Annotated in this window: 204 protein-coding genes and 2 tRNA genes (1 of these 206 cut by a window edge); 106 read left to right on the top strand and 100 right to left on the bottom strand. The window is 30.2% G+C overall.

All coding sequences use genetic code 11. The annotated features are described in order from the left end of the window. Positions 1-54, bottom strand: the start of a protein-coding gene (locus ACXLDF_RS08630; protein ID WP_457558107.1) for a cupin domain-containing protein. 720 nt of this gene lie to the left of the window's left edge; the window shows 54 of its 774 coding nt (coding positions 1-54); it begins with the start codon at positions 52-54; its stop codon lies off the left edge, out of view. Positions 55-228: 174 nt separating this feature from the next. On the opposite strand from ACXLDF_RS08630, the gene ACXLDF_RS08625 reads away from it, so the two are divergent. After that, positions 229-837, top strand: coding sequence for a hypothetical protein (locus tag ACXLDF_RS08625; RefSeq protein ID WP_457558106.1), 609 nt, complete (start codon positions 229-231; stop codon positions 835-837). Between the two features lie 154 nt (positions 838-991). Here ACXLDF_RS08625 and ACXLDF_RS08620 read toward each other — a convergent pair whose 3' ends face one another. Then, positions 992-1,405 carry a 30S ribosomal protein S19 gene (locus ACXLDF_RS08620; RefSeq protein ID WP_457558105.1) on the bottom strand — a complete coding sequence of 138 codons (414 nt, stop codon included), beginning with the start codon at positions 1,403-1,405 and terminating at the stop codon, positions 992-994. A 152-nt stretch (positions 1,406-1,557) separates the two neighbouring features. Continuing rightward, positions 1,558-2,187: a hypothetical protein gene (locus ACXLDF_RS08615; RefSeq protein ID WP_457558104.1), complete on the bottom strand. Its 630-nt coding sequence runs from the start codon at positions 2,185-2,187 to the stop codon at positions 1,558-1,560. Positions 2,188-2,457: 270 nt separating this feature from the next. Here ACXLDF_RS08615 and ACXLDF_RS08610 point away from each other — a divergent pair, with 270 nt between their 5' ends. Genes ACXLDF_RS08610 through ACXLDF_RS08520 form a run of 19 tightly spaced genes read left to right on the top strand, consistent with a single transcriptional unit; the run spans position 2,458 to position 11,624 of the window. After that, positions 2,458-2,628: a hypothetical protein gene (locus tag ACXLDF_RS08610; RefSeq protein ID WP_457558103.1), complete on the top strand. Its 171-nt coding sequence runs from the start codon at positions 2,458-2,460 to the stop codon at positions 2,626-2,628. Positions 2,629-2,658: 30 nt separating this feature from the next. Continuing rightward, positions 2,659-3,126, top strand: a complete 468-nt coding sequence (rplV, locus tag ACXLDF_RS08605) for a 50S ribosomal protein L22 (RefSeq protein WP_457558102.1) — start codon at positions 2,659-2,661, stop codon at positions 3,124-3,126. Between the two features lie 10 nt (positions 3,127-3,136). Then, positions 3,137-3,952: a 30S ribosomal protein S3 gene (locus tag ACXLDF_RS08600; protein ID WP_457558101.1), complete on the top strand. Its 816-nt coding sequence runs from the start codon at positions 3,137-3,139 to the stop codon at positions 3,950-3,952. An 18-nt stretch (positions 3,953-3,970) separates the two neighbouring features. After that, positions 3,971-4,171, top strand: a complete 201-nt coding sequence (gene rpmC / locus ACXLDF_RS08595) for a 50S ribosomal protein L29 (RefSeq protein ID WP_457558100.1) — start codon at positions 3,971-3,973, stop codon at positions 4,169-4,171. Continuing rightward, on the top strand, positions 4,161-4,475 hold the full coding sequence (locus ACXLDF_RS08590) for a ribonuclease P protein subunit (RefSeq protein WP_457558099.1): 315 nt from the start codon (positions 4,161-4,163) through the stop codon (positions 4,473-4,475). Before rpmC ends, ACXLDF_RS08590 begins: the two co-directional genes overlap by 11 nt. 19 nt (positions 4,476-4,494) lie before the next feature. Continuing rightward, positions 4,495-4,836: a 30S ribosomal protein S17 gene (locus tag ACXLDF_RS08585; protein ID WP_457558098.1), complete on the top strand. Its 342-nt coding sequence runs from the start codon at positions 4,495-4,497 to the stop codon at positions 4,834-4,836. Positions 4,837-4,839: 3 nt separating this feature from the next. After that, complete coding sequence (locus tag ACXLDF_RS08580; protein ID WP_457558097.1) at positions 4,840-5,268, top strand: 50S ribosomal protein L14; 429 nt, start codon at positions 4,840-4,842, stop codon at positions 5,266-5,268. A 16-nt stretch (positions 5,269-5,284) separates the two neighbouring features. Continuing rightward, positions 5,285-5,716, top strand: a complete 432-nt coding sequence (gene rplX, locus ACXLDF_RS08575; protein WP_457558096.1) for a 50S ribosomal protein L24 — start codon at positions 5,285-5,287, stop codon at positions 5,714-5,716. Positions 5,717-5,719: 3 nt separating this feature from the next. Continuing rightward, positions 5,720-6,481 carry a 30S ribosomal protein S4e gene (locus ACXLDF_RS08570; protein ID WP_457558095.1) on the top strand — a complete coding sequence of 254 codons (762 nt, stop codon included), beginning with the start codon at positions 5,720-5,722 and terminating at the stop codon, positions 6,479-6,481. Between the two features lie 7 nt (positions 6,482-6,488). Next, on the top strand, positions 6,489-7,058 hold the full coding sequence (locus ACXLDF_RS08565) for a 50S ribosomal protein L5 (RefSeq protein WP_457558094.1): 570 nt from the start codon (positions 6,489-6,491) through the stop codon (positions 7,056-7,058). Positions 7,059-7,074: 16 nt separating this feature from the next. After that, positions 7,075-7,239 carry a 30S ribosomal protein S14 gene (locus tag ACXLDF_RS08560; protein ID WP_457558093.1) on the top strand — a complete coding sequence of 55 codons (165 nt, stop codon included), beginning with the start codon at positions 7,075-7,077 and terminating at the stop codon, positions 7,237-7,239. Positions 7,240-7,261: 22 nt separating this feature from the next. After that, entirely contained in the window at positions 7,262-7,651 is a 390-nt protein-coding gene (locus ACXLDF_RS08555; RefSeq protein WP_457558092.1) for a 30S ribosomal protein S8, read from the top strand. Between the two features lie 21 nt (positions 7,652-7,672). Beyond that, the gene (locus ACXLDF_RS08550) at positions 7,673-8,248 is read left to right on the top strand and encodes a 50S ribosomal protein L6 (RefSeq protein WP_457558091.1); all 576 of its coding nucleotides are present in this window, start codon (positions 7,673-7,675) and stop codon (positions 8,246-8,248) included. Positions 8,249-8,262: 14 nt separating this feature from the next. Further along, positions 8,263-8,760: a 50S ribosomal protein L32e gene (locus ACXLDF_RS08545; RefSeq protein WP_457558090.1), complete on the top strand. Its 498-nt coding sequence runs from the start codon at positions 8,263-8,265 to the stop codon at positions 8,758-8,760. 17 nt (positions 8,761-8,777) lie between these two features. Continuing rightward, positions 8,778-9,227 carry a 50S ribosomal protein L19e gene (locus tag ACXLDF_RS08540; RefSeq protein ID WP_457558089.1) on the top strand — a complete coding sequence of 150 codons (450 nt, stop codon included), beginning with the start codon at positions 8,778-8,780 and terminating at the stop codon, positions 9,225-9,227. Positions 9,228-9,243: 16 nt separating this feature from the next. Continuing rightward, a complete protein-coding gene (locus ACXLDF_RS08535) occupies positions 9,244-9,834 on the top strand; it encodes a 50S ribosomal protein L18 (RefSeq protein ID WP_457558088.1) in 591 nt (196 codons plus the stop codon). A gap of 4 nt (positions 9,835-9,838) precedes the next feature. Then, the gene (locus tag ACXLDF_RS08530; RefSeq protein WP_457558087.1) at positions 9,839-10,537 is read left to right on the top strand and encodes a 30S ribosomal protein S5; all 699 of its coding nucleotides are present in this window, start codon (positions 9,839-9,841) and stop codon (positions 10,535-10,537) included. Between the two features lie 27 nt (positions 10,538-10,564). Continuing rightward, a complete protein-coding gene (locus tag ACXLDF_RS08525; protein ID WP_457558086.1) occupies positions 10,565-11,098 on the top strand; it encodes a 50S ribosomal protein L30 in 534 nt (177 codons plus the stop codon). A gap of 28 nt (positions 11,099-11,126) precedes the next feature. Beyond that, on the top strand, positions 11,127-11,624 hold the full coding sequence (locus ACXLDF_RS08520; RefSeq protein ID WP_457558085.1) for an uL15m family ribosomal protein: 498 nt from the start codon (positions 11,127-11,129) through the stop codon (positions 11,622-11,624). Positions 11,625-11,742: 118 nt separating this feature from the next. Here the strand turns inward: ACXLDF_RS08520 and ACXLDF_RS08515 are convergent, their stop codons facing one another. Then, on the bottom strand, positions 11,743-12,417 hold the full coding sequence (locus ACXLDF_RS08515; RefSeq protein ID WP_457558084.1) for a tetratricopeptide repeat protein: 675 nt from the start codon (positions 12,415-12,417) through the stop codon (positions 11,743-11,745). A gap of 300 nt (positions 12,418-12,717) precedes the next feature. Between ACXLDF_RS08515 and ACXLDF_RS08510 the strand changes: the two genes are divergently transcribed. From ACXLDF_RS08510 to ACXLDF_RS08500, 3 genes are all read left to right on the top strand, one after another. Continuing rightward, positions 12,718-13,269, top strand: coding sequence for a hypothetical protein (locus tag ACXLDF_RS08510; RefSeq protein ID WP_457558083.1), 552 nt, complete (start codon positions 12,718-12,720; stop codon positions 13,267-13,269). Beyond that, positions 13,256-14,092 (top strand): hypothetical protein, encoded by an 837-nt coding sequence (locus ACXLDF_RS08505; RefSeq protein WP_457558082.1) that lies wholly within the window; start codon positions 13,256-13,258, stop codon positions 14,090-14,092. Before ACXLDF_RS08510 ends, ACXLDF_RS08505 begins: the two co-directional genes overlap by 14 nt. Before the next feature lie 127 nt (positions 14,093-14,219). After that, entirely contained in the window at positions 14,220-15,140 is a 921-nt protein-coding gene (locus ACXLDF_RS08500; RefSeq protein ID WP_457558081.1) for a GNAT family N-acetyltransferase, read from the top strand. A 71-nt stretch (positions 15,141-15,211) separates the two neighbouring features. On the opposite strand, the gene ACXLDF_RS08495 is transcribed toward ACXLDF_RS08500, so the two are convergent. The 3 genes from ACXLDF_RS08495 to ACXLDF_RS08485 are packed head-to-tail and all read right to left on the bottom strand — an operon-like array spanning position 15,212 to position 18,048. Then, positions 15,212-16,252 (bottom strand): ketopantoate reductase family protein, encoded by a 1,041-nt coding sequence (locus ACXLDF_RS08495; protein ID WP_457558080.1) that lies wholly within the window; start codon positions 16,250-16,252, stop codon positions 15,212-15,214. 50 nt (positions 16,253-16,302) lie between these two features. Further along, complete coding sequence (locus ACXLDF_RS08490; protein WP_457558079.1) at positions 16,303-17,622, bottom strand: sugar-binding domain-containing protein; 1,320 nt, start codon at positions 17,620-17,622, stop codon at positions 16,303-16,305. Positions 17,623-17,634: 12 nt separating this feature from the next. Beyond that, complete coding sequence (locus ACXLDF_RS08485) at positions 17,635-18,048, bottom strand: AbrB/MazE/SpoVT family DNA-binding domain-containing protein (RefSeq protein ID WP_457558078.1); 414 nt, start codon at positions 18,046-18,048, stop codon at positions 17,635-17,637. A gap of 344 nt (positions 18,049-18,392) precedes the next feature. Between ACXLDF_RS08485 and ACXLDF_RS08480 the strand changes: the two genes are divergently transcribed. Further along, positions 18,393-19,010 carry a hypothetical protein gene (locus ACXLDF_RS08480; protein WP_457558077.1) on the top strand — a complete coding sequence of 206 codons (618 nt, stop codon included), beginning with the start codon at positions 18,393-18,395 and terminating at the stop codon, positions 19,008-19,010. Between the two features lie 42 nt (positions 19,011-19,052). Here ACXLDF_RS08480 and ACXLDF_RS08475 read toward each other — a convergent pair whose 3' ends face one another. After that, entirely contained in the window at positions 19,053-19,925 is an 873-nt protein-coding gene (locus tag ACXLDF_RS08475; RefSeq protein WP_457558076.1) for a shikimate dehydrogenase, read from the bottom strand. 216 nt (positions 19,926-20,141) lie between these two features. Between ACXLDF_RS08475 and ACXLDF_RS08470 the strand changes: the two genes are divergently transcribed. Next, positions 20,142-22,049 (top strand): beta-CASP ribonuclease aCPSF1, encoded by a 1,908-nt coding sequence (locus ACXLDF_RS08470; RefSeq protein WP_457558075.1) that lies wholly within the window; start codon positions 20,142-20,144, stop codon positions 22,047-22,049. A gap of 108 nt (positions 22,050-22,157) precedes the next feature. Further along, entirely contained in the window at positions 22,158-23,117 is a 960-nt protein-coding gene (locus ACXLDF_RS08465) for a 4Fe-4S binding protein (RefSeq protein WP_457558074.1), read from the top strand. A 170-nt stretch (positions 23,118-23,287) separates the two neighbouring features. Here ACXLDF_RS08465 and ACXLDF_RS08460 read toward each other — a convergent pair whose 3' ends face one another. Beyond that, positions 23,288-24,040 (bottom strand): hypothetical protein, encoded by a 753-nt coding sequence (locus ACXLDF_RS08460; protein ID WP_457558073.1) that lies wholly within the window; start codon positions 24,038-24,040, stop codon positions 23,288-23,290. A 124-nt stretch (positions 24,041-24,164) separates the two neighbouring features. On the opposite strand from ACXLDF_RS08460, the gene ACXLDF_RS08455 reads away from it, so the two are divergent. From ACXLDF_RS08455 to ACXLDF_RS08440, 4 genes are all read left to right on the top strand, one after another. Continuing rightward, positions 24,165-26,975: a family 20 glycosylhydrolase gene (locus ACXLDF_RS08455; RefSeq protein ID WP_457558072.1), complete on the top strand. Its 2,811-nt coding sequence runs from the start codon at positions 24,165-24,167 to the stop codon at positions 26,973-26,975. Between the two features lie 30 nt (positions 26,976-27,005). Beyond that, positions 27,006-28,484 (top strand): nickel pincer cofactor biosynthesis protein LarC, encoded by a 1,479-nt coding sequence (gene larC, locus ACXLDF_RS08450; RefSeq protein ID WP_457558071.1) that lies wholly within the window; start codon positions 27,006-27,008, stop codon positions 28,482-28,484. 185 nt (positions 28,485-28,669) lie between these two features. After that, positions 28,670-29,050 (top strand): hypothetical protein, encoded by a 381-nt coding sequence (locus ACXLDF_RS08445; RefSeq protein WP_457558070.1) that lies wholly within the window; start codon positions 28,670-28,672, stop codon positions 29,048-29,050. Between the two features lie 3 nt (positions 29,051-29,053). Then, positions 29,054-29,365 carry a MoaD-like domain-containing protein gene (locus tag ACXLDF_RS08440; RefSeq protein ID WP_457558069.1) on the top strand — a complete coding sequence of 104 codons (312 nt, stop codon included), beginning with the start codon at positions 29,054-29,056 and terminating at the stop codon, positions 29,363-29,365. Between the two features lie 60 nt (positions 29,366-29,425). On the opposite strand, the gene ACXLDF_RS08435 is transcribed toward ACXLDF_RS08440, so the two are convergent. Both ACXLDF_RS08435 and ACXLDF_RS08430 read right to left on the bottom strand, forming a co-directional pair. Beyond that, positions 29,426-30,400, bottom strand: a complete 975-nt coding sequence (locus ACXLDF_RS08435; RefSeq protein ID WP_457558068.1) for an RsmB/NOP family class I SAM-dependent RNA methyltransferase — start codon at positions 30,398-30,400, stop codon at positions 29,426-29,428. Between the two features lie 6 nt (positions 30,401-30,406). Then, positions 30,407-31,486: a hypothetical protein gene (locus ACXLDF_RS08430; protein ID WP_457558067.1), complete on the bottom strand. Its 1,080-nt coding sequence runs from the start codon at positions 31,484-31,486 to the stop codon at positions 30,407-30,409. 324 nt (positions 31,487-31,810) lie between these two features. Here ACXLDF_RS08430 and ACXLDF_RS08425 point away from each other — a divergent pair, with 324 nt between their 5' ends. Beyond that, the gene (locus ACXLDF_RS08425) at positions 31,811-32,416 is read left to right on the top strand and encodes a hypothetical protein (protein WP_457558066.1); all 606 of its coding nucleotides are present in this window, start codon (positions 31,811-31,813) and stop codon (positions 32,414-32,416) included. Between the two features lie 185 nt (positions 32,417-32,601). On the opposite strand, the gene ACXLDF_RS08420 is transcribed toward ACXLDF_RS08425, so the two are convergent. Further along, complete coding sequence (locus ACXLDF_RS08420) at positions 32,602-33,813, bottom strand: DUF1015 domain-containing protein (RefSeq protein ID WP_457558065.1); 1,212 nt, start codon at positions 33,811-33,813, stop codon at positions 32,602-32,604. Positions 33,814-33,934: 121 nt separating this feature from the next. After that, positions 33,935-34,007: transfer RNA gene (locus ACXLDF_RS08415), tRNA-Gln, on the bottom strand. A gap of 107 nt (positions 34,008-34,114) precedes the next feature. On the opposite strand from ACXLDF_RS08415, the gene cyaB reads away from it, so the two are divergent. Next, positions 34,115-34,759, top strand: coding sequence for a class IV adenylate cyclase (cyaB, locus tag ACXLDF_RS08410; RefSeq protein ID WP_457558064.1), 645 nt, complete (start codon positions 34,115-34,117; stop codon positions 34,757-34,759). A gap of 298 nt (positions 34,760-35,057) precedes the next feature. Then, positions 35,058-35,495: an NUDIX domain-containing protein gene (locus ACXLDF_RS08405; RefSeq protein WP_457558063.1), complete on the top strand. Its 438-nt coding sequence runs from the start codon at positions 35,058-35,060 to the stop codon at positions 35,493-35,495. A 4-nt stretch (positions 35,496-35,499) separates the two neighbouring features. Here ACXLDF_RS08405 and ACXLDF_RS08400 read toward each other — a convergent pair whose 3' ends face one another. After that, complete coding sequence (locus ACXLDF_RS08400; RefSeq protein ID WP_457558062.1) at positions 35,500-36,120, bottom strand: HD domain-containing protein; 621 nt, start codon at positions 36,118-36,120, stop codon at positions 35,500-35,502. A gap of 85 nt (positions 36,121-36,205) precedes the next feature. Here ACXLDF_RS08400 and ACXLDF_RS08395 point away from each other — a divergent pair, with 85 nt between their 5' ends. Together ACXLDF_RS08395 and ACXLDF_RS08390 are read left to right on the top strand one after the other, a co-directional pair. Then, complete coding sequence (locus ACXLDF_RS08395) at positions 36,206-36,907, top strand: hypothetical protein (protein ID WP_457558061.1); 702 nt, start codon at positions 36,206-36,208, stop codon at positions 36,905-36,907. Between the two features lie 13 nt (positions 36,908-36,920). Then, positions 36,921-37,931, top strand: coding sequence for an ROK family protein (locus ACXLDF_RS08390; RefSeq protein WP_457558060.1), 1,011 nt, complete (start codon positions 36,921-36,923; stop codon positions 37,929-37,931). An 11-nt stretch (positions 37,932-37,942) separates the two neighbouring features. Here the strand turns inward: ACXLDF_RS08390 and ACXLDF_RS08385 are convergent, their stop codons facing one another. From ACXLDF_RS08385 to ACXLDF_RS08375, 3 genes are all read right to left on the bottom strand, one after another. After that, positions 37,943-41,350, bottom strand: a complete 3,408-nt coding sequence (locus ACXLDF_RS08385) for a type ISP restriction/modification enzyme (protein ID WP_457558059.1) — start codon at positions 41,348-41,350, stop codon at positions 37,943-37,945. Positions 41,351-41,452: 102 nt separating this feature from the next. Further along, on the bottom strand, positions 41,453-42,163 hold the full coding sequence (locus tag ACXLDF_RS08380; protein WP_457558058.1) for an ArsR family transcriptional regulator: 711 nt from the start codon (positions 42,161-42,163) through the stop codon (positions 41,453-41,455). A gap of 121 nt (positions 42,164-42,284) precedes the next feature. Continuing rightward, on the bottom strand, positions 42,285-43,922 hold the full coding sequence (locus ACXLDF_RS08375; RefSeq protein ID WP_457558057.1) for a tryptophanase: 1,638 nt from the start codon (positions 43,920-43,922) through the stop codon (positions 42,285-42,287). 357 nt (positions 43,923-44,279) lie between these two features. Here ACXLDF_RS08375 and ACXLDF_RS08370 point away from each other — a divergent pair, with 357 nt between their 5' ends. Next, positions 44,280-44,663 carry a hypothetical protein gene (locus ACXLDF_RS08370; RefSeq protein ID WP_457558056.1) on the top strand — a complete coding sequence of 128 codons (384 nt, stop codon included), beginning with the start codon at positions 44,280-44,282 and terminating at the stop codon, positions 44,661-44,663. 14 nt (positions 44,664-44,677) lie between these two features. Here the strand turns inward: ACXLDF_RS08370 and ACXLDF_RS08365 are convergent, their stop codons facing one another. From ACXLDF_RS08365 to ACXLDF_RS08340, 6 genes are all read right to left on the bottom strand, one after another. Further along, on the bottom strand, positions 44,678-45,190 hold the full coding sequence (locus ACXLDF_RS08365; RefSeq protein ID WP_457558055.1) for a hypothetical protein: 513 nt from the start codon (positions 45,188-45,190) through the stop codon (positions 44,678-44,680). Between the two features lie 384 nt (positions 45,191-45,574). Further along, entirely contained in the window at positions 45,575-46,795 is a 1,221-nt protein-coding gene (locus ACXLDF_RS08360; protein ID WP_457558054.1) for a glycosyltransferase family 4 protein, read from the bottom strand. A gap of 449 nt (positions 46,796-47,244) precedes the next feature. Continuing rightward, complete coding sequence (locus ACXLDF_RS08355; RefSeq protein ID WP_457558053.1) at positions 47,245-47,517, bottom strand: response regulator; 273 nt, start codon at positions 47,515-47,517, stop codon at positions 47,245-47,247. A gap of 83 nt (positions 47,518-47,600) precedes the next feature. Beyond that, complete coding sequence (locus ACXLDF_RS08350) at positions 47,601-49,058, bottom strand: sensor histidine kinase (protein WP_457558052.1); 1,458 nt, start codon at positions 49,056-49,058, stop codon at positions 47,601-47,603. 384 nt (positions 49,059-49,442) lie between these two features. After that, complete coding sequence (locus ACXLDF_RS08345) at positions 49,443-49,715, bottom strand: MoaD/ThiS family protein (RefSeq protein WP_457558051.1); 273 nt, start codon at positions 49,713-49,715, stop codon at positions 49,443-49,445. Between the two features lie 105 nt (positions 49,716-49,820). Next, positions 49,821-51,833, bottom strand: coding sequence for an aldehyde ferredoxin oxidoreductase family protein (locus ACXLDF_RS08340; protein ID WP_457558050.1), 2,013 nt, complete (start codon positions 51,831-51,833; stop codon positions 49,821-49,823). 287 nt (positions 51,834-52,120) lie between these two features. Between ACXLDF_RS08340 and thsB the strand changes: the two genes are divergently transcribed. From thsB to purE, 3 genes are all read left to right on the top strand, one after another. Continuing rightward, positions 52,121-53,782 carry a thermosome subunit beta gene (gene thsB, locus ACXLDF_RS08335; protein WP_457558049.1) on the top strand — a complete coding sequence of 554 codons (1,662 nt, stop codon included), beginning with the start codon at positions 52,121-52,123 and terminating at the stop codon, positions 53,780-53,782. Positions 53,783-54,206: 424 nt separating this feature from the next. Further along, positions 54,207-55,004, top strand: a complete 798-nt coding sequence (locus ACXLDF_RS08330; RefSeq protein WP_457558048.1) for a TrmB family transcriptional regulator — start codon at positions 54,207-54,209, stop codon at positions 55,002-55,004. Positions 55,005-55,144: 140 nt separating this feature from the next. Continuing rightward, positions 55,145-55,531 (top strand): 5-(carboxyamino)imidazole ribonucleotide mutase, encoded by a 387-nt coding sequence (gene purE, locus ACXLDF_RS08325; RefSeq protein WP_457558047.1) that lies wholly within the window; start codon positions 55,145-55,147, stop codon positions 55,529-55,531. Positions 55,532-55,718: 187 nt separating this feature from the next. Here the strand turns inward: purE and ACXLDF_RS08320 are convergent, their stop codons facing one another. After that, positions 55,719-56,981, bottom strand: coding sequence for a hypothetical protein (locus tag ACXLDF_RS08320; RefSeq protein WP_457558046.1), 1,263 nt, complete (start codon positions 56,979-56,981; stop codon positions 55,719-55,721). 413 nt (positions 56,982-57,394) lie between these two features. Here ACXLDF_RS08320 and ACXLDF_RS08315 point away from each other — a divergent pair, with 413 nt between their 5' ends. The 4 genes from ACXLDF_RS08315 (at position 57,395) to ACXLDF_RS08300 (ending at position 62,404) form a co-directional block, all read left to right on the top strand. Then, positions 57,395-57,910, top strand: a complete 516-nt coding sequence (locus tag ACXLDF_RS08315) for a metallophosphoesterase family protein (protein WP_457558045.1) — start codon at positions 57,395-57,397, stop codon at positions 57,908-57,910. A 388-nt stretch (positions 57,911-58,298) separates the two neighbouring features. Next, positions 58,299-59,849 (top strand): proline--tRNA ligase, encoded by a 1,551-nt coding sequence (gene proS, locus ACXLDF_RS08310; protein ID WP_457558044.1) that lies wholly within the window; start codon positions 58,299-58,301, stop codon positions 59,847-59,849. Between the two features lie 124 nt (positions 59,850-59,973). Next, positions 59,974-61,188 carry an iron-containing alcohol dehydrogenase gene (locus tag ACXLDF_RS08305; RefSeq protein WP_457558043.1) on the top strand — a complete coding sequence of 405 codons (1,215 nt, stop codon included), beginning with the start codon at positions 59,974-59,976 and terminating at the stop codon, positions 61,186-61,188. A gap of 91 nt (positions 61,189-61,279) precedes the next feature. Then, positions 61,280-62,404, top strand: a complete 1,125-nt coding sequence (locus tag ACXLDF_RS08300) for an alpha/beta hydrolase-fold protein (RefSeq protein ID WP_457558042.1) — start codon at positions 61,280-61,282, stop codon at positions 62,402-62,404. On the opposite strand, the gene ACXLDF_RS08295 is transcribed toward ACXLDF_RS08300, so the two are convergent. Continuing rightward, complete coding sequence (locus ACXLDF_RS08295) at positions 62,398-63,450, bottom strand: DMT family transporter (RefSeq protein ID WP_457558041.1); 1,053 nt, start codon at positions 63,448-63,450, stop codon at positions 62,398-62,400. The genes ACXLDF_RS08300 and ACXLDF_RS08295 overlap by 7 nt on opposite strands. Positions 63,451-63,542: 92 nt before the next feature. On the opposite strand from ACXLDF_RS08295, the gene ACXLDF_RS08290 reads away from it, so the two are divergent. Beyond that, positions 63,543-64,388, top strand: a complete 846-nt coding sequence (locus ACXLDF_RS08290) for a CBS domain-containing protein (protein WP_457558040.1) — start codon at positions 63,543-63,545, stop codon at positions 64,386-64,388. A gap of 92 nt (positions 64,389-64,480) precedes the next feature. Here ACXLDF_RS08290 and rpiA read toward each other — a convergent pair whose 3' ends face one another. Then, positions 64,481-65,188 (bottom strand): ribose 5-phosphate isomerase A, encoded by a 708-nt coding sequence (rpiA, locus tag ACXLDF_RS08285; protein WP_457558039.1) that lies wholly within the window; start codon positions 65,186-65,188, stop codon positions 64,481-64,483. 114 nt (positions 65,189-65,302) lie between these two features. Here rpiA and argS point away from each other — a divergent pair, with 114 nt between their 5' ends. Next, positions 65,303-67,213 (top strand): arginine--tRNA ligase, encoded by a 1,911-nt coding sequence (gene argS, locus ACXLDF_RS08280; RefSeq protein WP_457558038.1) that lies wholly within the window; start codon positions 65,303-65,305, stop codon positions 67,211-67,213. 46 nt (positions 67,214-67,259) lie between these two features. Here argS and ACXLDF_RS08275 read toward each other — a convergent pair whose 3' ends face one another. After that, entirely contained in the window at positions 67,260-67,718 is a 459-nt protein-coding gene (locus tag ACXLDF_RS08275; protein WP_457558037.1) for a GNAT family N-acetyltransferase, read from the bottom strand. A gap of 82 nt (positions 67,719-67,800) precedes the next feature. Between ACXLDF_RS08275 and dut the strand changes: the two genes are divergently transcribed. The 3 genes from dut (at position 67,801) to ACXLDF_RS08260 (ending at position 75,763) form a co-directional block, all read left to right on the top strand. Beyond that, on the top strand, positions 67,801-68,283 hold the full coding sequence (dut, locus tag ACXLDF_RS08270; protein ID WP_457558036.1) for a dUTP diphosphatase: 483 nt from the start codon (positions 67,801-67,803) through the stop codon (positions 68,281-68,283). 17 nt (positions 68,284-68,300) lie between these two features. Then, on the top strand, positions 68,301-68,714 hold the full coding sequence (locus ACXLDF_RS08265; RefSeq protein WP_457558139.1) for a VOC family protein: 414 nt from the start codon (positions 68,301-68,303) through the stop codon (positions 68,712-68,714). Positions 68,715-68,935: 221 nt separating this feature from the next. Continuing rightward, the gene (locus ACXLDF_RS08260) at positions 68,936-75,763 is read left to right on the top strand and encodes a COG1361 family protein (protein WP_457558035.1); all 6,828 of its coding nucleotides are present in this window, start codon (positions 68,936-68,938) and stop codon (positions 75,761-75,763) included. Between the two features lie 5 nt (positions 75,764-75,768). Here ACXLDF_RS08260 and ACXLDF_RS08255 read toward each other — a convergent pair whose 3' ends face one another. The 5 genes from ACXLDF_RS08255 to ACXLDF_RS08235 are packed head-to-tail and all read right to left on the bottom strand — an operon-like array spanning position 75,769 to position 83,663. Continuing rightward, a complete protein-coding gene (locus ACXLDF_RS08255) occupies positions 75,769-78,147 on the bottom strand; it encodes a hypothetical protein (RefSeq protein ID WP_457558034.1) in 2,379 nt (792 codons plus the stop codon). Positions 78,148-78,187: 40 nt separating this feature from the next. Further along, positions 78,188-80,077, bottom strand: coding sequence for a hypothetical protein (locus ACXLDF_RS08250; protein ID WP_457558033.1), 1,890 nt, complete (start codon positions 80,075-80,077; stop codon positions 78,188-78,190). 27 nt (positions 80,078-80,104) lie between these two features. Next, positions 80,105-81,742 (bottom strand): NADH-quinone oxidoreductase subunit D-related protein, encoded by a 1,638-nt coding sequence (locus tag ACXLDF_RS08245; protein ID WP_457558032.1) that lies wholly within the window; start codon positions 81,740-81,742, stop codon positions 80,105-80,107. A 5-nt stretch (positions 81,743-81,747) separates the two neighbouring features. Next, positions 81,748-82,281, bottom strand: a complete 534-nt coding sequence (locus ACXLDF_RS08240; protein ID WP_457558031.1) for a metal-dependent hydrolase — start codon at positions 82,279-82,281, stop codon at positions 81,748-81,750. Between the two features lie 20 nt (positions 82,282-82,301). Continuing rightward, complete coding sequence (locus ACXLDF_RS08235) at positions 82,302-83,663, bottom strand: S8/S53 family peptidase (protein WP_457558030.1); 1,362 nt, start codon at positions 83,661-83,663, stop codon at positions 82,302-82,304. Between the two features lie 65 nt (positions 83,664-83,728). Here ACXLDF_RS08235 and nadB point away from each other — a divergent pair, with 65 nt between their 5' ends. After that, the gene (gene nadB / locus ACXLDF_RS08230) at positions 83,729-85,294 is read left to right on the top strand and encodes an L-aspartate oxidase (RefSeq protein ID WP_457558029.1); all 1,566 of its coding nucleotides are present in this window, start codon (positions 83,729-83,731) and stop codon (positions 85,292-85,294) included. Here nadB and ACXLDF_RS08225 read toward each other — a convergent pair. Beyond that, complete coding sequence (locus tag ACXLDF_RS08225) at positions 85,278-86,231, bottom strand: LysR substrate-binding domain-containing protein (RefSeq protein WP_457558028.1); 954 nt, start codon at positions 86,229-86,231, stop codon at positions 85,278-85,280. The two genes, nadB and ACXLDF_RS08225, sit on opposite strands and share 17 nt — an antisense overlap. A gap of 8 nt (positions 86,232-86,239) precedes the next feature. Here ACXLDF_RS08225 and ACXLDF_RS08220 point away from each other — a divergent pair, with 8 nt between their 5' ends. The 7 genes from ACXLDF_RS08220 to ACXLDF_RS08190 all read left to right on the top strand — a co-directional run bounded on the left by ACXLDF_RS08220 (position 86,240) and on the right by ACXLDF_RS08190 (position 90,232). Further along, complete coding sequence (locus ACXLDF_RS08220; RefSeq protein ID WP_457558027.1) at positions 86,240-86,917, top strand: YeeE/YedE thiosulfate transporter family protein; 678 nt, start codon at positions 86,240-86,242, stop codon at positions 86,915-86,917. Then, positions 86,917-87,423 (top strand): YeeE/YedE thiosulfate transporter family protein, encoded by a 507-nt coding sequence (locus ACXLDF_RS08215; protein ID WP_457558026.1) that lies wholly within the window; start codon positions 86,917-86,919, stop codon positions 87,421-87,423. Before ACXLDF_RS08220 ends, ACXLDF_RS08215 begins: the two co-directional genes overlap by 1 nt. Positions 87,424-87,482: 59 nt before the next feature. After that, positions 87,483-87,710, top strand: a complete 228-nt coding sequence (locus tag ACXLDF_RS08210; protein ID WP_457558025.1) for a sulfurtransferase TusA family protein — start codon at positions 87,483-87,485, stop codon at positions 87,708-87,710. A gap of 47 nt (positions 87,711-87,757) precedes the next feature. After that, complete coding sequence (locus ACXLDF_RS08205) at positions 87,758-89,023, top strand: DsrE family protein (RefSeq protein WP_457558024.1); 1,266 nt, start codon at positions 87,758-87,760, stop codon at positions 89,021-89,023. A gap of 49 nt (positions 89,024-89,072) precedes the next feature. After that, positions 89,073-89,300, top strand: a complete 228-nt coding sequence (locus tag ACXLDF_RS08200) for a hypothetical protein (protein WP_457558023.1) — start codon at positions 89,073-89,075, stop codon at positions 89,298-89,300. A 67-nt stretch (positions 89,301-89,367) separates the two neighbouring features. Continuing rightward, on the top strand, positions 89,368-89,751 hold the full coding sequence (locus ACXLDF_RS08195; RefSeq protein ID WP_457558022.1) for a hypothetical protein: 384 nt from the start codon (positions 89,368-89,370) through the stop codon (positions 89,749-89,751). A 103-nt stretch (positions 89,752-89,854) separates the two neighbouring features. After that, entirely contained in the window at positions 89,855-90,232 is a 378-nt protein-coding gene (locus ACXLDF_RS08190; RefSeq protein WP_457558021.1) for a carboxymuconolactone decarboxylase family protein, read from the top strand. A gap of 17 nt (positions 90,233-90,249) precedes the next feature. Here the strand turns inward: ACXLDF_RS08190 and ACXLDF_RS08185 are convergent, their stop codons facing one another. After that, positions 90,250-90,906, bottom strand: coding sequence for a uracil-DNA glycosylase (locus ACXLDF_RS08185; RefSeq protein WP_457558020.1), 657 nt, complete (start codon positions 90,904-90,906; stop codon positions 90,250-90,252). A gap of 44 nt (positions 90,907-90,950) precedes the next feature. Between ACXLDF_RS08185 and ACXLDF_RS08180 the strand changes: the two genes are divergently transcribed. Together ACXLDF_RS08180 and ACXLDF_RS08175 are read left to right on the top strand one after the other, a co-directional pair. Further along, positions 90,951-91,841, top strand: a complete 891-nt coding sequence (locus ACXLDF_RS08180; protein ID WP_457558019.1) for a class I SAM-dependent methyltransferase — start codon at positions 90,951-90,953, stop codon at positions 91,839-91,841. A gap of 65 nt (positions 91,842-91,906) precedes the next feature. Next, positions 91,907-93,403, top strand: coding sequence for a Gldg family protein (locus tag ACXLDF_RS08175; protein WP_457558018.1), 1,497 nt, complete (start codon positions 91,907-91,909; stop codon positions 93,401-93,403). On the opposite strand, the gene ACXLDF_RS08170 is transcribed toward ACXLDF_RS08175, so the two are convergent. Both ACXLDF_RS08170 and ACXLDF_RS08165 read right to left on the bottom strand, forming a co-directional pair. Beyond that, a complete protein-coding gene (locus ACXLDF_RS08170; protein WP_457558017.1) occupies positions 93,396-94,232 on the bottom strand; it encodes an HAD family hydrolase in 837 nt (278 codons plus the stop codon). The genes ACXLDF_RS08175 and ACXLDF_RS08170 overlap by 8 nt on opposite strands. Positions 94,233-94,316: 84 nt before the next feature. Beyond that, entirely contained in the window at positions 94,317-95,303 is a 987-nt protein-coding gene (locus ACXLDF_RS08165) for an MJ1477/TM1410 family putative glycoside hydrolase (protein WP_457558016.1), read from the bottom strand. 126 nt (positions 95,304-95,429) lie between these two features. Between ACXLDF_RS08165 and ACXLDF_RS08160 the strand changes: the two genes are divergently transcribed. Continuing rightward, positions 95,430-96,188, top strand: a complete 759-nt coding sequence (locus ACXLDF_RS08160; protein WP_457558015.1) for an endonuclease III domain-containing protein — start codon at positions 95,430-95,432, stop codon at positions 96,186-96,188. Positions 96,189-96,213: 25 nt separating this feature from the next. On the opposite strand, the gene ACXLDF_RS08155 is transcribed toward ACXLDF_RS08160, so the two are convergent. The 3 genes from ACXLDF_RS08155 to ACXLDF_RS08145 all read right to left on the bottom strand — a co-directional run bounded on the left by ACXLDF_RS08155 (position 96,214) and on the right by ACXLDF_RS08145 (position 100,931). Further along, positions 96,214-98,163 (bottom strand): hypothetical protein, encoded by a 1,950-nt coding sequence (locus ACXLDF_RS08155; RefSeq protein WP_457558014.1) that lies wholly within the window; start codon positions 98,161-98,163, stop codon positions 96,214-96,216. 125 nt (positions 98,164-98,288) lie between these two features. Continuing rightward, positions 98,289-98,960, bottom strand: coding sequence for a response regulator (locus tag ACXLDF_RS08150; protein WP_457558013.1), 672 nt, complete (start codon positions 98,958-98,960; stop codon positions 98,289-98,291). Between the two features lie 99 nt (positions 98,961-99,059). Next, entirely contained in the window at positions 99,060-100,931 is a 1,872-nt protein-coding gene (locus ACXLDF_RS08145) for an ATP-binding protein (protein ID WP_457558012.1), read from the bottom strand. Positions 100,932-101,069: 138 nt separating this feature from the next. Between ACXLDF_RS08145 and ACXLDF_RS08140 the strand changes: the two genes are divergently transcribed. The 6 genes from ACXLDF_RS08140 to ACXLDF_RS08115 all read left to right on the top strand — a co-directional run bounded on the left by ACXLDF_RS08140 (position 101,070) and on the right by ACXLDF_RS08115 (position 105,906). Continuing rightward, complete coding sequence (locus tag ACXLDF_RS08140) at positions 101,070-101,573, top strand: arsenate reductase/protein-tyrosine-phosphatase family protein (protein WP_457558011.1); 504 nt, start codon at positions 101,070-101,072, stop codon at positions 101,571-101,573. Positions 101,574-101,611: 38 nt separating this feature from the next. Continuing rightward, the gene (gene hisJ / locus ACXLDF_RS08135; protein ID WP_457558010.1) at positions 101,612-102,496 is read left to right on the top strand and encodes a histidinol-phosphatase HisJ; all 885 of its coding nucleotides are present in this window, start codon (positions 101,612-101,614) and stop codon (positions 102,494-102,496) included. A gap of 88 nt (positions 102,497-102,584) precedes the next feature. Next, positions 102,585-103,331 (top strand): MBL fold metallo-hydrolase, encoded by a 747-nt coding sequence (locus tag ACXLDF_RS08130; protein WP_457558009.1) that lies wholly within the window; start codon positions 102,585-102,587, stop codon positions 103,329-103,331. Between the two features lie 118 nt (positions 103,332-103,449). Further along, the gene (locus ACXLDF_RS08125; protein WP_457558008.1) at positions 103,450-103,935 is read left to right on the top strand and encodes a hypothetical protein; all 486 of its coding nucleotides are present in this window, start codon (positions 103,450-103,452) and stop codon (positions 103,933-103,935) included. Positions 103,936-103,958: 23 nt separating this feature from the next. Further along, the gene (locus ACXLDF_RS08120; protein ID WP_457558007.1) at positions 103,959-105,185 is read left to right on the top strand and encodes a TGS domain-containing protein; all 1,227 of its coding nucleotides are present in this window, start codon (positions 103,959-103,961) and stop codon (positions 105,183-105,185) included. Between the two features lie 124 nt (positions 105,186-105,309). Beyond that, on the top strand, positions 105,310-105,906 hold the full coding sequence (locus ACXLDF_RS08115) for a Rab family GTPase (RefSeq protein WP_457558006.1): 597 nt from the start codon (positions 105,310-105,312) through the stop codon (positions 105,904-105,906). Between the two features lie 32 nt (positions 105,907-105,938). Here the strand turns inward: ACXLDF_RS08115 and ACXLDF_RS08110 are convergent, their stop codons facing one another. From ACXLDF_RS08110 to ACXLDF_RS08095, 4 genes are all read right to left on the bottom strand, one after another. Continuing rightward, on the bottom strand, positions 105,939-106,820 hold the full coding sequence (locus tag ACXLDF_RS08110; protein WP_457558005.1) for a TrmB family transcriptional regulator: 882 nt from the start codon (positions 106,818-106,820) through the stop codon (positions 105,939-105,941). After that, on the bottom strand, positions 106,817-107,536 hold the full coding sequence (locus tag ACXLDF_RS08105; protein ID WP_457558004.1) for a hypothetical protein: 720 nt from the start codon (positions 107,534-107,536) through the stop codon (positions 106,817-106,819). Before ACXLDF_RS08105 ends, ACXLDF_RS08110 begins: the two co-directional genes overlap by 4 nt. A 171-nt stretch (positions 107,537-107,707) precedes the next feature. Beyond that, complete coding sequence (locus tag ACXLDF_RS08100; protein ID WP_457558003.1) at positions 107,708-108,832, bottom strand: polyprenyl synthetase family protein; 1,125 nt, start codon at positions 108,830-108,832, stop codon at positions 107,708-107,710. Between the two features lie 168 nt (positions 108,833-109,000). After that, positions 109,001-109,915 (bottom strand): B12-binding domain-containing radical SAM protein, encoded by a 915-nt coding sequence (locus tag ACXLDF_RS08095; protein WP_457558002.1) that lies wholly within the window; start codon positions 109,913-109,915, stop codon positions 109,001-109,003. Between the two features lie 310 nt (positions 109,916-110,225). Between ACXLDF_RS08095 and ACXLDF_RS08090 the strand changes: the two genes are divergently transcribed. Beyond that, positions 110,226-111,113, top strand: coding sequence for a hypothetical protein (locus ACXLDF_RS08090; protein WP_457558001.1), 888 nt, complete (start codon positions 110,226-110,228; stop codon positions 111,111-111,113). Positions 111,114-111,165: 52 nt separating this feature from the next. Here ACXLDF_RS08090 and ACXLDF_RS08085 read toward each other — a convergent pair whose 3' ends face one another. Then, positions 111,166-111,681, bottom strand: a complete 516-nt coding sequence (locus ACXLDF_RS08085) for a metallophosphoesterase (RefSeq protein WP_457558000.1) — start codon at positions 111,679-111,681, stop codon at positions 111,166-111,168. 173 nt (positions 111,682-111,854) lie between these two features. Between ACXLDF_RS08085 and rlmN the strand changes: the two genes are divergently transcribed. After that, positions 111,855-112,892 carry a dual-specificity RNA methyltransferase RlmN gene (rlmN, locus tag ACXLDF_RS08080; protein ID WP_457558138.1) on the top strand — a complete coding sequence of 346 codons (1,038 nt, stop codon included), beginning with the start codon at positions 111,855-111,857 and terminating at the stop codon, positions 112,890-112,892. A gap of 97 nt (positions 112,893-112,989) precedes the next feature. Further along, positions 112,990-113,442, top strand: coding sequence for a PAS domain-containing protein (locus ACXLDF_RS08075; RefSeq protein WP_457557999.1), 453 nt, complete (start codon positions 112,990-112,992; stop codon positions 113,440-113,442). Positions 113,443-113,649: 207 nt separating this feature from the next. On the opposite strand, the gene ACXLDF_RS08070 is transcribed toward ACXLDF_RS08075, so the two are convergent. Next, complete coding sequence (locus tag ACXLDF_RS08070; protein WP_457557998.1) at positions 113,650-114,822, bottom strand: 3-hydroxyacyl-CoA dehydrogenase family protein; 1,173 nt, start codon at positions 114,820-114,822, stop codon at positions 113,650-113,652. 269 nt (positions 114,823-115,091) lie between these two features. Between ACXLDF_RS08070 and ACXLDF_RS08065 the strand changes: the two genes are divergently transcribed. Beyond that, complete coding sequence (locus tag ACXLDF_RS08065) at positions 115,092-115,262, top strand: hypothetical protein (RefSeq protein ID WP_457557997.1); 171 nt, start codon at positions 115,092-115,094, stop codon at positions 115,260-115,262. A gap of 387 nt (positions 115,263-115,649) precedes the next feature. Here ACXLDF_RS08065 and ACXLDF_RS08060 read toward each other — a convergent pair whose 3' ends face one another. Continuing rightward, entirely contained in the window at positions 115,650-117,155 is a 1,506-nt protein-coding gene (locus tag ACXLDF_RS08060; protein ID WP_457557996.1) for a Gfo/Idh/MocA family protein, read from the bottom strand. Positions 117,156-117,323: 168 nt separating this feature from the next. Between ACXLDF_RS08060 and ACXLDF_RS08055 the strand changes: the two genes are divergently transcribed. Both ACXLDF_RS08055 and ACXLDF_RS08050 read left to right on the top strand, forming a co-directional pair. After that, the gene (locus tag ACXLDF_RS08055) at positions 117,324-118,502 is read left to right on the top strand and encodes a VOC family protein (RefSeq protein ID WP_457557995.1); all 1,179 of its coding nucleotides are present in this window, start codon (positions 117,324-117,326) and stop codon (positions 118,500-118,502) included. 25 nt (positions 118,503-118,527) lie between these two features. Then, positions 118,528-119,322, top strand: coding sequence for an SDR family NAD(P)-dependent oxidoreductase (locus tag ACXLDF_RS08050; protein ID WP_457557994.1), 795 nt, complete (start codon positions 118,528-118,530; stop codon positions 119,320-119,322). On the opposite strand, the gene ACXLDF_RS08045 is transcribed toward ACXLDF_RS08050, so the two are convergent. Beyond that, positions 119,323-120,150, bottom strand: coding sequence for an MBL fold metallo-hydrolase (locus ACXLDF_RS08045; RefSeq protein WP_457557993.1), 828 nt, complete (start codon positions 120,148-120,150; stop codon positions 119,323-119,325). A 59-nt stretch (positions 120,151-120,209) separates the two neighbouring features. Here ACXLDF_RS08045 and ACXLDF_RS08040 point away from each other — a divergent pair, with 59 nt between their 5' ends. After that, positions 120,210-120,962: a class I SAM-dependent methyltransferase gene (locus tag ACXLDF_RS08040; RefSeq protein WP_457557992.1), complete on the top strand. Its 753-nt coding sequence runs from the start codon at positions 120,210-120,212 to the stop codon at positions 120,960-120,962. A 17-nt stretch (positions 120,963-120,979) separates the two neighbouring features. Then, entirely contained in the window at positions 120,980-122,824 is a 1,845-nt protein-coding gene (locus ACXLDF_RS08035) for a glycoside hydrolase family 2 protein (protein ID WP_457557991.1), read from the top strand. 71 nt (positions 122,825-122,895) lie between these two features. On the opposite strand, the gene ACXLDF_RS08030 is transcribed toward ACXLDF_RS08035, so the two are convergent. The 4 genes from ACXLDF_RS08030 to ACXLDF_RS08015 form a co-directional block, all read right to left on the bottom strand. Next, positions 122,896-123,609: a VIT1/CCC1 transporter family protein gene (locus ACXLDF_RS08030; RefSeq protein WP_457557990.1), complete on the bottom strand. Its 714-nt coding sequence runs from the start codon at positions 123,607-123,609 to the stop codon at positions 122,896-122,898. A 70-nt stretch (positions 123,610-123,679) separates the two neighbouring features. Next, a complete protein-coding gene (locus ACXLDF_RS08025; RefSeq protein ID WP_457557989.1) occupies positions 123,680-124,294 on the bottom strand; it encodes a rubrerythrin family protein in 615 nt (204 codons plus the stop codon). A gap of 258 nt (positions 124,295-124,552) precedes the next feature. Further along, on the bottom strand, positions 124,553-125,476 hold the full coding sequence (locus tag ACXLDF_RS08020) for a nucleotidyl transferase AbiEii/AbiGii toxin family protein (protein ID WP_457557988.1): 924 nt from the start codon (positions 125,474-125,476) through the stop codon (positions 124,553-124,555). Between the two features lie 11 nt (positions 125,477-125,487). Then, the gene (locus tag ACXLDF_RS08015; protein WP_457557987.1) at positions 125,488-126,111 is read right to left on the bottom strand and encodes a type IV toxin-antitoxin system AbiEi family antitoxin domain-containing protein; all 624 of its coding nucleotides are present in this window, start codon (positions 126,109-126,111) and stop codon (positions 125,488-125,490) included. A gap of 367 nt (positions 126,112-126,478) precedes the next feature. On the opposite strand from ACXLDF_RS08015, the gene ACXLDF_RS08010 reads away from it, so the two are divergent. The 3 genes from ACXLDF_RS08010 (at position 126,479) to ACXLDF_RS08000 (ending at position 129,116) form a co-directional block, all read left to right on the top strand. Continuing rightward, positions 126,479-126,632: transfer RNA gene (locus ACXLDF_RS08010), tRNA-Asp, on the top strand. A gap of 96 nt (positions 126,633-126,728) precedes the next feature. Continuing rightward, entirely contained in the window at positions 126,729-127,043 is a 315-nt protein-coding gene (locus ACXLDF_RS08005; RefSeq protein ID WP_457557986.1) for a chorismate mutase, read from the top strand. Positions 127,044-127,136: 93 nt separating this feature from the next. Next, positions 127,137-129,116, top strand: a complete 1,980-nt coding sequence (locus ACXLDF_RS08000) for a chorismate synthase (protein ID WP_457557985.1) — start codon at positions 127,137-127,139, stop codon at positions 129,114-129,116. A 105-nt stretch (positions 129,117-129,221) separates the two neighbouring features. Here the strand turns inward: ACXLDF_RS08000 and ACXLDF_RS07995 are convergent, their stop codons facing one another. From ACXLDF_RS07995 to ACXLDF_RS07945, 11 genes are all read right to left on the bottom strand, one after another. Further along, entirely contained in the window at positions 129,222-130,073 is an 852-nt protein-coding gene (locus ACXLDF_RS07995; protein ID WP_457557984.1) for an ABC transporter ATP-binding protein, read from the bottom strand. Positions 130,074-130,299: 226 nt separating this feature from the next. After that, a complete protein-coding gene (locus ACXLDF_RS07990) occupies positions 130,300-133,287 on the bottom strand; it encodes an ABC transporter permease (protein WP_457557983.1) in 2,988 nt (995 codons plus the stop codon). A gap of 184 nt (positions 133,288-133,471) precedes the next feature. After that, entirely contained in the window at positions 133,472-135,772 is a 2,301-nt protein-coding gene (locus ACXLDF_RS07985) for a hybrid sensor histidine kinase/response regulator (RefSeq protein WP_457557982.1), read from the bottom strand. Between the two features lie 168 nt (positions 135,773-135,940). After that, positions 135,941-136,264 (bottom strand): manganese efflux pump MntP, encoded by a 324-nt coding sequence (locus ACXLDF_RS07980; RefSeq protein WP_457557981.1) that lies wholly within the window; start codon positions 136,262-136,264, stop codon positions 135,941-135,943. Between the two features lie 130 nt (positions 136,265-136,394). Next, a complete protein-coding gene (locus ACXLDF_RS07975; RefSeq protein ID WP_457557980.1) occupies positions 136,395-136,715 on the bottom strand; it encodes a DUF8156 family protein in 321 nt (106 codons plus the stop codon). Between the two features lie 170 nt (positions 136,716-136,885). Next, entirely contained in the window at positions 136,886-138,349 is a 1,464-nt protein-coding gene (locus tag ACXLDF_RS07970) for a DUF362 domain-containing protein (RefSeq protein ID WP_457557979.1), read from the bottom strand. Positions 138,350-138,370: 21 nt separating this feature from the next. Continuing rightward, complete coding sequence (locus ACXLDF_RS07965; protein ID WP_457557978.1) at positions 138,371-138,979, bottom strand: cysteine hydrolase family protein; 609 nt, start codon at positions 138,977-138,979, stop codon at positions 138,371-138,373. An 8-nt stretch (positions 138,980-138,987) separates the two neighbouring features. Beyond that, positions 138,988-139,821 (bottom strand): radical SAM protein, encoded by an 834-nt coding sequence (locus ACXLDF_RS07960; RefSeq protein ID WP_457557977.1) that lies wholly within the window; start codon positions 139,819-139,821, stop codon positions 138,988-138,990. A gap of 417 nt (positions 139,822-140,238) precedes the next feature. Next, positions 140,239-140,403, bottom strand: coding sequence for a hypothetical protein (locus tag ACXLDF_RS07955; RefSeq protein WP_457557976.1), 165 nt, complete (start codon positions 140,401-140,403; stop codon positions 140,239-140,241). Between the two features lie 291 nt (positions 140,404-140,694). Further along, positions 140,695-141,291 (bottom strand): hypothetical protein, encoded by a 597-nt coding sequence (locus tag ACXLDF_RS07950; RefSeq protein WP_457557975.1) that lies wholly within the window; start codon positions 141,289-141,291, stop codon positions 140,695-140,697. A gap of 185 nt (positions 141,292-141,476) precedes the next feature. Then, positions 141,477-142,625, bottom strand: coding sequence for a hypothetical protein (locus ACXLDF_RS07945; protein ID WP_457557974.1), 1,149 nt, complete (start codon positions 142,623-142,625; stop codon positions 141,477-141,479). Between the two features lie 568 nt (positions 142,626-143,193). Here ACXLDF_RS07945 and ACXLDF_RS07940 point away from each other — a divergent pair. Next, positions 143,194-144,855, top strand: coding sequence for an Ig-like domain-containing protein (locus ACXLDF_RS07940; protein ID WP_457557973.1), 1,662 nt, complete (start codon positions 143,194-143,196; stop codon positions 144,853-144,855). Between the two features lie 567 nt (positions 144,856-145,422). Beyond that, entirely contained in the window at positions 145,423-148,164 is a 2,742-nt protein-coding gene (locus tag ACXLDF_RS07935) for an ABC transporter substrate-binding protein (RefSeq protein ID WP_457557972.1), read from the top strand. Between the two features lie 553 nt (positions 148,165-148,717). Here the strand turns inward: ACXLDF_RS07935 and ACXLDF_RS07930 are convergent. Together ACXLDF_RS07930 and ACXLDF_RS07925 are read right to left on the bottom strand one after the other, a co-directional pair. Then, positions 148,718-148,885 carry a hypothetical protein gene (locus ACXLDF_RS07930; RefSeq protein WP_457557971.1) on the bottom strand — a complete coding sequence of 56 codons (168 nt, stop codon included), beginning with the start codon at positions 148,883-148,885 and terminating at the stop codon, positions 148,718-148,720. 1,092 nt (positions 148,886-149,977) lie between these two features. Then, entirely contained in the window at positions 149,978-150,322 is a 345-nt protein-coding gene (locus ACXLDF_RS07925; RefSeq protein WP_457557970.1) for a hypothetical protein, read from the bottom strand. A gap of 250 nt (positions 150,323-150,572) precedes the next feature. Between ACXLDF_RS07925 and ACXLDF_RS07920 the strand changes: the two genes are divergently transcribed. After that, positions 150,573-153,305 (top strand): ABC transporter substrate-binding protein, encoded by a 2,733-nt coding sequence (locus tag ACXLDF_RS07920; RefSeq protein ID WP_457557969.1) that lies wholly within the window; start codon positions 150,573-150,575, stop codon positions 153,303-153,305. A gap of 135 nt (positions 153,306-153,440) precedes the next feature. Here the strand turns inward: ACXLDF_RS07920 and ACXLDF_RS07915 are convergent, their stop codons facing one another. Together ACXLDF_RS07915 and ACXLDF_RS07910 are read right to left on the bottom strand one after the other, a co-directional pair. After that, entirely contained in the window at positions 153,441-155,186 is a 1,746-nt protein-coding gene (locus ACXLDF_RS07915; RefSeq protein ID WP_457557968.1) for a right-handed parallel beta-helix repeat-containing protein, read from the bottom strand. Positions 155,187-155,496: 310 nt separating this feature from the next. After that, positions 155,497-155,991: a hypothetical protein gene (locus tag ACXLDF_RS07910; RefSeq protein ID WP_457557967.1), complete on the bottom strand. Its 495-nt coding sequence runs from the start codon at positions 155,989-155,991 to the stop codon at positions 155,497-155,499. A 158-nt stretch (positions 155,992-156,149) separates the two neighbouring features. Here ACXLDF_RS07910 and ACXLDF_RS07905 point away from each other — a divergent pair, with 158 nt between their 5' ends. The 3 genes from ACXLDF_RS07905 to ACXLDF_RS07895 all read left to right on the top strand — a co-directional run bounded on the left by ACXLDF_RS07905 (position 156,150) and on the right by ACXLDF_RS07895 (position 159,598). After that, on the top strand, positions 156,150-157,910 hold the full coding sequence (locus tag ACXLDF_RS07905; RefSeq protein WP_457557966.1) for a DHH family phosphoesterase: 1,761 nt from the start codon (positions 156,150-156,152) through the stop codon (positions 157,908-157,910). A 207-nt stretch (positions 157,911-158,117) separates the two neighbouring features. Then, positions 158,118-158,837 (top strand): type IV toxin-antitoxin system AbiEi family antitoxin domain-containing protein, encoded by a 720-nt coding sequence (locus ACXLDF_RS07900; RefSeq protein WP_457557965.1) that lies wholly within the window; start codon positions 158,118-158,120, stop codon positions 158,835-158,837. Further along, complete coding sequence (locus tag ACXLDF_RS07895; RefSeq protein ID WP_457557964.1) at positions 158,834-159,598, top strand: nucleotidyl transferase AbiEii/AbiGii toxin family protein; 765 nt, start codon at positions 158,834-158,836, stop codon at positions 159,596-159,598. Before ACXLDF_RS07900 ends, ACXLDF_RS07895 begins: the two co-directional genes overlap by 4 nt. 53 nt (positions 159,599-159,651) lie before the next feature. On the opposite strand, the gene ACXLDF_RS07890 is transcribed toward ACXLDF_RS07895, so the two are convergent. From ACXLDF_RS07890 to ACXLDF_RS07875, 4 genes are all read right to left on the bottom strand, one after another. Continuing rightward, positions 159,652-161,022, bottom strand: coding sequence for an MFS transporter (locus tag ACXLDF_RS07890; RefSeq protein ID WP_457557963.1), 1,371 nt, complete (start codon positions 161,020-161,022; stop codon positions 159,652-159,654). Positions 161,023-161,294: 272 nt separating this feature from the next. Continuing rightward, entirely contained in the window at positions 161,295-161,810 is a 516-nt protein-coding gene (locus ACXLDF_RS07885; RefSeq protein WP_457557962.1) for a hypothetical protein, read from the bottom strand. 540 nt (positions 161,811-162,350) lie between these two features. Next, a complete protein-coding gene (locus tag ACXLDF_RS07880; RefSeq protein WP_457557961.1) occupies positions 162,351-164,699 on the bottom strand; it encodes an FtsX-like permease family protein in 2,349 nt (782 codons plus the stop codon). Beyond that, positions 164,699-165,439 (bottom strand): ABC transporter ATP-binding protein, encoded by a 741-nt coding sequence (locus tag ACXLDF_RS07875; RefSeq protein ID WP_457557960.1) that lies wholly within the window; start codon positions 165,437-165,439, stop codon positions 164,699-164,701. Before ACXLDF_RS07875 ends, ACXLDF_RS07880 begins: the two co-directional genes overlap by 1 nt. A gap of 198 nt (positions 165,440-165,637) precedes the next feature. Between ACXLDF_RS07875 and ACXLDF_RS07870 the strand changes: the two genes are divergently transcribed. Next, entirely contained in the window at positions 165,638-166,126 is a 489-nt protein-coding gene (locus ACXLDF_RS07870) for a MarR family winged helix-turn-helix transcriptional regulator (protein WP_457557959.1), read from the top strand. Between the two features lie 112 nt (positions 166,127-166,238). Next, complete coding sequence (locus tag ACXLDF_RS07865; protein ID WP_457557958.1) at positions 166,239-167,042, top strand: ribonuclease III family protein; 804 nt, start codon at positions 166,239-166,241, stop codon at positions 167,040-167,042. 502 nt (positions 167,043-167,544) lie between these two features. On the opposite strand, the gene ACXLDF_RS07860 is transcribed toward ACXLDF_RS07865, so the two are convergent. From ACXLDF_RS07860 to ACXLDF_RS07845, 4 genes are all read right to left on the bottom strand, one after another. Then, positions 167,545-168,588, bottom strand: a complete 1,044-nt coding sequence (locus ACXLDF_RS07860) for a class I SAM-dependent methyltransferase (protein ID WP_457557957.1) — start codon at positions 168,586-168,588, stop codon at positions 167,545-167,547. 2 nt (positions 168,589-168,590) lie between these two features. After that, positions 168,591-169,694: a prenyltransferase/squalene oxidase repeat-containing protein gene (locus tag ACXLDF_RS07855; protein WP_457557956.1), complete on the bottom strand. Its 1,104-nt coding sequence runs from the start codon at positions 169,692-169,694 to the stop codon at positions 168,591-168,593. Between the two features lie 297 nt (positions 169,695-169,991). Beyond that, entirely contained in the window at positions 169,992-170,726 is a 735-nt protein-coding gene (locus ACXLDF_RS07850; protein WP_457557955.1) for a flavodoxin family protein, read from the bottom strand. Further along, positions 170,723-171,334: a flavodoxin family protein gene (locus ACXLDF_RS07845; RefSeq protein ID WP_457557954.1), complete on the bottom strand. Its 612-nt coding sequence runs from the start codon at positions 171,332-171,334 to the stop codon at positions 170,723-170,725. The genes ACXLDF_RS07850 and ACXLDF_RS07845 overlap by 4 nt, the downstream gene beginning before the upstream one ends. A gap of 330 nt (positions 171,335-171,664) precedes the next feature. Here ACXLDF_RS07845 and ACXLDF_RS07840 point away from each other — a divergent pair, with 330 nt between their 5' ends. After that, a complete protein-coding gene (locus ACXLDF_RS07840) occupies positions 171,665-172,444 on the top strand; it encodes a coiled-coil domain-containing protein (protein WP_457557953.1) in 780 nt (259 codons plus the stop codon). Positions 172,445-172,513: 69 nt separating this feature from the next. Here the strand turns inward: ACXLDF_RS07840 and ACXLDF_RS07835 are convergent, their stop codons facing one another. Together ACXLDF_RS07835 and ACXLDF_RS07830 are read right to left on the bottom strand one after the other, a co-directional pair. Beyond that, positions 172,514-172,933 (bottom strand): type II toxin-antitoxin system VapC family toxin, encoded by a 420-nt coding sequence (locus ACXLDF_RS07835; RefSeq protein WP_457557952.1) that lies wholly within the window; start codon positions 172,931-172,933, stop codon positions 172,514-172,516. A gap of 9 nt (positions 172,934-172,942) precedes the next feature. Beyond that, positions 172,943-173,209: a hypothetical protein gene (locus ACXLDF_RS07830; RefSeq protein ID WP_457557951.1), complete on the bottom strand. Its 267-nt coding sequence runs from the start codon at positions 173,207-173,209 to the stop codon at positions 172,943-172,945. A 766-nt stretch (positions 173,210-173,975) separates the two neighbouring features. On the opposite strand from ACXLDF_RS07830, the gene ACXLDF_RS07825 reads away from it, so the two are divergent. The 5 genes from ACXLDF_RS07825 to ACXLDF_RS07805 all read left to right on the top strand — a co-directional run bounded on the left by ACXLDF_RS07825 (position 173,976) and on the right by ACXLDF_RS07805 (position 179,614). Then, positions 173,976-174,509 (top strand): hypothetical protein, encoded by a 534-nt coding sequence (locus ACXLDF_RS07825; protein ID WP_457557950.1) that lies wholly within the window; start codon positions 173,976-173,978, stop codon positions 174,507-174,509. Positions 174,510-174,615: 106 nt separating this feature from the next. Beyond that, positions 174,616-175,347, top strand: a complete 732-nt coding sequence (locus ACXLDF_RS07820; protein WP_457557949.1) for a hypothetical protein — start codon at positions 174,616-174,618, stop codon at positions 175,345-175,347. A 165-nt stretch (positions 175,348-175,512) separates the two neighbouring features. Next, complete coding sequence (locus ACXLDF_RS07815; RefSeq protein ID WP_457557948.1) at positions 175,513-178,086, top strand: hypothetical protein; 2,574 nt, start codon at positions 175,513-175,515, stop codon at positions 178,084-178,086. A 7-nt stretch (positions 178,087-178,093) separates the two neighbouring features. Next, on the top strand, positions 178,094-178,846 hold the full coding sequence (locus ACXLDF_RS07810) for an ATP-binding cassette domain-containing protein (RefSeq protein ID WP_457557947.1): 753 nt from the start codon (positions 178,094-178,096) through the stop codon (positions 178,844-178,846). Between the two features lie 45 nt (positions 178,847-178,891). Then, positions 178,892-179,614 carry an ATP-binding cassette domain-containing protein gene (locus ACXLDF_RS07805; RefSeq protein WP_457557946.1) on the top strand — a complete coding sequence of 241 codons (723 nt, stop codon included), beginning with the start codon at positions 178,892-178,894 and terminating at the stop codon, positions 179,612-179,614. A 330-nt stretch (positions 179,615-179,944) separates the two neighbouring features. On the opposite strand, the gene ACXLDF_RS07800 is transcribed toward ACXLDF_RS07805, so the two are convergent. The 6 genes from ACXLDF_RS07800 to ACXLDF_RS07775 all read right to left on the bottom strand — a co-directional run bounded on the left by ACXLDF_RS07800 (position 179,945) and on the right by ACXLDF_RS07775 (position 187,688). Further along, entirely contained in the window at positions 179,945-181,408 is a 1,464-nt protein-coding gene (locus ACXLDF_RS07800) for a tyrosine-protein phosphatase (protein WP_457557945.1), read from the bottom strand. Between the two features lie 31 nt (positions 181,409-181,439). Beyond that, positions 181,440-182,060, bottom strand: a complete 621-nt coding sequence (locus ACXLDF_RS07795) for a P-loop nucleotide/nucleoside kinase family protein (protein ID WP_457557944.1) — start codon at positions 182,058-182,060, stop codon at positions 181,440-181,442. A gap of 141 nt (positions 182,061-182,201) precedes the next feature. Continuing rightward, a complete protein-coding gene (locus tag ACXLDF_RS07790; RefSeq protein ID WP_457557943.1) occupies positions 182,202-184,118 on the bottom strand; it encodes a methyltransferase in 1,917 nt (638 codons plus the stop codon). 24 nt (positions 184,119-184,142) lie between these two features. Then, on the bottom strand, positions 184,143-186,590 hold the full coding sequence (locus ACXLDF_RS07785; RefSeq protein ID WP_457557942.1) for a glycosyltransferase: 2,448 nt from the start codon (positions 186,588-186,590) through the stop codon (positions 184,143-184,145). A 106-nt stretch (positions 186,591-186,696) separates the two neighbouring features. Continuing rightward, a complete protein-coding gene (locus ACXLDF_RS07780; RefSeq protein WP_457557941.1) occupies positions 186,697-186,831 on the bottom strand; it encodes a hypothetical protein in 135 nt (44 codons plus the stop codon). 218 nt (positions 186,832-187,049) lie between these two features. Then, on the bottom strand, positions 187,050-187,688 hold the full coding sequence (locus ACXLDF_RS07775; RefSeq protein WP_457557940.1) for a hypothetical protein: 639 nt from the start codon (positions 187,686-187,688) through the stop codon (positions 187,050-187,052). A 126-nt stretch (positions 187,689-187,814) separates the two neighbouring features. Here ACXLDF_RS07775 and ACXLDF_RS07770 point away from each other — a divergent pair, with 126 nt between their 5' ends. The 4 genes from ACXLDF_RS07770 to ACXLDF_RS07755 all read left to right on the top strand — a co-directional run bounded on the left by ACXLDF_RS07770 (position 187,815) and on the right by ACXLDF_RS07755 (position 193,436). Then, a complete protein-coding gene (locus ACXLDF_RS07770) occupies positions 187,815-190,973 on the top strand; it encodes a hypothetical protein (RefSeq protein ID WP_457557939.1) in 3,159 nt (1,052 codons plus the stop codon). A gap of 396 nt (positions 190,974-191,369) precedes the next feature. Then, positions 191,370-192,188, top strand: a complete 819-nt coding sequence (locus ACXLDF_RS07765; protein ID WP_457557938.1) for a hypothetical protein — start codon at positions 191,370-191,372, stop codon at positions 192,186-192,188. A 3-nt stretch (positions 192,189-192,191) separates the two neighbouring features. Continuing rightward, positions 192,192-192,971: a hypothetical protein gene (locus ACXLDF_RS07760; RefSeq protein ID WP_457557937.1), complete on the top strand. Its 780-nt coding sequence runs from the start codon at positions 192,192-192,194 to the stop codon at positions 192,969-192,971. Positions 192,972-192,995: 24 nt separating this feature from the next. Beyond that, positions 192,996-193,436 carry a type II toxin-antitoxin system VapC family toxin gene (locus ACXLDF_RS07755; RefSeq protein ID WP_457558137.1) on the top strand — a complete coding sequence of 147 codons (441 nt, stop codon included), beginning with the start codon at positions 192,996-192,998 and terminating at the stop codon, positions 193,434-193,436. A gap of 158 nt (positions 193,437-193,594) precedes the next feature. Here ACXLDF_RS07755 and ACXLDF_RS07750 read toward each other — a convergent pair whose 3' ends face one another. From ACXLDF_RS07750 to ACXLDF_RS07740, 3 genes are all read right to left on the bottom strand, one after another. Then, positions 193,595-194,029: a type II toxin-antitoxin system VapC family toxin gene (locus ACXLDF_RS07750; RefSeq protein ID WP_457557936.1), complete on the bottom strand. Its 435-nt coding sequence runs from the start codon at positions 194,027-194,029 to the stop codon at positions 193,595-193,597. A gap of 68 nt (positions 194,030-194,097) precedes the next feature. Then, entirely contained in the window at positions 194,098-194,394 is a 297-nt protein-coding gene (locus tag ACXLDF_RS07745; protein WP_457557935.1) for a hypothetical protein, read from the bottom strand. A gap of 758 nt (positions 194,395-195,152) precedes the next feature. Next, the gene (locus ACXLDF_RS07740) at positions 195,153-195,446 is read right to left on the bottom strand and encodes a hypothetical protein (protein ID WP_457557934.1); all 294 of its coding nucleotides are present in this window, start codon (positions 195,444-195,446) and stop codon (positions 195,153-195,155) included. Between the two features lie 420 nt (positions 195,447-195,866). Here ACXLDF_RS07740 and ACXLDF_RS07735 point away from each other — a divergent pair, with 420 nt between their 5' ends. Continuing rightward, positions 195,867-196,016 (top strand): hypothetical protein, encoded by a 150-nt coding sequence (locus ACXLDF_RS07735; protein ID WP_457557933.1) that lies wholly within the window; start codon positions 195,867-195,869, stop codon positions 196,014-196,016. 368 nt (positions 196,017-196,384) lie between these two features. Then, positions 196,385-196,966: an ATP-binding cassette domain-containing protein gene (locus ACXLDF_RS07730; RefSeq protein ID WP_457557932.1), complete on the top strand. Its 582-nt coding sequence runs from the start codon at positions 196,385-196,387 to the stop codon at positions 196,964-196,966. A gap of 100 nt (positions 196,967-197,066) precedes the next feature. On the opposite strand, the gene ACXLDF_RS07725 is transcribed toward ACXLDF_RS07730, so the two are convergent. Continuing rightward, complete coding sequence (locus tag ACXLDF_RS07725) at positions 197,067-197,276, bottom strand: hypothetical protein (RefSeq protein WP_457557931.1); 210 nt, start codon at positions 197,274-197,276, stop codon at positions 197,067-197,069. 60 nt (positions 197,277-197,336) lie between these two features. Continuing rightward, the gene (locus ACXLDF_RS07720; RefSeq protein ID WP_457557930.1) at positions 197,337-197,933 is read right to left on the bottom strand and encodes a hypothetical protein; all 597 of its coding nucleotides are present in this window, start codon (positions 197,931-197,933) and stop codon (positions 197,337-197,339) included. Positions 197,934-198,525: 592 nt separating this feature from the next. On the opposite strand from ACXLDF_RS07720, the gene ACXLDF_RS07715 reads away from it, so the two are divergent. The 3 genes from ACXLDF_RS07715 to ACXLDF_RS07705 all read left to right on the top strand — a co-directional run bounded on the left by ACXLDF_RS07715 (position 198,526) and on the right by ACXLDF_RS07705 (position 203,719). Then, entirely contained in the window at positions 198,526-200,415 is a 1,890-nt protein-coding gene (locus ACXLDF_RS07715; protein ID WP_457557929.1) for a hypothetical protein, read from the top strand. A 1-nt stretch (position 200,416) separates the two neighbouring features. Then, the gene (locus tag ACXLDF_RS07710) at positions 200,417-202,411 is read left to right on the top strand and encodes an ATP-binding protein (RefSeq protein ID WP_457557928.1); all 1,995 of its coding nucleotides are present in this window, start codon (positions 200,417-200,419) and stop codon (positions 202,409-202,411) included. A gap of 123 nt (positions 202,412-202,534) precedes the next feature. Further along, the gene (locus ACXLDF_RS07705; RefSeq protein ID WP_457557927.1) at positions 202,535-203,719 is read left to right on the top strand and encodes a DNA cytosine methyltransferase; all 1,185 of its coding nucleotides are present in this window, start codon (positions 202,535-202,537) and stop codon (positions 203,717-203,719) included. A gap of 20 nt (positions 203,720-203,739) precedes the next feature. Here ACXLDF_RS07705 and ACXLDF_RS07700 read toward each other — a convergent pair whose 3' ends face one another. From ACXLDF_RS07700 to ACXLDF_RS07685, 4 genes are all read right to left on the bottom strand, one after another. Then, positions 203,740-204,408, bottom strand: a complete 669-nt coding sequence (locus tag ACXLDF_RS07700) for a hypothetical protein (protein ID WP_457557926.1) — start codon at positions 204,406-204,408, stop codon at positions 203,740-203,742. 660 nt (positions 204,409-205,068) lie between these two features. Continuing rightward, positions 205,069-205,563, bottom strand: coding sequence for an NYN domain-containing protein (locus ACXLDF_RS07695; protein ID WP_457557925.1), 495 nt, complete (start codon positions 205,561-205,563; stop codon positions 205,069-205,071). Continuing rightward, entirely contained in the window at positions 205,564-207,636 is a 2,073-nt protein-coding gene (locus ACXLDF_RS07690; protein WP_457557924.1) for a vWA domain-containing protein, read from the bottom strand. Positions 207,637-207,649: 13 nt separating this feature from the next. After that, a complete protein-coding gene (locus ACXLDF_RS07685) occupies positions 207,650-209,059 on the bottom strand; it encodes an AAA family ATPase (protein WP_457557923.1) in 1,410 nt (469 codons plus the stop codon). A gap of 152 nt (positions 209,060-209,211) precedes the next feature. On the opposite strand from ACXLDF_RS07685, the gene ACXLDF_RS07680 reads away from it, so the two are divergent. From ACXLDF_RS07680 to ACXLDF_RS07665, 4 genes are all read left to right on the top strand, one after another. Further along, a complete protein-coding gene (locus ACXLDF_RS07680) occupies positions 209,212-210,360 on the top strand; it encodes a tetratricopeptide repeat protein (RefSeq protein ID WP_457557922.1) in 1,149 nt (382 codons plus the stop codon). A 111-nt stretch (positions 210,361-210,471) separates the two neighbouring features. Continuing rightward, positions 210,472-210,819 carry a hypothetical protein gene (locus tag ACXLDF_RS07675; protein ID WP_457557921.1) on the top strand — a complete coding sequence of 116 codons (348 nt, stop codon included), beginning with the start codon at positions 210,472-210,474 and terminating at the stop codon, positions 210,817-210,819. A gap of 351 nt (positions 210,820-211,170) precedes the next feature. Then, positions 211,171-211,506, top strand: coding sequence for a hypothetical protein (locus tag ACXLDF_RS07670; RefSeq protein ID WP_457557920.1), 336 nt, complete (start codon positions 211,171-211,173; stop codon positions 211,504-211,506). 867 nt (positions 211,507-212,373) lie between these two features. Beyond that, on the top strand, positions 212,374-213,198 hold the full coding sequence (locus tag ACXLDF_RS07665; RefSeq protein ID WP_457557919.1) for a hypothetical protein: 825 nt from the start codon (positions 212,374-212,376) through the stop codon (positions 213,196-213,198). A gap of 4 nt (positions 213,199-213,202) precedes the next feature. Here the strand turns inward: ACXLDF_RS07665 and ACXLDF_RS07660 are convergent, their stop codons facing one another. The 9 genes from ACXLDF_RS07660 to ACXLDF_RS07620 form a co-directional block, all read right to left on the bottom strand. Continuing rightward, positions 213,203-215,107: a hypothetical protein gene (locus tag ACXLDF_RS07660; protein ID WP_457557918.1), complete on the bottom strand. Its 1,905-nt coding sequence runs from the start codon at positions 215,105-215,107 to the stop codon at positions 213,203-213,205. Positions 215,108-215,151: 44 nt separating this feature from the next. Continuing rightward, positions 215,152-216,522 (bottom strand): AAA family ATPase, encoded by a 1,371-nt coding sequence (locus ACXLDF_RS07655; protein WP_457557917.1) that lies wholly within the window; start codon positions 216,520-216,522, stop codon positions 215,152-215,154. Between the two features lie 55 nt (positions 216,523-216,577). Further along, positions 216,578-219,283, bottom strand: a complete 2,706-nt coding sequence (brxL, locus tag ACXLDF_RS07650) for a BREX system Lon protease-like protein BrxL (RefSeq protein ID WP_457557916.1) — start codon at positions 219,281-219,283, stop codon at positions 216,578-216,580. Positions 219,284-219,311: 28 nt separating this feature from the next. Then, on the bottom strand, positions 219,312-224,018 hold the full coding sequence (locus tag ACXLDF_RS07645) for an AAA family ATPase (RefSeq protein ID WP_457557915.1): 4,707 nt from the start codon (positions 224,016-224,018) through the stop codon (positions 219,312-219,314). 43 nt (positions 224,019-224,061) lie between these two features. Continuing rightward, positions 224,062-225,243: a hypothetical protein gene (locus tag ACXLDF_RS07640; RefSeq protein WP_457557914.1), complete on the bottom strand. Its 1,182-nt coding sequence runs from the start codon at positions 225,241-225,243 to the stop codon at positions 224,062-224,064. 245 nt (positions 225,244-225,488) lie between these two features. Further along, positions 225,489-225,857, bottom strand: coding sequence for a hypothetical protein (locus ACXLDF_RS07635; protein WP_457557913.1), 369 nt, complete (start codon positions 225,855-225,857; stop codon positions 225,489-225,491). A 478-nt stretch (positions 225,858-226,335) separates the two neighbouring features. Continuing rightward, on the bottom strand, positions 226,336-227,679 hold the full coding sequence (locus ACXLDF_RS07630; protein WP_457557912.1) for an HD domain-containing protein: 1,344 nt from the start codon (positions 227,677-227,679) through the stop codon (positions 226,336-226,338). An 11-nt stretch (positions 227,680-227,690) separates the two neighbouring features. Further along, positions 227,691-228,017 (bottom strand): hypothetical protein, encoded by a 327-nt coding sequence (locus ACXLDF_RS07625; protein ID WP_457557911.1) that lies wholly within the window; start codon positions 228,015-228,017, stop codon positions 227,691-227,693. A gap of 228 nt (positions 228,018-228,245) precedes the next feature. Continuing rightward, positions 228,246-228,590 carry a nucleotidyltransferase domain-containing protein gene (locus ACXLDF_RS07620; RefSeq protein ID WP_457558136.1) on the bottom strand — a complete coding sequence of 115 codons (345 nt, stop codon included), beginning with the start codon at positions 228,588-228,590 and terminating at the stop codon, positions 228,246-228,248. Positions 228,591-229,415: 825 nt separating this feature from the next. Here ACXLDF_RS07620 and ACXLDF_RS07615 point away from each other — a divergent pair. From ACXLDF_RS07615 to ACXLDF_RS07605, 3 genes are all read left to right on the top strand, one after another. Beyond that, positions 229,416-229,559, top strand: coding sequence for a hypothetical protein (locus ACXLDF_RS07615; RefSeq protein ID WP_457557910.1), 144 nt, complete (start codon positions 229,416-229,418; stop codon positions 229,557-229,559). Between the two features lie 358 nt (positions 229,560-229,917). After that, on the top strand, positions 229,918-230,202 hold the full coding sequence (locus ACXLDF_RS07610) for a hypothetical protein (protein WP_457557909.1): 285 nt from the start codon (positions 229,918-229,920) through the stop codon (positions 230,200-230,202). Between the two features lie 126 nt (positions 230,203-230,328). After that, entirely contained in the window at positions 230,329-230,463 is a 135-nt protein-coding gene (locus tag ACXLDF_RS07605; RefSeq protein WP_457557908.1) for a hypothetical protein, read from the top strand. Positions 230,464-230,686 lie beyond the last annotated feature (223 nt).

The raw sequence follows: 230,686 nt of genomic DNA, 5'->3' as shown, positions 1-230,686 counted from the left end.
GTTATTTTTCACCAATTTTGTTCCTCGACCAGGAACGAGATTCCATTTTATCATTATAATTCAACAATTTTCATTAATTTCTTATATCAAATATCTATTTCGAAAGAAATTAGAAATTTATTAAAAGGTGAGAATAAAATATAACTATTTGCAACTCTTTCTAGCATTCAAATAATCAAGTGAAAAAATTTTTTTAAGTTCCTATCTTTGTCTATTTAAGGAATTTCAATGATCACACTTTCAGCTTATTCAATTTTTGGATTGTCCTTCTTAGCTTTTCGTTTATGGATAGATGAAGTAAAATTGAAGAAAGAATTGGATTTCCGTCGAAGATACTTAAGCCGTATTGCAAATTATTTCTTTTCAATTGCATTAATTTACAATTTCCAAAATATGACTTTCAACATTATTTTAGTTACTTCCATGCCTGCATTATGGGTTGCTTTCTTTCGATGGGATTTTCGATTCTATAAACGCTTTAAAACAGGAATTCCTGTTTCTTCTATTCCTTTAGAAACTAAATCACAACGAACATGGATGATTATTGAACGATTAACACTGCACCCTCTTATGCTTTTCTTCGGGACACGTGCATATTTTACTGGATTGCGCCAATTTGTTTTAGGGTCAACTGCTTCTATCGATTTTTTGGGTCAATGTTTTTCTATTTTATATGCACTAATTCTTTTTTATGGTGCGTTTTTTTTCTTAGATGTTAGATGGTACAAACGCCATCGCTGGCCTACTGGAAAAATAATATTATATGCACTCATAGCATCTTGTATTATAATATTTCCAATCATAATAATTCCCACAATGATTGAATTGGGATGGTGAAATTAAGTAGTATCCCCTTTTTATCATAATGAAAATATAATTAACTATAACTGAAAAATAATAAAAATGAAATTTTCTTGAAATATTCCTTTATTTTTGTAATTATACTATATAAAATAAAATTCAGTAAAAAAGAAAAAAGATATGATATCTTTTATTTCAAAGGTACAAATTGAGAACTTCTAGTTGCACCAACTCCAGGATTTCCATGAGATACTTTCTTATTTGTAGGTGAATATTCACCTAAATAATGACCAATGTGTTCTGGAGTTATTTTTACAGGAATAAATTCTAATCCATTATGGACTGCAATGGTTAAGCCAATAAATTCTGGAAAGATGATCATATCACGGTTATGGGTGCGAACTACTACATCTCTCCCATCTTTCGCTGCTTTTTTAGCTTTTTTTAATTTACGTAAGAATTTTTTTTGGCGTCGGGGCATACCTCGCTTTAAACTGCGGCGTTGTCGTGAGGGTAGAAGTTCCATGAATTGTTTCATCGACATTCGTCTTAATTCATCCAAATTTTTGCCCCGATAAAGGAACTTGTGTCGTTGTTCAGACATGAGATATCACAAAAATTGATATTAATTATGTATAACTTCATGAATAGGCGATAAATTAATAATTTTTTGGTTATAAAAGTTGTATAAAATAAGTTAGCTTTTTGAAAATAGAAATAGAAAAAAAACTTATTCGCACTTCAAATCATTTATAGTTATTTTTTTCTCTTATTCCGTAATTTCAGATCTAAAAGAATATATACCATTGTACAAGAAGTTACACCGATCATCCAAATTAATGGTAATGAGCCTATTGTTCTGTTCTGTTCTTTCATATAGGATTCTAAGTTGATATCTTCAGTGGAAATCAAAGTTTTATAATTTTTTAGATTGCTTTCAGATTTGACTAAAATGCCAGATTCTAAATCATAATATTCTTCAGTTGTTTCTTCTCCATAAATACGTTCTCTAATGATACATTGAAACTGGATATCTAAATGAGTTATATTTTTTTTTTCATATCCGAGTTGAGACCATTCTGAAAAAATATCAGGGTCTACCCATAAGAATCCCGCAGATTTATTTGTAATATTTGCAGTTAATTCTCCAACTAAATCATATCCCAAATAATCAACCCAAACAGTTCCATTTCTTATTTCTTGGTATGTTAATCGAATATATCCTGTTACAGATTTGCTATCACCTGTTTCCCACCAGAAAACATCTCCACTATTAACTTTTAATCCTGATGCTTTTCCAGTTAAGATAGTGGTCATTAAAAATAATATTATAAAAATTGTATAGAATCGATTTTTTTTTTTCATACTTTTTTTTTTTGTTATCATTCTTGTTCACCATTCAAAATTATATTTATTTAATATTACAATATGATATTGATAAATACATTTGAATTTCGTTTTTTATTCTTTTATCTTTTATTTTTCCATAAATTATTTCTTTTATTAAATTTCTATTTTTTATAACAGAATTCCTGAATCATTATATTAAAATGTGTTGATTTTGCCTTCTAATGCTCTACATAGCGGTAGAATCGAAAATTTATTTAATGATCGATATTTTTTGATCCTAACCAGTTGTGATTTCATTTGATCTTAATGATCGAAATAATCACAGCTTCGAAATTCAGGCGCCGAGGAATGAAAAATCTCGGGCGTGAATATGCCCCAAATCGCAATTTTGTAGAATTTGGGCACCATATTCACTTTGATCATAATCGTAAGTTAGGAATCGCGATTTTGGTTAATATTATTAGTCAAAATCTATAATTAAAAACACTGTAAAGGAAAGAATCATTTATGCCTAATTGGAAAATGAGTGTTCAAGGCTTAGATCCGGATAGGACTGCAACAGCGGTTGGTAGAGAACTCGATGTATCTCCTAAAAATACACGAGAAGTCTGTAACGTCATTAAAGGGATGAAATTAGAAACCGCGAAAAACTATTTAGAAGATGTCATATTGTTGAAAAAAGCAGTTCCTTTTAAGCGATATAATAAGAAAGTAGGACATCGTCATGGTTTGAAAAATTTTAAATTTCCGTCCGGTCGTTTTCCTGAAAAATCAGCCAGAATGGTTTATGAAGTTTTAATTAATGCTGAATCTAATGCAGAATATAAAGGATTAGATCCTGAAAGGTTAAAAATAACTCATTCTGCTGTAATGAGGGGAAGAAAAGTTAAGCAATATATTGAACGCGCCCACGGTCGAAGTACTCCTTATTTTAGAGTTTTAACTCACATAGAAATTGTCTTAACTGAAATATAAAGTGAATCTTATGCCAGTCAAAAAACATTTTGTTAATAGAGGACTCCAACATACCTTGATTGAGGAATATCTTGCTAGTGAACTAGATAATTCTGGATATGCTGGATGTTCTCTTCAAAAAACACCTATGGGAACACGAATCACGATAAAAACTTCTCGTCCAGGAATTGTTATTGGACGAAGAGGTGCAAAAGTGAAAGAATTAACTGATGCAGTTAAAGAAAAGTTCAATATTAATGTTCCAACTATTGATGTTGAAACTGTTGAAAATCCTGAATTAAATGCTCAAATTCAAGCAGAACGTATTGCATATGCCATTCAAAAAGGACAAAACTATCGACGAGCAACCTACAGTATTATTCGACGAATTATGCGTGCAGGTGCAAGAGGTGTTGAAGTTCACATAAGTGGAAAAGTTACTTCTCAAAGAGCCCGTTCACAAGTATTTCGAGCTGGTGTTATTTCTAAATGTGGAACTCCTGCTGATGAAGGTGTATCGAAAGGTGTCTGTCATCTTACTTTGAAATCTGGAGTATTAGGAATTAGAGTCAAAATTATGCCTGAATCTTATCAATTACCTGATGAAGTTGAGATATTAGAAGGTATTTTTGATCGTTCTGTTGAAGAAAAGAAACCTGATGAAGGAGTAGATCCCTTTTATCAAGATGAACTTCCAGAAGATGAAGAAGAAGAAGAAATCTTTGAAGACACAAGTGATGTTGATGAAGCCTCAATTACCACAGCAGATGATACTGAAATTATTGATGAAAATAACATACTCGATGACTTAGAAGAAGAATCTAACGATCTTAATGTTGATGAATAAAAATAAATGGTGAAGTAAATGAAAGTAAAAATCAAAGATATTCGGAGTATGAGTTCCATCGAAAGAGAAAAAAAACTTGAAGACCTACAAAAAGAACTGTTTAAAGTACGTAGTTCAAATGCAATGGGTGGAACGATGCAAGATCCTTCAAAGATTCGTGAACTAAAGAAATCAATTGCTAGAATTTTAACAGTAATCAATGAAAAACATGAGAAATAATCCGGAATGGTTTATTTATTTAGATTTAATTGGTGTGGAATTAGATGCAAAACACAAAACAAATCCAAATTGGAAAGAATTCAAATTTATTGGCAAATGTATTGATGAAACAAAAAATACTGTTATTATCCAACAGCATCAATCCACCAAAATTTTTGTTAAAAAAGAATATATATTTAGAGTTTGGCTTCCTCAAGATGATGGTTCAAAAATTCAACTTGAATTTGATGGAATCAAAATTGTTGGAAAACCAGAGCAACGCATTAAATTAATACGAAAAAAATTACATAAAAAATATCATTAAAAGAATGGAGAGTATGAGATTGACTGAAACACATAATATAGGTATTCCTGATGTTAAGGAGCCTACTCGAATATGTGAAGATCCCAATTGCCCCTTCCACGGTGAATTAAGTCTTCGTGGTCGGATTTTATCTGGTGTTGTGGTATCTACCAAAATGCATGGTACTATTGTAATTCAAAGAGATTATAATTACTATGTACCAAAATATCAGCGGTATGAACGACGACGATCTAAGATTGCAGCTCATCTTCCACCCTGTATTGACGTTCAAGAAGGAGATATGGTGAGAATTGCACAATGCCGGAAATTAGCAAAAACGGTGGATTTTGTTGTTATTGAACGAATAACTAAGGAGGAATAATAAATGGGTGGACGAAGATCTGGACCAAAAACTTCATCAGTTTTTAGGACGAAAATCACACGTGGAATTTCCACTGAAACCATTGTCAAAATTACCGATAACAGTGGGGCAAAACTTGGAAAAGTTATTGCAGTTATTGGCAGAAAAACCCGATTAAACAGATACCCTAACGCTTGTGTTGGGGATATGGTTGTAGTAAGTATCAAAAAAGGAAATCCTGATTTACGTAAAAAAGTTATGAAAGCAGTGATTGTTCGTCAAAAACAAATTATTCATAGAATTGATGGAACAAGAATTCAATTTGAAGATAATGCTGCGGTTTTAGTTACTGATGATGGAGATCCAAAGGGAAGTTCCATCAGTGGCCCAATTGCACGCGAATCTGCAGATTTATGGCCTCGAATTAGTAATGTTGCTAGTCTTATCATATAAGTGTAGGTAGAGAAAAATGGTTAGAGTAAAAAGTAAAAAACCTTCAAAACAAAGAAATGCTCTGCGCAAGATAAAGAATCATCAAGTGAGTAAATTATTTACTGTTCGACTTGATGAAAATTTACAGGCAGAATATGGTGTAAAACGATTACCAGTAAGAAAAAACGATTCTGTTCGGATTATTTCAGGACAATTTGAAGGTATTGAAGGAAAAGTATTAGACATACTAAAAAAAGCCCGTAAAGTTACAATAGAAGAAGCAACACTTCAAAAACGGGATAGTTCCAATTATTTCGTTCCAGTACCCATTTCAAAAATAGTTATAACTAAATTTGGAGAGAAAAAAATGGATCCATGGCGCGAAAAAATGATTGATCGAAAAGAAAAACTCGAGGTTGTTACCTCAACATCTCCAAAAAAAGGAAAATCCAGTAAAGGAGGAAAATAAACTATGGGTAGTAAAGGAAATAAACGTTATTTAAAAAGATTAGCTTCTCCTGGATACTTACAAATTCAGCGTAAAAATCGTAGAGCGGGGAAATTTTTCTTAAAAGTACGACCCGGACCACATCCATTTAATTTTAGCTTGCCTTTAGGTCATATATTTCGCGATCTTTTAAAAACCAGTAATAATATAAAAGAAACAAAATTCATTTTAAATAAAGGTCAAGTGTTCATCGATGGGAAACCTCAAAATGATATTAGATTTCCTGTTGGATTAATGGATGTAGTAGAATTACATGAAATTAACAAAGCTTATCGGGTATTACCGTCACGAAATCATGGACTGATATTAAGCGAAATTACCAAAGAAGAAGCTAAATTCAAATTATGTAAAATTTTAAATATTACAACTTTACGTGGTGGACATTTACAATTAAATCTTCATGATGGGCGAAATATTCGTATTTTAATTGATAATCCAAAAGAAAAGCCATCCATTCCTTATAAAACAGGTGATACTCTAAAAATATCCCTTCCAGATCAAAAGATTCTTGATTATTTTCCACTTGAAAAAGGAAATCAAGCAATGATCTATCAAGGAAAGAACATTGGTGTTTCTGGACAAGTTAAAGAATTAATAAAACGGTTCGGAGTTAATGCTTCTTTGGCTATTATTTCTACTGAACATGGTGAATTAAGTACATCTTATGACTATGTTTTTATTATTGGAAATGATAAGCCTGCAATCGATTTACCATTGGAGGAATGAGATTCAAATGGCACAGACTCAAAAAGAATTTGAACAAAAATGGAAACATCCGATGCAAAAACCTTTCATCAGTAAAGTCGTGGTTAATATTGGCATTGGAAGTTCTGGAGCACAAGAACTTAAGAAAGCTCGTCGAGTATTATTCGAATTAACTGATAAAAAACCATCGACTACAAAAGCAAAGAAAAATGTGAAAGAATGGGCTATTCGGAAAAACCAAGCAATAGGTGCAAGAGTCACTCTTCGGAAAAAAGAAGCTGAAGAATTCTTACAGAAAGTGTTGGTCATTTATGATAATCGAATCTTAAGAAAAGCATTTGATCACAAAGGAAACTTCAGTTTTGGAGTAGATGAACATATTAAAGTCCCTGGAATCAAATATGATCCTGATTTGGGTATCTTTGGTTTTAATGTTTCATGTAAAATTGAGCGTCCGGGACATCGTATCAAATATCGTAAAAAAGATCGCCGAAAAGTTGGTGAACATCATTACGTTTCAAAAGATGAAGCAATGTATTTCATGGAGAAATTTCTCAAAGTGGAAATTGTTGATGTTATGGAGCAACGATTTTATTAGGTGATAGGTGTAAAAAATGTCAGAAAAACGAACATTTTCATTAACAAAAAAAGGAAAAGGAGCCCGGGAATGCCGAAGATGCGGCACACATCGAGGATTAATTCGAAGATATGGATTAGATATATGTCGAAGATGTTTCCGAGAAGTTGCTCCAAAGATGGGATTTAAAAAATATTTTTAGAGGTATGAGGTGAAAACAAAAAATGTTATTAGATCCTTTAGCTGACGCTTGTAGTATTATTAAAAATGCCGAATCAGTATGTAAAAGTACCGTAGTTATACGACCACGTTCAAAAATGATTGGAACTGTTCTTAGGATTTTACAGGCGAATGGATATATTGCAGAATATGAATCTATTAATGATGGTCGAGACGGCAAATTTAAAGTTGAATTACTCGGACGCATTAATAAAATTGGTGTAATAAAACCCCGAAAACCGATAAAAGCTCGAAACATCGAAAATGCAGAGAAACAATATTTACCTGCAATTAACTTTGGAATGCTTCTAATAAGTACAAACCAAGGCGTGATGTCTCATCAAGAAGCAAAAGAAAAACATATCGGTGGAAGGCTAATTGCCTATGTATATTAATACTTATAGGATGGATGTCAAATGAAATATGTAGCAGTTGATGAAGAAGTCAAAATTCCGGATGATATCTCAATAAATTTGAAAGATAAAATTTTGACATTAGAAGGTAAAAAGGGAAAAATTACTAAAGATTTTTCTCATGCAAAGAAAATTGATTTAACCTTAATAGATAAAAATATTTACCTTCATGTAGATTTTCCTCGTAAAAATGATATTGCAAAAATGTATACCATTAAAAATATAATCGGAAACATGATTAAAGGTGTTCAATTGGGATATGAGTATAGAATGAAAATAGTATATAGTCATTTTCCAATAACTGTTGAACCTCCAAAAGGTAATTCTAATGAAATTTTAATACGAAATTTCATTGGCGAACGAGCACCTCGAATAACCAAAAAAATTGGCGAAGTAAAAATAAAAGCTAATAAAGAAGAAGTCATCGTTTCTGGTGTAAGCAAAGAACACGTCGGTCAAACTTGCGCGAACATTCAAAAATTATGTAAAATTCGAGAAAAAGATAAGCGGGTTTTTCAAGACGGTGTTTATGTCTATAAAAAATTAGTTGGTGATGAAGTTCTATGGGAACTTCGATAAAGGAGTGAATCATCATGGTAGAAGATAAATCACGCTTAATGCGAATTCGTAGAATACAAAACAAAAAGCGTCCGAGTTTCCGACGTTATGAATCTTGGCGATACAAAAAATTATCAAAATCTGGATGGCGCAAACAACGTGGGATCGACAATAAAACACGCCGAAAGACAAAAACTGGTGTTAAATCCCCCGAACCTGGTTATCGAAATCCTAAGGCAATTCGTGGACTTCACCCATCAGGATATAAAGATATAAATGTCATCCATACTAAAGATATTGATGAATTGGATCCAAAAATTCATGCTGTTCGGATTAATTCGCGGTTAGGTGCACGAAAACGAATTGCTCTCATTGAATATGCCCAAGAAAAAGGATTTCGGATTTTGAATTTAGGTATTTCAAAGGAAGAACTGATGGAAATTGAGGGTATTGATGAAGAAGAATTAGAAGAAAATGAAGATCTCGATGAAGAAGATTCTGAAGAAGATCAAAAAGAGGATGAAGAAGAATAGAAAAATAGGTGAAAAATATGAATATTAATGCTCAGAAACGATTAGCTGCCGACATTCTCAAATGTGGAATCCATCGAGTATATATCCATCCTGAATATATCGAAGATGTCTTGATGGCTATAACCCGTGAAGATATTAAAAATTTAATTAAAAATAAAATAATTATTAAACGCGCTAAAAAGGGTATTTCCAGATTTCGTGCCAAAGAAAAGAAATTAAAGAAACAAAAAGGGCGCGCTCGCGGGATTGGAAGTCGAAAAGGGAACAAAACTGCTCGTTCTCCCAGTAAACGTAATTGGATTAATCGTATCAGGCCTTTACGCCGTGAACTTAAGAAATTACGAGATACTGAACAAATAGAAATTTCAACATATCGAGAACTTTATTTGAAAGCAAAAGGTGGAACATTTAATTCTGTTACCACATTGCATCGATATATTGATGAACATAAGATGTGGAGAAGTTAAAGAGAAGGTGAATGAAATGGCAAAAGGACCAAAATATCGAGTTCCATTCCGTCGCAGACGAGAAGGGAAAACTAATTATCATCGCAGATTAAGACTCATTCAATCACGTCGTAATCGCTTAGTCGTTCGTTGTTCAAATAAGCATACAATAGTTCAGGTAGTAGAATCAAGAATTGAAGGAGACAAAATCTTAACTCATGTACACACACAACAGCTTGCTAAAGAGTTTAATTGGAAACAAAACCTTGGTAATTTACCTTCATCATATTTAGCGGGGTATTTATGTGGATTACATGCAAAGAAGATAGGAATTTCTGATGCGATTGTTGATGTTGGAATATTAGTGCATGATAATCGGGTTAAAGCAGCAGTTAAAGGCTTTTTAGATACAGGAATCGAAGTTCCTGTTGAAGAAAGTTGGTTTTTCAATGGAATCGAAGAACGAATCAAGGGGGTTCATATTGCAGAATATGCAAAACAATTGAAAAAGGAAAATTCAAGTCTATATAAAAAGAAATTTTCTGCAGTATTAAAGAAAAAGGGTGATCCTACCAAAATTGATTCGGATTTTGAGAAAATTTTGAAAGAAATAGAGAGTAAGGTGTAATTAAATGTCAGAAAATGAATCACGCAAACGAAATCGACCCCCCCGAAGAGGTGCTAGGCGAAATAAACGTCCAATGCAACGGAGAAATCCATTAGATGATTGGGAACCATTAACTCATTTGGGAAAAATGGTTAAGGCGGGACAAATAACTTCAATTGAAGAAATCCTTCGTAATAATTATGTCATCAAAGAAAAGGAAATATTAGATTTCTTAATTCCTAATTTAAAAGAAGAAGTAATTGATATTAAAATGGTGCAAAAACAAACCGATGCAGGGGAACAATCACGGTTTAAATGTTCTGTAGTTGTCGGTAATGAAGATGGATTTGTTGGGTTGTATTCTTCAAAAAACAAAGAAGTAGGTCCTGGAATCCGAAAAGCAATTGCTAAAGCAAAATTGAGCATGATTCCTGTGAAACGCGGATGTGGAAGTTGGGAATGCAATTGTGGAGGAAATCATTCAATTCCTTTTGAAACATCTGGTAAGATGGGAAGTGTAAGAGTTACATTAAAACCTGCACCAAAAGGAACTGGTTTAGCTTGTTCAGATACTGCAAAACTGGTGCTTCGGTTGGCCGGAATAACAGATGTATGGACTGTAACAAAAGGAAATACAAAATCCCGTACAAATATGGCAAAAGCTGTCTTTAATGCTTTAGAAAATATGTATAAAGTAATGACAGCTAAAGATTGGGGGGCTTAAATAAGCCTCTAAATAATGGTGATGATTATGTCAAGTAAAGTTAAAACTACCACTAAATCAACATCTACAAAAAAAGCAAAAATCCCAGAAGAAGAAATTTATTGTATAATTAGGATTCGTGGCGCTCATGGGATGAATCGAAAAATCTTGCATACATTACATTTATTGAATCTTTACCGAGTAAATAGTGCAGTACTAGTTAAAACAACTCCATCTGTTCGAGGAATGATTCAAAAAGTAAAAGATTATGTTGCCTATGGGCCAGTATCGGCCGATAATATTAAAAGATTGCTCGAAAAACGCGCCTTACTTGAAGGTAATAAACCTTTAACTGATCATTTTGTTCGAACTGCAACTGTCTATAAATCCATCCCTGATCTCGCCAATGCAATACATAAAGGAAAAATTACAATAAAAGAAATTAAAGGATTAAAACCCGTCTTTCGACTTCATCCACCAATTGGAGGTTATCCTGGTTCGATCAAAAAACCTATTGGTGCCGGTGGATCATTGGGTAAAGTAGGAGATAAGATCAATATTTATTTACGAAAAATGATCTAAGCATTTCTGGAAAAAGGTGAAAAAAATAATGCCAGTAAAATTTGAAAAAAAAAGCCGGAAACAGCAAGGTAACAGAACTCGAGGCTACGGAACAATTGGTGCTCATCGAGCTAAAGGTCAACGTGGTGGAAGTGGATTAACCACAGGAAAATTCAAGCATAAATGGAGCTTATATCTCAAAATGAAAAAACTTGGTTTTCCAGGTCCTGATGGTGAAAAATGGAAAATTGGAAAGAAAGGGTTTAAGCAACCTCCTCAAGTTCAACGATTAAACCAGACTCGAGCAATAAATTTGAAAGATATTGAAGAAAAACTTCCTACTTGGCTTGAAGCGGGAAAGATCGAACAAAAAGGTGGTAAATATATCATTAATTTAGGCGCTTTAAATTACAATAAATTGCTTGGAAAGGGAAAAGTTACAAAAAATCTTGAAATTTCTGTTGAACGAGCATCAGCATTAGCAGTTGAAAAGATGAAAGAAGCTAAAGCTGTTTTAAAATTAACAGCCCGATCAGAAGAAAGTTAAGTTTCAAGTAATTTTCTTTTTTTCTTTGTTTTTATGCTGGTTATTAAATAATTTATATATGCAATTTAAGATCTTGTAAATTTCTATATTCAGTAAAAAAAATAGAGTCATTATTTGATTATTTCGACATTTCTTCTTCAATATGCTTTAACATTTCTTTAGCATCTGTATCTTCTGGTGAGTATTTCAAATATTTTTCAAGATGTGACTTCGCTACATTCCAATTTTCTTTCATCGCCTCTGCACCAGCCATTACATAGTAAATCGTTGCATAAGATGGATCGATTGATAATATATTTTTTGCGATTTCTAGTGTTTTATCTGGGTTATTCATTCCTAAATGAACCTGTGCAATACGGTGAAGTGTTTCAACTTCTGTTTCTGAACCTGAGAATTGAATTGCTTTATAGTAGGATTTCAGTGCTTCCTCAAATCGTTCCATTTCAAGAAGTGTTTCCCCTACTTCAAAGTGGATAAGTGCATTATCTGGTGATTTTTCTAAGCCCTTTTTAAAATATTTTAATGCTTTTTCAGGTTGTTCTTGTAAATTATAAACAAATCCCAATCCAGCATAACCACTGGCTGAATCAGGTACCATTTCAATGGTTTTTTCATAATATTTAACCGCATCTGTAAAATTCCCTAAATTAGCACAAATATAACCTGCATCAAGTAGAAGTCCTGGGTTTTCAGGTTCTGATTTAAGCATAGGTTTAATTTTTTTGAAAGCTTCATCAAATTTTCCATAAGAAATAAGTTCGAGAACTTTTTGATATTCGTTTTCATCTGGCATAGGTATTGAACGGGATAGAAAATAAAAAAAACTTATGCTTTTCAATAAAAATAATTACAACTCTAAAATTTAAATAAAGTAATTTATTGAATTTCTGATAAAAAATATATATTTTAAGCGTTTTCTAGAATATAAAAATAATTTCTTAAAAGCAAAGAATTATCCAAAAATTGTTTGAAATATATATTTTAATATTAATTAAAGTTTTAAATTAAGACAAATAACCATAATATCAGAAATAAAAATAAAAATATATATTTAAGAAAAAAAATATATATCTAAAATTCTATCATTATTTATATGAATACATACAATACAATTCATCCAAAAGAAAAAGTCGCTCGCGCAAATGAAGAATCTATGATAAATTGGCTCCGAGAAAATGACAATAAATTACCAATAACTATTTATGGCCTTTCAAAATCTATGAAATGGTCTTTTGGAGCAACAAGAGGAACATTATTGCGATTAAATGCTCAACCTGAAGCAAAAATTCATCTTGAAGAAATCTTTGATCCTCAAAAAAAAAAGTTTAAAACACTAATAGCAATTAAAGGAGCACCCTCATTTGATCGTTTAGAAGAAATTAAGTTAGATATTTCGCAGAAAATGAATGAAGTAGGTGTAAAACAAAATTCTTATACAGAAATTCTTGATTTTTCTAAGATATATTATTTCTTAACAAAATTAGATGAAATTGATAGTAATGTTTCAAAAATTGCAACTGAGATAACAGATGTTAATTTGCTTCAAAAATTCTTAGATCTTAATTTTGGTCTTAAACTTGAAGAAAAAGAGCAGTTACTCGAAATTCTCAAAATAATGGAGGATAATTTAAATGTCATTAGATGAAATCCAACGCATATTAGAAGAACGAGCAAAAGCGGATAAAATTAAGAAGAAATCACATCGTAAAAAAAAAGCAACAAAAAAGAAAACTCCACCCATTTCTACTAAAAAAAAACAAGATAAAGCAAGTATAATGCTCCAAATTGGAAATCTTAATGTTCAAATTGATAAAAAAACTCTTGAAACTTTGTTTCAAAAAATTTGGGAATTGGATCTGGCAGAGAATTTTGAACTAGATGATGCAATCTATTCCTATTTTAATTCTTCAAAAGATCGTATACGTTTGAAATTTGATCGAAAATTATTATATCAAAGAATTAGAAATGAATCGTTTTTTCAATTATCTTCTGATCTACGAATTTCTTACTTCGAATTCCGAAAAAATTGGCAACATTTGATTAAACCTTATCCAGAATTAAAAATGTCCAGCCCTAGAAAAGAATTTGTTCAATTGATTAAGAACAATCTAAAATCTCGTTGGGTTCATGAAGATGGAACTCAATTATCTGAAGGAGAATTTCAGATTTTATATCGATTGGAGCGTGAACCAAAAGCAATTGAACGAATAATCGAATATTTAGAAACTCATTGGTTGAATTTCATAGAAAAGAAGGACTTGGAAATATTTATGCGAGAAATTAGGCAAAGTATTACAAAAATAATCAAAGAATCGCTTTTTGATTTAAATAGACAAAAAGAGAAAAAATCTCTAAATTCACATGAAGAATCAAGTAAAGAATCAAATAATAAATTAGTTAATGAATTAGATAATGAAACAAATTTAGATGAGAATAAAATGAATTTAGATGAAAATGAAATAAATTAACGAAAAACGTATTCGCAATTTAAATTTAAATAGCTATATCAGCTCGAACATCATGAAAGAGCAAAATCTCATCAATTATTCTAATTAATTAAAAAAAAAATTAATAGTTTTGATCATTTCTTTACATATGAAGATTGATTACTCAAAAGTAGTATTTCGTAAATTAAAAGCTGAAGATCTTCCCCAAGTTGAAGAAATTTCAAAGGATATTTGGGATGGCCAGGATTATGTTCCCAAAGTTTTTCATGAATGGCTTAAAGATCCAGAAGGATATACATTCGGGCTTTTTTTACCAAACAACTCTGAATTTAAAGAACAAATACTAGAATTGATCGCAATTGGGAGAGTAAAATTCATTAGTAAAGAAATTGCATGGATGGAAGGAGGAAGAGTTAAAAAATCTTACCAACAAAGGGGAATAGGAAAAATTCTAACAGAGCATGCAATTCAAGTAGCAGTAAATCGAGGATCTAAGATTATTCAATATGCAACATATACTGAGAATACAGGATCTATCGCTTTAGCTCTTCGTTTTGGATTTACAACAAAAAATACTATGATTTTTTTAAAAGCTGAAGTAAACAATTTAAAATTAGATTGTGTTGAAATTGATGAAAATTTTTCTAACATCACACCTGATCAAGCATTTAAATTTGCAGCATATAGATTAAAAGAAAAACCTGATGATATTAATACTGGATTTTCATATTTTCCAAATCAACTTCGATTTTTTCAAAAATTTGGAAAAGATTTTCATTGGTATGCAAATGATAAAGCACTTTTACGTGTTGAATACTATAACTCATCAGATAATCAAGATGGTCCACAAAAATTAAAAATGTGGTGCACACTCTACGGAGAGCCAAAAAAAGCATATCAACTTTTAATTTCCTACCTAAATATCAAACATTTTCAGCCAGATAAATCTCTGGAAGGTGTGGAATTATTTACAACTAAAGAAATTGCAGAAATTGTTCTTCAATTTGGTTTTCAATACTATGAAGATCATGAAACTGGTGTTCTTTTATTTGAAAAAAAGATTGATTGAACAAATTTCAATCTTTTATTGTTTTTTTTGCATTTTTCAATCAGGGCGAATAAGTGCAAATAAGTTTTTAATTAATTCTTAATCAATTCTAAGAAATCATCAAAATTTGCCTTACTTATTTCTCTTTTTCCTGCTTCTATTTCTTTGATTATTTTTATCATTAAACTATTTACTGGTGTGGGTACGTGGTGTTTCTTGCCTTGGTTAACGATATAACCATTTAAATAATCGATTTCAGTTTTCTTTCCCCGCTCAAGGCTTTGTAAACTTGAAGATTTCAATTTTCTATATTTTAACCCAATGATTCGAATTAAAAGGTGACGGCGTAATTCGGCAAAGATCCCATTTCCTTTGAGAAATTCATAATAATTGAGTTTTCCCCCATAAATTTCTACTTTTAAATCCATAGCTTTTGCCACTGTAATACTTTCTCGTATAATTTCAATAAAAATACGACGAACTTGTTTAGACGCCAGCATTTCACCCAAATATAATCCACATACTGCACCCAAAGAAGTAATGCATGAATTAATTATTAATTTAGAATATAATGTTCCATAAATATTCTGAGAAATATAACAAGGATTAACCACAGAGAGGATTTCTTGAACTTTCTCCACGCGCTTGTCTATTGAATTGTCCAGATTACCAATTACAAATTCTCCAAGAGATGTCATCTCAACAATACCTGGTGAATGCATTGTTGCACCCCATCCTACTATACATCCAATAACACGGGTTTGTCCGACCATTTCAGCAACCATATCTTCACATATTCCGTTTTCTAAAGTTATTATTGCCGAATTACTGTGCATGAATGGTTCTACTGCACGCACTGCTTCTTTTAAATCGGTTGCCTTTACAGTCATAAATATCAAATCATATTTTCCTTCTATATTTGCCATGTTTGGAAATGCAGGAATTTTGATTTGAAATTGATCACGTGGGCTCAAAACTTGGATTCCTTCAGTTTGGATTTTAGCAGCCAATTCTTCATGTTTTGTAATTAAATCAACATGATAACCAGTATGAGTTAAGAATCCTGCACAAACACCGCCTATGGCACCTGCTCCTACGATTAAAAGTCGAGGGTTTTCAAAATCAGATTCCATCAAATTTATTACCTCTGTTAACAAATTATGATTTTTTACTTTGAGCTTAATTAAGTATTAAAATAATTATCCCACTTTTCAATCCCGAACATTCCTCTCGCTAACATATATCTACTCGGATCTAACCTATTTGTGAATAATTTCTGAATATCTTCAAAATCTTTCCGTAATTTACTTTCTGATATGTCAATGTTAGGATTAATACTGTAAAATGCTAAAGCGGGTAAAAATGTAATTGAATTTGCGAATAAATTAAAATATTGCTGCTTTTCCAATAATGAAAGAGAAATTATGGGAATATCATTAATTACAAGAATTCCAATACGTGAAGCTAATTCAATTATTGTTCTATCAAAGACACCTTGATTTGGACGAATAATGTTATAACCCTTTTCTTTAATCTCCAAAAGCATATCATGAATTTTTTGAGCGGGAACGGCATATCCATATTCAGGAAGATCAACTGGAAAAATAGTTCCTTTTAGATTTATTTCTTTACTATTTAAAATGATACTATTTTCTGAAACTTCAATTTCTCGTACACCGATTACATCTTCAATATTAAAAATTTCTCCTAATTCATCATTAAAGCAAGTAATTTTAAAATTATACAAATTTGGCGAATCTGGTGTCCATAAATCCAAATTGCTTCCATCAATATGAATTAGAGTCTTTGATAATCTACTATTTTGCTTTAGGATTTCGATATCTTTCTCAATGTCAACGACTGGAACATAATCTCTGCTTATTATAATTGAAATTTTACCTTTTATATCAAAATTTGTACGGTTTCTTAGATAAAGACTTAAAGTTAATTCTGCATTACGAATTTTTTTGTTAGAATCATTGAAATTCAAAATTGTTTCAATACTTCTTTCTTCAATGATGATATATTCATGGGAAATTATTTTTACATCTTTGAAAATTCCACCATATGATTGAACATCAGGAATAAACGGAAATCTCGTTGTAGAATTTGAATTGTCAACTCGTACAGCTAAAAAATGATCTCGATCATCAATGAATTCGGATATATCTATTTCAAAAGGAAGGAATCCGCTTGAAAATGAACCTATTTCTTTACCATCAATATAAATTTTGGCGGAATGAGCCACTCCATCAAAAACTAAATATGTAGGATGATCATGACATTGAGGAGGAACTCGAAAGATTCTCCAATACCAAGCAATACCTGAATAATTTGCAAATTCTTTCCATGTTGAACGATTCCAGCAACTTGGAACAATTATTCGCGTCTTTTCTTCCAGATATGGCTGGTTTTCTTGCATCATCCATTCTTGTATGATCCCTAAATCATCAGGATCAGGGCAAAATCTCCAGATCCCATGAAGATAGCGTTCTACTGGCACAGATTTTCCTCTCTATGATTTCATTGGTAATTCGATGGTGACTTTTTTTGCACCACCTTTTTCAATGATCATTTTTTTAAATTCTTCCAAAGATATATTAGGAAATGGAGAGATTACATTCCATTCCGCTTCTTGGCCTTTTTTTATCACTACTTCTTGACCATACAACAAAGAAAGGTTTAAATCACCGAAAACTTTTGCAACTTGACCTAAAGCACCTGGTTCATCTTGAATAATAATACGTATTTTTATAAATGTTTGATTTTCTTCACTAAAAGGTAAAGGAATAATACGTAATTCATTCTCTTCTGGATTGGAAATCAGCATTATATGTGAATTTTCTTTCAAACCTAATCCTTTGCGCATTGAACGTGGAATAACAATACGGCCCCGGGAATCTATTTTTAATATTTCAGTTTCTTTCATTTATGTCCCTCATTAAGTCGAGCAGAAATAAAGGTGAGTAAAAATGGGTTAAAGAACCTTAAAAAGCTTATGCTTTTTCCATTCAGTCGAGAATATTTTAGGTAGAAATTCTTCTCTGGGTGAATTTCTTTATTCAAAGATACCAAATTACTAAATAATTGTTCAATGTTTCAGACACTCTTTTATTTTCTTAGAACCATTGAATTTTAAAATTTAACATTTTTCCCACAAATTAAAAATTGATCTGAAAATCACGTTCTTAAGCACATTTTTTTATGGTATATCCGTCAATAATATAATGTAGAAAAATAATCATAGTATCAAAGCAGAAAAAAGTGAGTCTTATGACTGAAGATTTAAAAAAAGAAATTCGTCAATTAATTATGTTGGTCTCTTCAATCCGTTCACAAGACCAAGACCATTGGGAAAGCCATACGGAGTTTACAAATGAAGTAATTGATTATATTAGAAAAATCGAGAAAAATATGAATGAAGATTGGGGAAAAATCAACAACAGTTTGAATTCATTAAGAAGAACGGTAGAAGAATCTTTAGATTCATTATTAACAGGAATAAAACCAGATAGTATTATTGAAACTTCGAAAGCATTACAGGATATTCAAAATACCATGGGAAAAAGTATTCAAGCCATCAATTTAGAAAACATTATGCGCGAACTTCAAATGTTATCTGGAGGAGAAATCTCACTTTCAGGTGGAAAGCGGAAAAAATCGAAAGGAGGTAAGAAAACGCAGATTTCTTCAGGAATCTCCTCTTCTTATTCAGTAGCTGATGATGAGGAAGAAGATGAAGATGAAAACGATGATGGACTGACCAAAGAAGAACGGGATCAAATTATAAGTGTCTATGGTTATGTGCCCGAACATTTGAAAAAGAAGCAGAAAAAGAAGGATAAAAAAGAACCACATCTTCTTAAACCGAGTGATTTCTTTGGAATGTAATTCGTTACTTTAAATATTTACTTTTTTTCCAAGAATAAATATTCAATGCTTTAAAAATTGAATGATCATTTCCTTCATCAATTCCTTATCTGCTTTTTGATTTGTCCACCATTCAAATGCTAAAGCACCTTGGTTGGTCAACATTTCTATTCCATTTAATATTCTACAACCGATTTCTTCTGCATCTTTCAAAAGTCTACTTTTTATCGGTATATATATTGCATCAAAAACTGCAGTATGTGGTTTTAACCATTGTTTTAAAATCGGACTTTGTTCTTTCTTAGGATACATTCCAACAGGTGTTGTATTTATTATCAAATCTGTATTTTCAATTCTTTTCTTAACTTTTTCATGTTCATCGAAAAGTAATCCTGATATATTCCCAGTTTGGTCCTTGATTGTCGTATTTATCCTAATTTCCTTTAAAAAATTTGATAATCGGCTCTGTGATCGGTTTATAATGCAAATATTCTTGGAATATTCAAATACATAATAAAATATTGCCCGCGCTGTCCCACCTGCACCTAAGATTGTAATTTTCTTGTGTTTCAATGGAAAATCGTGATCAATCAAACTTTGTAGCGCACCTTCTCCATCAGTATTTTTTCCAATAAGTTTATGATCAACAATTTTTACCGTGTTTACTGCACCAATTTTCTGGGCATGTGGTTCAATTTCATCCAATAGAGGTAAAATATTCACTTTATGAGGAATTGTTACATTGAATCCTCGAAAGGAAGAATATTTCAATCCAAAAACCACTTGTTTTAAATTAATTTGGGAAACTTGTATTGGAATGTATATCCAATCTAAATTTTGGGTATTAAAAACTGCATTATGCATAATTGGAGATAATACATGCTCGATAGGATCACCAATAATTCCAACTATTTGAGTAGTTCCACTTATTTCCATATCTTAACCTCTTGTTTAAACACAAAAAAGTTTTTATGTTTGCACTCCTTGTACAACTTGTCTTCTTTTTAGAGAAGTTTGTAAATGCTTACTGCAAATTTGGTTGTTTGCAGAAATGTTATAATTATTCTAATTGTTATTTATGCTCCTAATAATACTAATAGATATAATAAAAAACAAGATAAAGCAGTTATTTAATACAACAAGTGAAATTTTATGAGTACTGAAGAAGCATTGGAAAAAATGAAGCAAGATATTTTTAATTCTCTTCCTAAATCCGCTAAAATAACTGAAGTTCAATTTGAAGGACCTGAAATCAGTATATACAGTCGAAGTGTAGATTTTATTGGTGATGATCGCGAGGAAATTCGAAATCTTGTCAAAAAATTACGAAAACGAATTGTAGTTCGAAGTGACCCTGAGATTCGAATGATTAATGATGAAACAGTAGCTTTTATACAAAAAACAATTCCTGAAGAAGCTGAAGTAACCAAAATTATGTTTAATGAAAACTTAGGGGAAGTAATTATTGAAGCTAAAAAACCCGGAGTGGCAATTGGAAAATCAGGAACAAATCTTAAAACTATAAAAAAAGAAACATTGTGGTTACCTCAAGTTATTCGAACACCTCCTATTGAATCACGAACTGTTGCATTAGTTCGTTCGATGTTACAAAAAGAACGACAAGAACAAAAGGAAATTTTCCGTAAAATTGGTTGGCGTATTCATCGCCCTCTGGTAAAAAATGATTTTCACATAAAAATGACTTGTTTGGGTAGTTTTCGTGAAGTTGGGCGTTCATCCATTCTGATTGAAACTAATGAGAGCAATATTCTGCTTGATTGTGGATTAAATGTAGGAAATTCAGATGATTTGTTTCCATATTTAGATGTAGGAACTTTTAAAATTGAAGATCTTGATGCAGTAATACTTAGTCATGCCCATTTAGATCATAGTGGTTTAATTCCTTTTCTATTCAAATATGGATATGATGGTCCAGTATATACAACTGAACCTACTATGCATCTATCGACCATGCTTCAATTAGATTATGTTAATATTTGCGCTCGTGAAGGACGACCTGCGCCATATTCAAAGAATGATATTAAAAAAGCAATACTTCATACTTATACCCTGGAATGGGGAAAAGTTACTGATATCACTCCAGATATTAAACTCACACTCCATAATGCAGGTCATATCTTGGGTTCGTCAATGATTCATTTGCATTTTGGTAATGGGGAACATAATTTGGTTTTTACAGGAGACTATAAATTCCAACGCACTCGTTTATTAGAAGCGGCTTCATGTAAATTTCCCCGACTTGAAACTCTAATTACTGAGTCGACTTATGGTGGTGTTCAAGATATTATGCCGAGTCGACATGAATCTGAGAAAATGCTTATACAAATTCTAAATAATACTATTAGAAGTGGAGGAAAAGTTCTCATCCCTGTGTTGGCTGTTGGGCGAGCACAAGAAATTATGGTAGTATTGGAAGATTTCATGTCTCGAAAAATGGTTGACCAAGTTCCCATATATGTAGATGGAATGATTTCTGAAGCTACTGCAATCCACACAACTCATCCTGATTATCTTAATTCAGAATTGCGAGAAAAAATATTCCATCAAGGAAAAAATCCATTTACATCTGAAATATTTACTCAAGTTGATGGATATCAAGCACGTGATGACATTATTGCTGGTGGTCCTTGCATCATTATGGCCACAAGTGGTATGTTACAAGGCGGACCTTCTGTTCAGTACTTGAAAGGAATTGCAGAAGATCCTAATAGTGCGATTATATTTGCAAGTTATCAAGTTGAAGGAACACTTGGACGGAGAATTCAAAAAGGTTATCGCGAATTTCAAGCAGTATCTTCTACTGGTAAAACCACACCGGTTAAGATTAAACTTAATGTACACACTATTGAAGGCTTTTCTGGACATAGTAATCGTTCTCAAATAATTTCGTTTATTCGAAAAGTTAAACCTCGACCTGAACGTGTAATTACACTTCACGGAGAATCGTCAAAATGTATGGGTTTAGCTTCTGTAATTCATAAGCGATTAAAAAGTGAAACACGATCTCCAGTCAATATGGAGACAATCCTTTTGAAATGATAATCAGAAGATCCATTGATCAAAATTAAGTTACTTTTTTTTTGAAATCATCACTTTTCGTACAAAAAACCTTTTTTTAATTCATTCTTTTTCACAACTGAATATTAGATGAGCACCTCATTATCTACTGAAAAATCAAAAGGATTACCCGTTATTAAAATCAGTCGGACGGTTATCCAATTTTTATCCTTTTTCTTAGTCAATTATGCTATTTTGGAATTTATTTTCAAAACTGATTTTTCTGCAATTCAAGATTTACTTCATGTTTTACCCTTTTTACATTCTGCTGATAGTGCTTGGACTGCAGGAGCTGGTCTACTTGAATATGTTTTCCATACAATTATTGATGGAAAAGTGCCTTATCTATTTTTAGGATTAATTGGGGCATTTGGTCTCTTTACAGGGCGAATTTTCTGTGGTTGGATGTGCCCAACTGGATTTATTCAAGATCTTTTAGGGGGAATTGCGAATGAAAATAATCGCTTTTCACTTAATACTGACCGCGCTTTGAAAAAGGTAAAAGGTTTTGTCTTATTTATTTTATTTGCTTTACTTATTCCTTTAGGATATTATTATACAAATAATCCAAAGAACTATTCCGATTATTCTAAAGCATTGGGACTCTTTGCAATTAATCCTGTTGGTCCTTTTTCATTTTCTGAATTTTTCTTTGTTACATTTCCTGATATAATTAAAAGTATTGTTGATAATGCTGCTGTGGATCAACTTTTTACTCCAGAGAATAGAGTTCGAACAATTATTTTCTTTGTTTATTTGATAATTTTAGGATTTTCTATTTATTATCCTCGATTTTACTGTAAATATCTTTGTCCTTATGGTGCAGCAATTAAACAAATTTCAAAATATAGTTTTCTGAAATTGAAACGTTTACCAACACGCTGTCCTGGTCGAAAAGAATGTGGAATTTGTGAACAGGTTTGTCCAATGCAAGTTCGAATTCTCGATGAAGGGTTTGATGGATTTACTGGAAATGGTGAATGTATTCTTTGTCTTGAATGTATGGAACATTGCCCTCATGATGCTATAAAATTCGCTAAACCATTTTAATATTTAAATTATTATTTAAATTCCAAATCATTGGCTTTTTTATTTATCTTTTATTTAATTTACCTTCACACTATTAAAATACAATATCAAAATATCAGGAAAATTTTAGGATTATTAAAAAACTAAGTAATAAGAAAAGACCAAAAAAATATGTAGATAAAACTAAAAAATTACTCTTTATACATGCAGATTGCAAGTGGAACTGAAGCACTTCGCCATTCTCCTGCTTTGCCTTGATAATTTAGATCAATTTTATATCTTCCATGATTACTTAAAACGACCATTAAACTTTTTGATCGAAGTTGAAGAAATGTACTTTTCAACCATTTATCTGTTCTTCTTATTAATTTTTGAGAAAGTTCTTCTAAATTTTTTGCTGAAGTTTTCTGCCCCTTTGCAGAGATATCTTCAAAATCCAAATAATGCAATATGGATAAATCATGTCGATTAACTACTTTTGCTGCTTCAATCCATGTTGCCATATCAGTAGATTTTGCAATTGAAGGGGTACCTCCATTGTATCTTTGAATATCTCGTTCTCTACCAACAAATACTGTTGATTTTCCTTGTTCTTGAAGATAACGAAGAAGATGAAATCCATTTGGTTCAAATTCAAATCCACCAAAAAACGTATTAAACAGTACTCCATGAAGATAAGGATTTGAAGTACTTAAAAGAACAAGTGCATTTGCTTGAGAAATTAAAAATGGTGGCTTGTGAATTGTAATTTCAAATAATCCAAATTGATCAATTAAGTTAATAATAATACGCTTAATTCCACGTGGAGCAAAGAGATCAATTAAAGGTTGAATTGGAGGTGTGAGAAAGCTAGGAACTTCAACATTTAATAGACTTAAAAAAGTTGCGGGTAAAGCAGTCATCATTCCTTCTAAGGTGGGCATCTCGTCTTGTTGTTGGCTCATATTCTCACACTGTCATTAAAATTGAATTAAGAAAATGTTGTTTTACTAATATTATTATAATATCCAATTCCATTTTTATTTCTTTACATCCAAATATAATTAAGAACTTGAAGCTGAAGAAAAAATGAATTCTAATATTCAAATATTAATTCAATCAAATCCGATTAAAAATCCAAAAATTGCAGAAAAATTACAAGAAATATATAATAATCCAGTAATTCTTCCTTATCCGAAAAAATTGAAAATTTTAAAATCGTTCACTAAGTTAGATAGAGATTTGATTTGGATTTTATCAAATATCGATTCTTCTCATGATCTACTTAAGCATATAAAAGACGAATTTAGTGAAGAATTTCGTATCAATATTATTTTTAGAAGTGATGATAATTCTTTGAAAAAGAATATGGATTCTCTCGAAAGTCATAAAGATATTGCATCTAAAGGGCCTGAAGCCTATGCTATTGAGATTCGTCCTCAGGAAATTTTATTCACCGCTTCAACCACTCATGGACTTTTCAATTCTTTTCAAACTTTTCGTCAACTGCTTTTGCATGCAATAAAAATTAATGATAAGATAAGTACAAATAGTGTAGAAAAGACTGAAAAAACCAAAAACTTAAATATTTTTGAATTAAAAGAAATAGAAGAAAGAATTGAATATTTCTCATCATTTTATTTATTATGTGGAGAAATCATCGATTGGCCTGATTTTTTAATAAGAGGTGTGTCCGATGATGTATCTCGCGGGCAAGTTCCTACAGTAGAAGAAATAAAACGAGAAATGAAATTGTTAAGTCAATTTAAAATTAATACGTACGCGATGTACATTGAAGATATAATTAGGACTCCTTCACATCCGCAAATTGGTCTCAACCGTGGTGCTTATCATTCAGATGAAATACATGAAATTGTGAAATATGCAAAATCTCGATATATAACTGTCTTTCCTATTATCGAAACCTTAGGACATATGGATAATATTTTAACTCTCCCTGAATATTCCAATTTGGGAGAATTTCCAGGATCTCACTGTCTTTCCATAGCCAATGGTAATATTTATCCATTTTTACGTGGGTACATCTCCGAAATTTGCTCATATTTTCCTAAAACATATTTACATATTGGATGTGATGAAACATATGATTTAGGCCATGGAAACTCAAAAGAATTAATTAAAGCAGTAGGAATCGAGCAAGCACTTTATGATCATATTCTCAAAGTCTATCACATTGCGAAAAATAATGGTATTGAAAATGTCCTACTTTATCACGATTTAGTTTTAAAATATCCTTCTATACTCAAAAATTTACCTTCTGATGTTATTATTGTATATTGGAATTATTCTCCAACAAAGAGATATAGAAAGATTTTTAGAAAATTGGCAAATTTAGATCATCAAATAATTATTAGTCCCTCAATTCTGAATTGGTATAGACCCTTTCCTCAGTATTTCGAAGCATTTAAGAATGCATTACATTTAAATCAAGATTGTAATATGTTTAACGGTAAATCTTTATCTCAAATATCTCTTAATTATACAGACATCTCAAGTGCTTCTTCACATCAGAATTATTCTTTCATCTTAGGACAACTTGTAAGCACATGGGGAGATTTTGGTCATCATTCCTTACGTCCAAACCACCTTTATGGTATAATTTTAGAAAATATTTTAAGTTGGAATCCAAGTAAACAAGAATTTAAGCAATTAGTGTCTGATCTTCTTATTCTATTATTTTCCCCTGTAAATAATGAATGTGAAAATCGATTGAAAGAAATATTTCTCCAAACTATAGAGTTAAGCACTGTATGCTCAGGAAAAAAAATCTTTCAAAACACTTATTTTTATGATCTTTTCTTTTCTCATCCTTTTTCTAATAGCTCAACCAAATTAAAATCTAAACAATTACTGGAGATACAGTCTTCTGCAGAAATTCTATATCATAGTCTTGATAGAATTAAAGATTCGATAACCACTAATAATTATCTTATCAGATTTTGGCTATTTAGTTTAAAAACTATGGGTTTATTTGCTGAGCATCTTATTCTGAAAAAGAAAATTAGGATTTTTTCAAAACTTAGAAACTTTAATGATAAAAAAAGTAAAAGCATGAAACTTTATGATGAAATCTCTCTTTTTCAAAATCAATTCTCAGAATTTTTTAGAAATTATGAACATTTATGGTTAGAATGTGCAAAATATCCTAATTTTGAACGTCACTTATCAAGATATAATCAATTATTTAATGCATATGATGAATGTCAAAATAATCTTCAAAAAATCCTAAAAAAGATGTATTTCCCTCGATTTCTTAAATCAAAATTTATTTGGTCTAATCGACATTCATGTGATTCCCAACCACGATTATTTAGAAAAACATTTACAGTAAATAATGAAATTACAAAAGCTTTTCTTCAAGTTATTGTTGGAAATCATGCAGAGATCTATTGTAATAATATTTTTATTGGAATAGCCGAGACTCGTTTTTCTCTTTCAATATTACCTATTAAAAAATCGATTAGAGTTTTTGATATTTCAGAATTTATTCGACTAGGGGAAAATTCTCTGGTCATTGAATGTCGTAATTTTCTACAATCAAGAGGTTATGCAAATTTTTTACTTCAATTAAAGATGAAATCTGGTGAGATCGTTGAATATATTTCAGATAAATCGTGGTCTGTCTCAATTATAGAATATGAAGAATTGATACAGAATCAAGAAAAGGGCAAGATTCACCAAATCAAATGGAAAAAAGTAAGAGAAATTGGAAAATCACCAAATTTTAGTGGCACATTGGTTCATCCTAATCTTGTAGAAGGTGAAAAATCTATTCAACGGGATTATTTCCGCTCTCAAGATAATGCATTTTATTTTGCAGGGATGTTTGTAAATCGATTTTGGGCTAACTTAATACGTCTTTGGGCTCTTTTTCATTAGAACCGTAAGCTAATTAAGTAATGTGGGTTATTGAATCATGGACTTGATCATATGGAACAAGCACTTATTATAAAATGCAGCTATGCAGGTATAAGTGGTGATTTATTTTTAAGTGCTCTGGCTGAAATTATCTCTTATGATAAAATGCAGCGATTTTTAGATAAAATTCCATCCTATATTAAAGAATATTCTTCTTTGAGCATTAAGATAGATCATAAAACCAGCAATGGAATTCGCGGCTCTCATCTTTTAATTAAACCCAGTTTAGAAAACTTAGAGCATCATATTCAATTTGATTCCAATTCTATAAAATTATCTACAAAATCTTCTTCTAAATCTATTCTTGACATTAATTCCCCAAAAGCAGATAATTATATTAATCAACATGTAATTCATCCTAAATTTATAACTCCTATTTGGATGAAAAATAAAATCAATGAAATTTGCAAAGGAGAAAAGCTGTCTTCTGAAGCACAAAGTTATATCTATTATTGCTTTAGGTTAATTCTGGAGGCTGAAGCTAAAATTCACAATTTTTCTCCCGATCAAGTCCATTTACATGAAATTGGTGCAATAGATACGATTATTGATTTAATAGGCGTTGGTTATGGGTTAGATCTCTTAGGTGTATTCACTTCTTTAAATTCGTTTAAAATTTTTGCTGATCCAATAGCAGTAGGAGGTGGTCAAGTAAAAATATCACATGGTATAGTGACTGTGCCTGCTCCTGCAACTTTGGAAATCCTTTCTAATGCAGATCTTATATTTAAATATGGTCCAGAATCTCGAGAACTTGCCACTCCAACTGGTGTTGCTTTATTAGCAGGCTTAAAGAAATTTAATCTTCTTTCCCAACAAATCCCATCTCAATTATTCACAGTAAAACATATCGGAATTGGAGTTGGAAATATAAAATTAGTTCATCAAGCCAATATTCTCCAAATATTGCAAGTAAATATGTATAAAACTGCAGTATCTCAAGAACCACTAAATGAAGTATGGCAATATGCTATTGGAACTTACAAGTTATCTTCCCAGCCTCGTCCAATTACAGTAATTGAAACAAATATAGATGATGTACGGGGGGAACTATTAGGGAATATATATTTTTCTCTCTTAAAAGCAGGCGCGTTGGATGTTAGTTTAGTTTCAACGATTACTAAAAAGAATCGACCAGGACATCAAATTCAAGTTCTTTGTTCACCAGAAAATCGTGACCATCTAATTGCAGAACTTCTGATTCAAACAGGAACTTTAGGTGTTCGCTTTTATAACACAAACCGTGTATGTCTTCCGCGGAAAATCGTTAAAGTCACATTAAAAATCTTCGAAAATGAACATGAAATACCCGTCAAGATCGCTTTAGATGATGAAAAGAAAATTGTTCACTATAAAATTGAATATGATGTATTGGAATCAATTGCGGCTCAATATAAAATTTCTATCATCCAATTGGAAGATCGAATAAGATCACAAGTGTCTTTAGAAAAATTATCTTCTCTGCTTTAAGAAATCGCCAATTTCTCGCTTAGGAATTACCCTCAAACATTTAGTTGATTAATTAATAAAATCCGTATAAAAAATTATTAATAACCAGAGTTCCTTATTATAAATTATAAGTTCGAGTACTGGTGAGTTAAATTCCAATTATATCTTTTAATATTTCAGATTCTCTAAAGGGATTCTTAAAGCGCATGGTAAATCAAAAAGAATATAAGAATAATTCTTATGTTATGCGGGATGCGCTTTTACGTTTGATGGCTGAGAAGGATCTAGATGATAGTGCAATAATTTCATCTACGCATGATTTTGAAGCCATGTTACCAGAATTGACTGCCAGTATTATGATAACCTATAGCAAACAAAATTCGAAATTAGAGAAGAAAATTACTCGTTTGGAAATAGATTATCATAAAAGCATTCTGAATAAAAATATATTTGTTCATCATGATACAATCTACGGGAACTATGTTCTAGAAGATAACATGACAGAAATCCAAAGTTTTATTACAGAACTTAATGCCCTTGAAGAGTTGCAATCTTTCCGTTATGTTATAAATGAACCTGAAGAATAAATCATGAATTTTCCCGCTTTTTCCTCTACTGCTCCTTCTTGCTCTCAACATTCCATTTTCAGTGGAATTTCGCGTTCTGAAATCATTTCGTTTTTTCAAAATTTAAGTCCTCGAAATAAAGATTCTACAACTAAATCTGCAAAAAAATCATTTTTTTATGTGAATTCATGCAAGGTATGTGTTAATGAGACAAATTCTCAGTGTTTTCCTGGATTTTTTATTCCTTGCACTGAAATTATCTTTGAAGGAGAAGAAAATGCAGTTCAATCATTAATGGCTCAATTTAGAAAAAAATTTTTACGAGGTGGAGGATAAATTCAATGGAACTTTTTCACTGCTTTTCCTTTTTTTAAATCTATTATCTTTATTATTTCATCACAATTTTTGCATGATACAATAGAAAAAGGCGTCACAATTGTGTAAATGTGGAGTAAGTCTACGTGACTTTAGTAAATCATATCCAAATTCCATGTCATCAATTTGGCTGAATCCTGGCAAACCAATACTTTCTTGAGGTTCAATAATTTCTACATTTTTTACTTCTTTTAATACTTCAGCCACTACCATTTCATTTTCTTGATAATGGAATGAACATGTTGAATATACTAAGGTTCCACCTTTAGAAAGTAGCTTTAATCCTGCTTTTAGTAGCTTCTTTTGCTGTTGTCGTAAACGATGTATTTTTGAATCATTTTTCATCCGTTTTATAGAAGGATCAAGTCTTATTATACCACTTCCTGTGCAAGGTGCATCAAGAAGAATTTTATTTGGTCGAAATTTACCTAAATGTTGAATATATAATTGAGTAGCATCAAATGGAAAAATTATTACATTTCTTACATCCATACGTCGAATATTAGAAATTAAGGAATTTATCCGTGATTTCTTAATATCGATTGCTATTATTTGACCTTGATTCTGCATGTATTGGGCGATTTGAGTCGTTTTACTTCCTGGTGCTGCACACATATCTAATATTTGATCACCAGGTTTGGGATATAACAGATGAACTGGAATCATTGAACCTAAACTCTGTAAATAATAAAAACCTTTTAAATACTCGTGGGTTGCTCCTAATGCATGGGGGGTATGGGTCGAATCTACATGAAAAGCATAATCTAACCATTCTACTGGGGCTAATTTAAATCCCTTCTCTTCCAGTCTTGTTTTTAATTCTTCAGGAGATATTTTTAAAGTATTAACCCGTATTGTTTCTGGAGCAGGCTGGGCAAAAGCCTTCAATGCTGCTATATGGTCATTGGGAAAGTTTTTCATTATTTGACGAATCATAAATGGAGAATATTCAAATCTTTCAGCCAATGTTAATATTTTGTTTGTATCGTCATCCATTTTTAATCAACTTCCCTTTCTTAAATATTTGCCCCCATCGCTTAAATTTAAAAGATTAAGTTTAAAATTAGGGGATCGACTATAAAGATCCCGAGTTTTGATTCCTAAGACTGGTTTTTCTGTACCTGCTTGTTTTACCATTAAAAGCGCTAATCCAATATATTCTTTGTTCTGATCTAATACAAAAGTAATTTTCTTTTTTACTAATTTATCAGTTTCAGAAATAACATCATCCATCTCAATATTTCTTCCATAAAAAAATGCTTTTTCGCCATCTTCATCCAGAATTACTGATTGAAGTTCATTTTTAATATCTGGAAGATCGCTTTGAATGTAATTCCATAAAAATCTTCCACCTTCATAAGATAAAAAGAACTGTCGTTCAAATCTTGTTCGAGTTTGTTGGCGTTTCATAAATCCTAATGGAATTCCTGCATAGATTAATGGAAAATTTTTATTTAACTGTTTGATAAGGGGACTTATTTCGCTAGGAATTAAAAATATCTCGTATCTTTCCCCTTCTGCTTGATAAAGTACAAATTGACCACTACGAGCCATATTGTCAAAGAGAGAAAGGGAAATGGTTTCAAAGTATTTTTTTACAATTTGCACATTTGTAGTGTTTAGAGTTGTAAATTTAATATCTTGACTTTTAGATTTTGATTTATTTGATTTTTGGAATTTTTTAGACTTTTGATTCCTTTGATAATTTTTCGTTGTTTTTACTTTTTGATTTCCTTTTTTATTTTGAGGTTTTTTAGATTGTGGTATTACTTCAGCAGGTATTAATGCCCTTACTTTACCCATTTTTGGATCTCTATAACCAAAAGAGCGAGAATGTGAATACATTTGTTTTCCTTGTTGGTTCGGTGAAATTTTTGGAAGTCCCTTTACTTTTCGAATTTTTGGGTGCTTTTCTCTCTCTTGATGTTGTAACTTTATTGAGTTTTCCGCTTTTTGGGCCGAATCATACTTTCTGTAGGATTCCTTCTTACGTATTCTCTTTACGTCCTTTTTTTGAGTCCTTTCATGATAAGAAGTATGCTTTTCTTTTGCTGACCCTTTCACGGACTTTCCTTTTCCCATTTATATCACTTAAGAAAAGGTGAGTTTTCCAATTAACTTTTCGATTAAGCTAAATACTGAATAATTCTCTATAATTTTGTGATTAAATTATGAAGTGATAATATTTTAAAAATGCCTTGTTCTACAAGAAATTATTTCTTCATATGTAAAAAAATTTTTTCATTCTTCAAAACCATTAAATATTCAAGCATTATAGAGAATCTAATGGAAGATTTAGAAAATTGCCATAGTATTATAATTTTTAAATAGTTGCTTAGTCCTTCCATTACCATACTTAGATTTCAGATATATGAAATTCAATTGAACGAAAAGGTGCTTATTAAAATGAAAAAAATGCGTATTGAAAAAGAAGAAATTATAGATCTTGCGGACTTTGGATGGAATATTGATTATTTAAACCCTTCCGACTTATTGTGGAAAATCGATGATGAAGATGTTCAACAATTTATTAAAGCCATGTATTTTTTATTAAAACAACAAAACGATGATAATATAGGAGAACTTAACAATGAAATTGATGAAGAAGATTTGGAACATGAAGATTCTTTACCATTTGATTATGAGATTCTCTTTCGTCATGATACAGAAGTTGATCTAGAAAGTTGCAGAGATCAAGATAGCCTAAGAGAGATAATTGCTTCTAATTATAATGTTGCAAGTAAAGTGTTCCGTTATTTTGATCAAAAAATCATTACATCTAAAGTATTTAATGCTCTTTTGAAGATCTTTAATACTAATCCTGCTACATTTGATTTTTGTGAATGGACAATGAAGAGATCTTATTTCTCAAATTTTTCTGTGCTTACTTATCAAGATCAATTATTAACTAAATTTAGTGGTTCTGATGACTGGGAATATTCAATAATAACAATAATTGTTAAATCTTTCCCTTTTGATGAAACTGAAAATGAAGAAAAAGATGATAAATAGGATATTAATTCTATTAAAAGAATAAAGAAAATTAAATAAATGGGATAGATATGATTTTTGAATTTCATTAGAAACTTATTCGCACAAAATTAAGAATAAAAAATAGTGGATTCAGTGCGAATAAGTTCTGATGTAAAATTGTTCCTTAATTTTTTATTTTTTTTTAATATTGCTTAATTATAATATCAATCTTCATCAAGAGGATATATTGCCAATCCAGATAACAACTTTGGTTCAAACCAAGTACTTTTAGGGGGCATTACTCCACCTGCGCCACCGATTTTTTCAATGTCATGAATATCTACCGCAAACAAATTAAAGAATACGTCATTTCCTTGTTTTTCAATAAATTCTGTTTTCATTAATTCAGGATTTCGATAATATTTCACTTCACCTACGAAAAAGATATTCTTGTCGTTACGGATATCTTTTATTCCTAAAATTGGATCTAATACTCGATCTTGCAAAATTGCAACATCTAATGCATCTCGTAGATCAGTAAAGTTTTGATCTTTAACTGTTGCTTTCAGCCATTGCCCTTGAACACAAATTGCCATTATATGTTTTTTATCAGGATTAAAAGCTTTTTCTACTAATTCAATTGTGAATACTTCCCTCAATTTCTCGATAAATTCATCTTTTGACATTGGTAGCTTTCGGATAACCCGATTATATGGTAAAATCCAAATTTGATCATCAGAAGAAACATATGTCATCAAATATTGCCATGAATGTTCACTGTTTGGATCTGCACCTTCTGCCAGTTTCATTTTTCGATATTCTGCTGCACTGGCTGCCCTATGGTGACCATCAGCAATAAATATTTTCCGATCTGCAAATAACTCTTTCAGGTTTGTAATGATCTTTTCATCTGTAATTTGCCATAATAACTGGCGATAACCTTTCATATGAAAATCGAATTTTGGTGTTGTTTTTTTCATTTGTTCAATTAGTTTTTTTATCTCTGTGTCTGCTTGAAAAACATTCCACACTAATCCAGTAGCAGCATTTATAGTGGCAATATGTTTAGTTCGATCTTTCAATGGTTTTTCACGAGTGCGTTCATGTTTTACAATATTTCCATTTTCATAGTCTTGAAGCGCAACACCCATTATGAGACCTTCTTGACTAAATTCAGATGATTCTTGTCTATACACAAAAATACTTGGGTGTGTGGCTTTTTTGATCAATTTTTTTTCTTTGAAATTCTTGTAGGCTTTTTTTGCATTTTGATATATTTCTTCGCCTTCACCCTCTGGAAGAATAAGATGTATAAGTGAATTAGGATTTTGTTTTAATCGATATTCTTCTTCTTTCCCAATGACATCATATGGGTTTGTGCAAAATTCTTCTGGGTTTATGGGTAAATATGGGGAAATTGGGGTAATTTTGACCATAATACTTGTAATGAAATGCCTTTCAAAAAGATTTCAATTTTCAAAAGACAATGAAACAAAGAAAATATAATTCAAATCTTGTAAGAGAAGGAATATTATGTAAAAAAAAGTAATATTTTAATAGCCCCTGCCAGATTCGAACTGACGTCGCAAGGGTCAGAGCCTCGCATGCTTGGCCGCTACACTAAGGGGCTGGATATATATCAATTATTTAGAATTTGTCATGAAAATTAAAATTTTCGAATTTGCGCGAAATTTCAACGAAAAAAATTTGAACCAAGACCCCTTAATTCAGATAGATATGTTAGAAGTTGAAATGAAAATCAGAGTACGAGATGAAAAAGCCCTAAGACAGAAATTGAAGAAATTAGGTGCAATACAAGTGGCTCATTTACATCATATTGATAAATATTTTGATACTCAACCTCCGAGAGAAAGTTTTGCTATGACAGATGAAGCTTTACGTCTTCGTATTTCAGAAGAAACAATACTTTCAGAAAATCCTTCAAACAAAATTAACGTTGATCTAACATATAAAGGCCCTAAAGAACCAGGTATAATAAAAACTCGTCGTGAAATTATTTGTATAGTGCAAAACGAAAAATCAATGGAAGAGATATTAACCGCAGTAGGTTTTTTAATGAAATGTCAAGTTGAAAAGCATCGTGATGTATTTTCCCTTCAATATCAAGATAAGCATATCGAAATATTGATCGATCACATTGAAAAATTACCTGGTGTCTTTATGGAAGCAGAAATAATGGTATCTGATGAAAAAGATGAGAATGATTTATCTATTAATCTGGAACAAAATCGAAAAGAAAATAATAAAAAAAAACAAGAAGCTTCGAATTTACTAGTAAAACTTTTAAAAGAACTAGGATTTTCTGAGCTTGATTCAATACGCCAATCTTATTTAGAGTTGGTCCTTGAAAATTTGGGTTAATATCTTCATAAATTTAAGTGAATGATTTAAATTTGTTGTCCACATGGTAGAATAGAGAAATATCTTAATGTGAATAAATTCTAATTTAAAAGAATTAATGCTTTCTTTTACATAATTCCAAAAATATTTCAATTGTTGCAATTGTTCTTGTTCAAAATGGAGAATTGTAAATAAAAATTTGACAATATAAGCAATATAAGCTTCTTCCATTTACATTGCTTGCTTTTTTAGGTCTATCTCTGTATTTTAAAAATATTATTTTGGTAAATATTTAATTATTGAAAATATTAAGAAAAATATGAATATTTTTGGAGAAAAGAAAAAAAGAATAAGATATATCCCCAGACAAAGTGCATATATTATTTTTTTTAATAAAAATAATGAAATTGGGGTTATTCAAACGCATAAGGGTCTTTTCCTACCTGGTGGTGGAAAAAATAATAATGAATCTGATGAAGAATGTCTAAAACGTGAGTTAAATGAAGAATTAGGTTGGGATATTGAAATTGGGAATTTTATTGGACAAGGAATTCAATTTATTAATTCAAATGAAAAATCTTACAAATCAGAATGCAGATTCTATTTAGGTAAAAAATTTTCAAAAACATCAGACCCTATTGAAAAAGATCATACGTTAAAATGGTTCCCTATAGAGCATCTCGTACAAAATCTTTATGTTGATATACAAAAATGGGCAATAAAAGAAGCAGTCAAATTTATCAACATTAAAATTTAATATTTTAGAATCTTAATTCTTCTAATAAATTTTCTTTAAATTGGCGAATTCGATTAATAAGAGGTGTGGCAATTTTTTTTGAAGCATCTAAATATAATTTTTCTTTTAAAATCAACAATTTTTCATCGCAATGAGAAATAATTGATTGAATGTTTCCTCCATGAAGGGTTTGATATGCACAAACTCTGTAGATTCCTACCGATCCAAGTGCATCTAGTTTATCTGCATCAGAAAGGATCTGTGCTTCCAATGTTTGAGCGCGCTTACCTAATGAAAAGGAATGGCTAATGATAATGTGATTTATTGCATTTATAATGGGTTCAGGAATTGAATGTGAAGTTAAAAATTGCGTAGATAAATCCGCAGATAAAAGTGCGTGATTTTTATTACTTAATTTCTCCTGTTTTCGACCAATATCGTGGAGATACACTGCTAACTCTAAAAGATCTAATTGCACGTCTTCTTTTTTATCAAGATTTGCAATAATTTTTCTGCAGTTTGACCATACTCTTTGAATATGCCCCCATCCATGTAAATCATTGGAAAAATCATAGTAATTTTTAACAAAATTGAAAATTTTGCTTTTTAGGTCAGATGAAATTTTTTTTTTTTTGAAGAAATTCATATATTTGGGAGAATTGTGCATCGTGTACTTATCAATTTTGCGAAAAAATTAAAGGTGTGTGTCTATAAGGTAATATAAGAGAAAAATGGGCTCTGTGGAAAATTTTTATAAATGGTTGGCTCGCTCGAATATTCGCATTGGAACAAGTAATGTACAACAAACCATCATGGCTTTGAAAATCTTCAATCGCCAATTAGAAGGGCAGTTTAAACGAATGGAAATTCAAGGAAAACAAGCATATACTAAAGCTCAAAAACGTTATGCGGATGGAGATAAACATGCTGCTTTTAAATTGATGAGAAGCGCTCTATTGTATCGAAAGTGGGCAAGTAAGTTAGATGAATTTAGAACTAATCTAGATGATGTGCAGTTTCAATTATCTACTGCCCAGGATATGAATAATTTTGATGAAGTTGGATATGATATGCTTAAAAATTTATGTGAATTACGATTAACCTTAGGAAATCCTCAGATTCAAAAAATGTTAAATGAATTGGATGTCGGATATGGCCCATTTGCTTCATTATATCAAGTTTTTATTAAGAAGGAAGAATTGGCTGAAAAATTACATCCAATTGAAGTAAGGGAACGTGAAATTCGCCAAGAATTTGGAGAAATAAAAAGAAAGGGAAGTAACAATACAGAACCAGATTTAGCATTTGATCAACTTCCAGATGCACCTGGCTTATCTAGTAATGATTCTGATGAAGGAAATAAGAATCCTGATGATGAATTATTCGATCTAGAAAAAGAATTGGCTCGATTACGTAAAAAACGTAATAGTTAAGGTGGTAGAATTAGTGTTTAGAAAGTACTTTATTGGTGTTGATATTGGTGGGACAAATGTTCGAGTAGTTTTTGCTACTGATTCTGAATTCTTACTTAAAATTATCCACCCAACCCAAAAAAAAGGTTCTGAAACCACACTAATCAATCAGATCATTGAAATGATCGAATTAGGAATGAGTACACTTAAAATTCAAAAAGAAGAAGTCTTTGGAATCGGAACGAGTTCTGCAGGACCATTTGTTGATAGTGGAACACGAATTTGGACACCAAATATTTCTGGAGATGGAAATGATTGGAAAGATATTCCCTATCTTGTTCCTTTACAAGAATATTTTGGACTTCAATGTAAATATGGATTGGCAAATGATTGCGTAAGTTCAGTAAAAGCAGAACATCTTTTTGGAGCGGGTCAAGGATTTTCTAATTTAGTTTATGTCACTATAAGTACGGGTATAGGTGGAGGGATTATTGTAAATGGTCATCTCTTAGAAGGAAAATCCAAAAATGCTGGTCATGTTGGACATCTGATTGTTAAAAAAGATGGTCCACTTTGCGGTTGTGGCCAGCATGGATGCATTGAAAGTATTGCTTCTGGGAAATCGATTTTGCGACGAGCGAAAGAACAAGGAATAATCGTTAAGGATGGAACAGAGTTGACCACCAAAAAAGTATTTGATCTTTACCGTGAAGGAAATACGAAAGCAAAAACCTTGATCCATGAAACTATTGAATACTTGGGAATAATGTTCAGTGATATTATTAGCTTGACTGATCCTGAAATAATAATTGTTGGGGGAACTGTGTTTATGAAAAATAAGGATATTCTATTACCGAAGATTATTGCTTATATTTCTGAACATTCATTTCAACAAATTGCGGAAGGAGTTAAATTTGTTCCTTCAGAACTTAAAGATTTTGTAGGAGATTTGGCAGGTTTATCCCTTATTTTTCCTCCATCAGTTATCCAGCGGTGGCAGAATTTAAAACCTTGGAAGCACAAAATTAGAATACTTAAAAATTAGCAGATTTTTTCTTACAAATTATCCTTATTTTCCTCAATTATATCCATTTTTGCATAATACGAATCAATTTCTGGTAAAACTGTGAGGCTTTGCCCAATAGCTGTAATCATTTTTAATAAGTACATCAGTTCTTCATAAGAAAGTGATCGTTGAATTGAATTCCATTTACGTATTGGGGAATATGTGCGACTTTTAAGAAATTGAGCAATTTGAGGGATTCCACCAATGGAGTACTCCCACATTTCAAGTGTTATTGGTCGAATCCAAGGAATAGAAGAATTTTTGTTGTTTGAATTAAATATTTCTTTTGAGTTGAAACCTTTAACATTCTTTTTCGCGTTCTTAGATTCTTTTGATTTTTTTAAGTTCTTTGAATTCTTTTCAGGATTTCCATCAAAATAAAGTGTTTGTGTGCTTTTATCAAAGTAAAAATCTTTCACTAACCATTTTTTTGGTTCAATATCAGCAGTTTCTAGTTTAGGATTTACTGATATTTTTAAGAGATGAAGATTTGCCAATTTTTTGCCTAAACGACTAATATTTTCAAATATTTTTACTTTACGAGGTATAGGGATGCGTGGAAAACCTTTACGAAGAAGTTCATCATATCTGGTTCGATATATTGGACAATGCAAGATGGCATAAATATAATAAAAAAGATCATCTCCTTTAACTGAATATGGCAATTTAGGAACAATTATATTTGATTTCCCCTTATATCGTAATAGAAAGGCATACGCAGTATCGGTTACACTCATATAACATTTTTCAATAAGCTTATCAGCGATGAAAGCAGTACAAAATTTTGATTTCCGAGAAGATTTACTTACTGTAATTGCAGGATTTTTAGGAGATATTTGATCAATATAACCCATTCGATGTCCTTCAACAATGGATCTATCATAAACAATAAATCGATAATCCCAACCTCTGTATAACATGGGACGAATGGATTTTACCGCTCTTTGAAAATTTGTTGCTTGAAATACACGGTCACGTTGCCATGATTTAGTATTATTATATCGGATTTTCCATTTATCTAATTGTGAATATTCTTTATTGAAAAAAGCATGCATATTTTGATGAAGATTATCTTTATCACAATCGATGACCAATCGATCTTTTCCTGCCATTATGCCGCTTATTGGTCGCGCTTTAAAAATTTCATCAATTGGAATAAAATTTTGATAATGCTCTAACATACTAGTATCAATATCAATAAAATATGATTTTGGTGTTTGTGGTAGTAGTTTAAATTGTCGTTCATTAAAACCCTTCCCTAATATTTGAAATTTTTCTTCTTTAGTCGGATGTGGAACATCCATATAATGAATGGCGGCATTTTTTGGTGTTTGATTATCAATTCTAACCATAAACGCAATGCAAACTCCTACCTTTATATCAAATGGATTTCCTGTTTCTTTTTTCCGATAATCCCCATGTAAATTCACTATGTAAATATGATCGAAGGTATTCTGTAATGATTGTCGCATAACAGAAAACATTTGACCATCTAAATAACGGCTATTTGTAATAAATGCAACAATTCCCCGTCCTACCTTTTCTATTTTCCATTGTGCAAATCGTATGAATTTAACGTAATCATCAGAAAGGATTTTCTTATTTCGCTCATGCAATCCCTCTTTGTAATCCATTATTTTCTCATTTATCCATTTACAATCGTTTTGACTGCTTAAATTATAAGGAGGATTGCCCATAATTACGAAAATCTCTTTATCATCGCGAATTCTTAGAGCTTCTTTAATTTCTTTACCAATTTCTGCATTGTGGAAGATCCATTCATCTAACGCTTTATTTTTTGGAGGACTCATAAGAGTATTCATTAAGTAGGATTTAAGGGGATAATTTTCCGCATTTAATGTTAACCCCAAATTTTCTAAAGATAGATATGTTCGAATATGTCCTAATACATAGGGTGCCATTAAAATTTCAAAAGCATAGACATTTTCAAAAAATTCATTTGTTACCCAATGATGAAATTCTTGCTGAGCAAGACTTGGTTGGTTTGGAAATTTTTCTGATATTTTTTCTTTAGCAACATGGAGCAACCCTGAAGCAAAAGCCATAGTTCCAGCTGCTGGATCTAAAATTCGTAAACGATCAATGGGAATTTGGAATTTTTTATTATTTTTATTTAATTTTGATTGAATTAATTTTGTGCTGGAAATTGAAGAAAAATGTTTAGTAGGAATGATTTTATGTTTTGTTGATGAAAGAATCCCCATAGGTTTATTCATCCAGCGTTTTAACAGAAAATCAATGCCTTCAATGATAAAGTGAACAATTTCATAAGGTGTGTAAACTACACCTCTTTCCTTTGCTGTTTTTGGATCATATAAACTAAGAAAATCGCTGTAGAATGTAGTGATCAAGGTTTCAGAATTATTAATAATGGGAGTAAACTTGGTTTTTTGTAATTGCAATTCCATTTCTTGCAGCAGAGACATAAATTCTTTAGGCGTCTTATTTTTCAGATTTAAAAACAAGTCCCTTAAGAAACTTCCAAATGGTAGGTAATCGCCCACTATTTGAAGATTAAAAGAAGAATTTTGCTTGTTGTGTTGGTTCTGCGAATATTTGATCCACGCGGAAAATGCACCATAAACAATGGTTTGAGCAAAAAGATCTGCAAACATCTTTGTTTCTGGCTCATGTTCTTCTTTAAATATTGATTTGGCAAAATCTTCTTTGATTTGTAACAGATAATCTGCTGCACTTTTCTCTGATGGTGTTAGTTTCTTTAATGTTTTTCGAGCATTGATAAGCGAAATTGTTTTTTCTTTGATATTTTTCGCAATGTTTGCCAAAGGATAAATTAACTTCTTTGCATTTGAGATACTCTGAAGGTGTTCCGCACAAGTGATGTTTAATAATTCTTGAAGATGCTGTGGGGCATTTTTAGCAGGAATAAGGTCATGTGATGTTTTTTCTTCAAGAAGACGGCAGGAAAATTGAAATTTAACATTGTTTCTTTCCAATTTGTTCGAATTTATTGATTTGCCTTTCGGAGGTTTAACTAACCAGAGATTAAGAAAGTCGGTTAAAAGAACTTGGGTTCCTTCGTTTTGATATCTTTGTATTTGATTGCATAGCCGTGATCCAGGTTTATATGCGATAATTTCTTCTATGGGTGTATAAGGTTTTTTAGCTTCAATATGAAATAATACAATTCCATTGAAGGTAACTGTCATATCTGGTTTATTTTGAGATCCTGGAATGTGATAACCTGATTGAATTAAGTATCCTTTTGATGGTGGGAAAATTGTCACTAAAAATTGCTTGAAGTCATCATAATAAGTTATTTCAGAAGCTGTTCCGCTTTTTAAATTACGGGCCGTTTTTTGTGCATATTGTTGGAGTGATTTCGGAGAAACAACAATTATTTCAGAAATTTCCATTGAAGAGCTCAAATTTAATCAATCTATTTGAATTTTATTAATGAAATGATATTCACATATAATATAGATGATATTAATTAAGCTCCTATTTACTAAATTTGTTCACTTTTTTTCTAACTTTGATGTACGGAATTCAAATAAAGTTTTTAGAGGAATTACTGTATTAAAAGCCAGATAAGGGTGAATAACGTGAGTATCTTCAAGTTTTTCTTTATCTATATTAGATAATGTTTTTTTCATTAATTCTGCATAATCCTTTCTATACTGTTGAAATGCTTGTTCAGAAAGAGGAATTAAATCTCGAGGGACTTGGTGTGTTTGATGAAATTGAAGTGCTTTTTCGCTTGAATGAATTTGTTGTTGGTTTTGGGTATAGAATTCCCCCAATTGATGAAGAAATTCTCGAATTGTCTCAAATAGAAGGATGTTATATTTGAAAATTGTTTTAGAGTAATTTAGAATATCTGCAGTCGAGGATTTATCTAATTTTTCAAATGGTTCGTATAATTTCTTGTGAAATTCAGGATGTAACACAAAATACTTTATGGGTTTTATGGAATGCTCTTTTTTTTCAGTCAATTCAGTAATTAATCCTTGCTTGTTTAGCAGGCGCATATGATAAATTATAGTATTTTTAGATTTATGCAAGATTTCGCTGATATTAGTCAAGCTTAATTTGCGATAGATAAAAAGCAGAAGTAATGCTTCAAGTCTGGTTTTACTGTTTAATGTTTTGATGATAGCAAGTTTATCATTTGAAATTGATGATGTATCTTTAGAATATGTTGTTTTTGGTTTAATTTCAAATCGCATTTATTTCTGACTTCCAGCAATTTTATTAAATTATAAATTTTGTTGAATAGATGAAATTTTGATTCAATTTAAGTTAATTTTAAAAAGAGAAAAAATTTGCTATTTTTTAATAATATCTACTTTATTTTTTATATATTGGTTCTAATCCTGTTTGAAAATGTCGTAAACTTAATTCCTTTCCACGAGAAATTCGTACCTTTGGGACTAACTCCTTATTATTATATAATTCTGTTACAGCTGCTACGGTGTAATCAATATCTTCTTTACTATAAGCATTTCTAGGTATTGCAAAACGAACTAAATTTAAAATCCCTTTTCGCTCTTCCTCACTTCGCTGATCCCATTCAAAGGCAAAAGGTCCTAATTCACAAGCCCGTATACCATAATAGCGTAGTAACTCAATAGTAAAGCCAACACCTCCAAAATCTTCGGTCGATAGATCAGTCCCTTCTAAAAATCTATCCATATCAATGTAGATTGCATGACCACCAGGAGGAAGAATTACAGGAACCTTCTGCTTAGCTAATTCTGCTGCAAAATAACGTGTTTGCTCAATGCGACCACGTAAATATGATTCTTTAACGATTTCATACAAACCCATAGCTAAAGCCATTATATCTCGCCCACTTAAAGCACCATAAGAATCATTACCAATAGTGACTATTTGTTTTTCCTTTATTCGAATTCCTACGTTTTTACCATTAATGGAATATTTTTGGACAAAAACACCATTATCTCTAAGAAATAAGGCACCACCCATGTTTGCAAGGCCGTCTTTTTTCAAGCTGATTGTAAAACCATCAGCATAAGAAAACATCTCTTTAATGACCGTTCTAATTGATTTGTCAGTATAACCTTTTTCAAATTCTCGAATGAAATATGCATTTTCAGCGAACCTACAAGCGTCGAAGAATAGAGGGATGCCGTATTTGTCTGCAATGTTTTTCACAGCTTTAATATTTGCCATTGATACTGGTTGCCCTGCTACTGAATTGTTAGTTAAAGTTAAATAGATCAAAGGAATACTATCAACACCCCGTTCTTGAATGATTGATTCCAATTGTTCGATATCCATATTTCCCTTGAAAGGATTTGTTTTTGATAAATCTGAAACTGGAAATTCTTCTAATACCGATTTTTTATCGAAAACATTAATTGGATCTATCTGAACTGCCCTAATATTAGCTCCAGTTGTATCAAAATGGCCATTATTGGGAATGGCATAATGTTTTGTAGGATTAATTTCATGCAATATTTCTGCAAGAGTTGAAAAAAGAAGATGTTCAGCAACTCTTCCTTGTGGACAAATGAAGGTATTCGGGCGCATTAATTGAAATTTTCCTCCATTAACAAATCCACCTTGATAACTTTTAAGATATAATTCATCCATAAGAACTTCTACATCATCTTCGCCTTTCATAATCAAATCAATTGGTTTGACAGGATTATCTCCCCGTTCAAATGTATCTCGAAAGGCTTCCAGTAATACATAATAGCCTCGATTTCTTCCATATGATTCATCTCCCAAAAACAATGCCGCCCACTGCAAATCTGTCATAGAAGTGGTTCCGCTATCAGACAAATAATCCAAGTATAATAGATCTGCAGGAAATGAAAACATATTATATTCCGTTTCTTTTAATACGCGTTCCCTCTGCTGTCTGCTTACTGTTTTATAATTCCTTACAACATATGCTTTATGAGAAGGTCTGGGTGTTCTTAGATCATTCAATGATTTAATTTTTTTTGAATTTTCCATGTTTTGTTCACAACTTTACTGTAATAAGCTTTAAATGATAAATAAATAGAAAAAGAGATACAGCCTAAACTTATTCGCACCTAAACTATTATAATTATTCTTAGATTTGAGAATATTTAACTATTTGCGAAAATTGTGATTATTCTTCTCACATTGGAGGAAATTCAAGATACAAGCATAATATATTATAATTTCGTCCAATATCTATAATTAGTGATATTTTCATAGATTATAGCAAAATTAACTGATTTCACAATACCAAATGCATCAAAATCATCTTTAGTGAATGAATTATTATCAAATGATATCTAATGGAGAAAATTAAATGTTTTGAATTCTTTTTTAATATGAGACGCTATGAATTTTTGTATCCATGGATTACCTATTGAAAATTGTCCCCACTGTGTAAAAAATACAGGAATTAAACCTCCTATTCAGTTAATTCATCCTGCACCTCGTGAAATTCCAATGCCAGTTCCCTACAAAGAAAAATATCTTTCTCGGATTGATCTCAATAGAAATCCACTTTTTAAGATGAAATCATCTATTAATCGAGAAATTTCTCCTCTCTCTCGCAAATTTTCATTAGATATTTCTTATGAATCTATTAATGAATCTATTTTTCTTAAACGAAAAAACAAATTAGAAGAAAAATATAAAATATCGAGAGAAGCGGAAGAATTAATTAACCCAAAATCCAATTCTTTGATTGATTTAAAGAAAAAATTCACCAGAGAATAATGTTTTTATTATCATTATTCAATTTCTTTATATGAAATAATCCCAATTTTCTTCCTAACACCATGCTTTATAATCTTATAAGGATATTGCAATTTTGTTGCTACTTTTTGAATTAATTCAAATTCACCCTCTCGATTTACATCATCAAAAATCATTGGAACTTTAGTATTAAAAAGATGTAGATTATGAAGAAAGCCATCACGTCCAATTTTTTTTGGTGGACCATCAACTAAAATGAAATCATAATGATCTGGTAATTGTTCTCGGATTTTTTGAATGTCGTACCATTTATAGTCGCCATAATCTTTAATTGGAGCAAAAATATAGTGAGTGGGGAATTTTCCAATCCAATTTGGATTATGTTCAATCGAATAAACAGTATAATGATTAGTAAATTCTTTTGTGACATTTCCAGAACCTAATTCTAACATTGTATTACCATCTGGAAAATGATCAATTATCCATTTAAATGTATATTGTGAAATAGAAGCAAATCCAAAAGTTCCTAACTTTCCAAAGAATGGCATCTTAATATAAAATGGAACTGGTGCTCATAAATATATTTTGGTAAATGAGATTATCTTGTCTTTTATATATTGATCGTATTTTTAGAAATCTTTGAGAATATCCCCACTCAACTCTTAAATTTGTTATTTTTTTTGTGTTGAAACTAATTTTTCAAAAAATTCGATAGAAAATATACTTTAATTTTTAAATACCTTAATTAAGTGGTGCTTGTATTTTAAATTCTTATTTGCCAATCTTGAATTCGGGGGTTGTACAGTTATGATAATAAAACATGCGTAGGATTATTATCGAAAAATCAACATAAGAGTCAAGATTTAAATAAAACAACATGATTTGCAAGAATTTTTAAATAAAAAAATAAATAAAAAGAAGATTGTTTGGCATTAAATCCTCGAGAAACTCCACCTGGAGAAATCTTCTGCAACACATCGAATAAAATCGATTTTTTCTTGAATTGGAACGGGATAATTAAACCTTTGCTTTTGATTCCAGAGAAATGCGTAATTTTGGTATTTTTGAATTAATTGTTCATTCAATTTCTTCCAATTTCGTGATTCTGCATATTTTAAGCCAGATTCACGATATTTATAATATTGTTTATCATCAAATAACATAACTTCACATGCTTCTTTCCAGAGAGAAAGATTTTTCCATGGAACAATAATGCCTCCTTTTGATTGATTAACAATTTCTTGACATCCACCTTTATTTGATACTATTACTGGTAAACCACTTGCTAATGCTTCTTGAATTACTTGTCCAAATGTTTCTGTTGTGGAAGGAAATAATAAGACATCTGCGCTAGCATAAGCTTGCCCTAATTTTTTTCCTTGAAGATATCCTGTAAAAATCGCTTTGGGCATTTCTGCTTGCAATGTTGCTCGAATTGGGCCATCACCTATTAAAACAAAAGCCATATCTTTATCTAAGCGATTTTCAAATTGCTTGTATATCTTCATAAAGGTTCGTAATCCTTTGTACCAAACCAGTCGACCTACAAATAAGAATACTTTTTTATTTTCAGCATTCCATGCTTTTCTGAGTTCGTTTGATCGATTTTTTGGATTAAATTGCATTCGATCAATACCACGAGACCAAATATCCACATGTTTAACGCCTTTACGTTGTAAAAGATCTACATATTTCTGAGTTGGAGCAAATATATTAAGTGCTTTGTTATAAACAGCGACCATTGCAGGCCACATGGTTTTTACCAGCCAATCTACTTGAAAATATTTCATATATGATTGAAAATCGGTGTGATGAATAAATATGACTGGAATATTTCTACGTTTGGCATATAGTAATGTGAGTAGTCCCATAAGATCGGGCGTTGCGATATGAATAATATCAGGTTGGAACTCATCAAGTTTACGGTAAAATTTATAATAAGGAAGTGCAAATCGATAATCTGGATAAAATTTAAATGGAAAAGATGGGATTAAGACAAGTTCCAATCCACTTCGGTGTTGTGGTGTGATAAGGGGTGCACCTAAAAGAATTCTGTGATGTCCTTCTAATAATGAGTTAACTAGTTCATATGTTGCTCGTGCCACTCCATCTTGATTTTTTTTAAAAGTTCCGCTGTAGATTGCAACTCTCATAATCTTTTTTTCACCTCTCGGTATTAATGATTTTTATAGTCCATTTCTTATCGTTAAATAAATATCTAGTTAAATCATTCTTTATTTATTAGCTAGATCACTACTTATTTAAATTTAATCGATTTAATAAATTGCTCAATAACCAAAAAATAAATGCAATTTTATAGTAGGGATAGAGAATTTTTGAAGTTTATTGATTATTAGTGGAAATCTTGAATATTTAAGAAGAGAACAGGCGTTATATAATTAATTTGTATTTTATATATAATAGAATTTGATATCATAAATCTTTAATTTGCCTACTTTATAACTAATTTTTGGTTATTATTGCAAATCAAATTCAATTTGAGACATTGTTTTTATTTTTATTAAGCAAGTAAAAATAAGAAATATATTGAAATCTAATATACGATGATATTTCTATAGAATTTTTCCTAAATAATTTTGAATTATTTCTTTTCCTTTTTCTTTTTGTACCATTCCTTCAAAACTTGTTCTAATTCTTGTTTAGAAAAAGGTTTCCTAAGAACATTATCAAATCCAAAGTCATCAAAATTCTGCATTACAAAATCATTTGAATATCCACTGGAAGCTATTACATAAGTATCTGGGGCGATTTCTTTTATTTCCAAAATTAGATCTTTTCCATCTTTATCTCCTGGTAAGGTCAAATCTACTACAATCAAATCAGGTAATTCATTATTATTCTTCATTTTTTTCATGAAGTTTCACGATAATCTTTCTCCCTCATCTAGCACTCTGACATAATATCACTCATTTAGATGGTGAAGATTAATGTGAAAGGTCATGTTTTTTTTAAAATATTAATAAAACTTGTACTTTCAGAGACTCCAATTGCTTTAATTCCATAATCTGCTAATAAATATTCTAAAACCTTTAAAACATTACGATTATCATCCAAAATTAATCCTAGTGCTGAAGAATAAATTTGTGTTGACGAATTTTTATCTATTTCTGTAGATTTAAGAGGAATACCAGGTAAAAGAAAATAAAACGTACTACCTTTATTTATTTCTGATTTAAAATTTAAATAACCTTTGTGATTTTCGATGATAATTTTAGAAATTGCTAACCCTAATCCAGTTCCGTTCTCTTTTGTGGTAAAAAATGGTTGGAAAAGCTTATTATAATTTTCTTTACGAATTCCAATTCCTTGATCAATAACCTCTAAGTAAATATAATCGCCCGGTGGTAGATTATATTTATTTTCTTCCTCTAAAGTCTTATTTCTGGCATTTATTTTTATTGTTTTTCCTCCTTCCATTGATTGATCCGCGTTAATTAAAAAATTTTGAATTACCTGACTTATTTTTACTGGATCACCATTGAAGCCAAAGAGATCTTTATCTATTTGTGTTATTGCTTGGGATTTTCTTCCTACTAAACTTATTTTTATGGTGTTTTCAAGTAATTCAGCAAAATTATTATTGTGGGAAATTGAAGGTTTATGATCTTTTGAAAATGTAAACAATTGTTGCACCAAATTTCTTGTTTGAATTGATGCTTGTTGAGCATCTTCTAAGCAAGATCGCGTTGTTTCACTTAAATTTTCATCATTTAATCCAAGACTTATATTTCCCAAAATTCCTGTTAAAAGATTATTGAAATCATGTGCAAATCCTCCTGCCAACAATCGAATTGATTCAATTCTTGCTTGAGATATTAGTAAATCTTGTGTTTTTTGGATTTCTTTATTCTTTTTATTGACTTCTTCAATTTTCCTCAATATTATTTTAGTATTGATATATGAATACACATATGAAACAAAAAGTAGTGGTAACGCTATTTGAATATTATTTACTAATGGAATATTTGTTACTGGATCGAAATTCTGGGAGAAAGTAAATACTCTTAAATAAAGTAGAATCCCCATTGCCACTAATGAAATTATAAAAGCAACTGTAGTAAACCAAAAATCTTTTAATAGGCTTGAAATGATTAAAAATATTCCGATTGCACTAAACACCATTGCAGAGTTTTGTGAATATGATTGATAAATAAGGATTCCTATAGCTGCAATAATAAAAAAGCTTGATGCAATATTATATTTCTTAAAATACACTAATATTAGAGTAATAACTATAAATATTAATTGAAAAATAACTCCGATCTGATAATTTGCTGGTTTGAATAGACCAATTATGAAGAATACAGAAGATAGTACAAAAGATATTATACAAATCCATATTATTAATTGATGTTGAAATTTACTTATAATTGAATCTTGCTCAATATCATCCATATAATCAATTTATATCTTAACTTTTTATAATCGATCTTTCAAATGTGAAATTAAAAAAAAAATAATTATTAAAAAAAATGAGTAAATATTTAATAATACTAATAATAATTTGGTTATTTAAATTATATACATTTATATTGTTTTTAGTAAAGATTTAATAAGGAACTTATTGAAAAAAGTTAATTATTTTTGGTTCTGATTTCTTCTTTAATTTTAAATAATACCCAAAAATCTTATAAAAAACTTATTCGCTATTCCAAAGCAATTTTTTTTTTTTTTTTGAATCAAATATAAGCTATTAACTTAAAAATCTCATCGCTGATTTCTCTTTTGTAAATAAATAATCCTAACAAATTTCTATTTAATGTTATGATTAAAAAGCTTTTAACCTCCTTGAATTGGTTGAACAATGCTGATATAGTCTGATTCGCAAATATTTCGGTTTTTAGCGAATTTTGGGGCAATTCTCTCTCCATTAATCATAACAACAATAAAATTTGATTTCATCCCGTTAACAGAAAAAATTTTTATTTTTAACAGTCGGTGTAATGCTTTTAATAATTCTTCCACATTTGCATTTTTCTTTAATTCTATTGACACTTCTGAATTAATACTTTTTAATCCGAAATTTCCAGCTAAATTCACAATGATTTTCATTTTTTTTTACATAACACATTTATTTTTTCTTTTTATATGATTTGAATAAAGAAATTATTGAAAAATACTCAAAAAAATCTAAATCTTTCCAGTTGTATTTTAGTGTTAAGGTAACATTACTATAGTTGTGTTCTTAGTATTTAACTTTAGTGAATTTTTTGCAAAATCTAATTCAAGCTGTTCTAAAGCAGAAATGGTTGGAACTCCCGTTTCAGGATCCCAACTCATTGATTCATAATAATCCCTTACCATGGTTTTAATATCTAACTTTATTCCTTTTAGAGGGCCTTTTTCCATTGGTGGAATTCCTAGTGCACGAGTATTAATTTGGTGTTGAATTGCACCATGTTTAGCATTAAATGCTTGCCGTAGAGTCTGAATGCGATATCCAATTTTGATCAAATCATTATTTGTCAACTGTATACCCGTTGCCTGGAAAATAAAATCAAGCAATCGAATATTACCGGACCATGTCGCAAAATTACAGAATCCAAGAGCATTAACCGTTTGGTGTATTTTTGCCATGAATGCTTGAGCAGGACCTTTTGAATCGTACTTATGCTTTTTTGATTTTGGTATTTTAAGACCTTTAATAAATTTCCCAATAGGGCCTACCTCCATAAAATCAATACTTGCAGCAGTATGTCTTCCTGGAGTAGGGTCAGATACATATGTGGTGGCTAAACTTGGACCGAATTTGCTGTCATGCATCGGTAATTCTTGACCATTTGCATGAACTGCAAATTTTTCTGCACCTTTTCCAATTTTTTCTGCAGCAATTTTAACTCCATCGGCTAAAATTTTTCCAATATGCTCGCGCTTTACAATCATTTCAAGTAATGGCATAATACTTTCAGAGTTACCCCATCCAATCTCAAGGCCTCCCGTATCTTCTTTTGTTATAATTCCGTTTTCAAAACACTCAATCGCAAAAGCAACAACACCACCAGCTGAAATTGAATCATATCCTGCTCGATTTAAATATTCATTCACCTTAAGCAGAGTATTTACATCATCATTTAAAATTAAAGCCCCAAATGCTGTGGCTGTTTCATATTCTGGACGATGGGTTTCTTTCAAATCTAATTCAGGCACTGATAGAATGGCTCCACATCTTAGTGGACACGAGAAACATCCATAAGGTTTCACTTTCCATTGTTCAAGATTTTGGGCAGTAAGATTTCTAACCTTCTTTTGAGGAAAATCAATATAACCCACACCATTCCAGTTTTTCACAGGTGCATCTCCCACTTCTGAAGAAATTGCGGTACTTAAACCTGTTCCATATTTTGACATCATGGTTACCTGCATCCCTTCTGTCAAAAAGAGATCCATTTTAATCATGCGCATCATCCCTGGTAGGATGTTATTAAATTTCATCATCACGCGCGACATTAAATCCTTAAATTTCATTTTATCTTTGTATTCTTTAGTCATTTGAATTACAGATTTCATATTCTTATAAGGATATTTGGTATGGCCAATCAAGGCAACTGCTTTTAATTTTTTCGATCCCATTACTGCTCCTAATCCCGAACGCGCAGCAATACGCCCTTTATCGTTTACTATTCCTGCATTTCGAATTAAATTTTCCCCTGCCATACCAATAGCTGCAACCCGGATTCTATTTCCATATTTATTTTTTAAAAAGTCGTCAGTTTCTATAGCGTCTTTTCCCCATAAAGACGAAGCATCCTTAATTACTGCTTTTCCTTCTTTTACCAAGAGATAAACTGGTTCTTCACTTTTTCCAACAAAAATAATCCCATCATATCCACATTTTTTAATTTCAGGTCCAAAAGTCCCTCCGCTATTTGAATCACCCCAACCACCTGATAATGGACTTTTACCACAAACCATATAACGGCCTGTAAAGGGTGTGGTGGTTCCTGTAAGTAATCCTGGCATAAATGCCAATATATTATCAGGTCCTAGTGGATCAGCATCAACTGGGATTTCTTCAAAGAGAATACGTACAGCTAAACCATATCCACCTAAATATTGGTGGTACCACTCTTCTGGAATTTCACGTTCAATTATTTCATGTGTACTTAAATTTATCCACAAAATTTTCCCAAAATATCCAAATTTCTCGACCATTTTTGATTCTTCCTTCATAAATCTCCAACTAATTGGAATATTTTGATTATTCTACTATTTTCCAAAACAGTCAGATTATCGATCTATTCTATTCTTTGTTTTAGCATTGTATAAAAGCTTTCTATTTATCATCGCTTTTTCCCATACAAACAAATTTTAATTTCATATCATGATGAATTTATTTTTTCATAATGTTTTTCTAATACTTCATTAATGAAGGCAAATTTTGATCCAAGAAATAAAGTTTAAAATTTTTGGTGACTTAGACTTCCTCAGATCCATAAATTTGTTTAGAGGTAAAAAATATGTCTCAACTCGGAGGAACTCCAGTACTTATTTTAAAAGAAGGATCGGAACGCACAAGTGGTAAAGATGCGTCCCGTAATAATATACTCGCCGCCAAAACCATCGCTGAAGCTGTTCGTTCATCACTCGGTCCAAGAGGAATGGACAAAATGTTAATTGATCAGTTCGGTGATGTGACAATTACCAATGATGGTGCAACTATTTTAAAAGAAATTTCAGTTGAACATCCAGCAGCTAAAATGATGGTGGAAGTCGCGAAAACTCAAGATGAAGAAACTGGTGATGGTACTACAACTTCTGTGATATTAGCAGGTGAATTGTTGAAACGGGCAGAGAAATTGCTTGATCAAAAGATTCATCCTACTGTGATTACTGAGGGTTTTCGAAAAGCGGCTAATAAAGCACTTGAAATATTAGATGGAATGGCTACAAAGATCTCTCCAACAGATAAAGATATGTTAAAGAAAGCGGCAAAAACTTCAATGAGTTCAAAAATTATTCATGAATACGACGATTTAATTGCAGATATTGTTGTAAATGCTTGTTTGGCTGTTCGTGAAGAAGTTGAAGGGATAAATACAGTTGATTTAGATCGAATTCAGATTCAAAAGAAAGAAGGCGATTCTATTGAAGAGACTAAATTTATCTCAGGAATTATATTAGATAAAGAAATTGTGAATTCAGGAATGCCTAAAAGGCTAGAAAATGCCAAGATTCTTTTAATTTCTGCCGCTGTGGAAGTCGAAAAGACCGAATTTGATGCAAAACTTCAAATTACAAGTCCTGAACAAATAAATGCCTTTTTAGACCAAGAACAACAGATGCTTCAAGATTTAGTTGATAAAATTGCAGCTACAGGAGCAAATGTGGTTATTTGTCAGAAAGGTATTGATGACATGGCACAACATTTCTTAGTGAAGAAAGGAATTGCTGCAGTTCGACGAGTTAAAAAATCTGATTTAGAAAAGTTATCTAAAGCAACAGGTGGTGTAATATATTCTAATTTAGATGATATGTCTGCTGATGGTCTTGGATTTGCAGGATTAGTTGAAGAACGAAAAGTCATGAACGAAAATTGGGTATTTATCGAACAGTGCAAGCATCCTAAATCTGTTGTTATTTTCATTCGAGGCGGAACTGATTTGATTGTGGATGAAACGGAGCGTTCTATTCATGATGCCCTTTCTGTGGTTAAAGACTGCATTGAAGAACCAAGCATTTTAGGTGGAGGCGGTGCACCTGAAGCCGAAGTGGCAAAAGGATTGCGAAAATTTGCTGAAACCTTAGAAGGTCGTGAGCAATTGGCTGTTGAAGTTTTTGCTGATTCAATGGATATTATTCCGAAGACATTGGCTGAAAATGCAGGTTTAGATCAAATTGAAATGCTTATGAAAATTCGAGCAGCTCATGGAGAAGGTAAGAAATATGCAGGTTTAAACCTAGATGATATGAAAGTTGAAGATGATATGACAAAAATTGATGTCATTGAACCTGTTGCTGTGAAAAAGCAAGCTATTAAATCCGCTTCAGAAAGTGCTCAAATGATATTACGAATCGATGATATAATTGCCGGTGCTAGATCTGAAGGGCCTGCTGGTGGAGCACCTGGTGGTATGGGCGGAATGGGTGGCATGGGTGGAATGCCTCCTGGTATGATGTAAGGTTTTTTCTTTTTCAAATTTTATTTTTTACTTATGATCTCTTATCTCTTTTCTTTTCTTTTTTATTTTTATATTTCATATTATTATTCATTTATAATGTGGATAAATATTATAATGACTTTCTTTTTGCCTAAGTTTCCTGACAATAATCCCAATGAACTTGATAAAACATTTGTGATTTAGACAATAGAATTATCTAGACGGATGTAATTAAAGTGTTTGTGAAAATTCCTTATCTTTTTAGCTTAATGGCATTATCTAAATTAAAATGTATGTAAATTTTTATAATTTTTAAATTATGCTACCTAGATAATTATTTAGCTAAAATGAAAGAATTAATTATTTTCTCAGCTTAATGAGATTGTAGTAAATGAGTAAGTATAGATAATTGGACTTTGAGTACATTTATCTGCGGGGCATGTGCATGAAAACAAATATCTCTCAAGAAGTATATGCAGCATTAAAAGAATTTGGCTTAACGGATTATGAAACTCGAGCATTCGTAGCCCTCATTACAAATGGAGTCAGTTCGGCAAAAGAATTAAGCGATCGAACTTCCATTCCTTATAGTCGAATTTATGATGTGCTAGTAAATCTAGAATCTCAGCAATGGGTAAAAGTAATCAGTGGCCGACCGATGAAATATAAAGCTGAACGTCCTGCGTTTGTAGCCAAATTGGCGAAAAAGGAATTAGAAGAAAAATACCAACGTATCGAGTCTGCTTTACTTGAAAAACTTGAACCGTTATATGGGGCTGAAGAAACAGTTGAATCAACACCTATTTGGATTTTAAATGGTCAAATATTCCAAAAAGTTGAAGAAATGATTCGAGGAACATCAAAAGATCTTACCATCTTCTTGAAAAATCCTAATGAAGAAATGTTGTCGGACTATTTTGATATTTTCTTAGATTTATCTGAGAAAAAAGTAGAGATCAATGTTATCGTGGATGAAACTCATTTTAATATAAAAAATAAGAATGTTTGGCGAAAATTGGTGTCAATTGCAAAGGTTCAGATGGTAAAACATGTATTATTTGACGCAATTTTATTTGATCAAACAGAAATGATTATTTTTCTAACTTCTTTTTTGAAAATAGCGATTAAAGATGAAAATATGGTCTTTCTTATTCAAGAAAGCCGATTAATAAATTACAGCAAGACTTATTTCAAAATGCTGTGGAGTATGGGACACAAGTTTTCACTGCGTGATTTTAACTAATTAAATACTTAATTATTTATTTTTTCTCTCCCATTTTTTTGTAATTTTACTTCTTCTAATTATAGTGTGAAGTGTATCATTTTAAAGAGATTTTAATTTTATATCAGTAATTTTTTTTTTGATGATAATTTAATTTTCCTATGGTTTTAGTGTCTGTAATTGCTGGTTCCACTTCAGATGAAAAAATTTACAGAAAAGCTTTATCTGTGCTGGAAGAAAAGAATATAGATCATGAATTGAAAATTCTATCTGCTCATCGAAATCCTGATGAATTAGCTGAATACGTTCGATCAACTGATGCCAAAGTTTTTATTTGTGTTGCAGGATTATCTGCCGCACTTCCAGGAGTTGTAGCTTCAAAAACAGATAAACCTGTCATCGGTGTTCCAGTAAGTGCGAAATTAGGTGGATTAGATGCTTTGTTATCTATAGCACAAATGCCACCAGGAGTTCCGGTTGCGTGTGTCGGAATAGACAACGGGAAAAATGCCGCTTTTCTTGCTTTGAGAATTTTACAACTTTTATAAATTGTAATCTTTGAAATATGGAATTATTTTTTTATTTTTTTAGGAATTTTTAGAGAAATTAAGTTCTTCATGTAATTTCAGTAAATATCAATGTTAATATCAAATGAAAATGGAAAATTAGAATGAAAATAAGGAGATAATCAATAGAAAATAGAAAAAATTACTAGAAAAAAAACAATTATACTTTTTACTCTTCTGAAACTTGATTATTTTTTATCTGTTTCTTTTTTTTTGATTTTAAATCAAAAACTTCTTCCACAATTGGTTGAATATGTAATTTTCGAGTATCACCATTGAAATTTGCCAAATCTGGATGGGATAATTCAATTTTTTCAACTAATTCTTCCAAAATACTGTGATATACTCCCAGATTTTCATCGGCTAATAAAAGACAAAGAACTACTTTTCCTTGCTTAAATATTAAAGATTTTTCCCCAATTTCGATATTTTCTAATTTTCCCCTGTCTCCTGAAATTTCTGAAAGCATTCCTTTAATTCCTACCAAACCACCTGCAACTAAATCTGTATTTGGTCTATTCTCATCTTCGGGAATTGTTGCAGTAACCTTAATATCACCATGCAATTCAGAAGCAACAATTTCTGCAAATGATTGATAAAATAGAGAAATTCCTGTTTCAGCTATGATCACATGAAGTTCTTTCATACCAGATTTCCATGAAAATTCATCATATGAAGGAATAGATAAGAAGAAATAGCGCATGATGAGAAAACCAAAGAGTTCAATTAGTGTTCCGTAAACATACCACCATTGTTGATCATAATTTACCATATCTCGAATCGAAATTTCAATAAATCCACCGATACCTGCGATTATAATTCCAAAAATTCCAAATAGTACACGTCGTCGTACTTCTCGTTGTGGTGATAGCTTTACAACTAATATGTAAACAATACCTAAGAAATCGATAATTCCAAATCCAAAAATGACTAAAATTACCGGAATCATTGTAGGGCTACTAATCACAACATACTTAATATTTTGAGGATCCATTGCGCATAAGACCATCCAAATAAACATGTACAACACTGTTAGAATTCCAAAAAGACCGATTGAATATAGAATGACTTTTTTATTTTTTAATAAAATCAACAAACAAACATATCCTATCGAGACTATAATGGATAACATGATAACATATTGTAATGCTGGAATCCATGCTAAGTTTAGATCCTGCGCTTCAAAATCCTTTTTTAGAAAATAGTTGATGAAAGCAGGAAATAAATATAACCCATATCCCAACATTGCACATGAAATAATAAAGAAGATCATATAGGCAGCGTCGCCACGAGTCCTTTTATCTGCTCGAATGTATCTTGCTAAAAGATCACTACCAAACAGTGTTAAAAGAAGTATAAAGGCACCGTATAATACCATGACAATAACTTCAATTGTTGTAAATTCATGGTTAATATTTTCAATAAAAAACATCTTTTGTAAGTCTCCCATTAATTTTTATATGATTATATTATTGTAATATACTCTATAAATAATTTAAGAATTTAACTTTCTTCAAATCATTAACCACATGTTTGTTGTGAAAGGTGTTCTTATTTCGTTCTGGGTTTTTTTCTACATGAAGGAAATCGATTTTAATATATTCTACATTAATTTCTGTTTTTTTCCATCATAACGAATAAAATGGTATACATTTGATAATTTACTGTCTTCATTACATCAATTAAAATGACTCTGATGTTTTTCATTAATAAATAAAAACGATACAACAAAATTGTGTTATTTTTTTTAATTTCGATTTATGCATTATTTAAAAATTGCTTAGTTCTGCAAAAAGCTTAACTTTTATATAATTTCTTAGTGATAGTGAGTACTGATGAAATTACATGGAAGCTGATAAGATACTTGTAGGTGTGCTTTCTGATACGCACATTTCTTCATCAAATGAGATTTCCAGCGCATTAAAATCTGCCTTGGCTGAATTTAATAATTTTCATATAGACTATCTTTTTCATTTGGGAGATTTCACCAATGCGAGCGTATATCAAATTCTAATTGATAAATATGGTGAGGATCGAGTAATTGCTGTTCATGGAAATATGGATGCAATGGATTCACAATTACAAAATATTCTTCCCGCTAAAAAAGAAATTACTTTAATGAATCATAGAATCCTTCTTCTCCATGGTTGGGGTGCACCAATCAATATGATCGGTCGAATTAAATCACGATTTGATTTAAATCAATATGATTTAATTGTTTTTGGACATACACATCGACATTTAATCACACAGCGAGGGAATAAATGGTTTTTTAATCCAGGTGCATGCAAAAATCGGGGTTCTTTTGGACTCTTAGAACTAACTAAGGATGAAATAAGCCCTCGAATTATTCAATTATAAATTTCTAATGCTTTTTATTTCTTTTTTTTTCCAGAAATAAACTTATTCGCACATATTCGCGAATAATTTACAGTAAATTTTGTAATGATCAATTTTTCAAATACATTTTATTTTCAGTGCCTTGATGCGATGATGAGAAATTTCAAAATCATTTCAACCAATTTCAGAAATGGTGTAAGATTCGTTCTTAAAATTTATTTAAAAATAAGATTTTCTTCTAAATTCTACTCTAAATCATTTTAAAATTAAAATATAACTATGTAAAAAAGGATTATATTTTTTTTTTACAGATAATTTTTTCAAATATGCGTGATTTTTTAATATACGTTCTGTTATAAGAGTGATCTTATTCGGGACGTATCTTTCGATTTTATTGGGGAAACACATCATGACTTCTAAAAAAACTGAGAGAAAAGAAAAGAAAAGAAAAAATACAAATAAAGCTGCAAAGCAATTAAAAAAAAACCAAACTGAAAGAGGGCTTCCTCCATTTGAGAATTTCAGCGAGTGGTTTAATCAAGTATTATTTGATGCTGGAATAATCGATTATCGATATAATTTGAAAGGTTGTGGTGTTTGGTTACCTTATGGATTTAAAGTTCGCCAGAATGCTTTTCAAATAATTCGTGATTTATTAGACAATACACCTATCCCTCATGATGAAATGTTATTTCCCCTATTAGTTCCAGAACCACAATTTATGAAAGAAGCGGAAACTGTGAAAGGTTTTGAAGAAGAAGTGTATTGGGTAAAAGATGGGGGGACTAAACCTTTAGATATTAAATTAGCACTCCGTCCGACATCTGAGACCGTAATGTATCCCATGGCTTCACTCTGGATAAGATCTCATCAAGATTTACCATTAAAAACATATCAAATTGTGAATACTTTTCGCTATGAAGGTAAAAATACACGACCGCTCATTCGTGTAAGGGAAATCACAACATTCAAAGAAGCTCATACTTATCATGCAACTGCTCAAGAGTGTGAAGAGCAAATTCGAGAAGCGGTTCAATGTTACCGATCATTTTTCGATGCAATGGGAGTTCCTTATGTTATTTCACAGCGTCCGAAATGGGATACCTTTCCTGGTGCTAATTACACAATTGCTTTTGATTGTATCTTTCCTATCACACACAAAGCTTTACAAATTGGAACCGTACACAATTTAGGGCAGACATTTGGAAAAACATTCAATATAAAATATGAAACTGCAGAAGGAAAACAAGAATATGTACATCAAACTTGTTATGGTATTAGTGAACGCGCTATTGCAGCACTTGTTGCTTCTCACGGGGATAATTTCGGATTAAAACTTCCTCCAAAAGTGGCCCCTATTGAAGTAGTCATTATCCCTATCTTATTTAAAAATAAGGAAAAACCTGTATTGGATGCAGCTAATTCCTTAGTTAAGTCATTAAAAGAAGTGGGATTTCGTGTTCGTATTGATCTACGTGAAATAAGTCCTGGAAGGAAATATTTTCATTGGGAATTACGTGGTGTTCCTGTGCGAGTTGAAATTGGACCAAGAGACGTTCAAAAAGGAAATGTATGCTTAGTTCGTCGTGATACTAAGGAAAAAATATTTATTCCTCAAAAGAATGCAGTTGAAGAATTAAGAAAATTACTTAATTTAATTCAATCTGATATGTGGGAATCGGCTAAAACGCACCATAATGATTGGAATTTACGAACAAATGACTTAGAAGAAGCTTTGAATTTTATTGATGAAGGAAAAGGGATTGCAGAAATTCCATTTTGTGGATCTGAATCTTGTGCAGCTGCAGTTGAACAGCGTTTAGAAGGATTAAAATTTTTGGGAATTCCCGAAGAATACATCACAGCTTTGAATAAGGAAATTTCTACAGAGAAGGAAATCTACTGTGCTCATTGTATGAAACCAGTCACTGAATACTGGCGGATTGGCCGAACATATTAAGTCTTTTTTTATTTTATAAATACGAGAATTTTTAAGTTAATTTTTAATGTTTTTTTACTTTCTCTTGCACAAAGGGGAGAAAGAAGTTAAATAGTTCACGTGCAATAAGATCTAGTGATTCATCATGAAACTTCTTACTATTTTATATCGTATTCGCCATATTATTTTTCTCGGGGCAATAAAAATCATTAAATTTCCCAACCCCTATTTAATTTCTGGAGAAAATGCAATTGAACAATTAGCCGAACGTGTTAAATCTGATGGTGTGAAAAAAGTTTTAGTTGTAACTGATGCCAATTTGCATCAATTAGGATTATTGGATTCGTTAAAAGCTGCTTTATCTACACACAATGTAAGCTTTGCTGTTTTTGATGATGTTCAACCAAATCCAACAATAGAAAATATTGAAAATGCATATACAATGTATACTAAAGAGAATTGCGATGGTTTTATCGCTTTTGGTGGTGGTTCTCCTATGGATTGTGCAAAAGTAGCTGCGTGTCGGGTTGTAAAACCAAAAAAACCTGTAGTAAAAATGCGTGGTCAATTTACCATTTTAAAACGACTTCCTCCTTTTTATGCAGTGCCTACAACTGCTGGTACGGGTTCAGAAACAACCGCAGCTGCTGTTGTAAGTAATCCTAAAACACATGAAAAATTTGCAATTGTTGATTTAAATATTATTCCTCACGTTGCAGTTTTAGATCCAAGATTAATGGTTGGTCTCCCTCCCTTTATAACTGCGACTACAGGGATGGACGCTTTAACCCATGCTGTCGAAGCTTCAATTGGGTGGCACAGTACGAAATATATTCGGGGATTTGCAGAAAAGGCCACAAAATTAATATTTGAGAATATTGAAGAAGTATATCAAAATGGTAGTAATCTTGAAGCTCGAAACAACATGGCATTAGCCGCTTTTTATGCAGGAGTGGCATTTACCAGAGCATCTGTGGGATATGTCCATGCTATTGCACATAACTTGGGCGGTCTATATGGTGTACCTCATGGATTGGCAAATGCTGTTGTTTTACCATATGTATTGGAAGCATTTGGTGAAAAAGCCCATAAAAAACTAGCTAAATTGGCAGTAGCAGGAGGATTGATTAAATCATACACCACTCCTAAAGAAGGTGCTGAAATTTTCATCCAAAAGGTGAAAGATCTTAATAAAACAATGGGAATTCCAACATATATCAAAGAATTACAAGAGAAAGATATTGCTTTATTAGCCGAACGCGCTGCAAAAGAAGGAAATCCTGCATATCCTGTTCCAAAAATCTTCTATCCTGATGATTTTATTGAAATTCTCCACCAAATTAAGCCACCGCAAGAATAATTTTTTTTATCTCCTTTTTTCTCTATAATATTTGTGATATTTTATTATTTTTAGAAATTTTTTTAACTACTTTTTCCTATGATTAACCAAGATGAGTAAGATGATTTCATCGCTGCGTTATCGAGTAGATCAATTTTATGCCAAACATCTTGAACAAAATGCGATAAAAGATAATCCTTTAAAAAAATGTCATGTCTATCTTCCTCCTAATTATTTCACTCAAAATAACCAAGAAACATATTATCCAGTTATTTATTTACTTCATGGATATTCAGGGGATATTAATGATCTACTGATAATTTCAAATGCAGAAATTCCAAAACATTATCCTTTTTTTTATCGAGTGATATTACGAAAATTCTTTAAAAGTTTTCCCACATTAGAGCAGTTGGATAATTTAATCAATAATAATCAGTTAAAACCTTTTATTTTAGTGCAAGTAGATGGATCTCTGCCTTTAGAGAATATTTTCAAAGAAAAAGGATTTAATGGTTTAATATCTAAGAAAGGTTCATTCTATTTAAATTCACCATATACTGGAAATTATGCAGACTATATTTTTGAAGATCTAGTCAATTACATTGATCATACATATCGAACCATCCCAAAAAAGAGTGGACGCGCGTTGATTGGAGGTTCCATGGGTGGATTTGGCGCTTTATTAGGAGGTATTTTGAAACCTGATCTTTTTTCAGCAATTGTAGCTTTAAGTCCTGCAATTTCATGGTTAGAATTGCTCAATCATCAAGAAATCATTCCATTTTATCAGCGCATTTATGGAAAAAGAAAAGCGATTAAACTTGGGCAACAAGATCTCGATGATATTTTGGATACTGCCGATCTTATCTTTTCAAAAGATGTTCCACTTCTTCCATCAATCAAGAGGGATGAAAAAGGCAATATTATATCTTTTGACTCGAAAGCGAAAGAAAATTGGATGGAATATGATCTTAATCGATTGATTCATAAATATCCTAATGCTTTCCAAAATTGTGCTTTACAAATTACATGTGAAGAAAATGATGAATATGGCTTCCTTGCTCAGATTCAGCAGTTTAATACTACTCTACATGAAAAAGGAATATCAGTGGATCTACAGATTTTCTATGATTCTTATGCCAGCAAAATATCTCCACACATGATTGGAATAGTTCAAAAATTAATTCCTGGTCTTATGTTTTGCTGCAAATATATATCTGATCCAATCGATCAATAAGGAGTTCTTGTTTCTTTTTTGCTTCTTGATTTAATTTTTTCAAAGTTTAATGAATCTGTAGTATTTTCTTCATCTTGGATATGTATTGTAATTAAAGGGAGATTCACATTTTCATGAGATGATTGATCTCGATTTTCTTGAGCTGATTGTTCTTTATTCTGATTTTGATATTGAACAATAACTGCAGAAAGCATAATTAGAATTCCCCCCAGAAGCATTCTATTTGTAAATATTTTATCTAAAAAGATTACACTGTATATAGTTGAAACTATGGGCATTATAAAGCCAGTATAAACAACGTATTCTGTTTTTACTTTTTCACCTGCAACACCCACAAGATGAAGAACATATGCTAAACCTGTGCAAATTATTCCCAAATATATCATTATCCCCCATTGAATTCCTGTTAACTGAGAAATTTGATCAGTTAATCCTGTTCCAAATGCAAATCCAGATAGAATCACAGTGCTTATTAAAAGAATTGAAGTAATTGAATATAGAGGAGACATTTTTTCAGATATTGGTTTCGAAAAGGAGCTGTACGCTGCCCATGAGATAAAAGCAATTATAGATAGAATATCTCCTTTAATTGTGTCTGGTGATAAAGTTAAACCTTTTCCAGTAATAAGAAGAATAACTCCAATAATTGCCAAAATTACTCCGATAATAAATTTTAAGTGCGGTTTCTGATGAAAAAAGAAATAATTTAGAACAATAACCCAAATAATCGAAGTTTGAGCAATGATTGATTGATTAATTGGTGAAGTAAATTGAATGGCATAAAATTGTAAAATGTATGAAAACGTAAATGGGCCTAATGCAAATAAGAAAAGGGCTTTGAAATGTGTGCGAAAGGAAGAAAACCATTCTAAAATTTCTCGTTTAATTCCTAAAAATATAAGCAATACAATACTGCCCATCAAAGTCCGTAAAAACACAAAGCTATATGAAGATAATGGAGGCATGACTTGTATTGCAAATGGGAATGTTAACCCCCAAATAAAATAGGCGAGAAATGCCAAGAAATATCGAATACTGGTTCTCATTCTACAAGAAAATGAAAATTCCAAAAGAATAAAATCTTCTGTATTTTGATTAGCATTAGATATATTTATAAAGAGTTATAGGAAGTAAATTTATGACGAGAAAACCGACCTACGGCTTAATTGCGGCCGATATTGCACATGTCGGAGTTTATTTATTAGAAAAATCAGATTCGTTATTAGATGTAGTATCATTAATGGATAAAAAGATGATTTCAGCGGTTATAATTGAAGATATTGATGACCTTTCTAAATACTATATCATTTCTCATCGTCAAATCGTGCATTTTTTAGCGCAATTCAATAAGTCTCAGAATAAAAGTAATGAATATTCATCTTTAGAACGTTCTCTTGCAGAAATTAAAGCGAAAGAATTAATGAGGGGTCCGATTCCAATTATACAAAAACACACACCAATTGATGATGTTGTTCATTTTATGAATACAAAAGGATACAAACGAGTAGTAGTGGGAAATGAGCAAAGTCAACCTATTGGTATAATTTCAACTAAAGATGTCATTGCTTGGACTACTGACATTCTTCCAAAAGGAAAACCCATCATGATTTGTGTTCAAGAAAGTAAAACTGGTCTAATTTTAGCAAATTATCTGTTTAGGGATGATGTTGCTGAGAAATACATAGATTTACTTGGTGGAACTCTTTCTGCCATTGAAAAAATTACCGATGAAGTACTACAAAATTCTGGAGATTTGCGTTATATAGAAAAAGATTATTATGATATAATGTTTGAACAAAATGATTATATAACTGCTATACTTGTTTGTGATGAATCTTCTATTGAATTACGAATAGAATTGCAAGCATTTACACGAAGATTTATGGAATTATATGGGGCAGAACTTGAAATGAGAGAAAAAACAAATTATACCAGACCTGTATCTCTCTTTAAACTACGGCCAATTATTTCGATGTTTGAGTAAATCATTCACTCAGTTAAAGGGATTAAGATCTAATATAAATTCAAAAGAGTTGCAAGACTTTCTTTTTATTTTAGAGTGAGCTTAGATTGAGTCTATAGAGAGCGTGTGGTTAAAGTTCCATCTTTTTGTCCAAAAAATGCTTTAACCGCCATTCCAACAAATAAACCGGTTTCAACAACTCCTGGAATCTTTTTTAATTGCAAATCTAAATTAGCAGGATCTTTAATTATACCAAAATCTGCATCAAGAATGAAATTTCCATTGTCTGAAACGATTGGACCTGCTTTATTTTTAGCCATTCTTAATATAGATGTTCCTCCTAATTTTTCAATTCTTTTTTGTATTGGAACATATGCAAATGGGATTACTTCTATTGGGATTCCTTTTTTCCATTGTTCTCCCAAATTTACGGATTCTTTTCGATAATCAGCAACAATAACCAGCTTTTTACTGTTTCCTGCAACAATTTTTTCTTGCACATGACATCCTCCTCCTCCTTTAATCAAATTCAGCTGGTTATCAACTTCATCCGCGCCATCAATATCCACATCAATTTCGGGATATTGATCAAGAGTTCCTAAACGAAGACCCCCTTTAACAATAAGTTGAGTTGATTGGAAGGATGTTGGAATGCAAATTACTTGAAGATTTTCTTTTTTAACTCTCTGGACTAATCTTTCTACAGCATATACAACTGTAGATCCGCTTCCGATCCCTAATATCATATGATCTTGGACAAATTCATCTACTGCAGCATAACCTGCTTTTTTTTTTGCTTCTTCAATTGATGATAATACCATAAATAATAGTTTTTTTCATAGAATGAAAATTTTGCGAATTTCTTTTTAGGTGTTATCTTTTAAGAAGAATTTAATTTTGCAAAAATTTATTGAATTTCCAATATTCTATCAGTTATGGACTATGCAGAGAGCATTGCAGGGATTCTTGCAGATATTATAAAAAATCCCGAACTTCCTGCTTCAAAACTGGTAAATTTTATTGAAAGTGCTAATAAAAAGGTTAATGCTGATTTTACAATTATTTGTTTTAGACTTCAAAAAATTTTAAAGTTGAAAGGCCCAGAAATTGCTCAAAAACTAGCTCACGAATTTACTCCTTCTCTTCTTGCAAAATATCCAATGATTGAACGGATAGAAGCTGTAGGAGCGTATTTAAATTTCCATATAAATAAAAAAATCATGGCAAAAGATGTAATTCAAGAAGTTTTTTCTAGTGTTCATAAGTATTCTCTCTCTAAAATGGCCCATAACTTTAAACCTCAGAAAATTGTTATTGAATATCCTTCTCCAAATACGAATAAACCTCTCCATTTTGGCCATGTTCGGAACATGCTCTTAGGGCAAGCTTTGTCTCGCATGAATTCTAAAATCGGGCATCTTGTTTATGAAACTAATTTGCTAAATGATCGTGGGATTCATATTTGTAAAAGTATGTGGGCATATCAAAAATTTGGAAATGGTAAAACTCCCAAAACTGAAGAAAAAAAACCAGATCATTTTGTTGGCGATTATTATGTAAAATTTGCAATTGAAGAGAATCGCCTTCTCAAAGAAGTTGAAGAACAATTAAAAGAACTGGAAATGGAAAAGAAAAAAACACCTGAAATGCAAGATTTTGAAAAAATAAATAAACTTCAACAAGAAATCGATAAAACACCTTATGGAAAGATGCAAAAAGAACTTCAACAAATGTTAATTGACTGGGAAAATCATGTTCCAGAAGTTCGTGCTCTTTGGAAAAAAATGAATTCATGGGCTGAGCAAGGTTTTCAAGAAACATTCCAACTATTTAATATCAAACACACTAAAACATACTATGAAAGTCAAATATATGATAAGGGAAAGAACCTAGTGCTTCAAGGATTGAAAAAAGGAATTTTTGAACAATTAAGTGACGGTGCAATTATAGCCCGATTTTCTAAAAAAGGACTTCCAAAACAAAAAGTGCTTATTCGTAGTGATGGAACCTCTTTGTACATTACTCAAGATTTATATTTGGCTCATCAAAAATATGAAGATTTTTCATATGATCAATCTATTTATATTATCGGAAATGAGCAAAATATGCAAATGAAGACACTTTTTGAATTATTGACTAAATTAGGGATGCCATTAAACAATATTCATTATTCCTATGGAATGATCCGTCTTACTTCCGGAAAAATGAAATCTCGAGAAGGTACAGTTGTAGATGCAGACGATGTAGTGAAAGAACTCAAAGATTTAGCAAAAGAAGAAATTAAATGTCGCTATCCTTCATTGGATCTCCTTGAAATAGATAATCGTGCTTTAAAAATTGCAATGTCCGCTTTACGATTTTTCATTTTAAAATATGAATATACACGCGATTTTATTTTTGATCCTAAACAAAGTATTAGTTTTGAAGGTGAGACAGGACCTTATATTCTCTATGCATATGCTAGAATTTGTTCCATATTTCGTAAAGGTCTTGAAAAGAAGATTTCAGTTCCATATAATCCTGATGAGTATTCTGTCAATAAAAAATATCATGTTTCTTCAATTGATTTTAACTTGCTTGTTCATGAAGAGGAAAAAGCCCTCATTTCGCTTTTATATCAATATCCTGATAAGGTAAAATATACAGCAGAAACACTCAGACCACATGAATTAATGCGTTATCTTCTCGATATTGCACAACAATTTACTCGTTTTTATCATGCTTGTCCAATCCTTTCTGAAAATTCAACACTACAAGCTGCACGTTTAGCCCTTTGTGAAGCTGTTCGACTAGTATTGAAGGACATACTAAATTTGTTTGAAATTCAAGAACTTAATGAAATGTAATAGTAAAAAAAAATTAACTTAGAAAAAAAAGATATTTGTTCTTTTTTTATAAGAAATGTTCGTAGTGATCCCATTCGCTCTTTTTTATTCCCAATTTCATTAAAACAGAAAGAAGATTTGAGTCTCCCTTTTTTTTAGCATATAAAGATACTTTTTCAATCTTCATAGTTTTCTTTAGGTAATTAAATAATTCACGCATGATCTTCTCTTCAATTCCTTTTTTGAATGAATGTTCTTTTCTTACAATAACATCATGCAAAACGCAATGTTGACGACCTAAATAATCATTCCAAATGCTAAAAAAACCTGCTCCAACAATTTTTCCATCTTCTTTTGCTAATATCATCGAATTTCGTAATCGAAGATCCTTGCTCCGTTCTTCAATCTCCTTGGAAAACTTATCAAAATCAACTTTGCCAATTCTATATTCAAAATCCTTCAATAATTGTTCCAATTCATCCTTATCTTTTCTTGGATTGTAGCGTGTAATTGTTATTTCTGACATAATTATTTCCCTTCTAATTCTTCTATATTTTTGTATTATCAACTATCTTTAAAAAAAATGTTGCTATAGTTCTAATATAATCATGAAAATATCTATTAAAAAATGGCAATCAAATGCTAAATTACCTAAAATCGCAAAAATAGGAGATGCTGGTGCTGATTGTTATATTCATGGATTTAAAAAAATAAAAAATTCCCAAAATAAAGAATTAATCGAAATTGATGATGATGAATATACCCTACAACCCCTTGAAAGAATTTTGTGTCCATTAGGATTTGCAACTGCAATCCCAGAAGGTTATTATGCCGCTGTAGTTCCGAGAAGTGGTTTAGCTTTATGGCAAGGGTTGTCAATTGTTAATTCTCCTGGAACTATTGATGCAGGGTATAGAAATGAGTGGGGAGCTATTGTGGTTAATCTCTCAAATTCACCTGTTACTCTTCATAAAGGGGATAAAATTTGCCAACTTATTATTAGAAAATTGGTTGATTATGAATTTGAAGAAGTTGAAACTTTACCGACTTCAGAGCGCGGTTTGGGAGGTTTTGGTTCCACAGGCAAGTAGCAAAAGGATTGAATAAAATGAATGCTTCTTTACCAATAATTCGATATCCGATGAACTTTTTTCCATGTAAAAATCTTGAATCAATGCGTAATTTTTATTTTGGCATATTAAATCTACCTATTGCCTTAGAACAAGGAACATGTTTAGTGTTCAAAGTTGGCGAATCACCCCATATTGCTTTTTGGGGTTTTTGTTCACACTATAAAGATTTTTTGGTAAATCCTTCAAAAGTGTGCCTTACATTAGTAGTTAACACTATGGTGGAGGTAGATCGATGGTATCATTATCTTTGTGATAACAAAATTGAATGTATCAAAAAACCTGCTAAAACACCTCAGTTTCGAATCTACAATGCATTTTTCAAGGATCCTATGGGATACACGCTCGAAATTCAATCATTTTATGAGGAAAACGTTTTAAAGTATATCTAATCTCCTTTTTTATGAATTCACCATTTTTGATGTTCAGAAATGGTCCAAATATATTATTATTTTCTTTTCTGTCCATTAAAAGGAATTTCATTATAGAATACTTCATACAATAGAAATATATTAGTTAAACAGTATGATCTTAAATATTGGTGATCTTTTAGAAAGGAGTGATCAAGATTAAAAAAAAAAATTTTTCTAAAATAATTACTGTGCTTCTTTTTTTGATTTTAACTCTTTCACAATCTTTTTCTCCAAATTCACAAAATATCACAAATTTTGAAGGAAAAGATAACAATTCTGTCATGAAAGAAAGTACAAATCTTTCTTCTACACCAACTACACCTCAATTTATTACTAATTCTGTTCCACAGATCGCAGCTGAAAATGTACTTCAATTAAATGTTTCTCAATTCGATGTACGGGAAGATATTCGAAGTATTACACCTCAAAGTAGAATAGATGTTGACAATGAAAATCTAACCATTCAAATTCCAACTGGATGGAATATAAATTCTCATGATTTCAATATTAGTGCTTTATATAAACCCTGGCAAATGATTTCCGATCAAAATGTAACTCTAAACTACACGAGCAACCCCGTATCACCTTGGAATTTTATTAGCTTTAACCCTCCAGATCTATTAAAATGGGGGTTAACTGGAAATTTTGATGATGAAATGTTAAATATTATTGGAACTAATGGTGGTGGAATAGGAAATACAATTCCAGATAGTGCACTGGCTGAATGGTATCAATGGATGGAAAAACCAGATCCTAATCTTACAATATATGAAACAGATAAAATATCTAGCGGCCAAGTCCAATACCCTCTTTACAATGAGTTTACTGTTGAACCAGATTGGGGAAATACTCAAGTTACTAATGAAACTGGAAATGATTGGCAAAAAAAACTTGAAAACCCATTTGGAGGAGAAAGTGGAACTGCTACACGTCAATTATCTTATGATGATGTTGGAGATCAGCTAGAAGCATATATTCATGCAGGATCTAGTAATTTTACGTTAGGAAATCCTTCAATTGGATGGCAAGTTAACTTCACTGATCCTACAGCACCTGATTTTATTCCTAAACAATTCTTACTCTCAATTGCGTGGAGCATTGAAAACTTAGCTTATGATGCATCTGATAATCTTTCAGTTATTGTTAAAGTTGATGGACAATATGTTGATGGACGTTTCGATAAAGATAATAATTATTACCCGAATGCAACTTCCACTACAATTGAGACCAGTGTTAATAATTCTGAGTATCTAGATCATGATATGATTACTCGAACGTTTGATATTACTAACTTAATTGATACAACAAAAGTAAATCATACTGTAGAATTTGGAATTTGGTTTGAAGGTATCAATGAAACTACAGATGAAGTTCAAGTTAATTTCGGTGGAATTGCGGTTGCAGCAATTGAAGAAGATCAATATAAAATCGGAGATCTTGAATTTAAGTGTTCTATCGATTTTCCTGCCGTTCGAGATGTTCGTTATTGGTATCTATTCTCATATATATCTGATGGAGTGGATGGAATTTTTATTCCTTTAGGATTATTAACTGACATTTTCGGAGTTACAATTAAAGGTTCTAAAATACTAAATTTTAATTTAACAACTAGATTGAGATATTTCTTAAATAATGATTCTTATTTAGTAAGTTTGGGCATTATTAATGTAGGTGGCGCTCGAACCGCTCCAACCACAGATTTTACTGTATCTTTTGACGATATTTCTTTAAGTCCATTTTACAAGACAGATAATTTTTCAAAAGCTGGATTTCAAATATTCAATGGAACAGGCTGGCAAAATATTACTCGCCAACTTATACATCCTTTAATTCCTTATCATAATAATAACTTAACACTTCAGTTTCGAACAACAAACTCCACTTATGCAAATTCTACACTTGACTTTACGAGCGTTATTAGTATTTCCCGTGTTCGGAGTAATGACAGCGAAGCAACATATTATGTTAAAGATGTACAACCTAATAGTAATCCCACAATATACTGGAATGTTACTTTCAATAATACGAATACTTTTGAGCAATATATAAATAATAATTTTCATAATTTCGTTGCTATTCAATATAATTTTACCATTATTGACATTCCTGCTTGGGATAATAAAGGTAATAATTCTGAAGATTGGTATTGGTATTCTGCTATTGATCCTTTAGGTGATACTCCGGATTATGCTTCAGCGGTTAGACTAAATGGTACTGGAAATTCCGGAATTATTCAAAACGCTAGTGTTATGGATGCAACTAAACCTATGGGAAGCACTGAAAATCCTTGGTATATTAACGGAACTTGGAATCTTCAATTTACTTCGAAAAATTATGTCGAATTTGTTGGAATTAAGCAACAGTCTGGTGATTCAACACGATTTTTTGCGGGAAATCAGACAATAATTTCCCTTAATCGTAGTGGTTCTGCTGGAATTATTGGAAATTATAATATTACTATAAAAAATAGTTCAGGTTCTATTATTACTGGATATCCCAAATATTACCAGAGTTCAAATAATATTTCAGATACTTGGAGTGTTCAAGACTTTGGAGTGGGTACTTATCAAATAGTCGGAATCTGGAATGATTCTTCTGCTTCAACAGGAAAAACAACCCGGGTTGGAATTCTGATTTCGACTTTTGGTGTATGGAGGTGTTCTCAAGCATCAATTAGGATTAATCCCGATTCCCTAAATTCTGGAGAGAAGGGCTCTTTTTATTTAAATTTCTCTGAAGAAGACGGAACGCCTATTTCTGGTGCAGAAGATTATATTCAATTATATTTAAATTCAACAGATTCTATATGGGGAATGGACTGGCCGCCTTATCAGGCATTAGTTGATCCTGTTGTTGAAAATTCATCTTTAAATGCTGAAGGAAATTACACACTCACATTTAAGACAAGATCTGTCCCAACAGGTAATTATTTAGTTTATATCAAGATAGAAATGCCCTTTTATGAATTTCAAAGGTTAGGAAATGCTTGGATCAATATTTCTGGTTATGCAATTGATTTTGAGTTTCTTTCTGGAGCATATAATATATCTCGTTATTTTGGTTATGTTAACGAAGGAAATTTTCCAATTGTTAATGATACAACTCATTCAATAATTGAAGTAAAAATAACTAATCATACTAACGGTGTTCCTCTCGAAAATGGACAGATTTCTGGGACATTTAATGGAACTGATAATGTATTTTATGGAGACGAAATCTTTCGGGATACTCAAATCGAATCAGATAAAGGAAAATATCGTATCTATATTATAGGTACTGGTTTAAATACAACAAATATTGCTGGAATCTTTAACTATTCTTTAACCATAACTGTTGCAGTAGATGGATATAACTCAACTTATATGAAATTATCTACAAATGTTCTACCAATTATGACTAAATTAACTGCTGATAATGCTATTGATACTTATGAAGGAGGTGAAATCGATTTTTATGCAACGTATCAGAATATTAACAATCCTTCTGCACCTCTACCTCTTAATAATGCATCAGTCAATTGGCAACTTCGCGATAATAATACAAATAATGTCGCAGCAACGGGAGATTTGAGCTTAATCTTGGCTGGAGTATATAAAACAACGATTTTACTATCAACAGATTCATATTATTTATCACCGGGTTATTATCAATTAGAAATTAACGCAAGTCAGTTTAATTGTGCAAATGCTTCATGGATTCAAGTAGATGTCCATATTTTAGCAAAACATGATACTCAGTTAAGTTTAGCAATTAATGAATTGATTCAAATTGGTTCAGATCTAAATGTTAGGGCAAATTTAACATATAGTAATGGTACTGCATTAAAGAATACAGAGATTTCAATTCAAATTAACTATACTGGCGAAGATCCATTTAATATTGTTAGTACAACAGATAATTTAGGTATTGCAACTTATACCCAGACCGTTCCAACACAATTCGCGGGAAAATATCTTTCTATTAAAGCAACTTATGCGGGTACAAGTACTATTCGAGAAGTATCTGCACAAATCTTAAACAGATTAGTTAAGGGAAAAAATGAAGTAAATTTAACCTTAATGTGTAATTCAACTATTCAAGTTGGTTATTCTGTTTCGTTGATTGGTCAATTGAGTATAGAAGGCTTTTCTCAATATGCTGATATTTTTGTTACCATTGCTGGGTGGTACGATGGAAACAGCGAAAATCTCTTCTTTTTACAGCAAATTTATCCTAGTATTGATGGTGTTATAAATTTCAATACTCCAGAAATTGAAGATGGTCATCAAGAGATTACTTTCTTTGTAGATTATGCAGGAACATCAACAATTGAGTATGCAAGTGATCAAATTGGAGCTTTTCCAATAATACCCAAATGGGAAACTAATTTTACATTATTTAATATCAGTTCAAATTTCAGAATCGGTCAAACGATTACATTTGATGTTTACGCTGAATTTCTCAATCCGAATTCTACAGAATCGTTCTATGGTGCATCTTTCTATATAATATATGATTATCCGAGCCAACATCTCATTACTGAATATTATTTAGATGAATTTAACCGCTCAACTGTCGATTTTTTAATTCCTCAAGATTGCGGTGATTATTTAAATGTTACAATCGATTATTCTGGGAATTCGAAAATTCTATCTTTTACATATACATATCATTTTACAGTTCTTCCAAAATGGTCTATCACTTTAAATTTCCAGAACTTAACGGGATTTACGCGAATTGGCCAAGATATTCAGTTTAACGTTTCAGTTGCCTTTAATGAAACAGGTCTTTCAATGTCAATTTTACAAGGGAAGAAATTCTATGTAATATACCAATATTCTGGTAGTAACCAAATTTTCACTGAATATATTTTTAGTACATATCCAGTATATGAAATAACATATCACATACCACAAGATTGCGGTGATTTTTTAAATATTCTTATTCTTTTCCAAGAGGATTCAATTATTCAAGAATTCAACCAAACAATAACACTTTCTATTTCTCCAAAATGGTCATTTTCTTTGGAGCTTCAAGATTTATCAGAAAATTTGCGGATTGGACAAACCATACATTTTAATATTTCTGTTATTTATAACGAAACTGGATTTTCCATGACAATGCTTCAAGGCAGCAAGTTTTTTTTAATTTATCAGTATACAGGAAGCAACCAAATTTTTACGGATTATATCTTCAGTAACATCCAATTATATGAAGTAGAATATCTGATTCCTCAAGATTGTGGTAATTATTTGAATATTACATTACTGTTCCAAGAAGATGATTATATTCAAGAGTTTAACCAAACAATATCACTTGAGATCAAACCTAAATGGATACCTCTTGTGGAAATTGAATCAATTCAAGAAAATCTTCGACAGGGGCAAAGATTTGAAATTGTTCTTACTGCCAATTTCACAGATGCAAATGTCACTGCAGAATTTACCGAAATTCGAGCATTTATTGAAATATCTATAGGAAATATATTAAGTACATTTAATTACTCATTTGATGAATTTGGAAAAATACGATTTAATTACACTGTTCCAATTTCTGATACAATGGATATGTTAATTTCTGTAAACACCATCGAAACACAAACGATCGATAATTATGAAACTTTCCAATTAATCAAAACACTTCCACAAATGGAAACTAACTTGGTTATTATCGGTGCAACCTCTCAAGAAGATTTTGCCGGAGAATTTTCAATTAAAATTCAACTACTTGATTCTGAAGGGAATGGTATTGAAGGTGAACGAATTTGGTTTATTCTAAAGAATGAAAACAGTGTTGAGGTAAAAAATTCAAGTGCTATAACAAATGAAGAAGGAATTGCTGTAACTACGTTCCAGATCGATTCAGTTGGAGAATATTATGTAGAACCATTGTTTATGTCTGACGGTATTTATAAAGAAGCGAGTATTTCGACAAATTCAGCAGAAATTTCATCTTTGAGAGTAGTTAATGTTTGGATCCGAATATGGGATAATATTATTGTGATTTCAATTGCTACAGGTTGTTTTATTGCATTAAGTTCAATATATTATCGAGGTTTTTATGTACCTAGAAAACGAAAGCAAATTGCTGCATTGATGGAAATGCATCAACGTTTTGTAGATATAGAAAATCTTCAATACTTAATGATTATTCATAAATCCGCGGGATTATCCCTATTTTCTCAAACGTTTACAGAGATTCCGATTGATGGAAATTTAATTAGTGGATTCCTCTCAGCAATTACGTCTTTTGGGAAAGAAATAGGATCAAAAGTATCAAATTCTACTGAATCTGATGCTGCAAATGCTGAATATATTACTTCTGAAGAAAAATCTACAGGATTAGAAGAATTGGCATATAAACAATTCAAAATCGTTATGATTGAAGGAAATTATGTAAAAATTGCCGTTCTCTTATTAAAGTCTGCAAGTGATACTTTGAAAGATAAAATTAAAGAATTTACCAGTGCTTTTGAAAGTGAGAATAGTGAAATCCTACCAAACTGGTCTGGAAAAATGCTCCCACCTGAACCTATAGTCCGTTTAATAGAGACTCATCTATTTGCTGATTTACTCTATGAACACCGTCTTGCACAGAGTAAGGTTTCTCTATATTCGAGAGGTCTAAAAAGAAAATCTATCAAAATGCTAATTATTCAAGAGGCTGTTAATAAATTTAATTACTCTTTTAAAGTTAGAGAAATGATTATTGCTTTAACTGCATATGGGAAAAAAGATGTTGATACATTCAATGCAATCAATGAACTTCGCAATGACGGGGTTGTTTTTGCCATAAATTCAAGAACTAGGCAATTGATTGAACAATTCAAACCATTGATTCAACCATTAACAAAGGAACAACGACAGACTTTGATCGCAATCGAATCTGGTATATATGATAATAACAAGTTAGAAAAAGTTACTAAAATTCCTCTTATTATTCCAGTGATTACAGCATTAAAAAGGCATGAATTGATAACTGATACGAACGAACTTACTGAACAAGGTGAAATAATTGCTACTTTGTTAACTTTAATTCCTGATATTTAATTTTTTTATTTTTTTATAAGAAATCTTTGTTCTGCAGAGCTTCGAATCTGATCTTCTTTTTCTTTAATTTCCAACAATTTAGACAAGTATTTTTCATAGTTTTCTTTTATTATGGGGAAAATTATCCCTTCTTTAATCTCATCCCAACGTTCTAATTGTTTAAAGCTATTAAATCCAAACGAAATCCGCCAGAAAGACGCAGGTGTTAAATCCATTTCTTCAATCATTTGATACATTTTTTCTAATGTTTTTGTATCTATAATGAATTTTTCTTCTTCATTATTTAAGAATTTCAGATTATCACTTAAAATGAAAAAATATGCAGCTTCTTCATCTAAACAAACAATGCCGGCTATTTTTCCTTTACTAAAGACAACATTTTCAGTAGAATTTTTAGCTATTTCTAAAATACTTGTAATATTTGGATCAGTAAAGAATTTTATAATCTCTGAATTACCATAATATCTAATTTCAATCCACTGCTCTTTTTCGAGTTCAGGAAATTGCATATTTTCTCTCTTTTTTTGATGAATCTCCATTAATTTTTGAAGATCGCTTGAATCCAGCATTAATTCGGGATCAAAAACGTTTCGTTCAAATCCATTAGCTTCAAAATCACAAATCCCAAGAAAAACTTGATTATTAGAACGAATTCGTACAAAGGCATTTTGGAGAAATAGTTCAAAATCTTCAATTGATTCAATTTCTTTTTCTTGTAAAGCGATGAAATCTTCGAATTGATCACTTAATTCTGAATCTTTGTAAAAAGTACCCCACATTCGGGTTCCTTTTATTTCAGGAACCATCCAAAGGTTTTTTCCAGTTCCGATACTTACAATAACGGTGGAGCCTCCAATTGCCATTCCTTCTTTAGAAGCATTTGAAATTAGAGAGAGTGGAGGATAATAAATACGACTTACTGCTTGACTATCTTGTGCAAGTTCATCTAATTGAGATAATGCGTTTAATGATGCTTCAAGATCTTTAAATATTTCATCTTTTGTCATAATTGAAGGATTTATTATCTTTCCAGATTCACGCGATATTTCTTCAGAAAATTGAGACATTACAGAATCTATTTCATTTGGATTAATAATGGCTTTTCCATTTTCATCAAATAGCTGGATTTTTTCTTTTGTCTTATTAAAAACATCTTCATATTCTTCTTCTATTTCCAAAATTGAATTAGTTTGGGCATTTAAAGGAATAATCGGTTTGAGTTGAGGTTTTTCAAGAGAAATTTTCTTCAGTTTTAATGTAGATGTCTTTGTTTTTTGTGAAAAATCTTGTTTATCTAATTTTTCAGAATGAGGAATGGGTGAAATTTTTGCAATATTACTGATATTTGCATTTTGTTCTTGATTCTTTATCACTCCTTGTGAAGTTGCAGATGAAATCTCTGATTTGAATTGTTTGATTTCTTTTCCTTCTTCTTTTAATAATTCTTCAGGGGTTAGCATTCTTTCTTCTTTAGTAAAAGTAGGAACTTCAATTAAAAAGGGAGGCGGGAGTTCTACCCGTTTAATAGGTAGGGCTTTATTAAAAATTAACGCTTGAAGGTATTGTTGATATAATTTCATCGGTTTGGAGTATTGTGGCAATAACTCCATCGCATTCCATAAATTAATACCTTCATATTTTATTTTGAAAAGAGAAGAAATACCATAGTCAAATTGAAAAGCAGCTGCAGGTATAAATTCTTTAGATTTAATTAAACTAATTAAAATATCTCTACCTCTTTTATCCATAATTAAATCTGCATTTTCTTCATGTTTACTTATATTCTGGGATAATAACATAAAATGAAGTGTGTTTTCTTTAAGACCTACAACACCATGTAAATCTCCGTGGAAATATGAAGACATTTGAGCAATTTGAACTTGACTTAATTGTGAAAAAGTGAAGAATTTTTCTCCTACACCTAAGAATTTAGTAAAAACATACGATTTTTCTTCAATTTGAGGTGTAATTGGCTGTTCGTAATATTTTGTGATTAAATCATTAAAATATTTTTTTCTACGTTTGAAAAATCCCCAGTCTTCCAATATTTGTGGATCTTGAACTTGTTCACTAAAGGTTAAAATGCCTAAAAAAATATAACCTTTGGTCATAATATAATTCAAGCCCTGAATTATTTGATCTCCCAACCTTAATATTGAATTTGCTTGTGAATGCTCTTCATTTTTAATATGAATTTGATCTTTCTGAAATCCTTTATTATACTGTTCCCAAAACGAAATCCAAACTGATGGGTGAATAATATCCCTTACATTAATTAAATTCTTATTCTGATCTACGGCAATCATTGATGAATTTAATCGATAAAGAGAAATTTGTTCGCGATCAATATCAAATAATTGGGGAGGGGGATAAAATAATTTCATTATTGATCTCCTTCTTTGTAGTATATATAGTGTTTTTTCCTTAATAGATTCGGTATTGGTTTTCTTTATTCTTTTGTTCAATCAATGTTTTCATATATTTTTTATAATTTTCCAATACATATTGAAGACTATCATAGTTCATTGCGCCTTTCCAATAAGGATGATTTTTTAAAGATGAAAGTCCTAGATTGATTTTAAACCAACATAACAAAGCAATTTCTGATTTATCTAAATCCCTAAAAAGCTGTTCTAAAGTTGTTCGATCCACTCTTTTATTTTCTTCTTTAATATTATTTGTTAACGTATAGAAATAAGTGGAATTTTCATCTACACAGACGATTCCTGTAAAATATTTTTCATGGTATTTATTATCATAATATATTGTTTCTGCAATATCTAAAATACTTGGAAAACAATTTGGAAATGTGAAAACTTGTTTTCCTTTACCTTTCCAGATTATTTTAATATGACGATCTTTAAGTTGTGGGAATTTTCCTTGTTTTATTTTTAAATGATATAAATCTTGCAGTTTTTTTAAAATATTATCTTCAAGTTGAAGTTCTTGAAATAAACTAAATTCAAAATTATTTGCTTCTAATTCTAATAAACCTAAAAATAACTCACTTCCTCTTATGATCCGTTGAAATGTTTTAGTATATATGTCTCTCAGTTGAATAGGGTTTTCTAATTCAAAAAACTCTTTATCTTCTCGAATATCAAAAAAAGTTTCTTCATCTAATTCATGAGATTCATCATCACAAAGAAACTCTCCCCATGAAACATTTTCTCGCAAAGAAGCAATGCAACTAATATTTTGACCGACATCAATTGACAATAAACTCATTGCACCTCCAATTGGTGCTAAATTAGAACTTGCTTGACTAAAAAGAATTTTAGGAGGATCATACAAGAAACTTTCCTCAACACTGCTCATTTGTAATTCATTTAAACGATTTAAGGTTGCCATTATTTGTTCTAAATCATCTTCAATTTCTTCTTCTGTTAATTTAGAAAAATCGATAGGGTTGCCTAAATCTTCATCTAATATTTTTTCAATAGTCTTTTTTTCTTTCTGAATGATTAAACTTCGATGATAATCGCGATAACTTGCAATGGCCTTTTTAACTTTGGGAAGATCTTTTATTTCATCCCAACCTTCTAAAGATTGCAAACCTTTATATCCTAAATCAATTTTAAACCATGAAATAGGTGCAGATAAGATACCTTTATTGAGTAATTTAAACATCTGATTTAAATTACGTTTATCTATATGAATTTGTGTAGAATCTGTTTTTTTTTTAAAAATGGTATCTGTTAAAATAATGAAATTTGCAGCACCTTGAGCAACTGCTACAATTCCTGTAACTGTTCCTTCATATGGATATGTCATTGCTGCAATTTCATTTAAATCCTTTTTATTGGTTAAAGTAAAGAATTTTGATGCTTCTCCAAACCAATTTATTTCCACATATTCATTTAAACCTGAAATTCCTTTTTTTACATTTGGAAAAGCACCCTTAATACGGCTTTTTTTATAGAGATTTAATAATCGATCTTGATCTTCAAAACTAAGTTCTAATTCATCAAAAACGGAAGACTCAAATGCATTTCCTTCAAAACTAGCAGTTCCAAATAAAATCAAACCTTTCGTTCTTATACTGTCAATTGTCGAAATAATTCTCTGTGCAAGTATCTTTGGATCATAGAGTGCTTCAGAATCTTCATATTTTATATTAATTTTTTCAATTTGATCAGCAATAGCAGGATTATCTTTCCAAAATTCACCTAATGATAATTCATCAAAAACAGAAGCTATATTAATAAAATCCTTTTCTTCTGTTAATGCTAAGATTGTTTTAGCCCCAGCCAATTCTACTGAAAATTTATCTCCTTTTGGAAGTAACGCTGCGGGTGGATTATACAATCTCATGTGTTTATGCCTTTCCTTTAGTTATTGTTAAAGATCAATTAAAGAAAAATCTAAATCTAAACTATGCAATATAATCTTTACATATTCAGGATCTTCTTCTAAAAGGATACGATTTAAGGCACTGAAATTTCGAAAATCAGGAGTTATTATTCTAATTGTATAAATTAATTCTGATTCAGATTTTCGATCTGTTTGGAAAAAGATGGAAAGTTTTCCATGAGGTGCCTCAACAGATGACAAAACTATTTGATTTGGATTAAATTTATCTGTTATTTGTATTGATGGTGGTGCTTTAAGAACATAGTTTGATAAACCCTTTAAATACTCTGTAATAATACTTATAGATTCAATTATTTCTTTACTACGAACTAAACATCTTGCAAAACAATCCCCTTTAGTCGATCCAACTACTGCCCATTTTTGAGAAATATTTCCGGATAAATAAGATAAATATGGATTAGAATTTCGTGTATCAATTAAATGATTGCTTGCTCGTAGAGAAGGGCCTGTTAATCCCCACAAAATAGCATCTTTTGATGAAATTCTGCCAATTTCTCTTAAATTTACATGCAATGTGTGCAATTTTATAAATGTATTAACTAATTCTTTAATTTTATGTGATGTTTTATTAAACTTATTAAGAAAATCACTAGCTGCTTGAGCAGATAAATCACACACTGAACCAAAAGAAATTGAATTATGTAATAACGGATGACCAAAAAATTGATTGTTTAGTTGCTCAATCTTCTTAATTGTTTTAATAAATCGCTGAGAAAACAATTTGAGATCTAATAAATAGGCTAAATTTGCAAACCATATTAAATGGGAGTGTACTCTTTCTATCTCAGCTAATAATGCTCGTATATGTTGAACTTTTTTAACAAGAGTAATACTTTTTAATTTTTCCAGATTCATCATGAACGCTAAGCTTAAGTGAATTGCACTATTTGGGGAAAGTTCTTCTAAAAGAGCTGTAATTTGATCTATTGATTTCTCATTTTCAAGTTTAGGTTGTATTTGCTTATAATTCCATCCAGTTAATAACTTTACATTTCTAATCATTCCTGTCGATGGATTTGTTGATAGATGAATATAATAATGTGCGCGATGAATATCATTAAATATTCCTACGCCATATGGGGCTTTATTATCATTCTTTCCTAAAAATTGGTAAGGTACATGAATAATAGTACTGTATTTATCTGAAATATTATCTTGATGAATAAACCGAAGTCCTAATCGATTAAATACATTCTTTTCATAGATTTCTGCTGTTGGAAAAGTTTTTTTTATTGAAATTTGTTCCATTTTCTTATTTATAGATGTTTGCAAAATGATTTCGGAATTTTGAATAAATTCCGCTTGAGAAAAGATATAATAGAGAATAATAGAATTATCTTCATCTGCACCAACTATACCTTCCAAAGTATATCCGATATTTCTCATAAATTCTGCAGTTATATGGGTTTTTTTCTTAGCGAATTGGATAATTGGGATTTTATCTAGTATGGAATGCTCTCTTTTAATTAGGTCTGCTCCGAGTATATGATCTAATTCTTGAAAAATTTTTTCTTTATCTATTTGAAAAGAGCGGGAAGGTAATACAGAGATGTTTTCACTTTTTGGGCTTAATTCTATATTGTTATAGTCTTCAGTACTATTCATGTGTTTTACCTCGCTTTGTAATCATCATGATGATTGAAGAGAAACCGCTTTAATGATATAGCGTTTATTATTTTTCCATCAAAAATGATTTTCTTTAATTTAAATAGAACAATTAACCCTATAAAACTTATAACTTCTGAAAAAATGATTACTGGATTATTTAATAAAGAATTTAACCATTCTTGGAAGCTGGAATGATAAATCTCATAGGGAACAAAGGGCCACAACCATGGAATATGAGGAATATCTAAAAGAAGATGAAGAAAAACACCATATCCAAGCGATCCACCAAAAATTCTCGTTTTCGGAATTATCGCAAGTATTCCAATAATTAGTAACCATAATAAAGGTGCATGTGCAATCCCTCTTCCACTGAAAAGTGTAGGAAATGTTAAAGATAGGGGTTTATCGATTAAATCAGGAAGAATGCTACCAATTATTATGACCCATCTTTTAAAATTTTCTTCAAATTCCTGATTTTTTTGGAGAAATATTTCAATTAGTAGTAGTGGCACAAAAATGTGTGTTAAAATGAACATTTTTTTCTAACCTCCATAAATTAAAAAAGAAAAAATGAAAAAAGAAACATAAAAAGCAATAAACAAGAAAAGCCTATTGCTTGAAGAACCATGATTCTTATATTTTGGACTGAGTCTTTCCACCAGCCAAATTTTTTTAATATTGTATTTAGATTTAAAGTATAGATTTTTGTTTTTTTTAACAAAGTTATTTTGCTATTCGATGTTTTCTTGATTAGATCTTCTAAAGAATCTGTGTCAATCATGGGATATAGTGCCTTTATTATTAAAAATTTTGCACAGAATTGAGCTGCAGCAACAGATGTCCCAGAAAAGGATAGTGGAGCTGATGTTTCGATTTTTCCTAAATCGTAAATTATGGGGTAAATTTCTTCCTTTTCTTCATTTGAAATGATCAACTGGCTTGAAAAGAATGCAGGATCATTTTTTCCAGATAAATTAAGGCTTCCAACTGTTAATACGTTGGATAATTTTGCCGGATACCCCAAAGAACTTGGTTCTGGTCCAAAATTTCCTGCAGCACAAATCATTTGTATGTTTAATCGCTTGATTTCCTTAAGAATTGGAATAAATAGTGGTTCATATCCTTCAGCAGGTGATGTAGTGGCTGGAATAAGTAGAATTTGAATCTTTTCTCCTTCTGGCTGATTTTCGATATTTTGGATAAGTTGGTGGAGTGTAAATAAAAGATCAGAGAGATATGCACTCCCATCTCGATTAAAAATCTTATAATCATGTAAATAAATCTGTGGATTTGCGATTTCTTGGATACTTTGAAAGAAATCACCTTTTGATTGGAAATTTTGGTTATATTCTAAAATTTGGGCAATAAATGTCCCATGCCCATTTAAATCTTCAATATTTTCATCTGTAATGTTGCATTCATGTAACACTTTTCCTATGGATTTTAGTCGTTTTGAATCAATTCCAGTATCGAAAAGTGCAATATCAATTCGTAATTTTCGCAGAAAATCCAATTTTAGTGATTTTTTTAATGGTTTGATTATGGTATTTTGATTAGGTGAATCTGAATTCAATTGAACTTTTTCTCTACATAAAAACAAATGGAGATCGATAAAAATATCTTGAATTAATGAATTTTTGCTCAATTCAATGAGATCGCTAAAATTTGCCCAAGCAACAACCCATAACACCATTTTTGAAATATATTTTTTTTCTATGTTTAAGGAAGGAAATGTTATTCTTTTTGAAACAGATTTAATCCATTCTAATTTATCAGCAGATGATGAAAAAAGAATCAAAACTCGCAATTTTTCTTTTAAAAATGATTGTTTTACTATAGGTTCACTTAAAGATTTTTGATATTTTAAACAATACCTTTGAAAAAGCTGCTCTTTCATTTTAAAAAAGTGATATTTCATGATATTAAGATCACCTAAAGAAAATGAAGAGAGGCTTTTTTATCCTTCCCAAATTACATTGGATAATGGTTGAAAAAATTGACTTTCTGATTATTGGTGGGGGAATTGCTGGTCTTTCAACTGCACTTGAACTACAACGTTTTGGACAAGTTTTAATTTTAACTAAAAAAAAGCAAATTGATTCCAATACATATTATGCTGCTGGGGGAATTGCAGCTTCTGGACCTTGGAGTGATGATTTTGAGGGTCACGTTAAAGATACTTTGATCGCAGGCGATGGATTATGTAATAAAGAAGTTGTTCGTAAAATTATTCAAAAAGGAACAGAAAGGGTGAAGGCTTTAATCAATTGGGGTATGAAATTTGACAAAAAAGAGGGAGGCATTTTAGATCTTGGTCGAGAAGGTGGGCATCATTCACGTAGAATTTTGCATTATGAAGATTTAACTGGGCGTGAAGTTCTCCTTACTTTAGTAAATCAAATTAAGAAATATCCAAACGTAGAACTCCGAGAAAATCAAGTGGCAATAAACTTAATTGAAATTAATGGAAAATGTGTAGGTGTCTATGTTCTTAATAATGAAACAAATAAAATATATGCAATTCAAGCAAAAGCCACTATTTTAGCAACAGGGGGTATCGGAAAAGTATACCTTTATACGAGTAATCCAGATGTGGCTTCAGGAGATGGAATTGCTATGGCTTCCAGAATTGGAGCAGAAATCGTAAATATGGAAATGGTTCAATTCCATCCTACATGTTTATATCATCCTTTGGCAAAGAATGCTCTCATCACTGAAGCAATAAGAGGAGAAGGTGCAATTTTAACAGATTTGAAAGGAAATCGTTTTATGGAGAAAATTCATCCTTTAAAAGAATTGGCACCTCGGGATATTGTTGCGCGAGCAATTGATACCGTCCTAAAAGAAACTGGTGATGATTATGTTTTGCTTGATATATCATTTAAAGAGCCTGAATATTTAAAAAGCCGATTTCCTGGAGTATATGAAACATGTTTAAAGTTTGATATTGATATTACCAAAGAACCCATACCTGTAGTTCCAGCTGCTCACTATATTTGTGGAGGTATTAAAGCTACCATTTTTGGGAAAACTAATGTTCCTGATCTTTTTGCAGTTGGGGAATGTGCATGTACAGGATTTCATGGGGCAAATAGGTTAGCCAGCAATTCTCTTTTAGAGGGTTTGGTATGTGGTTATGAATGTGGAAAATATGTTGGAGAAAAATATTCTAAAAGAAATTTTCCTCCTTATCAGATTCAAGAGTGGTCAGAAGAAGGAATAACAGACTCTAAAGAAGCTTTTGTAATTACTTTTAATTGGAATGAAATCCGACACATTATGCAGAATTATGCTTCTATTATACGTTCTACTAGTTATTTATTGAGAGCCCGTCATAGAATTTCTTTGATTCATGAAGAAGTAGATAATTATTATTGGAATTTTAAAATAACAAGCGACTTAATTGAGTTACGAAATTTATTAACAGTTGCAAGGTTGATTGTTGAAAGCGCTTTAGCCAGAAAGGAAAGTCGTGGAGCTCACTATACGCTAGATTACCCAAATAAAGCATCCATTATTAAAGATACTGTAATTAAAAGGTACTGGTGAAATTCCAAAAATCTTTTTCATGTGGATTCAATCTTTTTTCCTTCTTTTTTACAATATACAGATTCCTTTGGATTTTCTTTAGTGCTATATGTCTAACTGGTTGAACATTTGCATCTCTACCTAACGATTCAAGTGCAAAGCTGCTTATAGCAGATAATGCATTACTATTTTCGACCGCATGAATGATGGCTGTATTATTATGAAGTTCCAATCCTGTTTGAATTTTAGAACTATACTTGAATTCTCGGAAAAAGATTTCCCGAGTGGCAGAACCTAATTCTCGGATTACCCATGGATACTTAAGCAAATTAGAAAAAACTTGAGGATAATCGATTTTATTTCTTATTTTTTGTAATGAACTGAAAATAGGATGATTTTTTTTGGCTATAATTAGAATCTCATCTTGCCCAATTTCCTTATAATCTATTTCTGAAAGATTAACATGATCCAAATTTCCTACTGCACAAAAATTTGTTTTGCCATTCAAAAGCTCGCTAATAGAACATTTTGTATTTGAAATATGAATTTGAAAAATCAGATTTGGATATTTATTCTGAAAATGCATAAACAATTTAGGAAGAAGATATTCTCCAGGAATGGAAGAAGAGGCGATTGTAATATTAATTTGGGGCGTTTTATTTGCTTCTTGAATTTTTAACTGCAATTCTAAAAGTTGCTCTTCCAGTTTTTCTGAAAATTCTTTCACAATTAATCCCTCTGGATTAATGCTAAGATATCTGGAAGTCCGGGTTAATAATTCTAAATTTCCAAGTGCATGCTCTAAATCTTTCAATCTATGGGAAATTGCTCCTTGTGTAATCCCTAAATTTTTTGCAGTTTTGGAAAAAGATCTCGTTTTGATGAGTTCATTTAGAGTTAAAAAGTGTTCAATTCGAAGAGATCGAATTGGATTTAATAAGGAAGGTGAAGAACTCATAATTTTTAGTGTTTTCAATTACTATAAAAATTTTTCATATATTCATTAATTTTTTTCATAGTTCATTGTTTTTTTTCTATCTATTAAAACATTCAATAGGTTCATTTCGTTTGATATCTAACTTTTTAAAGAATAAAATATTGAGAAATGATATGGAGAATGAATCTAAGTCTAATAATTTAATAAAAATGGTTCGCTCGCCTATATTTTTAGGAGTGATTATTGGTTTTTTAGCTGCTTTGTTGCAATCTCTTCTATATTCTGCTGGAGGTCCTGAAGCATACGGTTTTTGTGTTGCATGTCACACGAGAGATATGGTTAATGATTTAATCAACTCAATATTTGGAACATCATTGGTTGTTGCACCTTTTTCTGCAGCTGCATTTGCACCGGCTTTAAGTATTATTGGTGTGATGATCGGAGCATTCATTGCTGCAAAAACTAATAAAGAATTCCGTTTGAAAAAGGCGAGCTTTAAAGGGGGCTTATTATATTTCTTTAGTGGAATCTTAGTTTTGATATTTGCGCTTCTTCTTGGAGGATGTCCCTATCGAGCCGCTTTAAGATTTGCATATGGAGATATGGTCGCATTCATAGGTATTTTAGCAATAGCTTTAGGTGTTTTTGTAGGAACTCGAATTGTCTTGTTGCAAATGAAAAAACAAATCGAGGAGGAAGAAAAATAATGATATTACAAAGTATTTTCACAGGAACTGCAGTATTGATTTTAGTTCCAATTTTGACTCTTATATTGGGCGTTATCATTGGTTATTTGGCACAACAATCTGGTTTCTGCTCCATTGGTGGAATGAGGGATTTATTTTTATTTAAGCAGACAAGATTATTTTTTGGTTATTTAGCATTAATTGCTTCTGCTTTCGTAAGTTATTTCATCTTTTCGCTGATTATTGAAACTGCATTTCCTAATTTCTATTGGGCTGCTGAAAAAGGGCTCTTTACTCCAATTCCAGGAGCACCTGGAGGATTGGAAAACTGGGCATATATAATCTTAGCGATTATTGGCGGTTTTGGAATGGGTTTGTTGGGTGTTATGTTGGGGGGATGTCCTTTAAGGCAAATCGTCATGGGATTTGAAGGTAGTGTCAAATCTCTTCTCTTCATCTTAGGCATGATGGTTGGCGCTGTACTATTTCATTTATTCATTGCCAGTTGGGTTGTTTCCCTTTTTTAATATTTTTTTTATTTTTTATACTACAAGTGTTAAAATACAATAGGAGTCGAAGCATATATATGACAAATCATGAATTAGATATTACTGGAAAAGTATGTCCATTTTGCCTTTTAATTGTTAAACAAAAATTAGAAGAAATTTCTGCAGGTGATTTTCTCATTGTGAAATGTGATCATCCACCTGCAGCAACCAAAACTATTCCTCGAGCTATGGAGAAAGCTAACTATCCTGTCAAATTGAAGAAGTTACTGCCAGGTTTATGGGAATTAACTATTGAAAAAAAATAGCCTTCCTATTCTCTTTTTTATTAAAATGTCTTTTTGGAGGAGTAAATATGCCGAATTCGTTTTTTTTATTTTCTGATTACATATCTCTGGTTAGAATGAAGTTAATTCTTTCTTTGACAAATGAAAATCAATCAAAAGATAAGTTAGAATTGCATTTTTATATTACAGGTGAAGCACTCTTTTCTTTTTTCAACCCAGAAATTATAGATATTATAAAGAAATTTAAGAAAAACAAAAATAATTTACTATTCTGGGTGATTGATGGATGGGAATCTCAATTACGTGGATTGGATTGTAGAAAAATACATAAATTTATTGGATCTAATGAATTTTTTGAAAATATTGATGTAATAGGGAAATCTCCTTATGACTTCTGGGAACATCTTATTTCTCAGAATTATTCCTTTTTAAATTATGAATCAAGCAAATTATCTATAATTCTTCATAACATCGGTTTTCTTCAATTGGAAGGACCATACATGAGTCGCTCATCTGTCTATTGCATTCGATTTCTAAAAGCTGCAGCAAATTTGAACAAGAATACTGAACTATATGCTTATTTAGATGGTTTGCATATGTTTCATTCCAACCAAAATCCTTCAGAATTTGAGAACATAGGAAACCTTTTAACAAAACTCGCTGAATATTCAAATAGGGATGAATATTATCTAAAAATGAGGGGATGTTCTCGGTGTGCAATAGCTCGAGGATATTGTATGATGAATTCTGATGGATCCTACTCACCTATCAATATGATTGATTCTGTAGAAATTGTTAACCTAAATGAAATAATTGAAAGGTTTAAGCATCTCTTTCCTATTTTTTCTGCTAATTCTGGAATGATTTATTTTCCAATAATGAAGTCAAATTCCAAAACATTCACATTCGATGCATCTTACTCCCTTTTAATTGTGATTTCTCACTCTCCTTACCATTCTGAATGGGCATTTGGTGGTATATCTTTTGCAATTGCATGTGCAAATAACGGAATTTTAACAAAGGTGTTATTTCAAGATAAAGGTCTTCTTGCATTTATTGGAAGTACTTATACAGATGAGGATTTCCATGAACATGTTTTTAATATTAAGGAAATTATTGATGCGACCTATGATATGGAGAATTTAAAATATTATACCTATTTTAATTCTAATTTAATTAACAAATCTAATATTCGAGAAAATATCGAAGGTATAGGCAGTATTGATGGTTTACCAGGTGTTCAAATTTTAGATGATAATAATCTGCATGAAATCTTTTCTATATCTGAAAATGATAATCAAATTCATATTGGTATGCGTATTTTTTTTTTCTGACAAATTATAAGAATAAATCTTAATACTTTATTACATGAGAGAAAAAAATATGGACGTTGAACCTCAAATCGATGATTATAGCAATTTAACCTGCACAAATCTTATGATTAAACTGAAAATTCTCACAAAAAAGCTGAAATCGGGCGATTATATTGAATTCTATTCTACTAGGGAGCAATTGGCCAATATTCAAAAACCTTTTTCTAAAAATCGTTTTAAAATTCAATCAAACAAAATAAATTCTAATCTTTTTCACATAATGATCATACATGAATGATATAATCAATCTTTCAGTGCGAATTAGTGCGAATTAGTTTTTTTCTTCAATCAACAAAAAATTAATTTTGTTCTCAAAGGAAGGGATAATTATTACAAATTTAGTATCAATCGATAAAATTCAGCAAATTTTTTCCCACAATCAGCGATACTACATTCTTTTTTCTCTTGTGGGGATTTCACATGAATATTTATATATGGTTCACAAATTTGAACCAATTTACGCTTTATTTTTTGGAAATAGTTTTTCTTTATTTTTAGAGAAATTTGATCTCACTAAAAATGCCTGTTTTGAATGTGAACTCGGGACACGAATTCTCGGTGGAATCTCCTTTGATCAAGGAGAACAAGTGGAATTCAACCTCAATCGCGACTTTGCAAATCAAATTTTAATACACTTAAAAGAAAAAGTGTTGAAAGAATATCATCAGTATTTCAAATTGTTTAAATAAAGACATTTCTGTTGTTTTAGTATTTACCCTTGAAATAGTTAGGCAGAAATTTTAAATTATATTTATGTTTGTTCAGAGTACAAATATAACAACGGTGAATTTTTTGAAATCCAGTAAAGAGATATATGATGAAGCTACCCGTACGTTTCAACAATTTAGGGAATTTAACGCACCTGCAATGAAAGGTTTTCTCAAGTATGTTCATGCTACTAATCGAGATGGGGCTTTAAGTGCAAAAATAAAGCAAATTATATTGATGTCTGTTGCTTTAGCGAAACGTTGCGAATGGTGTATCGTTTATCATACAAAAAAAGCATTAGAATTGGGCGCCAGTCGAGAAGAATTGATGGAAGCTTGTTTAACTACCAGTGTAATGGATGGGGGCCCTGCAATGATGCATACCCAAATTGTAATGAATACAATAGATGAATTTCAAGCAGAACAAGAATTAATCATTAATAGAATTCAGCAAGAAGAGTGATCACTTATAATTTTTTTTTACAGAATTTTCCAATCGATTGGGATTAACCCATTTTCTTTTAGGTAAGTGTTTGTTTTAGAAAAAGGTTTAGAACCAAAGAATCCACGATATGCTGCAAGTGGACTTGGATGGGGGCTTTCGATAATTAAATGCTCAGGATTTGTAAGTATTTTTCGATATTTACGTGCATTGTTTCCCCATAATATAAAAACACAATGTTTTTTCTTCTGAGAAACTAAAGTGAGGACTTCTTTTGTAAGTATTTTCCAACCAATTGATTGGTGGGAGTTCGATTTTCCTTCTTCAACCGTCAACGCTGTATTTAATAACAAAACTCCTTGTTGCGCCCAATGTTCTAGATTACCATGCGGTGCATCATTTCCAATATCTGATTTTAATTCTTTGAAGATATTTTTTAACGTTGGTGGAATATCTTGCGTGGTTTTTGGAATTGAAAATGCCAATCCATGAGCATGCTGAGGACTAGGGTAAGGATCTTGACCTAATAACACAACCTTAACCTTCTCAAAAGGAGTAAGAATAAAAGCATTGAATATATTATCATGTGTTGGTAGTATAGATTTTCCTTGATTTTGTTCAATTTGTAAGAATTTTTCTATTCTCTCATATGTGTCAGAAGAAAAAAACGGAACCAGTCGTTTCCAATTTTCCATAATTAAAAAAGAATTATTTTTTAGCAAAAATTTTTTCTCTTTTTGTGCATTCACCATCTCAGTTGGTGTTCATGCGATTTAAACAGTTACTTCAAGCAAAATTAAGCGAAAAAGGAGTTATTCCTAAAGAACTGTTGGATTTTGTTCCTAGAGGCTTTCAAGATTTAAATCATCGCATAATATTAAAATTACATCCAAAAATTGAACCATATGCAGCACAAATTGCGGAGTATATACCTCAAATTTTACAAAATGTTGAAGCAATTTGGAATCGGAAAGGCGAAATCGAAGGACAATACCGAAAACCTGCAGGATTGGTTCATTTATGGGGAGACCATTCTACAGAAGTAATTATTATAGAAAATAATGTTCGTTATAAATTTGATTTTACAAAAATAATGTTTGCCAAAGGAAATGCGACTGAACGAAATCGAGTTCCTAAAAAAGTCCAAGAAGGAGAGATTATAATTGATATGTTTACAGGTATTGGTTATTTTTCATTAGGTATGGCAAAAACACGACGTCCGAAAATAATATACTCTATAGAATGGAATCCAACTGCTTTTCACTATCTACAAGAAAATATCCGATTAAATAAGGTTTCAGATATTATCAAACCAATTTTTGGAGATTGTCGCGAAATTGTACCAAAACTTGCGAATGAAGGGATTTTTGCCGATAGAATTATTATGGGGCTGCTACCTGCTCCAACAGACGCCATTCCTGCAGCCTTATCTGCAGTTAAACCAGAAGGAACATTAGTCATCTACGAAGGGATAGATAAAAAGGAATCCACACACTTATTTGATGAATTCTCTTCTATTGCTTCAAAATACGGTTATATTTGTGAACTACAAGAGCGGAGAATTGTGAAAAATTATAAACCTCACGAATATCATATAGTTGTCGAGATTTTTGTTATTCCTCAAAATTAGAAAGATATTTTAGCTTCAAAAAAGATAAATAATTTAGCATAATAATAGAAGTGATTATAACCACTATGCCTAAAATTATAGAAAATACTGTGTGCTTTGATTACAGCCATCACAATACTTTAACCATTGAATCTCCTAGTAATGCAGATTTTACTCAATTTCTTTTTTCTTCATCTTTTAGATTAGGAAAAATCCAAGCAGGTTTTACAAATATTAAGAAATTAGAAAAATATAGATTAGTGGTTATTGGTGGACCCAGAGAATCAAAATTTAGTTCAGATGAGATCAAGGTATTAGTAGAATATGTTCGTAAAGGTGGTAATCTATTAATTTTCCATGATGAAGGTGGTGATTTTGGAACTAATTCAAATTTATCAGAATTAACTCAATTTTTTGGTTTTAAATATAAAAATAATATATTATTTGATTCAGTTCACTTTCAAAGACAAGAATCAAGAGTTATTATTAGTGATTTTGAACCTCATCCTACTACTCAAAATATCTCTTCTATTGTACTTTCAAGTGCATGTTCAATTGAAATCGATCAATTAATAGCTGCTGATCAAAATATAGATGTAATACCTCTTGCACAAACAAGTATTAATGCCTATAGTACTGAATGGATAGATGGGGAGTGGGTTGAAGATGTTGATGCATGGAAATCAATCATGGCAATTTACTCTAAAGTCTATAAAGGTCGTGTGATAGGATTACCTACTGTATCTATGCTCTCTTCTCTTTCTTCAGCTTATGGTTTTTTTGCTTTAAATAACCAAGATTTTATTGCAAATATCTTTAAATGGTTGCTAGAACCGCCTGATACTGAAAAACATGTATCTCGCGACCATAAACTCATTACTGTTCCATTAAAACATCATTTACTTTTATGGATTGAAACTCTTGTTCAAAAAAATGAATGGAGAGATGTGGCCGATTTTATTAATTATAGTATTGAATATTTTAAAGATCATTATGAGGAAATTAAAATTACTAAGCAGCAAGAACGAGAATCTCTTTTAAATGAAAGACGTAAACAACTTGAAATTTTAGCTCAGATTCCAGATATTGAAGAACGAATTAAAAAAGCACGAAAAATGGAACAAGAAATAATATTATTAAAAAATTCTGAAATAAGCGAAGAAATCATTTCTGATTTACGAGAACTTATGCATAGATTAGGAGAAATATCCGAAGGGAAAGTAGGTGGTGATTTTACATCAGATGAAATTAAGAAAAAAATTCACCAACAAGGGTTGTTACATAGCAGAATTCTCTCAGGTGAAGAATTTGATGAAGAATTGAATTCAATTCCAATTCAAGAAATTGGAAATTTATCAAGTAAAGAAATAATTGAAAAACTCATTTTAAAAAATATGAAAATATCTGTTAGGAATATTCCAAAGATTACAGATATTGATGATTCTCCTGTGAAAGTTCAGACAGATGGTAAATCTATCGCATTAGAAATTGAAGGTGAAAGTTTAGATGATATTTTAGCTCGATTGCGTAGCCCAGATAATTTTTCTGAAAAAATAATTGAATCAACAAAAGAAGCTAAATAAATTCATCAATATTTTTTTCGATAAATTTGACCACACCCATATTATTTGAGCTTTCAGTAATGACATCTGCAATTTCCTTTATTTCAGGTTGTGCATCTTCAACAGCCACACTAAGTCCAGCCATTTTCATAAGTTCAAGATCATTAATATTATCCCCAAATACAACAAAATCTTCAAGTTTGTATCGGAACATCATGGCTAATTCTTTCATCATATTTCCTTTTCCCGCTTTAGGTCCATTAATTTCTAACCAAAACCATTCTCCCTTAATATTTAGTTTTTTATAGCCAACATCTTCAATAAATACTATTTTTATTTGATCAGGAAATTCTTGTAGAATTTTTTGATAAAAAGGGAAAAGATCATCTTTTTGGGCATGAAATTGGAGACTAACAATATCTTGCGAAATTAAACTATCAATTTGATCTTGAGTTAGATATTTAATACCTTTTTTTCCCCATGTCCCCTTTTCCATTCTAATTTTTCTTTTTGTTTGGTCAAAACTAATCATAACAATAGGTTTTAACTTTAGCATTTCACTCCAAGAAAAAATCGTTGAAAAAATTTCTCGTGGTATAGTGGTGATTTTAGAAAATTCACCTGTTTTTAAATTTCCTAACAAAGCTCCATTATTTAGTATTACAGGATATTTTAAATATACACCAGCTAACACCTTTTTTGCTTTTTTTAGGTCTCGACCAGTGGCAATGGAAAACTGAAGACCAGAATCAATTAATTTGTTCAATCTAGTCAAATTTTCAAAACTTAAGCCATTTGGTTTGTCTAATAAGGTTCCATCAAGATCACTTAACACAAATTTTTTTTTCACAAGAAAAAAAAGAAAAAATATTTAATGAATTTCATGAATTAATATGAAATCGTAAAATAATTAAAAAACTGAAGCATTTCTATTTTATTTTTGATAATAGGCAATTTCGTCAAGTTCACGTGGTCCAACGTATGTAATATATCCATATTGAGATCCTAATTCATAAGAATTTCTGATGTAGACTGGAAAAGTGGGATATTCAATATTAAGAACAAAGCAACCTTTTTCTAAGAATAAAGCTAAATTGGAGGTTGTTTCATTGAGTGTATTTGCTGAATTTCTTCTGTTTCCTGTAAAAAATACGTCTTCCCTTCCAATACCATCTACTGCATCCAAGTAATTAGCAAAATTACCTAAATATTCACCATTTTGTGGGACAATTAAAAATTCGGAGTTAATCGCTTTACAATATGAAGATAAATTCGTCACAAAATCAACCATCCTTTCTGCGGCATCTTCTATGCCTTGTTCTTCATAATATTCAAAAGCATCAATAATATCTAAATAAGCTCCATTAAATCCAATATTAATTATTTGATCTAAATATGAAGTATTTGTTCCAAAAATAAGTTTTTGCCATGTAGGATCCCAATATCTTACTTTGTAATTGCCTTCCCAATCAGGATTTTCTTGATCCAGCCATGATGGTGCACCATCATCTGGAATTCCATCTTCATCTGCATCCCATGAAGCATTCCAATATGGGCGATAAGATTCAGCTTCTCCGATCGAGATATAACAAAGAACAATTCGTTCTTGATTTTCACTTAAAGTTTCTTTTAGATTGCTGATTTGTTCTGTACTCCACGGATTTTCATCAAAATACATATCAATAACAAAAAGATCATATTCTGTATCACTCATTTGTGTAATTGCATCATCTGCTGAATTATACTTGTTATATTGAAGTAAATAGCAGAAATCGTTCACGTTTTGACCGTTAATGGTAAAGCTAGCTTGTGATATTTGCGATTTGGGTGTAAAAATATCAAAAAGATATATATAAGTCCCAGCTCCGCCCAAGATAATTAATATTAATAATAAAAATATCATTTTTCCCAATTTTTTCATAATATTGAATATTTTATCAAAAAATTCTAAAAATCTTTACTTTTCTTCTAAATTAAATAATTTTTTATCAGTATGCTTATAGCTCCTAAATATTATCTTTTTTTATTTTCAGTACTTTCAATATCTATGGATAAAAAAGGAAGCATAATCTCGTGTAAAGATGAAAATTTCCGAGTTGAAATGCTTCATAAAATGTTCGATACAATTAAGGGATATTCTCTACTTTTAGAACAATTGCAACCAGATCCTAAAAATTATCAGTTCAATTCATCTGAAATTCGAAAACCTTATGCTTTTAAAACTCTAATTGCTACAATTTTATCCGTAAGAAGCCGTGATGAAACGACTATTAAGGTGATTGAAAATCTTTGGCAATATTATTCAACACCTAAAGATCTTGCAGATGCTCCAATTGAACACATTGAACAATTAATACACAGTAGCGGAACATACAAACAAAAAGCTAAAAGAATAAAAGAAACTTCTCGAATTATTCATGAAAAATATAATGATAAAGTGCCAGATGAACTTTCTCAATTAGTTCAATTACCAGGAGTAGGGAGAAAGGTTGCAAATTGCGTTTTAGTTGTCTCTTTCAATAAACCTGCAATTCCTGTTGACACACATGTGCACAGAATTGCAAATAGGATCGGTTGGGTCGAAACAAAAACTCCAGAAAAAACAGAGCGTGCTTTGGAAAGACTATTTCCAAAAGAAGAATGGATGCGAATTAATTATACTATGGTGAGTTTTGGGAAAAAAATTTGCAAGCCGATTAATCCTCTATGTGATATCTGCCCAATTGAAAAGAATTGTAAAAAAAAAATTCAAAAAAAGAATTCAGAAATTTCAAAAACCAAAAAAAGAACCAAAATTAAGCGTTAATCAAAAATTTTAAGCGATAATAAGGTTATTTAATCTTTTTTTTTATTTCTTCATAGGGTATCAACATTTCTCTTTCAGAAAGTGGTATATTTTTCAAATTTTCTATGATTTCATTAACTTTCGAATAATATTCCATCTTCTCTTTTCTTTGTTCTTGTGTTATTAAGCGTTGCATATATTCTCGTTTTAAAGTTTTAGGGATATCACTGATTAATTTGCTAATTTCATCCGGATTGATTATATATTTTGAATTTTCTCCAATTTTTAATACATAATCGCGAGACAAATGCCATATGTTTTTTGTCAAATCGTTGGTGAATAATGATACTTTCAAAATCATCATTGTTTCGCTCATTTTATCCATAAAGAATTCATGTTCCACTTGTAAATTCTTTATATTCTCTCGATTAAGGAATTTTTTCTCAAAAGGTTTAATTTTATTGTATATACTTTCGATAATATTTAAGATCGATTGTAAATAACGAGAAACCATGATTGCTTCTTCTTTAAAAGCAGATAAAACTTTGTTTTCTGTCCATTGAGCATAAAGACCTGAGATTATATTTAATAATGGTGTAAAAATTTGAGGTTCTGCTTTGATTGCTTCTTCTTCTGTGCTTTTTTGACGTAGAATTGTTTGTAAATCATGTAACATATCTTCAAATTTTCGTAGTAATTTTTGTTTTATATCAAAATCCTCATCTGAAATCTGAGTTTTTTGAGATGAAAATGTTGCAGTAAGGTTCTTAACATGAATTCCTGCTTTTTCACAAGTTTCAACATCTTGCAATGGAATGGATGCTTGAAAACCTTCAGCAAAAAGATCTGCGGTAATATCATTAACACCTCTTATCATTTTATCAAAAAATTCGTCGAAATTTATTAATGAATTTCTGATATCGGTAAAAATCTCTTTGTAATAACTCCATTTAGGAATTATTGAATTCATCATCATTTTAATTCGTCCATTTCTTGTCAGCTCTTCAAATCCAGGCGCTTCTTCCAAGCTTCCAATAAATTTCATATCTTTTGATAGTTTTGGAAGAACCAATAAGAAATTGAAGAAATTTTGAATTTTTTCTTCGCTAATTGCTAATTGAAGAGATTTAATCTTTTCTAAAATTTTTGTTTGTAAATCTCTAATATCTTTTTCCAATTCATGCAAAATTTCGAAATCTTTCGACAATCTACCTTGTAAAAGAATGACTTTCGTTGATGTACCTAATTTTTCGAGTATTTTGTTCAAATATGGAGTATACTTTTCAGAATACTTTGTACTTGATAACATTGTAAGCATACTCATGGTATAAGCCAATAGACCATCATATTTTCGAAAAATTGAATCAATTAAAGCTCCTTCTACTTGTTCTGAAAGAAGTAATTCTTTAATATTGGTCTGTTTAATTTTTTTAGCACCTTTCGTTTCATCTTCTAAATCAACCTGGAAAATATAACTAAGTAATTCATTCCAAGAGTTTACTGCACAAAATTCTTTGTATTCTTCAAATGCATGATCTAAAACATATTGAACGATGCTTTCAATTGTTGTAAGACTCTGATTTTGATTCTTTTTAATAGGACGTAATTCTTTTTGAAGGTTTTCAAATTTTTCTTTGGAGAGAATAATTTGCTTTGGGTTAAAATCTGAATAATTTCCTTCATCTTCAGAAAGTGTTAGAATAAGAATTTTTCCTAAATTGAATAAACATTGAAGTTTATAAAAAATCTCAGGACGTGGATCTTCCACAGCCATATGAGAAATACCCCTTGCGAATATTTGACCTAAAATGTGAATTTGATCTAGCACTATTAAAATATCTTGAATGGGGGATATTATATCTTCAGTATTTTCCCAATTTTCTCCAAATACTTCAGCTAATACTTGAGATGCAAATTGTTGAATTGAAAGATTTGTCAATTGTGAATAAAAAGTATAAATTCTTCTTTTTAATTGTTTGAGTCTTATATTAAACATCTGTGTATCTCCCTCTATTATGAAGCGAACCTTCAAAATAAATCTTCTTTGTATATTCCAATTGTTACTAGTAGGAGATATATTGACTTTTAAAAAAAAAAAAGCATTACGATATTATTTCATTATTATGTAATTTTTTTTAATGTTTTTTTTAATTTGCCATTACTTTGAGCAATTTGGTTTAATAATAATCTTTGATCTGTAGATAATTCTTCTCCATATCTTTTTTTTAGTTCCAAAAGTGCATTATGAATTGTACTTACATTTCGTTGAAATTCTTCTTTAAGTTCTTCATTCATTTGATATTTTTCAGTTTTTATAAAAGTAGAACTCAAGTTTATAGTTTTTTGGATTTCTTTTCCAGCAATTTTAAGTTTATACCCTCTACGTAAAAGTGCTCTCTTAATTGATTCAATTAGAACAGTTCGCTGTGTGGGTTTTTCTAAATAATCATAAGCACCTAGTTTAATTGCTTGCATTGCTGTTTCTAAATTAGGTTCACCTGTAACAAAAATAATTGCAGAAGAAATTTCCATCTTATCTTGAAGTTTGGCTATTAAAGATAAGCCATTCATTTCTGGTAATATTATATCTACCAAAATTAGATCGAAATTAAGATTTTCCACTGCTTCTTGTGCGCTAGAATAATCAAATGCTGTTTCACAGTAAAAACCTGCTCTTTCTAACATTTTTTTTAATGATTTTCTTAAGGCGATCTCATCATCTATTATTAAAATTTTTCCTTGTTCATGGGTAAGAGAATTAATGTTTGATGCCTTTCCCTTTTTATCTGTCATAATATAATCACTTTTGAGAATGCCTAACTTTCAAGATGAACCTTCTATATATTCTTTGGTATATTATTAATATTTAAGATCTTCTCCTTTTTAGTTTAATTATAAACTGGGAAAATCCAAGATAAATTTTGTTCCTTTAATTTCTTCTTGTGTGAAATTATATGTATCAATATTCTTGGATAATATATCTATATACCCATTATGATTAATCATTATTAGTTTTACTATTGCAAGACTTAATCCAACATGCAATTTTGATTGCGTTTTTATCATTTGGATACAATCAGGCCAATTAATATAAAAAGGATCAAAAAGATTATCTATTTGATCTTGGTTTATTCCAATTCCATTATCTGAAATTTCAATACGATAATATCTTCTTTTATTTACGATGAATTCTTTTAAGTCAACTTCAATAATACCTTTATTTTTTAAATTTCCTTTTAATTCTATTGCCTTTATTGCATTTTCAATAAGTGAATCAATAACAAATTGAAGTTGTTTAAAATTACCATAAATCAAAGCTGATTTCAAATCTATATTTTTTTTAATTTCAAATAGATTTGAATATTCCTTTTTCGTATATTTATCTAAAGTCTGATTTAATACTTCAATTAAATTAGTACTTTTTCTGAAATGAATTTCTTTAGCAACTTCAGAAAAAAAACGAACATGCTTTAAAACTTCATTTATCCGATAACCTAGTGTAACACTTTCTTTAAGCTGTGGAAGTAAAGACTCTTGGATATTTTTTGAGATTTTTGAGATTTTTGAGATATTTTCTCTTGTGTTTTGTAAATTTTCAGAGATTTCTTTGATATCTTCGATAGATATAGATAAAAGCGATAATAGACCCATCAAGGGGTTATTAATCTGATGATTTAATCTCTCAATAATTGTACCAATAGAAGCAAATTTCTCTGCAGTATTCAATTCTTTTTTTGTTTTATATAGCAATTTTTCTTTTTTCAACAAAGCAATATTTTTTTGATTCAGTTCAAAATTAATTTTATTTACTTTTTCTTGCAATATACGTTCTTCTGATAAGTCTTTTCCTGTAAGTAGAATGGATTCAATTACTTCTTGTTGGTTATATACAGGTATTAATGATAAATTAATTCTAGCATTCAAATTTCTCGTTGAATTCTTTTTACTTTTTTTCTTTTTGAATAAAATTTCATGATTAAATATTGATTCACCCTTTCGAGCTTTTGAAAAAAGATTATAGAATTTTTCTTCATTTTCTCCTTCTTTCAAGGGTAATTTTACAGCCATAACCTCATTTGATGAAAATCCTAGTATTTCCTCTGCAGATCGATTCCATAATTTAATTTTTCCATTCAAATCTGTATTAATGATAATATCTGGAGTAGAGTTAATTAAAAGATCCATAAAGTTGGTTGTTTCTTTATTTAGTATTGATATATTTTCCAATTTTTGATATAGATATGCATTTAATATTGCAATTCCAATCTGTGATAAAATTATTGGGAAATCTTTTAGTTCTTCTTCAGTAAATCTTTCTGAACGATTTATAAAATAGAAGCATACTGTTGCAAGAATTAGCCCATCTTGAATATTTATTTTTCCTCCTATTGCGAATTGAAAGCCTGCTTCCTTTAAAGGGGGAAATGCATCCATATTTTTTGAGTAATTTGTTAACTGGATATATTTCTTTGAGGATTCTCGTAAAATTCTTCCATCTAATCCTCCTGTATCTGGAGTTAATAATGTTCCTTTAAGTGGAATTTGCGCAGGGATATTTATCAAAGTATTAAATACACCTAACCCCGATTTCCATAAAACAATTGTGGCTGAATTGGCTTGAAGTAGTTCAGAACTTTTAGAAAGGATTCTTTCCAATATCTCTGTGGGTTTTTTTGTTTCTAAAATTTGAAATAATAACTGGTTTACATCTTTTCTTCCAATTTCTGCAAACTGAGAATTTGCTTTATTTTCTGAATTTTCCATGAAATTCCCCCAAAAAAAATATTGAACGAAATATACCTTTGTTCGTTTCCCTCTTGTAATAAATATTCTAGGATCTTATATTTTCTTATATATTTTTAAATTTTGGTGCTTCATTAACATTAAAGGAGAACAAGTTCTATGGCATCAATTTATAAAAATGTTGAAAGTATTGGAATAGTATGCATGGATAACACCACTCTAAGTCCTGTTGCAGCATATCTTTTTCGTGATTTAGCGATTAAATCAAGAAACCCTAAAATTCGGAAAATTCGATTTTTTGATGCAGGATATAAAAGAACCCATCATTCTGTTTCTAATTCAGCTAAAGGATTTTTACAACAAAGAGGATTTGGAACAACCGATATGATGGAAACACATCGAGTTAATAAAAATTGGTTAGTAACGAAAGATATTATTTTTGTTATGGATAGATTTCTGCAACGTGATTTGCTTTATGATTTTTTTCCGACAAAAGTTGAGGAAATGAAAAAGAAAATTCTAATTCTTAATGAAGCTGCTGGAATCGATGAACGAATCAGAGATACAAGTGAAGATTTCTATATTGATGTTACACCTACGTTTTTACTTATTGAACGTTGTTGCATTCAAATAATAAAAATAATTGAAAGAGAGAATAGATAGAAGCAAAAATTTTTTTCTATTCCATCTTTTTTTCACTAGTGTGTGCTTCTATTCAAGATCTCTGGGATTATCATATTCATTCAAAACGTTGTGGACATGCAGTTGGAAAATTGCAAGAATATGTTCAACAAGCCATAAAAATAGGATTGCAAGAAATAGGGCTGTCAGATCATTTTCCGATGTTTTTTTTACCAAAAGAAGCAAATGCAGAACAATTTGCGATGCCAAGAGATCAGTTTGCTGAGTATCTCGAAGAATGCAGAATTCTACAATCTAAATATTCTGATAAAATTCAAATTAAAATAGCTTCTGAAGTGGATTACTATCCTGATCAGCACGTTCTTTCACAATTATACTCTGAACTAAAAAAATATGAATCTAAACTTGATTATCTCATCGGATCTATTCATATAATAAAAATTGATGATGAAATTCCTTTTCCAGTCGATTCTCCTGATATTATGGAAAAATTTCAAAAATATGGAGAAGAAACGATTTTTTCGGAGTATTATAAGAATTTGATTAAAATGGTTAAAACTGGTGTATTTCAAATTGTTGGTCACTGCGATCTTCCTAAAAAATACGGAACATATTTAGGAAGATCAGAAGCAATTTGGGATCTTAAAATGAAATTCTTAAATGAGGTGAAAAGAACTGGTGAGATGGCTGTAGAAATAAATCATTCAGGATTATATCGACCAGTTAAGGAGCAATATCCCCATGATGAAATGATTAAAGCATGTATTGAACGAGAAATTCCACTTGTTTTTGGATCTGATGCTCACCGCTCTTCATATGTAGGATATCATTTCGAAGAAACCTTAAAAAAATGTATTAATTTTGCAAATTCTCTTCAAAAACCACTTATTATGGCAAAATTTACTCAAAAGATAATAAAACGTGAAAATTTAAATCAATTTTAAATTTATTTTTTACGAACTACATTTTTGAGTTGTGTATTCCTTTATTATTACCTTTTAATTTTTTAGTTATGCATTCTTAGTAATTATAATGTTCTTTAACCGAAATCCCACGAAAAAAATAGTTCAGAAAATTATACCTAATCTATATTATTTTGCTGAATTTCCAATGCTCGATTGTAATATGTACGTTCTGCTAGATGAATCTTCTGGAAAATTTTGTTTGATTGATACAGGTAATGGGAAATCATTTAATGGTTTTAAAAAGAGCATACATGAAATTGGATTGAATATGGAGAACCTCACTTCAATAATCATCACTCATGAACATTTAGATCATATCTTAGGACTTTATTCTATTCTTAAAGAAATTGATATATCTTTGCTAAATATTTATGTTGCTCCTTTTACCAATCAAATTCTTGAGCAAGGTAATGAACAATTAATATGTCCACGCGAACTAGGAATAAGTGCTGATGTATTTGAAGTTAAAATAAGACCTCTGACGAATTTAATTGAAGTTCATGAAGGAAATACAATTAGTTTCGGTTCATTTAATCTTGAGGTGTTAGAAACACCAGGACATAGCATAGGTTCAATTACGTTATTTGATAAGTCACATAAAATTCTTTTCCCGGGTGATGTTGTTTTTCCTCAAGGAAGTTTTGGTCGATACGATTTTCCAGGTGGAGACCTCCAAAAATTGAAATTATCTATAAAACGACTTTCAGATCTTCAAGTCGAAATTCTCTGTTCTGGACATATGTCCCCCGTTCTTCAAAATACTGCTTCACAAATTCAGCTTTCACTTCGTAATATTTCTTCATTAACATATTAACTTGATCTATTACATTATAATAGTGGGAAAAAATAATATACATAAACAATCTATATCAACATAACAAATTAATTCCATTTTACATTGAGAATTTTCTAGTTGGAGATCAGAAATCAACATGGCAATATTAGAATTGGCAATTTCTTACCAAGGTGAACCCTTACTCGAAAAACAATTTTATTCCACATCAAATGTCTTAGATAAAAATATTCGAAATTCTCTTTTACAAACTATTTCTGGAGTAGTTACTGAAGCATTTGGCGAAGAAATTCAAAGTTTTTCACTTGGTAAATACACCATTACAGTAATAACTCATAATATTGCGGATTCTACAGATGTTGAAACCAATTCAAAGCCCAATTCAAATGTAGATCATTCTTCTTTAGAACCTCTTTTAATGTACTGCATTGTTGATCAAAACAGTGATGACAAAACAGTTTTAAAAACTATGAGAGAAGCATTGTTTCAATTTTCAAATCGTTATAGTATCTATGATATTACTCATAAAAAAATAAAAAAATTCAAGAAATTCGATAAGCGTTTGGATAAAATTTTTGGGGATCTAATTTTGAAAAGCGAAGATCGCTTCAAATCATTATTTTAATTAAAGAAAGGGGGATGCTCCCAGTGAGTTCCAATTTAACTGCGGAAGCAAAGCTGGCTTACAGTGAATTTTTAGATGCAAAGACCCTTGATGATAAGATCGAGCGATTAGAACGGTTTCTTTCCCTTGTTCCAAAGCATAAAGCTACTGAACGTATAGTAGCATTGAATAAAACGCGCCTTTCAAAATTGAAAGCCGAACGAGAAGATAAAATACGGCGACGAAAGGCTTTAGCAGCAGCTGTTGAAGATCCATTCGTAATCAAAAAAGAACCACAGTCTGTTCAAATTATGTTGGTCAGTGATTACTTTGATCAAGATATGGGTGCAGGAAAATCCACTTTTTTAAAAAATATGACTGGAGTGTCTCACCTTGTTCCAGGTGTATTTACAGCTGAACCTGTTGTTGGAATTTACGAATGGAAAAAAATTAAATTTCAAATTGTCGAAGAACCTGCTTTACACGATTCCCAGTATTTATCTCGTGTGATTGCTGGCTTGAAAGTAACTGATATAATTGCTTTAATGGTTGATTTATCTCGGGATCCTCTAAAACAAATGGAGAATATTTTAAAACACCTTCATCAACACCATCTTTATTTAAATCGAGAAGCTCCAAAAGTAAAAATAGAAAAAACTGGTGCTGGAGGAATACAAATCTTTTTAATGACAAAAGATGCAAAGAAGAACGAAAATAATATTCCATTTATAAAAGAAATGGTTCAAGCATCAGGAATCAGTCATGCAACTGTAAAAATTTATCAAGAACTCTCTATTGATGAAATAGAAATGGCTTTTAATCGCTCTTCAAAATATAAACCCGCTTTAATAATTGCTAGTAAAGCAGATCTACCAAATACTAAAGAGAATTTTAACAAATTGCAAATGTATTATGGAAAAGGAACAAAATATGAATATTCTATTTATCCCATTGCTTTTATTTATGATAAATCTCGTGATGAAATTGTGAAAAAAGGATTAAACTCTTTTGAAGAAGATATTCTTCGAAAATTGAAATTAATTCGAATATACACAAAATCTAAGAAGGGGATTGCAGATAAACCTTTAATTGTTCCAAAATCAAGCACAGTTGGAGAAGTTGCTATAAAAATTCATAAAGATTTATATAATGGATTTAAATTTGCTTATATATATCGAACTCGCTCTGATGGACAAGAAACGCGTATTCGAGCAGGTATGAATTTTGTTTTAAATGAATTTGATATTATCGAAATTTTTTCTAAAATTTAAGAGTATTCATGAATAAAGGAATAGTATTGTAAAAATTAATAGGAAATGATATGTTTTTTTTAATCAATTAAATATTTACAGAACGAAATTTCTTTATTATAATAAACACCAAATTGTGAATTACATGGTGATATATAAAGCAATGATGGAAAACTTGAATGAGAATATCCGTTATCAATTCAAAATCATCCTTTTAGGCGAAGGTGGTGTGGGTAAAACATGCATTACTAATAGATTTTGTTATTCAGAGTTTCTTGACACAAAACTCACTATCGGATTAAGTTTTAATAGTTATTCTATTCTTGCAGAAGAAAACGGTGAAAAAATTCGAATAGGGTTGTCTATTTGGGATTTTGGCGGTCAGGAGCGTTTTCGCCCGCTTCTTCCACAATTTATTTCAGGAGCGAATGGTGTAATATGGGTCTATGATATGAATGCTTTTCATTCATTAATCCGATTAGAAGAAAAATGGTTACCACTATTACGTGCAAATTCTGACAATATTCCTTCTATTTTAGTAGGTGCAAAATATGATATAATTAAAGAAAATCAAAAAATTGATCCTAACATTGTTGAGAATATTCGAAAAAAATTAGGTGCAAATAGTGCTTATGAGACATCTTCAAAAACTGGTTATAACACAAGCCTTATTTTTAAAGAAATTGTAAAATTGCTTCTTTCTAAACCTCCATATATAAAACGGAATATAAAAATATTATAATAGATTTCTTAGGGTTGTTTTGGCCAATATAATTACTTATTTTCGGATTTTACTGCCTTTTTACTGGTTCTAGTTGCTTTTTTATGTGAATTTTTAGGTGATTTACTTTTTTGGTGAATTTGTTCTTTTTGAATCCCAATTTTCCAAATATTTTCAAAGATTTGTTGGGTGTACATGATATACTTCGTATCAGTGGAACTGAATATAGAATATCCTTTTATTCTTGGGTTCGCAATATCGAAATATCCTTTGGCAGATTGAAATGCAACATTATCATCAGAAATAAAAAGAGTTTGAAAAACATGATCTACATATTTAATATCACAATGATTCTCTAAAATTGGAATAAATTCTTCATTTATAAATTCTGTTTCAATAATTATTTGCACTTCTACACCTTTTGTACGAAGAAAATCTAAATTATGCTTGATTAAGGGGTAAACTTCCGCCACGTTCCTTATTACTGCTTGTAATTTATGAGATGTTGCATTAATCAGATTTCGGAGATGATCTCGACTGGCTTTATCTCCTTCAAGAAGTGTAAATTGAACCTGTTTTGTTGGCCGTTTTTCACCAAATAATTGTTTAAGAATTGGGAGTGTCGTATTAATATTTTCGCTAAAAATTTGCTCTTGTTGGCGTTTCATGTACATAAATACATCAGTAGGATCATTCGCTATAAATGTACTTGGTCGACCATCGATTTTGGTAATGATTTTTTTAGTTACCATTTCGTTGAGAATTTCATAGATACGTGAATAGGGGACATGTGTAATTTCACTTAATTCATGAGCATTCATTTCTCCTGAATTCAGAAGTGTGATAAAAAGATTAATAAAGTAGTCTGTAAATCCAATTGCTTTCATGGCACTGCGAATTTCTGGTTTTAACTTGGGCATTTTGTACTTTTTCATATTTTTTCCCCTTGATAAATTAAATCAATTTGATGATTAGTTTCTGTAATTGCAAATTCATATATTTTGCGAATATATGCAAAATCACGCAAATTCCAAGTCGGTTTGTAAAAAGGAATGGAAATCAGATCTAGAGCTCTTTCAAAACAGTCAATCATTTGATCTATCATAGTTAAAATTGCATGTAAAGAAATTTGGCATTGTTTTTTTTCTGGATAAACCGTTCGGATGAGATCAGAATAATAACTAATATCTTTACACTTGCATTGAAGAATTCGTGTTGTTTGGATGATTGCCACTCTAAAAGTAAGTCGACTGATCGTTTCCAATTCACTTCGATTAGGATGGCTGGGTGAGCTATGAAGAAGAGACATATCATTTTCTGCATATTCGGGATAATATTTTTTCACAATTTTATCTAATTCAAATGCATCGATTTTTTCATCTTTATAATATTTAATTGCTTCTACAGATGCGTTTAAAATGACTTTTAATATCCCTTTCAATTTGCGACGAAGATAATCCTTTAATATATAATCATAATAATTATTTGCGGTAAATTCTTGAAAAGAAGTTTCTGAATTATGGCGAAGATATTCCCTTTTTAGATAATCTAATCCAATATCAACAAGAAACAATAAATAGTGGCGAATTAAGTGGTAATTTCGTTTTACAAAAGGATCTGGAAATTCGATCAGATTATTAACATTCGACATACTAAATATATCTCTCCCATTAGGGGATAATTTTGCAGTATATTAATTGTTGATTATTCTTTCAAAAATATGTAATAAAAATTATGGTGCGAATAAGTTTATCAAAATTCAAAAAGATAATTTGCTAAAAAAAATAAGGAGAACCTTTGTATAATAAAAAAAAGAGATATTTCATTTAAAGACAGGAAGATCGGTAATATAATTTAACAAATCGTTGAAAAATTTCATAATTTCTGCCTTCAATCCAGGGTAAACCTTTTGCAGTAAATTATAAATATCATTTTTTAAACTATTAGAATACATTTTTACAAATTCTAGCGCGCCTGTTGACTTAAATATTTCCCGTACTGCTTCTATCTGCTCTTTTGATGCACTACGATTTCCCAATGTCGAATTTAATATTTCTTTTTGTTCGGATGTTGCTGATTGATATGCAATAATCGTTAAGATAGTACATTGCCCACTAGTAATATCTGAACTAATCGATTTTTCCTTTGGATCTCCGAAACTACCTTTTACATCATTCATCAATTGATCAATTATACCTATTTTATTCATGGCTTGCATTAAGGGTTCCAATTGAGAAGAGCGCGCATGTCCCAGTATTGCGCCGATACCAACTGCTGTCTCCATTGGTTTTCCACGTTTTAAGGAACTTAATATTAGGTAATCTTCAAGAGTAATTTGATCTAAATGTTTCAATTTGTAGTGTTCGTCTAACAGATGCCCTCTGATAATTCCCTCAAGCCCAGATAAATAAATCTGAAGGCTTTTCTCTTTTCGAGCATTATCAAAATTTGATTCCAAAATTAAACGGCTTCCAATTAAGGAAGTGATATTTCCTCCATATATTGCGGCTGAAGTTTCAAATTCTTGTGATTTTTCCTTATCTTCTTCTGAAATATTTGATGAATTTTCAATTAAATCTGGTAGTTGCTCTAATTGTAAAATTGATTTATGAAAAGTGGGTAAACCTCTTCGAATTTCTTCTTTGTCAATCAGATCATCAATTATTAGGCTTGAAATATGCAATAACTCTACTGATATACTGATTTTATATACTTCATCGATCATTTCTGCAATATCCCGATCGCCAGATAATCCTAAAAAAGTATTAATTAAGCAAATGGGTAATATCCTTCTACCTGGACCCTTAGTAAAATTATAAGAATATGTATGAAATTTCCGAAGATAGCTTTCTTCTTCTTGTTCAATTAGGGTTCTGTATATTGAATCGATCTTTTTATTAATTTTTTCCCGTTCTTTTTCCAAAATCATTAGAAATTGCTCATTCATTCGTTTATTCCTTCTTTCTTACTCTCTTGTTTAATACATTAACGCGCCTTAAACTTAAAAAGATATCTTTATCATTTTAACAATCTTGATTTCACGAAATAAATAATTCAATTAAGTCATCTTAAATATCTAAAGTCGACTAATGTCACCTAAAGTCATCTAGTGATTCTAAAGACCTCTGAAAAATTCTGGGCGCAGTATTGATGGATTTTTAAGGGCTTTATCAATTTGATGCAAAAATTTTTGCTTATCATTACTTAAAATACCCTTTAAAATCAAGTAATTAGATGCATGATTGCTCCTAAAAATACAATCATGTATATCATCAGAAATATGTTCAATCATTAATCTAAGTTCTTGTAATATCCCTATTTGAGAAAGTGGGGTGAATTCTCCATTTTGGTATTTGTTTGCAATGGGAGTTCCTGGAGGAAGCATTAATGTTAAAGCGGAAATATACCAATCTTGATGCTTTAGCGGCTTCATGGAATTGATTAACTGAGCTGTTTTTAGTGCATGTCGCCTACTAAGTTCCACATCGTTTCCCGCTAATCCTAAAATAACTGTGCCTGATAGAATTATTCTGGCTTTATGCAATTTCTGTGCAGCTTGTTGTAATTCACTTGCATTCGTACGTTTGTTAATTTTATGTAGTAAATCATCATCCCCCGTTTCTATGCCCATGTACACCATTGTTATACCTGAATTTTGGATTTCTTTCAATTCTGAGTCGTTTTTACGAAGAATATCTTTTGCATGTGCATATGTGCTAACCCTCTGTAGTTTTGGATGGAATTTGTAGCAAGCTTCCGATATTGCAACTAAATCATTTGGTTTCATTACAAAAGCATTGCCGTCTAATAAAAATATTCGTTCAACATTTGGGCCTAACATTTTTCGCGCTTTTTTGATATCTTCAACTATCTCATCAACAGTTCTAATACGAAATTTTTTATGTCGGTATGGATAGCAAAATGTGCAATTAAAAGAACATCCTACGGTGGCTGTGAGTAATAATGATTTTTTTCCTTCAGATGGCGGCCTATATACAGGTTCTTCGTAGAAAAGTTCTGAAATAACCATAGATATCAACATAATAATAAAGAATCTAAAAATAAAAAAATCATCTAAATACAAATAAAGCAGCGATATGCAAAAAAAAACTTCTAAATACGTAAAAATCTCTAACAGATAGCGAATGTTGCAAAATTTACATTAGAAAATGAATCATCTATATGAAAAACGTGGTGCGAATAAGTTTTAATTAAGTGCTTTTATCAGTTGAAATTAATTAAAACAAAAAATTTTTTTTAAATGAATTATTTATCATCACGTTACTAAAGAATTTTGTTCATTTCTCCTTATTTTTACTTATTAACTAGTGTGCACTATTATGCCAAAAAAATCTTCCAAATCAAAAAAAAATGTTCGTGTCATTGCTTGTGAGCAATTAATCTCTTTGAATGCCATTTCTAATTCAGGTGCTCCGCTTTGTCAATGTAAAACCCGAAAATTCACTATGAGTCCCTATAATATTGTTTGTCAAGTTTGTGAATTATATCGCGAAAGAAAAGATGAATTAACTCACAGTGAAATGTATATAGCTGATGATGCACCTGATTTTCATTATGATCTTGACGAAATTGACATATCTGATGACGATTTTGGTGATGAATCTTTAGAATTCGATGAAGATCTTGATCTTGATGTAGATGACTTAGAACTTGAAGAAGAAATAATCGAACCAATCAAGCGAAAGAAGCGATCAGCTCAAAAAATTGTGGAAGAAGATGAAGATGATGAAGAAGAATTCGAAGATGAAGAAGAATTCGAAGATGATGAAGATGTCGCTTTAGTTATTGGAGTTACTGAAGAAGAACCAGAGGATAAACTGGATTATGAAGATGAACGTGAAGAAGGATTAGGCAAAAAGCACGGTAAAATTTTCGAAGAAGACGAAATTGAAGAAGAAGATGAAGAACTTGATGAAGAATTAGAAGAACTTGAAGATGACATAATTGGAATAGATGATGATGAGGACAATGTTGAAGATGAGATTGATGATGATAGTGGAAAAACTACTTCTACCAGTACAATTGATTTTGAAAACGATGTGATTAAGAAGATAAAAACTGTAGGAACTGGTGATGCAGTTAAACAAATATGCCCATTCTGTCAAAAAACAAAAGTTTCGGTTCTCCGCCATTTACCAAATTGCAAACGTGCTCCTCCTGAAATTATCGAAGCTTATAAAATCTATAAGCAGAAAAAGAAAAAATAATAAATAATTCCAATCTTTTTTTATTTATTCTAATTTTCAAATCTAATTTGACTTATAAATCGAAAATTTGAACATTATCTAGTGATAAATGTTTGGAAGATAAATCTAATACTGCACAAGTGGCTTTTCCAGTAAGATAACCGCATGTTTCACCAGGATTTATTAATAATGTTTTCCCTACTTTTTCAATTTTTATTTGATGCGTATGCCCTGTTAATAACACGTCATAAAATTGGGAATGAATTAGATTTTGCAAAATTCGTTCATCTGTTCCATGATAAACTGCAAATTTATAATAATTTTCGGTAAATTCAAAAAATTCTCCCTTAAATTCAATAATTTTTCCTGTAATTTTCTTTAATCCAATTCTTTCCCCATCATTATTTCCAAATACACCGTAAACCGGTATTTTATGTTCAATTAGCTTAGTCATAGCCCGTATAACAAATGGGGCAATATAATCCCCACAATGGATAATTTTGCATACTTTTTCATTTAGGAATACATCCACTGCTTTCGAGATATTTGGTAAATAATCGTGAGTATCTGATAATATTCCAATTTTCATTTTGTGTAATATAGTGTTCTCATTTATTAAAATTTAGAAATATTTTATCTATGTATAGTATAAATGAGTGATTAAGATATAGTTCTATATATCAGATGAAAAAAGAAAAATTCTAATCCTAAAATCCGAAATTTCAAAATATTCGTTGCTCTTTTTATATTGTGAACGGAAAAATACGATATATTTATTCATTGACTCTTTCAGAATTGGAAAATTTCATTGAAAAAACATTACATTATCCAAAATATCGCGCAAAACAAGTATTTCAGTGGTTATATCACGAAATTTCTTCGTTTGATGAAATGCTAAATATTCCAAAAACGCTCCGTGCTCAACTTGCAGAAAACTTTTACTTTTTTAAACCAGAAATTAAACAAACATTAAAATCTGCTGATCATACTATAAAATATTTAATTACGCTTCATGATGGTGCTTCAATTGAAACAGTAAAAATGGAATATCATCACGGCATATCTGCTTGTATCTCTACTCAAGTGGGATGTAAAATGCATTGTGCATTCTGTGTTTCTGGGAAAGAAGGTTTTTTTCGAAATTTAACTGCAGGAGAAATGATCCAGCAAATTTTAACTATTCAAGAACAAACAGGTCAACGTGTTAGTTCTGTAGTTTTAATGGGCTCTGGTGAACCATTAGATAATTTTACTGAAGTTGTTCATTTTCTTAGATTGGTTCATGAAAAGGATGGTTTAAACTTAGGATATCGACATATTACACTTTCGACATGCGGAATTATCCCAAAAATTTATGAATTAGCTGATTTGGAGATTCCCATTACCCTCGCAGTTTCATTACATGCGCCAATTGATTCCATTCGCAATCAAATTGTACCAATTAGCAGAAAATATCCAATTAGTGAATTGATTCAAGCATGTAGAGATTATATTAAACGGACTCATCGAAGAATTACTTTTGAATATTCTCTTATTTCTGGTATTAATGATTCTATCAAAATGGCATATAAATTGAGTAATCTTCTCTCTGGAATGTTGTGTCATGTTAATCTAATTCCTGTAAATAGTGCAAACCATTTACTTGATTTTCCTTTCAATCCGCCTTCTTTTGAAAAGATCAAAGCATTTCAACAGATTCTTACAAATAATCATATTCCCAATACAATTCGCCGAACTTTAGGGGATGAGATTCAAGCAGCATGTGGGCAACTGAAATGTCAATTTCGTAAAAAAAGTTAACTAAATTTAGTGTTATAATGATGAAAAGATGATATATTTTGGGAGTAATGCTCCTAAATTCGAAAACCATAAATTTTTACTTTTGTTATAATCGATTATGGATATAGATTCTGTTGATCTAAAAAAAATGTTGCAGAATTTACCAATTATGATTTACAGAAGTCGAAATGACGAACATTGGACGAAGATTTTCGTTAGTGAAGGCAGTTTTTGCTTAACAGGATATAAACCGGGTGATTTAGTTGAAAATGCGACTGTATCCTACGAAGAAATCATTCATCCAGATCACCGTGATTTAGTAAGAACTCAAGTTCAATTTGCTATTGAAAATAAAATCGCATATCACCTTAGTTATATGATCAAAACTGCTGGTGATAACGAAAAATGGGTTATGGATGAAGGATATGGAATATATTCAACAGAATCTCACGAATTGGAATATATCGAAGGTTTTATTGTTGATATTACTAAACAAAAATGCCAAGAATTTGAACTTTTTGACCAAATTCAACAATTAGAGAAGCAATTAAAGCTACTTCAAATTAAATAATTATATGAAACCTATCTTCACTTGAAAATCTATCAATCTATCACTTTCTTCTCTGATTTTTTTCTATAGAAATAAATTTAAGTATTTTCATTCTTTACTATTATTGATGCTGTTAAGCCCTTATAATAGAGGATATTATCGAAAGAAGGAGATAATAAAAAAGAATTTAATAAAAAAGAAGGTTAAATAGAATTAATTAATTGAAAATCATTTAAGTTCTATAAATTTACCACTTTTTAACATTTCACAGGGCATTAAATATGGTTTATCGATTTTTCCTGCAATTTCTTCAAGCATCTTCGCCCATTTTTCGTAATTACTTACTGCATCTTTCATAACTCCAGGGCGGTTAAATCCTGCCATCATTGTTTCATCAATTATATGCCAATGTTTAACTACACCCTCTTCTAATAACCGACACCCTTCATTTGCCTCAATTGCATCTAGTAATTCTGCTGATACCAAATTTGCTTTAGGTTCGTTTAGTAACTTTGGACGACCTTGTGACCAATCAAAAAAGCCTTGACCTGTTTTTCTTCCAAGTTTTTTATCTTCCACCATTTTTGTATACACAGGTCCAGGAGTAAAATCAGGAGAAAGTGTTTTTGAATAATATGTATTGATATGATAATAGGTATCATGCCCAACATAATCACCTAATTCTAAATATCCCATTGGTAATCCTTCTTTTAGAGTATCGGCATTTAAGGATTCCCAAGATACACCTTCTTTTGCAGCTTGTTCAAAAGCCCAGTTCATAAGAATAAAAGCAGGTGCTATCATTCGATTTGCAATAAATCCGGGCCGATCTTTTAATACTAATGGAACGTATCGTGGGCCTCTACAAGGAAGGCTTTCTGCCCATTTTTGAGCGGAATTTAATGTGTCTTCTGAGGTTTTTTCGCCTTTAATTACTTCGACCAATTTCATTAATGGAACTGGGTTGAAGAAATGGATGCCTAAGCATTTTTCCGGACGGTTTGTTGCATCTGCAATTTTTGTAATACTCATTGAAGAAGTATTTGAAGCGATTAAACAATCAGCTGGTGCGTTTTCATCACAAGTACGAAATACATCCTGTTTTATTTTAAGATTTTCAATCACAGCTTCGATAATTAAATCTGCATTTTGTACTGCATGAGGAATACTGGTTGTTTTTCGAATTTTAGATACTAAACTTTGAGCACTAACTCCTTCACCAAGTTTTCCCTTCTGTTCCAATCTACTTAAGCCCTTTAATATGCTCTTTAACCCTTTTTCAATAAATTCGTCTTTAATATCTACTAAGGTTACATTGTATCCCACTTGAATTGAGACTTGTGCTATTCCTGAGCCCATTAACCCCGCTCCAATTACTACAATATTCTTTATTTCCGACATTTTTTATTACCCCTAATAAAAGGCGTTTAGCGATACACCTAGTAATCACATGTAAGAAAGCATTATTTATGAACGTAATGACTAAAAATTACCTCGATTGAAAGAAAAATTAAATGTGATAGAAGTCATTTAGTACAATTTTAGGCGACATTCGAAAAGTAGTATTTACAGAAACGTACAATCTTTCTTGGAATTTTTCCAATATAATTGTTATAAATGGAAGCAACATCATCATATACTTAGAAATAATTATCTTGTGTGATCAACTTATGCCCAACATTGAAATTGATTTTGCGAAATTTCTTCCCTCACTTGGAACATTTTACTCATACTTTGAAATTCTAAAAGCTCATGATTTTATTCAAGATATTGAAGTTGTTCATCAAGATGGAAATGCAATGTTGCGAGTTATGCGCAAAGGAAATTTTAATTTAATATAATTTAGATTATTCCCCCTATCCTTCATAACCAATCACATAAATCCCCAACTCAGAGGAAGAGGTTTGTTGATTTTTCCTCTTCCTCCTCCTTTCTCTATTTTAAATTTAATTCTACCCTTTATTAAACTTTCATCTTTTAATATTCTATTTATCTTTTATGCATTAAATCATTAACATGCATGGAAATCGCCCTATTTATGATAATTTGCTCTATTTCACCTTAAAACTATACTTAAATGGATTTTTTTAATTTTTTTAAAAAATCATATTTAATGGATATCTACTAAAGTAAAAATATAAAAAGTAAAGAAAAAGAAGAATTAAATGAAAAAATCGAGAAAATTATTAGGAAGATAAGTGAAGTTATTTAAAATATACAAAGCATTTTTATTTTTGGAGTGAATTTTCTGCTGAATAATAAGAACTTGTAAATGGACGCATAAAATCATAAACGATTTCTTCGACAATCATCTCTTCAGGAATACTGCTTGTAATGAAATGATCATAGTACTTTTGTAGATCTGAAGGTGTGATCACTATACCTTTTTTTGCATTACTTTCAAATGCTCGTAAATTGGATAAATAAGCACAACTTATAATTTCTTGCATTTTATGTGCCCAATGATGATCAAGTAATGATTTCTGACCTTTTTGGATTCGATTTAAGAAATCTATTATTTCAATCTGATGGGAATCACGCGCCTGGTTTGGAATTGCAATTTCTTCTTGCTGACCTGTATTATAATAAATTGCAATGATTTCTTGCTTGTGTTCATTTCGATCCAGTCCACAAGTGCCTTTAGTTCCATGAATTGTTATGTCTCTGTATGATTTTGCCCAAGATACTTCAATAATTACTGTAATTTCATTTGTTTCCAAGTCTTTATCAGTAATATCAATATTATGTTTCTCTTCATCATTAGATTTTTGTTGTGATAAACCTTCATTGTCAGGATTTAGTTTAGTATCTCCTTCTTTCAACTGATTATCAATTTTTTCTTTCTGTAAATTTTTTGTGTCAGGAGGTTTGAAAATTATTTTAATTTTTGCTTCATCTTCAACCATGAATGAACTCATATAATATTCGTTTAGTCCGTCATATTGATGAAGTGTCCGCTCTTTGGTAGTTCCGGCATTCATTCTTATTGTTTGAACGGATTTGACATTATATTCTTTCCCCAAAATACCATAACCTAATCCAATTGCATGTACGCCCATGTCAGACAACACTCCACCTCCAGATAATGAAGGATTAAGAAAATGATTTTGCCATCCCCAAGAAGGATGACCGTGCCCCAATCTTATTGTAATCTTTCTTACATTACCTATTTTATTTGATTTGACAATATCTTTCAATTTACGTAGAGCTGCATACCATAGGAAATTTTCATTCAATTGAAAAAATCCTGTAGATTCATCTGCAATTTTACATAATTCAGCGGTTTCATATGAGCATCGACCTGCTGGTTTTTCACTCATTACTGATTTTCCTTTTCTTAATGCCCAAATTGCGTAAGGAGTATGTACATGATTTGGTGCACATATATCTATAACATCTACTTGGTCTAACATTTCCTGAATTGAATCATAAATTTTTGCTTCTTTTTCAAAAATGGCACATCGCTGGAGATGGATTTCATCTTCAGGATCAATTTTTTCTTTTGCTGCATTTTTTACTAAATGCATAAAGCGAGTAATTTTATCTTTCCAAGTTTCGGCTCGTCCCTTTATTCGATCATAAAATCCGACCACAACTGCATTTAAGTTATCTGGATAGGCTTGAACATGACTTTGCCAGATATCTCCAAGACCAACAATCCCCACCCGCAGAATTTTTTGAGGTGTTTCAGATGTTTGGGATTGATGAGAAGAATTTTCTGAAGAATCACTCACAATCATATTAAAATTCGATTTTCTTATATTTTTTTTCCATATATAGATCAAAAATAATAAGAAATAATTCTAAATTGTAGTATTATTTGCTGTATTGATTTCAATATTATGAAATACAAGCAACAGAATTTTAAATTTAGAATATGATTCATAAAGCGTGAATTAAAAATGAAAATAATTTGTTCTTCTTGTAAAAAGGTATATGATGGATCTCTTTCTGATCCTTGTCCTAAATGTGCTTCAATAGAAAATAATATGACCGCTTTTCAGAATAATGATGATTTTTTAAATAATCAAGTACCCAAGATTCAACAAGAACGGAAAAATCATGGTTTAACAGGAATAGTAAACGGATTGAATGCAGTTATTATTAATACTGAACCAAATCTCTTTAAAAGTGCAGTAGAAGAACTTTTAATGTATACTGGACATCATCTTGAATCAATTTTTGAAAATTCAGGTGAAAAAACAGCAGTATTGAAAAAGGTGGGTTCAGCATCAATTCTTATCAAAACTCGAATTAAGGAAAAAAATCCCTTCAGACCTTATAATTTAAATCCAAAATCTCAACATCTTCCAAATACACGACTGGAAACATTCATTTTTGAAGTAAAAAATTTATCAAAATACGTAGAAATCCAAAGAGAGCGTGGATTTAAATTTCTAACCCCTGAAATAATTGATACAGATAATTATTCTTTTATTCAAACTCCACCTTCTAAATTTATTGGCACTTCGTATGGATTTATTCAATCACATAAAGGAATGAATAAATATGATTATCATCCTGATGAATTCAAAGAAAATGATAACTTTAGTATTCAAAAACCAGATTTTATTCATTTAAAAAATATTGATAAGTTAGATCATACTGCCACTCGCGTCCGTGCTCGAGATCGGGATGCAGCTATTATCGAATTTATGAAATTAACTAATTATAATTTCGATTTTGCGATATATGTTAATAATTTAAATTCCATAACAAACGTAGCAAGACTTTCAGCGAATGATTTTGCTATGGTGTTTACTTCTGGTATTGTTCCATTTTTGACTGAAGAAGATACCGGACCAACTGAGAAATATACGTATAACTATGGAACGCGAGTTCATCATATGGCATTTAGAACAGAAAAAATTGATCATACATATGAAGGATTAAAAAATTCTGGTATGAAATTTCTAATTGATCTGGTCGGATCTCCTGATGAAGGGCTAAAACAAACGTTTTCAGTACAATCTCCATTTACATTAATAGTAAATGAATATATTCATCGATTTGGAGATTTTGATGGATTTTTTACCAAAAGTAATGTTCAAGATTTAACTAGAGTCACAGAAAAGCAATAAAAGAAATGGGAGATATCTTTAATCAATGAAATTAAATACACTAAGCCAAAATGATTATGCATTAATTACAGGTGCAAGTGCAGGAATAGGGCGCGCATTTGCTGAAAAACTTGCTTCTTTGGGATTAAATCTCATTTTAGTTGCTCGTCGTGAAAAGATCTTGGATGATTTACGAATTTCATTAGAAAAGCAGTATGGCATTCATAGTGATGTTATTGTGGCTGATTTAACTCAAAAGGATGGAATCATTGCAGTTAAACAAAAAATAATGGAAACAAATTCGTTAGCCTTGCTTATAAATGCTGCAGGATTTGGAACTTTGGGAAAATTCAACCATCTTGATGAGAGAAAAATGGAAGCACTTCATACAATTCATACCACTGCTCCACTTATTTTTACTCATGCAGCGCTTCAAATAATGCTAAAACGGAAACAAGGCGCGATTATAAGCATTAGTTCTATGGAAATTTTTCGTCCTCCAAAAATAGGGATCGTTTATTCCGCCAGCAAACAGTATATTTCCACACTTACTTTGGGAATTCGTCGTCAACTTCGCAACATGGGAGCATCTAATGTTCAAATGCATGTTGTATATCCAGGATATACTCGTACCGAATTCCATCACGTTGGTGATTATATTGGAAAGCGACCTTTCAAAAAGCCTAAATTTCTTTGGACAACTCCTAATCAAGTTGTTTCTGCGACTTTAAAGGCAATTGAAAAAAATAAAGGAAAAATTATCCCTGGATGGATAAATAAAATGATAAGATTTATTTTTGGAATTCCAGGTGTTTGGTGGATATTGAAGATCTTTGGTTAATTAATTTTTATTCAAAGAATTTTCATGCAAAATTCGTGAAATGTCGTGTTTTTTTGAGAAATCACCTGATGACATGTAATACATATAATTTTCTCTTCCCAATACCTTTTTTTGAATTTGATTTTCAGATAAACCTTGTTCTGCCAATTCTAAGACCTTTTGTCTTAAATTCTCCATAAATGCAATCTTTTTTCGAATTTTTGGTTTAGGATCGTCAATAATACCCCTAAAAGAACAGAATAAGGTTGTAAAATCATAATTAAGAATTTTTTTAAGCGCATCCAACTGTTCTCCAAAAGTTTCAAAATTTCGTAAATAGGTAATTCGAGTTCCGAAAAAGAGATCTCCCGAAAAAAGAATCTTATTTTCTGGTTCATACAGACAAATATGACCGGGAGTATGACCTGGTGTATGGATAATTTCGAATGTATAATTATCTGTCTGGAATTTTGAACTAAGTGGTAGTACTCTCGATCCTTTTGGAATTCCCCATGAAAGTCGTTCGTATAACCAGTATTTTTGATCTTTTGCATTTGTAATCTTTGGAATATCCGCTTCATGTGCGTATATTGGAAGATTTCGAGTGTTTTGGAGATAATCGTTGTTTCCAATATGATCTTCATGCCAGTGGGTGTTGATAATGGCATGAATAGGATAATTTTTCCAAATATTTTTGATATGTCGATGTGCAGTTCGAGAACCTGTATCAATCAAGAGTCCATCTATGAAAAAGGCATGAACTGGGTAAAGAATTTTTCCAAAGGCTTGAGGCCCCATTTTAAAAACAGTTACTTCTCCTTTTTGTAAAATTATTACCATTATAATCATTTTTTATCCCGTTCACTTTTTAAGCTTTGATATGCTTTATTCAGTGGAAGGAATGGGAAATGTTACCGTTGAATAATGTTGATTTATCAGACAAGACAATTTTGGAAATTGGAACAGGAAATGGGGGAACTACACGTGATATTTTGAAATATATTAAAGATTTTCCGACTTCCAGATTAATAACAACAGATATTGTTAATCGTGACCTTTCTGCAATCATTAAACAAACGGATGAGTTATTAAAACAAGAAAGGAAAATTTCATTTATTCAAACAGATGCATCTGAATTAAAATCGATTCTCGCCAATTCAGTTGATATAATTGTTGTGGATTATACAATTTGTGCCATAAATATGATTGCAGGAAAAATCCCACTTTGTTTTTATCGTTGGATTGAAGTAATGAAACCAGGAGGATTACTGTTTATTGAAGATGAATTTCCTATTACATCTCAATCAGATATAAAATATATTCATTGGCGCAGATATTGGCAGTTAGTTAAATCCCTAGTTATTACCGCCGGGGGATCTCCTTATCACGAGATTGATCCTAAGGTTTTAAGCATGTTATTGGAGAATTATGGATTTAAAGTTCAGCAATTTGAAGAGGGGGATACCATTCTTGAATATCAAGAAATTAAGCAAGCTTTACAAAATCATTATTCAGATTGGCTTCATTTCATCCATAATCGATGGTTACGCTTCACATTTAGAATATTGAAGAGACAATTTCTTCGACAATTAAAAAATAATGGGGGAGATGGTAGTTTAATCATTCCCTATTATTCTTTAAGTGCATGTTTAAAAGAATAGTGCGGTTATTTATGTATATGGGGCAATCAAATCGCTGGGAAATTCAACCTTCTTCTCTTTTAACAAAATGGAGTAAATCTGTAGATCCTACTATGCCGTGGCCATCATATCCACGACCTCAGTTTAAAAGGCAAGATTGGCTTAATCTTAATGGTTTATGGGAGTATTCTATCTCGAGTATTAATGCAGAAACCATGCCTTCACCTGAAGGATATATTTTAGTTCCTTATCCTGTAGAATCTGCACTTTCTGGAGTTAAACGGAAATTAGAGCCGAAAAATCTACTTTGGTATAGAAGAAAATTCACACTTCCATCAAAATGGCATGATAAACGGATAATACTAAACTTTGGAGCTGTTGATTGGGAAACAACAGTTTATATAAATGATCATTTAGTTGGTGTGCATCGTGGTGGATATACCCCATTTAGTTTTGATATTACACCCTATCTTTCTAAAAATAAAGAAAATGAAAATATTTTAATTGTAAAGGTATTTGATCCTACAGAAACAGGTCATCAACCAAGCGGAAAACAGTGGTTAAAACCTGCTATTGTGTTTTATACTTCTGTTTCAGGAATATGGCAGACTGTGTGGCTTGAACCTCTCCCTTATAATGCTATTGAAAGCATAAGTATAACTCCTGATATTGATACTGATCAACTTCTTCTTTTATTTAATGCTTCTTTTCAATCAAATAATTCTGATTCTTCTCGTAAGCAGTTGAAATCATCATTTGAATTAGAAATTACTGTAATTGATAATGGAAACCCTGTTTTTACCACTCGCCAGCCATTCCAAGAAACAATAATTCTTAAATTACCTCCCTTAAAAAGATGGACCCCTGAAGATCCTATACTTTATGATCTAAAAATTGATCTTTTACGAGAAAACAAGGTTTTTGACAGTATTCTCTCGTATTTTGCGATGCGTAGTTTTTCTCTGGAGTGCGATTCACAAGGTCATATGCGATTTCACCTTAATCATAAACCTTATTTTATGATGGGTGTGCTTGATCAAGGTTATTGGCCAGATGGGCTTTATACTGCACCAACAGAAGATGCATTACGTTATGATCTTGAAATAATTAAAAAGTGTGGTTATAACATGGTGCGCAAACATATCAAAATTGAACCTGCACTTTGGTATCATTATTGCGATCAAATAGGGCTAATTGTATGGCAAGATATGCCTAATGGGGGAGGAAAAGGTGTTATTACCCGTCAATTTCTTTTTCATCTACTTCATTTAAATCCTAAAGATGATAGACATTATTGGCTTTCAGGTTATGGAAAATCTGAATATCGTGAAAATTTCAGGCACGAACTTCATGAAATGGTTGATCATTTATATAATGTGCCGTCAATTGCGGTATGGGTAATTTTTAATGAAGCATGGGGTCAATTTGATACTGTTCCATTAACAGAATGGTTGAAAAAAAGGGATCCTTCTCGATTAATCGATACTGCATCTGGTTGGTTTGATAAAAAAGTAGGACATTTTGTAAGTGTGCATAATTATAATGATAAATTTCAAATGCCTTCAACTTTCAATTATCGTGGAGTGATTTTATCTGAAACAGGAGGATACACCTTATCTATTATTAACCATCAATGGAATCCAAAGAAAAAATTTGGATATAAACGAATGAAATCACGAAATGAATTGGAACACGCCTATTCTAATCTAATCAATAACATTCTGCTACCGGCTGTTAAGCAAGGTCTTTCAGGTGTCGTATATACTCAGATCACTGATGTGGAAATCGAATATAATGGATTAATGACATATGATCGCTGTGTCATAAAGATACAAATTGAAAAGTTAAAAAAGTGGCATAGCATTCTTCTAAATCTAAAATAGTCGTGAAAAATCTTTTTTTGATAGATTTTAAAAAATATAAAAATTCTCTCTATAGAATAATTGTATCTATATTAAATTGCCACTCCTACTAAACTTCCCAAAAGATAAGATACACCATAGGCAAATAGCCCAACTGCAAGCATTTCAATTCCAGATTTTAGCCAGTTAACACCAGTAACAAATTTTTTTAATGCACCAGCTAAAAATAAACCTCCAAAAGTAATTGCAGTCGCCACCCAAAAAATTGAAATTGGTGAAAGAAGGGTCTGAAATATTAGATATGGAAGAACTGGAAACAGCGCTCCTAAAATAAAGGCGAAAAATATAACAATCGAATTTTTCAAAGGGTTTTCAGGGTTCAAATCAGTAACTCCTAATTCTTCAATTACCATTTCACGAACCCATCGATCTTCATCTTGAATGATCTGATTTACAATTTGATCTAATAAATCTCCTGTAAAACCTTTCCTTTTATAAATTAATTTGATCTCTTCTTTTTCAATTTCGGGAGTTAGATGAATTTCAAGTCGTTCTTGATCTATTTCATGTTTATAGTAATCTCTTTCTGATTTCCCACTTATAAATTCTCCAGCTGCCATGCTTAAAGCACCTGCAATTGTAGCAGCCAAAAGTGTAATTAGAATCGTTTTTGGGGTCTGATCTGCTCCAGCAACACCTGCCAATAAGGCGAATATCGACACAACTCCATCATTCATGCCAAAAGTAACCTGTCGTATTATTTCTCCCCCAGTTAGATGAAGTTCATCATGGTATGGTTTGCTCACTTTATTATCTCTTCCTATTTTATATCTTATTTGATATATTCTGATTTATCTACTATATTGCTTCTTTAAGTTATTGATCACTGTCAATTATTTGAAAATCTTCCACCTTTTGATAAAAATATGGATCATGACCACATATTGGACATAATTCTTTTGGAGGCTCTGTAATATTACTTAAAATTAGATTTCCACAAACTTTACAAACCCAAATCGTTTTAATATCCAGATCTACCCCTCGACTGATATATTTCAATGCAATTTTTAGGGCTTTAGCATGAGTTAATTCGACCTCACGTGCCCATTTCATAGATAGTATTGCTAATTCTCTTTGTTTAGTTTTTTGTGTTGATTTCTTCATATTATTTATAAATTTCGGATACATTTTTCGATATTCATACAACTCTGATTCTATTGCATTTTTTACATTTGTTTGTGTGTTACCAAGGCTAGTTGGTTCTTGATTTTCAGAGGTCAGATAGTCAGTTTTATTAATTATGATTTTTTGAGCGTTTTTATGATTTTTTACATGAATTTTCTCTGCTTGAACTAAGGCTTTGAATAATGTTGCAACATGCGGAAATCCCTCTTTATATGCTATTCTTGCAAAGCTTTCATACTTTTCAATCGCATGTTGTTCTCCCATAATGGCTTCATGTAAATATTCTGCTGTTAGTGATAGTGTCATTGAAACTTCGCTATTTCCCGATAAGAGTATCTCCCTTTTAAATTCATATCACTTTTAAATCGATGAATAATGAACAATAATATACTTATTCGCACTCGCGTTGATTCTTGATTTTGAAAAAATAGTATTATGTTATTATGTAATATTGACACTGAAAAAATTACAGTATTTTTCAAGAATTGAAATTGTTGATGATCAGCATATTGTTAGAAGTGTTGTAGAGAATGAGAAAAAGAGGAATTCTATGAAATATTTTTATTAACTCAATTTACTTTTCCACAAGAGTAAAAGGTTATCCCAAGTTAATGTTGTGTCTGATTTACTTTCTTCTATTAATTTAAATATTGGTAGAAGCCATTTTTTTATTCTCTGTGATACATCTTCAAATGGGATAATGTTGATATTTTTCTTTCTACAATATTGAATAAATCTTTGATTCCAAATATCATCATCTAAAATATTCTCTAAAGTTCTACTTTGTAAATTTGTCTCTCTTTTTTTAAACGTTGTTTTTATCGCTTCCAGTAAATCCATTAATTTGAACGTTTTATACTCAGCAATACAATATAAATCATAAAAATCTTTCATTCTTGATGAAAAGGCTCCTAAGTAATAGATTGCATGAATTTTTTCTGCAACGAATGATTCTATTGAATATGCTTGTATTATTATTAAGTTATTCTCTTTTTTAAACAATTTAGGATAATTTAAAGATCTTGGATTTGGATATATAACATCACCAAAGCCAATATCAATATTTAGTTTTTCCTTTAAAGTTGAAAGTGAAACAGGAATGATAATTTTAAATCCATTATATTTGTTATCAATCATATTTTCTTGAATCAAAATTTCATCCACTTCAAATTTTAGAGGATCATTACTAGGGATCATGCAAATTTCTTGAATTATATGAATGATATTTGAAATTTTATTAGAAAGATCCACTCCTAAAAAATCAATATCTGTTGTTTGTCTAAAATTCCAATTTTCGCAATACAGTAAGACACCTCCCTTTAATACTAATTTTGATCTATATTTTGAAATTGAAACCCGATAAAGGAATTTTTCAAAAATATAGGCCAAGTAGATCATTCGAGGTTGAATTTTATTTTCTTTCGCATAGTTTTTTAATCGCGCAAGAATGGAAGCACCTAAATCTTTAATTTTTTTGGATGTAATCAAAACCACCTAATCTATAAAATCATTCCTAAATAATTATTAAGAACTTTAGATATACCGAGTAATTCAGCATAAAGATATAATTTTTGTAAATCTTTTGTTTTTTTTTGAAGATATGAAGTAAGAATCTCTTTCAAAGTATTTAAGCCGAGTTCGTTCCGATAGCGGACACAATCACATACAGTTTTTTCAAGATTATAAATCCTAATTGTATTTTTCCCAACTTTCTGAAGATCTATTCCTAATGAAAAAGTTTTTCTTGTCCACTTTTTTATCACAACTGGATATTGCTCAAGACCTTTTGGGACCCAATCTGATCTAAGAATTGCTAAGTAGTACTTATCTGAGACAAATGTTGATAATTTATAAAAATCCATAGCTGTATATAGGCAAAATACACCTCTTGGTTCTATAACTGATATATCAATCAGATCTTCATATTCTCCAAAATTTATTTTTTTCCATTTATATAACTTAGAAGTAACTTTAGTTATTACTTCATTTCGAACTAATGTATCAAGATCATATCTATTTAGTCCCGCTTTAAGCAAATTCTTCCGGGTCATATACCAAGAATTTCTTTGAAAAATTTGTTTTAAAGATCTAACACTATAATTTTTATGCGATTTATTATTCAAGAATTCCACCTAGCAAAATCCTATACAATTTATATTTATTATTCTATTATATTTAATTTATTTATTTTGTACTGATGATAAATATTACAAGGTTTCATTTTTTATATCACATTTTTCTATACAATTATTGTTATTGTATATGAAAATGTTATCAATACATTTTTATAACCTTAAAAAAAGTTGAAATTTAGTTCAGTTTTTTACCTAATTTTGAGTGTAGAGTAGTAGTATTTTTTTAATTCTGATCTTTTTTTATATTATTAAAGAATTTTTACATTTCTTTGTTCAAATTACCCACCAAAAATTTTTAATAGCATCTTGCTTTTATTTTTCTTAGTTGGTTAATCTAATTAATCACAATAACTTTGCCCCGATAGTGTAGACCTTCTTGTAAAAGAAGGGCAGAACGGTCAGCATGGGGGACTGTCAAATCCTTTAAAAAATTTGATACAGAACTCCCTCGACTCGGGTCCGAGCTTTCTGTTGATTCAATAGAAACGGAAATCCCGATCGGGGCGCCATCTTTCTTTTAGTAAATTATAATATTAATTCTGTTCACATTTTTAGAAAAGCTTTTTCTCTAAATAATACTACATTATCAATATAAGTGAATTTTCATGGAAATCGCAAGAATAAGGAAAGAAATAAGCAAAATTGACCTTCAAATCATTAATTTATTAAAAAAACGCTTTCAATTAATTCCTCAATTAGTGAAAATTAAACAAAAAGACCATCTTCCAATTTTCCAACCAGAAAGAGAGCAAGAAATGTTTGAACATTACAGTAAAATAGCGCAGGAATATGGTTTGAATCCTGAATTTGTGCATAATCTTTTTTCTCTAATTGTTTTAGAAATGAAAAATCAACAAAGAATTAAAAGTATCAATCAAATCAGAAGATACACTCATATGCATGATAGTTCTAAAAAGTAATATAATATTGATCGCTTTATAATACTATAAATGATTTTCTGAGTAATGAAGAAATGACTGTTAATTTCAGTAAAAAAATTGTGAAATTATAACATGGCAAAAATTATAGAAATCAAATCGAAATTAGTTGGATGCTTTAAGTTCAATTCCCAAAAGGAATTATTTTTACAGATTTCTCAGATCAACACTGTTTCAGAAATTGATGTAGTTGAAGTGCGTTTAGATTATTTAAGACCTGAAGAATGTAATCTAAAAATACTACAAAGGATAAGCAATCAATGTAAAAAACCCTTAATTTTGACTATCCGTGATCCAGAAGAAGGAGGTATGTATCGTTTTTCAATACATCATAAATTTGAATTATTTCAAGCTGCCATGACTTGTAATTATGATTTTATCGATATAGAATATAAAAATCTTGCATTATGGCAAAAATTCCGAAATAGAATACAAATAGATAAAAATAAATTGTTCTATTCAACTAAAAACAAACCTAAATTCATTATTTCGTATCACCTATCTATTCCTAAAGATTATCATCATTTGTTGCATGAATTGAAAGGAATTTTGTCTATTCAAGGGATTTATCCGAAAATAGTGTTGTCAATTAATTCAGAATCAGAAGCTGAACGTTTAGAACAATTTCAATTTAATTTTTGGGATACATATACAGATAAAAAGTTAACCATTTTTGGTATGGGGGCTCATTCTCAATTTTCCCGCATATTAGGTGCGAAATTTGGTAACTTTTTCACATATGTTGGTTTACATCCTCAAGCACTGACTGCAGAAAATCAAATAACCCTGCCAGCTTTTCTGCTTGATTTTTCAATCTTTCAAAGTATGACTATTGGTTCCATCTTTTCAGTTTCAGGTTTTGGAACTTCTCACGGGTACAAGATAGGTTGCATCATTACTGGAATTCCAAAAGGTTTTTCTCTAAATTTTGATCATATTCAATCAATGTTACGCTTAAGAAGGCCTGGATTTCACCAATTTGCATCTCCACGTAAGGAACTTGATGAATTTATAATCACAAATGGTTTAAAAGATTCAGATGGTTCATGTAATTCAGATGCATCTATATTGTCTGTTATTTCAAGGAAATATCTACGTATAATCATTTTAAATAAGGATGTTAGATCAAAGGATTATAGTTTATTTGATAAGATCCCTAGACCATCTCATGTTGATTATCCTGCACGAATGCGTTATGGAAAAAATATAAATTTGAATGGTAGCAGTTTTTTTTCAGGTAGACTATCTGCTGTTTATGTTATGGGTGGTGCAATTGCATTACAACTGCTTGCCACTCGAAACATTCATATCTATGGTTACATCTCTCAAATTGGAAAAATCAAGGATAATAACAAATATTCCATCAATAGCCTTAAAATTTTAAACAAACAACGTCTTATTTCGCAAAGCACTATGGAAGATTCCTTTACACAAAAAACATCTAAAATAGATACTGTAGGTAATTATCCAAATGATTTTTCTCCAGAGAACAATCATTTTACGAAATCTCAAATATTTATTGGAAATCCTGATCCAAGTATTGCCTCACAGATGCTAAGAGAGATTGAGCATGCGTATAACAAGAAAGACTCTGTTGGGGGAATTATAAATGTCATTATAGATAATTTTCCAGCAGGTGTAGGAAATCCATGGTTTCAATCTTTGGAAAGTCTTCTGTCTCAAGCTATTTTTGGTATTCCTGGAGTTCGTGGAATTGAGTTTGGTTTAGGATTTAGGGCTGCTGAAATGTATGGAAGTGAGCATAATGATCCATATATTTTGGAAAATGGAAATATCAAAACAAAATCAAATAATTCAGGGGGAATAATTGGTGGAATCTCCACCGGCATGCCTATCTCCTTTCAAATTGCGATCAAACCAACTGCATCTATTGGAAAGGTGCAAAGTACTTTAAATCTTCAGACTAAAAAGATAGAAAAACTAAAAATTCCAGGTCGTCATGATCCATGTATTGTTACCAGGATTTTACCTGTAGTTGAATCTGTAACTGCAATTGTCTTGCTTGATGTGTTTTTCTCAGCGAAAAAAGATTGATTTCTTTATGCTTACATTATCAAGCGATGAACAGATTTAAAAAATGATGAAAGAAAGGATTTTATTATTAAGAAATTATACTGATGTTTAATCGGAAACTCGTTTTTAGAGTTCTTGGAGAATTTGGTAAGACTCCACTATTTTTTCCTTCAAAGATTTTAATTTTTCTTTTAATTTTCTAATTTCAGTTGAATTTGATCTTCTTTCATTTTCCTCCTGGCTGTTCAAGTTACTTTTGTGATTTTCATGCATTACCACTAGCTGCCCATCTCTAATTCTAAAAATTCGATTAGCGATTCTCTCTACTGCAGGATCGTGCGTTACAATAATCAAACATTTATCGGGGTATTGTTTCATAATTGATTGAAATAAATCCAATATTTCTTCACATGTTTCTGTATCTAAATTTCCTGTAGGTTCATCAGCAATAATTATATCTGGATTGTTAATTAAGGCAGCAGCGATTGCTACCCTCTGCTGTTCTCCACCACTTAATTCTCCGGGTTTATGTTTTGCACGTTCACTTATTTTGGCTAAACTAAGTAATTTTTGCGCCTTTTCACGACGAATTTTAGCCGAAACGCCTTGAATTAATAAGGGAAGGGCAACATTTTCTTCCGCATTGAGTGTAGGGATTAAATTCATAAATTGAAATACTACACCAATTCGTTCACGCCGAAATAATTCGACTTCTCTTTCATTCATTTTTGCCAGTGAATAAGTGGCTGGTGTTCCATCTTTATTGCCATAAATTAACACATCTCCTGCGCTTTGTCGATCTAGACCTGCGATAATATTTACCAACGTGGTTTTTCCGCAACCACTTGGGCCTTCAATAATCACGATTTCACCGGGATAAATTTCAGCATTCACGCCTCTGAGAGCAAGAACTTCTAATTGACCCTGTTTATAAATTTTAACTAGATCTTTTATTTCGATTTTTGGTGTTTGAGCCATGAAATCACATTTTTTCGTTTTTTTTTTTTTGAAATTGACTTAAATTGGTTTTTAAGTCTTTTTTTGTTCTTGTTTTTTTTTTTATTCCCAACATTATTTTAGACTAATTAAAAAAATGGAGTAGATTTTGAATTTTTTATTTTCGTTATTTTCAATTATACAAATTGCTGTATTAATAGACATTTTTTAAACAATATTGAGCTTTAGTAAACAGTGTTATTCAACACTAAGCATTACGAAGTATTTCAGTTATTTTTCCGATTTCAGAATGTTTGGTTTCCTGGTATGTTGTCCAAATTGTTGCAATTGCAAAGAGAACCAATATTAATCCAAATTCAATCGCAATTTGACCTGCTGGAATTATATATTCACGTTGAATTCCTGTTAATTGGCTAAAAGGATCTAGGCTATCGAATTGCCGATTCATAATAAAACCGATTAAAAATCCAAGCGATCCCACTATGATACCTAATAAAAATATGACTAATCCTTCCATAAATTGAAGTTTAAATAAATCACTTCGCAGTACGCCCCTCACTCGCATTAAAGCCATTTCTCTTCGCTTCTCTAAAACAGTCATAAAGGTAACCACAAAGATCCCCATACCAGAAATAAAGAGAAGAAAAGGAAATTGAAAAGCCATTAGATCCAACGCGCTGATCATTGCACCATGATTTTCTTGAATGCTAAGTAAAACTTCTTCTAGAATTGTAACTGATTTTATTTCATTAAGGAATGTATTTGCGAGGTTATGGCCTATAATTGTGGCATTTTGAGTAAGATATGGATTTTCAACAAGAGAGATTAAATAATTAAATGAAAGACCTGTATAATTTCCCAGCATATAGGAGTCGACATAATCTCGGTTTACGACAACAGAAATACTCCGGATGCTATTTAGTTGAGCAATACCTGGTAAAATTTCAAGATATCCCACAATTTTGAAAGGTATGGAAATATACAAACCTTCAATTGTGGAAAAAACTAACGATATGATATTTCCAATTTTAAAACCCATCTTTTCTGCCCAAATTTGTGAGATCAGCACACCATCTAAATTTTCACTCAGTTGAATAAAATCTTCATCTACATCTCCATCTGGAGAATATCTATCATCTAACTTTGCGATTGATTTATATTCTGTTGCGTTGAGAAGCTTGGGATAGACAACTTGTTGACCAGAACCAAATAGTTGAGCACTTACCGCTCCCACAGGTGTTATTGCAGCAAAATCGTCTGAAAAATTATATAATGTATTTTGAAAATCTTTCCATTCATCCAAATTAGTTTGAATTCGAAGATCTGCACCGGTTCGAATATAAGCTTGATCGTATTCGTATTGGACTTGACTGGCAGTAATGATTGCAGAAGAGATTCCAAAACATACCGTTATACTAAGAATGAATACCAAACGGGTTGTTCGGCGGGGATTTCGAATTATATTAGTAGCAACAAGTTCTCCCTTTTCTCCTATTAGTAATCTTCCCAAAAAACGGGAAATTATATATAACCGAGGGACTGATCTTCCAATTAAAAGTTTGACTAGTCCATAAGTTAATAAAAATGGAGAGATCCACATCAGTGCAGTTGCAAGAGTATTCAAAGCTTTATAGAGTACAGATAGTATTCCAGAAGAAACTGAAGAACTAAGATCCAACTCTATTAAAATAATTGGTATTAATCCAATCAAGATAGCGATCCAATCAAATTTTCTCTTTTCAGTTTTTTGAGCAATTATTTCAGAATAATGACTTGTATATTCGGTTACAGTGAGCTGGCTCATTTCTCTAAAAGATTTACTTAAACTAATAAGAGTAACTGCTATCCCTGCGAAAGTTACTCCAATAACTAATGGAAAACTTATTTGCAAGGTTTGCATCTCTAAAAATTCAGAAAATTGAGCTCCCAAGATGATTTTTACAATTCCATAAGAGGTTCCTAATCCAAGAAATGAACCTATAATTCCTGCAATTAAACTCATTTGTGTTGCTTCTTGAAGGAGCATTATAATATTTTCTCGACTCGTGCTTCCTCGTGTTTTAAGCAATCCTAATTCGCGCCTGCGTTGAGTTAAGCTAAGTTTATAAATAGTATCTGTTAAAAATACTCCCAACATTACCGTTGGTAGGCTAACAACCAAACTTAGAACTTCAAACAGTGCCAGATCGGATTGAATTTCATCAATCATCGCTGAAACATTATCAGTAATAATTATTTCTGGATCAGCCAATGTAAGGATTAATTGATTTTTCAACATGGAAATATATGTATTTAATGCTTCTTCGTCTAAAACAGGAAGATTTTCGTGATTAAGCGTTATTAAATAGCGAGTTTTAATAGTTTCAGAAAAATTTTGTGGAGTTGGACTGCTTAACTTTGAGATGATTTCTTTACTATCAAGAAGATCTGCAATAATGTAATGGCGATTGATAAAGGAACGCTGTAGATACTGAGAAAGAATCGTATTGATTAACCCACTATTTTTATTTTTTGAAGTTAGGGTAAGTTGATAATCATCCGGAAAAAAAGCAGTAAGCATCTGATTAAAATCTTGAATTTCAAAAATTCCTGCTACTTTTAATCCAGTATAATTGTAAATTGATGAATCTTGCCAAAATGAAAATGCATTGAATGAATCACCCATGGAAAGATTATATAAAAGTGCCATTTCTGAGTCGATTAATACTTCATTTGGTCCTAATTCATATGAAAACGAGTTTTGAAAAGAGAACATATTCTTAAACTCATTATTAGCAAGATTTTCTGGGTTAATTCCCATAATTGTAAATTGATCTATTGAATTATTGACCGTTGAGTCTGGCGAATATGTTTCATTTACTTCAATTGCAATTCCTCTTTGATTTCTTATTGATTCAGGAAGAAACGAATTTGTTGGAGGTTCTTTTAAAAAAACTCTCGTAACTGTCGGAATCAATTGATTAAGTACTCCTAGATCATCACTCTCACTCTTTACTGAATTAAAACCACCTTCTATTTCTGAGATTGAATGTTCTGTAGAAATATCAAGAATAAAATCAAATTGAATATCATTTAATCCATTAGAAATTCCATATTTCATTAATCCTGAACTTGCAACGAAAATTCCGCTGATTAAAGTGATACTTACAATTATTCCGAGCATAATTGATGAGGATCTTTTCGGATTCCTCCAAAATTGTTGGAATGTATATTGAATTGAAGAGAAAAATGTCATTTAAGCACCTGTTTATAAAGATTATGGGGTAATAAAGAATTTTGATGAAATCAATATTGAATTCGATAATTTTCTACAATATAAAAAGTGTGAGGAACCTTTGGTGCGGAAGCGATAGTTGATCACTTCTTTACAAATCTTTTCCTAAAATCATGAACTTTAATATTAAAATTATGACGATTTTTTACAATGTTTGATTGAAAAGATCTCTTAATTTTTCCAAAACATAAGGCTTTTGAATTTGACCAATAAAACCAAAATCTGCGAAATTAGGAATTAAAGTTCCACTTGAAATAACTGCTTTAACTGAAGGATCAATTTTCTGTAATTCCTTCAAAGTTTCTTTTCCTGTTATTCCTCCAATGATAATATTATCTAAAATTACTAAATCAAATGGTTCTTTTTTATTCATTGCTATTTGATACGCTTCAATACATGATTTACTATTTGAAACGATATTTGCTGCTATTTCGAGGGTTTTCATCATTTTCAAGATTATTTTTTGGATTTTATTGTTATCCTCCATTATTAAGATGCGCTTGCTAGGAAATATTTTTTCTTTTTTATCAGGTAATATTTTTTTTCTTTTTATATTTACATTAGAATTTAAAGGTAATAAAATAAAAAATGTTGTTCCAAATTCAAGAGAACTGGTAAAGAACAAATAGCCCTCATGTTTTTTGATAATTGAAAGGGAAGTGGGAAGTCCAATTCCTGTTCCAGTTGATTTTGTTGAAAAATAGGGATCAAAAATTCGTGAAGCGATTTCTGGCTTAATTCCTTCACCTTGATCAGTAATTGAGATTGCAACATAATCTTGAATTTTCTCAATTTTGGTAGAGTATTTTTTTATTATTTCATCTGCTGGAATTATATAAGATTTAATATGAATTTCACCCCCATTTAGCATGGATTGTTCTGCATTAATTAAAATATTGATGAGTACTTGTGAAATTTGACTTTTATTACATATTACAAGAGGTAATTTTTTATTGAGATCATATGTAAAAATACATGAGGTGCCATGAGAGACAAATTTGACTGCAGAATGGATGATCTGGTTGATATCATTTACTTCTTTATTTGAAAATGTGTTTTTATCATAAAACATCAAAGAATTGATTGTATGCTTCGCATTGTTAATTGCATTCTCAACATCTTCTAACATTTCCCGAATTGAAGGCGAATCTAATTCTTCTTTAATAAGATTTAAATTCCCACCAATTATCATTAATGCATTATTTAAATCATGAGCAATTCCACTTGCCATTAACGATAGTGCTTCATATTTCTGATTTTGCAGTTGAATTTCTTCCATTTTTAACCAATGTGTGAGATCTCGAGTAATTGCTACAAAACCAATAGGTTTTTTCTTTGAATCATAAATAACACTAGCAGAAATTTCGCCTGGAAAAGTAGTTCCATCGAATCGTTTTAATGTATAAAAAGCATTTTTTAAATTTCCTGTCTTAAGTATTTTTTCCATATTATGTATAGCTAAATCTTGATCTTTTTCATCTATTAGATCCAATGAATTCAGGCCAATAACATCATGCTCTGAATTTGCTCGATGTAATTCTACTGTTGCTGGATTGCAATTAATAATTATTCCGTTGAGATCAGTAGTCGTTATTGCATTTGGGGATGAATTTAAGGTTATGCGTAGAAATTCGCAACTTTTTTCTAAATTATGTTGAATTTCCAGCAAATTAGTTATATCCATCCCAGAACTTAATGTTCCAATAATTTTTCCTTCTGAATTCCGAATAATAGAATTATGCCATTTGATTGTACGTAATTCTTTATTTTTTGTTAGAATGGAGTTAGTGTGATATTTTACAGGTTCAATTTCATTTTTCATCAAGCGATAAAATACGTCCCGAGTGGTAGTTGCTTCATTCTTTGGAAGAAAATGATCAAACCAAGATAATCCAATAATTTCATTTTCAGTTACTCCCAATAGATTTTGACCAAATTTATTCAGCAGTTTTATTCTACCCATAGAATCTAGTTCTAATATAATAACTCCAACTATATCTAAATATTTTAGAACTTCTTTAGTTGTTATTTCGCTAATTTGTTTGTTTTCATTGATAAAAGGGTTAAATCTGATGCAAATTAAATATTTTTTTTCATTTTCCCATAGAATTTCACACACATTTATTTTCACTTTGATATAAGAACTTCTTTTATTAATCTTAGTTTTTATTGATACTTCTTTAAATTCTCGTGATTTCTGCATATTTGAAAGATATTGTGATAAGAAATCTTGTTCAAGGTCGAATGAATGTAAAAAATTTTTCTTTTCATGAAGATTAATTTCAGGGAAAATATCAATTAGATTCATTTGAAAAAGATCAAATTTAGAATATCCTGTTTTTTCTAAAAATTGAGAATTTATATAAATAATTTTCCCATTGCGCTCAATTACTAGAAAACCATCAAACGATGATTCAAAATACGACCTTAGTGAATCTATAATCATTTTTCTCCCCAATAATAATTGTATTGGTTGATACATACAATTTAAAATAAATTTCTATAAAAAGAATAGAATACAAAAATATATATATCTTCTTATGTCATTTGAGATACATTTTTGATTGAACAGTTAATTCTTAAAAAATATTAAAAAAAGAAAAATTACAAGATTTTAAATTGCACTTAGATGTTCAAAAATAACCTTTATTCCTAAAATTATTAATTCGCTAGATTTGTGATTTTTTATTCCTTCATTAATCATGCTACCACCAATAAATCCTAATAATAATAGTGCGAACCAATGATCAAAAGGAGCAAGTAAATTAGCAAAAAACGTTCCAGCAAAATAACCAATTATTGGAGTTAAAGCTTGAATAATTGCAAAAATAAAAGCAACCTTCATGGACATATAAATTTTTCGAGGAGTATTCTGTAATCCACAAGAAACAGCAAGTGCCAAGCGATCCATACTTAAGCTGATGCTAACTAGAAGCATTGAAATAGTATTACCAGCAACAGATATTTTTATTTCAATTTTCTTTAATTTAATACAGAGAAATTAATTAATTTTTTCAAAAAGGACTAATTCAAATTTAAATAATGATAATTTGTAAAGAAGAATTGAATCATTTGAAATAATTTGTCAAATTTCTCCTTTTTTCCATCTTTTCTGTTATAAGTGATTTTTCATCATAGCTTTCAATCTTTTCTAAGCGTTTCTTTAATTTTTCAATCTCTTTTTGTTGTCCGATTAAAATTGAAAGAAATAATACTTCAGAAATCAGCGGACGGGCGGCTAACGATCCTGCATCTGAGCGTTTTCGAGCTTCAAGCATTATTTTATCCATTAAAGGTCTTTCTACTGGATTTAATCCTCGTCTGTATTCTTTCCAAGATTGAATCTCTTGTTCTAATGCTGGACGAAATGATGGAATTGTACGACCCATATAGATATTAACGCTATCAGATACTCAAATGGACACACCCACAAGATTTTTTGATTTTTATGAACGTGATTAAAAATGGTAGAAAATTATGTAATATTTTTTACAATACTTATTTAACAAAAAACGAAAAATTTCTTAAAAAAATTATTCGCACTGAAAATGAAAAAGAATTAGACTGATTTTATTAAATGAGCCCATATCGGAGGAACTTTTGAATTTGATCCATGTAATTTTGCTAAAATATATAAAAAAATGGCTTTTATCGGGTTAATTGGAACCAATTTTACTGTATCTACGTGCATTAAATACAATAATGCTGCAGTAGTCTCTGCTAAGTTATTACAACCTCCGCTACAATATACATTCCTTTTTCCTAATCGAGCAATAAGACGATCTTTAACTTCTTCAAGAGCACAATGCCCAGCAATAAACACTTTTCCTTCAATTTTATCGATTTCTTTTAGATCCAAACCCTTTCCAGCAACAAAGGTAAATCCTCCTTTTCCTCCATAATCTAAATAGAGAATCTGAAGTAAAGATAATGGATTATTTCGGCACCCTTCTTTGCACCATAATTCTTTACCTGTAATCCATTTTACATCAGATGGAAATTTTTGGATAAGATCAGTCTCATATTTTGTTGAATATGGGGTTAAATCACCAATTACTTGAATATCGTCTATACTACGAACTCCATCGCTTAAATCTCTCTTGATTGCAATTTTTAAATGTGGAATTTCATCTGGGGTTAATCCAAAGATTCTTGCTCCAACGATATCAGTGGCAATAATATTATCTCCTCCAATCAAAATTCTAAAGGGGATTATCATTTCATTTGCCAATGCTTGTGCAGGATAATGCCCATGAACTGTGCCTTCAATACCTTCAATTAGCGTAAAATCTGGTTGAATGTATTCTAAAACATCTACCAACTTCTCGTGCAATCTGAAATTATGATCTGCACTGCGATCTTGGTGAACAGGTAATCCCCATTGATTTTTTATCCCAAGAGTTACTCCAGACATTGAATGCGTTTTTAATTTTGGGAGATTTATGTAAATTACTTCTTCTCTTTTATCTATTAATTTTTCAATTAGAAAATTTGGCAAATGAAATGTTTGAAGATCATATTTGTGTGACTGGTTGATTTCATTTTCTATCTTTTTAATTTTTTCTTTTACTTTATTGTAATTATTAGATTGTTTGAAAGGAAGGCGAGAAGTGGGAAGCTCATCCAAATATATTGGTATGGCACCAGTTCTTTTGCATACTTTATCATAACCTACAGTTGCAAATACAATTCGTGTGAAATTACCTTGAGTTGAATTTTCAATTACATATATTTTTTTCTTTCCAAATGCTTGTAAATATCGAATTGTGGCTTCTAAAACTAATGGACGAGTATAACAATATGGATTTCCATCAATTCCGTTAACTTTAATTAATATTTCATTTCTTTGATTAATCTTTTGGTGAAAATCAACAAATGGTTCAAATATTTTATTCAGATGATTTTGAAGGATAGAAATAAATGGTTCGCGCTCAGATTTCGAAAAATGAAGCGGATAAAGGTGTTTTTCGTTTGGAAGTTTTAATTTTTCAATTGCAACTGATGGTTTGGTGATTATTGTCATTAATTTTATATTAATGGATACTTATTTTAAAGTACGCTTTTTTATATTAATAAAATCCTCACTTTGAATAATGCTTTCTGGCCAAAATCGTTTTATTTTTAAAATTGTATGTTCATGTCTTTTTGGAAATATATCTGCACAAAAATCATAAATAAAATAAACTTTTGAATTCATAAATTTCTTTAAAGATTTCCATGTTTGATACACACATACTCCAGACGAAGTTCCAAATACTCCAATAATATCAAATTTATTTTTCATTAAAAAATTTTGAAATTCAACGTTTTGCAAGGCATCATATCCATGTTTTTCAAATTCAACATAGTTTTCTGGAAGATTCACCCATTTCATGAATTCTCTACCATGTGTATTAATTAATGCATGTGGAATCTCTTTTGAATTAATAAATTGTCCTGGAAAATGACAATCACGGATAAAAATAATGAAAGTTTGATTTTCAGAGCACCATTGAATAAAATTATTTATTTTGATTCTTTTTTCCCATGTTAATTGATTTACTGGTAATGGTGCATTGGGATTTAGTTCTATAGGAGAAAAATCTTGAATTAAATCAACTATAACAATTGCTTTTTTTAAATTGTCATTTTTACTAAAGTTACTTTCAATCATTTTTTTTCTTATTCTACTTGTGATGAAAAGGATATTGTTCGTATGTCATTGATAAAATGACAGGGAGAATTTTCGAGAATATATGAAAAAGAACACGGCATTGGTGTTCCATCGGTATCAAAAGCTAAAAATTCTTGTCCAGCTTTACATTTATTTGATTTTGATTCGTACGAAGCCAAGCAACAATCTCTAGCTACTATAATACCTTTCTCAAATGCTTTTATTAAAAAGCTGTGAAGTGTTCTAATAAATGGTATCCGTAAAGGACTGAATGGACGTGCCTTTCGCTTAATTGAAAGCAGATATACAATTTGTAAATCATATTTTTCTAAAAAATCACATAAATATTCAAGATCTAAATAATTATCTTCAGATATTACAAAATTAATAATAACTTGAATAGCAGAATCTTGATACATTTTAAGATTCTTTAATATTACTGGTGGAATTCCATCGTTTAGCAAGTTTGGATAGCGTAAAGTATCCAATGATAATGATATTCCACTAACAAGTTGTTCTACTTGAAAGAAATTCTTAGGCATTTTCACCCCATTAGTTGTGTAGTTAACATGCTTCAAGAATGGTTGTTCCTTTGCATATTGAATGAATTCCAGAAATTCAGGATGTAATGTTGGTTCACCGCCGCCTAAAGCAATTTGATGAGGACGATATTTCTGTAGAATCAATTTAAATGTATTGAAAGACATCTCTTGATTTTGAAAGAGATTTTGATAGCAATAATCTGCACAACGCGCTTCTGGGATGATGTTGCAACGATGATTAATATGGATTTGTCCTAAATAGAGTGATTTCTTATTATAAAATAAATGATTATTCTTCATGCTTATGTATCCTTCATAATTATATTTTAAAATACACAAATATCTTCATAATTGCTTAATGCATTTTTTGTACTTTATTTTCATGATCATCATTTGTGTTATTCACATAAAAAAATTGTTAATATATTTAAAATAGTCGATAAATAATTCAAATATTCATATTTCATTTCTTATGGACCCTTTATTCTAAAATGTAATTCTTCATCAAAATCTAGAAATCAAGAAATGCTTTTTAAAATATAAATTAAATATTTTAAAAATCTTCCTTTTTCCATATTTTTCCAATTCTTTTTGAAGATCATTTCATGCATTATATTTAAATAAAATCTCTTGTTTTAAAAAATAATTAAAAAAAAGTAGAAAAAATCCCTCGATTGTTTTTTTTTGTTTCCAACAATTCCAACAATTATTCTTGCCTCATAACACAGAATAAATAAACGAAAAGTATGAAATCAACCGTTCTAGCGCCACAAATAAGATAAATTGCAGCTTAAAAATTACATCTGGATCTTTAGGTGCAATTACAATATTTATGGGCTCATTTCTTTTCGTTTTAGGAACTTCAATAGTTTTCGAACTCATGGTAATTCCTTTTTTTCTAGGTAAGAATTAATTTTAATTCTATGTGAAACACTATTTATACCTTCCGTTAAAGCATATAAAATTGGCCCAATCTGGAAGTTCTCGTTCTCAGATTTAGCAAGAAAAACAAAATTAGTTAAGAGAAAGGTTTTTTTGCATGGCAAAAGTTCGAGAATTATTTCCCAATTAATATATCATCTCTATAAAAAAAAATGTAAAATTAAAAAATTGTCGCCGCTGAGAAGATGCTAAATTTGTATACTGTTTTTTTTTATAATATTTAAAACCAATCTACACCCGCCATCGCATGTAAGCAGGACCTAAAAAGCAAATACAAAGTGCAGGAACAAGAATGAACAACCCTCCCCAACCTTGACTAAAAATTTCGATTACTATACCCCATAAAAGCATCTTTGGAATTCGAAGTTTTCCTAAGATAATTACATCATTCACTAAGAATGTGTAATTTTTGGCACCAATTTTCCTTGAAAAGGGAATAACGATTAAATACAAAAGTATTCCAGTAAGTATTGCTCCGATTATCATCCAAATACCAGATGCAATTGCGGCACCTCCGATATTTGTCCCCCATGTTCTATTTAATGCAAAACCCCCTACGATTGAAATAATTCCGTAGATTAAATATGCTAATATATTCGCAATCAGCACAATCCATGACCACTTACCCATAAATACCATGTATTTCTCAATAGTATTCCATACATTTACATTAGTGTTTTCATAAGGAATTGTTCCTGGTTCATTACTAGTTCTGGTCTTTTGAGATTTATCTAATTCAGCCTTAAAATCAAATCCACATTGGGAACAAACTGTATTTCCATTCATCTGTGCCCCACAATTAGGACAAAATTTCTGTTTTGTCGACATTTTATCATCACGTGATTTAACATTAACTAGTTGGTTATTTTATTTAAGAATACTTTTTATATAATTTAAGATTTCTCCGTTTCTTAACGAAATCATAAAAATTTTAGAATATTGAAAAGTAATATACACGAATCTACTTAATATGCACAATCAAATATAAATTAATAAACTTTTTCCCTTTTTTGTCAATCTTTAATTATTTTTAAAAACGGAAATCGTAGTTTTAGAAGTTGTTGTGTATTTTCAATTCCATCCAAATTAAGGAAATTATCCTTATAAATATAAGGAAATTCTTGATTAAATTGTATTAAGAATTGTTTCATTGCATTAGCTAAAATTAAAGTGGGTTGTTCAGTTGCAACAACAACCATAATAGAATTATCAGTAAAGAATAAAAGTGAGAAATCATCACTGTGGATCATTTTTATTGGGTGCTCTGATTGAAAAAGTGATTTAAAAATTGAATGAAATGCTGAAAAGATACCACTAAGAATACTATCTTGAATTATCTTTTCTTTAGAAGTTCTAAAACTTGCTTTGTAAATCTTCAAACCTGACAAAGTATAAATACCTAAGAAATAGATATCGTGCGGAAGTCGAATAATATACTTAATATTGATAATATAAAGTATCAAAAAGGTAATAATTGATACAAGAGCGAGTAAATTACAAATTAACATTACAGGAGATAAGCCAGTTAGGTCTAGATGTGAAATATTTTTGCTTGGAAGGAAAAAGACTAAATTCCAAATCTCACGATAAATCCGTGGAATAAATCCGAGCATCATAAAGAATTGAGTTCCCATAAAAACAAATGCTAAAGATTCTTTTGTTTTTTTAAATATTTGCATGTAAATAATGACACCTTGAATACCGAATACATAAAATCCAAGTATATCATAAGCCAATCTTGCCATAGTTACAACAATTGTATCATCTGTATAAGAAACAGTAGGATAATAAAAAAAATGCAACCACACACCAATAAACATAATAGAAACTAAACTAGAGACAAAAACTAAACTGACAATTGATGGCGTGACTCTTACCAAAGAATCTAAAAACATGAACATGAAAAAAAGATAGAAACAAAAAAAAGTGATATGAATAGCAAACATAAAATTCATCATTTTATAATTGCCAGCATTTTCAAATTGATACATTATATTTTCAAAAGTTATACCTAAAAAGGAAGATGTAATTGAAATGAATAGATACGAAACATAATATTGATATTTAACACCTTTCACAATCAAAATGATTACGATTAATCCAATAAAGAATGTTCCAATCCAATTTAGTAATAAGTTGAAATCCAGATTTCTTCTCTCCACAAGATGTTTTATTCCGAATATAGGCACAAATTTTTTATTTACTTGAATTTAATTTTATAATGTAAACAATTCTCACATTTCTTACGTTTATAGGCAATTTTAGATTGTAATTAAATGGATTTACAATCATTGTTTTGATTTTTAAGTGACATTTAATTAGCTTGAAGTTTGATCGCCCATATATGATAATATATAGTAACACCTATCTATTTTAAACAATTTCTAATTCTATTCTTCGAAAATTACGAATTTGTAGTAAAAAGAAAATTTAGTTTTATAACTTCCATATCAGATTTAACACAAATGGCTAAATCTAAATTAAAAAAAAACAAGGTTGATGGTAGAATATCCATAATATTTATATATAACTTGGATAAACTACCAATTACAATTAATTCGAGAATTAAGACGACAACGAGATATTCGCGAAAAATTGATATAAAAGAAATCTAGTAAATTAGAAACTTTTGACTATAATTCTTGACTTAATTGGGGGAATCTCTTTTCTCCTAAATTAAGATATTGTAATTTTCGATTGAAAAGGGAAAAATTTGTTAATGTGATTAATATGAAAGGAAAAAAAATACAACTTGCTCTTGTGTTATCAACAGTGATTTTGGTTTCAATGATTTCAACAATCACAATAAGATCAGTATCTGCAACCAAAATTAATTCACCAAGAGCATTTAGTTTAGCAACTCAAACTACAGATACTTTTTCAGGTAGCGTAGCTCGATATGAAGTTGATTATTATGAGGTAAAAAATGTTGAGCCGGGGCTAATGGAACTATCTGTTTCATGGGGGAATAGCTATGATATTGATTGCTACATCTGCACAACTGCAGATTATACCAATTATTTAGCACGTGGATATACAACCAGTAATCCAGAAACATGTTCCTATAATATACAAACTGCAGGGACCTATTATATTGCAGTTCGTATGTATACATGGTATGCATCTAGTACAAGTTATACTGCCACAGTCACCTATTATTCAGGTAGTACTGGAGGAGATACAGTTTCACCTTCAGTGACAATTACTGATCCAGCAAATGGAGCGACTGTTAGTGGATCAATTTCTATTACAGCAAGTGCTTCAGATAATGTCGGTGTAGATTATGTTCAATGTAGATTAGATTCAGGAACATGGGTTCAAGATTCTACAAGTCCATATTCTTGGTCTCTTGATACTACTACAATTTCAGATGGCTCTCATACAATTTCTGTTGAAGCATATGATGCTGCTGGAAATGTTGGAACAGATTCAATTACAATTAACGTTGACAATTCTGGGAGCACAAACAACCAACTTATAAGCGGGCAAACAGTAACCAGTAACTTAGCGGCTCAATACGATACAGAAATGTGGTACATAATTGTAAATGATGGTGCCACATCTATGCGAACAGTTTTAACTTGTGGAAGTGCAGATTTTGATGTTTATGGAAGATTAGGAGCAGAACCAACAACTACAACCTACGATTGGCGCGGATATACAAGTGGAGGAGAAGATGTTACATTTAATAATCCAGGAGCAGGAACATGGTATATAATGGTGCGTTCATATTCTGGAACCGGTGATTATCAATTGACAGTTACTGTAGAAGAACCTCTACAACCAAATCCAGATCCTGAAAAAATTGCAGTTTTCTTCTGGGCTAGTGATGCAGGTGCACAGTGGATTATTGATGAATATTGGGGTGTGTTACAAAATGAAGGATATAGTGTTATTTTCAATTTTGAAGACACAAGCGATTTCGCAGCTGATTTTGCCACTGTTGATAACTACGTTGGAAGTGAAGATACAGTATTTTTCTATCTTTTCGGACATGGAAATAATGATGGAACTGATTCATATACCGCGTTTGCACCCAGTAGTAGCTTTGTATATTCAAGTCAATTCCGAACATTAATGGATGGAATTGATACAGTACGCAAGGCGTTTCTTATTGAATCATGTCATTCTGGTGGTTTTCCGGAAGATTTTCAAGCTGCCCCATATTTAGCAATGTCTACTTCTGACCAAACACATAATGCTTATGCAGTTGGAAGTCTACCAAATGAAGGTATATTCTCAAATGCATTTTTCAATCACGTTGCTGATGGATATAATGCAGTAGATTCATTTAATTATGCCCGACAAGTCGTTTTTGATGGAGCAACCAGTGATGAATACATGCAGTATCCTTTGATTTCTGATTATTCTGACTATGTCTGGTTTGCTTAAGAGTATATCTATATCAGTATGATTCTTTTTTTTTTTTTTCTTTCCTTTAGATTTTTCATTTGAACAACAGATAGTCACAAAATCAGTAAATATAGATTTACCAGAGTCATTGAAAAAGAGATTTGCCTTTCGTTTGATTGTATCGTTTCAAATTCGCAGGTTTGGGTCATAATACATGAAGTAACATTCAAAACGATATAAATTTTTCAAAAAAGAGTTGTTATGAAAAAGGATTTTTGTCGGTCATGGGTATTTGGAAATTCTCATGGAAATCAACTTTTAATGGAAAATTCTGCAAAATTATCAACAATAATTAAAAATTCTAATAATAAGGTGAAGATATAGTGTAGATTAGTTCAAATTTCCATAATTTTTTATTAATGCAAAATAAAAATTAGAGATAAAAAGTACAGAACAGTAAGAAATATATAAATATGTGAAAAACAATATGGTTTTGTGTTTGGTTTTTCATTTATGGAATCAATAACATCTCGCTATAATTAAAAAATAGACCATTCTTCTGTGAAAATGAAAATGAGCATATTATTAATGGAGTGAATTAAAAAAATGAATAAAAATAAGAAATTCAAAAAAGTTTTAAGTATTTTTCTGATTTTATCAGTATTACTCTTATCAATAAAAGATAATACCAATTTTTCTCCAAAATCTTCACAGTTAAAATCATTTACACCAAAAATACAAAGTATTGTCCCGTGGACATATTTAAATTATGGTGTGGGAACTCTGATTTGGGACTTAGATCCTCATCAAGCATGGGATAGTGGTTCGCTTAGGATAATTGGACAAGTATGTGAAGGATTATTTAGTTATAATCTTACAGATCCTGAAATGTCAATTATTCCGATCCTGGCTGAAAATATGGGTTCTTGGAGCCCAGACGGAAAACGATTTACAGTTCCTTTAAAACAAGGTGTTACTTTTCATGATGGTTCAGCCTTTACCGCTGATGATGTAAAATGGTCTTTTGATAGGTTAAATAACCTAATTAGCCTTGAGAAAGTTCAAATTAGCAATTTATATAAACCCCTCGAAAATCAATTTCCTGGAACACCTTTGGTAATAAACGAAACAATAATAGACAACCAATATCAAATAACTTTCAAGTTAAATTATCCTTATATGGCTTTTATTCCACTTCTATGCTTTTCTGGCTCGAATATTCTACCAAGTGATGCTGCTTATCCATATAATGATTTATTGAATACAACTACAGACATCCTTATCGGAACAGGACCTTATCAATACATTCAAAATACTGATGATCAAGTTATTTTAAGAGCTTATGGTAATTATCATCAAGGATGGCCTCGAGCTGCTGTTGAAGAATTAAGATTCATAAAATACGACGATTCAGAATTAAAAAATCAGGCATTACTTAATGGAGATGTTCAATTAATTGATTATGTAGATACAAATTATCTTGAACAATATCAAGAAAACCCGAATTTAAAAGTTACAGAACCTTACCTTACTTCAACGAAATTTACTATGGGTATGAATAACAATGAAATTAACCAATCAATGCGACAAGCGATTAGCTTTGCATTTGATTATGACAAAATGCTAAATGAAATTCTAAGTGATATTGGTCAAATAGGAATTAAACTTACTTCTCCTGTCCCAGAAGGAATATTATATCATAATCCAAATTTAAATTATCCAACATATGATGTTCCAAAAGCACGTCAAATACTTGTTGATAATGGAGTTGTTCCTTCAGATGTTAACATTTATGATGATATTTGGTGGCATAATAAAGCTATAAACGACCCTATTGCAACATATAATTATACATGGAATGAGGGAAATCTCTTTCGCGAAAAAATTGGAATGATGACTGCAGAGAATCTTCGAGAAATTGGAATTGACGTGAAATTATATGCTATTTCTTGGGGTGAATTTCTCACAAAATTAATTTCTCACCCAGAACAATTACAATTATTTATAATAGGATGGACACCAGATTATAATGATCCATCAAATATGATTAATCCTTTGATGAGTAATACAAGTTCAGTAAACTTTGCACAAGTGAATGATCCATATCTTCAATCGCTTATGGCCGATGGATTATCTGAAACAAATGCTACTGCAAGACGCAATATATATTATGAAATGCAACGCTATATTACTGAAGAATTAATGCCAGATATATTGCTTTTCAAACCTGTTCGTATTTATGCATTTTCTGTATTAATAGAAAAATTATCATTTAATATTATGGATTATTTCAGAGCTTACGATATAGTCCTTAGTGATTCAGATGGAGATGGCTTAAAAGATATTGAAGAGACAGAAATCTATTCAACAGACGCTTTTAACCCAGATTCTGATGAAGATGGCCTTTCTGATGGCGATGAAATCTTAATCTATGGAACAGACGCATTTAACCCCGATTCTGATGGAGATGGCCTCTCTGATGGCGATGAAATCTTAATCTATGGAACAGACGTATTTAACCCGGATTCTGATGAAGATGGTCTCTCTGATGGCGATGAAATCTTAATCTATGGAACCAATGCTTTAAGTATTGATTCTGATGGAGATAATCTTTCTGACGATGATGAAATCTTAATCTATGGAACCAATGCGTTAAGTAATGATTCTGATGGAGATAATCTTTCTGACGATGATGAAATCTTAATCTATGGAACTAATGCACTAAATTGGGACTCTGATGGCGATGACCTTTCTGATGGCAATGAAATCTTAATCTATGGAACTAATGCTTTAAGTAATGATTCTGATTCTGATGGGTTAAGCGATAAGTTTGAAATCACGATTCTTCATACAGATCCGCTTGAAATTGATAGTGATTTTGATGGTTTAAGTGATTCTTTTGAACTTTTAATTGGATGCAATCCTTTAAATAATGATACTGATTTTGATGGATTGACAGACGGAGAAGAAGTTAATATTTATTATACAAGTCCTGTTTTAGTCGATACTGATAATGATAATTTACTTGATGGATTTGAGATTGATTTTGGAACTGATCCTTTTTTATTTGATACTGATAATGATGGATATGGAGATGGAATTGAAGTTCTTTCGGGTTCAAATCCAGTAGATGCAAATGACTATCCAGATTCACAGAATGAAGATGATACAACAACAAACGACACTTCCACAGACAACACTGCATCTGATGACACTTCTACAGGTGATACTGCATCTGACGATTCCCAATCATCACCATTTGACAATATTCCTGGTTATTCTCAAGGAATTCTTATTGGAATTTCACTATTTGCTATAATACTGATTTATATTAAAAAAAAACGATAATTCCGAATTATAGATTTTTTTAATTCTTTTTTTAATTCAGTCTTTAAAGTTATGATTTATCTCACAAAAAATAACCTCTTTTTTTCTTTTTGTAAAAACTACACATTTTTTCTTATACTTTCTTGCATCTTTTATTCAATATATGGTCTCAAATTTGATTAATACATAGATAAACTAGTTTTTCATATTTTAGTGTCGATTTTAATTTGTTGCTTGCGGTAAAATTGCGAACAATTAAAAAAATATGTGCATAGATATAACTGAGTTAACTACACAGATGAATGATGATTTCTTAACGATTCATGAATGAAATTCAGCATGCCAAATCCTGTCTGTTCAAACCAACGTTTTTTATATGTTCGCGAAAGTCATCGGCTCCATCGTGCCAAATTTATGCGAGATTTTAGAGTTGTGAAAAATCCCTCAATTTCATTCTTTGCCTCATCAAAACTAATCTGATTTCTTCGAAATCTTTCACAAATTTGTAAAGCGGATTTATTACCATGAGCAGTCAAAACTAGGTGCACATGAACTAAACTCGGCCATAGTTTAGTTATTTAGCTCGCGAAAATAGATAAATGGCGTTTAACTCTCGATTTCTGAGTAAAATTCGCTCATAATGGCGTTTTACTTTTTGAAATTTCTTAGCAGGCATTAGAATTGGTAATTTTTGATCTTTTAGTTCTTTAATCAGCGAGACGCAGTAAAATTCACGCGTCATTAATGCGTAGCTCAGATTAAATCCTTGAAATTTGAGCTATTTCACAGAAAGTCCTATGTATTTTGCCCTGTATTGTTTATAACGAAGCAATCAGAACTCAGAAAACAAAGTCATACCACATCTGTGAAATACCGTGCATTGAAAGAACCCAAATTTACGGAGTCCTTGTTATTTATGAGCTTCCACTTCAAATGGTGGTTTAGGTTGCCCATAGTATGAATATTCCATGTTATCGACCAGAAGACACATCTTCGAACCTCTATACCTAATCTTCAGATTTCTTGATTTAAACGATTTAGAACATTTCTGAAAATATAATGAACATCTTTTTCTAATAATTTTCTGAAAATTTATCGATTTCCGTTTGACGAGATACTTATCTCCGTTTACAAATACCATCGCTGTAGAATTTCATTTTTAATTTGAATCTCTCCAGAAAATAATTGGTAAAAAGTTTGTTCAAGTAAACTGAGGCAAAAGCGCTTAACTACTTAGTAATTGTGGCGTATAACTTGACCAAGATGTAATCATAGAATGAATACAACCTTGGACGAAATTTTTAGGCGATTTTAGATTTACCAACTAACTTGTTAACAAAAGAATAAATTCACCATGAAGAGATAAATCTTTGAGGAAAATTAGGATTGTCGATTGTGGAATCGTCGCCTCTGTAATAGAAGACATGTTTTATCAATTGAATATTCTTCTTTCCCCGTAAAACTGTTTGAATTCTCGATTATTGGAAATTTAAGTCTATAGAATTATAAACTTGAAGACTGTTTTTTTATATGTTAAAACTAGAATTTTTAAATACCCATGACTGATATAATACTAAATAGATTTTGGTGGAAGAAGATCCATTGAAAAGTGGAAAGATCTACTACTATCTTACCTTAGGATTCGCGATGAACTAATAATCTTAAATGAAATCATTGGAAACTGTGATATATCTTTTCATATGGTGTCTAAAACCGTACCTGTTTTAATATCTTGTCAAGTAAATTTAATGTAAACAAACAAAAAAAAAGACAAAAATTAAGAACATAGGAATTTGGAAAATTTTTAAGAAAAATATTCTATAAGAAAAAAATCTTAAATCAACATTAAAATTGCTGCAATAATCAGCAATATTGCCCAAATTCCCCCTCCAAAGAGTAATCCAACAATTCCTAAGAGAAGTATTGTAATTCCGTTAAATCCAACATTAGTACGGGATTTTTTAATTATTCCTGTTGAGATTAAAGTTAAAAATCCAACAACAATAAGTATAATTGCACTTACCACAGCACTAAGAAATCCTAAACCACCCCAACCTAATGGAACATCAAATAAATTCATTCCTAAAGCTCCAAAAAGATGAAGAATACCGATGATTAGCATTATTAAACCCCCAATGATGGAGAGTATTCTTGCTAAATTTAAATATTTACCAGACATGGTATTTCTAAATACATTGCCAGAAAATATAAAGATTTACTTTTATCGATTGTTTTTCAAAACGAAGGATAAATTAAATAATTTTTATCTATTTAAAGGAGACAAAAGATATAAAATAGATAAAAACAAACCTACTCCGTAATGAATTTTTCATAAATGTTATTTTTTAAGTCTTTGTAATTAAAAAATAAATTCATTTAATGTTGAATCTATAGAAAAATATGAATATTCATTAAGGAAGTGAATAAAAATGAACAAACCTAAAAATATCAAAAAATCATTAATTATTTTTCTAATTTTAACAGTGTTATTTTTTTCAATAAGTGAAAATAGCAATTTTTCAACAACACCTTTGGTTTTAAAATCATTTCAACCAAAAACACAAAATATTACTAATGGGACATATTTAAATTATGGTGTGGGAAATCTGATTTGGGACTTAGATCCTCATCAAGCATGGGATAGTGGTTCGCTTAGGATAATTGGACAAGTATGTGAAGGATTATTTGGTTATAATCTTACGGATCCTGAAATGTCAATTATTCCGATCCTGGCTGAAAATATGGGTTCTTGGAGCCCAGACGGAAAACAATTTACTGTTCCTTTAAAACAAGGTGTTACTTTTCATGATGGTTCAGCCTTTACAGCTGATGACGTAAAATGGTCTTTTGATAGGTTAAATAACTTAATTAGCCTTGAGAAAGTTCAAATTAGTAAGTTATATAAACCCCTCGAAAATCAATTTCCTGGAACACCTTTAGTAATTAATGAAACAATAATAGACAATCAATTTCAAGTAACTTTCAAGTTAAATTACCCATTTATACCGCTTATTTCTCTTCTATGTTTTTCTGGCTCGAATATTCTACCAAGTGATGCTGGTTATCCATATAATGATTTATTGGATGCAACTACAGATATTCTTATTGGAACAGGACCATATCAAGACATTCAAAACTCCGATGAACAAGTAATTTTACGCGCATATGCTGATTATCATCAAGGATGGCCTCGAGCTTCTGTTGAAGAATTAAGGTTTATAAAATACGACGACCCAGAATTAAAAAATCAAGCATTGCTCAATGGGGATATCCAATTAATAGATAATGCAGATGCAAATTATCTTGATCAGTTTCAAGAAAATCCAAATATAACTGTTACGGAACCTTATAGTACTTCAACAACAATGTATCTTGGTATGAACAATAATGAAATTAACCAATCAATGCGACAAGCGATTAGCTTTGCATTTGATTATGACAAAATGATAAATGAAATTTTACCTAATAGTGGTATAACTGGATTTAGGCTTAATTCTCCTGTTTCAGAAGGAATATTATATCATAATCCAAATATAGATTATCCCACACGTGATATTATAAAAGCACGCCAAATACTTGTCGATAATGGAGTTGTTCCTTCAGATGTTAACATTTATGATGATTTTTGGTGGTGTAATAAGACTATAAATGACCCTATTGCAACATATAATTATACATGGAATGATGGAAATCTCTATCGCGAAAAAATTGGAATGATGATTGCGGAGAATCTTCGAGAAATTGGAATTGACGTGAAATTATATCCTATTTCTTGGGGTGAATTTCTCACGAAATTATTTTACAATCCAGAACAAGTAGAATTATTTGTAATGGGATGGTCTCCTGATTATAATGATCCATCAAATATGATTAATCCTTTGATGAGTAATACAAGTTCAGTTAACTTTGCACAAGTAAATGATCCATATCTTCAATCACTTATTGAAGATGGATTGTCTGAAACAAATATTACTGCAAGACGCAATATTTATTATGAATCACAACGTTATATCGTTGAAGAATTGATGCCATATCTTATGCTTTTCAATATTGGTCGTAGTTATGCATTTTCTGTATCAATAAAAAAAATATCATATAATATTATGGATTATTTCAGAGCTTATGATATTGTCCTTAGCGATTCTGATGGAGATGGCTTAAAAGATATTGAAGAGATAGAAATCTATTCAACAGACGCATTTAACCCAGATTCTGATGAAGATGGCCTTTCTGATGGCGATGAAATCTTAATCTATGGAACAGACGCATTTAACCCAGATTCTGATGAAGATGGCCTTTCTGATGGCGATGAAATCTTAATCTATGGAACAGACGCATTTAACCCAGACTCTGATGGAGATGGGCTTTCTGATGGTGATGAAATTTTAATCTACAGAACAGATGCATTTAACCCAGACTCTGATGGAGATAATCTTTCTGACGATGATGAAATCTTAATCTATGGAACCAATGCGTTAAGTAATGATTCTGATGGAGATAATCTTTCTGACGATGATGAAATACTTATATATGGAACTAATGCTCTAAATTGGGACTCTGATGGCGATGGCCTTTCTGATGGCGATGAAATCTTAATCTATGGAACTAATGCTTTAAGTAATGATTCTGATTCTGATGGGTTGAGCGATAAGTTTGAAATAACGATTCTTCATACAGATCCGCTTGAAATTGATAGTGATTTTGATGGTTTAAGTGATTCTTTTGAACTTTCAATTGGATGCAATCCTTTAAATAATGATACTGATTTTGATGGATTGACAGACGGAGAAGAAGTTAATATTTATCATACAAGTCCTGTTTTAGTCGATACTGATAATGATAATTTACTTGATGGATTTGAGATTGATTTTGGAACTGATCCTTTATTATTTGATACTGATAATGATGGATATGGAGATGGAATTGAAGTTCTTTCGGGTTCAAATCCAGTAGATGCAAATGACTATCCAGATTCACAGAATGAAGATGATACAACAACTGATGATACAAGCACAGATGATACAAGCACAGATGATACATCTACAGATGATACATCTACAGATGATACAGACACAAATAATATCCCAGGTTATTCTCAAGGATTTTTGATTGGAATTTCATTTCTTGTGATGATACTAATTTATTTTAAGAAACAACGATAATATGTAATTAATTTGGTATTATTTTTTTTATTCTTTTATTAATCATGTAGATTGTAATAATTATAATTAATATACTAAACAGAATATTCAATTTTGAGTTAAAAGAGCAAAAAAACTAAGATTTATTTAAGAGATTTAGGAGGTAATAAGAAATTTCTTTGTAATAATCATTATTATTCCTATCATGGAAATAATTGAACATAGAATGATTAATTCAACAGAAAATCCTGGAATGTAAAAACTAGTCAGATCTAAATTATCAAATGGGTTTGATCCTTCAGAATCTGATGTAACAGGTGGAATGGCAACTTGGATGGACTCACAATTGGAAATATCTGACTCCCCGCTACCGTTTATGGCGGTTATCACATAAAAATAAGTTCCATTTATAATTCTATTATCTGTATAAAATATTGAACCAGTAGTGGCGATTGGAGATAAATTTGAAACGCTAATTATAAAAAGAGAAGAGCAATATATACGATATTTTTTTGCATTGGGTATTTTATTCCAATTTAAGGTAATTTTTCCGTCTTGGCTAAGATTTGGTTCGATTTTTTGAAGAATAGGAGAATTTGGTGCAGGTAAAACCAAAGGAAACTTATCAAAATCATTAACAGATCCTTTAATTGCAAATGGTGTATCCCAAATTTTACCATTGTTTGAAGCGTTTGGGTATAGAGAATAATAATTGCCCCAATAATTGCCAATAGTCTCATTGTCCCAATGATTAAATGAAGTGGAAGTAGAATAAGCATTAGCTTCAAAATTATTTATTAAATAATTTTCCCAAATGATATTTCCACTTGCATGATCAATATAAATTCCATATCTGTTATCATCAAGAAAATTACTATGAATTATAGTTGCACTTGATGTAATCAGATTTAGTCCATTAATTTGCTCGCAAATTGTATTATTTTCTATAATATTCGAATCTGAATTATCAACTAATACTCCTTCGCGATTATTTTTTTTAATTATATTATCTACAATTAAATTACTGCTCGAATTATTTTCTATTTTAATTCCTCTTCCAATGTTATTAGTTATAAGATTTTTCTTTATTGTGTTTTGATTGCATTGTAATCCGATATAAATACCTTCCCATGTATTATTTTTGATTGTAATTCCAAAAAATGTATTATTGATACAAGAAGTATAAATATAAATGCCATTATGCTTATTGTCCTCGATAATATTTGACAAAAAGTAGTTTGAATTGCTTGATTCTATTAAAGATATACCGTCAAAACCGTTATTTCTGCATAAATTATCTTTGACAAAATTAAAGCTTGATTTATGAATAAAAATGCCATAATGATCATTTTTAACAATTGTGTTATTTATTATATTATTTGAATTACTTGTTTCATCTATCGTTATACCTTCAAAAAAATTGAATTTTGCTATATTATTGATAATTGTGTTGTTATATGATGAGTATAAAAAAATTCCATATTGGTTGTAAAGTAATGTATTATTCATGATTGTTATATGTGCACAACTTTCAAGCTTAATTCCACAATGATAATTGACACTTCCATTTTCAATAATACAATTACGAATAATTAAGTATAGATTAACATTTTGAATTCGAATTCCATCAGATTCAGCAGCATTAATACTATAATTTTCAATGATATATGGATTATCAGAACTACCATTACCTATTGTACAAAACGAAGCTAATTCTTCATTTCCATTAATAAATATAGGGGAATCTTCTAGTAGGGCGGATGAAAAAATGTTTGTTATATTTTTATTATCCAAATCTAAAGGATTATACATTAAATTATATGATCTAATTGTTCCTATATAAAAACTGAAAATTACTCCGAAAATCAAGAGAATTAATAAACAACTGTTTTTAAATTTCATTTTTTGTTCTAGTATTTCCTATTTTTTTTATTATAAGATATAAATAATTTTTCTTAAAAATCTATCTACTCCAATGTTAAAATACTCATATGATTTGTTCAAAATTGCATTAATATTGTGCTATTTTAGTAATTCATGTTATCATTAAGTAATACAAATCTAATCTACCTAAATCCTGCATTTTCTGGAAAATATTTAATATTCTTTGATTTAAAAAAAATCAAAAAATTAATTATTGTAGGTAAAGATTAGTGCATAATAGTTTAAATGACAATGATGAGCAAAAATGAAAATCAGAGAAAAAAATTCTTTATTTATGATTAGTAATTCTATTTAAAATCCAAGAATTGAATTCACTGGCGATTTTGAGTGCATTATCAATTTCACCTTTGACAAATGGACCTTGTGGCGAGCTTACTCTGGCTGTTATCCATTTAGGAAAAGTTTGTAAAATTGCAGGTGATCGACTCATTTTTTTCCAAAAACGCTTTGCATATCCTTGAACTTTCTCTGTTGGTAAGCCGTGAGTGAGAAATATTATACCTGTTGATATTGTTTGATTTGATTTTTGAAGTAAAGTTGATAGGTTTTTTAACCATTTTTTAGAAGCAAGTGCACCGCGAAACATGCGAATAGCACCACCTAAAATCAATACATCTGGAAGATTTTGTGCAATAATTTCTGGAGAGATTTCGCTAATATGTCCCATCTTCACTTCAGCATTTGATGAAAAAGTGTTTCTTAATTGTTCGGCTAATTTTTTGCCATTTCCATATTTTGAATCATGTAATATCCAAATTTTCATAAGATTCACTTATTTTGAAATAAATAAGGAAAGATAAATAATTTCATGGATGCCATTTACTATCACTTTTTGATAAAATACTAATGTGAAAATTGGTCACAAAAGCGTAAAATCATAAAATATGATAAATTCCATTTTTTGAGAGTGATTAAGGTTCAATGAGTCCACAATACCATAATCGAGAAAAGGAGTTTAAAGATATTTTATCGAAATCTTCAGATAAATCAAAGAGAAGGGTTAAGCGGTCAATTAATCTTCTTGAATATGGGGATTACTATCGAGGAACTGTTAAAATTATTCGTAAAGTCAAACCCGGACCAATTATTTTGACAATATTCGATGGAACGGGAACTATAGAAGCTGTTGCCCACACGCGCATATTTCAGCAAAAATCAAATGAATTTGAAGCAGTAAACGAAATTTCTGAAAGTGATTCTAAAATATATTCATTTGGAAATTTACAAATTAAAGATAGTCGATCAAAATCCAAACTTTCGTCTAATTCATCACTTAATAAAGATAAAATTCAATCAAATTTGAATTCTGCTGTATCATCTAAAGAAAACGATAGCCATCCGTTAACTGAAGATGAAGTAATAGAAGATTCAATTGTTAAGATTTTTGGAAAAGCTACATTTCATAGAGATCAATTAGAGATAGAAATTAAATCAATCCGTTCTTCAAATATGGATTTTGAAGAATTATTAAAAAATAGAAGCAAACCTCACCGAACTACATTTAGTATTGAATCAGAACGATATGAAAGTATGAAGGAACGTTTTATATCGATCGCACAGCGTATCCGTCGCGCTATTATGGATCAACAACCAATTTTAGTGCGCCATCATAATGATGCTGATGGGATATGTGCCGGTTTGGCTGTTGAACAAGCAATTCTTAACGAAATGAAAAGAAATAATATTGATCCGAAAAATAAGCTATATCGAAGCCCAAGTGTTTCTCCATTTTATGATCAAATAGATTTATTTCGAGATATAAGCAAATTTAATAGATATACAAATCATTTTGGTGATAAGTCTCCTTTAATCCTTCTTTTGGATACAGGATCAACTCCTGAAAATTTGTTTGCTCTTCAGGTTCTCAAAAGTTTTGCCTATGAATGTATAGTTGTGGATCATCACAATCCAGGAGAAATTATTGAAGGAAAAAGTGTGATCTGTGATTATCTTCAATTTCACTTAAATCCATATCTTTTTGGTTGGGATTCTCAAACAAGTGGTGGTATGTTGGGATACGAATTAGCGCGGTTTATTGATGAAGATCTCGATGCTCCTTTATATCCTGCAGTAGCAGGAGCGGGTGATCGATGTGAAGGAGAAGAAATTGATAAGTGTATTGAAAAATCGGGAAAAAGCCGAGAAGAACTTTTAGATATGGCTAAAGTTATTGATTATTTAGCCTTTCACTTCAGATTTGAAGATGGAGAAGGGGTCTATGAACAAGTTTTTACTAATGATAAAATGGTGCAGTTAGTGGCTCAAGAGGTAGATCGATATTTTGATGAAGCATTGAACCGAATTTTGCCTCATATTCAAATAAGTGATTTTACTGCTGTAAAAGTTGTAACTTTAAACTTGGAACAATTTACTCAGAGAGGAAAATATCCCCCACCAGGAAAAACTCTTGGATTAATTCATGATCATATCGCAGCTCAAACTGACTCCAAACCAGTTTTTTCCATAGGTTATTTCAGTGATGGGATTATTATTAGAGCAACTGAAGCACTCCTTCCAGTTCCTGAATTGTTGCTCTATTTACAAAAGCAATTTCCCCTCGCGGCTATAGAAGGAGGCGGTCATGAGCAAGCAGGGTCTATTAAATTTTTAGAGCTGTATGGACAAAAAATCCTAAATGCAGTTAAAATGAAATTAAAAGAATTGAATAAAGATGTGGAATGATTTGAATCTTGAATCAATACGATTACAAGCAGTAAATAAGAAATATTTTTACAACTTTTAAGAAAATTCTTATATAATTCTTCTATTATTTCTGCATTCTTTTTTGTATTTTTCTTTCGTTTTAAGTACAAAATCATATCAAAATTGTTATGATTTTACGGTAAATATAAATAATTGTAATTATCATGATTATATAGGTAATCAATATTGAATCGGTATGAACTCTTTCAAAAGTTAGAAAAAACAAAAAAAAATGTATTTACACCGAGAGAACTCTCTCATCTTGCTGGAATTAAACCTCGATCTGCTTATGTTCTTATTAATCGGATGAAACAGAAACAACAAATTTATTCTGTATATAAAGGTAAATTTGCCTTAATAGACGATCCACTCCTTATAGCCACACAACTTTACCAACCTTCATACTTTTCACTTACAACTGCATTATTCCTTCATAATAGGTTCGACCAAATTATTAACGATTATTATGTCATTACTTCTAAAAAAATTCACAGTCCAACTCGAATTCTAAATCAGTATAATGTTTATTTTTTAAAAATTAAACCCACTCTCATCTTTGGATATCGCAAAATCTTCTATCGTAATTCTTTTTATTTAGTAGCAGATCTTGAAAAAGCAGTTTTGGATGCATTATATTTACCTAGTTATATCCATATAAACGATTTGCTTTCTGCTCTTCAAAAAGGATTTAATTTAGAATTAATTGAAAGATATGCACTTCAAATGAAATCTGAAGCAGTAATCAGTCGTTTGGGGGTATTATTGGATTATCTTGAAATTCCAACCTCGTTAAAAAGAAAATCAACCACAGTATATAAATTAGTTCCTGATAATAGTTATAAAGGAGTTTTCAATCATAAATGGAGAATATATGTAAATAAGGAACTTGGAGTTGATAATCAATGATATTGCGTGAAGAATTAGAAAAAATTGCTCGGATTAACAAAAAAAGCTTATATCACCTTGAAAAATCTTATCTTCAGACGATTGCCTTACAAGCGATTTATTCAAAAACTGAATTCGTTTTTAAAGGAGGAACTGCTTTAATGATGTTTGCCCATCTTCCCCGGTTTTCAGAAGATCTCGATTTTACTTCATTGAAATCTGAAACCACTACAATTAACAAAATTTCAAAAATAATTCAAAGTGAATTAGCAAATTATGGGATTTTTTCAAATATTGATACTATAAAAGAAACTGATATTAGCAATTCTTTTCGGATCGGGGCAAAAGGTCCATTATATGAGAGTGAAAAAAGTATAAGTTATCTAAAAATTGAAATAAGTTTTCGAGAAAAAGTAATACTCCCAGCAAAAAAGGAATATTTTCAACCCATTTTTCCAGATATTCTCCCTTTTTTTATATCTTTTATGGACTTACAAGAAATTTTGGCAGAAAAAATCCGTGCGGTTATGAGTAGAAAACGTACTCGAGATATTTTCGATCTTTGGTTTTTACTGATAAAGGGAGTAAAATTTAATTTGAAATTGGTTCAATCAAAACTAAATTATTACAATATTCGATGGGATCTAGATAAATTTCTTGAATGCTTGAATTATTCTCAAAAGAAATGGAAACGAATTATTCAGCCAATAGTATGGCAAAAAATTCCACCATTTAGCCAAATATCTAATCAAATATCTGAAATCATAAAACACCAAATCTAAATTTTACTTCCAACTAAATTTCGTTAGATTATTTTACATTAAGAAAAAAAAATCTATTTTCGCTTTTTTTTATATAATATTATAATTACAGCTGGAATCAAAGCAAAAAGGCTAACCAAACCTCCAAAGATAAAAATTTCAGATGTAGGGATATATCCTCCTTCTTGTATTATACTAGGAATTCCATAACGATGAATTACTGCATTTCCAATAATTGGTCCAAAAATCATAGGGATTGCTACAAAAGCTACCATCCGGACACCTTGGAACTTTCCACGATCGCTAGGTGGATATAAATCTTGAATCCAGGATTCCAACACGATACTGTTTATCATTTGAAGGGATAGGATCACTGAATATAGCAAGATGATGGGAATTATCTCCTTGATCAATGCAAATAATAGAGATAATATGCTATTACTAAGAATTGTAATAAGCAATACAAAATCTCGAGGCATTCGGTGGCTAATTAATCCATAGATTACAGAAGCGATTGCAGAAATAAGAATAACCACACCGCCTACAATCGATACATCTCCTTTAGAAAAGCCCAAATAATTTTCTAAATACACAAAAAGATATGGTGCTGAAACTTGCCCTCCAATATTGATTAATGCCATAGTGGAGAGTAATACATAAAGTAAAGGGTGATGTTTTATCGTGTTTGGTCGAAAAGCGTAGATAATATCTTTCCAAAATGACTTTTTAACTCTTTGTTTATTTACTAACTCTGATTTTTCAGTAACTATTTCATAATCTGGATAATTTTGCGGAGGTTCTTTAACTAGAATCCCAGCAATAAAACCTGCAATAGAAACGATCCCTCCCAAAAAATAGAAGAAGATAAAATATCCATATGCATCAATGATGAATCCGGAAGCCCCAATGGCTATCAAATTAGCAATTAAAGTAGTCATCATCAGAATTCCTTGGACTCTACCGCGATTTGTATGATCTGTGATATCCGTTATCCATGCATTAAAGCATGCATCATTAGCAGTAGAACCAAAAATAGTCATAACTGCATCCATGAAAACAACCATAAAAACCGCCACGCTCAGCTGTTGAATTAATTCCACCATAGGAAATAGCGCAGTTATAATTCCCCATAGTATATAACCAAAAAGTATGTAAGGTTTTCGTTTTCCCATTTTTGATTGTGTACGATCACTTAATGCACCGATTAAAATAGTGGTAACAGTAGCGGTAACAGCACTAACTGCAACCATCCATGCAACAGGAGTAGGATCTTCTGTGATTTCATCATACACAAAAACATTAAACCACGAATTTTCAACCGACCATGCTAATTGTCCAGCAATGCCTAAAATGGTTATGACTAACCAGGTTTGTATTCCTATGGGAGTAACCCTTGTATTTTTTACTAAATTCTTTCTGTCAGTGAATGTATTTTGTTCGTTCATTACAAGAATCTTGCTTGAACTTATATAAAAAAGAAATGGTTGAAAAATATTCTGATTTTAATTGCATTAAATGTGAATGTGCGAATAAGTTTTAATCCTTTATTATTATAACTCCCAAAATTTTATTATTCAGGTACAATTCTCCACCAAATTCGCTGTTTTATACTAAAAGAAGGGTATAGCTCATGAAAATTGGAATAAAAAAATCAAAAAAAAATTATTCGCACCATTGATATTAATTTCAAAAAAGATTGCCAATTTTTTTATATATTTCAAGTTTTCCACTGCATTGGTTCTGGTTCCATAAAAATTATCAATAAAACCAAAATTAGGATAATTAAAGCACCATAACCATAGGTAAAGAATTCAAGAAACACTGCAAATGCTAAAATTTTTGGAATTCTGTAATTACCTACAGTAAATACGTCATTTTTAATCCCATGCCAATCTTTTTCTCCGCATTTTTTAGCAAATGGAAGAATTGCAATTAAAATTAACCCTGCCATAACCACAGCTGAAATAAAAAACCAGATTATTGCAAATCGTGCAACAGCAATTTGATGTTCATATTCTGCTTTAAATACATCATAAAACAATACATTTGGAGATAATAGATCAAGTGCAGCTTTGGCATCATTCAATGCTTTAAAATTGCTAATTACAACAATTGTTTGAATTATCAATGTCAAAACGATAAAACCCCAAGAATATTTACCCACGATAGAAATAATTGGTTCATATTTCTTCCAATTTTCTTCACGCCTATTTATCAATTTTTCATTCGACATTTCTTTTTACACCAAAGATAATTTACTTAAATTAATTTTTAATGACGATTTAGTTATTTCTGTTGAACATTAAATGTTCAAAAATTAATTAAATAAACTTATTTTTAAATATATTCAACCTTTTAATAACTTTTTTCGATTAAATAAAAATAAAGTAATCTATGAGTGTGTGGATTTGTTTAATAATATCCTAAATTAAAAGAACAATAAAAATTCAAGAGTTTTTTTTCTTATCTTTATTTTTTTTCGCACCATAAGCCCCAGCAAAAGAGATTTAACTATTTGGATTCTTAAGAAAAAAATGAAATTTGTATCTAATACATACAGATTCTATATGATTTAGATTATTTAGGTCAATTATTATCGTATGGTTACTACGTTTGACACTTTCAGATTGGGATTAGTGCGAATAAGTTTGGGTATTATGGATAACCTATGCAAGATTTTTTAAAATCCTTCAGATCATCGAATTCTACTAAAACTTCTTACATTTTTTTTTTCATAAAATACTCTTTTCTTTTACTTTTCGATACTTATATTTTAATTTTCCATAATTCCTTTAGGCAAAGATTTTTGCTGCAAAAGACTTAACTGTGGAGTAATCGAAATCGAAACGGTTAAAAAGGTAAAACCTAGTAGAATCAGGTAATTCGCAATTTTGAAGTATGCGTCGATTTTAAAGAATATGGAAGATAATAGATTTAGAAGATAAATTTCAAAAATATTTCCTCCGACATATCCAAAAACAAGAGAAATCAACGCTAATAAGCCCAATTCAATTAATATTTGCATTATAACTTGGTATTTTGAGAATCCAAATATTCTTTGCAAGGAATATTCTCGCTCCCGCTCTAGAATAATAATAGTGGCAGTAGAAAAGATTGAAAGAAAAGAAATATTAAATCCTAAAATAGCCATAACTTCCACTACCAAAGTTTGGGTAGAGATAATGACATTCATCCGTTTTTCAAGCGTAGAAGATTGTACCGCCATAGAAATCGAATCTTGCATATTTAAATAGTTTAGTACATCTTTCCCTTGCCCTTCTTCTGTTACAGCAACCATTCCATTAATTGGCATAAACCCTAGTACTTCTTCAAGATAAGGTAATTGAATATAAACGGATAGGGGAGTTGCCATATCGCGGGTTAATCCTACAACAGTAAAATTAATTTGTTTAAATTGAAAAACAAAACTAAATTTATCTCCAATTGAATAACCCAAATGTTCTGCTAAATATTGAGACATTATGCATTCTGATGAATTAGAAGAAGAAAATGTGGATCCTTCTTGCAGATCGATCCACATCAATTCTGAGTCTGCAACAATTCCAACTATCATGGCAAGCTTATTATAATGTTCATAAGGTTGAATATATGTCTCTAATATAGGTTCAGCTTCTTTTATTCCATCATATTTACTAAGATTATCAAATATTGTCTCATTAAAATCATAGTTAGTAAACACGCCTTTAATATCCCATTGAATATTTTGAAAAAAATCATCTTGAGTCTGATTAAGATTAGTTTGTACAGCCATTAATGAGAAAGACAATATTACTGAAAAACAGAAAGCTAAAGCAGTAAAAATACTTCGTAAACGATTTCGGGAAATATTGCGTATTGCTAATTTTCCTTGAAGAGGTAATTTTTGAATAAAATGATCAAGAAATCTTCGAGGTTTCATTTCAAACTCTTTTTTTTTTCCCCTAATAGCTTCATAGGGAGTCAGTGAAACATTTTCTTTTGCAGCCAAATAAGTAAAGAATAATGAAATAGTACAAGCCAAAGCAATGACTTCAGTAATTGCAAGATTTGAAAATGCAGGATAAACAACTATAAGCCCCCATTGAGAACCAAGAAAACTTGAGAGGTAATTTAATAGAAACCAGGAAAGAACAATACCAGATACAATTGCAATAATTAAAAGAATAATAGTCCTGAGAAGAAAAGCCTTCATAATCTGCCGAGAAGAAAAGCCAAATGAATAGAGCATTCCAGTTTGTTTTCTTTGTTCTACAGCATAACGTTTAGTAATAATATAGATAACCAATCCAATAATAATAATAATTTGTACAACAGCGATATTTAGATATTTAGAAGTAAGATTAAGAGTATCAGATAAAGCAGCATTCAATCCATTTTCTAAAGTATGCCATTGAACAGTGTATGGAATATTGTGCATTACAAATTCATCCCGTAATGCTTCAGAACATGAAAGAATTTCATCTTTGCTAATATCGGTTGCAAAAAAGATAAGAATATCATTTATTAGTGGAGCCGGAAGATCAAAAAGTGCACGAAAATCAGTCTCCTCAATATAAACAAGTCCTTCTTGAGACAAATCATAGCTTAAACTGTCAATTGCTTCAACAATCCCTTCAACATAATAATTCTTAAATTCTCCATGATCAAACAAAAATAGCGAATCACCAATTGTTACATTTAAGTGTTCTGCAAAAGATTTAACGATTATTGCTTCATTTCCTGAAATATTCCATGTTCCTTCTTGAATTTTTATTTTATTCAATGCTAATTCTTCTTCAGGATTAATCCCAACAACATTTAATTGGTACCATTCTTGTTTGTGAAATAACTTAGTGTTTGATATCAATCGCGAGGCTATAACATCAGGGTATTTACCTAATGTATCTTTGATCGTTTCATTAATTATATCAATAGTTGATGGTGGTGTACCTGTAAATCGGATGTCCAATTGCGCTAATTTATATTCTTCATTATTATTATTAATGGAATATTCCATTGAAGGAGCAGTAGATAAAAGAGCAATTGGAAAGGCAATAACGATTAAGAGAGAAATATATGTGATAAATGATCGAGAAAAATTAAAGTATAAATCACGAAATACTGCTTTGTAGATTTTTTGCATTAATTTATCGCCTCGATTTTTTCATAGTTTATAGAATCTGAAACAATCGCCCCAGAACGCAATTCGATTATACGATCGGCATATTTAACCATTGTTGGATCATGAGTTACTAAAATAACAGTAATTCTTCGTTCTTTAGCAATTCTTTGAATTAGTGACACAATTTTTTCTCCAGTTTTCTGATCAAGTTGACCTGTAGGTTCATCAACTAGAAGAATATCAGGATTTTTTGCAAGGGCACGAGCAATAGCAACCCTCTGTCTTTCTCCTCCTGAAAGTTGTGATGGAAAATTATGAATTCTATCTTTTAATTCAACCATTTCTAAATATTGTTCAGCTTCTTCATGAAGACGCTTTTTTCCACCATTTATTGAATATTTTTTCATTAATTCCATAGTTAATTCAACATTTTCTCGCGCTGTAAGTGTAGGAATTAACGAATAAAATTGGAATACAAAGGATAGACGTTTTTTGCGATATTTTGTCAATTTCGCAGATGAAAACTCTGAAATTTCTTCCCCGCATACAATTATTGAACCATTGGTGGCAGAATCGATACCCCCAATCAAGTTTAGAAGAGTTGTTTTTCCAGAACCTGATGGTCCCATAATAAAAACAACTTGTTCAGGAGGAATTTCAAATGAAACTTGATCGAGTGCCTTAACTTGAAACTCACCAAGTTTGTAAATTTTACTTAGTTGAGAAATTTTGATAATCGCTTCATTTTGCTTGTTTGACATAATTTATCCACACATATTTCTATCTTAATCTAGTGATGATTATTCCTTCTCTTTGTAATCATAGAAATTATCCATTTCTGTAGAGAAAGATTTACTAAAAAAACATTAGGGCGAGTATTAAAAAATATTTCGGAATCCGAAATATTTGAATTTCGAACTATTCGAAAAGTTAAATATATAATAATCCTTTGTATCTTAATGAACTTAATGGATTCTAAACATGATGAAGTAGTTGCATCTTTTATCACCTTTATGCAAAATATACGGGAGTTACTATCGAAAAATCGCCCCAGACTTCTTAAATTTATTAATAAGCAAGGTTTACTCTTTCATAAAGATCCTTTTGGTAAAACTTACAATGCAATCATCTTTATTGGAAAACATGGCAAATGCAAGATGAAAGAATATGCAGAATTCTTCCATCTCAGCCCAGGTACGGCAACAGGCAGTGTAAATACATTGATTAAAAGAGGATTTGTTCAGCGAGCAAATAAATCTTCAGATAGACGTGTTGTAGAAATAGAACTTACAAAAAAGGGAAAAATAATTTATGATAAGGGAATGGAGTTTCAACAAAAAGAAATAAAAGATATTTTGGATGTTCTCACAAATGAAGAAATAGAAAGTTTAATCAATATTCTCCATAAATTAAATACTTCATTTAATATATTCACAGATAAGCAATAATGCTTTTATCATATCTGGTGAAAATAAAGTCACGCATCGTTTTTTATACATTCTTAAAAAAAATCAATTATTTGAAATAATAATTATATTGATAAAAAGAGCATAGAGAAAGATGGATGAAATTATCTCGCAACAATTCAAAAAGAATTTGGTTTCATGGCTGAAATCATTTAATTTGCACAATATTGTTCTTCCAATGATAATTACTGCATTCACCCATCCGTCTTATAAAAGTATAGAACCATATGCTGAAGATTATGAACGTTTTGAATTTCTCGGTGATTCAGTTCTTGATCTAGTTACAGCTGAAGAACTCATCCGAGAAAGCAATGCTAAAGAAGGTGTTTTGACAGAGCTACGAAAACAAATAGTAAATAACGAATACTTGGCAAATGTCTTTGATCAGCTGAAAATTCAACAATTTATTCGAACTGCCGCCAAATATTCGCCATCAATTAAAGATAAAGCAAATATTCTTGAAGCTTTTTTTGGAGCTATTTTTTTAAATTTTGGATACCGGAAATGTGTGGATGTTTGGGAAATGATTCAAGCTAAAATGGGAAAAAGACCCAAAAGAGTTCCCAAACCACCCTTATCACCTGAAGATGTGGAAAATAAAGCCCAAAATCAAGTTTTCTATAAATCTTTAGGGTTGACTCCAAAAAATGCAAAATCAATGTTGCAGGAATTGTGTCAGAAGCAAAGTTTAGAGATCCCCAAATATACACTGATTGAACAGTCAGGTCCTGAACATAATCCGCTGTTTCGAGTTAAGGTATCGGCAATATTGTTTGCGGGACCTCCACAGTGGGTGCGAATGGCAATAGGTGAAGGCTCAAATAAAAAAACAGCAGAAATCAATGCCGCCGAACGTCTTTGCGATCAAATTTTTTTAGAATATATTCCAATGTCGTAATTTACAATAAGCATTGATTATATCCCGCAAATCCAGAAATTTTATCATATTTACTAAATTTGATTGCTTCTTCATAATCCAAAAGATTATTATCAATTAAATATCCATGAATGCGATGATTGATATGCAGAAGATTATTTTTAATTTAGCTATTTATTATTGAAGAAGAAAAAGGATTAATGAAGTTATAATCGCAAATAATTCGGCCATTCTTTTGATTCACAGCTAAAAATAATGTATTCATGTAGATTCTTTATCTTACATTGAGATAAAGGCTAAATAATAATAAAAAATGATACTTCCAAAAAAAAGCTTAAGAATTATATTGAATTTTCTGAAAATTGTCTAATTCGAATTTAGAAAATCTTATCTTTTATATATTAAACGCTTTTTTAAAAATCATTAAGATTTTTCAGAGTTAGATCCTAAAGATGTTTCCTCTTTTTATGTAAATAAATTTCCTATAAATTTCAATAAAAATATTATTTCATTTATAATTATTTCAATTTGGGTGTGATTTTATTATATATGAGGTTTTGTCAATCTTGAATTCAGTGCTTGTAAGGTTATGGTTAAAAGGGAAATACATTTCTCCGTTCGAGTACTTTTTTCCAAAGAATACCTGACTACAACCTGGAAAGAAATACAAAACTTCTTCAATTTTGGCTAAAACTTGAAAAAGTTTTTTTAAAAAAGGTGAAGGACGGAAAGAATCCAAATATACACTAGGAATTATATTTGTTATCGAATGTATTGGCCAAGATTGTTCTATAATTAAATTTTTCTCTTTTAGGTGATTTATGAACGATTTTTTTGTAAATAAAACTAAATCCATATTAATCGGTTTCTTTTTTTCTCCAAACGGAAAACGTATTTTTACATTTTCTGATGGCTTCCTAAAAATAAGTTTGAGTCCTTCCCAAATATTATTGCTTAATCCAATTTTTCCTTTAATAAGACCATCAAGAACAGTCCAGAAAACATCCAAATTCCATCTCATATCTACCTCAATTACAAAAGTACCATTTGGTTTTAACACTCTTGATATTTCATTAATCGCTTCTTTATAATTCGGTATGAAATTAAGTACACTTCCACAACAATTAATGTGATCAAATAAATTATCTTTAAAGGGTAGTGAAGTTGCATCAGCAATTCTAAAATTAGGTTGTTTTAATGATAATGGTTTTTGTTTAATATTTCTAAGAATTTTATTAATAAATATATTATATTTTTTTACATAACTATAATAAATAGGAAAAAGGATAAGAGGCGACTTGTCCATATATTTTGTTTTATCTTTTGCGATTTCAATTAATTTGTTTGCAATATCAATTCCAAATACCTCACTTCCTGCATATGCGTGCAAAATGCTTTGAAATCCTGTTCCACAGCCGACATCAAGAACTTTTTTTGGATTATTTGATTTTATGATATTTTCTGTGATAAAGGCATGTAATCTGGAAAAAAGCCAAGAATACCAAAGATCTCTTAAATTATCATAATCTTTGCCCATATCATTAAAGATTTTTGAAATCTTTTGCACAATTATCCTCCAAACATATCAGTAATTTGTTGCCAAAATCCAATAATTGAAGAAATGCCTCCAATAATTGGTAATAAAATTCCAATCCATTTTTTTAAAGAAGGAGAAATACTAATAATTGTATATCCATCAATACTTTTTTCAATAAATTTTCTTTTCTTTTTTACAATAGGTGTGGCTAATAATCTTCTTAACATGTTATAAATAATTAATTCTGAATTTTTACAATTATTATTATCATTATTATTTGTTTTTTCAATGTAATTTAGTAATGCGATTAAACCTATTATCGTTGAAGCTGTATCTTCGTAATCTTCCCAACTTCCAACTGATTCTTGTGTTTTTATAAACCATTCTATTATTTCAATCATTTTTCCTTCTTTAAGAAATATATTTCCACTTTCAGCTAAAGCCCATAAAATTTGTCCATTAGACCAAGGTTCTCCGGTCCATAGAATATCCTTATTTAATATTGAATTGAGATAATTTACTGCATTAATTTGTGATTGCTGAAGTTCAGAACTTTCTTGAGTTGTTAAATCATTAGATACTTCATGAAGTAAAAGATTGATTATCATTATATAATATGCAGTATAATGAGGTGATACTACATTCCCTTCTTCATTTTGTAGTGATTTTAACCAATAAAATGCATTTTTTACTAATTGTTGATTTTCTGAGAAATAATTACTTTTTAAAATTGCGATCAAGGCCCAAGCCGTTTCCCATGGTTCATCATGCCAATTGTTTCGATTATTATGATTATATAAATATAACAGCCAATTCATTGCCATTTTGAAATCTTTATCATTCTTATCTCCAAATTCATTTAAACATAATAGAGCAAGTGCAGTATCCCATATTTGTTCATTCCATGTCTTTTTTTCTTGATCTATTTCTGATAATTGCAATTTTAACCATTTTTTTATCTCTATCAACCATTGAGAATCATAAGGTTCTCTGTAACTTAATGCAATTCCGACTAAAGCAGTTGATCGAACATCTGTCCAAAAAAAACATCCTTTTCCTTCATTAAATAAATATTTATAAGCCTTAGTGATTGCTTGATAAATATCTTTTTTGATCTCTTGAATTTTATTCACCATTTCTTACGTTGCTAATCGCTTAATTGTTATTTCAAGTAATTTCTAAATATTTTTTTATATACTAATAATGATTTTCGCGCTTTCTGTTTATTAGGTTTTACTCTCATTAAGTAAAAAAAAACTTATTCGCACATAAGAACATAGCAACTTCACGAAAGTCTGGAAGAATTTTCTTATCAATGATTAAAAAAAAGATGTTAAAACATGAAGGTGATTTTAAGGAACTTCATCACTCAGCGAATATTAAGATCTATTTTAATAAATCTAAAATCATTTTGGAATTAAAAAATCATGGAATTAAGAATAAGGTGTATCTTTCAGATGTTTTTTCATTTTGAAATTCTTTGCCATTTTTTTCCAACCTAAATTACCTATAGAAGTATACATTTTTTTTGGCATTAAAGGTAATGATACAGTCCTTAAGATATGTTCAGGAATTTCCTCGCCTTTATTTATATATTCTGCCACAATTTTCAATGATTGAGATAACTTTTTTACAGGTGCACCTAATTGGTTAATATTCCGGCCATTAAAAAAACCACCCATACCAATTGCTAATCCCCCTAACCATTTCCACTGAATTCGAGATGAAAACTGCTTACAAATGGAGATAGCAACATAATTATGTTCACTTTCAGGAAATCCACAATTTATTATTGAAACAAATTTTGATTTTTTATTATTATCTTGAATAGATATTATTTCTCGATGTTCTTGGTATTTCTCCATAAATCGAACAACTACAGCAGGAAGACAGTCAACATAAAGAGGACTGGAAAGAATAACTAAATCTGCATGATCTAATTTCGAAAAAAGAGCTTCCATTTTTTCTGTTCTGTCAATTGTTTTGTAAAGAAATTCAATTTCAATCTCGACTCCATAATCATGAAGAGCATCTGTTATAAATGACCCCAGAGACATTGAAGCACTTTTTGTTTTTTTCGGACTTCCTATCAATAAAACTGCATTTCGATGGATTTTGTGATTTGAATTGTGAATAATATTGTAATCTGAATTGTTTTGTGAAATCATTTTACTGAAACCTCTTGATTATTTAATCTCATGATTGAAGAGAGACTTTTGCTTAATTTATTCATGAATTCGTTTATATCTGTTCCCATTACATAAATATGTGCTTGTGTAAATGGAGAATAGAAATTAATTGAATTTCGTTTAAGTAATTTTAAAAAAACCTGTTGTTCAATAAGATCATTATCTGACATCTGAGATTGTTTTTGATACCCAATTCCTAAGAGAGAAGGATACTTATTATATTGTTTTTTGTGATGAACTTCATTTTTTACTTTTGTAAAGAATGGAGAAATTAAGCAGATTTGTCGATCTAATGCCTTTTTTAGCAGTGAAGAATAACCACCAAACGTAATAGGAGTGAAATATATTAAAAGATCGCTTTGGATTATTTTTTTTGCGATTTCTTCAGCATCATCTTTAATTATACATTTTCCTGGAGTTTTAACCCAACAATAGAAGCATCCATTACAATAAGCAATATTTTTATCCTTTAAATGCATAATTTGAAGATCTATGGACAAAGAATTAAGATATTCAACCAAAGAATTGAAAAATTGCTGTTGTGAGTGTTCATTCAAAGCGCTCCCATTCAAAAGAAGAACGTTCATAATATGGTTGATTTATGTTAATATATATAAAAAAGGTATTGAAACCAATTGCTATCAATAGTAAAATCGATACTTTCATTGTGAATGAAGTGATATTACTTTTTGGACACGAATTTTGAAAATTCTTGCAAAAATGATTGAAAATACGATGAAAATGGAAAAAATTGTCACAATAAATATGGATGACATTTTTCAATTTAGTCTTTTTTAGATTTCTTTCTATATGCAATGAATAGAATTATTTCTTGATTTTTTCATTCATTTTCATATTGAAATAAATCTTGTATTTATATACCTTTTTAAATTTTAATTAAGTTAATTAATATGGAGATGGCTGAATTCGATATTAAACATTTGATTAAAATCCTTCCAAAATTAATAAAGGAAAATGATGAAATTAAAGGGGCAATCATTACTGCATTATCAGGAGTAATTGCAACACGGGAGGACATCAAAGATTTAATAGAAGAAATGGATAAAAGATTTGAAGCGATGGACAAAAGATTTGAAGCAATGGATAAAAGATTTGAAGCAATGGACAAAAGATTTGAAGCGATGCAAATACAGATAAATAAGCGATTTGAAGCCATAGATAAAAGATTCGAAAATATGGAGATACAGATGAATGAACGATTTAAAGCCATGCAAAAACAAATAGACAAACGCTTTAAAACTGTTGATAATAATTTTGCGTTAGTATTTCGTCGGTTAGATGAAATAAGCATTGGAGCAGATGTTTCTTTTGAATTATTTTGTAAAAATGTAATAAAATCTCTGCTTAAAGCTGAGAATATTGATGTTCCATTTATCGAATCTGGTCGACATTTCTCTGATCCAAATCATCATGTTTTTAAAGATACTACAGATGTTGAAATCGATCTATTTTGTCCCGAACCTCCGATCATTGGCGAAGTTACATATAAAATAACCGATCCCACCAAGATGGAAAAAATAATTCGAAAAATTGAATTCATGGAAAAGGAAATTTTTAAAAAAACAGCTCGAAGATATTTATGCACTCTTGAAATTTCTAAAGAATGCTATAGTGAAATATACACAATTGCTCAAAAACACCAGATTAAAATAATCTCGAAGGAAATAATAACCTAAAAAAAAATCAATAATTTTCTTATTTTTTCAAAAATCCTTCTTTTCTAATAACTATAACTCCAAATATATCTATGATATTCTGATAAGAATTCCATCAAAATGCGAATCAAAAGATAAAATATACTGTGCGGTTAGTTTCTTTCCTAAATAAATTAAAGAAGCATCAACAAAGCTCAATTGCCTCTTTGAAGATGAAAATTTTTGAATTGTTTCACAAATTTGTTGATAATCGTGTTGTGTTGGATAGATTATTTGAAAAAATTTCTTTTTCCCCCAAAAAAGTTCATCCAATTCTTTAAATAAATGCGTATTTCCTTGTGAACGATACATTAAAAGAGTATAGGTTTCATTAATTACTAAGACATTTGTAAGAATTAAAGAAAATTGATCCCAATTAGTTGTTTGTAAAATTTCAAGAGCTCGATCATGACGAGAATCATCAATATCAGTCAAAGCATAAAAAAAATTAGTATCGATTAAAATTTTCATTTATGGCTATTATCTCCCATATATTAATTCATCATCACTTAAATCAGGATGAGCATATCCAGATTTAATCGAAGAATTTCGTATTAGTTCGATAATTTCATCTGTTGGTCTCATTGTATCAAACATAGTCCGTAAAAAATCATCAAATTGTTCATCTGAATATGAAATGCACTTATCTAGCAAATCTTGTTGCGAAATTTTCTTTTCCAAATGTAAAGTAATTTTAGCTTGTAGCTTATCGAGGCGCATTTTATCAGATAATTTTACATTAGCCATAATTATAGGTAGAAAATTCTACTAATTATACTTTTCTATTTTTCTTATCGTTCGTGTAAAATTATAATTTTTCAAAAAGAAGGATACTTACAGGAAAAGATTCCGACTCAGTTTGACAAAATAGGTAAATATGTGCATCAGACATCCAAATAGGTCTGATTTTTTCTTTTATTGATATTTTACTTGTCGAGAGTTTTGAATATTTACAAATAATATCGTTTGACTAAGAACCTTGAAGAGTTATATAGGAAAAGTGCTGAAAAAACAGAGGCACTAAAAAAAAAAAAGTTTTCAGGATTGATGAAACCATCCTATTTCAGATTCTGCCTCAGATCCTCCATAAGCACCTAAATCGGGATTTCCATCAGTAGAATTACCTGCATTTTTTTAATGAAGATGAATCAATTAAATGATATTCGCTATTTAATATATAAATGAATTGATTTTCTGAGTATGTAAAACTCGCACCAACACCACATTTTGACCAAAAAGAGTAGTTATATTATCAAAATTAAAATAACCATTCACCACATTACCCATTTTATTATACGCTTTATTTTACAAGTATTTAGTAGTATCGACCATGTAATTTCTATTTTGAATAGGGATATTGGAGATTGAAAATTGTTGTTGAATTCTAATGTTCAATTTTTATTTAAAAAGAAAAGAAAACAATCATTCAGATAAATGTACGATAAAAATTTAAAATTAGTAATAATACTTTTTTTTTCATTAACTCCAAAACTGATGTATAACGAAAGAAAAAATGAAAAAATATAAAAAAGTGTCAATATTAGCAGTTTGTTCTCTTAGTAAAAAATCACTTGCCACATTTCATATTAAAAATACTCCTGCCATTGAAGAAAGAAATTTAAAAAAAACAGTATATATGATCGATTGGAATAAAATTACAGATCGATTTAATAGTAAATACTTCTATACCATGAAGATTGCAGTTTCATTTGCTCAGATTTATGGAAGTTATAGAAAGGTATTTACTACTGATTCAAATTACGATGATGGAATAAACGATAAAGATTATCATAACATTGCTAGTTTTAAAGGCGGAACAACAAATCTTGTAAATATTATAATATATGATGGTGGAGAAAATTGTAATTATACATCAGATTATTGTTATGCTCCAAATTTATCTGAATCAAGATCTGAATTAAAAGTTTATGTAAAGCTTAGGACATCGTGTAGTTACCAATATGTAATTCATATTTTTGGTGGAAGTCTTAAATATGATTTATGTATACTTTGCAATATTTCTTTGATGAATATTCTGGTGCTTTAACAATTCGTTATATGGTTATTTTATATTAATTTAGAAATTATAAAGGGAAAATTTAACAATGAAAAAAAAAATTAGGACTTTTTTGTTTATTTCGTTCCTATTTCTTATGTTCCTAAATAAATCTCCAACATCTACAGAATTGGACTCTGATTTATCAAATTTACTCATCTATACGACAGATATCTCAGGTGATGCTCCAGATGAACTAAAAAGTTCTACATTAAGTGTTTTTCGAAATATAAATATCTCTTTTTATGAATATGGTATAATATTAAACAATGATTTTGAAAATATATTTCATACAATCCAATTAGTTCCTTCAAGTTCGCAATCTATTTCTGAAATAATGGAAATAATGTTAACAGGTGGATATGGCGAAATAGACCATGTTTCAATAGGAGAAGTAAATATCTCGAATTATTTATACTGGAATTTTTCACAATTCAATAATGATTTCATAAAATTCAGTTCTCATAGATTTAAGCAATTTCTTAATAATTCAATAATGATCCAATATGATCCATCAAAAATGAAATATATTGAATATTATTCCAGAGAGAATGGAGTTGTTGAACAAGTTATAGTAAATTGTAAGACAAATTTTACTGAATCAATCAGAATTAAAATAATCAATACTGAATTTGATTCAAAATATATCAATTCTTGGAACTTTGATGAATCATACTTGGGAATTCGTCAAAAAGAAAATTTCAACAATAATTACTCGAGTCTAGATTTAGATAATGATTTTTTCAAATGGTTTCTTCTCATCGCTGGAATTGGTGCAATTGGATGGGTTTTATTATTTATATATTCGATAAAAAAAAGGAATATTTAATTAAAAATGATGAACTTAAAACAAATATTAATACGACTAAAATCAAAAAAAACAAAAATCAGAAATATCTCTTTTTCTATAGGTATTTTGATATTTTTGTTTATGATTAATTTATCGCTAGACTCTTTTGTATCTCCCAAAAGATTGTTCAATACATTCAATTCAATGTCTATTGACAGCGATCTTCAAAAAGATTATCAATACCTTGCATATTTTTCAGGTCGAACTTCCACAAGTGAGATTTTACAAGATTTTGATCATGAAATTGACCAAATATGTAAAAACAATTATAAATTTAATCAAGAAGAATCCAACAGCGTTCTTTTTTTATTTAATAATATAAAACTTAATGATTCGGCTTCTGCTTATTATATTGGAGTTGAAGATGAAATATTCAATAAGATAAATATTTATCAGAAAAATTCAGATTATTTATTTCTAAATATTTCTCAAAACGATACTGAAAATCCACCCAATAATCTTTCCTTTAAGATAAAAATAGAAGATAATAGTAAAATTTTTGAAATTGAGAACATTACTCAAATATTTACAAACGATCTTTTTAACTATTCAAAATCTTTTGCGAATTTCTTAATTAATGATACTATTTTAATGGGGGATAATTTATTTTCTGTAATTATAACTAAAATATCAACTTATGAATATGATTTAGCTTCAATAATGATCACTAATCCAAGTTTTCAATATCATTTTGCTGGATATCAAGAAATATATAATATCGAAAAATATTTGGATGTAATCTGGTCGAAAAATGCAAATAAACGCCTTTTTGCTTATTTTCTTGAAATTCAATCAAATTTTGAAGAAAAATATACAGATCTTAATATTCAGGTCGAAAATTCCGATGTTGAATCCAGTATAATATCTTCTGAATTCTTTATTAATATTACATACTTTATTTTAAGAATAATTCAAATTATTGTATTTGTTTTTCCTTTATTGTACCTCTTTATTATTGTTTTACAGTATTACACAATCGATAAAGATTTTGAGCAAAATGAAATTCTAAGAGGACAAAAACGCATCGAAAGAATAATTAACTATTTTGTTGAGATGTTAATAATAATTTTAAGTAGTGCGATTATTTCCTTGATATTATTGTTTTCTTATATGAAATTTGAAAATAGGATTTTCTCTTCACCATATGAATTTGAATTTAAATATTACATTATTTCTTTTTCAATTCCAATAGTTACACTATTGTCTGGGTTATTTATTTCTGAATTTATGATAAACAAATCATTGAAAAGTGATATTGATTTTGATGATTCTTTGAAAACCTTATTATTCACAATGCAAAAACCAATTAAAATCTCGATTCTAATAATTGTGTTATTGTTATCTACATTTCTTCTACTTGAAGAAAATGATATAATTATAATATCTATTATCATTGGAATAGGCGTAATAATTACTCTTTGTACAATAATATCGTTATTTTTTAAATATATGACATCAATTATCCAAAAATTAATCCAAATTATTCATGTTAAGAAAAATAAAAACCCAAGTAAGACTTTTCTGTTATTTTCTTTCTGGAAAAAATACTCTTTTAAAAAAATATTCGTAATTTCTTTAATAGTCTTAAGTTTCATTACCATCAATGTTGGATCAACCATACTCGTAAATATATATAGAACAAATACGATGTGGAATCTTGGTTCAACAATTTCGGTATCTTGTGATGCAAAAAACTCCAGCGATTTTGAAAATTATTTAAATAGTAATCAACAAAACCTTGGATTAAGGAATTATGTTTCCTACATTTCAATAATAACAGATTTCAATACCACAGGTTCAATTTATACTTCAGAATACAAACTTATGGGAATCGATTATCAAGATTGGATTGATTTCTATGGAAAAAAAGAAGTACTAAATTTACTTGAATCAAACGAACCCGACGCTTCATTGATAATGTCTGAAGATAGTTCTATATTATTAAGTTATGGTTATAAAGGAATAGGATATGATCTTAAAGATAAATTCTTTATTCCATATTATAACTCCTCTGAAGAAGAAATTGAAATTTTAGTATATAATGTTAGCGCATTTGTAAAAAATTGGCCTATTTATACAGAATATCCATCAAAACTTAATGAAATTCAATCAGAAAATAGTTATTTCTGCATAATTCAAAAAGATATTCTAATCGAATTATTAAACACATCCATGATTAATTATAAAGAAACATTTCTGCTAGACGTTGAAAATAGTAAAATAAATGAAACTAGTTCCTTGATTTCAAAAGAATTTTCATCTTTTGAAGTCTATTCTGTTGATCTCTCAGGATTTATTGGAGTTGAACAATTACAGTCCAGTTTACTATTTCAAATATTTCAATTTTGTATAATTTTCGGAAGTTTGGCATTATATTTCGATTATATTAATGTTTCATCTGTATCTAAACGAAAATCAATTATCCTCGCTCAATTTGGTTTAGTATCTGATTATAGGAAGATTTTAAGAAATACTTTGATTCTTGAATGGATGATTTTTATGTTATCATATCTTTTTAGCTTATTGGTTGCATATTTAATTGTAAATTATGCAGTTTTATTAATTTCTGGAATATCCATTACATATATTGGTTTAATGCTTAAGAATACACTCTTTTTAGCATTTCTCTTATCTTGCAGCCTTATTTTGTATCAATATTTAGAATATCGAAAATTTGCTAAATTAAAAATTAGAGATTTATTTAGATATCCGGAGTAGAGCATCAATGGCACAATTAAAATCAGTATCAAATTCGGTGTTAGAAGAAGAAAAAAAGAGAGATAATTCTTTGATAATTAAGGATTTAACAAAGATTTTTCCTCATCCTTCAGATCCTGATACAAAAATCCCATTATTTGCAGGTGTAAGCTTGACTTTTAGTCCGCACCAATTAAATTTTCTTATGGGTGCTTCAGGATCGGGAAAAACCACGTTTCTACGAATGATTTTAGGAATATCTCCCGTGTCTGCTGGAGAAATTTATTTCCATCATTTTTCTATTCATAAAATATTTCGAATGAAATACTCCGCAAGATCGGAATTTTGGTCAAATATTGGCTATGTAAATCAATTTCCGGCAAAAACACTATGCCTTAATCTCACCATTAAAGAGAATTTATCACTATATCAAAATTTAGGAAAAAAGAATAAGAGTAATGACTATAACCAAATGGAATATGCAGAATATCTGAAATTTTTCAATCTTTCTTTAGATTTAAATACTTCAGTTAATTCCATGTCAGGAGGAGAAATCCAGCGGTTAAATCTGGCTTGTATCTTGATAAAAAAACCTAAATTAGTACTGTGTGATGAACCCACTTCCCAACTGGATGAAGAGAATAAATATAATATAATTAATATACTGGAGAAATATCGAGAAAAAAATAATGCTTGTGTATTAATTACAACTCATAATAAAGCGATTACGCAGAATCATAAAATATATTTAATAAAAAACGGTAAAATTAGCCAATCTTAATTTAATTTGAAGAATAATGAAAAAAAAAGGAATGGGAATAAGAAGTTGGAAAATAATCAATTAACAGAAAAAAAAATAGAAGAATATTCTGCACCAATTAGATTGGAAGAAGTCAGTTTTTCTTACAATGATAATAATGAAAATAAATTTATTCTAAAAAACCTCACCTGGTCTGTCAATCGTGGTGACTTCAACCTTATTTTTGGACCATCTGGATCAGGAAAAACAACTTTCCTTTATTTATTAGGAGGGTTGCTATTACCTACTAATGGAAAAATATATCTATTTAATAACCAAATTTTTCATAAAGGTTCATTTCATCAATACCACTTAAGAAAAAAAATCGGTTTTATTTTTCAAAATATATATCTGCCTGATATGTTTAAAGTAAACGAATATATGAAGTTTGTCTCAAACCTTTACGAATTACCGATTAATGAAATTGATCAAAATATAATTACTACTTCTAAAAAATTGAAAATAGAGCATTTACTAGATAAGAAAACAACTCAACTAAGTGGTGGGGAAAGAAAAAGTGTTGCATTAGCATTAATACATATTTGTAAAAATCCCCTAATTTTACTAGACGAACCAACTGGGTCTATTGATTATAATGCTAAACAAACCTTTTGGGAATCATTAAGGGAATTAAATAAGATGGGAACAACGATTGTGGCAGTTTCCCACGATAAAGAAATTTTCAAATATGCTAAAAAAATATTCATCCTTAAAGATGGAAATCTAAAAGAATTTCCAAAAAATGCATAAATGAAATATATCTTAAGATTTTAGAATTTTAAATCCAAAAATTGGTGAATAGATTTAAAGAATCTCAAGAGAAAAAATAAGAATAGTAGATATGACATTTACTGGAAGAAAGATTTACTTTTGTTTCAACTTGTTTTCAACCACTATTAATTGATTCTTTTTTAAATTTTAATGAATATTCGTAATAACACCATCGTGTACCACTCTGAACACAAGTTCATCTTTCATTTGCCTAATTACTAATTCTTGATTTATCAATATTATAATCAACTGCGAATCTGACAATAAATATGGTAAAATAATTGAAATCAATGAAATTGCTAGGACCTTTTAGTACAGCAAACTTTGGCGTATGCCATCAAATAAATCTCTTTCTACTTGTTTGTTGATAAAAAATGACTCAACCCCTCCTTGTTCTTTAAGAAATAAAATTAAATTTTCAATATGATCAAAATGGGTTTGTGTGACGCTTAAATAAAAATCTTCAATAATTTTTTTTTCTGGAATCCCAATAATTAGGTAAAGCAATGCAATTATCATACCTGTCCTGTCAGTTCCTGCCACACAATGAAGAACTATGTTTTTTTTTTCAGCATTTTGGATCAATTGAAAAACTTGGATCACTTGAGAATAATTACTTTCTAATGAGATCAAATAATTTTCTTCCAAATGCAAAGGTATGTGATAATATGCTACAGAATAATCATTTTGATTGAATATTTGAGAATCATATGGATCTTCTTTAATTTCAGCGTTAGAACGCAAATCTATTACAATTTGAATATTTTGAGAAATGAAAAATTGGAATACTTCATCAGGATTATATCGAGTTAATGTACTACTCCTGTATAATTTCTTGGATTTTATTTTAGGTTCTTGGAGAGATTTACGACCAAAATCCCTAAATTTATAAAAGGGAGGATATTTTTTTTTTATTTCACAGTTAAAATCTTGAATCTGCTTTACTGGAATTGAAAATGGTATAGAAGTTTTTCTAATAAGATCGTAAAAAGCAGTAAATAATTTATCAATTTTAACTCTCATCTCAAATGGATTTATGGTACTACTTGATTCTTGTAAAATTCCAACATATTTTTGGAATTTCGGATTGATAATTAGTGCTTTATTCATTAAATTTTTTAAAGCATAAAGATGATCTTTTCCACCTGATTCAATATAGAAAAGTGTTGCTAACTTATAAAAACATAGATTCTGCAATAAATAAGCGCGATAGAGATCTCCTCGATTAAATGGGGTAAAAAAACTCTCATAATAGTTGAGAAATTTTCTAGCTTCAATATCGAATTTTTTATTTCTTTGAAATGGTTTTTGTAAAGCAATTTGATTTTCCAAATAGGGTAATAATCGCCCATCTTTATCCAAATAAACTGCTTTTTTGGGATTTTTAATACGACTTTCTAAAAAAAATAAGCTAAATTGTTCATTCTGAGCTAATGCTTCAAAATTTCGAATCAAATGTAATTCCACCTTGATCAAATTTATAGGGAGATATATTATCCAAAGAGCCTCTTTAAGATTATGAGTGCCCATTTCATAAGGGATATAATTGTAAAACGAGAGATTCCCAAAGATCTCTTTGAAAGAGTGCACAGGATTTTCCGAAAAATCACTCCATTCTAAAGAATTATCTCCAAACAGATATAGATCAATATCAGAATATAGATCGAGGTCATCGCGCGCTGCAGAACCTAAAACAGCCATTTCTCGAATGTAATTTCGTGATTGAAAATAGTTTTTAATTTGGGTGATGGCATCTTTAATTATATATGACATTCTTGTTTTCTCCGATTTGGTTAATTTTTCATCAGATAGGTTGATTTTCTAATAATTGTTGATGAAATTTTGTGATTTTTTTCCATATTTCAACAAAAAAACGGTTATAAAGAGACGAATTAAGGGTTTCGCGTGGTAATGGCTGAGAATTATCAAAATATAGAATCATATGCGGAATTGAAGCAATTTCCCAAAAATGATCCATATTGTCTTGCAGAAGCTCATTACTATTAAGAATAATTAGCTTTTCGACTGAAATTGGAAAGGGATAGGGAACTTGATCAAAATGGGCGGTGTTATAAATTCTCTTAAGACACTGCTCGGGAGTTGAGGCAATATTTACAATAACATAGGGATTATTGGTAAATTCAAGTGCATATCGAACAGCATGTTTATGGACTCCCACTCCGCTGAATTCTAAAACGCAATGTTCATCGTTCTGAACATATCGGAGAAATTGTGAATATGCATCATATTCTCCCGCCACTGTTCCATCAGCGATTGCCATCCGAATGGCGTCGATGGAATAAATGGGGTAATTAGAAAACTTTGAGATCCACTTTGCAATTAAAGATTTTCCCGAACCGATATTCCCGATAAGAATTACTTTAAGACAAATTTTAGCCCTTATACAATTAGTTCTTAAATTCATATTTTATCATGTTCTCCTTGTATTTGGTTATTATGTTCGTTCAATGGATGATTTCACACATCTCACAATCCTACATTTTTCTCTTCAGCGATCTAACCGATCTAGGATCAAGTAATTCTGTTTGAAATTGACAAAATATTTTCAAAGTAATGGTTGAACTGTTAACACGGTCATTAACCCCAATCTTTCCGAAGTTTCGAGTTTTAATCCACATTTTCCAAATAAAAATTCATATTCTCTAAGGGTTCGCTCTTTTCCTCCCGTAATTGCAATTAAATTTAATGTAAGAAATACCCCTATATCATATTGAGGATTTTCGGGTGGAACTAGCTCAATGATGTAGATTTTTCCACCCGCTTTCAAAACATTACGACAATTGCTAAGAAGTTTAATTACTTTCTGATCATCCCAATCATGAAGTACGCGACTTAAAAAGATGGCATCCACAAATCCTTGCTGATTCTCTTCCAAATTAGGCGAGTATTTTAAAAGTTCATGCAAATTATTAAAGAAATCTCCGGTAATTAATTGAACCCTGTTTTGTCGAAGTAATTGACTAAGATAACTTTTAGCAGAATTAACGCCTTCTTCTAAATCAATTAAAATACCTCGTGTATCAGGATATTTCAAAAGCAATTTTCTTAAAAGCACCCCTTTTCCTCCCCCCACATCTAAGATTATCGGAGATTTTTGATGCTTTTCTCTGGTTTTATTATTACGAGAATGATGTGTACAAAGAGGGATATCAAGAATGGAAAAAGGAAATTTTTCAACTATACGGGCGTAATCTCTTTCAGCATAATGAGCCATTGCAGAATGATAAAGCACCGCTTTTTCAGGATGATGATTGATCCATGTAAAAAATTCTTCTTTATAGAATAATTCAAATGCCGATCGATATTGTTTTTTGGGCATTTTGCTTTTCTCGCCATTGTTCACAGTATTTGCATAGTGTTTTTGTAAAAAAGGCGCCAAATAATTCCATGCATGATAATGTTCTTCACCAAAAACTAAACAAGAAGCATATAAAGAATTGGGATGATCTTTTATAAGTAATTCACCTTTTTTAGATAGAAAATAGTTTTCCCCAGATTTCAAGAGTAATCTTAAAATTATCAAGGCATAAAGAATTTTTACGCAATATTTTTCTTCAATTTGACATATGTCGGAGATTTGATCGAGTTTCTTTGGACCATTCGATAAATATTCAAAAATACCCAATTTAACCGCAGCTACTACGGTTTGTTGTTTCCAATAATGTGTAAATAAAGTCTGTAATTTCTGGTAGTTCCGATCAGGATCAATTTCGGCATTAAATATGGTTTTTACCAAAGTTCCCGATTCATCAATTATACATGATGTTCCTTCAAATGTAACAACGCGAGCATAACCATTGTAAAAGGGTTCCACAAGTTGATATCGCTCCGTATATATCGGTTCTCCTTTCAGATTAATATGGCACCATCCCCATTCATCTTGAGCCTGTGCAAATCCTTTATGAAAATTATCGAGATCATAGTATCTTGACTCATATAAAGGAACCCCCTTTTGGTTGATATGAATTGCGAGCCCATTGTCCAATCGGGCTACCGCTATTCCATATTTAAAATCACCTACATATGCAAAAGTTGTTGTATAGATTTTTCTACCTTCAAGATCGATATGAAAAAATCGATCATTCATATCTCTTACCGCACAAAGTTTCTCTTGAAAGTTGCCAACCCATCGATAATTGTCCTGATATACCCGCAGACCTTGAAGATCTATGTGAAACCATTTCCCGTTCTTCACCACAGCAGCACGATCATAATAATATCCAAAAGACCGATCGAAGCGATGTGGATATAAATCTTCACCAGTAGTAGTAATATGGAACGCACCTGTATGATCTTCAACTGCAGCTACTCCAGGAGGGTGAAAACTGAGCACCTTAATGAATCTTCGAGAATATGCAGGGTTGCCATCCTCGTATTCATGAAGTGTTTGATCTTGTGCAATGAAAAGATTTTTATAATTTATTTCGGTTTTATGAGTTATTTCTCCCTTTTTTGATGTCATATTCATACACCTTTATAGGTAGTTTTAATTGCATATAGCACCATATTTGATTTTATGAGCGGGCCGTCTTAAAACGCATGACTGACAAATTGATTTGGTTTTGTAATGTTTTTGTAACCGTTCTAAAGAGTCTTGCAACCACAATACCATAAAATCATTATCTCTTACTGAACCCCAAATTCCCAACGATTTACGTAGATTATCTGGTGCACAACAAATATTAAATGTTCCATCCCATGCTATCCATGCCTCCCTTCTTAAAAAAGGGCATTCCCATTCGAAAGGAATCTCGCTACTTTGTTCAAATTCTATAGTAAAAATATTATCCAACACTAACTCTTTTGCTTTATTTGGAAAAGGTTTGAAAGAGCCATTTGGTTTATTGGACTGAGCAGTGTTTAATAAATCGTCCCTTTTCCGAAAAGCTTCTTTTACAATTTCGTTCCATCTATTAATTGCATCGCCATTTCTCAACATTGACTGGTCTTCCATTTCGGGATATAATACCCAAAGATGATGCCCTTTTATTCGATCAACGCCTAAATTATACGCAAATTCAACCATTTGCGGAAGTTCTGCATAATTTTGTTCCATAAACGTCATTTGAAGAGTTATACGGCAATAATGCCCAGTAGTTTTATATAATTCATTTCGAATCTTGATAAAATCTTGGAGATCTGCTAAGCGTTTGGTAAATTTAGACCCAATCATGATTTTTTCTTGAATTTCTGGTGTAGGACTATTCCAGGAAATCTTCACATCACTTGCGACTGGAATAATTAAATTTGCCCATTCAGCAGCTGATCTTTTTGGAAATGTCCCATTGGTAGTTAAATTTAATGCTACGCCGGTTTCATGACATAAATCGATTATACGCTCAAAATCATCATACAACAACGGCTCGCCCATCGTTGAAGGAATAATTTCTTCTAATCCAAAGGGCAGTGCATTCCACACAACTTTTTCAATCATTTCATACTTCATTCTTCTTTGATTTCCTTTTTTTACCCTTTCTCGGTGGTTTTTTCGGTTGTATTTACTAAAACCTTCACACATAATGCACGAGAGATTGCAATCATCAGGATTTGTATCAAATGTGATTCGCCACGGGCCAGTTCCCATATCACTTACAGTAATCCGTCCCTGTTGACTATTATTTAGATGAATAAAAAGTTGTTGAATAAATCGAGCATCAGATTCAATGGAGTGAACTTTAGGATGCGCTTTTCCGAGAATTTCAATTTGATTTGGATGTTGGATCAGATAAAACATCTTTTCTGCAAGATCTGCAGCATCTCCTTGAGAAAAAAGAAGTCCATTTACATGATTTGTTATTAATTCTGCCATTCCTCCTTTATTTGAAGTGATTACGGGAATTCTTGCTTGGAAAGCTTCGTGAATTACTAAAGGAGAATTTTCATACCAAATAGAAGGAACGATCAACACATCGCATTGTTCAAACACACAGGCAACATCCCCATTTGAATATTTTCCCATGAATTGAATGTGAGAATTGTGCTTAACTTTTGATATTAATTCCTTGTAATAATCATCGAATTTTGCATGGCGTGAAGCATTAATGTTTAACCGAACGCTTAATTCTTGATTAATGGATTTGATTTGATTATTTTTGATATTTTTGTATAATGTTTCTTGTAAAATCTCGAACGCATCTATCAAAATATCCAATCCTTTTGAAGGAATCGCGGTACCACAGTATCCAAAAACGATTTCACGCCGTTTTCTTCGGTTTTTGCGAGGATCCATTGAAAAATTTTCAAAATACTTAAGATTGAATCCATAATCTCGGTAAACACATTTCTTTGGATCTAAGCCAAACTTGATAAAAAGATTACGAAGGAATATAGACGGGGCAATGAAGAGATCGACAAGTGAAAAAATCTCTCGAATCTTTTTTTCGCGATTCCTTAACAAAATCAAACAATTCTCCCTTGAGCGTATTTTTCCTTTCTGTGTATATTTTGCTTGAATACATCGAATACAACGGTTAATATCCGGAGGCTCACAAATTTGACGATCTCTTCCCAGAAACTGCCCCCGGGGACACAAAAGCCAATAGTCATGAAGGGTAAAAATGATAATTACACCAAATGACTTGGCAATTGAAACTAAACTAAGTGAAAGATGATTCAAATGGCCAAAATAGACAAAGTGAGGTTTAAATTGACTTAATATTTGCCGAAAATGCTCATCCACCTTTGGTTGTTCATGAAGTTTTGTAAACTCTAATTCATCAGGTTCTTGAATGATATAATGTAATATTCCTTCTTTCTCTACGCTTTTCATGTATCTTGGAACATTCTGCAAAGTTCGATAAAAAATGCGTATGTTAAAATAATTTTTCAGTATATTAGCCAAATTGTAGGTATAAACTTCAGATCCAGCCTCATGCTCAGGTGGAAAGCCATGATGCACAATTAAAAGTCGCGCAAGTATGTCATTTTGAATCATTTTCTATTTTCCTTTTTTCTACAGTATTATTTAGTTTTTTTAGAACATTTATTTGGGGTTTCAGTAGATTTTATTTTTCAAAAAAAAAAGAGAGGAAAAAGAATTATTAATCCTTTTTTCCCTGATATCGGAAATTATTTGGGTTCAATTGATTAGCGCGATTGTTTATTGACGCAGAATAGGCGGAATTATTGGGATTTTTTGAATCCGAACGATTATTGTTTGAATTTCTTTTACTCATATTATATCACATGTAGTTTCCAAACTACAAGATTATCATAGAACTTTTATCATTCAAAGATTTTTTATTAAATATTAGATCAAATTTGATCCATCTTTTTTTTAAATAAAAATTGACAAAAAAAATACTAAAAAAAGCCAAAAAAGAGAACAAGAAGCTATGTCCTATAAAAAAATGGAGATATGATAAAAAAATAAAAAGATAGGGATTAATTACCACTAAACGAATTTTTTTAGAAATAGATACGGATTTTCTTTAAATAATTTATAATTTAATCTATCTTGTGGCAGGATCAGACAATTATAATTTCGAAATTTATCATGTGATAATATTTTTACTTTAAAATAATTCGATAATTTCTGATATAATTCCAAAATAATTACATCAGCTTCTTGAAATTCTTCAGAGATGATTATTCTGGGATTTTCAAGATAATACTGAATAAATGCTCCTGGTTCGTCGATTTTCCTGAAAATAGAACGATCACAAATAAAATAAAATAGTAAAGGAAATTTCCGACTAAATCGATTTAATATCTTATATGATTTTTTAAATGATTTGAAACGAACCAATTTCTTTTTTGAATAAAAAATGTTATTTGCATCAATTAACAAGATTAATTTATAGCGGCTTTCACACAATTTCTGGATGAAATTTTTCCATAAATTAGGTAAATAATTTTCATCATTAGAGATATGCGCAAATTTTAAAGTTGAAACCATTATTGATTTTTGAACAGAAAAGTTCTTGTCGATTACTGCATTTTTATAGAGTGGTTTGAATTTGTTTATTTTTAAATCAGCATATAATTGAAATACTACTGACCAGCATATTTTAATGGAAAAAATTGAAGACATGATTTATTTAGAAGAAAAAAAACTATTGTTTATATGTGTCAATAACTAAGATCAAAATTGATCCAATTAATAATATAGTTTAGAAAAAATCTTAATCTATTGAAATTTTATAGCGGGGGAACTGTCATGAATTATAAAAGAAAAACCACAACTTCACTTGTTTATAAATCTGCGATCAAGAATTCACTCAAGCAAGGAGTTAAAAATCTGACAGGAATTGAACAAGATGTAAAAAAAAAAGTGCTCAGTTATAGTCGAAATACTCTAAGGAAAAATTTGACTGAATTAATTGATGAAGAAGTTATAGAAAAATACGAATCTGATAAACGTCTTTTCTATAGATTAAAATATTTCGATGAAAACGAACATTTCAATGATAACAATAAATTCAATCTTAATGAGATATACTTGTTGAATGATTTCCTTCAAAATCCGATATATAGAGAAATTAGCACATTAACTCGAAACCCCTTTAGTGGTCCTAATTTTAAAAAATCCTTCCTTAATCACGTTCAACTTTTTAATATCATTAAAAAGGAGAATATTGGAGAATTCATTAAATTCTTAATATATTTATTTGTTTTTCATGAAAAATCAGACCAATTCCCGAATTTTATTAAAAAATATCAAGATAACAACTTTTTAAAAGGTGTTCCAAACGATTTAATATCAAATTTTCAGAATAAGATGGTATCTGAAGGTTTTTTGTTGATTTTCCTAAAGCAGAATGCCAACTTGGAAGCCCCACTTGCATTAAAAGAAAAGAGATATTTATTGACAAGCGGTGAAAAATATTCTGCTTTAGATAAAAATATTGAAATTTTACTTGATTCTATTTTAAAATCCCAAATACTAATTGAAGATCAAGTTACCCTAAACTTATTTGAAGATGTGGCATTGATAGAATATAAAAATTGTTTTCTACAAAAATCTGAAGAGATCTCAAACCACATCAAACGAATTGCACGTGATTGCCCTTTTCCATTTTTCTTTTTTTTGAAATCGCAGTTTTTTCAAAAGCTCCAATTCAATTTACATAATAATTCCGGTAATTTTGCAGATTGGATTTTTGTAACTCCTGAATCTTTTTTTGAAAAGCTCGAAAATATTATCAATAATGAACCCGAACTCCATCTTTATATTAATTTTATCGAAAAAAGTATTTATCGACTCATTCAAAAGCCTGGATCAACTGATAAATGTTTGAATAATTTGGATGAAGCGAAAAATCATATGGAAACTAAGCTATTTGGAGATCAATATAAGAATAGACATCCATACGAATACGAAATATTGATTTCCCAAAAACTTAAAGGAAGAATTGATTTCCATTTTAGAAATGCAAAAAAAGTACTATTTTATCTCTTTCTACTGACAAAGATTAATTTAATTACCCGTATTAAGGGAAAGAAAAGTAATACTTTGAATTTTAAATCTCTTCATCCGCTATGGAATATATTCTTTCGAAACGTTAAAAAATTAGTTGCAAAACAGAAAAAATTTAAATTATTCGAAGGAACTTCTTTAAGGCACTTGATTATGCAAAGTATCCGAATTTTTGAAGAATTTTGGGAAGGTCATCATCAAACTACCTACCCATATGCAGAAATCGAGAAATTAAATGATTATAAGCAATTTTTAAAAACTTGTCATGAGAGTCAAAGGAATTTAATCAGTAAAGACGAAACCTATCTGATCAAACTTTTTTTACTTTTCCGCGGAACTGCATTTGAAACCAAAAAATATAAGGAAGAAATACAAAATACGAAAAACACCACTTTACTCTTGTTATCATTCGAAGCATTACATTTATCCACAGAACAAATTGAACGTGATTTTCTTAATGAACAGATTATCAAATTCTTCAATAAAGACTGTAATATTGTCCCGCTTAAGCAAAAATTGTCTTTATTGACGGGAATCTTAAAATATATCGTAAACCCAGCAAAAAATGAGTTAGAAACCGAAAAAAGGACCCTTTTTACTCAAGCATTTAAAGCCTTTGATAAGTTTTTGCTGGATCTTGTAAATTCAAGCAACCACCAAGAATCACTGGATTTAAATTGGTTTATCAATTTACTTGCAATTTATTTCTATGTTCAAAACCAAAAAAAGAAAGCCCTTATCCTTGATTTAATCGGTTTATGTTTCTCTTTTGAAAGCAGATCGCTATATCCTGAATGTTTACTAATGCAACTTAAACCCGAAATTCATCGTATTTATCATCAAGCTAAGACGAATCAAATTCATCCCTATTTTATGATTCCCCATTCTTCTATGGCAAAAGTTCTTCAATTAATTCTGATGGAAAATATATACATAAATAAAGAGGCTATTGATTCAGCTTTTGATGATCCCAAATTTATAGAAAAAATCACCATAATTAAGTATTTTTGTGGTTCTCCCCTTCAAAACAAATCCAATTCCAAGGATCTCGAACATTTAAAATGTATGAAAAAATTTTTGAATGATGTTGCGGTTTTTAAAGAATTTCTCCTTTTTATCTATGAATCAATTAAACTTCTCCATTCTATTTTTGAAAATGTTCCATTCAGTAACATTTTTCTATATAAAATTAATATTTTAGAAACACAGAAAGAAGAAGTGCAACAACTTCTTCAGCAACTTAATACATTTCGACTCTACAAATCAGGATTCATCTATCAATATCCATCATGGATTATTTCACTACTTTCTCTTATTGGAGGGAATAATTTACAGTTTTCTCAGTTTATCACACCACTTATGGCCCAATATCATTATTGTATTCCGATTTATGGCCTTCAACTTCAATACGCACAAAAATTCAACAATCTCGAACTTCAAGAAACTATAATCTTCAAAATGTGGAACGACCTGGTATTTGAAACCATCGATATATATCCAACATATAACTTAGGGAAATGTAAAAATCACTGGAAGATCTACCAATTTCCGTGGATTTTAGATATCTTGCTAGCAACCAATCCCCTCCAACACAAAGATGAATATTTATTTTTGTTAGACTATTTTCTGATGAAAATCCCCATGGATAGAGTGAAAAAAGATGCGATTCTGGAAAAAATCCAGGAGTTCAGGCCTGAAATCTTCAAGGAATATGAAACGCTTATATCTCAGATCGAAAAATTTAAAGAACAGTATATAATAAGTGATTACTTTAAAATTTCTTCTAATGACCTCGAACCAGGTTATTCGGAATCTTTAGGTTATTATATTCCTGAGCCCCGCCCTTCACGATTAGCAAATTATCGATACATTAATCTCCCGGATAAAATAATCCTATAATCTTAATTGAATTCCTTACTAAGAGAAAAAAGTGTCTATCCCCACTAAAAATCAAATAAACTCAGCATTTAAGTAAAGTGGTTTATAGAATTTGAATTACCCCGTAAATTATCAAAATCATTGAATTTAGCACAAAATAATCTCCCAAAAAGCATAATAGAGCATAAATCTACATATTATCACAAAGCTTCTTTAATTTTTTTCTCAGAAAATGAAGAAAGAAAAGAAATATAAACTAAAATGGTGTATATCTCAATATTTAAAATAAATAAACAAATTTTTTTATAAGCATATATTTAGTTACTTAGATAACACAAAGAAAATTACGGACTAAGATCAATAATGGAAGATTTTATCCAAATTTTAAAACAAGAAATAATAATATATCATAATTATTTGAGAAACAAAAAACTAGATTATTGCAATATAATAGCCAATCGAATTATATCCAATTCTGTTATCGTAAATTCTGAAAAATTCGCATTACTTGGTTGCTTTTTAAAACAACTCGCTTTTGATTTCAACCGAATAATTAATCCAGAAAATAAAACTGAATTTTCAAAACAAATTGACACTTATTTAAATCAAATTGAAAATAATCATGATATAAATTTTATTTTATCAAATTATTTCGAACTCACAAGAAATGTTAATGAATTTTTTATCACTAAAGAAGAAAGTACTCATTATAAAAATAATCTTAACTTCACTCAATATTCTATTAAATATTTAATAAATTTCCTTATTTCTGAATTAGATGAAAATAACTTTATTCATTCAATCAATAATATTTTTATTGGATTTTTAAATGAACTTGAAAGATTTATCAAATTACATGATTTCTCTTTGAAAGAATTACTGTTAAAATTTATATTGATATATACAGCTAAGATCTATGAATATTATAGAATTCTTATAATTAACGACACACAAAATAAAGGTTGGCATGAAAAATGGGAGATTTATCAAATTCAAATTAAGAAAAACTTGGAAGATTACATAAAGAAAGATGAACAAGATTATATTAAACATTCTATTAAACTATTATTTGAGTTATGTAAAGAATGGAGATTTATGTTTATTCGATTAATTGAACCTGTACAAAAACTAAATAAAATCGAAAGAGAAGTAGAATTACCTCTCGAAATAAAAGAAAAAATCCAACACCTCGCAAAAAAAGCGATCGATGAAGATTTAAATCATAGTGAGGGATAATTTATGGCAATAACATCTACAAATCAAAATAATGGATTAAACCCTACTGGTGTTATTATAGAAAGTTTTCAATACCTCAAAAATCAGCATCCTGATATATCAATAGAGCAGATGGAAACCTTGTTTGAGAAAGAACTAATCAATCAAATTAAAAATGAAATCTGTCGATACAATTTGCCTAGAGTTATCCCAGAAAGAGAATTATTAAAATGGAGACTACAGAAATCAAGAACACCAAAAAAGAAAATAGAAAGACGGGAATCTCAAATCATACTTAATAAAAAGGTTCGCTTTTATCTTGCTATGCAAGATGTTATAAAATCTTCAAAAATTGAAGATAGGGATTTTTCATTTGTAAATATCAATAAAGATGACATTGTTGAAAAAGAAGATTCAATCATTCATCAAGAGGATTTTTGCCAAAAAGAGGAAATATTGGAAGAAATTGAAAGTCTCAAATTAAATATATTAAAAAACGAAGAGTATCTTCCAATTAACTTTGAAAATAACCTTGATTTTTCGAATATCCATAACCAAATTTTAGATTTTTCAAGTGATGCATCTAAATTTACAGAATCTACATTATTTTTAAGAGATTTCAATCAGATCAAAAACAATGGGATTAAAAAAGGGATAGTCAAAAATGAAGAAAAAGAAATGATTAAAATAATTGAAATTGATTCTATTATTGAAGAAATTATTAATTATAAACCAAAACGATTTACATCACAGAAAACAAATAATGTTACTTTATTAGATTTAATCGATATCGCGAATAATTAAAGAAAGTTTTCAGATTTAGGTGGAATAAATATCACATCTAAAAAAATAATTATCGATTCAGGAGTCTGGATCTCTGCATTTGATCGCAGAGATAAAAATTACCAAAAAGGAAAAAAAATATTGCAATGGATAGAAAAACAAAAAAAATATCGAATTTTAATCTCGAATTTAATTCTTGCTGAAATTGCAAACTTTATTACTCGTAAAATTAATTACAAAAAAAAAGAAATCATCAATACAATAATTAATAATGAAAAAATCGACATGTATTATGATGAGGAACCTATATCTAAAAAGGCTATTGAAATTTATAAAAAATTCGACCCTGTAGGATATGTGGATGCAACAACAGCAATTTTATATAAATTAATGAAATGTGATTATCTTATAACTTTCGATAGTGATTTTAAATTAATTAAAGGAATTACTCCATTAGATTCTTATCCGATCGATTTTGAAGACTAATGGTAATATATTAAAATAATTTAGATTTTGCAATTTTCAGTAAGATTTTTGACCAAACTCAATTATTATTCAATAAAATTCTGGGAATGACAATAGTTTACCTTGGTTTTCTGAAATTTTATCAATACTGGAATTTGCATTTGGAGTATTTTTTTAATTTAAGAAATTACTTCCAACCAACCTTTAAAATCGCCGTCAAATGCTAATATATATTTAATCCCATGTTCTTTACAGAGAGCAATGTTGGAACTATCGATATAACTCAGAATTTTTTTTTTTGAAGAATCCTCACCAGAATTTGCTTTTAGAAAAATATCCCATGTTTTCTTTTCTATAGTTTCGGTTATTGGTTGTATCGTTGCAATTTGAAGATCACCAGTAAACAAACTTCTAATTTTTTCCATCGCTCTTGGGTTTTTATGAGTTCGCACTGCCACAAGTGTAGCTGTTTCGGCCATAATTAACATTGATGAATAAATTTGACCCAGTTTTCCTTTCTGTATTTCAATTAAAAGTTCCTGGGCGCGCTTAAAATTTGGATCCTTAGAATGAATCAATCCTAAATAAAACCCAGTATCTAAAAATATTGCCACTTTTGTTTCACTCCATTTATTGTTTGGAATAGTTTAATATATTACATTAATTTTATAATTAATGAATATTAAACGGAATAAATATCAATATCTTCGTCGTTTAAAAGTTCTTTCTGCTTTTCGGTTTCAAGATCCCAAGGAACATCCATAAGCTCCTTGCTGATATGTTGTATCTTTTTTAATTTTTCTTCATTAAATATAGGAATAGGATGCAGTTTACTAATGAGAGTTTCAAAGTTATTTTCGCCCAATTCTATGCAGAGATCAACAACTTCTTGCTGGGTAGGTTTTCGCCCCAATCGGAGTGTTAATTTGGCAACCAACCGATCTAAACGCTCCTTATTGTATATTTTAACTACAGACATTTCTATAAAATATTAGTAACCATTAATATAAAAATATGTTCTTTAAATATGTTTTTAGTAAACAATGAAATTACCTCTGTTTTTCCATAAACCTTACAAGGAGCCCATTATTCTTAGAAATAATGAAAGTCATTTCAACAAGCGGAATGGATATTCACATCCATGCCGCAGAAAAACAGTGCCCAATAAAATATTGGATTCCTAAACTAAAGAATTTCGCGATTTTATTTTTGAAATAATTTCATCTCCCTCGGTTTATTGACAAAAAATTCAATGCTGAAGATTTTCTGGAAGTGCTATTTTTTATGAGGGATGGTTGAAGTAAAAATATGTAATTTTATTATATAATATAAGAGGTTCTAGCAACATTCGAAATATTGATTAAATATCAAAAATCTTGCATCAATTACCCCAAAACCCCTAATCCATCCCAATTTCAATTTAGTTGAATCACAATTTGATAAAAATATATCAAAATGTGGCATAAATCAAAGAAAAATGATCGAAATAGGACAATATCACTTGAGTTTGAGTTCTTGAAAACGCAGACTCAAATAAAAATGTAAAAGTCGTGGTGTTATTCCCTAACAAAATTTATATTATCTAAAGGTTAAAGAATATTGTTTTAAAAATAGAATTGTTGTTATTTATCTTAAATTGTATATCGATTATATAAGTAAAATTAATTGCATTTATGTTTTTTGATTTATTCTTTAAATTTTCTTTTCTACACTGCAAAATTACTTTAAGCGATTCTATCAGATAATACGATAGGCAATTTTGACATAATATTTCGGATAACTTCTAACCTTCCAATCACCACCTGAAGGTGTGCGTTCATTAAATGTTAGAATCCAGTCATTACTTAAACGAAAAAGTAATATGCGATCTTCATAATAAAATAGATCTGCTAATGTTGTTTTTTTAAAAATCGTATTTGAAGTAATTGTATAACCTTCATTACTTAATTCTGTAATAACATGTTTTGTAAAAGAATCTGTATCCAAATTAGTACCTTCTTCTGAAATAATAACAATATGAGTTATTTCCATAGATTATAAAATTAATAATTAACATATAAAAATTTTCTTTTGAAATTTGTGTAAAAAATCAACTACTTTTTTTCAAACAAATTTTTTCTTCAATTGTAGTTCGAGTACATGAAAATTGATTCAGTACAGAATCAATAAATTTTTGAATTTGCAATTTTCCTATAATTTGCGATGTAATCATCTTAATCATCTGATTGTTCAAATTTCATTGATAAACTGTTTTTGCGATGTTTCTGAACATGATCACCTTTTAGTATTAGACATTCTTTTCAAGGGATTTCTCCATTAAAATGCTTTGAATAATCATTTTCCTGCGATGTCGGTTTATTTCAATCCATAATTCATGGTTTAACTGATTGCAAGCTTCATCAATCAATAATTAAGTTAATTTTCTCCATTCATTAATATGACCAAAGATCAATGAATTTCTCTGACAATGAAATTTTGGTAAATAAAGATTGGTTATCTGAAAATGGACTTTTAATTGGTCAAGTCGTTGGTTTTAAAACATCAAGAACAGAATATAAACTAGTAAAAATCTGTGGTTCATTTACGATAGTTCCTGTTTAATTTCTATTTATAATAATATTCATCTATTTGCACCTATTACTGGAGTGTTATCCAGTTTAATAAATAGTTCTACATTTATTTCACAGAAATATATTATACAAAACTTCAAATTTGAATTAACACCATATAAATTCGCAGAAATAATCTCAAACTAAACGATTCGCCATATTTTAATAAATGATTTTTCTTTAATTGAACAAAATATGGAATCCCATGCTTTAGAATTTTCATCCTTTCATTCATCTATTCGAATTTTTTTAAAATAAGCTTATGTAATCAGTTCAATTGCCTTTTTTTGGGTCGTTTTCATAATGATCTTATTCTTTTATAAGAATCATTTAAATATTGAAAAAATGCATTTATATGGAATGTCATCATTAGAAATTGCATGGTATTTCATTCGTGTTTTTTCAATTCCGGTATTATTGACAAATTTGACAAGATTTCTTGGGGTCTTTATTGCTAAATTTCAATTTGATTTAATGAAAGGAAAATCAATTTTACCCGAAACGTTAATTCAAGCGATTTCACCAATATTTTATTACAGTAAATTATCATTTTTATATCAAGGAATAATCAGCCTGCTATTTTTAATAGTCACCTTATTTGTCACTTTTTTTCTTCAAAAAAAAAAAAAGAATGCAATTCCAATCCAATTAGGAGATAGAATTAACGATAGAGAGAGAACTATAATGGAACTATCAAAAAGTGAACAATCACCCAATTTTTCAAAGAATAATCAAATAATATTGGAAAATCTGTATTTTATCTATAAAGATTTAAAACTAGATATTTTAACATTGAGCGGTTTGAGTGTAAAATTTCATTTAGGAGAAGTTTCTCTAAAAATGGGACCTTTTGGATGTGGAAAAACAACTTTAATGAATATTTTCGCAGGAATTCTAACTGTATCTTCTGGAAAAATCACATTTTTTGGAGAAAACGTTTAAAATTGAAACGAATCAAAGTTTCGAGAATACAGAAGAAAAAATATTACATATATTCTACAAAATTCCAATTATAATTCAAGCGAATATAGAAGCTTATCCATCACATGTAAAGTTCCAAGACAATGCTGAAATCTATTATGAGTTGCACCAGAGGATAGACAAAGGATGTTAATCCTAGTTGTGTAATATTTCGTAATCTTTGAAATATAGGTGTTGAAATAACATCAAGCTCTAATTGGGTTAATGGAATTTCTTTATGAATTGGATCCAATATATATTTTTCAGCATTTAACCCAGTTAATGTCCTCATCTTAATGATTGATTATTTGCATCAATTTTTTCAATAGCAATAGACAATAATATAATATTTCTATATATATCCAAACTCAGAGAGTTTATTTAGAATTATTTTAAATTCCTCATCATTAATTTTACTTTTCAATTCTGGTTTAAATTCATTGAATTTTTGCTTGATCATTGATAAATTATTTCCAACTTGGTCAGAGATATATACAATTGTAGCGAACATTTCATATAATTCTTCATCATTGATCTCTGAATCTACATTACTATTTGTTTTATTGGTTTTATTCGTTTTTTTAAACTTTTCAACAAATTCTTTAAATTCCTTAAAATGCTCAATTGCTTTAATTTCTTCTTCATTCAATACATTCAATACATATTGAGGTTCATCTTCCTTTAAAATCATTGAAAAATCATTCATATAATATAACATTTGAGCAATTTCTGAACTATACGGTCCTCGTAAATAAAAATTCCATTTATACGGTAAAGTAAGTTTAGGGGTAGTTCTTCCATGAGTAAGAAGATACAATGTTTTTTGAACAATAATTCGATTTGAAAAACTTTCTGGATATTTGATAAAACATTCTCTGTTCAAAGCATCAATGATAATTTTATAAAGTTTACGATCAAGCATATCTTTATTTTTATCCCTTTCTTCCATATAATTCTATGAGATTGACAGTGTAATAATTTCATGAATATTTTATGATTTTATTTTGATTGATCTTGGTTAAAAATGATGAGATGATCATAGTAATTGTTTAAAATTTAAAATTCAGCTAATTTCATTGAACCTCTCCAAAATGGGAGCAAAGAAACAATCGCAATTCTACATGAAACTTCCAGAAGCGCTCATTTTTACCTCAAATGGTTTTAATAAAAGAGATGATCTCGTAAGTGCTGATAATTTGATACAGAAAATGTTCCTGATTAAAGTAGTTTCTGCTGAGAAATTTTTAAAAAATATCTTAAACATCATGAAAAACTAAAACAAGATAAAAACGTGGTTTCTGCACGCTCTCCTTTCCTCTCTGAAAAGGTAATTCGACATTTATAAGATTATTCTTTACTTAGTAATCTTATTTCCTATTTACTCACAAAAAGCAAAATTAAGAATTTAAGCACCTCTTAAGAAACTAAGGATCAGCATACATGTTGTTAATAAATTCCCGTGAAGTTGAAAATTGAGAAAAAAGAAAATAGTTATATAGCCCAAGGTTCCATTTATTATTTGAAAATCAAAGGTTTCTGCAATGCCAAGCAAAATTTCAAAAATTCTTTCAGGCTATAAATCTTCATTAGAACACGCTAAAAAGTTATATGAAGATGAGTATAATTTGCGAATGGATAACGCATTGAAGTTTTTTGATGATTTTCTCAATAATAAATTGATTGATTTCAGCAGTTTGAACGATGCAGATTCCCCAAAATACCTGCGAATTGTGGACAAACTCCGTAAAATCTCAGAACAAATAAAATTTGTGGCAATAGACGGAACTTGTTTTAAAGAAAAACTGGATCCCTACATCGTTTTCTTCTCATGCGCTTATGCGGTACGGGGAAATATTGATTTAAATACAGAAAACCATTCAGTAAAATATGAAAAATGGAGTATTAAGGAGGATAAAAGTGTTGTTTCTTATCTTCCCGTTCCATATGCCGATCTCTCCAATTTTCTCTCGGATGATGAAATGGGAGAAAATGATTCCCACAAGATTGATTTTATAAACATTCATCTGGATTTAATGAGATTAGCTGAATTATACTTGGCGTATTCTTTGATAAGAACAGATTTAAGACCGAATATAATACTGCTTGACCAATCTATTAGCTCCTCCTTCAACGCCCAAGGAATTGGAAGAAAATCTTCGAAGAATGCATTAAAGATCCTTAATAAAGATCTTTTTGGAATTACTCTTAATGAAAATGATGTAAAAATTGCCTATTCTCATCCGTATAATAATGATTTAGGGATCCCACCTCCGAAAAATTTTAATTTAGCAAATTACCTTATAAAAATTTTAACGAATTCTCCAAAAGGTTCCATCTCATTCAATGAGTTATTAAAAAAGATCCCCAATTGGGAACATTTAAATGAAACTGATAGGATTACCCGAATTAAATGGCGGATAAAGAAATATATTAATGAAATTCCATCAGATCCTCTATTGTTGGTGGAAGAATCCGCAAATCTGTTAAAAATAAACCCGAAATATTTTAATTCTTGGGAAAGGACTTCCCAACTGTTTGAATCTGTCTGTCAATCCCTGTTTGAAAAAAAAGAATCCGAAATAAATTCAGGTATGGTCTATACCACAGTAAAAAATGGAGAGTTGCAGAAGCACTGGTTTACTCCAGATGATATCCGTTTCTTCATAGCTGTGGCTTATCGAAAATTAATTGAAGCGTGTTGGGAACATTCAATCTTTTTAATTGGAATTGCTAAGGATTCATCCACTGCATACTTCAGTAAAAACTATTTTGAAGTTTTTCGAGATTACGATTGTGGAAATGACTTTGAAAAATACAGGTTCGATGATAGTTTGGACAAGTTACCTTGGACAGATCGCTTGTTACTTGAAGGAATTGCATATTGTAAACCAAATATTGATAGCCCTTGGTGTACGTTAGAAATGGATTCAGCAGTTATTACACTGCGAAATTCCTGTCAACATAGCTTGAAAAACCCTCCTGTTATTTATGGTTCTGGAGAACATCATAACATTTACTACCCAGAAAAAATATTTATGCGGTCACTTGCACAATTTTATCTCAATCGTTCTAAATTAATTCCAGTAGCCGGACACGTCATTTTTATTGATCGTTTGCTGCTCCCAAAATTCGACAAAGGAATTGAAACTGTTTCATTGGGACTGCCCAGCGGAATGGAAGTGTTTTTCTTTGAGGATAATTCAAAAAACAACTCTGTACAGGAAATAATTATGTTTCTGCTGAATATACTTACTAAAAATCTTTTTCCTGAAGTAATAGGATATCCCGACCCCCTACATAAGGCTGATTGGGGAGCTAAAACCTTAGGCGAAAAAATAATGCCTATTATCCGTTCATCGCAATATACATTAAAAAAAAACCCACTTATTAAAACTCTACGCAGATTACGTCAAGATGGTGGAGGAAGATAACATGTTTAATCCATTTAAAAAATTAGCAAATAATGCCTACGGTCGTTTAATGCAGATTCAAGATTTGCCAGACGGCTCAATGGTATATGAAGTCTGGTTTGATTACTGCCAAAAATTATACAATCAAATTAACGTGGGATCGTTTTTAGCAATCAAAAATTTTACCATAGGTGAGAAAGCAGATTATATTCACTACAGCATCTTAAAAATCGTTAAGAAAATGCCCAAACATTATGCAATGTTGGAAAATCTTCAAAAAGGATATCCAGCTTTTTCAGAAGAAGCTGCCCGTAGCATTCGAGATTCATTTACAGATCAAGTCTACAGATCGGATGAAGATCTTTCGAAAATTGTGGTTACTGCAGTTTCAACAAATTATGAATTTATTTATCATGATAATCTTAAAACAATTAATGATTTTGAAGTAATTCTCGAAAGCAATATACCCATTTACGGTGAAGAAGCTAAAGTTCTAAGTCCTGAAGCAGTGCAGATAATTATAAACAAAAATTTCTCCATACATACACCTGAAATTGTATCAATAGGAACACTGAAGGAAAACAAAAATATACAAATTTTAATTGACATTGAAAAGGCGTTAAAGACTCATTTCGGAATTTTCGGTTTCACCGGCGTTGGAAAGAGCAATTTAATGAGCACGTTCATAGCAAAAATCTTTGAGAAAAAGGAACACTGTCATAAAATCCTGTTTTTCGATCTCATGGATGAATATCTCGGCCTTCTTTTGGATTTATTCTTTAAAGAAAACCTCAACTGTAATTATGTGTATATTGATCATAAAGATTTAAGCCGAGAAGAGCGAGAATATTTTTCCAACCCTACAAAATGGTCGGATCATATCGCCGAACAAATTTATCAACAGATGGTTTTACCCAGAGATATTAAATTACATGATCAATATGCAGAAGATATTAAGAAAATGATCAAAGCGATGTATTTGAGTAAAAAAGTAAAAGTTCTTGGAAATGTAGAAACAGTCAAAGAGTGGTTTACTAATAAAATGGCCTCCGTGCCCACAAAAATTCAAAAAAAATTCCTTCTATATTCAGAATTGGAAAAATTGCTAATTAATAGAAAAATTAACTTAAATGCTCAAATAACTGAAGAGATCCGAAAAAAAATAATCCCCATTTTAGAAAATCCTCCTTTTCACTCCAAAGCTTCTTCAAGACAAAGAGGCAAACAGAATACGAGCGGTACAACTCATTCGGGCAGGCAGTCCACAATTAACGGGAGATTGGCACCATCATTAAAGAGTTCTAATATATCAACATCTTTTACCTTACCTAAAGATTTTGAAAAAGACAGCTGGAACCAATATCGACAACAATTGATTTCTATTATAAAACGAGAGCAAATCGTTAATTATTCAAATTATGGTGAATTCGTTATAAGCAAAGAACAAATAATTAACGATACAGATGAAAAGTTGAAATCATCGCTTTATATCTTTTCTGCCAATCGAGACACAAAGTTAAGACAGTTCCTCAATGAAATTGGTTTAGAAATTTACGAGCATAGAAAAGAAGAAGGAAAGATCAGCCCAATAACTTCACTTATTTTTGATGAAGCAGACAGTTTTATTCCACAATCCGAAGGAAAAGATGAGAGTATCGCGCTTTCAAAACAATTAGTCGAACAGTACGCCAGGCGCGGTCGAAAATTTGGATTGGGGATCGGACTGGCAACCCAACGGGTGACCTATCTTGATACAACCATTTTAGGCCAACTTCATACATACTTTGTAAGTAAACTGCCGAGAAAATCAGATAGAGATCGTATTAAAGAAGCTTTCTCCTTTTCAGATGAAGAATTGAATGAAACTTTCAAATACGATAAAGGGAACTGGCTTCTTGTAAGTCATGAAGGTTTAGCAATTGAAGGTGTTCCCTTATCAATAAAAAGCGAAAATGCAAACGAACGTCTTATAAATTTCTTTATAGATATTCGTAAAAGATTCCCTACAAAACCCTAATATTGAGTGATATGCTTATATTTAAAGAATATAGTTTCCTGAAATTTTATTTAATTTTTTCAGAAAATTCAGAATCTGTTGGATCTTATTTAGAATATCAACTGTGGTAAAAAGTGGTAAACAATGGCATCCATCGAAACGATACAAGGTCTTCCTGAAGAAAAATCAACTGAAGGTCTTCTACCCGCCGTCTCCATAGATGAAGATATCCAGATAATTGATATTTTTTCAGGAGTTGGAGGTCTTTCATACGGCTTCCACACTCAAGGATTTAATATACTTACAGCAGTTGATTTTGATCCTTACGCTCTTAAAACCTATTCCAAACACTTTCATACGAAATACAGCACAATCTGTGAAGATTTAACTAAAAAATCTGTTTTAGACCTATTCCAGCAGCATAAAATTCCTTTAAGGAATCAATCTATCGATATTTTAATCGGGGGGCCTCCGTGTCAGGGGTTTTCATTTGCGAATCGTCATGGAGAACATTCAAAAAGGGAAAAAAGAAATCTAATCTTCTATTTTTTGTCAAGTTTGAAGAATTTAAAGCCAACCTTTTTTTTAATGGAAAATGTTGTCGGAATTAAGGCGGGCGGCAGCTTAAAATATCTGGAGAAATTTTTGGGAGATTTAAAAAATCTGAACTACGATTTCCGTGAATTTGAAATTGACTGTTTGAATTTCGGTATCCCACAGATGCGGCACCGATATTTAATTCTGGGCACTATTAAAAGTGAAGGTCGAGATTTAGATAAAATTACATTGCCCAATAAGAAGACGAAGCCTACAACCTTGAAAGAAGCTATTTTAGATCTACCAAAAGTGTCAAATGGAAATAAAAAGGATGTTTTACCCTATCAAATTAAGAATTTCAGCCAGCTTTCCGAATACCAGAAATTAATGAGGAAAAATCACCATCATAATCAAGTTGCAAACAATACAGCCACACGTAATCAAACTTATGTTATCGATCGTTTTACTCAAATCCAACCGGGTGAAAACTGGCGAAGTATTCGGCATATGCTGGATAATTATCACAATGTGGATAACTGTCACAGCTCTATCTATCGTCGTTTGCAGTGGAACCGACCTTCGATTACCATTACCAATTTCCGTAAGAATATGATCATTCATCCCGCAGAAAATCGCCTCCTAACCGTGCGTGAAGCGGCTCGGATTCAATCCTTTCCAGATAACTTCGTATTTCTAGGACCTAAAAGCGTCCAAGAGCAGCATGTCGCCAATGCTGTGCCTCCGCTAGTTTCGGAGTTTTTTGCTGCAGAAATTAAAAAACACTGGTACTAATCCTTATTCTTTAAGCATTTTTATTTTTTAATTTTTCTGTATTCACTGCAGTTTTTCTTAAGCAAACAAAAATTGCATTTAGGATGCCTCCGCTTGCACACCATAGACCCAAAATCAATCAGAGCATAATTATAGATATCACAATCATTTTCTGGTAGCAATTCTCCTGCAAATTCCCAGATAACCGCATCATCACGAGCGCGGCTTTTTGAAGATTTGAATTTAAAAAATCGGACAATAACTCGAATAACATTCACATCCACCAAAGCAATTCGTTCTCCCCGTGCAAAACAGCGGAATGCCGATACAATGTAGTTTCCCACACCCGGCCAACTAGAAAGATCTGCGGGTTGAATCGATTCAAAAGATTGATTTAAGTTTTTTAACTTATTTTGAATCTTAACTAAAAAATCAACACGTTTTCTCAATCCCAACTCTTGTAAGAGGCTTTTGAATTGTTCATGAGAAGCCGATTTAAATGCTTCTTCTGTCGGAAACTTTGAAATAAATCGAGAATAAACAGTATCAACTTGAGAAGCTCTTGTGCGCTGCAGGAGAAATTCGGACAAAAAAACGCGATAAGAATCCCGATTCGAGCGCCATGGAAAGTCTCTTAGGTGTAGCGAAGCCCATTCCATGATTTTCCGTGTAAAAAAGGAACGAATGTACGGATCTTCCCACGGATGCATGGGTTTCTATTGGTGTTTGGAAAAGAAAAGGATTTCGATTGCTTTCCATTTTTTAGATCTTTTCAAGCAGTAAAATTCACATAAATCTTTTTACTTTGCGATCTTTTTAGAAAAAATTATGAAAAATAAGAACACATTTTTAGTTTTTAAATGAGACAATAAGAGCTATCGGCCATTTGGATAATATTTTCAGATATAAAGAAAAATATTACTAATTTTCCAAATCTATAAATGCAAAGAAATTAAATGGATATGATGTAAAAAATGATCTTGGAAGATAAAGTTGGCAATTTTTATCGAAATCATGCTGATATTTTTACTCCACTGCAAAATACGCTCTGAAGTTCTTAAATCACCCACAAATACTCAAAGGGCAAAATGAAGGCAATAAGGAATATATTTTTGTCACAAATTTGGTTGAAAAGCGAGCATTTCGCGATGGTGGTGACTCTACAATTGAGGAATTTGATGCGATTTTTTGAAAATTTAAAAAGAATGAAGTCAGTAACCGAGTCTTTAATAAGATTCTGCTTACTTCTAATGGAATAGATGAATTTAATGATGCACTCCGCCGCTGTATCTATTGATCGAAACCTCTAATGTAATTGAGGAAATCCACTAAATATTTTTTGTTGTTTTTGTCGGAATTATGGTTAATGATTAAGAATATTCAATCAAAGCTTTAGAATTACTATTTGATTTGACAGAATTTTCTAAATATCTAATCGAGAATTCAAAATGCATGGGAAAGAATTGGTTAAAAAGAATCATAAATCCATATTGAAGCCTTTTTGAAATTTTGGATATCATGGGATAATCTCGGAATAAATCATTAGAGATCACAACTATGCTCCCATCAAAACGACTCATTAATTCTATAATAAAGGAATCTGCTTTAATTTTCGCAGGAGTTTGTTTTAAAATACCTTTTTTTAGCATTTTTTCTAACTGTTTGGGATCATCAATCTTGTATTGAAGGCTGTTATCAATAATAATTTCAGTTTGAAGATTGGGATATTCTGCGGTTATTTGATTCAACCAATCAATTAATATTTTTAGGTTTACTATTCTTGCTTTGTTTTTTTTGGTTTTAGAAAAAAACGCAATATTGGCACCGTCAACAACAAGTTTATCCACATTTTTTGGGAACTGCATTTAAATACCTCCATTTAGAGTTATTTTTTTAAGCATTTTAGCAATTTTTAATCGAGGTTTAGCTAAAGACACAATTGTTTTAGGATTAAAACAATAAATTTGATCTGCAAATTCCCTAACAACTGAAGTCTGATCACCAATAATTAAACTGAAGATACGAGCATTTTTCTCCTGAATGTCAGAAGTAATTTTATTTACAATTTCATCAACAAAAGCAATTCCATCACTAATAAATAGAATATCTGCACGCTTAAATTCTGAAGTGTTTAACTTTTCGTTTGCTTTTTGAAGGGGAGTTCGAAAATCTGTCCCACCACTGAAGCTTATAGAGAGAAATTCCAATACTTTGGTGTAATATTCTTTTTTGAATTCTCGCCATTTGGAAAAATCCACACGTTTTTTTGATGCAGAATATTTTCCTCGTTTCCGATTAAATTTTGAATTTAACAACTGAATTTCCTTATATTGTGAGGGTCCACTAAACAGAATTAAATGTACATCCCGAAATTCTTTCTTTGTTATTTTAACGATTGCCAAAGTTGTTGCTTTTGCCAATCGTTCAGGAGTACCTTTCATTGAACCAGATGTATCAATACAAACAATTATTGGCCCTCTTCTTTCTTTTTCGGAATATTTTTCCTTATTCCAATATTTTCCGCGCACAGAATATGTCATAAGTTTATGATCCAACCATCGGCTAAGAAAAAGTAGACGTAGTTGAGAGTGTTTTAATTTTACAAGTTCACTGGCAAAAGCTCGAGAAATTTCGTCTGAATGATGGACAGAAAAAATTTCTTGTGATACATTGGGGCGAAGTTCCCAAATATCTCGAGTACCCAAAATTCCCTCCAATCGTCCGATTTCTTCAGCCAATTTATTGATCTCGGGGTGATTCTCGATAATTTCAGTGTATTTAAGTACTTTTTCTAAAGCAATATTCTGCAATATTCCTTCACTAAGATCCCAGCCCATACCTGAAAAAAGTTTATTGAAACTTTGAATAGCTTGAAGTCCCTCTTCAATTCTTAACATAATTTTATCTTCTATGAGACTCATAGAATAAAATGAAGTTATTATTTTATAGATAAACTTCAAAATTTCATTAAACGATTTCTTTATCTGCTTTACTTTTGAAATCAAAATATCATTTTTCATACCTTTATGAAATTCGATTTTTATGATATCTGTAATTTTTTGTAGAATTAATTGTCCCAATTGTGGTTCGGTAGGCAATTTTTTTTTTTCAATTGAATATTGAATGAAAATCTGAATAAATTCTAAGTTTTTGTTAAGATATTCCTTAAATTTTTGTAATTTTTCTATAAATTCGATAGATTGCTCTTGATTGATTTCTGAGTTAGTAATACTTTCCTTAAAATCTTCTAAATTAAAAAAAGATTCAGATATTACAGATTTTGGGTTTTCTTTATTTACAGTTTCAAGAAGATAAACTAGATCTTTCCTCAAATGTTGATCTAAATTTTTAAGATTAAACCCAAGGGATAAACTTGATAAAACTAACTTGTATGTAAAAAGTAATTTGTTTGGTAATTCAAATGCGTCAATAAAGAAAGAACAGTACGTTTCTATCAATTTTTGAAATGTTATCGCCTTTGAATCTAAAGTTGCACTGATTTTAGAATTTGAGATATAAAAAAAGTCAGAATGAAATGGATTTATATAAGCAGCTAAGCCAGATTTATGCAATAATTTGCTTTTTCCTTCAATATCACCATATTTTTTCCAAATTTCACCAATAGGATCATTTTCACCTTTAGATAAAGCTTCAAGAAGTGATATGATAATATAGACGGTATTTAATTCGTTATTCAATGCACATTTACGTAGATTATTCCAAAGAGATGAAAAAATCGATATGGGACGATAAAAAGCATATGCAGGATCACCTGTACACCGTTCTTTCGGTTCATTATTTAAGAATAAATCTTCTATGAGATAATACGATAAATTTTGAAGGAAACTAATTGAAAACTTATTTGGTTTCCAAAAAAAATTTCTAAAATTTTCAAACTTTTGCTGAAATTCATGGAAAATCTTTTCTACGCTTAGCAATTTCGAGGCACCTTTAATTTTCAATTATTAAATCATAGATTAGAGAACAATATTTACAGTGAATTTGTATTTTTTTTGAATTCGAGAGATCTAAATAAGTAATTGTATGTTCAAAATCTCTTCTACACTGTTTGCAATGAAGCGTTAATTTCCAATTCATTTTATCCGAATTTTCTAAATTAGTTTGAATTATTTCAATTTTTTGATTTAATTCACTTAATTTCGATATTTCATTTGAGATATATTCTGTAAAATCAATGATATTTACCCAATTAATGAATATATTCTCTTCTATATTTTTTTCAATTGCATTCCTTCGAGTGTTCAATTCTCCAAGGGTTTTTTGAATTGATTCCTTAAGATGTTTCATTCTTGCTTTCAAAGCAGGAATTACACTTTCATCATTAATTTTTCTAAAGTTGGATATTTTTTGCTCTTTTATAACCTTTCTTCCATATTTTATAATCAATGTTTTTTCTCCAGGTAGCTGCCCTTTAATTTCGTTTTCAATTTCATCAGATGATAAAAATCCCTGAGTCATCGTTTCTTTTAAGATGGAAATTATCTCAAAGATCTGCGATGGATCATCTATCAACAAAAATCGAAGAAGTAACAGATCACTTTCATCAATTTCAGATCTTCCATGAATACACGCAGAAATCCGTAAAATCTTAATAATTCGTTGCCATCTCCTGTCTGAAATGATAATTTCATGTTCTTTTAAACGTCTTTTCATTTGAAGAATTTGATCCCAAATTTCATCGGGTATTTTAACTAAATTCGCTGATTTTTGAAGATTTAATATATCATCAATGTGTATCGTTTCTGAAATTTCTAGTTCATTACAATTATCAACTACGACTTTGCGAAAGTTCTCTTCATTTTGAATATTATCAACTACCAATCTGATGATAAAGCGATCATAAAGAGCCATTAGATTCTCTTCTTCATTTTCAGCAGGTTTTTCATTTGATGCCCCAATTAATGAAATTAATGGAACATCAGTGATTTTACTCCCGTTATGAAATTTTCGCTCGTTAATAATCGTTAATAGAGAATTTAAAATTGAGCTGCTAGATTTAAAGATTTCATCTAAAAATACAATATGGGCTTCTGGGAGAGCGAGTTCAGTTTTACGTTCATATCGATCATTATTCAATCCAGAAATGGATATAGGCCCAAAAATTTCATCAGGTGTCGTAAATTTGGTCAAAAGATATTCGAAATATTTTCCTCCCTTAATGATAGAACATATTGTTCGAGCACTGAAACTTTTAGCAGTTCCAGGAGGTCCAAGCATAAGAACGTGTTCACCGCTAAGAACACCGAGTAATAATAATCGGTTTTCATTCTTGCGTTCGACAATTTTTTGATCAATTTGATTTAAGATTTTGATAACTTTTTCTTTTATTATGGATGTCATACTTATCACTATACATTTAACCTAAAAAGTTATATATGAATATAACTTTGATTAGTTATTTGTTAACTAATAATTAGTTTTCGTTATATTTAAATATTACCAATAAAAGTTATATTTATGATATAACTATATGAAATTATATGGTGAAAAATATGGATTTAATAATCTTCTATTTAGAAAAGTACAAAAAAGGGTTATTTGCAAAGAATTACATATATTTCCAATATAAACAATGCCATATTTTTACAGTTCATAGATTTCTCGATGAAATTAATTCTGAATTACAAGAATTTAATAGAAAATCAAAATTCAATGTATTAATTTTTAATAAGAATTCAAAAAAGGAAAATATCGATCGAAAACAAATTAAAAACCCAGAAATAATATTTACTATTCATTCGGTAATTTTTCAACCCGATCTATCATTAATCAATGATATAAAAAATATTTTAGATAAATATCTTGAAATAAATAGTAAAAAAAAACTAAATCCTCAAGAAATAAGTCAAATTATTGTTGATTTCTCGAATATGCCTTTAACAGTAGGTTATGATTATTATTTCTTATTTCTTAAGTATATCCACGTTGATAATTTAGATATCAAAATAATAACATGGAAACCGAATAGTAAAAAACCATATTCCTTCTCTGTTGATTTCCTTGATCCTGCAGGTCAAATTATTCTTGATTTAATTAGTACAGGATATCATACCATTCAATCACTTCAAATTGGATACTCGAAATATAAAAATCTTAATAAAGAAGTTTCTCAACCATTTATTTCAAAAAATATTTCAAATTTGATTAAAAAAAATTTGATTGAAGAAACGTGGATCAATGGCTTGAAAAATTTTACAATCACATCTAATGGCCAATTACTAGTTCATTCAGAAAGCTTCATTAAAAACCAAATTCAAGATGAAAAATTTTTCAAATTTTTTAATGAAGTTTCAACGGATGAATTAATAAACAATGCTATTATCTCATATAAAAATGGTAATTTTGGTCAATATCAAACGATCTTGGAAAAATTAGCGGAACGCAAGGATTTATCTGAATCCAATCTTTTGAAATTAATTAAAGAGATAAATGACTTTAAAAATGAAGATTTAATGGTTTTTCTCGAGAAAATTATGCCTCTTTTTATTAAAAGTGATACTCTTCTAATGAAATTAGTGCAATTTTATATCTCTCAAAATAAAAATGAAAAAATAATGCCTATTTTAAAAAAAGTAATGCAAATTAATCCAGAAAATCTTGAAGCATGGAAATTATTGGGCAAAAAGATAAGTTCAAATTAAATTATCAAACTGTGAAATCAAATATCTAGAAAAACACTTCCTAACCTATATCTATTTTAATAAATAAAATCCGCAAATCAAAACTAAATATCATCAAAAAATACTCCTTCATTGAGCGATCAAATAAACGTATACCTAAAAGCTATCGATTACAAACGCAGTATTGGAAAAACACAGTGGTCTATCTTTTCTTTATTCGCCACCGGAGCAGGTGCAGCATTCATCTACTCCTTTAAAGAAAAAGAGCGGAATCCGCAACTTTTCATTCAAATCACAGCAGTCTCAATACAATGGCAGGTAATCATCTTTTACAACTTGCATCGCCGAATAAACAAAGGTGTGGCCGAATATTTGGTTCAGTTTGAATCTTCGGTACAATTTATTCAAGATTTTCAGAAAATAATCAATAAAAAATACCGAACTAAAAGATCCTCTTCACAAATATTAATTATTACATGAGTAATTTTGATGATATTGACCGCACTTTACCAAATCATCATATTCTTACAAGGTTCTGGAGGATTATAATTGGTTCAATATTACACGAGTGATGCATCTGCCTTTGAAAAAGTCATGAGGAATGAATAAATCCGATGAGGGCTTACTTGCGAATCATTCACGACGAAAGCCGTTCAAGAGGAGATTCATCATGTACAGCAAATGATACTAAAAAATTACGACTTCCGCATTCCTCTCGAAAATTTATACAGAAATTCCTTCATACGCTTCTATCATGAAGAACAACTCCACATAACTCATTTCACTTTAACCCGAAGCCGGGCCGAACAACCCTATACTAAAGCGGACCTAATGTTGAAAGGAAATTCACCTACAACCAATTCTACTCCAATTAGAAAATTCTATGATGCTTTCTCAACCATCATTCCAAAAATTACCCCTTTTACCATACACTTAACTGCGCTCAAGCAGGCAGATGATGGAAACGGATTCGTTTTGACAGGTGAAGTTGAAAAGCCACACCGCAGAAAAGCCTCAAGGGAACTGTTAATTATCGAGATTAATTCGAAGATTCGCCCCCATTTTAATTTATCCCCCAGAAAATATGATACTCAGAATCATAATTCAGTTCACTGCTACATCGGGTATATCAATCACCACTCCACCACCACCTTCAAAAGATTTTAAGAACTTTATCAGGCAAATTGAAGGATTTAAGATAGATATATCTTATCAGTGCAGCGAAATATGGCTAATTCATCACCGTTTCCGCACGCTTCAGCAACCCCATGAAGGAGCGATTAAAATGAGATTAAACCACCACATTCCTGTAAATGAAGCGAATTTTTTGAGAAATTACGCTTAAAAAAAAACAATAAGGATCTTCGTCTTAAATCTCATTGCGCATGTAGATGCAGATCTGAGATTTTTTTGATTTAAGAAATTACTTCCAACCAACCTTTAAAATCGCCGTCAAATGCTAATAAATATTTAATCCCATGTTCTTTACAGAGAGCAATGCTGGAACTATCGATATAACTCAGAATTTTTTTTTTGAAGAATCCTCACCAGAATTTGCCTTTAGGAAAATACCTGTGCACAATTGATCAAATTAACAGAACAAACTGGAAGTATATCAATAAATCTTGTGTAATAACGAACTATAAAATGATTGACACTAGTATGGCTTGTGACCCAATAAAAGAATAAATTTTAATCGTTTCCTCTTAACACGTTCAAATTCCCAAAGCATTATATACTCTAAATTATGATAAACGTATTGATATTTTTCACAATAAATAATACATGATTTTTTAATTCTGAAACTAAATAAATCTTTGCCAACGATTCATCTACGATATTAAGCAAATACTTCCCTTTTCTCGTGATAATAGTGTTCATCACTTCAAAGAAGAATAATTCCAATGAAATTCTTATGTTTTTCTTACAATTAATTCAAAGAAGGTTGAAAATTAGCAATATTCAAAGATTTTACTTGTTCTAAAAAATCATCGATAATATAAATTTAAATTACTTAATTGAACTCTTTTATTTGTGAATCAATCAGACTTGAAATCCCACTTAGAAACTATTGAAGAACATATTAGAGACGGTAATGATTTTTCTAAAGTAAATGCTTACCGCGCTTTTCAAAGGATTTTTCATGAAGAAAATTTAAAAAGCACTGAATTAAAGCCGTTTCTAAATTTGATCTCTGAGCAATTTGATGATTCAAAGTCTCCTTTTTATAACGAATTGATTAAAACTATTTGTCTTATTGGCCAGCAAAATCTATCTGATATAAAGACTTTTCTTCCAAAATTGGCAAAAATACTTGAATCTGAAGACATCTTTCTAATTATTCCTATATTGAAGTTATTGGTAACTTATTCTGCATCAACAAACCGTGAAATTAATGATATGACAACTCACTTACTGGAAATCAGCACTACAAAATATGTTCGTGAAGATCTACAAGAATCCCTCCTAAATTTCTTTGAAGAAGCGACGAATAAGGGTTTTGGGTTTTTAAACGAATATAAAAATAAATTAGAAGATAAATTACCAGAATATAAAGCCCAAATGCCTGAAATATATGATTTAATTACATCTCAGATAGAAAAATACGATAAATATTTAATTTTAGAAGCAAATCGGAAAGCTCAGATAAAAGTGAAAATGGAAGAAGAGCAAAAAAAGAGAGAAGAAATACGGAAAAGAAGAGCAGAAATCATTAATACACTGCAAGTTGAACCAATAATGAAAACCAACACGACCGAAGAGGATGCACCATTAAAACCTGTCAACAATTCGCAAATCGAAAACCCTAATTTTATTTCTTTTTCAAAATTGGGATTAAAAAAAAAGAAAAAGAGTTAATGAGTTAATCATAGACCTTTTTTAGGAAATCGAGCGCCAAACCCCGTAAATCTTCCGCTTTTTTAACAATCTGCACTTGGAAACCAAAATCTAATAATTTCCGGGCAAATTTTGACATCGAGCCGATTTGGATCATTAAAAAAGAGATTTGCGACTTGTATTGTTTGAGTAATTTGAGGATTTTAGAAGATGATGATATTTCTCCATCAGAAATTAATAATACTGCTTTCTCCCGAGGATAACATAGAATTTTTTCCAATTCTTTTGGATCTAACAAAGTACCTTGACTTTCTTTATTAAAAAGTAATTTCAGCAAAGTTTCAAAATGATAATAATCGATCCATCCACTAGATCGAGTAGTTGAGGAAAACGCAGTCAAATTATATTCAATTACGGGTGACTGACTTTGGTTTGAAAGCCATTTCCAAATTGAATAAATCATAATAATCAGATAATCATATTTTCCTGTTCCGGTATGATAATCCCAATTCATGCTCCCCGAATCATCATATATAATCGCGAGATTTGGAAAAGATTTCATGTCCTTACTACCAATAAATTCAGGATCTAAGGGTAAGGATTTTTTATATAAAAGTAATTCTTCCGAATTTGGGAGAAAAAAGACATTTAACGGGTCAAAATCCATGATATTGTCATAATCAGTCATAATACTTCGGTTTAGCCATATTACAGGATTCTGTTTACTTTTTGTTTTTTGCAAATTCCTTAATTCAATCCGTTGTAATCTTTGTCTGTAAAGACAATCTAGGTAATCAACATCTTCCAAGAGTAATTGTCCAATTTGTAAATCTCCATATCTTGGATATGGTTTATCAATACGATTTTTAATGGAAATTCCAGATTGTTGAAAATTTCCGATATTATTTAATTCTTCATGAGTCAATTGAGAATCTATAATGTTATCATTTATTTCTTTTCGATATTCCTTATTATGTAAAAAATCATAAGTAAAACTGGAAAGTGGGATATTTTGAATTGGAGTTTCTTCGTTTTCTTCTAAATAATCCGCAATGATTAAAGCGTAATCATAAGCCAATTCTTCCCATGATTCAGAAATTGTCAAATAGTTGATGATCTTCCACCGTTGATTTTCAGTTAATGTTTTATTTTGGTTGATTTTTTCCAGAATTTCATCATAAGGGCAAAAAATTCGTACTAATTTATTTAGTAGCTCTTCGTATCCGCTAAATAAACGGGGAATTATTTCTTTCTCTAATTTTTTTGCTAAATTTTGAGAGTGTAAAATGAGTTTTATATTTGTTAATAAAAATAATCCAAAAGAAATATCAAAATTGTTTTGATGAACAAGCTCCAGAAAATAGAATAGAAAAAAACCGTTCCTTACAAATCTATTCGATGGTTCTAATCCGTTAATGACATTAACAATTAAATCTGTAAATTGATTTGCAACATAAATCACATTCCGAATACCTGCTTTTTTTTTTTCATGTAAAGCTGTAGTAATTGCGTGGATGATTTCTGCAAATCGATCATTATCAATTGGGCATTCTTGGGAATGTCCAGTCTCATGTAGTAAAATCTCACCAATCATCTCATAAAATTCTGCGTGAAACTCCCAAGGATGATGGTGATCTAATTCATTAAGAATCGAACAATTTTTTTCAAGATAAAGAGGACGTTCGAGTTGAGAAGTAAGTTGGTGTTCACTAATTAATTTTGCAAATTCTTGGAAAATGTTTATAGAATAATTTATATTAATTGTCCAAGATTCCATATCTATAAAAGCTTCTAAATATTGGTCTAAATCTTGCTTGTGTGTTAAAGTAAAATTATATATTGATTCCCAACCTATGTCATGAAAAAACGCTGAGATGTGTTTTTGCATGATTTGAGCAAATTTTGTGTTTTCTGGTGAATTTGCTAACAAATGCCTATTATCCTCCTACCTTTTTCTTTCAAGGTATGTATATTTTAACCTAAATATTCAAAAACGTACTTTATCAACCCTTCGTAATGAAAATCTTCCTTAAGGGCTCTGTTTCGTTTTCCTCGATCTTTCTCTGATAAAGTTTCTCCGTTTTTTTCTTTAATCAGAACCATCAGTACATTTTTCATAAAAAATTCCAGACGTGAATTAACTACCTTAAGAAATTCCTGGCATCCCAAAAACGAATTCCCATTAAATTTTTGAACCAGCCATTCAAGATTCATCGATATTTTTGAGTGTAAAATAAAGGGAGCAATGGCAATAAGATCTCCTTGTGAGACTTCCCATTTTAGATTATTTAATGCAAATTTTATTGCATCTTCTTCTCCATTATTTTCAATCAAATGATTAATAATTTTTGCGTTTTTTAATAGAGTAAATCCTTTAGCCACGTGGACCAATCGCCTTAAAACTCGATTGCTTGGAGCAAATGTATAGGGACAAATTTTATTTAGAGGGGGATTGCGCGCATAAGGACAATCTTTATCCTTGCAAAATTGGGGAGAAAAGTTTATTCCATATTTTGAATTAGTTTTACTTTTTACACAATCAGAACAAAAACTCATGTAAAGTAATAAAGCTTCAGCTTCAACGCTGAGTTCTATTTTTCTTAAAAGAATATTTAGATTAAAAACGATATTTGATGCATCATTGATTTCCTTCATTTTTTTTTTGTTTTCATTTCGGATCATATGGACTTGATCGTCAATCGTTGGTGGAAAATTATCTATAGGAATATCTATTACAATTCGATCTTTTAATGCGCGATCAACGCGGGATGTTCCTGAATATTCATCTCCATAATTAAGCGTGAGAATGTTCCAATGATAGTGATCCCCGTCAGGTAATTCAATCCCCGCTTTAATATTTTTACTTTTTAAATCGATATTATTCTCCAATAATTGCATTAGCCGATTCTGGACAATGGGCGGAGCCCGATTAGCTTCATCGATTATTAAACAGGGTTTAGATAATAAATCATCTGCGAGTAGTGCTTCTTTAAGTTTTTTTCCTTCTTTTATTGCACCAAAATCGATGTCCATAAAGTCTTGCTCATTCATATCTGGTGTAATATTTTTTCGTGCATAATTTCTTGAACCGAATAACGCCGTTGACACCAATTCGGCCAAATAAGTTTTTCCACTTCCTGAACTTCCAGATAATATAATATTTGATTGTGTAATTGCGCCTATTAGCATTAAATCCGATAAATCGAATTTTAATTCCATCAATGGTTTACTTATTGTAGTAGAAATTACCGCGCGAGTATTATAATATCTCTCCTTCATAATCGCTTTTAAATCTGAGTGCATTTGAACTAAATTTAAAGTTTTTTCCAGAATTTCTTGTTCCATTTATTTTCCATCTTCTTTCTATAAATTTGAAAAAATTTTTATTCATTCTTAAATACTATTCTAAAAAATATGTATTTTGCACAATATCTCTCATATAATTACTAGTTGAATCAGCAGAAACATAGATTAAACAGGTAGGAATGTTAAGTTCGTTCGCGATATCAATTATTTTATGAATATCCTTATCTCCTGAAGCTAAATGGAATTCTTTTATCTGATTTTTATATTTTTCAATGTATATTGCAACCTGTACCCCTAATGTTGTGTCAACATCAACATATTCTCCTTTTTTATGGTCTTTATATAATGTTTCAATTTCCCACTTGATATTTTCACTTTCTGGAAAATACTTTTTATAGGCTTTTAAATGATTGCTAACAAAGAATAACGCTAAATACTTGCCATTTCGAGCCAAATAAGAGCGAATTTTTTTAATAAGTGGAGGATAATATGAAAGTTTCTTCTTATTCTCATCCATCATCTCTCTTTGCGTATAATGAAGATTATTCATATCAAATGCTATAAGCACAAATTTCTCTCCATTAAATAGATATTCGTCTTCATTTTCAGCCATATAGCGAATTCCTAATTGTACTGCTTTGTTAACTAGCATATTCGTGTTTTTATCATAAGTTCTTTGAAATTCAAACCATTTGGTTGAAAATTCTTTGATTTTGTTAATTCTTTCTTTAGATGGTAAAATAGCAACGTGATAATTCCCTTGAAGAAGATCTGGTGTTTTAGCATTTGCATCAATAATTTCATCCATTTCTTTTTGAATAGATTCACGAATTGCTATAAATACCGATTTTTTAATGTAATGTAATCTCGATTCTGCATCTTCAAATTTTTTTAATAATTCTAAGAATTGAGGTTGTGAACTCTTTTTACTTATTTTAACCTTAAAAAATTGAAATCGATCTAATGAATCACTATATTTGTTAATTTTATAAAAAAGCGCTTTCAGATTACGATTATATTCATTGAAACAATCTTCCTCTTCGGAATAAGTAACACTTGTTCCTGCAACATTCATTGGGATGATTAAAGCGGGATCATCAGTTACTTTGATACCATATTGTAGTTCTGTAGATTTTAAGAATAATCGATTATCTTTTAAAATCATTTTTCCTGAAGAGAGAATATTTTTTAACATCCAATATGGAATTGAATCCGTTAAATAACATTGTTTGTTTATTGATATTTCAGGGAAAAGAAAAGAAAGTAGGTAGTCTTCTGTTTCTGCAAGAGTTTCTTTTGGTATTATTTTTGGTTTTACTTTTTGTTTTGCTGATGTTTTTGCAGATTTTTGACTATCAACCAAGGCCTCATGTATTTTCAATCTAACTTTCAAGATTTTTTTATAAGACTTATCAATTCGGACCATTTCATTGATTACATTCTGTCGAAGTTCTACGGCTAATTCTGCGATTTCCTGCCATTCTTCGGGAGTTATCCTTGCATGAGGATATATTATTTTTATATACCCAGAAATTGTTGATCGAATTGCTTGTAAATCCCTGTTTGATATAAAAGATTTCTGATTATCAGAATCTAAGGAAAAAAAATCTAAATTTGAATTAATTAGAAATGTATAGTTTTCCTTTCGTAAACGATGCAATATATTACTGAAATAGCTTAATGTCAATCCTAAATGTCGGTTTAGAAACTTAGGTTGAAAAATAGAAAAATCCCATCCATGAATATAACGATGTATGCGATCCAAAAAGGCACAGTCTTGAAAATCCTTTGGAAGAACCTTAAGGGCATTTTCACGAGATTCGATAGTAATTCCTTTTTTCATAGGATTTCCTTGAAAAACCAAACTTACATCTGTTGTAGCATCCAACTCCCCACGTTCAACGCGGTTTGAAGCCATAATTTGCTGTAAACTCGAAACAATACTTGAAATATTTTTATTTTGCTTGTTGATTTCATCAAAAACCAATACATCACGTTGAAACACAAAACCATTTTGTTTTGTTGATTTATTATAAATAAGTTTCGCAGGGGTAATGTCTCCGCCCAACAGCATACGAACGTGTTTTGAAATATTTTCGTATAAAAACGACTTACCTGTCTGAGCCGGACCTATTTCTAATGAATTTGTGCCAATTTCTACCAAAGGAATTAACCTTGCTAAATAAAGTAATTTCTCTCGACGCTTAAAACATGCAGGATTTAGTCCGACGGTTAAGATCAATAAATTAATCCATTCTTCTGTAGAAAATTTCTCCCGAGCTTTAAGATATTTGTTAAACCCAGTAAAATTTGCTTCATAAGGTGCAAAACCCTTCATATTGACAGAAGTACTTTCTCCACTCTGTAAATATTCAAAAATGGCTTTTCCCCACAATCCATTTTCCAAAAGGGAAGGAAAACTGCTGGGTGCCAAAAGATCTTCGTTAACTGTTGCCCGTTCATCGATAGTGTTTATTTGTGTAAAATATTTACCTTTTCTTAAATCAGTATATACTTGAAAATGATCAATTAATTCCACTTCACCTAATGTTAGCAAGTTACTCTTGATTAGCTCTTTGCTACTTTTTTCAGGATTAGAAAGTTGAATATCGTGGATTATGTTTTTCAATCCATCTGGATAAAGGTTACCCCTCCGATCTGCCCTTTGTGAAATCATATATTCTGCTACAAACATCGGAAATTTGCGTAATTCATCAATTTCATGTCGATACCCTTTATTAACAATTTTTTTAGGAAAGTTTTTTATAATTTTTTCTTCTAATGGTTCAATATTTTCCATTTTTCAACCTCTGAAAAGGGAATTTAAACTATTTTATGAGCAAACTTGGATTAAATTGGATTTTTTGCACAAAATCGTTATTTCCAGATTCGGAACGATAAGTGATTTTAATTTGCAAATTGATAATTCCTTTTGTAAGTAATGCGCTGTGAAATTCAAGAGAAATCTCATAATTTTCATTCGGAGCAATGATTTCATGACACTCGATAGGTTTAATTTGTAAATTAACAGTATCAATAATTTTTATTTTAAATTTGCTTATCTCATAAGGTGAAATATTCTGAATTTGTACAATTCCTTCAATGTATCCGTCTTCTTCCTCAGATTTAAGGGGCGTAAAGGCAATTATTTCTGATTGATCAGTTCGTTGATAAGTTTGTTCAATTTCCAGTTGTTTGGATTCATAACTTCCTGTTTGATAGTTTTTCTGTATCTTTCCATTATCAATCTCGATAATATAATCAAAGTAAGGTTTAATCATTAAATAATTGCTTACCACAAACCGTTGAGCAAACTTTTTTGCAATTATTCCGTGAGTTAGAAAATCAATAAGAGCATTTCTTCGTTCATCATCAAAGAATCCTAACGGTTCATCCAAAAAAATAAAGGATTCTTTATTTGTATCATCACGCATTAAAGATATAGCAAATGCAAGTCGAACAGCTAACGCAATTTGATCGTTCGTCCCCCCTGAAAACAGCACTTTATCAACATAATCTGCCCGTTTTGAATCAAAGAGCTTAACTTGATAATTTTTCTCGATAAGTCCATCTTTATATCTTCCTGCAGTTAATATTGGAAGAATTCGACAAAGGTTTTCATTAATTTTTGGTAAAACCTTTTGGGATACTTGAGTAGTTCCGTCACTTAGGATTTCTTTTGCGCACTCATAAATTTTGAATAAATCGTTCACGTAATCAAAATTTTTCTTAGGATTTTCGTATTTTTGAAGATCTTTTATTTTCTTTTTAAGATTTTTGTCTCTTTCATGTATTTTACATTGGTTTTCCCAATTCCTTATACTATTTTCAAATGCTCCTTCCTTATTTTGTAATTTTCGTCGAATTCTAATTATTTTTTCTTTTAAAGAGGATTCTGAATTAACTTCAAGTTCTTCGTCCCAACTTAAAAGCATATGAATTGCTTGTTTCTCGAAATTATCTAATAATTTCAATGAATTCGTCCTAAATACTGAAGTTTTTTTTATAATTTCTTCTTTTAATTCAGGATATTCGAGATTTTGAGACAAGGATATATTATTTTTTTCCATCCATTTTTTGATATCTTTAAAGAGTAATTTTGTTTGATTCTCCAGAGCAGAATTTTTTTTTGCTTTTTCATTACTCTTTTGTAGAATAAATTGTTGAAGACCTTCTATTGAATTTTTAATATTTGTTTCCTTATATTCAGGAGGAATGACTTGAAGTTTTTTCGTTAATTCATCTTTCTTTTCTTTAATTTTTTTTGTTAATTCATTAATTTCTTCTTCGTGTTCATTATTTTGAATATTAGCTTTCTTGATTTCTTTTTCAATTTCAATTAAATTAGTTTGTTCTATTTGATTTGTAATATTCGTAATATCTCGCCCAATTTCAGCAATTCTCTTCTTCAAATCTTCATATATTTTTGAGAAATTTACGTAGTCATGATATTCAGGTTTAATCTTGGATTTTAATTCGACAATTTTTGCATTCTTTTTGTTTTTATTTTCAGAAATTTCATCGATTTTCTCATAAACATTTAAAAGTAGAGAGTAATTCTCTTGAATTTTACGTTTAAGAACTGGTTTAACTTGAAAATTCGTAATTTTTTCGAGAAATTCAATAATGATCTTTGGAAATTCTGATTTTGAAACTTGATTAATTTCTCTAACAGGATCACACAATTTACTGATATTATTATGAATTTCGCAGAATTTTTTTACTTTAGATTGATCCCAGCTAATTAGTGCAGTATCTTCTAAATCAAAATCAATATTGTATTTATCACATATTACTTGGAATTTATGTAATTTATTCTTTAAATTATTATCTAAGGTGGTGATTTTTGTTTGAGTCCGCTCCAAATCTTCTTTTAATTTTTCTAAGTTGAAATTCTGGATATCTATATCCATTTTCTTTAATTCAGCACTAACCATTTCCTGTGAATGTGATAAATCATCTAAAATTTTATTACAGTTTTTAATCTCTGTTTCAATTTTTTGTATATCATATTTTTTCAATTCAAATTCCAATTGTTTTTGTCGAGATACTTTTTCATCTAAAGAGTTTGTAAAATTTGTCAATTGGGTATGAATTTTCACAATATCTTGTTCTACTTTTGAAAGATCATCATTTAAAGTTTGTAAATCCAGTTCAATTATATTTTCATTAAATTCTTGATCCTTTGTTTTTGATTTTTGATCATGTAATAGCTTATTGCGTTCAATTGTTAATTTCTCGATGATTGCAATGTTTTTTTCAGTTTCCTCTTTTAATTTAAATAAATATTCACGTTGTTGCTCTAGATCACAATAATTCACTTCAGATGCCGTTCTAATTTCATTTTCATATTGATTTATATATCCTCGATCATATTTAGATTGCAATATTTCTTTTTCTTTAGTTAAAAGAGAAATTATTTCTGATGAATTATCTTCTAAGAACAATGCATTTGAAATAGCAACCGAATCATGTAAAAAACTACTGTTGTTTACATAACTATTAATTTTTTTCAAATATTCACGATGTAATGGATTCTTAACCAACAATATTGGAGCTTGTTTCAGATCTAAAATCAATAAAACTCCTATTCCTAGTGAAACTAAAAAAAGAAAATAGAAGGCTTTATGAACGAAAATCCCCATAGTGATGGCTAAAATTAGAAAAGTAATGGAAGAACCGCCCAACACTACTTTCATTTTATCTCCTAATCGAGATTTAAATGGCGGAATTTCTTCTAAATTCTTAATAATATTATCAATTTTCTTTTCTTCTTTATAATAAAAGAGATTGTGTTTTTTAAGATACTGTGTAAGTTCAGAATTTTCTTGATATATTTCTAAAGGGACATCGTTTGGAGATTTTATTAACAGATTTCGTTCAATTTCTGATAAAGTAAGTTGATTTTTTAATTGAGAAATTTCGGTATTTATTTGCTCAATACGTTGAAATTTTTCTTGATCTTTTCTCTTTTGTTCTTCATATTGTATTTTTAATTCTTGTTGTTTTTTTAATTTTTTTTTCTCTATTTCCAGTATTTCTTGTTTTTCCTGGTTTTTTTTTTGTTCTAATTTAATTTTTTGAATTTGCTTACTTAATTCAGTATACTCTTGTTTTGATGTGGTAATTAATTCATGGGTGGATCGTAATTGTTTGAGTTCAGTATTATGTTTTTCAAGATTAATTTTTATTGTTTTTAAGTTTTGATTAATTTTTTCATACTTTTCAAATTGTCGAATTGATTCCTTTAATTTTTTCTTTTTGATTTCAAGCATTTCTGATTTAGATTTTCCTTCAACTAATTCTTTAGGAACTTGGATTAAAAAAGTTAAATCTTCATCAATTTCTTCAAGTAGTTCAATAATTTGCGATTTTAATTGATCTACGAGATTTTGTTGCTCTTTCTTTGAATATTCATCTCCTTTCAAAATATCCTTTAGATCCAATTCGATTTCCTGCAATTTTGTTATGTACTTCTTCTGTATTTCCATAGATTGTAATTTTTTTTCAATTTGAACATATTTCTGCTTCAATTTGACAATTTTTTCTTGATTATTTCTATAATCATCGATTATTTTTTTTAAACGTGAAATTTCTTCAATGGTTGTTACGTGAATCTTTTCAAGATTTTGTTTTTTTTGTTCTAATTGTTTGACTGAATCATCTAATTTTTTAGAATTTTCTTTATGAATATTTATTTCTTCAAGTTTTTTCTTCTTATTGTTTAATTCATTTAATTCTTGTTCGAGTTTTTTGATATTTTCTTGCAAATCTTTATTATTTGATTCTAAATCGTTGAGTTTTTTCAATAATTCATCCATTTTTTCCAATTCAGAGATGAAATGTTCCACACGATCTATAATTTCAGATATTTGCTTTAGATTCTCTTTTAAACATTTTTGCTTGTTGCGAGTTGTCTCAATTTTAAAGCAATTTTCAAAATAATCATTTAGTTTCTTCAAATCGGTAATTTCTTTTTTATAAACATCCAGCAGCTCTTTAAATTTATCCATGTTAATAAGTTTCTCAATAGTAGCTTTTCGCTCGCGTTCCTTTTTAACGAGTAACGAATCAATCTTTTTTTGTTCCACAAAACAACTATTTAGTAAAATTTCTTTGTCGAATCCGATAAAATCTGCAATTTCTCGTGTAATTCTATCTCGTTCGCTTTTTTTTGTTGCTTGTTGATGTACTTCTTGAGGATTATCAATATTTTTCCAAAAATCCAATGTTTCTTTTACTGTTCTTGAACGAATAATTTTCCTAATAATTTTACACTGACTATTTTCTTTTTGGAATTTTAATTCTACTGTTGCGGCATTTTTATTGAATGCTACAGCATCGATATTGGTTCGATTTTGACTATCCTTTACCAACAAACTTCCCGTTAATGCATAATAAATTGCTTCGAATAACGATGATTTTCCACTTTCGTTTTTTCCGATAATAAGTATATTACCTTCTTCAGGAAATTGTAAATTTTTTATGTTTAAATTTTTAAATCCCTGTACTGTTAAAGATTGTAATCGAATCATAATTCTCACATAAATATTTATGAAAAATTGCAAAAATCTTGAATTAAAGAATTTTCAGATAATCTTCTCTTATTTTTTGCATTGCCTTTTGATAATATTGATTTATTTTTCGATCCGACGGATTTTGCTTGATAAAGTTTTGGACATATTTTTCCAATTCATCTAAAAAGCTGAGTTCCTCGATTCCCTCAGCGAACTCTCCAAAAATGACATTATCATCCAGCTCAAAATAAAAATTCCAAATTTGACCTAATTCTAAATATTTGTATGTTTTTATTTGAATATGATAGTCATTTTTTAAGATATTTCCGACCAAAGAAAGCTGCATCAACACATTTTTTCCTGATTCTTTTCGAAGTACATCCATAATAGTATCATTCCATTTCTCAGTTTCAATCTCTTCTAAATTTACTGTTAGATGCTTAATGGATAAATTAGAAATTGGAATGGTAGTTTCATTAATTATTTCGAAAATTTCTTTTTTCTCATCAAATTCAAAAATTTTTAATCTTGAAGTATTTGTTTCTTCCAATTTAAATGAATTTGGATGAATATTAGGCGCTATTATCAATTGATTTTTATAATCATTTATATTAATTCCTTTTGGTAAATTTCCACCAATGAAAATAGCAAATAGGGAATTTTTATCTATTTTTTCCAAAAATTCTAAAGAAATTTTCTTGATATCTGTTTTATATCCCATTAAATCATGAATAATAAAGAAAGAAAGAACTTCTTCATCCAAATCCAATTTGTATTTAATTAGATTTGGCGGAATTAATGGATTTGGTATCCCATAAAAGTGCAAACAGGAATTATTAATCATAATTTCACAGAAAGGTTTTTCTATAGTATTAGAATGTTGATAATTTCCAATTAATATATGAACATTAGGTATTGATTTAAATATTTCAAGAGCTAAGCTATCGTTTGAGAAATAAAGGGGCATTTCATGTGTACCAGGAACTATGACGATTTGAGTCCCGAGAGATCCAATCTCTTCTAACATGGAGTAAATAAATTGAATTGCACGATTAGAAGGTTTAGTTCGCCCAAAAATATTACCTGCTATGATTAGCAAATCTAGTTTTGCGGTTTGAATCACTTTACTAAGTTTTTTTAAATTTTGAATCTGGTGCTTATAATATTTGCTTTCAAGATTTGCTGACATCCGACGAAAGCGATATTCCAGATCTAAGTTCGCACACACACCAATCTTGATCATCTTATATCCGCCTTTGTTATATATTGATTAATGTAAGAACTTAAAAAACTTACATTTGGGAAATTCTATGTTACATGAAATTCTTTAATTTGAGAAGTGAATTACACGGACGTATTTGGTAAGTACTTATACAAGAGTGATTTAATAAGTATACACTTTAAATTCACAAATTTTGCTACTAAGAAGATAGAAAATAAAAGATTCAAACATACATATTTATTGGATTGACACAGGACTTGCTTCATTTACTCTTTTTTTCGATGTATTGTTGAAATCTCAATATCTGCTAAATTAACTTGCTGAATTTTCCATAATGATTTACATTGAGTGCAGAAATAGTAGTTTTTATTAAAATTTACCAGCGGAATTGCTTCTTGATGGTGAATGGGACAATAAAAAGAGAGAAGATTATCTTCTAGTGTTTCTGAAGAATTTTTATGTGTTAAAATCACCTCAGAAGATTTTTCTGCAGATAATCTTGAATTTAACACTTCAGTGTTATTATCTTTTTCAAAATCAAATAAGTTTTCTTTCTTAACAATGTTATCACTTAGTTTTAATTTGAGGAAAGGTTTTCCATTAAGATTTTGGGATTTTTCTTTGGGGTTGATCAATTTTGAATCATTTATATCGAACGACTTAGGTATTAATTTGATAGGTTGATATCTAATATCTATATCTTGAAATTTATGGGATTATATATTCTTCAATTTGAAAATTAGATCATGACGCATTATGGAAGAATGTAAAGGATTATAATTTTGAATACAACCTTATTCTTCTCTTTTCCTTTTATTTTCATCTTGTATACTGTGCTTAATATCTTCTAATCCCCAATAACCTTTTTCTTCACCAACTCTTTGATAATATCCAAACCATCTATTTTTTTTTGAAATTATCTACAAATGAATTAATTTCAGCAAGTTTTAGGGTTAATAATCTATCTTTTCTTTCCTTTGAAATTTCTATCATTTTATTTAAGGTTTCTTGTGGGAAATTAAAATAATTCTTCTTATTTTTTTTCATTTTTGGTTCATTGAACAAGCTTTTTGAGATTAATTATTTTTTGAATTATAAAGTTAAATTTAATTTTCATGTTGATGGTATCAAATATCTTACCAAATTATCAAATTTCTTAATTTTTCTCACAGAATTAATCTTTTTTAATTTATTTATCAGGATATTTTCAGGAATAAATTCTTCTTTTTTTACTTTCTTTTTTTCTTTGTTTTTTTCTTTGTTTTTTAAAATATAATCAATCCGGAATAAAATTAGTACGAGAATTTTTTCTTTAATATATCGATAATTTAAGGAAGATAATTTGATATTTTGATTGGTTTTATTTAGATATAAATCAAGAGTTTTATTTATTTTGAATTCTCTAATTGTACGATACAAATTAAAAATTTTTTTTTTATTTTTTAGGTTTTTTTGTAATTCAAAATTGGAAATAGAATCAGAGAAAAGGATACTGTAATTTTTATATAAATTCGAGAAATTGCTTCTTAAAGATAAAGAACATGATTTTTTTAATTTGATAATTGATCCATGATAATCGTGAAAATTAATTAAATTTATAAAAATTTTTGAAGAAAATGTGTCTTTCTTTCTCGTAATAAGATCTCTAATTTCAAAATCATTCAACTTAATATAAGCTTCATAGTTTTCTTTTTCAATATTATTCAAGTAATTCTTTAAGCTATAATGGAACATAGCTTCTTTCATTAGATTTTCTGGAGAATAGATGTAATTTGAATAAATATTATTCTTTAATTTCCAAAAACGGTCAAACTGAATTAAATCTTTTTTGTAAATAATGATTTCATTATCTGAATTAATATGAAAAAGGGAAATAAATTTTTGAGGTGATACATAATCTATATTTAGGCAAAAAGCACAGCGAGATATAGCATCTAATGTATCGAAATTTATCGAATTTGAAAATAACTCATTAAATATTTTATAATTGGAAGTTCCATTAATAATTTTGACAATTTCTTCTGGATCAATCCCATTTTCTTTTAATATTTTAAAAATATTATCCATTCCATGAATCTTTCCTGTAATTATATCCTCTGTAAATTTATGGTGATCTATGTTAAATTGTTTTAAAATCACATCCTCACTTAAATGAGAAAATGGAAAATGGCCAATATCGTGTAAAAGGCATGCAATTTCCAGATAAGTTTTTCTCTGGCCATTTATCTTAAATTTTTTTGAAATCAACACTCCTAATTTATAAACCCCGATTGAATGATCAAACCTTGAAAAATTTTTTTCTAAATCGAAGACATCGCCTAAAAATCCTAAAAAAGAGATATATTTTAATCTTTGAAATTCAGGTTGATTGATTATATCGATAATTATTTTGGAAGATTCTCTTGAAAAATTATCCAAATTGAATAAATTAGCAAAATATCTATCGGTTTTTATCATAATAATCATTTTTAAAGGAAAATATCAAAGATATGCTCTTTAACAGATTCTTGTTCAAAAATATTTTTTATATTGTCATGTATTTTTCTTCCATAATCGCGAAGTTGATAATAGATTTGGGGGTTTTCTCGTTTTTCGAAATCTATTTCATCTAACCTCTCTCTTGTTTCTGATTTATTAATTCCTTGTAAGAATTTATTATACAGGTTAAAAATATTGTTAAAAATATTTTCGTCTATTTGAAATTTGCTAAAAAAGTATTTTAATCGAATAAAAGAAGGTAAATACAATTGCTCCTTTAAATCTTCTGTATTTCCAATTTTTCTAGATTTATACAAAATCAGAACTAAGATTGAACTTAAAATTTCTATTTTTCTAAAAATTCTCAGCTTTAAGACCCGTATTGTGAAAGATTTATCACTTTCTGTTTTTTTAAATCGATAATCAATACAAAGGGTTCTTCAATAGCGCATTATCTCATTAGTTAAAAACTGTGGAAATTTGCTTTCTTCTCTAATACTTTCTTCAAGATAATGGTTAAATAATAAATCTAATGCATTTTTATATTAATTTTCGTTATAAATTGGAATAGATTCTAATATAAGCAAAATTCTTGAAGTTAAATTTCTATTTTTATCCTCTAATCCACCTATATTATGAGTTAATTCATTTAGATCTAAACAAGAAAAACACGAAATTTTTGTAAACCCCTTATCTGAAAAGTAATTTTTAATAATTTCGCTGATGTAATCTTTAGAATTATTTTTGTCTGGCTTACTGTTTAATTCTTTCTCGAAAACTAGAAGAAAATCAATATCAGATAATTCACTTGCTTCCAACCTGCCATAAGAACCAATTAAGATTATACAAATATTTTTATTTTGATCAATTTTCTCTAATTTTTCTTTGATCTCCTTTCTAAATTCGTTAATTTTATTTTTAGAATATAAAAAATTTCTTTTAAGCGGTGTGTCCTCTTCAATTTCTTTAAAAAAATCTTTTAATGGTATAATTTTTCGATCTGCAAGATAAGAAGCAGAATTAGAAATTAAATTGTTAAATATTCACACCTTTTTCATTAATTTATTACCTTTTCTTAAATTTAATTCTTTATTTATTATCAACCTAATAATTAATCGATTTATTAAAATAATTTCATCCTAAAATTATATTATCAATCCATTTCATGTCTGATTTAATAAAATTCTTAATTAAAAATCAAATACATATGATGATTTAATAGAAAATAATTAATCATCTAAAAAAGAGAAAAGCCAGATCATACTTAGGGTTATACTATTCTATTTTCATATAACTGATCAATTTCAAAAGCCGTTTGATGGCATTTTTTCTCTATTTTACATGATTAATTCGCTTTGAACGCAATAAATCTTCAGTATGTAATGTGGAGACGTGGAGACGTGGAGATGCTATTTTTAAAAATTTATTCGAAGAAGTAAGTCTTGAAGCCGAATTTTCCAGCAGATTATGAAGTATTTACCTACAAAAAAAATAATCTGGAGCGAAAAATAACCAAAAATTTAAGCGGAAGTTATTCTACTGGAGAATTTTTAACGAAAAAATGAGAGGGTGGCAAAAAACATATCTTAAACAATATTTTCAGTAATTAGAAAACAGTTCTTAAGTATTCGATAAAAAGATGATCTTCAAAAATATAAGCATTATCTAGTTTTTACATCAACAAGAATAAATGAAATGGAAACATGGGATAAAATATGCACCAAAAATCCCAAATTATGCATCAATCTTCTCGATTTGGTGCATGTTATCCGAAATTTTATAAGATTTCATTTTTCATAAACCTTGCGAAATCTGTTAGAAAAGCTTTAAAGGTTCCACTTCCTAAACAGGGGCGATAATGGTATTTAGATGATATTTTGACGATATTATGCTATTCTTGGATTCAGAGAGTCTCAATTCATTATGCTTTTGAGAAATTAAACCGCTAAGCCCAAAAATGCTTGCATTTTACTCCTCAAAAATATTCTTATGGTAGATTTTCACGCACTTTCCCCAATTAAACTACTGTAAATGATTGGTTACTCACTCAAACTCTTCCGAATGTGGAGAATATATATCGAATCGTGTTTGAAAAAATGATTCTGCTTGTTGTTTTTTAGAAATCTAAAAACTCATCCTGTGATATTAGAAGTTGATTTAATCTATCTCGGTTATTGAGGAAAACGCAGAGATTTGAAAATTGAAGGTAGTAAAACGATGAAAAGAACTGGAGGAATCCTTCATTATCATGGCGTCACGATTCATGAACTATACAAATCTCTCTATATCAGATGTCATTATGTAGCTAAAAACGAATCTATTATTCTATTTATGCTTGATATTGCTGATTGGCTAATAAATTTATGTCTTAATTCCAAAGTTTATGTTATTGATCTTGAATATTATTGCCAAAATATCTTAAAATTATTTAAAAACAGAGATATTCTTGTAATTACGCATGCAAAAAACTACAAACAACTCAAAAAAGCAAAAAAAGAATAAATTTTGGGAAATAGAGGGAGAATTCAAATTTTTACAATAAGAACTAAGAATAAAAAGAACCGAAAACAAAAATTGAGGCATTGCTGGGTTCATTTATTTCCTCGAGAAAAACAGTGAATAAATGACTTGATAACCGTCTATCGACAAGGAGAACAAAGTTTAGACAAAGTATACGAACAATTATTGGGATTAATTACAGCTATTGTACCACAATATCGCTCAAAATCTTTCGTGTACCTATATAACGATATTGCAAAATAAGATGGCAAATTGAGACCGTGTTTCGTGATGTAGATATACACAAATCCTTCATTAGGTCTTTGGCGCTCAAATGAAGATGAAACGCGGCTTTTTGCTGAAATGGGTAAATATTTACTCTTTAACTTCTGGCAAATTGAACGGGATCAAATCTACCCGAATCATCAAATGACGTTCCAAGAATATCGCGATTGGCTTGTGGATGAATTTACTCAGACTATTAATT

This window comes from Candidatus Harpocratesius sp. (genome assembly GCF_054039255.1).
The sequence above is the reverse complement of the archived record's forward strand: the minus strand, read 5'-3'. Positions and strand labels throughout refer to the sequence as shown.

Coding starts and splice junctions, on each gene's coding strand:
- ACXLDF_RS08625 (WP_457558106.1), top strand. CDS start 229: ATGATCACACTTTCAGCTTATTCAATTTTTGGATTGTCCTTCTTAGCT.
- ACXLDF_RS08620 (WP_457558105.1), bottom strand. CDS start 1,405: ATGTCTGAACAACGACACAAGTTCCTTTATCGGGGCAAAAATTTGGAT.
- ACXLDF_RS08615 (WP_457558104.1), bottom strand. CDS start 2,187: ATGATAACAAAAAAAAAAAGTATGAAAAAAAAAAATCGATTCTATACA.
- ACXLDF_RS08610 (WP_457558103.1), top strand. CDS start 2,458: ATGATCGAAATAATCACAGCTTCGAAATTCAGGCGCCGAGGAATGAAA.
- rplV (WP_457558102.1), top strand. CDS start 2,659: ATGCCTAATTGGAAAATGAGTGTTCAAGGCTTAGATCCGGATAGGACT.
- ACXLDF_RS08600 (WP_457558101.1), top strand. CDS start 3,137: ATGCCAGTCAAAAAACATTTTGTTAATAGAGGACTCCAACATACCTTG.
- rpmC (WP_457558100.1), top strand. CDS start 3,971: ATGAAAGTAAAAATCAAAGATATTCGGAGTATGAGTTCCATCGAAAGA.
- ACXLDF_RS08590 (WP_457558099.1), top strand. CDS start 4,161: ATGAGAAATAATCCGGAATGGTTTATTTATTTAGATTTAATTGGTGTG.
- ACXLDF_RS08580 (WP_457558097.1), top strand. CDS start 4,840: ATGGGTGGACGAAGATCTGGACCAAAAACTTCATCAGTTTTTAGGACG.
- rplX (WP_457558096.1), top strand. CDS start 5,285: ATGGTTAGAGTAAAAAGTAAAAAACCTTCAAAACAAAGAAATGCTCTG.
- ACXLDF_RS08570 (WP_457558095.1), top strand. CDS start 5,720: ATGGGTAGTAAAGGAAATAAACGTTATTTAAAAAGATTAGCTTCTCCT.
- ACXLDF_RS08565 (WP_457558094.1), top strand. CDS start 6,489: ATGGCACAGACTCAAAAAGAATTTGAACAAAAATGGAAACATCCGATG.
- ACXLDF_RS08560 (WP_457558093.1), top strand. CDS start 7,075: ATGTCAGAAAAACGAACATTTTCATTAACAAAAAAAGGAAAAGGAGCC.
- ACXLDF_RS08555 (WP_457558092.1), top strand. CDS start 7,262: ATGTTATTAGATCCTTTAGCTGACGCTTGTAGTATTATTAAAAATGCC.
- ACXLDF_RS08550 (WP_457558091.1), top strand. CDS start 7,673: ATGAAATATGTAGCAGTTGATGAAGAAGTCAAAATTCCGGATGATATC.
- ACXLDF_RS08545 (WP_457558090.1), top strand. CDS start 8,263: ATGGTAGAAGATAAATCACGCTTAATGCGAATTCGTAGAATACAAAAC.
- ACXLDF_RS08540 (WP_457558089.1), top strand. CDS start 8,778: ATGAATATTAATGCTCAGAAACGATTAGCTGCCGACATTCTCAAATGT.
- ACXLDF_RS08535 (WP_457558088.1), top strand. CDS start 9,244: ATGGCAAAAGGACCAAAATATCGAGTTCCATTCCGTCGCAGACGAGAA.
- ACXLDF_RS08530 (WP_457558087.1), top strand. CDS start 9,839: ATGTCAGAAAATGAATCACGCAAACGAAATCGACCCCCCCGAAGAGGT.
- ACXLDF_RS08525 (WP_457558086.1), top strand. CDS start 10,565: ATGTCAAGTAAAGTTAAAACTACCACTAAATCAACATCTACAAAAAAA.
- ACXLDF_RS08520 (WP_457558085.1), top strand. CDS start 11,127: ATGCCAGTAAAATTTGAAAAAAAAAGCCGGAAACAGCAAGGTAACAGA.
- ACXLDF_RS08515 (WP_457558084.1), bottom strand. CDS start 12,417: ATGCCAGATGAAAACGAATATCAAAAAGTTCTCGAACTTATTTCTTAT.
- ACXLDF_RS08510 (WP_457558083.1), top strand. CDS start 12,718: ATGAATACATACAATACAATTCATCCAAAAGAAAAAGTCGCTCGCGCA.
- ACXLDF_RS08505 (WP_457558082.1), top strand. CDS start 13,256: ATGTCATTAGATGAAATCCAACGCATATTAGAAGAACGAGCAAAAGCG.
- ACXLDF_RS08500 (WP_457558081.1), top strand. CDS start 14,220: ATGAAGATTGATTACTCAAAAGTAGTATTTCGTAAATTAAAAGCTGAA.
- ACXLDF_RS08495 (WP_457558080.1), bottom strand. CDS start 16,252: ATGGAATCTGATTTTGAAAACCCTCGACTTTTAATCGTAGGAGCAGGT.
- ACXLDF_RS08485 (WP_457558078.1), bottom strand. CDS start 18,048: ATGAAAGAAACTGAAATATTAAAAATAGATTCCCGGGGCCGTATTGTT.
- ACXLDF_RS08480 (WP_457558077.1), top strand. CDS start 18,393: ATGACTGAAGATTTAAAAAAAGAAATTCGTCAATTAATTATGTTGGTC.
- ACXLDF_RS08475 (WP_457558076.1), bottom strand. CDS start 19,925: ATGGAAATAAGTGGAACTACTCAAATAGTTGGAATTATTGGTGATCCT.
- ACXLDF_RS08470 (WP_457558075.1), top strand. CDS start 20,142: ATGAGTACTGAAGAAGCATTGGAAAAAATGAAGCAAGATATTTTTAAT.
- ACXLDF_RS08465 (WP_457558074.1), top strand. CDS start 22,158: ATGAGCACCTCATTATCTACTGAAAAATCAAAAGGATTACCCGTTATT.
- ACXLDF_RS08460 (WP_457558073.1), bottom strand. CDS start 24,040: ATGAGCCAACAACAAGACGAGATGCCCACCTTAGAAGGAATGATGACT.
- ACXLDF_RS08455 (WP_457558072.1), top strand. CDS start 24,165: ATGAATTCTAATATTCAAATATTAATTCAATCAAATCCGATTAAAAAT.
- ACXLDF_RS08445 (WP_457558070.1), top strand. CDS start 28,670: ATGGTAAATCAAAAAGAATATAAGAATAATTCTTATGTTATGCGGGAT.
- ACXLDF_RS08440 (WP_457558069.1), top strand. CDS start 29,054: ATGAATTTTCCCGCTTTTTCCTCTACTGCTCCTTCTTGCTCTCAACAT.
- ACXLDF_RS08435 (WP_457558068.1), bottom strand. CDS start 30,400: ATGGATGACGATACAAACAAAATATTAACATTGGCTGAAAGATTTGAA.
- ACXLDF_RS08430 (WP_457558067.1), bottom strand. CDS start 31,486: ATGGGAAAAGGAAAGTCCGTGAAAGGGTCAGCAAAAGAAAAGCATACT.
- ACXLDF_RS08425 (WP_457558066.1), top strand. CDS start 31,811: ATGAAAAAAATGCGTATTGAAAAAGAAGAAATTATAGATCTTGCGGAC.
- ACXLDF_RS08420 (WP_457558065.1), bottom strand. CDS start 33,813: ATGGTCAAAATTACCCCAATTTCCCCATATTTACCCATAAACCCAGAA.
- cyaB (WP_457558064.1), top strand. CDS start 34,115: ATGTTAGAAGTTGAAATGAAAATCAGAGTACGAGATGAAAAAGCCCTA.
- ACXLDF_RS08405 (WP_457558063.1), top strand. CDS start 35,058: ATGAATATTTTTGGAGAAAAGAAAAAAAGAATAAGATATATCCCCAGA.
- ACXLDF_RS08400 (WP_457558062.1), bottom strand. CDS start 36,120: ATGAATTTCTTCAAAAAAAAAAAAATTTCATCTGACCTAAAAAGCAAA.
- ACXLDF_RS08395 (WP_457558061.1), top strand. CDS start 36,206: ATGGGCTCTGTGGAAAATTTTTATAAATGGTTGGCTCGCTCGAATATT.
- ACXLDF_RS08385 (WP_457558059.1), bottom strand. CDS start 41,350: ATGGAAATTTCTGAAATAATTGTTGTTTCTCCGAAATCACTCCAACAA.
- ACXLDF_RS08380 (WP_457558058.1), bottom strand. CDS start 42,163: ATGCGATTTGAAATTAAACCAAAAACAACATATTCTAAAGATACATCA.
- ACXLDF_RS08375 (WP_457558057.1), bottom strand. CDS start 43,922: ATGGAAAATTCAAAAAAAATTAAATCATTGAATGATCTAAGAACACCC.
- ACXLDF_RS08370 (WP_457558056.1), top strand. CDS start 44,280: ATGAATTTTTGTATCCATGGATTACCTATTGAAAATTGTCCCCACTGT.
- ACXLDF_RS08365 (WP_457558055.1), bottom strand. CDS start 45,190: ATGCCATTCTTTGGAAAGTTAGGAACTTTTGGATTTGCTTCTATTTCA.
- ACXLDF_RS08360 (WP_457558054.1), bottom strand. CDS start 46,795: ATGAGAGTTGCAATCTACAGCGGAACTTTTAAAAAAAATCAAGATGGA.
- ACXLDF_RS08355 (WP_457558053.1), bottom strand. CDS start 47,517: ATGAAAAAAATGAAGAATAATAATGAATTACCTGATTTGATTGTAGTA.
- ACXLDF_RS08350 (WP_457558052.1), bottom strand. CDS start 49,058: ATGGATGATATTGAGCAAGATTCAATTATAAGTAAATTTCAACATCAA.
- ACXLDF_RS08345 (WP_457558051.1), bottom strand. CDS start 49,715: ATGAAAATCATTGTGAATTTAGCTGGAAATTTCGGATTAAAAAGTATT.
- ACXLDF_RS08340 (WP_457558050.1), bottom strand. CDS start 51,833: ATGAAGGAAGAATCAAAAATGGTCGAGAAATTTGGATATTTTGGGAAA.
- thsB (WP_457558049.1), top strand. CDS start 52,121: ATGTCTCAACTCGGAGGAACTCCAGTACTTATTTTAAAAGAAGGATCG.
- ACXLDF_RS08330 (WP_457558048.1), top strand. CDS start 54,207: ATGAAAACAAATATCTCTCAAGAAGTATATGCAGCATTAAAAGAATTT.
- purE (WP_457558047.1), top strand. CDS start 55,145: ATGGTTTTAGTGTCTGTAATTGCTGGTTCCACTTCAGATGAAAAAATT.
- ACXLDF_RS08320 (WP_457558046.1), bottom strand. CDS start 56,981: ATGTTTTTTATTGAAAATATTAACCATGAATTTACAACAATTGAAGTT.
- ACXLDF_RS08315 (WP_457558045.1), top strand. CDS start 57,395: ATGGAAGCTGATAAGATACTTGTAGGTGTGCTTTCTGATACGCACATT.
- proS (WP_457558044.1), top strand. CDS start 58,299: ATGACTTCTAAAAAAACTGAGAGAAAAGAAAAGAAAAGAAAAAATACA.
- ACXLDF_RS08305 (WP_457558043.1), top strand. CDS start 59,974: ATGAAACTTCTTACTATTTTATATCGTATTCGCCATATTATTTTTCTC.
- ACXLDF_RS08300 (WP_457558042.1), top strand. CDS start 61,280: ATGAGTAAGATGATTTCATCGCTGCGTTATCGAGTAGATCAATTTTAT.
- ACXLDF_RS08295 (WP_457558041.1), bottom strand. CDS start 63,450: ATGAGAACCAGTATTCGATATTTCTTGGCATTTCTCGCCTATTTTATT.
- ACXLDF_RS08290 (WP_457558040.1), top strand. CDS start 63,543: ATGACGAGAAAACCGACCTACGGCTTAATTGCGGCCGATATTGCACAT.
- rpiA (WP_457558039.1), bottom strand. CDS start 65,188: ATGGTATTATCATCAATTGAAGAAGCAAAAAAAAAAGCAGGTTATGCT.
- argS (WP_457558038.1), top strand. CDS start 65,303: ATGGACTATGCAGAGAGCATTGCAGGGATTCTTGCAGATATTATAAAA.
- ACXLDF_RS08275 (WP_457558037.1), bottom strand. CDS start 67,718: ATGTCAGAAATAACAATTACACGCTACAATCCAAGAAAAGATAAGGAT.
- dut (WP_457558036.1), top strand. CDS start 67,801: ATGAAAATATCTATTAAAAAATGGCAATCAAATGCTAAATTACCTAAA.
- ACXLDF_RS08265 (WP_457558139.1), top strand. CDS start 68,301: ATGAATGCTTCTTTACCAATAATTCGATATCCGATGAACTTTTTTCCA.
- ACXLDF_RS08255 (WP_457558034.1), bottom strand. CDS start 78,147: ATGAAATTATTTTATCCCCCTCCCCAATTATTTGATATTGATCGCGAA.
- ACXLDF_RS08250 (WP_457558033.1), bottom strand. CDS start 80,077: ATGAGATTGTATAATCCACCCGCAGCGTTACTTCCAAAAGGAGATAAA.
- ACXLDF_RS08245 (WP_457558032.1), bottom strand. CDS start 81,742: ATGAATAGTACTGAAGACTATAACAATATAGAATTAAGCCCAAAAAGT.
- ACXLDF_RS08240 (WP_457558031.1), bottom strand. CDS start 82,281: ATGTTCATTTTAACACACATTTTTGTGCCACTACTACTAATTGAAATA.
- ACXLDF_RS08235 (WP_457558030.1), bottom strand. CDS start 83,663: ATGAAATATCACTTTTTTAAAATGAAAGAGCAGCTTTTTCAAAGGTAT.
- nadB (WP_457558029.1), top strand. CDS start 83,729: ATGGTTGAAAAAATTGACTTTCTGATTATTGGTGGGGGAATTGCTGGT.
- ACXLDF_RS08225 (WP_457558028.1), bottom strand. CDS start 86,231: ATGAGTTCTTCACCTTCCTTATTAAATCCAATTCGATCTCTTCGAATT.
- ACXLDF_RS08215 (WP_457558026.1), top strand. CDS start 86,917: ATGATATTACAAAGTATTTTCACAGGAACTGCAGTATTGATTTTAGTT.
- ACXLDF_RS08210 (WP_457558025.1), top strand. CDS start 87,483: ATGACAAATCATGAATTAGATATTACTGGAAAAGTATGTCCATTTTGC.
- ACXLDF_RS08205 (WP_457558024.1), top strand. CDS start 87,758: ATGCCGAATTCGTTTTTTTTATTTTCTGATTACATATCTCTGGTTAGA.
- ACXLDF_RS08200 (WP_457558023.1), top strand. CDS start 89,073: ATGGACGTTGAACCTCAAATCGATGATTATAGCAATTTAACCTGCACA.
- ACXLDF_RS08185 (WP_457558020.1), bottom strand. CDS start 90,906: ATGGAAAATTGGAAACGACTGGTTCCGTTTTTTTCTTCTGACACATAT.
- ACXLDF_RS08175 (WP_457558018.1), top strand. CDS start 91,907: ATGCCTAAAATTATAGAAAATACTGTGTGCTTTGATTACAGCCATCAC.
- ACXLDF_RS08165 (WP_457558016.1), bottom strand. CDS start 95,303: ATGAAAAAATTGGGAAAAATGATATTTTTATTATTAATATTAATTATC.
- ACXLDF_RS08160 (WP_457558015.1), top strand. CDS start 95,430: ATGGATAAAAAAGGAAGCATAATCTCGTGTAAAGATGAAAATTTCCGA.
- ACXLDF_RS08155 (WP_457558014.1), bottom strand. CDS start 98,163: ATGTTTAATATAAGACTCAAACAATTAAAAAGAAGAATTTATACTTTT.
- ACXLDF_RS08150 (WP_457558013.1), bottom strand. CDS start 98,960: ATGACAGATAAAAAGGGAAAGGCATCAAACATTAATTCTCTTACCCAT.
- ACXLDF_RS08145 (WP_457558012.1), bottom strand. CDS start 100,931: ATGGAAAATTCAGAAAATAAAGCAAATTCTCAGTTTGCAGAAATTGGA.
- ACXLDF_RS08140 (WP_457558011.1), top strand. CDS start 101,070: ATGGCATCAATTTATAAAAATGTTGAAAGTATTGGAATAGTATGCATG.
- ACXLDF_RS08130 (WP_457558009.1), top strand. CDS start 102,585: ATGTTCTTTAACCGAAATCCCACGAAAAAAATAGTTCAGAAAATTATA.
- ACXLDF_RS08125 (WP_457558008.1), top strand. CDS start 103,450: ATGGCAATATTAGAATTGGCAATTTCTTACCAAGGTGAACCCTTACTC.
- ACXLDF_RS08115 (WP_457558006.1), top strand. CDS start 105,310: ATGGTGATATATAAAGCAATGATGGAAAACTTGAATGAGAATATCCGT.
- ACXLDF_RS08110 (WP_457558005.1), bottom strand. CDS start 106,820: ATGAAAAAGTACAAAATGCCCAAGTTAAAACCAGAAATTCGCAGTGCC.
- ACXLDF_RS08105 (WP_457558004.1), bottom strand. CDS start 107,536: ATGTCGAATGTTAATAATCTGATCGAATTTCCAGATCCTTTTGTAAAA.
- ACXLDF_RS08100 (WP_457558003.1), bottom strand. CDS start 108,832: ATGAATGAGCAATTTCTAATGATTTTGGAAAAAGAACGGGAAAAAATT.
- ACXLDF_RS08095 (WP_457558002.1), bottom strand. CDS start 109,915: ATGGTTATTTCAGAACTTTTCTACGAAGAACCTGTATATAGGCCGCCA.
- ACXLDF_RS08090 (WP_457558001.1), top strand. CDS start 110,226: ATGCCAAAAAAATCTTCCAAATCAAAAAAAAATGTTCGTGTCATTGCT.
- ACXLDF_RS08085 (WP_457558000.1), bottom strand. CDS start 111,681: ATGAAAATTGGAATATTATCAGATACTCACGATTATTTACCAAATATC.
- ACXLDF_RS08075 (WP_457557999.1), top strand. CDS start 112,990: ATGGATATAGATTCTGTTGATCTAAAAAAAATGTTGCAGAATTTACCA.
- ACXLDF_RS08070 (WP_457557998.1), bottom strand. CDS start 114,822: ATGTCGGAAATAAAGAATATTGTAGTAATTGGAGCGGGGTTAATGGGC.
- ACXLDF_RS08065 (WP_457557997.1), top strand. CDS start 115,092: ATGCCCAACATTGAAATTGATTTTGCGAAATTTCTTCCCTCACTTGGA.
- ACXLDF_RS08055 (WP_457557995.1), top strand. CDS start 117,324: ATGAAAATAATTTGTTCTTCTTGTAAAAAGGTATATGATGGATCTCTT.
- ACXLDF_RS08050 (WP_457557994.1), top strand. CDS start 118,528: ATGAAATTAAATACACTAAGCCAAAATGATTATGCATTAATTACAGGT.
- ACXLDF_RS08045 (WP_457557993.1), bottom strand. CDS start 120,150: ATGATTATAATGGTAATAATTTTACAAAAAGGAGAAGTAACTGTTTTT.
- ACXLDF_RS08040 (WP_457557992.1), top strand. CDS start 120,210: ATGTTACCGTTGAATAATGTTGATTTATCAGACAAGACAATTTTGGAA.
- ACXLDF_RS08035 (WP_457557991.1), top strand. CDS start 120,980: ATGGGGCAATCAAATCGCTGGGAAATTCAACCTTCTTCTCTTTTAACA.
- ACXLDF_RS08025 (WP_457557989.1), bottom strand. CDS start 124,294: ATGACACTATCACTAACAGCAGAATATTTACATGAAGCCATTATGGGA.
- ACXLDF_RS08005 (WP_457557986.1), top strand. CDS start 126,729: ATGGAAATCGCAAGAATAAGGAAAGAAATAAGCAAAATTGACCTTCAA.
- ACXLDF_RS08000 (WP_457557985.1), top strand. CDS start 127,137: ATGGCAAAAATTATAGAAATCAAATCGAAATTAGTTGGATGCTTTAAG.
- ACXLDF_RS07995 (WP_457557984.1), bottom strand. CDS start 130,073: ATGGCTCAAACACCAAAAATCGAAATAAAAGATCTAGTTAAAATTTAT.
- ACXLDF_RS07990 (WP_457557983.1), bottom strand. CDS start 133,287: ATGACATTTTTCTCTTCAATTCAATATACATTCCAACAATTTTGGAGG.
- ACXLDF_RS07985 (WP_457557982.1), bottom strand. CDS start 135,772: ATGATTATAGATTCACTAAGGTCGTATTTTGAATCATCGTTTGATGGT.
- ACXLDF_RS07980 (WP_457557981.1), bottom strand. CDS start 136,264: ATGCTTCTAGTTAGCATCAGCTTAAGTATGGATCGCTTGGCACTTGCT.
- ACXLDF_RS07975 (WP_457557980.1), bottom strand. CDS start 136,715: ATGGGTCGTACAATTCCATCATTTCGTCCAGCATTAGAACAAGAGATT.
- ACXLDF_RS07970 (WP_457557979.1), bottom strand. CDS start 138,349: ATGACAATAATCACCAAACCATCAGTTGCAATTGAAAAATTAAAACTT.
- ACXLDF_RS07965 (WP_457557978.1), bottom strand. CDS start 138,979: ATGATTGAAAGTAACTTTAGTAAAAATGACAATTTAAAAAAAGCAATT.
- ACXLDF_RS07960 (WP_457557977.1), bottom strand. CDS start 139,821: ATGAAGAATAATCATTTATTTTATAATAAGAAATCACTCTATTTAGGA.
- ACXLDF_RS07955 (WP_457557976.1), bottom strand. CDS start 140,403: ATGAGTTCGAAAACTATTGAAGTTCCTAAAACGAAAAGAAATGAGCCC.
- ACXLDF_RS07950 (WP_457557975.1), bottom strand. CDS start 141,291: ATGTCGACAAAACAGAAATTTTGTCCTAATTGTGGGGCACAGATGAAT.
- ACXLDF_RS07940 (WP_457557973.1), top strand. CDS start 143,194: ATGAAAGGAAAAAAAATACAACTTGCTCTTGTGTTATCAACAGTGATT.
- ACXLDF_RS07935 (WP_457557972.1), top strand. CDS start 145,423: ATGAATAAAAATAAGAAATTCAAAAAAGTTTTAAGTATTTTTCTGATT.
- ACXLDF_RS07930 (WP_457557971.1), bottom strand. CDS start 148,885: ATGACGCGTGAATTTTACTGCGTCTCGCTGATTAAAGAACTAAAAGAT.
- ACXLDF_RS07925 (WP_457557970.1), bottom strand. CDS start 150,322: ATGTCTGGTAAATATTTAAATTTAGCAAGAATACTCTCCATCATTGGG.
- ACXLDF_RS07920 (WP_457557969.1), top strand. CDS start 150,573: ATGAACAAACCTAAAAATATCAAAAAATCATTAATTATTTTTCTAATT.
- ACXLDF_RS07915 (WP_457557968.1), bottom strand. CDS start 155,186: ATGAAATTTAAAAACAGTTGTTTATTAATTCTCTTGATTTTCGGAGTA.
- ACXLDF_RS07910 (WP_457557967.1), bottom strand. CDS start 155,991: ATGAAAATTTGGATATTACATGATTCAAAATATGGAAATGGCAAAAAA.
- ACXLDF_RS07905 (WP_457557966.1), top strand. CDS start 156,150: ATGAGTCCACAATACCATAATCGAGAAAAGGAGTTTAAAGATATTTTA.
- ACXLDF_RS07895 (WP_457557964.1), top strand. CDS start 158,834: ATGATATTGCGTGAAGAATTAGAAAAAATTGCTCGGATTAACAAAAAA.
- ACXLDF_RS07890 (WP_457557963.1), bottom strand. CDS start 161,022: ATGAACGAACAAAATACATTCACTGACAGAAAGAATTTAGTAAAAAAT.
- ACXLDF_RS07885 (WP_457557962.1), bottom strand. CDS start 161,810: ATGTCGAATGAAAAATTGATAAATAGGCGTGAAGAAAATTGGAAGAAA.
- ACXLDF_RS07880 (WP_457557961.1), bottom strand. CDS start 164,699: ATGCAAAAAATCTACAAAGCAGTATTTCGTGATTTATACTTTAATTTT.
- ACXLDF_RS07875 (WP_457557960.1), bottom strand. CDS start 165,439: ATGTCAAACAAGCAAAATGAAGCGATTATCAAAATTTCTCAACTAAGT.
- ACXLDF_RS07870 (WP_457557959.1), top strand. CDS start 165,638: ATGAACTTAATGGATTCTAAACATGATGAAGTAGTTGCATCTTTTATC.
- ACXLDF_RS07865 (WP_457557958.1), top strand. CDS start 166,239: ATGGATGAAATTATCTCGCAACAATTCAAAAAGAATTTGGTTTCATGG.
- ACXLDF_RS07855 (WP_457557956.1), bottom strand. CDS start 169,694: ATGGTGAATAAAATTCAAGAGATCAAAAAAGATATTTATCAAGCAATC.
- ACXLDF_RS07850 (WP_457557955.1), bottom strand. CDS start 170,726: ATGATTTCACAAAACAATTCAGATTACAATATTATTCACAATTCAAAT.
- ACXLDF_RS07845 (WP_457557954.1), bottom strand. CDS start 171,334: ATGAACGTTCTTCTTTTGAATGGGAGCGCTTTGAATGAACACTCACAA.
- ACXLDF_RS07840 (WP_457557953.1), top strand. CDS start 171,665: ATGGCTGAATTCGATATTAAACATTTGATTAAAATCCTTCCAAAATTA.
- ACXLDF_RS07835 (WP_457557952.1), bottom strand. CDS start 172,933: ATGAAAATTTTAATCGATACTAATTTTTTTTATGCTTTGACTGATATT.
- ACXLDF_RS07830 (WP_457557951.1), bottom strand. CDS start 173,209: ATGGCTAATGTAAAATTATCTGATAAAATGCGCCTCGATAAGCTACAA.
- ACXLDF_RS07825 (WP_457557950.1), top strand. CDS start 173,976: ATGAAAAAATATAAAAAAGTGTCAATATTAGCAGTTTGTTCTCTTAGT.
- ACXLDF_RS07820 (WP_457557949.1), top strand. CDS start 174,616: ATGTTCCTAAATAAATCTCCAACATCTACAGAATTGGACTCTGATTTA.
- ACXLDF_RS07815 (WP_457557948.1), top strand. CDS start 175,513: ATGTCTATTGACAGCGATCTTCAAAAAGATTATCAATACCTTGCATAT.
- ACXLDF_RS07810 (WP_457557947.1), top strand. CDS start 178,094: ATGGCACAATTAAAATCAGTATCAAATTCGGTGTTAGAAGAAGAAAAA.
- ACXLDF_RS07800 (WP_457557945.1), bottom strand. CDS start 181,408: ATGTCATATATAATTAAAGATGCCATCACCCAAATTAAAAACTATTTT.
- ACXLDF_RS07795 (WP_457557944.1), bottom strand. CDS start 182,060: ATGAATTTAAGAACTAATTGTATAAGGGCTAAAATTTGTCTTAAAGTA.
- ACXLDF_RS07790 (WP_457557943.1), bottom strand. CDS start 184,118: ATGACATCAAAAAAGGGAGAAATAACTCATAAAACCGAAATAAATTAT.
- ACXLDF_RS07785 (WP_457557942.1), bottom strand. CDS start 186,590: ATGATTCAAAATGACATACTTGCGCGACTTTTAATTGTGCATCATGGC.
- ACXLDF_RS07780 (WP_457557941.1), bottom strand. CDS start 186,831: ATGAGTAAAAGAAATTCAAACAATAATCGTTCGGATTCAAAAAATCCC.
- ACXLDF_RS07775 (WP_457557940.1), bottom strand. CDS start 187,688: ATGTCTTCAATTTTTTCCATTAAAATATGCTGGTCAGTAGTATTTCAA.
- ACXLDF_RS07770 (WP_457557939.1), top strand. CDS start 187,815: ATGAATTATAAAAGAAAAACCACAACTTCACTTGTTTATAAATCTGCG.
- ACXLDF_RS07760 (WP_457557937.1), top strand. CDS start 192,192: ATGGCAATAACATCTACAAATCAAAATAATGGATTAAACCCTACTGGT.
- ACXLDF_RS07745 (WP_457557935.1), bottom strand. CDS start 194,394: ATGTCTGTAGTTAAAATATACAATAAGGAGCGTTTAGATCGGTTGGTT.
- ACXLDF_RS07740 (WP_457557934.1), bottom strand. CDS start 195,446: ATGGAAATAACTCATATTGTTATTATTTCAGAAGAAGGTACTAATTTG.
- ACXLDF_RS07735 (WP_457557933.1), top strand. CDS start 195,867: ATGAATTTCTCTGACAATGAAATTTTGGTAAATAAAGATTGGTTATCT.
- ACXLDF_RS07730 (WP_457557932.1), top strand. CDS start 196,385: ATGTCATCATTAGAAATTGCATGGTATTTCATTCGTGTTTTTTCAATT.
- ACXLDF_RS07725 (WP_457557931.1), bottom strand. CDS start 197,276: ATGAGGACATTAACTGGGTTAAATGCTGAAAAATATATATTGGATCCA.
- ACXLDF_RS07720 (WP_457557930.1), bottom strand. CDS start 197,933: ATGGAAGAAAGGGATAAAAATAAAGATATGCTTGATCGTAAACTTTAT.
- ACXLDF_RS07715 (WP_457557929.1), top strand. CDS start 198,526: ATGCCAAGCAAAATTTCAAAAATTCTTTCAGGCTATAAATCTTCATTA.
- ACXLDF_RS07710 (WP_457557928.1), top strand. CDS start 200,417: ATGTTTAATCCATTTAAAAAATTAGCAAATAATGCCTACGGTCGTTTA.
- ACXLDF_RS07705 (WP_457557927.1), top strand. CDS start 202,535: ATGGCATCCATCGAAACGATACAAGGTCTTCCTGAAGAAAAATCAACT.
- ACXLDF_RS07700 (WP_457557926.1), bottom strand. CDS start 204,408: ATGCATCCGTGGGAAGATCCGTACATTCGTTCCTTTTTTACACGGAAA.
- ACXLDF_RS07695 (WP_457557925.1), bottom strand. CDS start 205,563: ATGCAGTTCCCAAAAAATGTGGATAAACTTGTTGTTGACGGTGCCAAT.
- ACXLDF_RS07685 (WP_457557923.1), bottom strand. CDS start 209,059: ATGACATCCATAATAAAAGAAAAAGTTATCAAAATCTTAAATCAAATT.
- ACXLDF_RS07680 (WP_457557922.1), top strand. CDS start 209,212: ATGGATTTAATAATCTTCTATTTAGAAAAGTACAAAAAAGGGTTATTT.
- ACXLDF_RS07670 (WP_457557920.1), top strand. CDS start 211,171: ATGTTGAAAGGAAATTCACCTACAACCAATTCTACTCCAATTAGAAAA.
- ACXLDF_RS07655 (WP_457557917.1), bottom strand. CDS start 216,522: ATGGAACAAGAAATTCTGGAAAAAACTTTAAATTTAGTTCAAATGCAC.
- brxL (WP_457557916.1), bottom strand. CDS start 219,283: ATGGAAAATATTGAACCATTAGAAGAAAAAATTATAAAAAACTTTCCT.
- ACXLDF_RS07645 (WP_457557915.1), bottom strand. CDS start 224,018: ATGATTCGATTACAATCTTTAACAGTACAGGGATTTAAAAATTTAAAC.
- ACXLDF_RS07640 (WP_457557914.1), bottom strand. CDS start 225,243: ATGATCAAGATTGGTGTGTGTGCGAACTTAGATCTGGAATATCGCTTT.
- ACXLDF_RS07630 (WP_457557912.1), bottom strand. CDS start 227,679: ATGATAAAAACCGATAGATATTTTGCTAATTTATTCAATTTGGATAAT.
- ACXLDF_RS07615 (WP_457557910.1), top strand. CDS start 229,416: ATGCACCAAAAATCCCAAATTATGCATCAATCTTCTCGATTTGGTGCA.
- ACXLDF_RS07610 (WP_457557909.1), top strand. CDS start 229,918: ATGAAAAGAACTGGAGGAATCCTTCATTATCATGGCGTCACGATTCAT.